Origin of the sequence: Sphingomonas zeae, from assembly GCF_014197135.1 — a bacterium.
Lineage (GTDB): Bacteria > Pseudomonadota > Alphaproteobacteria > Sphingomonadales > Sphingomonadaceae > Sphingomonas > Sphingomonas zeae.
Window position 1 is genome coordinate 393,956 of the sequence record NZ_JACIFA010000001.1, and the last position, 223,032, is coordinate 616,987.

Here is a 223,032-nt window from a genome sequence, read left to right on the forward strand (position 1 = left end):
GGCCCGGTCGTGCGTGAGCTTCGCGGTAAGAAGCACATGAAGATCATCTCGCTGGCGCCGGAGGTTCTGTAATGGCCGCTGCACGCATCAAGAAGGGCGACAAGGTCATCGTCCTGTCCGGCAAGGACAAGGGCAAGACCGGCACCGTGTCGCTGGCGATGCCGAAGGACGGCAAGGTCGTCGTGGACGGCGTCAACATCGCCACCCGTCACCGCAAGCCGACCCAGGCGAACCCGCAGGGTGGCCTGGAGCGCACATCCGCTCCGCTGCACATCTCGAAGGTTGCGCACGTGACCGCCGATGGCAAGCCGACCCGCGTCCGTTTCGAGACGCAGGATGGCAAGAAGGTCCGCGTGGCCGTCAAGACCGGGGAGAAGATCGATGGCTGATTACAAGCCCCGCATGAAGGCTATCTATGACGATAGCATCATCAAGGCGATGACCGACAAGTTCGGTTACAAGAACGTCAACGAGATCCCCCGGATCGAGAAGATCGTGCTCAACATGGGCGTGGGCGAAGCGACGCAGGACAAGAAGCGCGTCGACCAGGCCGCCTCCGAGATGGAGCTGATCGCGGGTCAGAAGCCCGTCATCACCAAGGCGAAGAAGTCGATCGCGCAGTTCAAGCTGCGTGAAGGCATGCCGATCGGTGTGAAGGTCACGCTGCGTCGCGAGCGCATGTACGAGTTTTTGGACCGCTTCATCACGATCGCGCTGCCGCGCGTTCGCGACTTCCGTGGCCTGAACCCGAAGTCCTTCGATGGTCGCGGCAACTATGCCTGCGGCATCAAGGAACAGATCATCTTCCCCGAAATCAACTATGACCGCATCGACAAGGTGCGCGGCATGGATGTGATCGTGACCACCTCGGCGAAGACCGACGACGAAGCGCGCGAGCTGCTGCGTCTGTTCGGCTTCCCGTTCCCCAAGGAAGACGCTGCCGACGAGAAGAAGGCCGCGTAACCGGACTGCCCCCTCTCCACGCCGGGGAGGGGGTCCTTACAGAAAGAGCTTAAGTCCATGGCGAAACTGAGTTCAATCAACAAGAACGAGAAGCGTCGTGCTCTCGTCAAGAAGTATGCGGGCAAGTACGCGAAGCTGAAGGCGATCGCGAACGACCAGAGCCTCGATGAGACCGAGCGTCTGATCGCGCGCCTGAAGATGGCCGAGATCCCCCGCAACGGCAATCCGACCCGTATCCGCAACCGTTGCGAGATCACCGGTCGCCCGCGTGCGTATTACCGCAAGTTCCGTCTCGCTCGCGTCATGCTGCGTGAATTGGCCAACAAGGGCCAGATCCCCGGCGTCACCAAGTCGAGCTGGTAAGGACCATTTGAGATGGCAGTGACCGATCCCCTGGGTGACTTGCTCACCCGCATCCGCAACGGCCAGCGCGCGCGCAAGGACTCCGTCCTGACGCCTGCGTCGAAGCTGCGCGTCCGCGTGCTCGACGTGCTTCAGCGCGAGGGCTATATCCGTGGCTACAGCGAAGAGCAGATGGGCCCCGCGGCCGGCATCCGCATCGAGCTGAAGTATTTCGAAGGCCAGCCCGCGATCAAGCATGTCGCGCGCGTGTCGAAGCCCGGCCGCCGTATCTATTCGGGCGCGCAGGATCTTCCCCGCGTTCGCAACGGCCTGGGCATCACCATCGTGTCGACGCCGCGTGGCGTTCTGTCGGACGCCGAAGCGCGTGAGCAGAATGTCGGTGGCGAAGTCCTGGCGGAGGTGTTCTGATGAGCCGCATCGGTAAGAAGGCGGTCCCGGTTCCGGCCGGCGTCACCGCGACCATCGCCGACAAGGTGCTGAGCGTGAAGGGTCCCAAGGGCACCCTCTCCATGCCGCTCGCCGACGAGATCACCTATGACGTCCAGGCGGACGCCATTGCGGTGCAGCCTGCCAACGCCACGAAGCGCGCCCGCGCGTTCTGGGGTATGCAGCGTACCATGGTGCAGAACCTCGTCACCGGCGTGACCGCAGGCTTCTCGAAGAAGCTGGTCATCACCGGCGTCGGCTACCGCGCCGCCGCGCAGGGCAAGACCCTGAAGCTGCAGCTCGGCTACAGCCATGACGTCAACATCGACGTGCCGGAAGGCCTCGAAGTGAAGACGCCGGACGCCACCACCGTCGAAATCAGCGGCGCGGACAAGCAGAAGGTCGGCCAGCTGGCCGCCGAGATCCGCCGCTGGCGCAAGCCCGAGCCGTATAAGGGCAAGGGCATCAAGTACGACGGCGAGTTCATCTTCCGCAAGGAAGGGAAGAAGAAGTAATGACCAAGGGTCTCTCTCTTTTCGAGAAGCGCCGTCGGCGCAACCGTACCGCGCTGCGTGCGCGTGCGGGCACCCGTCCGCGCCTGTCGGTGCATCGCTCGGGCAAGCACATCTATGCCCAAGTGATCGACGACGAGGCAGGTCGTACCGTGGCTTCGGCCTCGACGCTGGAAAAGGATGCACGCGGCCAGTCGGGCGCGAACATCGCAGCGGCGAGCGAAGTCGGCAAGCGCGTGGCCGAGAAGGCCAAGGCCGCCGGCGTCACGCAGGTCGTTTTCGACCGTGGCGGCTTCCTGTTCCACGGTCGCGTCAAGGCGCTGGCCGAGGCGGCACGCGAAGCGGGATTGGAGTTCTAATATGGCTGACGAGAACAACGTGGCCGTTGCCGGTGCCGAAGGCGCCGTGCAGGACGCGACCCAGGGTCGCGGTCCCCGGGGCGGCCGTGGCCGTGGTCCGGGCGGTGGTGATCGCGGCCGCGGTGGCCGTGACGGCAACCGTGGTCGTCGCGACGACCGTCGCGGTGGCACCGAGGAGCAGGGCGAAGAGCTGATCGAAAAGCTCGTCCACATCAACCGCGTCTCGAAGACCGTGAAGGGCGGTAAGCGCTTCGGCTTCGCCGCGCTCGTCGTGGTCGGCGACGGCAAGGGACGTGCGGGCTTCGGTCATGGCAAGGCGCGCGAAGTGCCGGAAGCCATTTCGAAGGCGACGGCTGCCGCCAAGAAGGCGATGGTCCGCGTTCCGCTGAAGGACGGTCGCACGCTGCATCATGATGGCAACGGCCATTTCGGTGCGGGCCGCGTGACGGTTCGTTCGGCGCCGCAGGGTACCGGCATCATCGCCGGCGGCCCGATGCGCGCGATCTTCGAATCGCTCGGCGTCGCCGACGTGGTGACGAAGTCGATCGGTACGTCGAACCCGTACAACATGATCCGTGCCACCTTCGAAGCGCTGGGCGACCAGACTTCGCCGAAGGCGGTGGCGCAGCGTCGTGGCAAGAAGATCGCCGACCTGCTGGGTCGCGGTCACGGTGCCACCCAGCAGACTGCCGAGGCGGAAGCCGCGGCCGTCGTGGAGTAAGCGACCATGGCTACCATCAAAGTCAAGCAGACCGGTTCGCCGATCCGCCGCACCAAGGACCAGCGCGCGACTCTCGTCGGCCTAGGCCTCAACAAGATGCACAAGGTCGCCGAGCTTCAGGATACCCCTGAAGTCCGTGGCATGATCCGCAAGGTGCAGCACATGGTTCAGGTGGTGGACTGAGCCCTGTCGTCACGACAGACTCACATCCGTCACATTGAACAGTGACAAATACGGGGAAGGGGGCTATGCGGCCCCCTTCCTTTTATCTAACGGCCGTGATTCTTCCCGAGTCACGGTCATGCGCGAAACAAGCGAAAGCGAGTGCAAATCATGAAGCTGAACGAACTTTTCGACAACCAGGGTGCCCGCAAGTCCAAGATCCGCGTCGGTCGCGGTATCGGTTCGGGCAAGGGCAAGACCGGTGGTCGCGGCGTCAAGGGCCAGAAGAGCCGTGAGGGTGTGTCCATCGCGGGCTTCGAGGGCGGTCAGATGCCGCTTCACATGCGTCTGCCGAAGCGTGGCTTCAACAACATCTTCGCCAAGGACTATGCCGAGGTGAACCTGGGCGCGATCCAAAAGGCGGTCGACTCGGGCAAGCTGAAGACCGACGGCACGATCGACCACGCCGCGCTGAAGGCCGCTGGCTTGGCGCGTGGCGGCAAGGACGGCGTGCGTCTGCTCGGCAAGGGCGAGCTGACCACGAAGCTGTCGTTCGTCGTGCAGGGCGTTTCGGCGTCGGCGCGTGAAGCCGTCGAGAAGGCCGGTGGTTCGGTCGACGTGCCGCACGTCGTGCCTGCCGCTGAAAAGGCCGCCGCGAAGAAGGGCCAGACCCGCGCCGCGAAGCTCGCCGCCAAGGCCTGAATCGGATAAGATCCGCCGCTGTCGGATGGCTCCGCGCCACCATGACAGCGGCGGATTTTGCATCCGGGTTAGACAAGCGCGTCTTCGCGCCTATATGAGCGGCGGGGCGGTTAAAAACGCATCCCGCCGTTTTTCGTTTCCAGGATAACGCAACAGCTATGGCATCCGCAGCCGACCAGATGGCGCAAAGCATCAGCCTGGCGAAATTCGCCAAGGCCACCGACCTCAAGAAGCGGCTGTGGTTCACCATCGGCGCGCTGATCGTCTTCCGCCTGCTCAGCTATGTCCCGCTGCCGGGCGTCGACCCGACCGCGCTGGGCCTGCTGAGCCAGAAGACCACGGGCGGCGTGCTCGACTTCTTCAACACCTTCTCGGGCGGTTCGCTCAGCCGCATGTCGCTGATCGCGCTCGGCGTGATGCCGTACATCACGGCCTCGATCGTCGTGCAGCTCGCGACCTCGCTCAGCCCGCAGCTCGCCGCCATCAAGAAGGAAGGCGAGAGCGGCCGCAAGAAGCTGAACCAATATACCCGCTACGGCACGGTGCTGCTGACCGCGATCCAGGGCTATTTCATTGCCGTGGGGCTCGAGACGCTGGGCGCCAGCCAGGGCATCCAGGCGGTGATCGAGCCGGGCATGACCTTCCGCATCGCGGCGGTCATCTCGCTCATTGGCGGCACCATGTTCCTGATGTGGCTGGGTGAGCAGATCACCAGCCGCGGCATCGGCAATGGCGTGTCGCTCATCATCATGGCGGGCATCGTCGCGCATCTGCCGACCACTTTGGTCAACCTGCTCGAAGGCGGCCGCACCGGCAGCATCGATCCGGTCCGCCTGATCGGCATCGTCGTGGCGGTCGTCGTCCTCGTCCTGTTCATCTGCTTCATGGAGCGCGCGCAGCGCCGCATCCTGATCCAGTATCCCAAGCGCGCGACGCAGCGCGGGATGCAGGCCGACCGCAGCCACCTGCCGCTCAAGATCAACACCGCGGGCGTGATCCCTCCGATCTTCGCCTCGTCGCTGCTGCTGATGCCGCTGACCATCTCACAGTTCGCGGGCCAGCGCGTCGCGGGTGAAAGCCGCTGGGGCGATTTCATCATCAGCCTGAACCAGTATCTGCAGCACGGCTCGCCGGTCTATATGCTGCTCTATGGTGCGGGTATCGTCTTCTTCTCGTTCTTCTACACCGCGGTCGTCTTCAACCCCGAGGAAACGGCGGACAATCTGAAGCGCTATGGCGGCTTCATTCCGGGCATTCGGCCGGGCAAGAACACCGAGAACTATCTCGATTACGTGTTGACCCGCATCACCGTGATCGGCGCTGCCTATCTGACGATCATCTGTCTGCTGCCGGAATATCTGGTCTCGGCGCTGCAGATTCCCTTCTATCTGGGCGGCACGAGCCTGCTCATCGTCGTCAACGTGACCATGGATACGGTGACTCAGATCCAAAGCCACTTGCTCGCGCATCAATATGGCGATCTGATCAAGAAGGCGAAGCTGAAGGGCGGTCGCCTGCGCTGAGCGCAGGCTGACAGGCAAAAGAGGGGAGATTGACGTGGGCGTGAACATCATCCTGCTGGGACCGCCGGGTGCGGGCAAGGGAACCCAGGCGCAGCGGCTGGTGGCCAATCGCGGCATGGTGCAGCTGTCGACCGGCGACATGCTGCGCGCGGCGGTCAAGGCGGGCACGCCCGTCGGGCTCCAGGCCAAGGCGGTGATGGACGCGGGCGAGCTGGTGTCGGACGCCATCGTCTCGGCGCTGATCGGCGAGCGGCTGGATCAGGCCGAGGCAGAAGGTGGTGCGATCTTCGACGGCTACCCCCGCACCGAGGCGCAGGCCGAGGCGCTCGACGTACTGCTCGCCGAGCGTGGTAAGTCGCTGGATCACGTCATCGAGCTGGCGGTCGATGAGGATGCGCTGGTCGAGCGGATCACCGGCCGCTTCACCTGCGCGTCGTGCGGTACCGGCTATCACGACGGTTTCAAACCGACCCGGGTCGAGGGCGTGTGCGACGTATGCGGCTCGACCGAGTTCAAGCGGCGGCCGGACGATAATGCGGAAACGGTGCGCACCCGTATGGCCGAGTATCGCGCGAAGACCGCACCGATCCTGCCGATCTACGAAGCGCGCGGCATCGTGACGCGAGTCGACGGCATGGCCTCCATGGATGCAGTGGGCATGGCGATCGACGCGATCCTCGATCGCTGATCCTGCTTTACGAATGGAAAGAGGGGCGTTTCCGAAAGGGAGCGCCCTTTTTTTACGTCACTCGGCTTGCGATGGGTCCTAAAACCCCTCCTCCCGCCAGGGGGGAGGGGTTTGGGGAGGGGGCTTAGCCACGGGCGTAGTTCCCGTAAGACTCCTGGCCCCCCCATCCCCTCCCGCCTGCGGGAGGGGAGCAGCGAGCGGCGACGTTTGTATCCGTCACAGGCCTGCTGATGCCGCACTAACCTTCGCTCAGGCCGAATGGAGGGCGAGGGTGGTTCAATCGGATGCGGTGTTGGGCTAGATCAGCGCCATGACCGCGCTGATCGCCGACTATTATCGCCACCTCACGGTCGACCTGCGCCGCTCCGATCATACGGTGCGCGCCTATGTCGCTACGGCGGAGCGACTTTATGGCTTTCTGTCCGGGCATTGGGGTGAGGCGATCGATGGCGCGGCGCTGGCCCGCGTGACCGCCGCCGACCTGCGCGCCTTCCTCGCCGCGCGTCGGGGGCAGGGGCTCACCGCCGCCTCCACCGCGCGCGAATTGTCGGCGGTGCGGACCTTCCTCCACTGGGCCGGGGTCGAGCCGCCGCCGCTCAAAGGCCCCCGCCGCAAGCGCAGCCTGCCACGTCCGCAATCCCCCGCCGACATCATGGCGCTGGGCGAAGACATTGCCGAGAATGCCGCCGAGCCGTGGATCGCGGCGCGCGACTGGGCGGTGCTGCTGCTGCTCTATGGCGCGGGGTTGCGCATCGGTGAAGCGATGGCGCTGCCCGCCGATATCCTGCCGCTAGGAGAGACGATCCGGGTCTTGGGCAAGCGCGGCAAGACGCGGATGGTGCCGCTGCTTCCCGAACTGCGCGCCGCGATTGAGGATTATGCCCGCCAAAGCCCCTATCCGCTCATTCCGAACGAGCCACTGTTCCGCGGGGCGAAGGGCGGACCGCTCTCGCCCGCGATCATCCGCCGCTCGGTGCAGGCGGCGCGGGAGCGGCTGGGGCTGGGCGGGCGGACGACGCCCCATGCGCTGCGGCACAGCTTCGCCACCCATTTGCTGGGGCGGGGGGCGGATTTACGTCAGCTTCAGGAACTGCTCGGCCATGCGAGCCTGAGTTCGACGCAAATCTACACGGCAGTCGATGCCGCGCACCTGCTTGACATCTATCGCACCGCGCATCCCCGCGCCTAGCGTTCCCCGCGCGGTTTCCAGGTGAAGACCCGCCAGAGATAGCCGCCGATCATCAGCACGGTCATCGCGATTGCGGCGGGGCCGACATAGCGGTTGATCGCCTCGAAATTGGCGCCCAACCACAGGCCCGCATAAGCCAGGATCGCGTTCCAGATCGTGCTGCCTGCAAAGGTCCAGAGCAGGAATCTGGCCAGCGGCATCCGCGTGATCCCGGCGGGCAGCGAGATCATCGTGCGAAAGGCGGGCATGAAGCGGAAGACGAACACCACCCATCCGCCATGCCGTACGAAGAACAGGTGCAGCCGCTCGACATCACGCCACTCCATGGTCAGCCAGCGGCCATGTTTGTCGACAAAGGGGCGGAATCGCTCATAGCCGATATAGCGGCCGACCGCATACCAGGCGTAATTGCCGATCGTCGTGCCCGCCGTGCCCCACAGGATCAACGGAACCATCGCCATGTCCCCACGCGCGACCGCCATGCCGCCCAGGCCCATAATGACCTCGGACGGGATGGGCGGCAGGATATTCTCCAGCGCCATCAGCAGGAAAATCCCGAAATAGCCGCCCCAGGCGATGAGGTTGAGGATGAAATCGGTCATGGATGCAGGGATGTACCGATGAGGGGCGGGGCGGTTCCCCCTGGGATGGATTGAGGTTCGAGTGAAAGGTCCACCCATTCCTCCCCTTCCAGGCGAGGAATGGGTGGACGTCGATCCGCCTCGGCAAGAGACCGAGTCGCTCGATAGCGCTACTTGACGACGGGGGCAGCTTGCGCGAACCCGACGGCATGGCCGACACCCCGCAAAAGTCACCTGAAACGTCGCCCGAAAAATCGGAGGCGAAGGATACGTTGCGCTTCTTCCTGAAGCTGGCGCTATTCGTCTTCATCCTGCGCAGCCTGATCGTGACGTCCTTCGTCATCCCGTCGGAATCGATGCTGCCGCGCCTCTTGATCGGCGACTATCTGTTCGTGACCAAGTGGAACTACGGCTATTCGCGCTGGTCCTTTCCCTTCGGTCTGCCGCTATTGCCCGGCCGTATCCTGGGTCGCGACCCGGCGCGCGGCGACGTGGTGGTGTTCCGCTCGCCGGAGCCCGACGATCATGACGTCATCAAGCGGGTAATCGGCCTGCCGGGCGATACCATCCAGGTGACGAACGGCCAGATCATCCTGAACGGTCGTCCAGTGCCGAAGCAGCGGATCGCCGACTTCATCCTGCCGCTGACCCCGAATTTCGGTGCCGACAAGTGCGGCCCCTTCCTCGACACGATCGCGGGCAAGCCGGTCTGCCGCTATACTCAGTTTCGGGAGACGCTGCCCGACGGCAAGAGCTACAATGTGCTCGACCAGGGCAATTTCCCCGAGGCGGACGACACGGGCGTTTACCGAGTGCCGGCCGACCATGTATTCCTGATGGGCGACAATCGCGATGACTCGGCGGATAGTCGCTTCGCACCGCCGCGCGGCATGGGACTGATCCCGATGAATCGGCTTGAGGGGCGCGCCGCCGTGACCTTCTTCTCGACCGACGGCTCGGCCGAGTGGATCAAGCCCTGGACCTGGGTGTCGGCCGCGCGCTGGAATAGGATCGGAGAAGGGTTTTGAGCGCGCTCGATGACTGGCTGGCCGGTATCCTGGGCCGTGCGCCGAACGACACCGCCCCCTTCCACCGCGCGCTGACCCATGGCAGCCAGGCGGCCGAGAATTACGAGCGGCTGGAGTTTCTGGGCGACCGGGTGCTCGGCCTCATCATGGCGGAATGGCTGTGGGAGCAATTCCCCGCCGAGCCCGAGGGGCAGCTGTCGCGCCGTCTCAATACGCTGGTGACGGGCGCCGTCTGCGCCGATGTCGCGCGCGACCTGGGGGTGCGCGAGCATCTGCGGCTGGGCAAGCAGGCGCGCGACGACGGGGCCTCGGACAGCGACAATGTGCTGGGCGACGTGATGGAGGCGCTGATCGGGGCTTGGTATCGCGAGGCGGGGCTGGAGGCGGCGCGCGCCTTCATTCACAAGGCCTGGGGCGACCGGGTGCATTCGCAGGGGAAGGCACCGCAGCATCCCAAGTCTGCGCTTCAGGAATGGGCCGCCGCGCACAACCGTAAGGCGCCGGAATATGTGGTGACCGATCGCTCGGGTCCGCACCATGCGCCGCGCTTCACCGTGACGGTGCGGGTCGGTCGCACGGCGGAGGCGAGTGCGTCGGGGGCCAATAAGCAGGAAGCCGAGACGGCCGCGGCGAAAGCATTGTTGGCGAAGTTGAAGGCTTGAGCGGGTAGGCGAGGTCGAAGGCCACGCCCCGACCTCGCCCGGAAACCGAATTACTTGCCCTTGGCGGCCGCCGCCTGCTTCTTGGCCTGCACCTTCGCCCGGTGATGGCCGATCGCACAGCCTGCCGCCGCGCCGAGCACGGCATGGCCCTTGCCGACGAAATGCCCGCCGACGCCGCCCACGGCCGCGCCCTTCAGGCAACCCTTGGCCGAGGCGGGGCCGGCGACGGTCAGCAGCGCGGCGGCCGACAGGGCGGTGAGAAGGGTCTTCATGGCATCTCTCCTTGCGTCTCAAATCGTGGCCGGAAAAATGCGCGTGGGGCGGTGGCCGTTCCGTGATGCGACCATTACATTCCGTCCATGTGGGCTGGCCGTTGCGGGAAGGGGGCCGAACCTGTACCGCTGGCGGCCATGACTGAACAACGTTGCGGCCTCGTCGCCGTCGTCGGCGCGCCCAATGCCGGCAAATCCACCCTCGTCAACGCGCTGGTCGGCCAGAAGGTCGCGATCGTCAGCCCCAAGGCACAGACGACCCGCGCCAAGCTGCTCGGGGTCGCGATCGAGGGGGATGCCCAGATCCTGCTGGTCGACACCCCCGGCATCTTCGAGCCCAAGCGCCGCCTGGACCGCGCGATGGTCGCCGCCGCCTGGGAAGGCGCGGAGGGCGCCGACATCCTGGCGCTGGTCGTCGACGGCAAGGGCGGCATCGGCCCCAAGATCCACGCCATCGCCCAATCGATCGCGCATCGGCCCGAGCCGAAGCACCTGATCCTCAACAAGGTCGACATCGCCGACAAGGCGCGGCTGTTGACCCATGCCGAAAAGCTGAACGAGGTCGTCCAGTTCGACGAAACCTGGTTCATCTCGGCCCAGACCGGCGACGGCCTGTCCCAGTTGAAGACCCGGCTGGCCTCGCTGATGCCCGAGGGGCCGTGGCATTACCCGGAAGACCAGGTATCCGACGCCACCGAGCGCGCGCTGGCCGCCGAGGTGACGCGCGAGCAGATCTATCTCCAGCTCCACGCCGAACTGCCCTATGCCAGCACGGTCGAGACCGAGGCGTATAAGGAACGCGAGGACGGATCGGTCGAGATCCACCAGCAGATCCTGGTCGAACGCCCGACCCAGCGCGCCATCGTGCTGGGCAAGAACGGTGTGCGGATCAAGGAAATCGGTGCGCGCGCGCGGGCGCAGCTGTCCGAACTGCTGGGCCAGAAGGTGCATCTGTACCTGCATGTGAAGGTCAAGCCGGGCTGGGACGAGGATCGCTCGGTGTACAAGGATATCGGGTTGGATTGGGTGGATTGATTTTTCGGGGGTGGGGCTCGGTGAGACACCTTGGCCCTCCCCCATCCCCTCCCGCTTGCGGGAGGGGCGTGCCCAGCCCTAACGGACATGCGCTTCTGTAAACGATGATCGTGTTGTTTATGCTGAAGATGGGCCAAGCAGCGCCCCCCTCCCGCAGGCGGGAGGGGATGGGGGAGGGCAGGGGACTAGGCCACACCCTCACCAAGCTGCCCCAAGGCCCACTCCACCGCCTCCACCACCACCGGATCATCATCCCCCAGCAACCCCCGCAACACCGGCACCAGCTCCGCCGCTCCGCTATTTCCCGCCGCGATCGCCGCATTGCGCACCATCCGGTTGCGCCCGATCCGCTTGATCGGAGAGCCCGAAAACACCTGTCGAAACCCGGCATCATCCAGTGACAGCAAATCCCCCAGCTCCGGCGCGGTCAGTTCGGCGCGGGGATGGAAGGCCATGTTCGCCTGCGCGGCAGCCGCGAACTTGTTCCAGGGGCATACCGCCAGGCAATCGTCACAGCCATAGATGCGGTTGCCCATCGCCGCCCGGAACTCTTCCGGGATCGGTCCGGCATGTTCGATCGTGAGGTACGAGATACAGCGCCGCGCGTCGAGCTGATACGGCGCGGGGAACGCATCCGTCGGGCAGGCCCGCTGGCACGCATCGCAGCGCCCGCAGGTGTCGCGCGCCACCGCGTCGGGCTCCAGCGCCAGCGTGGTGTAGATCGCCCCCAGGAACAGCCAGCTGCCATGCTCGCGGCTGACCAGATTGGTGTGCTTGCCCTGCCAGCCCAGCCCCGCCGCCTCGGCCAGCGGCTTTTCCATCACCGGCGCGGTATCGACGAAGACCTTGAGGTCGCAAGCCCCCTCCTGCGCCAGCCAGCGACCCAGCGCCTTCAACTGGCGCTTCACGACACCGTGATAATCCGCGCCCTGCGCATAGACCGAGATGCGGCCGATCCGCCCTTGATCCGCCAGCCGCATCGGGTCTTCGGCCGGGGCATAGCTGACGCCCAGCGAAATGATGCTCCTGACCTCGGGCCACAGACTGGCGGGGCTTTGTCGCTGATGCGCGCGGTCCGCCATCCAGATCATCGATCCGTGCCGCCCCTCGGCCAGCCATTGGTGCAGCCGCTCGACCGTCTTGGGCGCGGCATCGGCATGGGTGATGCCGACCGCCGCGAAGCCCAGCTCGGCCGCCTTCGCCTTGATCCGGGTTTCCAGCTTGTCTTGCGCCACATACGCCCGCTACCACAGGCGATCAGGGAGGGACAATCGCGTGGACAATCAGTGGGCGGTCAGCGCCTCGGGCCTCGCCAAACGCTTCGGTGACCGACGGGTCGTCGATGGCGTCGACATCGCGGTGCCGACGGGCGCGGTGTACGGCGTGCTCGGCCCCAATGGTGCGGGCAAGACGACGACGCTGCGGATGCTGCTGGGCATCATCGAACCCGATGAGGGGCAGCGTAGCCTGCTGGGCCATGCCCATCCGCGCGATGCCAGCGATCTGGTCGGCTATCTGCCCGAGGAGCGCGGCCTGTATCCGGCCATGAAGGCGCGCGAGGCCATCGCCTTCATGGGGGCGCTGCGCGGGCTTGACTGGCGGGTCGGCCGCACGCGTGCGGTCGAGTTGCTGGAGCAGGCCGGGCTGGGTCATGCCGCCGACACCAAGATCCGCAAATTGTCCAAGGGTATGGCGCAGCTCGTCCAGCTGCTCGGCTCGGTCGTGCACCGGCCGAAGCTGCTGGTGCTGGACGAGCCCTTTTCCGGCCTCGACCCGGTCAACCAGGAACGGCTGGAGGCGCTGATCCTGGGAGAGCGGGACCGGGGCGCGACGATCCTGTTCTCCACCCATGTCATGGCCCATGCCGAGCGGCTGTGCGATCGGCTCGCGATCATCGCGGGCGGGCGTCGTCGGTTCGAGGGGACGGTGGACGAGGCGCGCGGGACCTTGACCGCACGCGTCCGCTATCGCCCGCGCGATCCGGACCGGGTGACGCCCGAACTTCTGCCCGCCGGTGCGGCGCGCGACGGCGCGGACTGGCGTTTTCCGCTGCCGGATGGCGGGATCGAGCCGATGCTGGGGCGGTTGCTCGCGGCAGGTGCGGGCATCCTCAATCTGTCGATCGAGCGCCCCAGCCTTCACGAAGCCTTTGTCCGGATCGTCGGCGAATCCGTAGAGGAGAAAGCGGCATGAGCCCGACCCGCCGGTTGATCCGTCAGACCATGACCATCGCGCGGCGTGATTTCGTCGCGACCGTCTTCACCCCCATTTTCCTGCTGTTCCTGTTCGCGCCGCTCATCATGGTGGCGTTCAGCACCATCGGCGCGTTGGGCGCGGCGCAGGCGGCGGACCATGGCACCGACCGGGTGCGTATCGTTGCGATCGTGCCCGAGACGGCGGCCAAGGCCTTTGCCGCCGCCGATCGCCAGTCGCGCGCCATCTTCCGCCGCGACGAGGAGCCGCCCGAACTGGTCACGCTGACCCCGACGCGCGATCCGGCGGCCCAGGCGCGCGCCGCATTCGAGTCGCCCGACTATGACGCGGCCGCCGTGCTGTACGGGCCGCTCGACCGGCCGACGATCCTCTATGGTGCGCGGGGCACGCGGGCGGCGGACTATCTGGCGGTGCTGGCGAGCGGCGCGCTGTCGGCCGAGCGGCTGGGCGGCGAACTCCCCCAGGTTACGCCGCGGAAGCTGCCCTTCTCGCGCCAGCGTGCGACGCTGGGCGGACAGAACCAGACGGCGTTCCTGGCGGTGTTCGGTGTCTTCTTCCTGACCCTGTTCCTGGCGGGGCAGGTGGTCGGCACCATGGCCGAGGAACGCTCGAACAAGGTGATCGAGGTGCTCGCCGCTGCGGTGCCGCTGGAGGCGGTGTTCCTCGGCAAGCTGCTCGGCATGTTCGGCGTCGCGGTGCTGTTCATCGGTTTTTGGGGCACCGTGCTGGGCCAGGTGACGAGCGTGCTGCCGCCCGCCTTTGCCGGGATGGTCGGCGAGCTGTCGCCTGCGGTCGGCCTGCCGATGTTCACCGTCTTGTTCGTCACCTATTTCACCATGGCCTATCTGCTGCTCGGATCGGTATTCCTGACGATCGGGGCGCAAGCCTCGACCATGCGCGAAATCCAGATGCTCTCGCTGCCCATCACCATCGTCCAGGTCGGCATGTTCACCCTGACGCTGAGTGGGCTGTCGCGGCCCGACGGCTGGCTGGCGCTGGTCGCGGAGGTGTTTCCGCTGTCCTCGCCCTTCGCCATGGCGGGGGTGGCGGCGGCGCGCGATACGCTGTGGCCCCATGCGGTGGCGTTAGCCTGGCAGGCGCTGTGGGTGGCCCTGTTCGTGACGCTGGGCGCGCGGCTGTTCCGGCGCGGCGTGCTGCAATCGGGAAGCACGCGGCCCTTCTGGCGGCGCAAGGGTGTGTGAGGCGCTTTCCCTCCCCTGACAGGGAAGGATGGCCCAAGACTTGTCAGCGCGGGCGCTCCCCCTATCTTGGGTTGATGACCGCTTCGTCTTCCGATCGCCGCGCGTTTCTATCGCTGATGGGGCTCGGGGTTCTGGGCCTGTCCGCCTGTGGTCATGAGGCCGAGGCGGCGGAGCGCTTTCCGGTCGCGATGAGCGATGCCGCGTGGAAGCAGAAGCTGGGTCCGGCAGCCTATAACGTCCTGCGGCGCGAAGGGACCGAGCGACCCTATAGCAGTCCGCTCAATGACGAGCACCGCAGCGGCATCTTCGCCTGCAAGGGGTGCGCACAGCCGCTATTCTCGTCCAGAACCAAGTTCGACAGCGGCACCGGCTGGCCAAGTTTCTGGGCCTCGCTGCCCCGTGCGGTGGCAACGGAGTCCGACCGGTCGCTGCTGATGGAACGGGTCGAAGTCCATTGCAGCCGCTGCGGCGGGCATCTGGGTCATGTCTTTGATGACGGGCCGAAGCCGACGGGCAAGCGATATTGCATGAACGGCGTGGCGATGACGTTTCGGGCGGGGTAAGGTTTAGACCACCAATAGCCGTTCACGCTGAGCGAAGTCGAAGCGGATGTTCCGCGTGATGGGCTGGGCTTCCCCGATCCCGGTCGATGCAGGCCGGGATTAATCCAAGACTTACTGGATCGGGGCGGCGAAGGTCAGGATGCCGCTGACCCGGCCGCTGTCGCGCGAGGCGATCTGGGTCACGGGCAGGTCGGCGACGCCGCTCTTGTGGCCCGAATAGATGAAGCCCTTGGTCGGATAGGCCGAGGTGCCCAGGCCGCCATTGGGGCCGTACCAGACCTTGACCATCGACCAGTCGTTGTTCGGCGAGACGTCGACGGCGCGGACGTCGCGCTCGATGCCGCCGCGGCGCGACCAGTTGGCGTGGGTGAGCAGGACTTCGCGGTCGCTGACGACCTTGCTGACCATCGCGACATGGCCGACGCGCATCCGGTGGGTGGCTTCAAAGGCAAGGACGGCGCCTTCCTGCGGCGCGTGGCCCCGGTCGTAGCGACCCTGCGCCTGGCTCCACCAGGTGTTGGCGTTACCGTGGAGGTCGATGCCCGAGATTTCGCGGGCATAGGGTGCGCACTGCCAGAACTGCGCGGCAGCGGGGGTGGCCATCATCAGGCCGCACGTTGCCATCAGCGCGAATCGCACTGCGAATACCTTGAACTTCACTGGACCCCCCGGTCGGAATGTCGGTGTGAGTTTCGATTAACCGGGGCCAAACGTGTTGGAAAGCGCCGCCGGAACCATATCGGGTGAACGGTGTTTCGGCGGCGATGACCTGAACAAACCGCGGCGAAACGAAAATTTCGTTCCTCGTTTCGCCGCTCAGAGCACTCGGCTTATCGCCCGAGCAGGCGATCGACCGTGACCTGCGTCACCGAATGATAGCCCGGACGCGCCTTGTCATAGATTCGCTTGGCCAGCGACTTGCCCCATTTGCCCTGTCCCTGAAGCTGCTGGAACAGCGGCGCGACGAACTTGCGGCGGCCCTGCGAGGTCAGGAACTGCTCGGTCGAAGCCTCGGCGGGCGGATAGCGGTTGGAGAGCGCCAGACGCAGCCAGGCGAAACGGATTTCGCTGTTGCCTGTCTCGTTCCAATGGAACCGGCCATCAAGTGCGGCCAAGCGTTCGGCCGACAGCTGGCGGGGCAACTGGTCGAGGAAGCGGACATATTCCTGCGTCGTGACCTTATCGGGCACCGCCGCGACGGGACCACCGGCCGCGAACGCCTTGGCCGCCGCGTCGATCGCGGGGAAGGCATCCGAGCGGACATGGACCGCGTTGGCGGGAATGCCCGGCTGATAGACCCATTGGTCGACGCCGATCTTCGCATCCTCGCCGGGCTTCAGCAGATTCTTGCGCAGATCGGCCAGAAAGCCCGCGCTGGTCTGCGGCTGGAAGGCATGACGGTCGAAATAGCCGCGCAGATAAGCGTCCCAGCGCGCCCGGCCGACCACCGACTCGATGGTACGCAGGAAGGTCGCGCCCTTGTCATAGGCGATCTGGGTCATGCCGTCGTCGGGATCGCGCTTGGCATCCAGATCGAGGTGCAGCTTGGTGTCGGGCGACTGCGGGCCACCCGCTTCCTTCACCGCATTCTGCATGTCGGTCCAGGCCAGGTCGGCCTCCATGGCGGCGCGGCGCTTGCCGTACATGGCTTCCATGATCCGGTTCTCGAAATAGCTGGTAAAGCCTTCGTTGAGCCAGAAATCGTCCCAGGTCGCGTTGGTGACGAGGTTGCCCGACCAGCTATGTGCCAGTTCGTGCGCGATCAGGCTGACCAGGCTGCGGTCGCCCGCCAGCACGGTCGGCGTCGCGAAGGTCAGCATGGGGTTCTCCATGCCGCCGAAGGGGAAGCTGGGCGGCAGGACCAGCACATCGTAGCGACCCCAGCGATAGGGACCGTACAGCCCCTCGGCCGCGGTCACGAACTTGTCGAGCCCGGCAAACTCCCAGGCCGATTTGTCGAGCATGGCGGGCTCGGTCCAGATGCCGGTATGGGCGCTCAAGGGCTTGAACTTCAGGTCGCCGATGGCCAGCGCGATCAGATAGGGGGCGACCGGCTTGTCCATGCGATAGCTGGCGGTGTGACGGCCGTCGTTGCAGGGCGTCTCGCCGATGCGCTCGCCGCTCATCACGACGGTGAGTGCGCAGGGGGCGTTGACCGTGGCGTCCCAGGTCTGGCGGATACCGGGCGAATCCTGGGTCGGAATCCAGCTTCGGTTGAGGATCGCCTCGCCCTGGCTGAACAGATAGGGTTGTTTCTTGCCCGCCGTCTGCTCGGGCGACAGCCACTGCAGCGCCTTGGCACCCGGCGCGGAGGCATAGGCGATCCGGACCGTGCGATTGCCATTCAGCGTGATGGCTAGCGGCGCGCCGTGAACCTTGTCGGCGGTGCCGATCGTATAGGGCAGGGGGCGATTCTGCGCGTCGGTCACAGTGACGATGCGCAGGCCATTGTCGTCTACGACCAGTTGCTTGGCGTCGGGCTTGGCATCGACCAACAGGGTCGCGATCCCGCGCATCACATGCGTGTTGAAATCGGCATAGAGGTTGAGCGAGACATGCGTGACCCGCGCTTCGAGCGGGCGGGCGTGGCTATGTACGTCACGCGCATCGGGGCTGGTCAGGACCGGCGCGACGGCTGGCGTGGGAGCAGAGGACGGGGCGGCGAGCAGCATCGCCAGGGCGGCCAGGGACATGGGCACTCCGAATGGGACAGGAGCATTGCACCATAGCCGGATCGCGCGCGAATGGGAGGGCTCTGGACGCCTGAGCCTCGCATGACCAATTTGGGGTCATGGATGAAATGACGCTAGCGGTGGTCGGGATCGATTTTCCCAACGAGGACAGGGCGCGGAGCAACCGGCGGTTCGAACTGCTCGCCTCGGCGGTGGGCGATCCGGTGAGCTTGCGGCCCGAACCGCGCAATCGGCATGATCCCCGAGCCATCGCGGTATTCAGCGCGCGCAACGTGCAGGTCGGCTATCTCTCGGCCGAGCGGGCGCCGCTGGTCGGCGCGCGGCTGCGGCGCGGCGAGCCGGTGCAGGCGGTGTTCCAAGGGATCAGGGGCTCGGTCGCCTATATCCGGGTACGCTTCGGCGGCGGTGCGCCGACTGTACCGCGCATGGCGGAACCTCTGGCTGAGCGGGACGCGGATGATTTCCATCCCGATCCTGACGGCCCCGACTGGGGAGCCTGACGCCAGCCTATTTATGGGGCAACAAAAAAGGGAGCCGAAATCCGGCTCCCTTTCTGTCCGCCTGAGCGGTGATGGTCCGGACGAGGTTGCCCCCGCCCGCGACGATCAGTTGCTGTCCGAGTCGTCGTCCTTGACGACGGCGACAACACCGATGGCCACGACGCCAGCGGCGATCAGAGCAGCCAGGATGCCACCGCCGGCCAGCTTGTTGCCCTTGGCGGTCGGGGCCGACGCGCGAACCGACTTCGAAACCGACAGGCTGGCAGCCGGGTTGGTCGGAGCAGCGGCGACCGGAGCGGCAACCAGAGCGGTGGCGGCGACAGCAGACAGGAACTTCATCATACTCATTCTCCCATGGCGAACGACCGCCAATACGCGGTGGTGTTCATCGTCCCGATAGCGCAAAAGCATAGCGGCGTAAATTTGTTCCCGCACTGCATCATTTTTTAGACAAAAGCGTGGAACAAATGTCGCAGTCGCTCTGACAGGCTCCATTGTTTCTACGGCTCAATGACTGAAAGCTATCTCGATCAGCGGCGGATCATCGCCGTTGCGAGCCCTGCAAAAATCAGCGCGCCGCCCCCCGCCCGCTGCGCCCAGGCCTGAGCCCGTGGCGATCTCAGCAGACCGCCCGCGCTTGATGCTGCCCAAGCATAACAGGAATCGGTCAGCGCCAAGGTGAGCACGAACGTCACCACCAGAATGCCGGCCTGGGGCCAATAGGCGCGATGCGGATCGATGAACTGCGGCGCGAAGGCGGCGAGGAACAGGATCGTCTTCGGATGGAAGGTGCCGACGCCCAGATTGCCCAGAAACGCCGCGCGTGGCGAGATCATGCGCGGGCGGATCGCCACGGCGTCGGCATGGCGTGCCCGCCACAGCCCCAAGGTCCCGACCGCGATGAGATAGGCCGCGCCCGCCCATTTGAGCAGTGCGAACAGAAAGGTCGAAGCCGCCAGGACCGCGCCCATACCCAGCAGGCTGGCGGTCGAGGCGGCCAGATTGCCGATCATCAGCCCGCCGACCGAAGCAAAGGCGGTCCGCCGCCCCGATCCGATCGCATAGCCCAGGATCGCCGCGACGCCGGGACCGGGGATCAGCCCGATAACCAGGGTCGCCGCGATGAAGGCGAGCCACAGGTCGGGGCGCATCAGCGCCCGCCGTCGCGCCGGGTCAGCGCCGCGACGCAACTCGCCCGGTCGATCGAGCTGCCATCGGGCTCCCGCGCATCCAGATAGGTCACGCGCGGCTCGGCCCCGTCCTTGGGATAGAGATAGGCGTCGAGGACGCAGAAGCGGCCCTGGAATTGCAGCTTGCGTGCGGTGCCTTCGCGGACATCGGCGTCTGGCGTGCCGAACAGCTTGGTCAGCCCGTCGGCGTCCTGGCCGATCACCCGCTCCAGTCCGACACTGGTATAGGGTACCGGGACCGGCGCCATGCCGCCGCGAACGGGGGCGGCCGTCTGCGGCACCGTACAGCCTGCCAGCACGATGAAGGGGAGCAAAGCCAGCGCAGGGGTACGGATCACGCCTGTCGTCTCCTGTGAAAGAAATGGGTCGCCATGCTCGCCCCCAGGACGGGGGCCAGCAGATTGAGCCCCGGAACCACGAACAGGGCGGCGGCGGCAAGCCCCAACAGGAAGCGTCCAGGCCCGGTCGCCTTGCGCCAGCGACGCATGGCGGCGCGGTCCATATGCCGCGCCGCGACCATATCGCCCAGGTCGCGCGACAACAGCCAGGCATTGACCAGCAGGAATGCCGCCGCCGTGCCCACGCCCGTCACGAGCAGCACGACATAGACGGGCAGGAGGATCAGGTTGATCGCGATGACCCTTGTGGCCGAGCCCAGACCCATGGCCATCCCGCGCCCGATGGGCACGGGGCGGGCGCTCGCCAGCGCCTGAGGGTAATGACGCGCTTCCACCGCCGCGACGATATCGTCGGCGAACACCCCCACGACCGCGATCGCGACGGCGCGGAAGGCCAGCCATAGCGCAAGGACCTCGATCACCACGGTCAGTGCCGCCGACCAGGTGCCCGCCTGTGCCCCGGTCCACTGGGCCAGCGCCGCGCGGACACTCCACCACAGCACGACGCCCGCCGCCGCGAAGATCGCGAAGGTGACCGCCAGCGAGTGGATCAGAACCCGGCGGATCGCCGGATCGCCCAATTGGCCAAGCGACAGGAAAAAGGCACGGATCATGGGGCAGGGATGACGCGGGGCCAGCCGCAAAGTCAATCCACGGGGGCCGGGCGCGGCGACCTGGCGGGGCGGGCCGCTTGCGTAGGGGTAGCGCCCTGACTAGGGCGGCGGCATTACCCGCTTTTTTCCCGGAGTCCGTTTCTTGACCAACCCCACTTACGACGTGGTGGCGATCGGCAATGCGATCGTCGACATCCTCGCTTCGGCCGAGGATGATTTCATCGCCGAAAACGGCATGACCAAGGGTGCGATGCAGCTCGTCTTCTCACCCGAGGAGGCCGATGCGCTTTACGCCAAGATGGGGCCGGGCCGCGAGATTTCGGGCGGCTCGGCCGCCAACACGTTGGCGGGCATGGCCGCACTCGGCGGCAAGACCGCGTTCATTGGCCAGGTCGCCGACGATCAGCTGGGCCAGGTGTTCAGCCACGACATCCGCGCGGCGGGCGTTCGCTTCGACACGCCTGCCCGCCCCGGCCAGCCGACCACCGCGCGCTGCATGATCTTCGTCAGCCCCGATGGCCAGCGGACGATGAACACCTTCCTCGGCGCCTCGCACTATCTGCCCGCCGAGGCGCTCGACCGCGCGCTCATCGCCGATGCGGCCTATCTGTATATCGAGGGCTATCTCTGGGATCCCGAAGAGCCGCGCGCCGCGATGCGCGCCGCGATCGAGGTCGCGCGTGAGGCTGGCCGCAAGATCGCCTTCACCGCCTCGGCCGAATTCGTGATCGACCGCCACCGCGCCGATTTCCACGCGTTGATCGACGGCGGCATGGTCGACGTGATCTTCGCCAACGAGGCCGAGATCGTCGCCCTTACCGAGGCGGCGGATGTCGAGGCCGCAATCGCCTCGCTGAAGGACAAGGTCGAGACGCTGGTCGTCACGCTTTCCGAAAAGGGCGCGCTGGCGCAGCGTGGTGACGAGCGGGTGACGGTGCCTGCGCATCCGGTCGACAAGGTCATCGACACCACGGGGGCGGGCGATCTGTTCGCCGCGGGCTTCCTCTATGGCCAGACGAATGGCCAGGACCTCAAGGCTTCGCTGACGCTGGGCGCGGCTTGCGCTGCCGAGATCATCAGCCATTTCGGTGCGCGGCCGCAGGTCGACCTGAAGATGCTGGCCGCCAGCCTGTAAGGTTGTTTCTCCCCGGCTCCGGTCGGGGAGAATGGCCCCAACGAAAAGGGCCGGAGGATCGCTCCTCCGGCCCTTTTTCATGTATGTAGGAGCCCGATCAGCGATCGATCGGCTTGGCGACTTCCGGCTGCATCGCAGGGTCGTCGACCACGTCGATGATACCGCGCCCGACATGGCTGCGCTTGCGGCTGTAGAGGAAGTAGATCGCCAGGCCCACCGCGCCCCAGCCCGGCAGGACGAGGATCGCGACCAGCGGCAGCGAGAAGTACAGATAGGCGCAACCGATCATCGCGGCGGGCGCGACGATGAACACGGCGGGCGTGCGGAACGGGCGCTTGCGGGTCGGGTCAGTGCGACGCAGCACCATCACCGACAGCGCCACCATGAAGAAGGCGAACAGCGTGCCCGAGTTGGAATAGTCCGCCAGCTTGCCGACCGGCAGGAAGGCCGAGGCGATGGTCGCCGCAATGCCGGTCACGATCGTCACGACATGCGGCGTGCGATAGCGCGGATGCACCGAGGCCAGCTTTTCGGGCAGCAGGCCGTCGCGCGCCATGGTGAAGAACACGCGGGTCTGGCCGAACATCATCATCAGCACGACCGAGGGCAGCGCCAGCGTGGCGGCCAGGCCGATCAGGTTGCCGATCTTTTCCCAGCCGATCGTGCGCAGCACATGCGCCAGCGCCTCACGCGAGCAGGACAGCGGCTCGGCCACACCGCTGGCGACGATCGCCTTGCACTGCGCGGCCAGTTCCGACGTGCCCGGCGACAGCACGACACCGGCGGCGTCGCGCACCGGCTGCGCGCCCAGCGGCGAGCCGATCGCACCCGCCGACACCAGCAGGTAGAAGACGGTGCAGAACAGCAGCGAGGCGATCAGGCCGATCGGCACGTTGCGTTGCGGGTTCTTGGTCTCCTCGGCGGCGGTCGACACCGCGTCGAAGCCGACATAGGCGAAGAAGATCGACGCGGCGGCCCCTGCCACGCCGGTCAGGCCGGTGGGCATGAAGGGTTCGAAATGCGCGCCATTCATCACCGGCACTGACAGTGCGATGAACAGGGTGAGGGCAGCGACCTTGATCGCGACCAGGATGGCGTTGACACGCGCGCTTTCGGTCGTGCCGACGACCAGCAGCCATGTGACGAGCAGCGAGATGACGACGGCGGGCAGGTTGATGTAGCCGCCCGAGGAGGGGCCGTTGACCCATTCCATCGGTATGTCGATGCCGAGCAGATTACGAATTTGCCCGACGACATAACCCGACCAGCCAACCGCGACGGCGGATGCGCCGACCGCATATTCCAGGATCAGCGCCCAGCCGACCATCCAGGCGAGCAACTCGCCCATGACCGCATAGGTATAGGTATAGGCCGACCCCGCGACCGGGACCATCGAGGCCAGCTCGGAATAGCACAGCGCGGCCACGGCGCAGACGAAGCCCGCCAGCACGAACGACAGCATCATGCCCGGCCCCGCCTTCTGCGCGGCTTCGGAGGTGAGAACGAAGATGCCCGTGCCGATGACGGCGCCGATACCCAGCATGGTGAGCTGGAACGCGCCTAGCGATCGTTGCAGCCCCTTCTTCTCGGCGGTCGCCAAAATGGCGTCCAGAGGCTTAACGCGCCCGAAAATCATGAATGTCCAATCCCCCCGAGGGAAGGGCGGCCCGACATGGGACGCGCCCGGCGTTTGGTGAATGGTCCGGGAAGTTAGCTGCAATTTTATTACGCGCAATCCCTAAGGTGCGCTGGATGCGGTCGGGAGCGGTTTTAAAGCCCCTCTCCTGGCAGGGGCAAACAGGATTGTCGTCCGGTGGCGCGGTAAGCCCCTCCCGTAAACGGGAGGGGTTTGGGGAGGGCATGGGGTCTCACAGAGACCATGGCCCATGGCTTTCCCTCCCCCATCCCAGTTTCAGGTAAACGATGCCCCGCATCGTTTAGGCCATGCCGGGGGCATGACCGACCTGAAACTCGTTTACGGGAGGGGCGTGCCAGGTGGCTCGGTCAGCGTGTCAGCATCGGGCCGAGCGGCTTGCCCGCCAGGATGTGCACATGGAGATGCGGCACTTCCTGCCCGGCATCCGGCCCGATATTCGCCAGCAGCCGGTATCCCGGCTCGACCGCGCCCGCCTCGCGCGCGACATGGCCGACAGCGCGGACGAACCCCGCAATCTCCGCCTCGCTCGCCCGCGCCGAAAAATCGTCCCACGACACATAAGAGCCGCGCGGGATCACCAGGATATGGGTTGGCGCGTGCGGGGCGATGTCGTGAAAGGCGATCGCCCATTCATCTTCATACACACGGCTGGACGGGATTTCGTCGCGCAGGATCTTGGCGAAGATATTCTGGTCGTCATAGGGAAGGGTGGCGTCGATCGGCATCGTCGATACTCTCCGGTTAAATCAGCGCGGCCGCGCGGCCTTTTCCTCATGCCCCGACACGCCCTCGCGGCGGGCCAGTTCGGCACGGACCTCGTCCAGCGTATGGCCGGTATCGGCCAAGAGCACGATCAGGTGGAACATCAGGTCGGCCGCCTCGGACACGATCTTGTCCGGTTGCGCCATGGCGGCGATGACGGTCTCGACCGCTTCCTCGCCCAGCTTCTGCGCGATCTTGGGCCGCCCCTTGGCGAACAGGCTGGCGGCATAGGAGGTGGCGGCGTCGCCCGCATCCCGGCGCGCGCGGATCGTGGTTTCGAGGCGGTCGAACATGTCCATGGCGGCGTGGGTGGCGCGGGCGGGGCCGCGCGTCAATCCTTGCGATTGCGGCGGCGCATCAGGTGACGGAGCAGCCAGATCGCGGCAATCGCAAAGACGAACAGGCCGATGTCGGACCATTCGGGGTGGCTGCGCGGCTGGGGCGGACCGTTGTGCGCGGTGGCGGTGGTCAGGATGGCGAGCGGCATGGCGGCGTTTTAGCAGCGTGTCGGGCGGTGGTCATCCGGGGGATTTTGGTTCACGCGAAGGCGCGAGGACGCGAAGATTTTTGGTTCGCGCGGAGACGCGGAGGCGCGGAGGCTCTGGTTTTTCGGCGGGCGGTGGCCTGCATTTCGAGGCGGGTGAGTGTCTGCCGATCGACAGGGCGGATTGAGAGGCCTCTCAACCCCCGTTCAGCCTGAGCGAAGTCGAAGGCCAAGGGATAACCGCGCCGCTGGGCAGAGCACCAAGCGTACGCTTCGACTTCGCTCAGCGTGAACAGGGGGAGGGAATAGGTGGCGAGCGGAAGACATGCTCCAGCGCCGTGGAAAGCCCATCGCCAACCCTGTAACCAGACTCTCCGCGCCTCCGCGCGAACCAAAAATCTTCGCGGCTCCGCAGCTTCGCGCGAAAATCAGTGCGCCCGAACCGGCACTCCCGCCGCGGCGAGCGCCCGATGCGCATCGGCGATCGACGCATCGCCGAAGTGGAAGATTGACGCCGCCAGCACCGCCGAGGCGTGGCCGTCGCGCACCCCCGCGACCAGATCGTCCAGCCCCCCGACGCCGCCTGATGCCACCACCGGCACGCTGGTCCGGTCGGCGATGGTGCGGATCAGGTCGAGGTCGTATCCGCCGCGCGTCCCGTCCCGGTCCATCGAAGTGACGAGCAATTCTCCCGCGCCCAGCTCGGCCAACCGCAGCGCATGTTCGACCGCATCGATGCCGGTCGCGCGCCGCCCACCATGGGTGAACACCTCCCAGCCGTCGGCCGTCCGCCGCGCGTCCACGCTGGCGACGCAGCACTGGCTGCCGAATCGCTCGGCGATGTCGGAGACGACTTCCGGCCGGCTGACGGCGGCGGAGTTGACCGCGACCTTGTCGGCACCCGCCAGCAGCAGCGCGCGCGCATCCTCCGCCGTACGCACGCCGCCGCCGACGGTCAGCGGCATGAAGCATACCGCCGCCGTTCGCCGCACCACGTCCAGGATCGTGCCGCGCGCCTCATGGCTGGCGGTGATGTCGAGAAAGCAGAGTTCATCCGCCCCGGCCGCGTCATAGGCGCGTGCCTGTTCGACCGGATCGCCCGCATCGATCAGGTCGACGAAGTTGACGCCCTTGACCACCCGGCCATTGGCGACGTCGAGGCAGGGGATGACGCGCGCGCGGACGGTCATGCGGCCGCCGCCACCGACAGCGCCGCCGCCAGATCGAGCCGCCCGTCATAGAGCGCGCGGCCGGTGATGACGCCTTCGACCCCGTCCTGATGATGGAGCGCCAGCATATGGATGTCGCCGATCCCGGCGACTCCGCCGCTGGCGATGACCGGAATCCGCACCGCCCGCGCCAGATCGACCGTCGCGGGCACGTTGCACCCTTTCAGCATCCCGTCGCGGCCGACATCGGTGAACAGCAGCGCCGCGACGCCAGCATCCTCGAATCGGCGGGCCAGCTCCTCGACAGACACGGTCGACACATCGGCCCAGCCGCGCGTCGCGACCATGCCGTCCTTGGCATCGACCGCGACGACGATACCGCCCGGATAGGCCTTGGCCATATCGCGCACGAAGTCGGGATTCTCCAGCGCCGCTGTGCCGATCACCACGCGCGACACGCCCAGGTCGAACCAGCGCTCGACATTCTGCGGGTTACGGATGCCACCGCCCAGCTGGACATGGCCGGGAAAGGCCTTGACGATCGCCTGCACCGCTTCGCCATTGACCGACTCGCCCGCAAAGGCGCCGTCCAGATCGACGACATGGAGATGCTGCGCGCCCGCCTCGGCGAAGAGCATCGCCTGATGCGTGGGATCGTCGCCATAAACGGTGGCGCGGTCCATATCGCCCTCGGCCAGGCGGACGACCTGGCCGCCCTTCAGATCGATGGCGGGGAAGACGATCAGGCTCACGGGTGCCACTCCAGGAAACGGGTGAGGAAGGAGAGGCCATAACGCTGGCTCTTCTCAGGGTGGAATTGCGCACCGACCACCGTGTCGCGGCCGATCGCGGCGGTGACGGGGCCGGCATGGTCGGTCGTCGCCAGCACATGCTCGCCGGTAAAGGCGTAGCTGTGCAGGAAATAGGCTTCGCCCGGCACGATCAGCGGATGGTCGCGTGTCGGGCGGACATCGTTCCAGCCCATATGCGGAACCTTGGCAGCCGGATCACTTGGGATGAGTCGCGTCACGCGGCCGGGAATCCAGCCTAAGCCCCGATGCTCGCCCATCTCATCGCTGGCGTCAGCGAGCAGCTGCATACCCACGCAAATGCCCAAAAAGGGCCGCGCGCGGGTGAGGGCGGCGTCGCGCAGCGCTTCCTCCAGCCCATCGACCTTGCGCAGATTCGCCGCGCACGCGCCGAACGCACCGACACCCGGCAACACGATGCGGTCGGCCTTGGCGATCACGTCCGGGTCGGCGGTGATGACCACATCGCTCGCCCCCGCCGCGCGCAGGGCATTGTCGACCGAGTGGAGATTGCCCGATTCGATATCGATCAGCGCCAGCGTCACAACATGCCCTTGGTCGAAGGGATGGCGTCCGCCTTGCGCGGGTCGATCTCGACCGCCATCCGCAGCGCGCGGGCGAGCCCCTTGAAGATGCTCTCGGCGATGTGATGGTTGTTGTGGCCGTGCAGCAGCTCAACGTGGAGCGTGATGCCCGCCTCCTGCGCGAAGCTGTGGAACCAGTGCTCGATCATCTCGGTCTGGAGCGTGCCGAGCATCGGATTGGTGAACGGCACCTTCCATACCAGCCAGGGGCGCCCCGAAATGTCGAGCGCGGTGCGGGTCAGCACCTCGTCCATCGGCGACAGCGCCTCGCCGTAACGGCGGATGCCGCGCTTGTCGCCCAGTGCCTTGGCAAAGGCCTGTCCGATCGCCAGCGCGCTGTCCTCGGTCGTGTGGTGGCCGTCGATATGCAGGTCGCCCTCGACCTTGACCGATAGATCGATCAGCGAATGGCGCGACAGCTGGTCGAGCATATGATCGAGAAAGCCGATGCCGGTGGCGTTCTGATAGACGCCGGTGCCGTCGAGATTGACGGTGACGTCGATGACGGTTTCCGCGGTGGCGCGGTGGACGGTGGCGGTGCGCATGGCCTTCCCATAAACACCTATCCGTCCCATGCAATCTTGACCCGCGATCAAAGGCCGTTAGTCCATGGCGCATGACCGAAGGATTGCCCGACAGCCTCATCCCCTATGACGATATCGTGCAGGAGGCCCTGCGCGCCGTGGTGGGGCGTGTGCTCGGCCCGGTGGCGGAGACGGGGCACCTGCCCGGCACGCACCATTTCTACATCACGTTCAAGACGCAGGCGCCGGGTGTCGACATCCCGCAGCGGCTGGTCGAGCGATTCCCGGACGAGATGACCATCGTCCTGCAGAATCGCTTCTGGGACCTGACGGTGGACGAGAATCGCTTCTCGGTCGGCCTCAGCTTCAACCAAGTGCCGTCGAAGCTGGTGATTCCCTATTCGGCGATCACCCGCTTCCAGGACCCCGAGGTCCAGTTCGAGCTGGGCTTCCACGTCGCCGACGATCCCCAGAGCGATCCTGACCCGCACGGCTCAGCCGAAAATGACCAACCGGTGGCGAAGCCGGTCGAGGACGGCAGCAACGTCGTCGCGGTGGACTTCAAGCGGAAGAAGTAAGGGGGCGCTAATTCCTCCCCTGTAAGGGGAGGTGGCAGGGCGCAGCCCTGACGGAGGGGGGCTTCCACACAGGATATTCCTTGCGGCACGCCCCCTCCACCACCGCTTCGCGGTGGTCCCCCTCCCCGTGCCGGGGAGGATCACTCCTCCCCGCGCAACGCCTTCAGGAAGAAGGCATATTGCCGCCGCATCGCGTAAGCGACCGGCCCGGTGCTGCGGCCGGCGGTGTGTTCGCCGCCGGGGATGACGAGCAGGTCGAAATCCTTGTCCGCCTTGATCAGCGCATCGACCACCTGAGTCGTGCTGGCGGGATCAACGTTCGAATCCTGCTCGCCGACGACCAGCATCAGCTTGCCCTGGAGCTGGTGCGCATGGACCACGCCCGAGGCATCCGGATAGCTCTGGTCGACCGGATAGCCGAGCCACTGTTCGTTCCAGTCGATCTTGTCCATCCGGTTGTCAAAACACCCGGCATAGGCGACCCCGGCCTTGTAGAATTCGGGGTGGAAGAGCAGCGCATTGAGCGTGCTTTGTCCGCCCGCCGAGCCGCCATAGATACCGACGCGGGTGATATCGACGCCGGGGTCCTTGGCCGCCAGCGCCTTCATCCAGGCGATTCGGTCGGGAAAACCGCTATCCGCCAGATTCTTCCAGGCGACGTCGTGAAAGGCTTTCGAGCGGTTCGCCGTGCCCATGCCGTCGATCATCACCACGACAAAGCCCAGATCGGCGAGCTGCTGCATCCCCATGACCTTGTCGCCGCCGGAGAAGCCGCCGAACGGCCAGAACGCCTTGGGCACGAAACTGTCGTGCGGTCCGGCGTAGATATTCTCGATGACGGGATAGCGTTTGGCGGGATCATAGTCGCGCGGACGGACAACTAAGCCGTAAATGTCGGTCTTGCCGTCGCGCCCCTTTGCGGTGAAGCGCTCGGGCGGGCGAAAGCCGGCGGCGGTCAGCGCGGTAATGTCGCCCTTGTCCAACGTCTGGATCAGGCTGCCGTCACGCGCGTCGTGGAGCTCCATCGTCTCGGGGCTGTCGGTGCGCGAGAAGACGTCGACATAGGTCGTCATGTCGGGGGAGAAGCGGACCTCGTGCGTCGCATTCTCCCGCGTCAGACGAGTCAGGTTGCGGCCGTCGAAATCCACCCGGAACCAGTGTTTGTAATAGGGGTCCTCACCGGGCACGAAGCCGCTGGCCGAGAACCAGATCTGGCGCTTTTCGTCATCGACCTTCGCAATGTCGCGGACCAGCCAGTTGCCCTTGGTGATCTGGCGGAGGGCGCGGCCGGTCGCGCCGTCGATTAGGTAGAGGTGTCGCCAGCCGTCCCGCTCGGATGCCCAAAGGATTTCGCGGCCCAGCCCCTTCACGTCATGCGACCAGATGCGGTCGCGGAAGACGAAGGTCTTCGCCGTCTCGGTGACGGCGGCGTGCGCGCGGCCGGTATCGGCGTCGACCGCGATGATCCTGGCCTCGCCGAAACCGCGTTTCAGGTCGTCGAACGCGAAGCTCTTGCTGTCGGCGCGCCATTCGGGGGCGGACAGGGTATAGGCATTCGCGAACAGGCTCGGGTTGATCTCGGTGCGCTTCCCGTCCGCGACTCGGAAGAGGACGGGCGCTTCCTCATCCACCGTGTCGCCCGGCTTGGGATAGAGTTGCTGGACGACCTCGGGTTGGACCTTGCCCGGCGGGGCGGCAAGGACGCGCGTGACCATGCGGGCATAGCCGGGGCGAACGCGCTGGAGCGCGATATGCTGGCCGTCCGGGCTCCAGGCGATGGTTTCGGGGTCGTAGAAATCGCCTGGCGTCCCGTCCTGGCTGCGCCAGACTTCCTTGCCGCCACCCGCCCCGCGAACGACCAGATTGTCGTCGAGGACCAGCGCCTCCAGCCTGCCGTCGGGCGATAGGCGGGGGTGGTTATCGGCGGGAACCCGCAGGTCGCGGACCACGCCGAAGCCACGCGGGCGGCTGGGATTCTCTCGCGGAACTATCCGGCACGCCGGTTGCGCCAGGACGCAAGCGTAGGTGACGCCGTCCTCATAGCCGATGGTGAAGCGGATCGCGGAGCGGTCGGGCGTATAACTGAAATGGTCGAAGGGCAGGCGGAGTGGTTCCACGGCCCTGCCCATCACTTTGGTCAACGCAGGCGCGAGCGCGACCGCGTCGAAGGCGGGGGCCTTGGCGCGAGTCGCGGCGTCGACATCGACAAAGGCGAAACCGCCCGCCACCGTCTTGCGATAATGGAAATGCCGTCCGTCGGCATCCCATTCGGCCGGAGAGGCAATGTCGCGGGTGAGCCACTGCCATTGCTCGCGAAGGGCAAGCGACTTTGCGATCCGGTCCGGCACCGACTGCGCCGCGACCGGCGTGGCGGTCAGCAACAGGGCAAGGGTGAACAGTCTCTTCAACGCGCCGCTCCGATGGTAAAACTATAGGTCAGCGGCTGGAGCGCGATGCGGTAAGGCATGTGCGCGCGGCCATCGAGGTTCCAGCCGGTATCGCCGCCCACCCCGGCCTGCGCGGCGTCGATCAGCAGCGTGCCGTCGCCATGCGGATAGATGTCCGAGCTGTGCGCCTGCGCGGGCGGCTTCATCGCCAGGTCGCTGTACGGGAAGGGCAGGGCGTTGACCGACAAGGGTTGCGCGCCCTTCACACGAAGACCCGTGCCGGTGCCGGTCAGCTGGATCCAGCGGACATCGGTCTTGTTGCCGCTCTCCTGCGGCCGGGCATAGTCGTGATACTGGTCGGCCAGCTTGCCGTCCCAGCGGGCGATCATCGCGCCGGTCTTGCGGTCGGCATAGCTTTCCCAGGGACCGCGCCCGAACCAGCTTACTTGCGTGAATTGCTGCCCCGGCGTCGCGAAGGCGAGGCCGATGCGCAGCGGATCGGGCAGTGTCATGCGTAGCGGCGTAAAGCGCACGGTCGCGGTTGCCGCGCCGTCCGGGGCCATGGTCCAACGGGTCTGCATCTTTACCGAACCCACGCCCATGTCGTGATCGACGACAATGGCGTTGCCCTGTTGTCGGATCGCGTCGAGGCGACGATGGTCGGAAAAGGTCTGCCACACCGCATGGCTCTTGGGCACGCCCGCGCCGACGTCATTGTCGGTCGGCGCGCGGGTAAAGTTGGGCGCGCCGCCGGTCAGCAGCGTCTTGCCGTCACGGGCATAGCGGCGGACGAGGCCGGTGGTCCGATCGATCTCCAGCACGGCGTTCCCGGCCTTCAGCGTCATCGCATCGGCGCTTTCCTCCGGCGCGACTGATCCGGCCGGGGCAGCGACGAAGACGGGGGCGGACAGCGCGAACTGTTCCCAGCCGACGACATGCCCCGCAGGCAGCGGTGGGATCGCGCCCGCCCTGGTCCGCGCGCGCAGGATCAGCGAGCGCTCGGCCGTAGCATCCTTGGCCGGGGGCAGGGTGAAGGACAGCGGCGCGGTCTGCCCGGCCGCGACCGAAGGCGCCGCGATGCTGCCGCGCGCGGTTTCGACGCCATTCTCCAGCACGGTCCAGTCCAGCGTAAAACGTGACAGGTCGATATGGTCGTGGCGGTTGACCACCTGCCAGCCGCCGCCTGCTTGCGTGAAGGTGATCGGCGACTGGACATGCGCCATCTCATAATATTCCGGGTCGGGGGTGCGGTCGGACTGGATCACGCCGTCGCCGACCGGGCTGTCGTCGCCGTGCAGCCCGGCATCCTTGGGATCGGGATCATAGTCGAGGCCCTGACCCCAATAGGGGCGACCCTGCTTGTCCTTCAGGATCATCGTCTGGTCGACCCAGTCCCAGACGAAGCCACCCTGCAGCTTGGGATATTTGCGGAAGGTGTCCCAATAGCCCTGGAAGTCGCCCAGGCTGTTGCCCATCGCATGGGCATATTCGCACAGGATCAGCGGCTGGGTGAATTCGGGGCGCTGGGCGTAATCGGTCAGCTTCTCGACATCGTCATACATGGGCGCGAAGATATCGACGTACGAATTGGTCGGGTGCCGCCATCCACTCATGCTATAGCCCAGGAAGTTGATAAGCCGGGTCTTGTCATGCGCGCGGACCCATTTCGCCGCCGCCTCGAAATTCGGCCCGACACCGCTTTCATTGCCCAGCGACCAGAAGATGACTGAGGGGTGGTTGCGGTCGCGCTCGACCATGCGCTGCACCCGGTCGAGATGCGCGGCGGCCCATTCGGGCTTGTGGCCCAGGTTCAGGGTCGGGTCGCCCTTCTCTTGGGTAAGGCTTAGATAGCCATGGCTCTCGATATTGGCCTCGTCCATCACGTACAGGCCGTACTCGTCGGCCAGGTCGTACCAGCGCGGATCATTGGGATAATGCGAGGTGCGGACCGCGTTGATGTTGGCGGCCTTCATCAGTTCGATATCCTTGCGCATCGTTTCCTCGGACACGATGCGGAAGCTGTGCGGGTCATGCTCGTGCCGGTTGACGCCGCGGATCATGATGCGCTTGCCATTCACCCGCACCTCGCCGCCCGCCACCTCGACGGTACGGAAGCCGATGCGGCGGCTGGTCGCCTCGATCAGCTTGCCCTTCGAATCGAGCAGTTCGACCAGTAGCGTGTAGAGGTTGGGATCCTCGGCGCTCCAAGTTTTTACGCCTGGAACCTCCGCCGTGATCGTCGCGCTGGTGCCGGTCGGCATGGCGGTGCGGGTCAGGACCACCCTCTTGCCGTCGAGCAGCGTCGCGCGGAGGCTGGTCGCCTGTGCCGCGCCCGCCAGGTCGACCTCAGCCGACAGCGTGCCGTCGCGATAGTCATGGGTCAATCCGGCATCGATGGCGAGGTCGCGAATATGAGTCCGCGGCGCGGCATAAAGAGTGATCGACCGCTCGATCCCGTTGACCCGCCAGAAATCCTGATCCTCGAGATAGCTGCCATCCGAGTGACGATAGAGTTCGATCGCGATGACGTTCTTGCCGGGCTTGGCAGCGTGGCTGATGTCGAATTCGGTGGGGAGCTTGGAGTCCTCCGAATAGCCGATCTTCTGGCCGTTGACCCACAGATAATAGGCCGCGCCCGCCGCCCCGACGTTCAGCAGCAGACGCCGCCCGGCAAAATGGGCGGGAACGGTGAAATCGCGGCGGTACGAAGCAACCTCGTTCAGCCGGTGCTCGATAAAGGGCGCATTGCGAGGGAAAGGATAGCCGCTGCCGACAAAGACGGGGCGGCTCAGCCCCTGCGCCTGCAGGATGCCGGGGACCTTCACCTCCGTCCACGTGGATATGTCGCGGGCGGGGTCCTCGAAGCCGATCGGTCGCGCCTCGGGATTGGGCGACATATGCACCTTCCACATCCCGTCGAGCGAGAGGTGATCGCGCGACTTGGCGACATCGCCCGCCAGTGCGGCGGCGCGCGTTTCGAACCCGGCGAAAGTGGAGTGCATCGGCTCCGCGCCGATATGATTGACCGCCGGATTTTCCCAGTCGGGGCGGTCTGCCGTCTCGGCCGCCGTCTGCGCCAGGGCTTGTCCTGCGATCAGCGCGGACAGGCCAGCGCATATCAACAGCCGGGTGCTCGCCATATCTTTCATCCTCTTTCGCTTTACGGCGCAGCGTAGATTATACGGAATACAGTTTAAAGAGGCTGTGTCGGCGAAAGGTTGAATATTATGATATAAAGTTACATATGAGTGTGTGGGGGTCAGCGATAAGGTAATGACGGATGATCGACAGCAACACGGCCAAAGCGGAGGCTATCGGCGTCGCACCGCCCCCTGCGATGCGCGAATGGCGGCTCGATGGGCTCGCCATTTCCGCCTCGATGTTGTGCCTGATTCATTGTCTGGTCCTGCCCGTTGCGATCGCCTTTCTGCCCGCGCTGGTCGCCTGGGCTGATGGTGGCGAGCTGTTCCACATCATCATGCTCGCCATCGCCGTTCCGCTGAGTGGTGGGACGCTGATCGCGGGATGGCGGCGGCATGGAGCGGTCGCGCCAGTCGCAATCGGAGCGGTCGGGCTGGCGCTGCTCATGACCGGATTGGGCTATGAGGGGCGAACGCTGGGCACCGGCCTGACCGTGGCGGGCGGCCTCTTCCTCGCGCTGGCGCATGTCCGTAACGTCCAGGCACGCCATATGGCGAATCTTGCTGCCTGGTGAATCGGGGCTTTTTCCACCCCCGCCCTTGACCCGGACAGGCCGTTTCGCGCAGTCGCGAGGTTCGAGATATCCCGAAAAGAGGGGCGGAGACAGGAATGGCCGAGGCTGAGGATCGGATCGTTGCAGGAGTCGAGCTGGGCGGTACGAAATCGATTGTATTGATCGGTCGGGGACGCGACATCCTGGTGTCCGAACGTCTGCCGACGACGAGTCCGGCCGTGACCCTCGCCGCGCTGCGCCAGCGACTGGCCGAGTGGCGTGAGCAATATAAGCCCGAGGCGCTGGGCATCGGTAGCTTCGGCCCCATTGCGCTCGACAAGACGGGCATGGACTATGGCCATATGCTTGCCACCCCCAAGCCCGGCTGGGCGGGGGCCGACGTGGCGGGCGCGCTGGCTGAGGGCTTTGGCGAGCGGGTCGCGATCCATACCGACGTGACCGGCGCGGCGCTGGCCGAGGGGCAGTGGGGCGCGGCGCGCGGCCTGTCCGACCATGTCTATGTCACGGTCGGCACCGGCGTCGGCATGGGTATCATCGTCAACGGCCAGCCGGTGTCGGGCCGGATGCACCCGGAGGCGGGCCATGTCCGCGTCCGCCGCGTGGCGGGCGACGATTTCGCGGGCGCCTGCCCGTTCCATGGCGATTGTCTGGAAGGGCTGGTCGCGGGGCCGGGCATCGCGGCGCGCGTCGGCCGTCCGGCGCAGGAACTGGCAGCGGACGATCCCGCCTGGACCTTCGTCGCGGATGCGCTGGCGGAAAGCTTTGCCGGGTTGTTCCTGACGTTGGCGTGCGGGCGCATCGTGATCGGCGGCGGCGTGGGCGTGGGCCAGCCGCAGCTGCTCGACATGGTGCGTGCCGCGACGGTCGAAAAGCTGTCGGGCTATCTGCCCTTCGTCAACGCAGCCGAGATCGCGAACCGGATCGTCCATGCGCAGCTGGGAGACCAGGCCGGGCCGCTCGGCACGCTGGCGCTCGCGCGGACGGTATTGGACTGACGGCCATTCTATTCCTCCCCTGCAAGGGGAGGTGGCAGGCGTAGCCTGACGGAGGGGTGTCGCCCTCTCGATAGCGGGACACCCCTCCACCAGCTTCGCTGGTCCCCCTCCCCTTGCAGGGGAGGAATGCTAAAAAGCGCTGTCCTACAGCGAACCGATATGGTTCCTCCTTTCCCGCAACCGGGGGAGAGCATCATGGGGCAGGGGGACGAAGCGCGCGTCGATGCGCTGATCGCGCAGGTCATCGCGCGCGAGGGGAATTATAGCGACCATCCCGCCGATCGCGGCGGCGCGACCCGGTTCGGGATCACCGAGGCGGTGGCGCGGGCCGATGGCTATGCGGGGCCGATGCGCCGCCTGCCGCTGGCCCGGGCAGAGGCCATCTATCGCCAGCGCTACTGGGCCGCGCCCGGCCTCGACCGGGTGGCCGCCCGCGCACCACGGCTGGCGGAGGAGCTGTTCGACACCGGCGTCAATATGGGGCCGAACGTCGCGAGCGCCTTTTTGCAACGTGCGCTCAATGCGCTCAATCGCGGGGCTCGCGACTATCCCGATCTTGCGGTGGACGGGCGGATCGGCGCGGCGACGCTGGCCGCGCTCGACGCCTTCCTGCGCCATCGGGGTGCCGCAGGGGAGGTCGTGCTGCTCAAGGCGATCGAGGCGCTTCAAGGCGAACGCTATCTCGCTTTGGCCGAGCACCGCCCTGCCAATGAGGCGTTCCTGTATGGCTGGCTAGCGGACCGGCTGTCATGAGCGGCGAGGATAGCGCAGATGCCTGGACCCGCCGGGCGCGACCGACCTTTCTCTACGTCATGTATGCCCTGCTGCTGTGGAGCATTCCCATGGGGCTGCTCGCAGGGCTTCGGCCGGCCATGGCGGCGGCGATGGTGCGCGGCATGGCGCAATATCTTGCCGCTATCCCGGAGCCGCTCTACGCGCTCTTCGGCACGGGCTATCTGGGCTATACGGTCGCACGCGAATGGGGAAAGCGGCGTCAGTAGAATTGCTTGAGCGTCAGCACCCGATCCTGTCCGTCGCAGGTCCGCAAGGCCACGACCGTTCCCGGCCTGCCCACCGTCCAGCGGGCGAGCGGACTGTCGACATAGTCGCGCGGGATCGGCTGCCCGTCGATGGCGCAGATCGTGTCGCCCTCGCGCCAGCCGCTCGCCGCCGCCGGGCCGCCGCGCATGACGTGCAGCACGCGCAGCCGGTCGCCGGCCACGCCCATCAACAGCCCGGCGGTCGATCGTTGGGCGGGGCTATCGGCATGGGGGCCGGGCTTCAGGATCATCCGCCCCGCGCCGGGGTCGAGCAGCACGCGGTAGCGTTGCAGAAGGCCCGAACCGATCCGCCCGGCCGCGCCCACCGACTCACTGAAGCCCTGTGGCGGCTCGATGCGGACCTCCACCTCATGCGCGGTCAGATTGCCCAGCCGCACGCTCGGCGCGATCGCCAGCTCGTTGACCGATGGCCCCGCCAGCCCGAAGCCGATCGCGGTGGTGGTCGGCAGCGTGGTCAGTCGGGCCGCGCGCCAGCCCGCCTGGGTGACGGTCAGTGCGGAGCCGTCGCCGGTATCGACGATGATCGGTGACAGCTTGGCCGCGCCCAGCCCGACCATGCTTTCATAAACCCGCCGCTCGGCCGAGACGGTCAGCGGCGCGGTGGCGCCGGTAAAGGGCATCCGCCCCGACGGGATCAGGCGAAATCGCTTGGCGGCATAATCGATGTCGAGCGCGTGCGGGGCGAGCAGATCGCGTCCGACCAGAAGGTCGACCGGCGTCGCTTCCCCCGTCGCCAAGGCGGGCAGCGGTGCGACCACCACCCCGCCGCCCTTGCGGGTCAGCCCGCCGAGCGACAAAGCGCGGGTCGGCATCCACCCGATCGCCACCGCCCCGCCGATCGCGCTGGCCTGCCCGCCGGGCCGCACCTTGGCCTTGGCGGCGACCGGTGAGCTTTGCGAGAGCAGCGTGAAGCTGACCCCGGTGTCGAGGATTGCGCTCACCTTTTGCCCGTCGATGGTCATGGCAAAGCGGATCTGGTTGCCCGGTGTCAGCTGGAACGGAATCCAGCGCGCTTCCGCATCGGGGGAGAGCGTCGAGACCCCCGGATCGCGCGCGGCGGCGGCGGCGACATCCTCCTGCACGGGCGCCGCCTTGGGCTCGCGGGGGGGCGACGGGACCATCATCGCGGCGGTCAACAACAAGGGAATGGGGGCGAAATAGAGCAGCGGACGCATCACACCCCAATGCCTAGCCGAACCGGAGGCTGCGCGCGAGGTGATGACGGTGATCTTTCGTAAAGCGCGTGCTCATTTGATTAGCCGCTTTTTGGGCTAATATTGAAATTAGCCCATTTTTGGGTTAAAGAAAGAATTAGCCCGTTTTCGGGTGAACGATATGGGGTGAAAATACGGCCGATGTCTTATTACGCTGTTCTGATGGGCGATCTGGTCGATAGCGAGGGCTATGCCGATCCCGAACAGCTTCACGCCGCGTTCAATGCGGCGATCGAGCGGCAGAATGCGGCCCTTGCCGCCGAAATGATGTCGCCGTTGACCATCACCCTGGGGGATGAGTTTCAGGGGCTGCTGACGTCGCTGGTCGCCGCCGCATGGACGGCGCGGCAGATTCGTTTCGACCTGCTGCGCCAGGACATCGATTGCCGGTTCGTCATCGGCATGGTCGACCTGAAGACCCCGATCAATACCGAACGCGCCTGGAACATGATGGGGCCGGGCTTTGCCGCCGCGCGCGAACGGCTGGGCGAGAAGCGTGCGCCTAGTCGCTATCGCTTTTCCCTGTCTCAGGACCCGCTTCTGGAAACCATGCTCGAGGCCATCGGCGCGAGCCTGACCGCGATCGAGCGCGGTTGGTCGAAGGCGCAGCGGGAGGACATCATCCACCTGCTGGACGGGGCCTCGGTCGCCGATGTGGCCAGCGCGCGCGGCGTCGGCGTTCAGAATGTTTACAAGGTACGGAGCGCGGGCGACTATGATCTCTACACGACGCAATGGGATGCGGTGCGAGCGGCGCTGATCGAACTCGATAAGCGCCATGACCTGCCGGGGGCCGATACATGGTGCACATATTCCTTTACACCGGCGTAGCGCTGATCGCGCTGATCTGGCTGGGCAATGAAATATGCCGGGGTATTTTCAGCCTGACCGGGCTGAAGGATTCGATCGCGCATCTGCCGACTCCGGTCCATAGCGCGGGGCGCTGGATCGGAGCTTTCGAACGGCTGATCCTGGCGGTCGGGATCATCGCGCATAGCTGGGAAATCCTGGCCGCCGTCATCGCGCTCAAGACGGTGGCGCGGTTCAAAGACATGGATGAACGCGCCTTTGCCGAATATTTCCTCGTCGGCTCGCTGTTCAGCATCTTCTGGACGATGCTCGTGACCAGCGCCTGGCTGGCCTATGACCATAAGGTCGGCGGCGACGTTCGGAAGCACGCCGACCAATGGATGAGGATCGAGGCCAGGAAGGACTGATCCCCTACAGGCACGCCTCCAGCAGCGCCTTGTCGAAGCCGAACTGCTTGGCCTTGTCGAGAGTATAGGGGCGCAGGCCCGCCGAGCGATATTCGCCGATGATCTTGCCGTCGGTGCCTTCGTCCAGATACTCGAAGGCGAACAGCTCCTGCGTCACGATCACCGGGCCTTCCATGCCGATCACCTCGGTGATGTTGGTCACGCGGCGGCTGCCGTCGCGCAGGCGCTTGACCTGGACGACCATGTCGACCGAGTCGGCGATCTGGCGGCTGATCGCTTCCTTGGGCACCTTGATGTCGGACATCATCACCATATTCTCCATGCGGGCCAGTGCCTCACGCGGGGAATTGGAGTGGAGCGTGCACATCGACCCGTCATGGCCGGTGTTCATGGCGGCCAGCAGGTCGAAACACTCCGACCCGCGGATTTCGCCCAGGATGATCCGGTCGGGCCGCATACGCAGCGCGTTCTTCACGAGGTCGCGGATGCTGATCTCGCCTTGGCCTTCCAGATTGGCGGGGCGGGTTTCCAGCGGCAGCCAGTGCGGCTGTTGCAGGCGAAGTTCGGCCGCATCCTCGATGGTCAGCACGCGCTCGCCCGGGTCGATCATCTTGGACAGCGCATTCAGCATCGTCGTCTTGCCCGAGCCGGTGCCGCCCGAGATCACGATATTGAACCGCGACGCGCCCGCGATCTTGAGCAGCGTCGCCATGTCCTGGCTCATCGATCCGCCGTTCGCCATCATGTCGAGCGTGATCGGCTTGGCGGAGAATTTGCGGATCGAGATGGCGGTGCCGCGCAAGCTCAGCGGCGGCACGATCACGTTGACGCGGCTGCCGTCCTTCAGGCGGGCATCGGCCAGCGGCGTGGTCTGGTCGACGCGTCGGCCGACCGAGTTGACGATGCGCTGCGCGACCTGGAACAGATGCTCCTCGTCGCGGAAGCGGATATTCGCCAGCTCCAGCTTGCCCTTGCGCTCGACATAGGTCTGCTCGGGGCCATTGACCATGATGTCGGTGATATCGGTGTCGGCCAGCAGTTCCTCGAGCGGCCCCAGCCCCAGCAGCTCGTCGACCAGCACCTTTTCCAGCGCGAACTGTTCGCGCCGGTTGAGCGTCAGCTTCAGCTCGGCCAGCACCTCGCCGATGATCGGGCGGAATTCCTCGGCCAGCTCGTCCTTGCCCAGCGTCGCGGCGGCTTCCGGGTCGACTCGTTCGAGCAGGCGGGGGAGGACCTGTTCCTTGATCCGGTGGATCGACGCCTCGAAGCCCTCGCCGCGCGCCGGGGTCGGATCGACCGAAGCGGCCTGACGTTCGGCCAGTCGCTGCATCGCATCGGCGGCGGTGCCGGGCGCGGCGATCGCGCCTTCCAGCGCATTCAGCGGCGGGAATTGCGAGCCGCCGCCGGGGGCGGGCGAATCGGAGTCGGGGCGGGTGATGGGGCCGGGGCCGTGCATCGGGCGCGCGACGCCAAAGGCCGGGCGACCTCCGCCCGCGCTTCCCAAACCCTGACGGCGACCGAACGCACTCATCGCGACATTCCCCATGGCATTCGGCCATTCCCTAAATGCCAAGATTTACCATATGCCTAACCGATCCCGGTTGCAGGCGATGGAAAGGGCGGGATATGGCCCTGTCCCGATGCTCAGCCGGTTCGTCCTTGCCGTCCTCCTGACCCTGGTCGGACTGTCGCCCGCGCTGGCCGGGGCGGACGACATCGCCGCGACCGCGCGTGGGGTGGTGCGGGTCGTCACCATCGCCATGGTCGACGACCAGGTGGCCGGATTCGGCCATGGCTCGGGATTCGCGGTCGCGCCCAACCGCATCGTCACCAACGCGCATGTCGTCGAACTGGCCGAGCGCTATCCCGACAATGTCGTGATCGGCGTCGTGCCGTCGGAGGGCAGCAAATCCTATCAGGGCCGGGTCATCGCCTATGACGCGCGCCGCGACCTGGCGCTGATCGAGGTGAGCGAGGCGAAGCTGCCGCCCGTCGCGCTGTTCACCGGCCCGGTGACCGAGGGGGATCAGGTCATCGCGCTGGGCTATCCGGGCAATGTCGATCTGGCGACGGCGCAGTCGGCGGCGGACTATATCCGCCCGCTCTCGCCCGTCCGGTCGCAGGGCGTCGCCTCGGGCCGCCGCGCGCTGACGGGCATCGAGGTGCTGCTCCACACCGCCAGCATCGCGCGGGGCAATTCGGGCGGGCCGCTGCTCGATCCGTGCGGGCGGGTGATCGGGGTCAATTCGGCGCTGACCCGCGCCGATGACGGCGATTCGACCTTCGGCTTCGCGATCGCCGATACCGAGCTGATGGCGTTCCTGCGCGAGGCAAAGCAGCCCTATGCTTCGGTCGGCGTCCCCTGCACCTCGATCGAGGAGCGGCTGCGCGAGGATAGCGCGGCGGATGCGCGCGCCATCGCCGATGCCGCCGCCGCCAAGCGCGAGGCCGCCAATGTCGCCGCCCTGCGTCGCGAAGAAGCGCTGAACGCCGCGCGGGAGCAGGCGGAGCGGCTGCGCGAGAATGTGATGGCGGTAGCCGCGCTGCTGCTTGTCGGCGGCGCGCTGGCGGTCGGCGCGGCCGGGCTGCTCGAATCGCGCGGATCGCGACGGGCGGCGATCTGGACCGTGTCGGCGGGCGGGGCCGCGATCGTCGCGGCGGTGGTCGTCTTCCTGCTGCGCCCCTCGGCCGAGATTCAGTTGCCGCGCGAGACGCTGGCTACGGCCATGGGTGCTACGCCCTCCGGCGTCGGCGCACCCGGCACGGCGATCGGCCCGATGATCTGCACCCTGATCCCTGATCGCAGCCGGATCACCGTCTCATCCACCGCCGAGGCGCGGCTGGACTGGGGCGCCAATGGCTGTGCCGATGGCCGCGTCCAGTATCTGGAGGGCGAGGGGGGATGGCAACGGATCATCGTGCCCGAGGAGGAGCCGACCGTGACCGTCGCCCGCTTCGATCCGGTCACGCGCACCTATACCCAGACCCGCTACATGCTGCCCGCCGCGACGATGGACGCGATCCGCAAGCTGCACCAGCCCAGCACGCCGACGGCTTGCGTCAAGACCGACAAGGCGCTGCAGAATCTGGAGGGCGAACAGGCCCAGATTCGCCAGCAGCTGCCGCCGCTGCCCAATGAGAAGCTGGTCTATAGCTGCCGTTCGGGCCGCTGATCGCCAAGAAGGCCGGGGGGGCTTGCGTCCCCGCCATCGTTTCGACGACATAGCCAGCCTGACTGATGCGGCTTGGGAGGGCCGGAGATGACCAAGGGGGGAAGACGCGCCCGTCGCTGGATGGCGGCCGCGATGATGGCATGTGCAGGCTGGCTGGCGGCGGCACCAGCCCAGGCGGAATGGCGCGAGGCCCGGGCGAAGCATTTTGTCCTCTATGGCAACATGTCCGACGACGCGATCCGCACCATGGCGACGCGCCTCGAACAGTTCGACGGCGCGATCCGCTATCTCTATCACAAGCCCGAGGTCGACGGGCAGGAGAGCAACCCCGTCACAGTCTATGTCCTGCCGACCGTAGCGGCGGTGCGGCGCCTCTATGGCAAGGGCGGGGACCATATTGCGGGTTTTTATGACGGCCGCGTCTCCGGCTCGGTCGCGTTCACGCCGATGCGGGGCGAGGATGAAGGCCCCAATGCGCTTCAGCCGCAACAGGTGCTGTTCCACGAATATGCCCATCATTTCCTGCTCGGCAATTTTCAGATCGCCTATCCCGCCTGGTATTCCGAAGGGGCGGCCGAGTTCGTCGGCACCGCGCGGTTCGAGCGCGAAGGGATCATGCTCGGCGTCGCCGCCCAGCACCGCGCCTATGGTCTGCTCGATGCGGCCAAGCTGCCGATCGAGACACTGTTCGATTCCTCGCGGCGCAAGCTGAGCGATATGGAGACCGAACAGGTCTATGGCCGGGGTTGGTTGCTGACCCATTATCTGAGGTTCGATGCCACGCGGGCGGCGAATTTCGCTCGCTATCTGACTTTGCTCAATGAGGGCAAACCCAGCATCGAGGCGGGTAACGAAGCGTTCGGATCGTTGAAACAGCTCGACCGCGACCTGGGGCGCTATCTGGGTCAGAGCAAGATTCCCGGCCTTCTGGTCCGGTTCGACCGGCTGCCCAAGGTCGAGGTGTCGGTGCGGGTGCTGAGCCCGGGCGAACAAGCGATGATCCCGTTCCGGATGCAGTCGGATCGCGGCGTCGACCGTAAGACGGCGGGTGAGGTCTATGCCCGCGCCTCGGCCGCAGCGGCGGCCTATCCCCAGGACGCGGTCGCGCAGGGCTGGTTCGCCGAAATGGCCTATGACGCGGGACAGGATCAGGCGGCCGAGGCGGCGGTTGACCGGGCGCTGGCGGTGAAACCCGATCTGCAGCAGGCCCTGCTTTACAAGGGCATGCTCCATCTGCGTCGCGTCGCCGGCGACAAGAGCAAGGACCCGGCGCGCTGGGCCGAGGCACGCAGCTGGATCGTTCGCGCCAACCGCGCCGATCCGAATGCCGCCGAGCCGCTGGCGGTCTTTTACAGCAGCTTCCGTCTGGCGGACGAGCGTCCTCGCGAATCGGCGGTGAAGGGGCTGGAGCGTGCCTTCGAGCTGGTGCCGCAGGACAAGGGGCTGCGCTTCATGCTGGCGAGCCAGCAGATTTCGGCTGGTCAGATCGATCAGGCCAAACGCACGCTCCGCCCGCTCGCTTATGATCCGCACATGCCGCCCGACAATCCGGCGGCGGCGCTGCTGGCGCTGCTCGACAGCGGCAATCAGGACGCGGTGAAGGCGGCGCTGGCGGCTGCGTCGGCGGGCGAAAAGAAGGACTAGCGTCTGGTCAGCCCGCGTCCAGCAGTGCCCGCGACACCGCCTCGATAAAGGAGAGCCGCCGTGCGGGTTCGGCGAGTAGCGGGTCGGGGGCTTCGGTGGCGGTGACGATCCGGGCGATGCGGTCGCGTGTGGGCGTGTCCGCTGGGCGAAGCTCGGCGGCGGGCAGAGACTGGCTCAGCGCTCGTTCGTCATCCTCGAACGCGACCCGCGCGAGGCCCCGTTCGGTCATGGCCACCAAAAGAGGCCCCATCGACGAGGGGGCGACGGTCCAGACGATGCTGACCCCCTCGCCGCCGCGTCGCCATTGTCCCGGCGCCATGCCCAGCCGTTGGTCGCTATCCGCATAGAAGCGGCTGGGCGCGGCATAGCCCGCCTCATAGAGCGCGGCGGTGACGCTCGGTTCGGCGGCCAGCGCCTGCGTCGCGCGGGCGGTGCGGCGGGCTCGCGCATAGGCGGCGGGCGTCACCCCGGTCGCGCGTTTGAACAGCCGGTGGAAATGATGCGGGGCATAGCCGACCTGCGCCGCCAGCCTGTCGAGCGGGGGCGGGGTCTCGGCCGCGTCGATCGCGGCGATGGCGGCCGCCACCGCCTGCCGGTCGCGGGCCACGGCATCGGGCAGGCAGCGCAGGCAGGCGCGAAACCCGGCCGCCCGCGCCGCCTGCGGGCTGTCCAGGAAGCGGACATGTTCGCGCCGGGGCCGCCGGGCCGCGCAACTGGGTCGACAATAGATGCCGGTCGTCCTGACCGCGACGACGAACCGGCCATCGGCAGAGCGGTCGCGAGCGTGAAACGCCTCCCAGGCGGCGTCCTCGTCAATGGCGTGCAGGGCAGGGGCGGGCGCGATGTCGATCATTACGACGGTTCTGGCAAAATTCATTGTGGCTTTCATCCCACGGCTTGCGGCCAAAGCCGTTACTTTGGCGTCACTGACCTGTCACAAGATGCGCCGTGCAGCTTGCATCAAAAGGTTCCCGATGCTAACCGCCCGCCAACCCATCGGAGGCGCGTTTTTCGCGCCCCGTTCCCCATGGGGCCAACCCGTTCGTTGTTCGAGGAATTCGCATCCGTGGAGATGTCCGGCGGTACTATAAGCGGCACAGGCGGCATCCAGGCGAGCCTGGGTGGTCGTTATGCGCTCGCGCTTTTTGAAACGGCCGAACAGAGCCGTTCGATCGACACGATCGAGGCGAGCCTCGTGACCCTTCGCGATGCGCTGGCCGCCGATGAGGATCTGGTCGCGCTGACCAAGAGCCCGGTCGTGGCGCGTGGCCAGGCGGTCAAGGCGATCCTGGCGGTCGCCGACACGCTGGGCCTGGACGGGGTGACCAAGAATTTCCTCGGCGTTCTCGCCGAGAATCGGCGCCTCTCGGCGCTGCCGCAGATCATCCGTGCCTTTCGCCAGCTGGCCAGCCGCCATCGCGGCGAGGTCGCGGCCGAAGTGACGAGCGCCCACCCGCTGACCGAGACCCAGGTCGCCGAGTTGAAGCAGCAGCTGCGCACCCGCGTCGGCCGCGAAGTGTCGGTCGACCTGTCGGTCGATCCCGACCTGCTCGGCGGGCTTGTCGTCCGCATCGGTTCCCAGATGATCGATAGCTCGACCCGCACCCGTTTGAATGCGCTCGCCAGCGCGATGAAAGGCTGACGTTCCCATGGATATCCGCGCCGCAGAAATCTCCAAGGTCATCAAGGACCAGATCGCCAATTTCGGCACCGAGGCCCAGGTCAGCGAGACCGGCCAGGTGTTGAGCGTCGGTGACGGCATCGCGCGCATCTACGGCCTCGACAATGTCCAGGCGGGCGAGATGGTCGAGTTCGCCAATGGCGTGCAGGGCATGGCCCTGAACCTGGAAGCCGACAATGTCGGCGTCGTGATCTTCGGCTCGGATGCCGAGATCAAGGAAGGCGACACCGTCAAGCGCACCGGCACCATCGTCGACGTGCCGGTCGGCCGTGGCCTGCTGGGCCGCGTCGTGGACGGCCTGGGCAACCCGATCGACGGCAAGGGTCCGATCGAGTCGACCGAGCGTCGCCGCGTCGAGGTGAAGGCGCCGGGCATCATCCCGCGCAAGGGCGTGCATGAGCCGGTCCAGACCGGCCTGAAGGCGATCGACGCCCTTGTCCCGGTCGGCCGCGGCCAGCGCGAGCTGATCATCGGCGACCGTCAGACCGGCAAGTCGGCCGTCGCGATCGACGCCTTCATCAACCAGAAGACGGTCAACGCCGGCACCGACGAGTCGAAGAAGCTCTACTGCATCTACGTCGCCGTGGGTCAGAAGCGCTCGACCGTGGCGCAGCTGGTCAAGACGCTCGAAGAGAATGGCGCGATGGAATATTCCATCGTCGTCGCCGCGACCGCTTCGGAGCCTGCACCGCTGCAGTTCCTGGCGCCCTATACCGGCACCGCGATGGGTGAGTATTTCCGCGACAACGCGATGCACGCGCTGATCGTGTTCGACGATCTGTCGAAGCAGGCCGTCGCCTATCGCCAGATGTCGCTGCTGCTGCGCCGTCCGCCGGGCCGTGAAGCGTACCCTGGCGACGTCTTCTATCTGCACAGCCGTCTGCTCGAGCGTGCGGCCAAGATGAACGACGCCAACGGCGCCGGTTCGCTGACCGCGCTGCCGATCATCGAGACCCAAGCGGGCGACGTGTCGGCGTACATTCCGACCAACGTGATCTCGATCACCGACGGCCAGATCTTCCTCGAAACCGACCTGTTCTTCGCGGGCATCCGCCCGGCGATCAACGTGGGCCTGTCGGTCAGCCGCGTCGGCTCGGCCGCGCAGACCAAGGCGATGAAGAAGGTGTCGGGCTCGATCAAGCTCGAGCTGGCCCAGTACCGCGAAATGGCCGCCTTCGCGCAGTTCGGCTCGGACCTCGACGCCTCGACGCAGAAGCTGCTGAATCGCGGTGCGCGCCTGACCGAGCTGCTCAAGCAACCGCAGTTCAACCCGCTGCCCTTCGAGGAGCAGACGGCGTCGATCTTCGCAGGGACCAACGGCTATATCGACAATGTGCCGGTGGCGCAGGTCGTCCGCTACGAAGCGGCGATGCTGGCTTACCTGCGCAACGATCACGCCGATGTGCTGACGATGATCCGCGACACCAAGGATCTGGGTGACGAGGCCAAGAGCAAGCTTAAGGCCGCGCTCGACCAGTTCGCGAAGATCTTCGCGTAAAGCAGACATAGCCCTCTCCCCTTGTGGGAGAGGGTTGGGTGAGGGGGCGCCGTAAGCGACCCCGCCCGTGGCAAACCCTCACCCCGACCCTCTCCCTCGAGGGGAGAGGGAGGCAGAAGGACGAAGATGGCGAGCCTCAAGGCCCTCAAAATCCGGATCAACTCGGTCAAGTCGACCCAGAAGATCACCAAGGCGATGAAGATGGTCGCCGCCGCCAAGCTGCGCCGTGCGCAGGAAGCGGCGCAGGGCGGTCGTCCCTATGCCGAGCGTCTCGAAGCGGTGATGGCCGGTATGGCCGCGCGCGTGGGCGGCGTCGGTGCGTCGCCGCTGCTCGCGGGCACCGGCAAGGACGATGTCCAGTTGCTGGTCGTCGCCACCTCGGAGCGTGGTCTGGCGGGGGCGTTCAACACGAACATCGTCCGCGCCGCGCGCCGCAAGGCCGAAGAGCTTCACGCCCAGGGCAAGACGGTGAAATTCTACATTGCGGGTAAGAAGGGACGCGTGCTGAAGCGCTTCTTCCCGAACGCGATCCTCGCCGATCACGACATGAGCGCGATCAAGGCGCCCAAGTTCGACGACGCGCGCACCATCGCCGACGACCTGATCGCGCGGTTCGAGCGCGGCGAGTTCGATGTGGCGCACCTGTTCTACTCGAAGTTCGTCTCGGCGCTGGTGCAGGACCCGGTCTCGCAGCAGCTGATCCCGGTGCCGATGCCCGCGCCCAGCAAGGACGAAGCGTCGATCGAGGCGGTCGCCGAGTTCGAGCCGAGCGAGGAGGACATTCTCGAAGCATTGCTGCCGCGCAATGTCGCCGTGCAGATCTTCCGCGCGCTGCTGGAAAATCAGGCCGGTTTCTACGGCTCGCAGATGAACGCGATGGACAATGCCACGCGCAATGCGGGCGACATGATCCGCCGCCTGTCGATCCAGTATAACCGCACACGCCAGGCCGCGATCACCACCGAGCTGGTCGAGATCATCTCGGGCGCCGAGGCGCTCTGATGCGTCTCGTGCTCCTATTGGGCCTGACGGTCGCTCTGGCCGGATGCGGCCGGGCGTCCGACCAGCCGAAGGAGACGCCCAAGACAACGCCCGCGCCGTTCGTGAAGGGCGGCTGGGCCACCATATTCGGCAATGCGCCCGAGACGGTCAGCCTGCTCGACCGGATGGGCTTTCGCATGAGCGGCTACGCGCCCGTCCGGGGCCAGTATCGCGCGATCGCGCAAGCCACGCCGATGGCCGATCCGTCGGTGTCGCCGGTCAACATGGCCAATCTTATGGTCGAGGGCGATGCGAAGCGGCTGAACGAGATTCGCTTCTCGCTTGACCTCGTCAATCTCGACACCAGCCCGTTCGCCAAGACGCAGTTCATCCGCTGGGTCACCAAGCCGATGGATCAGCTGGGTCTGGACGGTAAGGATGCGGTCACGGCCGCGATCCAGACCGAAAGCGCCACCACCGGCCACCTGACCGGCGCCGATTACCGTGTTACCCGTGACAAGATCGACGGTGGCCGCCGTCTGGTCGTGACCTTTACCCGCCCCGAAGCTATGTCGGGCTCTACCGAACCAAGGAAGCAATGATGGCAACCGCCGCTGAGGACATCCGGCCGACCACGGCCACCAACAATGTCGGCACGATCGCCCAGGTCATCGGCGCGGTCGTCGACGTTTACTTCCCCGAAAACCTGCCCGCGATTCTGTCGGCGCTGGAGACGGACAATAACGGCAACCGCCTGGTGCTCGAAGTCGCGCAGCATCTGGGCGAGAACACCGTCCGTACGATCGCGATGGACACGACCGAGGGTCTGACCCGCGGCCAGACCGTGACCGACACCGGCAGCCAGATCCAAGTTCCGGTCGGCCCCGCGACGCTCGGCCGCATCCTGAACGTCGTCGGCGAGCCGATCGACGAGCGCGGCCCGGTCGCCACCGACCTGCGCGCACCGATCCACGCCAAGGCGCCCGAGTTCATCGAGCAGTCGACCGAGAGCGCGATCCTGGTCACCGGCATCAAGGTCATCGACCTTCTCGCGCCCTACGCCAAGGGCGGCAAGATCGGCCTGTTCGGCGGCGCGGGCGTCGGCAAGACCGTGCTCATCCAGGAACTCATCAACAACATCGCCAAGGGCCATGGCGGTACCTCGGTGTTTGCGGGCGTCGGTGAGCGGACCCGCGAGGGCAACGACCTGTATCACGAATTCCTCGACGCGGGCGTGATCGCCAAGGACGCCGAGGGCAATGCGATCAGCGAGGGCTCGAAGGTCGCGCTGGTCTATGGCCAGATGAACGAGCCGCCGGGCGCCCGCGCCCGCGTCGCGCTGTCGGGCCTCGCCATCGCGGAATATTTCCGCGACCAGGAAGGCCAGGACGTGCTGTTCTTCGTCGACAACATCTTCCGCTTCACCCAGGCGGGTGCGGAAGTGTCGGCGCTGCTCGGCCGCATCCCGTCGGCCGTGGGCTATCAGCCGACGCTGTCGACCGACATGGGCGCGCTGCAGGAGCGCATCACCTCGACCAACAAGGGCTCGATCACCTCGGTGCAGGCCGTGTACGTGCCTGCCGACGACTTGACCGATCCGGCGCCGGCCACCTCGTTCGCCCACCTGGACGCGACGACCGTGCTCAACCGCGCCATCTCGGAGCTGGGCATCTACCCGGCCGTCGACCCGCTCGACTCGACCAGCCGCGTGCTGGAGCCGCGCATCGTCGGCCAGGAGCATTATGAAACGGCGCGTGCCGTTCAGTCGCTGCTCCAGCGCTACAAGGCGCTGCAGGACATCATCGCGATCCTGGGCATGGACGAGCTGTCCGAAGAGGACAAGCTGACCGTCCAGCGCGCCCGCAAGATCCAGCGCTTCCTGTCGCAGCCCTTCCACGTCGCGGAAGTCTTCACCGGCATCTCGGGCAAGTTCGTCCAGATCGAAGACACGATCCGCTCGTTCAAGGCGGTGGTCGACGGCGAATACGACCATCTGCCGGAAGCGGCCTTCTACATGGTCGGCGGCATCGATGAAGCCGTCGCCAAGGCCGAGAAGCTGGCCCAGGAGGCCTGATGTCCGCGCTGCGCCGCGAGGACGCCGTGAATGACGTCTGTCCCTGGTCGGGCAAGCCGATCAGCGACAACGGTTTGACGGTCTATCGCGGCGCGGTGGTCGGCTTCTGCAATCCTGGTTGCCGGGACAAGTTCGACGCGGCGATCACCGCGTTCGACCGCGCGATTGAAACGAGACTCTGACATGCTGCACTTCGAACTCGTGACCCCCGAAAAGCTCCTCCGCTCGGAGGAGGTGCATATGGTGGTCGTCCCCGGCACCGAGGGCGATTTCGGCGTGCTGGAGGGCCATGCACCCTTCATGTCGACCATCCGCGACGGCGCGATCCAGGTCTATCGCACCGACAAGGGCGAGCCGGAATCGATCCAGATCCGTGGCGGCTTCGCCGAGGTGGGGCCGAAGGGCCTGACCGTTCTGGCGGAACATGCGGGGTAAGGCTGTTCGGCTTTTTTCCGGGTTGTGAAACGGTCGTGGCGGAAGCCGCGGCCGTTTTCGTTTGTGGGCAGGGGCGGGGCGTGGCCTTCGACTTCGCTCAGGCTGAGCGGGGGGTGGGCCTACCCCTCTTTCCCGCGTGCCATTCAGCCTGAGCGAAGTCGAAGGCAAAGGGGAGCCGTCAGCCCCAAGCACGCCCCTCCCGCAGGCGGGAGGGGATGGGGGAGGGAAAGCCACAGGCGATGGTCTCAGTGAGACCCCATGCCCTCCCCCGACCCCTCCCGCCTGCGGGAGGGGGGAAGAAAGCAGCACTCACAAAAAGCTGTACGGGTCGACATCTACCGCGACGCGCACCTTGGCGGACCATTCGACCCCGCCGAGCCATTCGCGGATCACGTCCTGCACCGCCAGCGCGCGCCGGGCATGGACGAGCAGCCGGAACCGGTGGCGCCCGCGCAGCATCGCCAGCGGCGCAGGTGCGGGGCCGAAGACGTGCATACCGTCCACCTTGGGCGCCGCCCGCGCAATCATGCCCGCAGCCGATTGTGCCGCGCCCTGATCCTCGGACGACACGATGATCGCGGCATAGCGGCCGAAGGGCGGCGCATCGGCATCCCGGCGCGCCTCGGTTTCCGCCGTATAGAACGCCTCGGCATCGCCCGTGACCAGCGCCTGCATCACCTGTGCCTTGGGGCTGTGCGTCTGGATGAAGACAAGGCCGGGCTTGGCGCCACGCCCGGCGCGGCCCGACACCTGGCGGATCTGCTGGAAGGTCCGCTCCGCCGCGCGCAGGTCGCCGCCGTCGAGCCCCAGGTCCGCGTCAATCACGCCGACCAGGGTCAGGTTGGGGAAGTGATAGCCCTTGGTGATAAGCTGCGTGCCGACAACGATGTCGATATCGCCGGCTTCCATCCGCCCGACGAACTCGGCGGCCTTGGCGGGGGACCAGATGGTGTCGGAGGTGACAACGGCGATCTTCGCTTCGGGGAACAGCGCGGTCGCCTCGTCGGCGATGCGCTCGACGCCGGGACCACAGGCGACCAGCGTATCCTCCCCGTCGCATTCGGGGCAGGCACGCGGGGTGGGCAGGACATGGCCGCAATGATGGCAGGCCAGCCGCCGCACCAGCCGATGCTCGACCATCCAGGCGGTGCAATTGGGGCATTGGAACCGGTGCCCGCACGTCCGGCACAGTGTCAGCGGGGCATAGCCGCGCCGGTTCAGATAGAGCAGCGACTGTTCGCGCTTCTCCAACGTCTCCTTCATCGCCGCCACGAGTTTCGGCGCGATCCAGCGGCCCCGCTCGGGCGGGTTCTGGATCAGGTCGATCGCCTCGATCGTCGGCATCTGCGCGGGGCCGAAGCGGCCGGGCAGCTTGACCTCGGTGTAGCGGCCCAGCGCCACCTGCTGCCGGGTTTCGATGGCGGGCGTGGCGGAGGCGAGGATCACCGGGCACGGCTCGAACTTGCCCCGCATCACCGCCACGTCGCGCGCGTGGTAATGGACGCCGTCTTCCTGCTTGAAGCTCGTTTCATGCGCCTCGTCGACGACGATCAGGCCGAGATTGGCATAGGGCAGGAACAGCGCGGAGCGTGCGCCGACCGTCACCAGTCCCTGGCCGCTCGCGATTGCGCGCCAAGCGCGGCGCCGCTGCGAGGAGCGCAGTCCCGAGTGCCACGCCACGGGTTCGCAGCCGAAACGATCGTGGAAGCGTTTGAGGAACGGCTCGGTCAGCGCAATTTCCGGGAGCAGGACCAAAACCTGCCGGCCTTCGGCGATCGCCTGCGCCACCGCCTCGAAATAGACTTCGGTCTTGCCCGACCCCGTCACGCCGTCGAGCAGCACCGGCTGAAAGACATGGGCGGTGACCCCCGTGACCAGCGTGTCCGCCGCCGCGCGCTGATCCTCGGACAGGTCGGGACGGTGGTGGTTCGGATCGGGCAGGGGGAAGGGGCTGTCGATGTCGACTTCGACCCCCTCGATCGCGCCGTTCTTGACGAGACCCCGGATCACCGCGTCGGAGACATCGGCCATCGTCGCCAGCTCGCGGATCAACCCCTGCCGGTCGCCGATCCGCTCCAGCGCCTGGGCACGCTGTGGGGTCAGGCGGTCGGGGACATGGCCGGTGACGCGGTACTCGGTCACGGTCCGTGTGCCCTCCAGCGCGGAGGTGGAGGACAGCGCCATGCGCACCACGGCCGCTGGCGGGGCGAGATAATAATCCGCCGTCCACTCGATCAACCGGCGCAAGGGCGCGGGTAGAGGCGGCGCGTCGGCTACGCCCAGCAGCGGGCGCAGGCGATTGTCGCCCACCTCGGCATCCGACGGCATCCGCTCGGGTTCCCACACCACGCCGAGCAACTGGCGGGGACCGAGCGGCGCTACGACGATCGACCCCGGCTCGACCGTCATACCCTGGGGCACGCGGTAATCGAGGGGGCCGAGCGCGGAGTTCAGGACGAGGACGCGGGCGCGCGAAGACATGCCCCCGCTATATGGGGCGGTACGTCGGAGAGGAAAGGGGCTTAGCTCGCCCGCCGCCGGTCGCCGCGTCGCCGTTCGCCGACCCGGTCGCGCTTGGCGCCGTAGAGGCGGCTGTCGGCGTGATGCATGAAATCGCGGTTGGTATGACAATCATCGGGGCGCAGCGTCACGCATACCGTCCCGGCGCAGCTCATGGTCAATCCGTCGATCGTGATGGTGATGGTCAGCAATCTCTCGATTCGGATGCGCAAGGCATTGGCATCGGCAAGCAGCGCCGCGTCGCGGACGATCACTCCGAATTCGTCCCCGCCCAGCCGCGCGACGAAGCTGCCGTCCAGCCAGTCGGATCGCAGCCGCTGGCCGACGATGCGCAGCACCTCGTCCCCCGCGGGATGGCCCAGCGTATCGTTGATGAGCTTGAAGCCGTCCAGATCGATCAGGACCAAGCCCAGCGGCTCGGCGCTCTTTGCGGAATCCGCGATCGCGGCTTCCAGCGCCCGGTCGAATGCCGCGCGGTTGGACAACAATGTCAGCGCGTCGGTGTCGGCATTGCGGCGCAGCTGGGTTTCCAGCGCGTGACGCTCGGTTACATCCTGGAACATGCCCACCAGGCCGTGCGGCTCGCCATCCAGCATCTCGCGCTCGCCCATCACGCGGACGCGCCGCTTGCGCCCCAGCGCGGTGACGAAATCCAGTTCGATATCGAACGGATCGCCGGTTCGCACCGTCTGCCCCATCGTCTTGCGCAGTACCTCGCGCGCAGCGGGGGGGTAATAAGACAGGCCTTGTTCGATCGTGAAATCCTGGCCTGCGGGCAGTTCGTGAATCCGATACACGCCCTCGGACCACATGGCCTGGCCGTCGGCCAGGGTGATCCGCCACGACCCCATCATCGCCAGCCGCTCGACCTGGCGGACGGTGCGCTCCTTGGCACGCAGATCGGCGGCCTGATGTTCGCTGAGCTCCGCCATGGTGTTGGCCCGCCGGGCGATCGCGCGCGCGGCGATCAGCGCCTCGGCCAGTCGCGCCAGATGTCGCAGGGTCTGCTCCCCCGCCGGGCTCAACGAACGGGGGGACGCATCCATGACGCATAGCGATCCGATTGCCTGAGGCGATCCGTCCAGGTCGGGTACGCGGATCGGCATCCCGGCATAGAAGCGTGTTCCCGCCTCGCCCACGACAAAGGGATTGACCGCGAAACGCGGGTCGCGGCTGAGGTCGGGAACGACGGTCACATCGCTGGACTGGATGGTATAGTCGCAAAAGGCGGTCGCCCGCGGCATCTGTCGGGGCAGGGCGCCGATCGCCGACTTGACCCAGAATCTGTCCCGGTCCGCCAGCGTCAGCGCCGCGAGCGGACAGCCGAGCATGTCGGCGGCCAGTGAAACGAGCGCATCGAACTCCGCTTCCGGCTCGCTGTCGAGCAGGGCATGGGCCTGGAGCGTGGCGAGGCGACGCTCCTCGTCAAACGGCGCGGGGACGGTGAAAGGGGCTGCCTTCATGATGTGCGGATCATAGCGAAAAGAGTTATCAGAACCTTAAAGATGGCCGGAAGTATAAGTATTTGTGCGGCTTTTTGTTCGCGCTGGCTGGCGGAACACGACCGGCCGAACCGGAGACGAGGTGGATGACGCATTTGTCACATTCTGGTCACGCCCGGGTATCCCAAAGCGCTGTAGCCCTTGGACCACGGAGTTCGAAGAGCTCGGCGCCCGTTACTCCCGGGGGCGCCGTCGAGGCCGGCGGAGACATGCTTTCCGCCGGCCTTTCCTTGACGGCGGCAGCGGTGGACCGGGCTCGCGCGATCCCGACCGACGCCGCTATAATGAAGGTCGCCCAATGACGGAGCAGACGAGCCGATGAGCCGCAAGATCCTGATCGTGGAAGATGACGCCTCAACCGCCGCCTATGTGGCCAAGGGGCTGGCCGAGGCGGGCTATGCCGTCGAGCAATGTGGGGACGGCCGCGATGGCCTGTTCCTGGCGAGCGAGGGCATATTCGACCTCATCATCGCCGACCGGATGCTGCCGCGTCTGGACGGGCTGGCCATGGTCAGCGCGATCCGCGCGGCAGGCATTTCGACGCCGGTGCTGATCCTGTCGGCGCTGGCCACGGTCGACGACCGAGTCGACGGGCTGAAGGCGGGGGCGGACGATTATCTGTGCAAGCCCTTTTCCTTCGCCGAACTGTCCGCGCGGATCGAGGCTCTGGTCCGCCGGTCCGACCGCGCCGCGTCCGAGCCGACCCGTACCAAGCTTTCCGTCGGCGACCTTGAGATCGACCTGCTGGCGCGCACCGTGACGCGCGCGGGCAAGATCATCCCGGTCGGCGCGCGCGAGTTCAACCTGCTGGAATTCCTCGCACGTCATGCGGGCCAAGTCGTCACCCGCACCATGATGCTGGAGAAGATCTGGAACTATCATTTCGACCCCGGCTCGAACGTGGTTGACGTCCATATCGGGCGGCTCCGGCGTAAGCTCGAGGAAGGATTCGGCACCCCGATCCTGCATACCGTGCGCGGTGCAGGCTATCGGCTGGCCGTGGAGGGGTGAAGCCTCGTCTGACGATCTCGGCGCGGATCGCGCTTCTGTCGATCATCCTCGCGCTGGTATCGAACCTGGCGCTGGTCGGCTTCATCTGGAAGCAGACCAGCGCCGATGCGGTGGCGGCGCTCCACCGCGAGATCGTCGAGCAGGCCGATGCGCTCCGGGCGGTGTGGCGAACCGGCGCGCTTCCCGCCTTGGCCGATGCGATTACCCAGGCGCGCGAGCCGGGCGACGTGTCGCTCGTGCTGGCGATCTTCGATTCGCGGGGGCACCGGATCGCGGGCTATGCGCCCGAGCATCTGGCGGTGCCGTTGGCCGACACGCCGTTCCGTATCGCGGTGCTGGGGCGCGACGGAGTGTGGAACGTGCGGGAGGCGGGGTATACGCTGCATCCGATCGGCACCGACTGGTTGTTGGTCGGGCGTCCGCTCGATCTGATCGAGGCGCAGCAGGTCGCGATCGAGCGGGCGCTGGCGCTGGCGGTGTTCCTGTCGCTGATGCTGGGGGCAGGTACCGGTCTGGTGCTCGCGCGCTATGTCGCGGGGCGGCTCAACAGCATCGTCGCGGTGATCGACGCGGCGGGCGAGGGCGATCTGTCGCGCCGCGTCTCGCTGGTGCGGGCGGGCGATGATGAGGGCGATGCCTTTGACCGGCTGGCCGAACGGCTGAACGCGATGCTGGGCAAGATCGAGCAGTTGATGGCCGAACTGCGCGTCGTCACCGACAGTCTGGCGCATGATCTGCGCTCGCCGCTGGCCCGCCTGCGCACCAAGACCGAACAGGCGGTGCTGATCGCCGATCCGGCGCAGCGTGAGGCGGCGCTGGGCGGCCTGCTGGTCGAAACCGATCTCATCATGCGGATGCTGACCATGGTGATCGAGATCAGCCGATCCGAATCGGTGACGCGCGACCGCTTCACCCTGGCCTCGCCGGTCGAGCTGGCCGAGGAGATCGGCGAACTCTATGCGCCGGTCGCCGAGGAAGCGGGCCTGCGTTTCCTGATCGAGGTGGAGGCGCGGCCCGCCCCGTTGCCGCTGCACCGCGAGCTGATGAGCCAGGCGCTGTCCAACCTGATCGACAACGCGTTGAAACATGGCGCGTCGGGCGGACAGGTGACGTTGCGGCTGCGCGAAGGCACGGAGGGCATCGTCTTCCAGGTCGAGGATCACGGCCCCGGCATCGCCGAGGCGGACCGAGCGCAGGCATTGAAGCGCTTCGGGCGGCTCGACACCGCGCGGACGACGCCGGGCGCGGGGCTGGGCATGGCCCTGATCGAGGCGGTGGCACGGCTGCACGGTGGGCGGTTCGAGCTGGGCGACAATGCGCCGGGGCTGGTTGCGCGGTTGGTGATTCCCTGATCCTCCCCGAAACGGGGAGGGGAACCACCGCGAAGCGGTGGTGGAGGGGGTGTGCGGCCAGATACGCCGCTTCTGTAAGCCCCCCCTCCGGCAGGCTGCGCCTGCCACCTCCCCGTGCCGGGGAGGATCGGACTTGCCCCGCCGCCTCAGCGCTTTACATCCCGCCGCATGGACACGCTTTCCCTGTTCGGTCTGATCGCCGTCTCGTTCACCCTGGTCTGCTATGCGATGGAATCGGGTTCGCACTGGTGGACGCTGGGCTTCTGCCTGGGGTGTGTCGCGGGATCGGCCTATGGCTTTCTTCAGGGCGCATGGCCTTTCGGGGTCGTGGAGATCGTCTGGGCGATCGTGTCCTTCCGCCGCTGGCTGACGCTCAAGCGCCTTCAAGCGATGAAGTTTGTGGAACCGATCGCTTGACACGGTGTTGCGCGGGGCCTAACTGACCGTCCTTCCAACACCATCGGTTGAACGACGCGCGACTTGCGTGCGTCGCGCTTCCGCGTGGCGGAACCATCGCGTTGAGATGGAGCATGTGCGGCCATGCCATGCTTCGTGGAGCTAGGAGAACAAGTTTCATGGCACGTATCGCGGGTGTTAACCTCCCGACCAACAAGCGCGTTCTGATCGCGCTGACCTATATCCACGGCATCGGCCCGGCCAAGGCGAAGCAGATCGCCGACAAGCTGGACATTGCCGCTGACCGCCGCGTTCAGGACCTGTCGGATCAGGAAGTGCTCCAGATCCGTGAGACCATCGACGCCGATCACACGGTGGAAGGCGATCTCCGTCGCGAAACCGCGATGAACATCAAGCGCCTGATGGACCTGGCCTGCTATCGCGGCCTGCGTCACCGCAAGGGCCTGCCGGTCCGCGGCCAGCGCACGCACACCAATGCGCGCACCCGCAAGGGCAAGGCAAAGCCGATCGCGGGCAAGAAGAAGTAAGATTTTCGCCCCTGGCGAAATTCAATTCTTCTCCGCCGGAGGGCGGCGCGAGGCAGACGGCTTCCCGCTCTTCGCATCAGAGATACAGGTCAGGATAGAATTCAATGGCACGTGAACCGCAGCGCATTCGCCGTCGCGAGCGCAAGAACATCACCGCCGGCGTCGCGCATGTGAACGCCAGCTTCAACAACACCATGATCACCATCACCGACGCGCAGGGCAACGCCATTTCGTGGTCGTCGGCCGGCATGATGGGCTTCAAGGGCTCGCGCAAGTCGACCCCGTATGCGGCGCAGGTCGCAGCGGAAGACGCGGGCAAGAAGGCCGCCGAGCACGGCGTCCGCACCCTGGAAGTCGAAGTCAAGGGTCCGGGTTCGGGCCGTGAGTCGGCGCTGCGCGCGCTGCAGGCGGTTGGTTTCCAGATCTCCTCGATCCGTGACGTGACCTCGATCCCGCACAACGGCGTGCGGCCTTCCAAGCGTCGCCGCGTCTGATGCTTCCCATGGCCGGCTGACGAGTCGGCCATGCCTCTCTCCACGGCTGGAACCGTCCCCGTTCCGGCCCATAACTCAGGGGAACCACGTGTCTGTCAACGCAAAGAACTGGCAGGAACTGAAGAAGCCCAACGCGCTCGAAAAGAAGGGCGGCGATGGCAAGCGGAAGGCGACGTTCGTTGCCGAACCGCTGGAGCGTGGCTTCGGCCTGACGCTGGGCAACGCGCTTCGCCGCGTTCTCCTGTCGTCGCTCCAGGGCGCGGCGGTCACCTCGATCAAGATCGAGAACGTGCTGCACGAGTTCTCGTCGCTGGCCGGTGTGCGTGAAGACGTCACCGACATCGTCCTGAACGTCAAGCAGCTCGCCATCCGTATGCAGGGCGAAGGCCCCAAGCGGCTCCAGCTGTCGGCGACCGGCCCCACCACCGTCAAGGCCGGCGACATCGCCGTCTCGGGCGACATCGAGGTCATGAACAAGGACCTGGTGATCTGCCATCTCGACGAAGGCGCGACGTTCAACATGGAACTGACCGCCGACATCGGGAAGGGCTATGTCCCCGCCGCGTCCAACCGTCCGGCCGATGCGCCGATCGGTCTGATCCCGGTCGACGCGCTGTATTCGCCGGTGCGCCAGGTGTCGTACAAGGTCGACCCGACCCGCGTCGGTCAGGACCTGGACTATGACAAGCTGACGCTCTCGGTCGAAACCGACGGCACCGTCACCCCGGAAGACGCCGTGGCCTATGCTGCGCGCATCCTCCAGGACCAGCTGGCGCTGTTCGTGCACTTCGACGACTCGGCGCTCACCCGCGCGGCCCCTGTCGGCCAGGCGGCGATCCCGGTCGCCGGTGGCGAGCCGCAGAGCGACGCGCAGCAGATCAACCGTTACCTTCTCAAGAAGGTCGACGAGCTGGAACTGTCGGTGCGTTCGGCGAACTGCCTGAAGAACGACAACATCATCTATATCGGCGATCTGGTCGGCAAGACCGAAGCCGAGATGCTGCGCACTCCCAATTTCGGCCGCAAGTCGCTGAACGAGATCAAGGAAGTGCTGTCGTCCATGGGGCTGCGCCTGGGCATGGAAATCCCCGGCTGGCCGCCTGAGAATATCGAGGAAATGGCCAAGAAGCTGGAACAGGAAATCATGGGCTGAGCCGCACGCGGATAGCCATGCTATCCGCGCGACGGCAAAAGCCCGGCCGGCGGGTCGCCCTAGGGCGGCCCGTTCGACGTCAGGATCGCGGCTTCGCCGAGATCCGGTCCGGTCCCTCCAGCAGCTTTGCTGAACCGCTTCCCGGCGAGAGCCGGAAAGTACAAGACAGGCGAAGGTGACGGCCTCGACGGTCACCAGGTCTGGGGTACCGTCAAACGGCCCCTTAACGAACGAAGGAACTACCCATGCGTCATCGCGTCGGCGGCCGTAAGCTGCAGCGTACCTCGGCTCATCGTATTGCGCTTTTCCGCAACATGGCGGCCGCGCTCATCAAGCATGAGCAGATCACCACCACCGTCGCCAAGGCGAAGGAACTGCGTCCCTATGTCGAAAAGCTGGTGACGCTGGCCAAGAAGGGCGGTCTTTCGAACCGCCGTCTGGCCCATGCCCGCCTGCTCGACGACGCGCAGCTGGTGAAGCTGTTCGACGTTCTCGCGTCGCGCTATGCCGACCGTAACGGTGGTTACACCCGCATCATCAAGGCTGGCATCCGCGCGTCGGACGCCTCGCCGATGGCGATCATCGAGTTCGTCGACCGTGACGTCTCGGCGAAGGGCCAGGATTCGGGTCCGGTCATGAACGAGGAAGATTTCGACGAAGCCGCCTAATCGCGCGCTTCATCGAAGACCTTCGAGGGAAGGGCCGCTCCAGCGATGGGGCGGCCCTTTTTCGTATGCGCCGGGCTCCCCCTCCTGCAAGCGGGAGGGGGTTGTGGGGAGGGCAGGGCGCCTCACCGAGACCATCGTTTGGGGCTTTCCCTCCCCCATCCCCTCCCGTTTACGGGAGGGGCGTGCCAAGTGTTGTCGTTCAGCATTCTGCAAGCCGGGTGGTTTCTTCTCTTACCAACAGGGGGAGAGGAACATGGGGAAAGCCTGCATTGCGTTGAGCCTTGCGACGATCGGGACGCTGTCGGGTTGTTCCACGCCCGATCGCAACTGGAACAAGGGCGTCGCCAAGCCCAGCGCCACCTGGCTTCATTATCACGCGAACAGGCCAAGACGAGCGCGGGCGGTGTGGCTGCGATCGTCGGGGCCGCCCTGGGGTTGCAGGCCGCAGGCTATGACCCGAACCGTCCCAGACCGCCCGCACCGCGCGCCGCCGATCCGCTCGCCCCGGTGCGCGGGACCGAAACGCCCGCAGTCTTCCGTGCGGACATCGATGAGGAGGCCGCCACCCGGGCTTGCAAGCTGGCGACGGAGGACGAGGCACAGCGCCAATATCCCCATGCGCTCCTCGAAGCCGTGGAGGCGGCCGAGCCGCTGAAGGATGTGCTGCTGGTGCGCGGGACGATCCGGCTGCGCGCGAAAAAGGCCGATCCCGGCGAGTTGCGCGCGTTCCGCTGCCGGGTCGATGCGCAGGCGGTCCGCATGGTCGCGATCGACCCGCCCGAAACGCGCGCACCCCGGTAGCTTTTCTGACAGGACATCGCTATCGGACCGCCATGGAGCACCCCGACAGCATCCTCATCGTCGATTTCGGCAGCCAGGTCACCCAGCTTATCGCACGCCGCGTGCGCGAGGCGGGGGTCTATAGCGAGATCGTGCCCTTCCAATCCGCCGGTGAGGCGTTCGCGCGGATCAAGCCCGCTGCCGTCATCCTGTCGGGTGGTCCCGCCTCGGTCGTCGACGAGAATAGCCCGCGCATTCCGCAGGCCATCCTCGACAGCGGCCTGCCGATGCTGGGCATATGCTATGGCCAGCAGGCGCTGACCGAGCAGCTCGGCGGCAAGGTCGAAAAGGGCGACAGCGGCGAGTTCGGCGAGGCGTTCATCACCGTCGAGGACGAATGCACGCTGTTCGACGGCCTGTGGGCGAGGGGTGAGCGCCATCAGGTGTGGATGAGCCATGGTGACAAGGTGACCGCGCTGGCCCCCGGCTTCCGCGTCGTCGCGACCAGCCCGGGCGCGCCTTATGCGATCATCGCCAATGACGAGCGCCGCATCTACGCGATGCAGTTTCACCCGGAGGTCGTGCACACGCCGGACGGCGCCAAGCTGATCGCCAATTTCGTGCGCCATGTCGCGGGGCTGACCGGCGACTGGACCATGGCCGAGTTCCGTGCTGCCAAGATCGCCGAGATCCGCGAGCAGGTGGGCGACGGGCGGGTGATCTGCGGTCTGTCGGGCGGGGTCGACTCGTCGGTCGCGGCGCTGCTGATTCACGAGGCGATCGGCGACCAGCTGACCTGTGTGTTCGTCGATGGCGGCATCCTGCGCCAGGGCGAGGCCGAACAGGTCGTCAGCCTGTTCCGCGGCCATTACAACATCCCGCTCGTCCATGTGGACGCCCAGGACCTGTTCATGGACGGCCTGGCGGGCGTCACCGACCCCGAGGCCAAGCGCAAGTTCATCGGCAAGACCTTCATCGACGTGTTCGAGGCCGAGGCCAAGAAGATCGGCGGTGCCGAATTCCTGGCGCAGGGGACGCTCTATCCGGACGTGATCGAAAGCGTCAGCTTCACGGGCGGTCCGTCGGTGACGATCAAGAGCCACCACAATGTCGGCGGCCTGCCTGAGCGCATGAACATGAAGCTGGTCGAGCCGCTGCGCGAGCTGTTCAAGGACGAGGTTCGCGTGCTTGGCCGCGAGCTGGGCCTGCCGGACGTGTTCGTCGGCCGCCATCCTTTCCCCGGACCCGGCCTGGCGATCCGCATCCCCGGCGAGGTGACGCGCGAGCGTTGCGATATCCTGCGCAAGGCGGACGCCATCTATCTTGAGGAAATCCGCAAGGCGGGTCTGTACGACGCGATCTGGCAGGCGTTCGCGGTGCTGCTGCCGGTGCGCTCGGTCGGCGTGATGGGCGATGGCCGCACCTACGACTCGGTGCTGGCACTGCGCGCGGTGACCTCGGTCGACGGGATGACGGCGCAGGCGTTCGACTTCCCAGGTGATTTCCTGCCGCGCGTAACGACCCGGATCATCAACGAGGTGAAGGGCATCAACCGCGTGGTGTACGATTATACCAGCAAGCCGCCCGGCACGATCGAGTGGGAATGATTTTTACCCATCCGGTGGTATCCGTCTGTACGCCATGGCGCTACCTAACTCGCTGAATAATATCAATAAATACTGCGTCGTCTATCATCATCTATCGAGCAGCAGTGCCTCGGCTTGACGGTATAGCGGACGGCATAGGGAAACTTGTTCGATGCCGGATTTCTCTATACCGTCACAGCTAAGAGAGCTGCTGACGGTATAGTTTTTGGCCGTAAATAGCTAGAAACACGAGGGAAAAGCGCGTTCAGCGTCCCCTGTTTCGGCCTGACGGTATAATTGGCGCCTCTCTGCTGTTTTTGAACAGAATTGGAGGCATCAATGCTTACTGACACAGCAATTAAGGCACTGAAACCACAGAAGAAATTGTACAAGGTAAGCGACCGTGACGGTATGTACGTCGTGGTCCAGCCATCAGGTGCGATCGTGTTCCGGTACGACTATCGACTCAACGGCCGGCGCGAGACGCTGACGCTCGGTCGATACGGCCCTGACGGCCTCTCGCTTGCCAGGGCGCGCGAGAAGCTGATCGATGCGAAGCGGACCATTTCAGAGGGACGGTCGCCTGCTCAAGAGAAGCAGCATGACAAGCGTCGACTGAAAGAGGCGAAGCGGTTCGGCGAGTTCGGCGAAAAGTGGTTCCAAGAGTCGCGTATGGCCGATAGCACGCGGGCTATGCGGCGCTCCATCTACGAGCGCGACATCCTGCCGATATTCCGAAACAGGCTCCTGACGGAGATCACGCCCGACGATCTCCGTATGATGTGTGGGAAGGTGAAGGATCGCGGCGCTCCGGCTACGGCCGTCCATGTGCGCGATATCGTGAAGCTGATCTTTGCATTCGCGGTCTTGCATGGTGAGAAGGTCGCCAACCCGGCGGATGAAGTTGGGCCCGCGTCCATCGCGACCTTCGTACCAAAGGATCGGTCGCTATCACCGGCGGAGATCCGCGTCATGCTCGGTCAGCTTGAGCATGTGCCGACGCTGCCGACCATACGGTTGGGAATGAAACTCTTCCTCTTGACGATGGTCAGGAAGAGCGAGCTCCAGGATGCCACTTGGGATGAGGTCGATTTCGAGAACGCCGTCTGGTCGATACCCAAGGAAAGAATGAAGCGGTCGAAGGCACACAACGTCTACCTGTCACAGCAGGCCGTCGACATCTTCATCGCGCTGAAAACCTGCGCGGGCAATTCGCGCTATGTCCTCCCGTCGAGATATGACGCTGACGCGCCGATGTCGCGGGCGACGTTCAATCGGATTACGACTGCGGTGGTTGTTAGGGCGAAGAAGGAGGGGCTGCCACTCGAACCCTTCACTGTTCACGATCTTCGACGCACCGGCTCGACCTTATTGAATGAGCTCGGTTTCAACAGTGACTGGATCGAGAAATGCCTGGCGCATGAGGACGGACGGTCCTCGCGCGGTGTCTACAACAAGGCGGAGTATGAGCATCAACGCCGGCACATGATGCAGGAGTGGTCCAATCTGGTAGACGCATGGGTCGTGGGTCGGAAGTATGTGCCGACCTTACTCCCGGCCACGATGGAGCTGCTTGAGCTCGAGCCTAGTGTTTGACCGGCCGAGAACGACGCAATCTCACATCGGGACTGGGAGCGCGCTTAACGGTGCTAGCCCGAGAGGCATGGCGTCGAGCGTCGAGCCAGGCTTCGACCTCTGCCAAGTCCCAGACGACGCAGCGCGAGGTAAGATAGAAGCGCTGCGGGAATTCTCCTCGCTGCTCCATGTCGTAGATCGTGCTGTCGGCAAGCGGCACGATCTCTCGCAACTGCTGCCGGCGAATTGTCCTGCGGGCGACATGGGGCGCAGCACTCATACTCTATCTCCACGTTTTTACTTTTGTGAAGATAGAAGACGATAGATCGCCCACTTTGAAGCCCGCGCGTAAACGTGTGCGGTAATATCGGGGCATAGCGTACACATCGGACGGGTAGTCCCAGCGAGCAGGTGTCGCCTAAGAGCAACCCCTAAGCCTTCGCCCCTGTTTGAAAAGCCGCCGCCCGTAGAAATTTAGCCTGGTCGAACGCACGATTCACTTCATAATCCGCCGGAGCAATCCATGTCGGTTCGAGTCCGACCGCCCGCACCATCGCTCAGAACCGGCTTTAGCAGAAGGGCTGCGTAGCTCTGGACGCCACGCGACGACGGGCGTGGGCGCATGTCCGGCGGCGCCGGCTACCGTTGTCCAATCTCTTGCAGGGTCAAGGCAACCATGATGCGAGTGGAGCACAGTGCCACGCGCAGGACCGTTTTGAGCGGCGACTGCGGAAACCGACTGTCCGCTGAGGCGGGCCGAGTCAGTAGCGCGAGAAGGTCAAGCTCGTCTCGAGCTAGAGGATGGTGGTGACCTGCGACAACCGGACGTCCAAGGCACGCCTCGAAGCTTGAAAACAACGCGTCGAGGACGGGTGCGAGGACTTCGCAGGCGCATGGTGCGAGTAATCGGGCGAGGTGCGGTTGGACCAGCCGGGTTTCCCGCCGTGCTAAACACCAGCAGCGCATAGCTTTGACGAGGAAAGCACGTTTCGCAGCGATCGGGCGCTGAGTGTGGCCGACGCACACATGCATTGTATGGCCCTTCTCGCGCCCCTCCGGTCCCCGTTTGGTATCGAGCGATCTTATATCTGCTCAGGCGATGGAAAGGGTGCGACCCGAAGGCTCCGCGTCCGAGCTGGCTGTCCTATTCCGAGGTTGGGTCCAACAGCGCGGTCTCTGCCGTCTTGCTGATGTCCCTGAGATAGTCCTGGAACGCGGCAAGGCGTGAGCGGACGAACTCCGCCTGAAGATCTGCCGCCTCTTTGAAATCTCGAACCTGCATCAGGCGCGTCAGATGCTCGGTGCTCGCTGCGGCGGTCGCCTGCGAGTAGGCGATGGTTTTCGTAGTCGTTTCCACCGCCAGCTTGCTCGCTCGCACGCCGTTTGCGCGCGCGGCACTCAGGGACGACTGTCCCGACTTCATGGCCACGTCGAGGACTTGGTGCATCCGATCGAGGTTCGCGGCGGCCAGCGTCCGCGCGCCAACGTCGCTATCAGGAGGGCTGTCGTTCGCGGTCATGACTCGTCCTACGTCGCTTCGGTTTCGGCCATGTCAGTAGACCTTCAACCGACTAGAGTCAACCGAACCGTTCGGTTGACTCTAGGGCATCTCGGGGAGTAGTCGGTAGACGGCAGAAGCAGCTCAGAATGTGGGCCACAGGTCAGTTTCAATAGGAGAACTGTCCATGGATTTTGATGAGGTGAGGTCGCGGGCGTTTGCGATGCCTGTATGTAACCCGGCGTTCCCGCGCCCGCCCTATCGGTTCTACAACCGCGAATACATCGTCATCAAATACCGAACCGACCCAGAAGCGTTGCGGGAAGTGGTTCCGGCACCGCTCGAAATAGACGAGCCGGTTGTGAACTATGAGTTCATCAGGATGCCGGACTCGACTGGGTTCGGCGACTATACGGAGACCGGGCAGGTTATCCCGGTGCGCTTCAACGGCGTGCCGGGGGGCTATGTCCACTCCATGTATCTGGACGACGATGCGCCTATCGCCGGAGGGCGAGAAATCTGGGGCTTTCCGAAGAAGCTCGCCACGCCTTCAATCGCCCATGAATCGGACGTGATCGTTGGCAAGCTTCACTATGGAAGCGCGCTCTGCGCCCTGGGCACGATGGGCTACAAGCACGTCATTCTCGATCATGAACCGATCCTTGCGGCCATGCGGCAGCCCAACTTCATGCTCAAGGTGATCCCTCACGTCGATTGCACGCCGCGCATCTGTGAACTGGTGCGCTATCATCTTGAGGATATCGACCTGAAGGGCGCGTGGGGCGGCCCCGCCGCGCTCGATCTCTACCCGCACGCTCTCGCCGACGTCGCAAGGCTGCCAGTGCGCGAGATTGTCGCGGCAACCCATTTCATCGCGGATCTCACGCTGGGATTGGGTGAGGTCGTCCATGACTATCTGAAGGATGATCCGCGGGTATGATCCGGTGCCAATCGCGCACGCAGCGTCGAGACGCCGCCTCAGTCCCGGACATCCAGCGGCGACCGCGCTTTCGAGGCGAGGCCGCGCGCCGTGGCAAGTGAGAGATTCGATTTCCTGCTGCTGGGCGGCGGTTTGGCCAGCGCGACAGCGGCGGAGACGTTGCGGCGCGAGGGCGCCATTGGCACGATCGGCATCCTCTCGGCTGAGGAATTCCCGCCATATCATCGTCCCAGACTGTCGAAGCAATATCTTATCGGAACGTCGACGGACGTCGATATCCTCGTCCATCCTGTCGACTACTATCGCCAGCAGAACATAAGCCTCGTCCTCGGCGCCGAGGTGACAGCCGTCGATCCGGCGTCACGGACGGTTCGGACAGACGACGGCGACTCATTCGAGTATGGCAAACTGCTGATCGCCACGGGCGCCGCCCCGCGTCGCCTTGACGTGTCGGGCGCGGATAAGGAGGGGGTCTTCTACCTTCGGCGCAAAGTCGATTGCGACGTCGTGCGGAAAGCGGCTCAGCCAGGCCGTAAGGTGGTGGTACTCGGTGCGAGTTTCCTCGGCATGGAAATCGCGCTCTCGCTGATCGAGTTGGGCCTGGAGGTGACGATGCTCGACATCGCCACGCGGGTGTTGCCGCATCTGGAAGCGCCGGCGATCTCGACCTTCTTCCAGGGATATGCTGAAGGGAAAGGGGCGACGATCCTGCTCGACGACACGGCGGTCGAGGTGATCGGGGACGGCCACGTGGCGGGGGTCCGCACGCAAAAAGGGCGCGAAATCCCGTGCGACATGGTGATCGTCAGCGTCGGAGTCATGCCGGCCACCAGTTTTCTCGATGGTAGCGGTATTCTGCTTGAGCATGGCTTCGTCGCCGTTGACGACAGACTGCGCACGAACACCGAGGATGTCTTTGCGGCAGGCGACGTTACGTCCTTCTACGATCCAGTGTTTCGGCGTAGGCGCCATATTGAGCATTGGGACAATGCTGTTCGCCAGGGGCGCCTTGCCGCCCGGAATATGATCGGACGTCGGCTCCGGTACGATGAAGTTTCCTACTTCTATTGCGAAATGGGCGAGTTGGGCTTCGACATGCTTGGCATTCCGGAGAACGCCGAGGATTGGATCAGTCGAGGCGACCTGAAGGATGGTTCCTATGCGCTCTTTTATCTGCGCGACGACGTTCCGCAGGCCGCCTTCTCCATGGGCCGCCCGTCAAGCGAGATCCGGGTAGCCGAGGGGCTGATCCGATACCGGGTCAACCTTGAGCGATATCGGGACCAACTCGGCGATCCGGCATACCTGCTCGAAACCATTCCCGCGCAGAAGGTGCTCGTCTTGCAGGGCGGAGGCGCGCTTGGTGCGTTCGAGTGCGGCGTCGTTCACGCGCTGGAGGAAGAGCATATCTTCCCAGATATTGTCGCGGGCGTGTCGATCGGCGCGTTAAATGGCGCCATCATCGCCGGAAATCCCCGCCACTCCACCGAAGCGCTCCAATCATTCTGGAATGACCTTACAGTCGTCGCGCCGCCGTTGCCATTTGCGGAAATGCGTCGCGCCGCCGTCGGGGCTCAGATCCTGGCCTTTGGCGTGCCAAAGTTTTTCAAGCCCCGCTGGATGCCGCCCTTCGATTTCCTGGCCCCGTGGACCGGCTATTACGACACGTCGCCTATGCGGAGGCTCATTGCGCAGTATGTCGATTTCTCGAGCCTCAAGAGCAGCCCGGTCAGACTGCTGGTGGGCGCGGTCAACGTGACAACCGCGCAGTTGGAAGTCTTCGACAGCTACATCGACGATCTGACGCCGGATCATGTTCTGGCGAGCGGAAGCTTGCCGCCGGGCTTCTCCTGGACGGTGGTGGACGGCACGGCCTATTGGGATGGTGGTATCGTCAGCAACTCGCCGCTGGATCTGGTGCTCGATCGGTGCGGCCCGGACGGGAAGCGGATCTATATCGTCGATCTCTTCGCGGGCGACGCGCCGCTTCCGACCAACATGATCGAGGTTCTCGCGCGGCGCGACGAGGTCGTCTATTCCGAACGTGTGCGCAGCGATCTCCGCATTCGCGAAATGACCGACGCGTACCGCAGCATGATCAACATTATTCTGTCGGGCATCGATCAGGTCGAGCGCGCGAAGATTATGCGGCATCCCCGCTTCATTCAGTTGATGGGCGACGGCTTCACCAACGAGATCACGCGGTTCCAACGCCCTCGCAGACCGGGCGAAGCGTCATCTCGCGACTATGACTTCTCGGACGAATCGATCCGACGGCTGCAAGCCGAAGGCTATGATTTAGTAAAGCAGACGCTGGTCAAAACCAGCAAGGCGGGCGTGTCAGCCACGCCCAAAGCCAGTTCCGCGCTCGAAGAAATCAAGCACGCCGAAGCGGCAGCAGGCACGGCAGCCGGCCGATCGCTCTCGGGCGCCGACGCGGTTCTCCAGACGATTGCGCAGGCTGCGCCAGTTCTTGGCACCCCGCGGAAACGGAAAAGCAAAAAGGAGTCTCCATGATGCTGTCAGGCAAGGTCGCGGTCATTACAGGTGCGGCAAGCGGAATCGGCAATGACATCGCGCTCGAGTTCGTGCGCCACGGGGCGAAGGTCGTGATCGCCGATCTCCAGCTCGAGAAGGCCGAAGCTGCGGCGGCGGTGCTCGATCCCAAAGGTGAGGCAGCGATGGCCGTCGCGATGGATGTCGCCGACGAGCGCCAAGTGGAAGCTGGCGTCGAGGCCGTCATAAAGCGCTTTGGCTGCGTTGACATTCTGGTTTCGAACGCAGGAATCCAGATCGTCGCACCGCTGGATGAGTTCAAATTTTCGGACTGGAAACGGCTGCTCGCGATCCATCTCGACGGCGCATTCCTGACGACGCGGGCGTGCCTCAAGCACATGTACGCCCAGGGCGGCGGCAGTGTCATTTACATGGGCTCCGTCCATTCCAAGGAAGCGTCCGTACTGAAAGCGCCCTATGTGACGGCGAAGCATGGACTCATCGGGCTGGCGAAGGTCGTTGCGAAGGAGGGCGCGGCGCACGGTGTCCGCGCGAACGTGATATGCCCCGGCTTTGTCCGCACGCCCCTAGTCGAAAAGCAGATCCCGGAGCAGGCACGGGAGCTGGGGATCAGCGAGGAAGACGTGATCAAGAAGGTGATGCTCAAGGAGACTGTGGATGGCGAGTTCACGACCGTCGAAGACGTCGCCCGCACCGCGGTGTTCCTCGCGGGGTTCCCGAGCAACGCGCTGACGGGTCAGTCCATCGTCGTCAGCCACGGTTGGTTCATGCAATAAGGTTCTTCCGATGCCTCAGCCGGTCTCCGGGTGTCGATCGCTGCACGACGCTAGGTGATGCCTATTGATGCGACTGCGGCGCGGATGCTCCTGATCTCCGGCCGTAAGCGGCCGCGAACGCCTCAACTGCTGAGTCGACCAAGTAGTTGATTTCGCCGCTATCCGGGGCCTCGCGGACACAGAGCAGAAACTCGAGCCAGATATCCGCCTGGCAAAGGCGAACGAACTGAGACGCTGCGAGTGAGACATCTGGAATCGCGAAGTGACCTTGCTCGACGCAACGATGCAGGAAAGCTGTGAGCTTATCGTGTGCGGCCTTCGGGCCGCCATCGTAGAATAGCTTTCCAATCTTCGGGAACCGGCTTGCCTCTGCGATGACTAGGCGCAGGATCGCCGAGACGGTCGGATGAGTGGTCAGCTTCAAATATCTGACACCTAGCTCGCGTAGAGCCGCGGCCGGATTTTCGGTATGTTCTGGCAGCTCAAAGACGAGGTTCGCCCGCGCCTCGATTTCCGAGTGCATGAACTCGTCGAACATCTGCTCCTTGCTATCGAAGTAGGTGTAGAGCGTGCCTTTCGAGCCGGCCCCTGCTTTCGCGATATCGCCCATCGATGTACCAGCGAAACCGTTCTCGAGAAACAATCTTCCCGCGACATTGAGAATGTGCGTGCGTTTATCGCTGGATTGCTGGCTCGCCATCGTCATTCCTGCGTTTTCTCTGCCCGACATAGCTCCGCTCCAAGCCACTGGCTCTGGGATTCGTGTCATACCGAACGGTTCGGTTGACAGCGTAGTGGGTTCCATAGCGGAACACTCGGTCAATATGAAGCGAGCGGCGGGATGCACATTTCGTTTCGTGCCAGCTTGCCGTGCTGGCGGGCGCACGTCGAAATTTCCCGCGCGACGGGGGCGCGCGCGAGATTGAGCTTATCGGTTTCCAGGTTTATTGGACTGGCTATGCCGAAGCGTGGGTTGACGCCTTCATGTGGTGATCGCGTGCTGGATGCAGCAATTGATCAGTTCGGACGGCACGGGATTTGCGGTGCTAGTACGCGAGCGATCGCGGCGGCTGCCGGAACTGCGATGTCGTCGATTACCTATCACTATGGCGGAAAGGAAGGCATCTACCTCGCTGCGGCCTATCACATTGCAGAGCGCTGTGAGCGTGTGCTTGCTCCAACCCTAGAGAGGGCAAGCCTGGACGGCGAACTGGACGGAGAGGCAGCTATCGAGAAGATCGATGAACTCGTCGTCGATCTCCTTCATCTGATGCTGGATGACCAAAGTGCGCCGTGGGCGAGATTCATTTTGCGCGAACAACTGGAGCCGACGGATGCGTTCGATATTCTCTACTCCGCCGTATTGGAGCGTGTGGGCGACCGGCTGATTGACGTAATGGCGCAGCTCGGCCGGGGGCTATGGAGCAGCACCGAAATTCGCCTAAAGGCCTTTACAATCCTCAGCCAGGTGCGGATGTTCCGTACGGCACCTGAGATGCTGCAGCGTATGACCGGCCTCGATCCGACGAAGTCGGAGAATGCGGACGCTATCGAACAATTTGTGCGCCGGATTTGTAGAGCAACCCTGCTGGCTTAAATCGCTATACGAGCCCGCTTCCATTCTTCCATTTAACCGGCCGTCGATTGCGCCGCCTTCGCCGGGAGAGCGGTCATGCTCGAGATAGATCGCGCCTTCAGAATGGTTCTGAGGTCGTCCGCGCGCTGATGGATGCGTTGGATTAGGTGTGCGCCTCTTCATGAGTTTGGTCACGCTCGATCTTGTTCCGACCTGCATGACATTGCACCTCGCTCTCTGCCGTCCGTGTCACGACTTGTCGCGCGATCATCGCGCGCGCCGCGGACGAATCTCTTTACAGTCGTGCGCGCCCTCAGATCGAGTTCAGCAGGCGTCGGAATCCGGCCGATCTGAAGGACAGCTTGCAAATGGACGTCTCCACGGAGCATCGCGAGGAACCGCCGGGCGCCGGCTTCGCAGTCGACGAGATCAATGTGGCCGTCGCAGACGGCCCTGTCCAAAATCCTGGATACGACAGCGATTGCGCGTTTGGGGCCGTGTTCCGCGTAGACTCGTGTAGCGGCGGGATAACGCTCCGCCTCAAGGATGGCAGTGTAGCAGACCTCGATAAGCGAGGGAGTCATCATCGCCTCGAGCAGGTTGCGCCCGATGATCGTCAGAAGCTCCTCTAAAGGAAGCGATAGCTGATCCGCGCTCACGGCGAGCGCGTCGGCGGAATGCTGGCTGATGACTCTCGTGAATTGCTCGACGAGGAGATCTTCGACATTCTCGCGACGGGTTGACGTCTCTCTAAGCAGGCGGCGGAAGAGCCCGTGGGGTGTCCAGGTCCAGCTCCGGCGGCCGAGGACGAATGCAGTGAGAACGGCGCAATTCGACCAGCCGCGGAGTTGGCTGGCGTGTCCGGGCACCGCTTCACGAACCCTGAGAATGTCGCCGGTGCCGCCCCAGCGCAGGAACTTGACGGCGTCTGCGGGCGGCAGAATTGTCACCATCATGCGCGTCCACCACGGCTCAACGAGGAGCCAGCTTCCGGTGCTTGTTGGTCGCATTGCATAGACGTGCTTGTGTTTGCTGAGCACGAAGCGGTGCCACCACTGCGACTGAAGCCCGGGAACGAAGCAGACGATCCAGTCTACGGGCGGAACGGTAACGAGGGAGCCGTTCTCGTCGATGCTGTTGGCAAGGTCGCGGGGGACGCCTGGTACCGCCTTCTGATGGAGGGTAGGATGGTCCCGGCGCCGAAATCGGGCGGCTCGTACCTGCGCGGTTTCGTCGCTTGGGATCACGGCGCCCGCCTCCGCTTGCAGCCGTCTAGAATGAGGTCCACGCTCGCTGCGACCGCTCCGGAACCGTCGCATGCAGAGGCGGCGGCGGGATTCAGCACAAGCGCCTCATAAAGCGGCTCTCTGAGCATGCCGAGCAATTGCTCGGCGGCCAGACCGGCCTGCGGAACGTTGAGGACGCCTGCTCTATGCGCCTTGGCGAAGAACTGGCAGAGTTCGAAAGCGACTGAGGACGGACCGGCCTCGTAGACGCGCTTTCTCAGGTCGGGGCTGTGCGCCCCTTCAGCGACCATCAAGCGCACGAGAGCGATGATGGATGTGGAATATTCTTTCCATGCCAAAATGCCAAAGTTCGTCAGGACACGACGCGCAAATTCCACGTCGATGATCTGCCCGCAGTTGACGAGAGGATCGGAGAGCAAGGCTGCCTTGCGCTCCGCGATCGTGACGAGGAGATCGTCGATGCTACCGAAGGCCGAGAGGATTTCCTGCTTGGAATACCCTCCACGTTTGAGGACGGGGTCGATGCCGTTGAGCGTCTCGCTCGAGTCGTCGAGCTTCGCGCTGAGCGTATGCAGCATGTCATCCTGCTGTCCGCTTCCGCCTGGGGAGTCCTCGGTCCTTTCGCCGTTCATGCCATGCTCCTTCCGGTATAGAGAGGGGCGCGCCGCCGACAGTCTTGAGAAGATGCCGTGTCGCCTTGTGGCGCGCGGCGTGACGTGCCGCGCTATCTCGCCGATCTGGGCGGCTTCAAATCCTGCTCGTCTGATCAGGTCATATTCATCAGCATCATCGGGTGTTCGCAGGTGCCTTAGGACGACGAAGCGACGAAGAGCCTCAAGACGCGGATCCGCCAGACGATTGGCTTGTCGGGTCCCAAAGAGGATTCGAAGACACCTGCGCAGCCTGGATTCGTCCAATATGCTTGCCAAGTTGTCGGTCAGGGCGAGCTTTAAGACTGTCCATTCGAGTGATGACAGCTCGCTGGACCTTACAGACGTCTCTTCCCGTTCGACTTCCTCTTCATCGCCTGCTGCGAAACTCTCAGAGGAATTGCGTGCGGCGATCTCATTGTCGTTCGCGACCGGACTGCGACACCAAAGGTAGCAACGCCGATGGCGGTCGGAGGCCGAGTCGGATGGAGCACCGACATGATCGCCCGGCGGCTGTTCCGAGTCCGCAGCCATTGCTCACCGTCCTTTGGGCCGGCCGGCGCGATCAATGCCATAGATGCCGTGCAGGAAGATCCCGACGGCGGATGTCACCGCTGCTTCGGCCTCTGCCGGCGACGGCGGAGGCCGCAGACCGAGCACCACGCGCAGGTGGAGATTGTCACGGAACATGCCGACGAAATGGTCCGCCGCTGCGTGACAATCATCGAGATCGATTTCGCCGCGATCCCTTGCCTCTGCCAAGACTTCCGCAAGGCGGTCTGAAGCTCGGCCAGGTCCCTTGTCGAAGAAATCCTTGGCGAGTTCAGGGAAGCGCAACGCCTCAGGCATGATCGAGCGATAGACCCCGATCAGGCCCGGTGACATGTAGATTTCAAGCAAACGCCGGCCGAATTCGAGCAGAACCTCGTTCAGGCTGCGGCCCTCGAATCCGCCGACGGACAGCGCAGAAAGCGCGGTGTCGGCGCTTTCAGAAACGAGCGCAGTAAAGAGGCCCTCTTTGTTCCCGAACTCATTGTAGATGTTGCGCTTTGAGCCCCCGATGCGCTCGATGATCGCGTCGATGCTCGTCGCCGCATAGCCCTGCTCAAAGAAGACCTGCGCGGCTGCTTCGAGGATGGCGGTTCGCCGGCTATCCTGGGACGGGCGCTTCGCGCGGCTATCGGCAACCATTGGCAACTCCGTTCGCTTTTCCCTCTTGACTGGTAATGTACGTTACCTTACCAGTCAAGCCGGTAACGAGCATTACCGGCGGTGGACGATGCGGCGAATAGCGATTCTTGTGCTTGTGGGTGGGTTAGGCGGATGCGCGACTGTCCCGGACTTGGGACCTCGGCCTGATCCAGCCCAGCCCGGCGCCTTTGCAGCGACGCGCTCACTTGCCGGTACGTCCCAGGCCTGGCCCCAGGACGATTGGTGGCGGACGTTTGGAGACACGCAGCTTGATACACTGGTGGGGGAGGCCTTGCAGGGTTCACCCACAGTCGCGCAAGCAGCCGCACGCATCCGGATAGCTGTTTCTCAAGCAGATCTTGCGCGAGCCGCGCTCTTGCCAAGCGTCGGCGCCACCGCGACCGCGCGCGACTCTCGTCTCACGCAAAGTATCGGACTCCCTACTGATGGCGATTGGCACTGGCTGCTAGCGGGCCTGGTGAACATGAGTTGGGAGCTTGATCTTTGGGGAAAGAACAGTTCGGCATTACGCGCAGCCGTGTCGGCGAGAACGGCGGCCGAGGCGGATGAGGCGGCGGCGCGATTGGCCCTAGCTTCAGCGGTGTCCACGGCTTACGTTGACTTTGCTCAACTGCTGGTCCGTCGCGACGTCGCCGCAGATGCGGTCCGAATACGTCGTGAGACACGGGACTTAGTCGTGCGGCGGTTCGATGCTGGTCTCGAGCCGCGCACATCTGTGGAGCAGGCCGAAGGCGGTGTCGATGCTGCTGAAGCTCAGCTCGCGGCGATCAACGAGGCGATCGGACTCGGCCGAAACGCCCTTGCGGCCTTGGTTGGCGCAGGACCGGATCGCGGACTGGCGATTGAGCCGCCGTCGCTGACGACGCGGCGTCCCGACGCTCTACCCGCGAACATTCCTATCGAACTTGTCGGCCGGAATCCCGAGGTCGTATCTGCAAGGTGGCGTGTTGAGGCTGCGGCTGAGCGAATCGGTGTAGCACGCGCGGGTTTCTATCCGAACGTCAACATCAGCGGCTTGATAGGCCTTGCGTCGTTCGGACTCGACAATTTGTTCAGGTCCGAATCGGTGATCGGTTCGGTCGGGCCGGCGATCAGCCTGCCTATCTTTGACGGTGGCCGGTTGAGCGCACGATATCGCGGCGCTCGCGGTGAGTACGATACTGCCGTCGCCACCTATAACGAGACGCTTCTTCAAGCCTTGCATCATGCGGCTGACGCCGCGACGTCCCTGCGCGCGCTGCGCGAACGAGTGGATCGGACCAACGCCTCCGTCGCGCGTCAGGAGGCGGCGTATCGCCTCGCGAAAATGCGCTACGAGGGCGGGCTGTCCGACTACCAGAGAGTGCTCATCAGCGAGGACGCTCTTCTGAGTGCTCGTGAGCAAGCGGCCGCCCTGCGTCTACGGGGCTTCATCCTCGACATTGCCTTGGCGAAAGCCCTGGGCGGCGGCTTCAGAGCGGCTGTTCCAGCCCGTGACACCAATTCATGACTGGGAAAAGCCGATGACGGACGTCACCCTCGATCAAGATCACAATACTCCCGAAAACCCCCCATCGCCCAAGAGCCAGAAGCGAAAGCGGCTTTTCCTCTTTTTCGGAGGGGGCCTCGTTCTTATCGCCCTATCTTGGTGGATCTGGGCGACCTTCATCGCGGGTGACACCGAGTCGACGGAGAACGCCTACACGAATGTCGAGGTGGCGCAGGTCACGCCTCTCGTCGGCGGCCCGGTCAAGCGGGTGCTGGTCGTCAACACGCAAGCTGTTCGCGCTGGCGACGTCTTGGCTGAACTGGATGATACGGATTTGCGCCTTGCCGTCGCACAAGCTGAGGCAGCCTTAGGGCGGGCGCGTCGGCAGGTCCGGCAGGTCCAGGAGACCGACGCCAATCTGGCTGGGCAGGTAGCCGTGCGAGCTGCCGACGAAGCGACTGCACGCGCCGATTTGGTTCGCGCACAGGCCGATCTCGACAAGGCCCAGCTTGACGAACGCCGGCGGCGCCGGCTCGCGGGCCCTGGCGCGATTTCGCAGCAGGAATTGAGCGATGCACAGACTGCGGTCCGGGTCGCGCAGGCGGCCGTGGAGCAAGCAAGGGCGCGCATTGCAGCCGCGGAAGCGGCCCGGAATGCGGCCTCTGGCGCTCGTCGCGCCAATCAGGTCCTATTTGAGGACACGACCGTCGAGACAAATCCGGAGGTCCTTGCGGCTACGGCGCGGCTTGACCAGGCGCGTGTCGACCTCTCGCGAGCGGTGATCCGGGCGCCCGTCGATGGGGTAGTGGATCAGCGCCATGTCGCGGTCGGGCAACGCGTCCAGCCGGGCGTGCCGATCATGGTCGTTGTTCCCGTGCAGAACATGTACGTGGATGCCAACTTTAAGGAGGGGCAACTCAGTCAGGTTCGACCGGGACTCCCCGTGACGCTGACGTCGGACCTCTACGGCTCGGATGTTGTGTATCACGGTCGCGTGGAAGGGTTCGCGGGTGGCTCGGGGTCGGCTTTCGCGGCGATCCCGGCACAGAATGCGACCGGCAACTGGATCAAGGTTGTACAGCGGCTCCCCGTCCGCATTCGGCTCGACCCGAGAGAGTTGCAGGAACACCCGCTGCGCGTGGGGCTCTCCATGCACGCGACGATCGACTTGTCGGGGGCGCATTGAGATGTCCGCGAAGGGTGGAGAGCACGAAGGGAGCGGTTATCCGCCGTTGACGGGCGCAAAGCTCGTCATGGCGGCGGCCGCTTTGTCCTTCGGCAACTTCATGGTCGTGCTCGACACGACGATCGCCAATGTCGCGATGCCGACGATTTCGGGCGACCTGGGCGTTTCGACGACCGAAGGGACGTGGATCATTACGGCCTATGCGGTCGCCGAGGCCATCACGGTTCCGCTCACGGGCTGGCTCTCGCGCAGGTTCGGAGAAGTGCGGCTGTTCACGGCCTGCGTCGTAGCCTTCGTGATCTGCTCGATCCTGTGCGGGCTGTCGGGTTCGCTGGGCTTCCTCGTGCTGTTCCGCATCCTCCAGGGCTTCGCGGGCGGTCCGATTATCCCGCTTTCCTCCACGCTACTGATTTCTATATTTCCCAAGGACAAGGCCAACATAGCTTTGGCGATCTGGGGCATGACGACGGTGGTTGCGCCCATCTTCGGCCCGATCCTCGGCGGCTATATCTCCGACAATTATCATTGGGGTTGGATCTTTTATATCAACATCTTCTTCGGGATCGCTGTCGGCAGTGTTGCCTGGTGGCTCATGCACAATCGGGAGACGGCCATCACGCGCAGCCGGATTGACATTGTCGGCCTTCTCCTCCTCGTCGTATTCGTCAGCGCCTTCCAGACAATGATCGACAAGGGGCGCGAACTGGACTGGTTCTCGTCTTCGTTCATCGTCTGGATGGCGATCGTTGCTGGCATCGCGCTCGGCGCGCTGATCCTGTGGGAGCTGACCGACGATGACCCGGTGATCGATCTATCGGTTTTCCGAAACCGCACCTGGCTCGTTTCGACCCTTTCGCTGGGACTAATGTTCGGGCTGTTCTTCGGAAATATCGTGCTGACCCCACTTTGGCTCCAACAGATGATGGGCTACACCGCGACATGGGCGGGCTTTGCCACCGCTCCGATGGGAATTCTGGCCGTTTTGACCGCGCCTATTGTCGGTCGGTTGATGTCGAAGATCGACCCGCGCCTGATCGTCACCTACGGCATGGTGGTTCTGGCCATCTCCTTCTTCATGCGCGCTCATCTGAACGCGCAGGCCGATTTCATGTCGGTCGCAATTCCCATGTTCGTGCTCGGCGCCGGCGTCCCGGCTTGCCTTGTCACGCTCACGTCGCTTGGGGTGTCGGAACTTCCACCCGAAAAGATTGCGAACGGATCTGGGTTGCAGAACTTCATTCGCATCATGGCGATGGCCGTCGGCGCGTCGTTGACCTCGACTTATTGGGAGAATGCGACGAAAGGAAACCGCGCCGAGCTGGTTGCGATCATCGACCCCTCGACGGCTCCCGCGGCTCTGCCTGGGTTGCAGTCCGGTTCAGGGCTCGCCGCCTTCTCGAGAATGGTCGATATGCAGGCTGTGATGCTCGCCACCAACGACTTCTATGCGATGGCGACGATCCTGATCCTGGTCTTCGCTGCCGTGGTCTGGCTCGCGAAGCGGCCCAAAGGACCGCTGAAGCAGGTGAGCCACTGAGGCGGTCTCGTGTCGCGCATCATCGCTGGAGACAGACGGGCCGGCTCGGACCGGCCTGCGGATCGGGCAAGTGCCATCGGACGAGTGTAATGGTGCGCCAAGGAAGTTCGCCGAGGTCTGGAAGGGTCAATCGGCGTCACGACAAGCGCGGAGAGCGCCGCTCGGCGATTGTGGCGATCGCACAGCAGGCGTTCAGCGAGCAGGGATTTGGCGGCACGTCAATGTCGGCCATCGCCGCGCGGATGGGTGGGTCTAAGGCTACGCTCTGGGCCTATTTCCCCTCGAAGAAGGACTTGTTCGCGGCAGCGCTCACCGCTTGGATCGAAGAGAGCACGCCGGTTCGCAGGCCAGACTGGTCGGGTGATCCGAGAAGCGTACTAATCTGCTATTGCGCCGAGTTCATGCGGGCGATGCTTTCGCCAACGGCGGCTACGCTGTTTCGTCTCATGGCGGCCGAAGGTCGGCGCTTTCCGGAGCTTGGCCGCGAGTTCTACAAGTGCGTCCCGCGCCGCCAGCACAGCGTGCTGGCCGGTCTCCTTGAGGACGAAATCCGCGCAGGCCGGCTTCGCGCGTCGGATAGCCTGCGAGCGGCGGAGCAGCTTCACAGCTTATGTATATGCGGCTTGGTCATGCGGCACATGTGTAGCTGGCAGCCAGGCGCCTCTGAAGTTGAGATTGAGAGAGAAGTGGTCGATGCAGTCGACCTGTTCCTCAACGGCTATGGCGTTCGGCCGAAACGAGGCGATCCGCAGAAAGACCATTGAAAGGAGAAGGCCGCGACTGATGTCCTCTCCGGCGTCCGGCCGATAAACAAACTTAAGGAGGGGAAATGCCGGACCTGTCGCTCGACCTTCGGAATCTGCGATATGCGATCGCAGCCGCGCAGCACCGAAGCTTCAGGCGTGCCGCAGCCGCTCTGAATATCTCGCAATCAACGCTGACGCGGCGGGTTCAGCTCTTGGAGCATCGCATCGGCTTTCGCATTTTCGATCGAAGTCCGAGCGGGGTTCAGCTCACCAATGCTGGACAGCTCTTCCTTGAAGAGGCGTCCACGGGCATGCATCAACTCGGTCAAGCCATCCTGCTCGCTGCTTCCGTTCACAAAGGGGAACGGGGCGAGTTGCAGGTGGGAGTGGTCGTCCCTTTGGCGGCAGGCCGCCTTCACCTCGCGCTCAAGGAATTTCACCGGCGTTACCCGCGTATCCGTGTCTGCCTCCACGAAGGATCTTCGGAGCAGGATCTCGCCCGCGTGATGACCGGCGAGCTCGACATCTCATTCCTAGCCGGAACGCCGAAAACGAGTGGGCAAGATGTGCAGTTGCTCTGGACAGAGAGCATCTATGTCGCACTGCCCTCGAGCCATAGGTTGGCGAAGCGCGAGGAGCTGCACTGGCGGGATATTCGCGACGAAGTTTTTGTCGTCACTCAACGTGGCGCCGGCCCGGAGATCCGCAACTATCTGGTCCGGAAGCTTTCAATGCCTGGCTTCAGCCCAAAGATCGATGTTCACGATGTGAGCAGGCAAAGCCTCCTTAGCGTCGTCGCAATGGGATACGGGATCACGCTCACGAGCGGTTCCATCGTGGACGGCATGGCGGAGGGTGTCGCGTTCCGCCCTATCGGCGGCGATCCCGAGCAGCTTCGATATTCCGCAGTCTGGTCGCCGTCCAACTCCAATCCCGCTCTGGGTTGCATGCTGCGGCTCATCAGGGATGTGGCGGCCGGGCGGCGCGGCTTGAATGGCGCCGTGAGGGCCTAGCGCTCGCGATCAGCCTCCAAGGGATTGCGCATCTTGTTCTTGCGGGCTCGGGCAAATCCCCTATCGGTCTGTATGAAGCGCTGCACCATCGCGACAATCAGCCTGCTCGGCTCCGTCGCTGGCACGCCCTCCTGTTGCGCGAGGATCTCGCTATATTCCTGGAGGTCGCGGAACAGCGCTCCAGGCAGTTCAAGGGAGACCTTGACCGGCTTGTCTTCAGTGATCGCTCCGAGTTTCAGCTTGGCCACGCTCAGCCTCCATACGGTTCGAGAACGAGATCGCGCGTGACGATCACGCGGACCGGGAAGCCCGGCCGGATCGTCAGCGTCGGGGCGATGTTGAGCTGTCGGCGGACGATCTCCTGGCCCGCCTGATTGAAGGTGTCCTGGCCGCCGTTGCGGATAGCGCGCAGAAGGCGGTCATCATCGTCGATGGCGAGCTCGGAGCCGATGCTGAGCAGCGTGGACAGTCCCGCGGCCTTGGCAAGTTCAAACCAGTGGTAATCAACGCCGTCCTGAAGACCCGCAAATCCCTCGGAATCGGCGCCGGGCTGTCGCTCGAGCACGATCGAGCGACCATTCGGAAAGATCAGCCGATTCCATACCAGCAGCACGCGGCTCTGCCCGAACTGCACGTTGTTGTCGTACTGGCCGACAACGCGCGTGCCCTGGGGTACGAGAAGGACTCGGCCGGTTGGGCTGTCATAGATGTTCTCCGTCACCTGGGCGGTGATCTGCCCGGGAAGGTCGGAGCGGATGCCGGTGAGAAGAGCGGCCGAGATCACGGCGCCGGCCTGGAGGACATAGGGGGATGCCGGCGCCACGACGCGATCCGGTGCCACGGTTCGGCGATCGGCGGCGGCGTTGAGGAAGGCGTTCTGCCGATCCTGGGCGGTCGGCGTCGCCGGCGGCGGGGCGAGGCCGAGATTTGTCAGGGTTGGTGGCGGCGAAACAGCGTCCGGCGCCGCTGGAGCGGCTACAGGACCAGCGGATCTCGTCTCTGTCGAGGCAAACAAGCGCGCGGTCCTCGCGGCCTCCAGCTCCTGAAGACGGCGCTGCTCCGCGGGGTTTGGACCAGGATTGGGCGCGGCGACACCGGGCGCAGGCACGGGCTGACCCCGGTTCTGCGCGCCGAGCATCGGACGGCCGAGGTCGCCGGGCAGCGGTGGGCCGAGCTGCGGCACGCCGCTATAGTCGCGCGGCAGGCCGGAAATCCCGTCGGCGGTCGGACGGTTCTCGGTCGAGTAGAGTTCTTCATTCGGTCGGCTGCCGTCCCGGGTTTGCAGCGCGTAGACGAGCGCGCCGCCGATGCCGACGCTCGCGACCAGAGCGAGTCCGGCGAGAACCTTGCGCGAGAGCCGTGTCACGCGCGGCGGCTCGGCGCGCAGGCGCATCGCAGCCGGGCTCGGCGGCTCACCGGTCAGCGGCCGCGCCTCCTCCTCTGGACTTTCCTCGCTGCGGGGATCGGTGTCGCTCACGAGGTCGGCCTCCCGTCGGTCCGGACGATGCGGACGCGCTTCTGCTCGCGGCCGGCACCGAAGCGCAGCTCGGCGGCGGCGAAGAGGCGGTCGACGATCATGTAGTTCGAGCGGACCCGGTAGTTGACGAGTTCGGACGTGTTGCCTTCGGCACCGACGACGAACAGCGGCGGCATCTCACCCTGGCCAATGCCGCGCGGGAATTCGATGAACACCTGCCGTCCGTCATCAAAGGCCCGAAGCGGCCGCCATGGCGCGCGATCGCCTTCGATCGCGTAGCGGAAATTGACGTTGGTCAGATCGACGCCGGTGGCGACGGGACGGGTCGCCTCGGCCTGCGCATTCTGGCGACGCAGCGCTATGAGCTGGTCTTGGGGATATTGCCAGGAAACCGACGCCATGTAGGTGCGCTCGGTCGAGCGTAGCTCCATGTGGTAGGTTCGCAGAGTGGTGTTGATGATGAGGTTCGTCATCAGCTCCGGCCGCGTCGGCTTGACCAGGATATGGACCTGTTGCGTCGCGCCCGAGCCGCTTAGCGTGTCGCCGATAATCCAGCGGACGGTGTCTCCGGCGGCGACCGGGCCGGACCCGACGAGCTGCTCACCGGGCTGAAGCGCGATATCGGTGATCTGCCCGACCGCGGTATACACCTGATAGAGCGCGCCCTGGGTGAACGGATAGACCTGCATCGAATTGATGAAGCCGTCGCGCACGGGCTGCACGCGCGCCGCGGCATTGGCCTGGTTCACCCGTGCAGCCGGATCGGCGGGTTCCGGCGCTTGCCGGGAGCGCTCGACCGGCTTCATCTGGCCGGGAAGCGGAAGCGGCCGGGGTAGCTCCACGACGGTGACGGGCGCCGGCGGATCGACCGTCTGCACGGCGGGGGCGGCATTGTCGTAGGAGATCTCCGGCGGCTTGTGCGTGGTCGCGCATCCAGCGAGCGCCGTCGTGGCGAGCAGAATGACCGGCAGCGTGCCGATCCGTGGATGCGCACATGCTTGGATGCGTGAAGCCGGCATTCCGGCTTTACGGAACGACGGCCTCATTGCCCAAGCTCCCGTGACCAGTTGATGGCGTTGACGTAGATGCCGAGCGGGTTCTTCCGCAGGACATCGGCATTGCGTGGTGTCTGGATCACGATCGTCAGGATCGCGGTCCATCGTTCGGTCGTGGCGAGCTGGCCGTTCTCGTAGCGGCGCTCGACCCAGGCGACGCGAAAGCTGTCGGGAGATGCGCGGATGACGCTGGAGACCTCGACCGCGACCTGCTGGCGTCCGACATTGGTGAACGGGTCGTTGGCGCGTGCATAGTCGTTGAGGGCGGCAGCGCCTCGATCGGTCGTAAAGTCGTAGGCCCGCAGCCAGTTCTGGCGGACGATGATGGCGTCGGCCGGGATTGAACGGACCTCCTCGATAAAGCGCGCCAGATGGAAAGCGATCTGCGGATCGGTCGGGCGATAATCGGCCATGGCCGGCGCCACCGCCTGCGCCTGTCCGAGCCGATCGGTCTGCACCACCCAGGGCACGACCGTTCCCCGGGCGGACTGCCAGACCAGGGCCGCGGCGAAACCGGCCGAGAGGAAGAGCGAGCCGAATGCCATAAGACGCCAGTTTCGCGCCTGGACGCGGGCCGAGCCGATGCGGTCGTCCCAGATCTGGCCGGCGCGCTGGTAGGGCGTCTCGGGCTCGGCTGTTTTGCCGTAGTGGGTGGCGGGTCGTTTGAACATCAGCGGTCGCCTTCGGACAGGTTGACGGAGGAGCCGCCGCCATGGGCATCACCCGAGCGGACGGCATGGGCCGTCGCCTGGACGGCATGGGACATTTGCTGGCGGCGGCGCATGCGCTGCGCCCAGGCGGGTGGGCCTCCGCCGCCTGCCGTAGCAGCCGCATCTTCGGACCCCGGTCCGCCGGCGCTCGGTCCACCGGTCGTGGAGCCGCCCGTGGCTCCAAGAACCGCGCGGCCGCCGGCATTGAAGCTCGAGCGCATGCCTTCAGCGGCGCGGGAGGCGGCGCGACGAAGGGGCGAGATCGCGGCACTCCCGCCGGCCCGGGCGACGCCGCCCAGACCGGCGGCGACGCTAGCAGCGCCCGTCTGCCCCGCGGCCCCGAGGCTGTAGGCGGTCGATGCGCCGCCAGCGAGGGCAGCGCCACCGCGGGCGGCGGCGGCGGCCCCGCCTGCCAGGGAGGCGCCGCCTGTCGCGGCGGCGCCCACGGCGCCGGCTCCGAGCGCGACCATGCCGCCGGCGGCGAGACCCGTGCCGACGGCAGCGCCGGCGCTGAGCTGCGGACCGCCCGAGACGATGCCGGACGCGATGCCGGGCCCGAAGATGCCAAGGCCGAGCAATGAGAGGGCTGCGAGGACGATGGCCATCGCCTCGTCGACCGATGGCGTGGCGCCCCCGAAGCCCGCCGTGAATTCGGAGAACAGGGTCGATCCGATCCCGATGATGACCGCGAGGACGAGGACCTTGATGCCGGACGAGATGAGGTTGCCGAGCACCCGTTCGGCCATGAAGGCGGACTTTCCGAACAGGCCGAAGGGGATCAGCACGAAGCCGGCGAGCGTCGTCAGCTTGAACTCGATCAGGGTGACGAAGAGCTGGATGGCGAGGATGAAGAAGGCGAGCAGCACCAGCGCCCAGGCGAGGAACATGCAGGCGATCTGGATGAAGTTCTCGAAGAAGCTCCAATAGCCCATCAGCCCGGAGATCGAATCGAGCAGCGGCCGTCCCGCATCGAGCCCGGTCTGCGCGACCTTGCCGGGGCGAAGAAGATCGGCCGTGGTGAAGCTGGTGCCGCTCGCCTTCAGGCCGAGACCGGCGAAGCTCTCGAAGATGATCCGGGCGAGGTTGTTCCAGTTGCCGATGATGTAGGCGAAAACGCCGACGAACAGCGTCTTCTTCACCAGTCGGGCGATGATGTCGTCATCGGCGCCCCAGGACCAGAAGAGCGCCGCGAGCGTCACGTCGATCACAATCAGCGTCGTGGCGATGAACGTCACCTCGCCGCCGAGCAGACCGAAGCCGCCGTCGATGTAACGGGTGAAGACCTCGAGGAAATGGTCGATGACGCCGGTGTTCCCCATGCCTATCGCGCCTCGCCCGGCTGCGCGTCGGCAGGCGCTGGCTCAGACGGAGCCGTCGCGTCCGGCAGTCTCCCGGCCGGTCGCGATCCGGGGGCGAGGAAGCGACGACGGTTCTCGGCCCAGGCGCGCAGGCAGGCGGGATCGCGAGGGCCGGCCTCGCCGAGCGCCTGGCAGCGGAACAGTTCCGTGCGCAGCGGATCGTTCGGCGTCGGGACCGGCCGCGTTGTCGCCCAGCTCTCCGCCGTTTCCTCCTTCCGGCTCATCTCGATCGCGGTCGCCGTGATCGCGACCGCGACGAAGACGATCGCACCGATGCGTGCGAGCGATTTCCCGTCCATCGCCGCGTCCTCAGTTGCCGCTGTTCGGGAACATCCGCGCGTTGCCCGGCTGATAGCCGCTGCCAGGCGTAAGAAAGCGGCGACGCTGTTCGCGGCCCTGTTCGGCGGCCGCCGCGCGCTCCGCGACGGCGAGCGCCTGGGCGCGGCCGTTGGCGGAAACGACGGCGGTGAGATCAGCGAGCTGCTGCGCCTGGAGCGCGAGAAGCTGATTTCCTGCCTGCGTCGCCTGAAGCGCTCCGGTGGCGCCTTGGCTTTGGCCGACCAGCGCAGACATCTGAATGCGGTTTGTGTCGATGTTGCCGACGACGCCGGCTTGCACCCGCATGGCGTCTTGCAAGCCGCCCACGGTGTTCTGCCAGCGTTCGCGCGCATCGGCGACGAGTTGCGTGTCGGATGCCGACATCGAGGCATTGCCGTAGGTGGTCCGGAACGCCTGATCGATGTTCTGGACATTGTAGGCGATCCGCTGCGCCTCGCCGAGGAGCTGCTGGGTCCGCTGCACCGACTGCTGGAGCTGCTGGAGCGAGGAATAGGGCAGGCTCGTGAGATTGCGGGCCTGGTTCATCAACATGGTCGCCTCGTTCTGCAGCGAGGTGATCTGGTTGTTGATCTGCTGAAGCGCGCGGGTCGCCGAGAGCAGGTTCTGCGCATAGTTCGTCGGATCGTAGACGACCCACTGCGCCTGGGCCGGCGTGGCGAGGTATGGCGCTGTGGCGAGGGTGGTGGTGAGCAGCGCGGCGGCAAGGCGCACCGCGCGCGTGCGGCGCGAGGTCATGAGGAGGTCTCCAGAGTTTCGAGGTTGGGGATGAGTTGGGCCGCCCAGCCGAGATCGTGGCGATCGAGCCAGGCGGTGAGGAAGCCGTCGCGGCCATGCTCGGCGACCGTACTGGCGATCGCTGCCTGATCGGACTTGGAGGACGCGGCGCAGAGCGCCAGCGCGACGTCCGACAGGCCCAGCTCGAAGAGGCGATTGCCCCGGCGCGACTGGCAATAATAGTCGCGCTTCGGCATCGCCCGGGCGAGGATCTCGATCTGCCGGTCGTTGAGCCCGAACCGTCGGTAGATGGCAGTGATCTGCGGCTCGATGGCGCGCTCGTTGGGGAGCAGGATGCGGGTCTGGCAGCTCTCGATGATAGCGGGCGCGATGGCCGACCCGTCGATGTCGGAAAGCGACTGGGTAGCGAAGATGACCGACGCGTTCTTCTTGCGCAGCGTCTTCAGCCACTCACGGAGCTGGCCGGCGAAGCCCTCGTCGTCGAGCGCGAGCCAGCCCTCGTCGATGATGATGAGTGTGGCGCGGCCGTCGAGGCGATCTTCGATCCGGTGGAAGAGATAGGCGAGCACGGCGGCTGCGGCCCCGGTCCCGATCAGTCCTTCGGTTTCGAAAGCCTGGACGGTGGCCTCGCCGAGATGCTCGGCCTCGGCATCGAGCAGCCGGCCATAGGGTCCGCCGACGCAATAGGGCCGTAGCGCCTGCTTGAGGTCGTTGGACTGGAGCAGCACCGACAGGCCGGTCAGGGTGCGCTCGGCGGGCGGCGCCGAAGCCAGCGATGTCAGCGCCGACCAGATATGCTCCTTGACCTCCGGGGTGATCGCAACGCTCTCGCGGCTGAGGATGGCGGAGATCCAGTCGGCGGCCCAGGCGCGTTCTGCGGCGTCATCGATCCGGGCGAGCGGCTGAAGCGAGACGCTGTCGTCCGCACCCTCGGTCAGCCCGCCGCCGAGATCATGCCAGTCGCCGCCCATGGCGAGCGCCGCGGCGCGGATCGAGCCCCCGAAATCGAAGGCGAAGACCTGGGCGCGATCGTAGCGACGGAATTGCAGCGCCATGAGCGCCAGCAGCACGGACTTGCCGGCCCCGGTCGGACCGACGACGAGGGTGTGGCCGACGTCGCCGACATGGATGGACAGCCGGAATGGGGTCGAGCCTTCGGTCTTGCCGAAGAGCAGCGGCGGCGCTGCGAAATGCCCGTCGCGCTCGGGCCCGGCCCACACCGCCGACAGCGGGATCATATGGGCGAGGTTGAGGGTCGAAAGCGGCGGTTGGCGGACATTGGCATAGACATGCCCCGGCAGGCTCCCGAGCCAGGCGTCGGCGGCGTTGATCGTCTCGGGCATGGCGGTGAAGTCGCGGCCCTGGATGACCTTCTCGACGAGGCGCAGCTTCTCGGCGGCGATGCGCGGATCGGCGTCCCAGACGGTGATCGTCGCGGTGACGTAGGCCTGGCCGGCATAGTCGGCGCCGAGCTCCTGCAGCGCGAGATCCGCGTCCGCCGCCTTGTTCGCGGCGTCGGTGTCGACCAGCACCGACGCCTCGTTGGTCATCACCTCCTTCAGGATGGCGGCAATCGATTTGCGCTTGGCGAACCACTGCCGACGGATCTTGGTCAGCAGCTTGGTCGCGTCGGTCTTGTCGAGCAGCACGGCGCGGGTCGACCAGCGATACGGGAAGGCGAGCCGGTTGAGTTCGTCGAGGATGCCGGGTGTCGTCGCGGTCGGAAATCCGACGATGGTGAGGATGCGCAGATGCGTGTCGGCCAGGCGCGGTTCGAGCCCGCCGGTGAGCGGCTGATCGGCGACGAGAGCGTCGAGATACATCGGCGTCTCGGGCACGCGGACGCGGTGCCGCGTCGTCGAGACCGTGGAGTGCAGATAGGTCAGCGTCTCAGCGTCATCGAGCCAGGCGCATTCCGGCATGAAGGCGTCGACGAGCTGGAGGATGCGGTCCGTGCGGTCGATAAAGCCGCGCAGCACCTCATGGGCATCGACGCCGCCGCGCTCGCGGCCCTCATAGAGCCAGCTTTCGGCGCGGGCGGCGTCTTCCGCCGGCGGCAGATAGAGGAAGGTCAGGAAATAGCTGGACTCGAAATGCGCGCCGGCCTCCTCGAAGTCGGCCTTGCGCTCGGCGTCGACCAAGGCCGATGCCGGGTCGGGAAAGCGGCTTGTCGGATAGGTCGCGGCCTCATGGCGCTGCGCCTCGACGAAGATCGCCCAGCCCGAGCCGAGGCGGCGGAAGGCGTTGTTGAGGCGGCCGGCGACCGCGACAAGTTCGGCCGGCACGGCGCTGTCGAGGTCCGGACCGCGGAAGCGGGCGGTCCGCTGGAAGCTGCCGTCCTTGTTCAGGATCACGCCCTCGCCGGCGAGCGCGACCCAGGGCAGGAAGTCGGCGAGCCGGGTGTTGCGATTGCGATATTCCGCAAGGTTCATCATGGCGACGCCCTCAGACCGTCAGATAGGCCGGGATGCGCAGATGCCGGCGTCCGACGTCGACGAATTGCGGATCGCGCTTGGCGGCCCAGACCGCGGCGAAATGACCGATCGCCCAGAGCGCCAGGCCAACCAGCCAGAGGCGCAGACCCAATCCAAGCGCGGCGGCGAGCGTGCCGTTGAGGATGGCGATGGATCGGGGCGCGCCGCCGAGCAGGATGTGCTCGGTCAGCGCGCGATGCACCGGCACTGAGAAGCCTGGGATTTCGCCGACGTAATCCGCGCCGCCTGCCATCAGACGAGCGCTCCGCCGCCGAACGAGAAGAAGGACAGGAAGAAGCTCGACGCCGCGAACGCGATCGACAGGCCGAAAACGATCTGGATGAGCCGCCGGAAGCCGCCGGACGTGTCGCCGAAGGCCAGGGTCAGGCCGGTGATGATGATGATGATCACGGCGACGATCTTGGCGACCGGCCCCTCGATCGACTCGAGGATCGACTGAAGCGGCGCTTCCCACGGCATCGAGGAGCCGGAGGCGTGGGCCGCCGGTGCGAGCGCCAGACTGAGAAAGGTGACGGAAACGGCCGTCGCGATATGGCGGCGGATTCGAAGCGCGTGCTGGATCACGGGATCTCTCCTTCGGGGGGCTGGGTTGCGGGGGTGACGCGGTAATCGCCGTCAGGGCCGAGCCCCTCGATGCGGGCGAGTTCGGCGAGCCGGCGCGAGGCGCCGCGGCCGGAGAGGATGGCAACAAGGTCGATGGTCTCCGCGATGAGCGCCCGCGGCACCGTGACGACGGCTTCCTGGATGAGCTGCTCAAGCCGGCGCAGCGCGCCGATCGCTGTGCCGGCGTGGATCGTGCCGATCCCGCCCGGGTGCCCCGTTCCCCACGCTTTGAGCAGGTCCAGCGCCTCGCTTCCGCGTACCTCGCCGATCGGGATGCGGTCGGGCCGCAGGCGGAGCGATGAGCGCACCAGTTCGGACAGCGTGATCACGCCATCCTTCGTCCGCATGGCGACGAGGTTGGGCGCCATGCATTGGAGTTCGCGCGTGTCTTCAATGACAATGACGCGGTCGGAGGTCTTGGCGATCTCCGCCAGGAGCGCATTGGTGAGCGTCGTCTTGCCGGTGGATGTGCCCCCGGCCACGAGAATATTGCGCCGCTCGGCGACGGCGGCGCGGAGCAGCGCGGCCTGTCCGGCACGCATGATGCCGGCGGCGACATAATCCTCGAGCGTGAAGACGGCGACGGCCGGTTTGCGGATGGCGAAGGCAGGCGCGGCCACGACGGGAGGGAGCAAGCCTTCAAACCGCTCTCCCGTTTCCGGAAGCTCGGCCGAGACACGCGGAGCGCCGGCATGGACCTCGGCGCCGACATGGTGCGCCACCAAGCGGATGATCCGCTCGCCGTCTGCGGGAGAAAGGCGCTCGTCGGTTTCCGAGAGGCCGTCGGAAAGGCGGTCGATCCAGAGCCGCCCGTCAGGGTTGAGCATCACCTCGACGATCGTGGGGTCTTCCAGAAACCCGGCGATCGCAGGTCCGAGCGCGGTGCGCAGCATGCGCGCGCCGCGGAGGACTGCTTCGGATCTCTGCTGGGGGTTTGCCACGTCGTCCCCGTTCTCTTGCGGGCGCGCCCACGCGCGGCCCTGGATCGGGGACGAGTAGAAGAGGCAGAAATCAGGGCCTGACAACAACCGAAATGTGGTCGTCGTACTGTGGCGTACAAAGACAGGGAAACGGCGGAACGCCGCTATACTTCAAGGCAATGGCAGCATGACTATCTCGCGCGCGCACGATGCTGCGGCGCGATCGCGCGGAAGCGCCGAGTCGACTTGCCGCATCGTCACCGCGCGGGCGGTGCGGTCGTCAATCAGCCTCGCCGGTGTGATTGAGATCCTCCGAGATCTCCTGCCTGAGCTTCGGACCGTTCGCGAGCCTGCGGCCCAGGGTGTTGATGAAGGCCTCGTAGCGCTCGGCGGACTTGGCGCGTGCCGCCTGGGCCGCATGCTCCGGCAGGGCGGGCGTCGTGTTGAACCAGAAGCGCACGAAGATCGCGAGGGTCTCGACCGCGATGCCGACGTCCCGCTCGACGCGCGTCAGGCGTCGGTCAAGCTGATCCAGTCGCTTCGTGATCGCCGCTTCCTGGCGCTCTGCGGCGTCGGGCGAAAGGAACGACGCAATGCCGGCCTCGGCGACAAGGGATAGCGAGTGGCCGCGCCGCGCCGCATGCGCCGATAGCGCCTTCATGACCTCCGGTTCGAGATAGACGGAAAGCCGCTGCTTCTTCGGAGGCTTCGCCATGATCGCCTCCTACAGCTCGATGCCATCGCCGGGGTCGAGGGAAGCCTGTCGCGCGACCTGGCGCATCGTGTCCCTCAGCCGGCTATTGCGGGCAGCGTCTTCGTCAGCATCCTCAATCGGTTCGAACTCGAACTCGTTTTCGATCGGAACCGTCTTCTCGACCGGCTTCAGGCGGCGTAGTTCAGGCTGGCGTCGGCGCTCGGACTCGGTCGTGTCTTCCTCGTCCTCGGTCGAAGGCGCATCGGCCGCGGCTCTGGCGAGCGCGCCGCCGATCTCGGGAACTGGCGGAAGGTCGAGACCGCTCCAGTCGTTCGCCGGCGGCTTGCCAGGTTTGCTCAGTGGGGGCGGCGGCAGGATCCGCTCCTGGTATCGGCGGTCCTCGTAGTAGCGCGCCTTCTTGGCCCGGATCGGCGGCGTCCCCGCGACCATGACGATCTCGTCGGCTGGCGGGAGCTGCATGACTTCGCCGGGGGTCAGCAGTGGCCGCGCCGTCTCCGAGCGCGAGACCATCATGTGGCCGAGCCAAGGAGATAGCCGATGGCCGGCATAGTTCTTCATCGCCCTCATCTCGGTCGCGGTGCCGAGGGCGTCGGAGACCCGCTTGGCCGTCCGTTCGTCGTTGGTCGCGAAGCTGACGCGGACGTGGCAGTTGTCGAGGATGGAGTTGTTTGGCCCGTAGGCCTTCTCGATTTGGTTCAGCGACTGCGCGATCAGGAATGCCTTGATCCCGTACCCGGCCATGAACGCGAGCGCGCTTTCGAAGAAGTCGAGGCGCCGAAGCGCGGCGAACTCGTCGAGCATCATCAGCACCCGGGGGCGCCTGGGATTGGCGTGAAGGTCCTCGGTCAAGCGTCGTCCGATCTGATTGAGGATCAGGCGGATCAACGGCGTGGTCCGGCTGATGTCGGACGGGGGCACGACGAGGTAGAGGGTCGTCGGATTGCCCTCCGCCACAAGGTCGGCGATGCGCCAATCGGACCGGCCGGTCACCTGCGCCACCACGGGATCGCGATAGAGGCCGAGGAACGACATGGCGGTCGAGAGCACGCCCGATCGCTCGTTGTCCGACTTGTTGAGCAGCTCGCGTGCGGCGCTGGCGATGACGGGGTGCGGGCCGGCCTCGCCCAGATGAGCGGTCTTCATCATCGCCGCGAGTGTCGACTCGATCGGGCGTCTGGGATCGGATAGGAAGGCAGCGACGCCGGCGAGGGTCTTGTCCTTTTCGGCGTAGAGGACATGGAGGATGGCGCCGACCAACAGGGCGTGGCTGGTCTTTTCCCAGTGGTTTCGCTTCTCGAGCGATCCTTCCGGGTCGACCAGGATGTCGGCGATATTCTGGACGTCGCGGACCTCCCATTCGCCCCTGCGGACCTCGAGCAGCGGATTGTAGGCGGCGGACTTCGGGTTGGTCGGGTCGAAGAGCAGCACGCGGCCGTGCCGGGCCCGGAAGCCGGCCGTCAACGTCCAGTTTTCCCCTTTGATGTCGTGAACGATCGCCGAGCCCGGCCAGGTGAGCAGCGAGGGCACGACCAGCCCTACGCCCTTGCCGGATCGGGTCGGAGCGAAGCACAGCACATGCTCGGGCCCATCATGACGGAGATAGTCGCGATCGAGCTTTCCGAGCACCACGCCGTCGGCGCCGAGCAGCCCTGCGGCCTTCACCTCGTCGGGCCTGGCCCAGCGCGCCGACCCGTAGGTCTCGACGTTCTTCGCCTCGCGGGCGCGCCACACGGACATCCCGATCGCGACGGCGATCGAGATGAATCCGCCCGAGGCGGCGATATAGGCGCCCTCGACGAAGATCGGCGGCGCGTAGGCGTCATAGAAATACCACCACCAGAAGAAGGCCGGGGGATAGTAGACCGGCCAGCCGGCGACCTCGAACCACGGATGGCCGAGCTGCGGTTGAAAGCCGAGCCGGTAGGCCGTCCACTGCGTGGCCGTCCAAGTCGTGAAGAGCACGATCATGAACACGGTGAGTATCTGGCCCCAGAGGATTTTCGTCGCGGACATGGCGGCGTTCCCTTCTTGATCTGCGCTAGAGGCCGAGGCCCCGCTTGCGCCCGAAGCTCCAGTCGACGCCGCCGTCATTGCGGGCGACGCCGGAGACATGCTGCCCGAGCTGGCGGTCGAGGGACGGCGTCCAGGGCACGAGTTGAAAGCCGAGGCCATCGTCGATCATGGCGAAGCGGCCCGATGCGAGCGTGAGCCGCTGCCGATAGGTGCCGGCGACGTATTCGCCGCTCCCAGCCTTGGCGAATGTCCGGCCGGTCTCCGCGGCGAGCTTGTCCGCCAGCGCGTCAAGCTCGCGTCGGCGCAGCGTCTCGATGAGATTGCGCGAGAAGATGACGCTCTGGCCGTGCCGTTCGGCGAGCCGCTGGTCGATCAGATGCTCAGCGCGCCGATCCATGGCGTCGCGAACTTCGACGCCGAAGCCGCCGCCTCCCAAGGCGGCCGGCTCGCGCGCGATCGCCTGCCGGTCAAGCCAGGTGGCGCCCGTGGCGGTGACTTGCCGGGAGATGTCGAGATCGGAGCGGACGGCGAGCGCGACGCGGCGTTGACCGCGTGCATCGTCGAAGCGGCGTAGCTCAACGATCGATCCCGGCGCGCTGTCGCCGGCGGCGTCGAGGTCGGGCAGCTTCATGTGATGGGTTCGGCCGTCGACGCCGTCAACAACAGCAAAGGCCGTCCCCTTCAATTCGTTGTCGAGGCCGCGCGCGACCAGCCGGCCGACGATTGGATCGTCGATGTTCTCCGCGGCAAGCACGTAACTTGCCGCGCCACGGTCGATGCCGCGCTCGGTCAGCCCGCGATGGATGCGCTTGATGATGTCGCCGCGCTCGCCGAGCTCGCGCAGCGTCGTCTCCGCCCGCTCGGCGATGACCCATTGGCCTGGGCCAATCTCGTTGGCGAGGCCGAGCGTTTCGAGCTTGCGCAGGCGGCCGACCTTCAGCGCGTGAAACTCGTCGGGTTGTCGATCCGGGCGCGGCGCGAGATCGACGACGCCGGTCCGGTAGCCATCACGGGCGAGCTGCCGATCGAGGCTGGTCCAGCGCTCGGCTTCGATCTGGCGCTCGAGGCTACGGCGGATGTCGTGATCGGTGCGCGGGCCCAGCTCTTGGGTGATGAGATCACGGGCGCGATCGCGCATGCCCTCCCTGATGTAGTCGCGGGAGATGACGAGGTTCTCGCTGTCGTCGCGCACGCCGCGCACGATCAGATGGACGTGGGGATGCTCGGTGTTCCAATGGTCGACGGCCGTCCAGTCGAGCTTGGTGCCGAGATCCTTCTCCATCTGGCCGACGAGACCGCGGGTGAAGGAGCGCAGGTCCGACATCTCCAGCGCGTCGTCCGGCGAGACGATGAACCGAAAATGGTGGCGATCATCTTCGCAGCGCTCGGCAAATTCCTTCGGGTCGAGGTCATCGCCGCCCGGGCCGAACAGCCGGGCCTTCTCCCCATCCCGGGTAACGCCCTCGCGGCGCAGATAGCCGAGATGGGTCGCGAGCGGGGCGGAGCGGCCGCCGCTGCGGACGACACGCGCCTTGATGACCGCCCCGCGCGAGCGGGCGGTGAGGAAGCGATTGGCTTGCACCGCGGCGCGCTGACCGCGCCCGAAGCGCGAGCGGTTGCCGGGGCCGATCTTGCCTTTCCGAGAGACCGAGCCGCCCGCCTTCTGGGCAGCGGCGAGCGCCTGCGCGATGAAAGGCCGGGCCTGCTGCGCCTTGGTCGAGCGGATGCGGCCGGGCCGGATGCGGAAGTCGTCCTCGACGCTCATGGTCGAAGCCCCGCACATCGCGCAACGGCGCGGAAATCCTTGATGAAATGCGCGTCGCGCACCTTGCGCCGATCAGGCGCACATCGCGCAAACGCGCCATAACCCCTTGAAAAACCACAACCGCCCAAGGCCGCACATCGCGGCCCTTTATCCTGCCATCGTGCGGTTGTGGTGCCTGTGCTTCCCTCCGCTCCCGCCAATCCTATCCCGGAGCCCGACAACGCCGCCTGGAGTGCCACCGTGCTCATCGCGGCCCCGCACTGGCGGTTTGGACGACGAAGAGGCCGCCGGTTTGCGGATCGGCGGGCGCAAAATCCCGTTCTCGACGCTGCGATGATGCTGCAGCCGGATCGCCGTCATCGTGCCGAACCTCTGCGCGCGGCGGCGCCTCGGCCTGTGCGATGAACAGCGGCGCGCGTGTCCAGGCCAGCGGATCGGCGACTGCGACGATGACAGGGGATGGCAGGCCGGCCCCATCGATGACCGGCACAAGCATGGCGAGGTAGGCGCGCGTTTCCGCCGGCAGGGTGCGGCCGCGATCGCGATAGTCCTCATAGCGGCCGGGACCGGCGTTATAGGCCGCCAGGAAGCCCGGCGAGCCGTAGCGGTCGTGCATCTCGCGCAGATAGGCGGCGCCCGCCAGAATGTTGTCGCGCGGATCGTAGGGGTCCGGTCCAAGCGCATAGCGGGTGCGCATTTCCGTCCAGGTGGCCGGCATGACTTGCATGAGGCCGATTGCACCCTTGGGGGAGATGGCGCGCGCGTCGCCGCGGCTTTCGACGCGCATGACGGCGCGAATCCAGAGCTCCGGGATAGCGAACCGGCGGGCGGCTTCGGTGACGAAGCCGGCATGAGGGTCGGCCGCGTCGATGCGCGCCGGGGGCATAGTCTGCGCGCTGGCAGGCAACGCCGGAAGCGCTGCGGCGGGCAGGCCGGGAAGGAAAAGGAGGGCCGTCAGCCGGACGGCGGCGGACCGCCCGGCGACAGCGTGATAGCGGCGGGACGGCACCGCTCAGTCCCGCTCGCCGCGCTTCGGCGGCCGGTTCCAGTGCAGGCCCCAGGCGGACTTGTCGTCGGCCGACTGGAAGAGGTTCGCACGGATCGGATGTCCGAAGGTGGGATCGTCGAGGTGAAGCGAGACGTAGTCACCGGCCTTCTCTCCGGTGCGCTTCCAGCCCGCGCCGATCTCGGCGCCGGTTTCGTTGTTCATGCCGTCGAAGACATGGACGCGGTAATCCGGCGCGTTGTCGGCGTCGGACGGTTCGGCGGGAACGATGATGATGTCCTGATGCAGCGCGAGCGTCTGCAAATTGCCGATGAAGCCGGAACCGTCGCGCGTGAATTGACCGATCAGGGACATGATTGCCTCCGTGGATGTGCGGTGAGGTTGGACATGGGACGCACCGTCACCGCGTCGGTGCGCGCCAGACGAAGCGGCCGTCGCGGTCCTCGTCGGTGTAGAGAGGGATGGCCCGCCCGATCACGGCGGACGCGGGAAGCGGCCCGAAGTACCGGCCGTCCAGGCTGTCGCGGACCTGCCAGTTCATCAGGAACAGCTCGCCGGGCGCGACGACGCGGCAGCCCTTCCAGACCGGTAAAGGATTGCCGCGGCGATCGTGATCCAGCGCGTCGCCCATCGGCACGGCGTCGACCGTAATGGCGAGGCCGGTTCGACAGACCCGCTGCCCGGGAAGCGCGGCGACCCGCTTCAGGAGCGGCACGCCGCGCGGCAGATAACCGCCATCGGCAAGGAAGCTGGCCAGCGGTTCGGGCGGGCGCACGGCGACTAGGTCGGTCACTTCGGGTGACCGGTCCGGCTCGACGCGGTAGAGACCGATCGGCGTGCTCGCCGAAGCGTTCCAGATCAGCTTCGGCGCGAACGAGACGATCGACAGGATGCCGAGCAATGACACCGCGCCCGTCGTGGTGATGGCGTAGCCGAGCCGGGTCATGCGCCGATCTCCCGGCGCAGGAGGAAGGCGCGGTGGTGCGCCGGCGTGTAGGTCCGTGGCGTCTCCCCGGCTGCGAGGCGGTTGTGGACGTGGCGCCAGTGATCGGGCGAAACATCGCCGGGATCGATCCCGGCCGCCTCGATCGCGTCGACGAGCTGGAGCACGCGCTCCACCTTCGGCCAACCGTCGACACGAAGCAGAAAGTCGCCGCCGGGCGTGACGGTCGGCACCGTCTGGCACGCCGCGCCACGCGCAACGGCGCGCATGATGTCGAGCCGCGAGAGCACGGTGCCGTGCTCGTTCGCCGCCCAGCGGACCAGCGCGAAGGTCGCACCAGGAGGGAAAAAGAGGAGCCGTCTGCGGCGATCGAGGATCTGTTCGCGCAGCTCGCGACCGAAGCGGATCCAGTGCTCGGTCTGCTTCTCGATCCAGACGAGTTCGACCTGGGTGAGGTGCTCGGACGGCTCGGCGCAAGCGCGGCCGACGCATGGGGGCGCGGCGACGAGGCCGGTCATTGGCCCTCTCCTGACCGGGGCGGGAACTCACGCTCGAACAGGGCGCGCAGCATGTCGGCGACGGTCAGGCCGCGCTGGAACGCCGCGATCTTTATACGGCCGCGCATGTCGGAGGTGACGTCGATCGTCAGCCGGGCCGAGAAGTCCTCGGCGGGCTGGCCAAGGGGGGCGTGGCGGTCGGGCGCCTTGATCCAGCCTTCGGGATCGGCGGGACGCGCCGCAAAGCTGCGCTTCGGGGACCGCTCGCTCATGCGCCGATCCCCGCGACTTCCGCGGCGAACGCGGCGATCTCGCGCGCGCCAGGGCAATCCTCGTCCTGCTCGGCGGCCAGCCGACCGGTCTGAACGACATCGGCGAAGACGATGCGCTGGCCGATGGTCGTCGCGAGCAGCGGCGGATCGTGATCGGCGAGGGTCTCCGCCGTCTCGCGAGCGAGCACCGTGCGGGCTGCGCAGCGGTTCAGCACGAAGCGCGCGGCGAGCTCCGGGCGGTAGATGCGCGCCTCGCCGAGCAAGGAGAGCATCTCGGCCGAGGCCCAGCCGTCGAGCGGCGACGGTTGCACCGGAATCAGCACGAGGTCGGCCGCAAGGAGCGCCGAGCGCATGAGGCCGGCGACGCGCGGCGGCCCGTCGATGACGACATGGTCGGCGTCGCGGGCCAGTTCCGGCGCCTCGCGGTGCAGGGTGTCGCGCGCCAGGCCGACGACACCGAACAGCCGCCCCAGCCCCTCCCGGCTGCGCTGCTGCGACCAGTCGAGGGCCGATCCCTGCGGATCGGCGTCGATGAGCGTGACGCGCTTGCCATGGCGCGCCCACTCGCCGGCCAGGTGCAGCGCGAGCGTCGTCTTGCCCACGCCGCCCTTCTGGTTGAGCAGCGCGACGATCATGACGGTCTCGCGGGACAAGGGGACTCGTCCACAGCGGCCGAAAAGCGCCGGTCCGTTAGAAAGATTCCGAAGGAATCTAGGTTAGAGAAGTTAGGGGGCGCGCAAGCTACTGATTTGGCGAGCAGAATCGACGATTCTGGTCCCCGATAGCACGAGGATCGGGTCCTCGATGGCACGATAGCGCCGGTCCCTGATAGCACGAGACGATTCACAGCTTTTCCCCAGAGCGAGTGGTCGACCGCCGACGTCGGCGCGGGATGCCGAGCGCGTCGGGCTCGGTCGGTACGAAGGACAGGATTTCGGGCCCGCCGACGCATTGCTCGATGGTCAGGCGATAGCCCGGCAGCGGCTGGCGCTTGACGATGTCGCGCAGGTCGTAGGCGAAGTGCTTGAGCGGCGAGAGGCTGCCGGATTTGGCGTGGAGGTGCGGGAAGTCGAAGCTCCAGCCGAACTCCTGTTTGCCGCCGTGCTTGCGCACCAGGCGGTACAGCCACCGCTCGAGCCCGCCGGTCAGCCTGAAGTAGGTGCGATCGATGGTGAGCACGAGCGCGTCGTCCAGCACCGCGCCGTAGAACCAGTCGGGCACGATCAGCTCGAGGCCGAGCGGCCGGCCGCGATCATCCGCGCGCTCCTTCCACTCGTTGATCCAGGAGAAGCGATGCATCCGCCGCTCGGTCGGCTGGCGGATGGACGTCGCCACGGTGGTCGACTGCAGCCGGTCCAGCGCCGCCTTCAGGCGGTCGTAGTCGCGTAGGGATACGCCGCGACCGATGAAGTTCAGAATCTCATAAGGCGTCGTCGCCATGAGGCGCGACGGGCGCAGGCCGACGTCGCGCGCTTCGACGATCTGCGATGCGGCCCAGATGAGGACGTCGGCGTCCCAGATGGTCGCCATGCCGTGCTCCGGCACCGCCTCGACGCGGATTTTGACGGAGCCCGATTTGAAGTCGATCGGCGCGAGGCGTTTCGACTTCCCAAGCGAGAAGAACGGATAGGCCATGAGGTCCTGCGCGTCGCGCGGCGCGAGATCGCCGGGCAATGCCCGGAACAGATCGAGCTGGGCGCGCTCGTCGCGTTGCTGGGGGCGGGACGACATGGGGACCGGGGTCAGCGCAGAAGGCCGCCGTTGGCCGACGCGGGCTGACGTTTGGCGGGCAGTACCGTGCCGCTGCGCGGATCCGAGGTCGAGGTGACGAGACCCCGATCCGCCCAGGCTTGAAGGTCATCGACGGAATAGACGACGCGTCCGCCGAGCTTTCGATAGGTCGGACCGGTTCCGTAGGTGCGGTGCTTCTCGAGCGTGCGTTCAGAAAGGCCGAGGAAGCGCGCCGCCTCCTGCGTTCTCAGGTAGCGTGTCGGTAGATTGGCGGCTGTCTCGGCCATGATCGCACCTCCGTGGTCTCGCGGGCGGCCGCTGCGAACGAGCGGCGCATTGCGAGCACGGTGGCGCGAGGACGGCGCCTCGGACGATGTCGAAGTAAGGATTCTAAATTCGACACCTTGCGCGGCGTCAGCGATCCCGGCGTGGTCGCCGGAGCAGCGCGAGATAGCCGCCGCGTACGAGCTTCATCCCGTCGCGGGCCATGCGGATTGTGGTTTCGCGGATCGCGCTACCGACCCACGTCGCCGCATCCTGGTCATGCTGTGGGAAGATTTGGTCGGCGATCGCGCGGTAGGTGGCGCCGGTGGCGCGCGCGTCGACGACGCGCAGCATCTGCTGCGCGCGACGCCGCCGCTGCGGCGTGATACGCGGATCAGGCGCGACCGTCTTGCCGGTGAGGGCTGCCCAGAATCGGCCGAGCGCCGTCAAGCGATCGGGCGTCAGTTCGTCGAGCGTGATGAGCGCGGCGAGCGGCTTCCCATCGCCAATCGCGGCCAGGTCGACGCTGTAGCGCTCACCGCCCAGGCGGAGCTGCGATGGGACCGCTTCGTGCGCGAAACTGGCGTGCGCCCGGATTTCCTCAACAGTGAGCGGTTCGCCGGATCTCGGTGTCGGGCCGCTGCGGAAGAGAATCACGGCCGGATCTATCTGGGCCGACCAGGAGACCGGTTGGGAAGTGGCGGGGATTTCGGGGTCGGCGGCGAAATCGCAACCCCCAACGAGAAGCGAAATTCGTCGCCGCTTCCCAGGTCATATGACCGGCTGACAGTAATTCATGATAGCCAGCGCGGTACTCGGGATTTCGACGGAGGAACTCCCAAGCGAGCTCCTCCGCATTCAACTGATCGATATAGGTATAGGCGGATTCAGACCGCCAGCTTTCTTCGTCGGGCATTTCCTACCGCCTTCCCGCCTTATCTTTGACGCGAGCGTTGCGGACGGTACGATTCCAAGTTGAGAGGCGGTGGGGAAGAACGGACTGGGATCAGCGTGATGCATGATCCGCATCACGGGGCTAGTGGAGCTGAGGTCTCAGGAGCTGTTCGAAGCCGTTCTCAGTCATCCAGCGCGCTCTCGCCAAGTGGGTGGAATAGACGAGCGACGCCCGCTCCGGATCGTCTTCGGCACTGAGACCGAACAGCACTTCCACCACGTCCTGCCAAGGCGCTCCCTGGGTTTCGGCGTCGAGCAGGCGGAGATATACGGTTGCGTGAGCCTTGTCGTAGGCCGTCAGCTCGGCGTCACCGGGTGGCTGATCGAGAAAATTGTGCTTGGTCACCTTCATCCCCCGGGGCACAGGTTCTATCCATTCTGGAGGAGATTGTTAACGCTGATTTGACCATAGCCCAGCGGCCCGGCGACTCCAGCAAGACCGAGCGCCCTGACAGTGCCGCGAGCTGTCAGCTCTCCGTCTTCGCATGAACCAGCATCACTCCCATGCCCTGGTCGGAACTCAGGAAAACGATGCCGGCTCGTTCGAAGGCTCGTCTGACCTCGTCGCGCGTGCTCTCGTAGACCTCGAGACCGCTCGGCGATTCGAGGCGCTTCAGCGCGGTCAGTGATACTCGGGCCCTGTCAGCGAGCGTCTCCTGTGTCCAACCCAGCAACGCGCGTGCGGCCCGCGATTGTCGGGCGGTGATCATGCATGATCACCTCCCACTCGGACCTACGCGCACGCCAGAACTACGACTATAATAGTCGCTCCTTCTTCGCCTGGCCACCCATTTGCCGTTCTGCGGGTGCGCGTTCGGCGAATTCGCCGCCGACTGATTCGGTCGCCTTGGACGTCAAAGGCCCCGGCCTTTCGGCCGGGGCCTTGCGCGGGGGCCTTAGTCGCCGCGCCGCCCGTTGGGGCGGGACCAGATCAGCGAGAAGGTATCGCCGTCCTCGTCGTCGAAGAGGTTGGCGTAGATCGGAGCGGTGAAGCTCGGGTCGTCGAGCTTGAGGCCCAGATAGTCGCGACCCTCGTTGGAGCGCTTGGACCAGGCGGCGCCGATCTCGGCGCGGCCGACCAGAACCCGGTGGCTGGGGGCGTTCTCGCCGGTGGCGCGGGTGTCGGGAACAATGCGCACGCCCTTGGCCTGGACGCTGAGGGTGACGATTTCGCCGGTGAACTCGTTCGAGCCGGTCTTCTTGAAGGTTCCGATGGTCGCCATTGTAAGTCTCCGTTTTCCGTATTCGAGCCCGCACCATTGCGGCCTCGATGGCGATCGACGGGTCGGAGGCGATCGACGGCGCACCCCGCAGGGGCTGGACAGCAAAGGAGGGCTTTCTTGCCTCGCGAGGAATGACGGCGCAGCCGGCAGGGGAAGAAAGTTTGACGCCGCTGTTGCGCCATAGGCGATCGAGGCTTTAGCCGCCCTTCGGCCAGATCAGGCCATTGAAGAGGCCGTTTGGAGCGGTCGAGGCACGGGTCAGATAACGGAGATGATGGCGGCCACCCTGGATCGGCAATCCGGCGCGGACAAAGGACTTGCCGGCCTTCGCTCCCTCGTCCAGGCTGCTTGCTGCATCCTCGGCTTAGACGCCACCGCAGAGAGCGCCGCGCCCGATCATAGGTCTGCCCCGAGACCGTGCAGCCGCCGGTAGCGCTCCAGCCCCGGTCGTGACCCCGGCCCAGCGTCGAACCGCGCGGCACGCTCCACCGCATCCGCCCTCATACGATGTGGATGTCTCGTGCGAACCGCTTTCCGGTCCGCCGCATGAGGCTGAGCGATCAGGCCTGTGCGAGGCTCTGGCCGGACGGGGCTGGCGCCGTCGCCATCCCCGCGACCCGCACCAAGGCGGTGACGCCGACCGCAATTGCGCCGATGACGGAGAAGGTGATCTGCCACGCGTCGGACGGCATGAGATGCTTGACGATGCCGTGCGTTGCGTGGAACCCGGCGATCGCCGCCGGGGCGACGAAGGCGATGGCCACGATCAGCTTCAGCCATAGGGGCCGCACGAACAGGATCGCGAGCTGGCCGACCGCGAGCGTGACGGCAGCCGCGACGAGGCCGGCGAGAATGGCGCCTGGCAGGCCGGCGCCGGTCCCGTGGGCCCAAGCGCCCACGGTCGCGCCAACGAAGGCCGGAAGGGCGAAGACGGCCAGGGTGAACAGCAGCCAGCACAGCACGCCGATGGCGGCGAGTGAGGCGAGGATTGCGAGAATGATCATGGTGGTGGCCTCCATGACGATAGGTCTGACGGTCGCGCCTGCCACCACCACCACGGCGCACCCGGACTATAGCGGAATATGGCCCCAGCCGGGAGCGGAAATCGCAAGCGACTCCCGCTCGGCGCGGCCTGCTGCGCCCGGTCAGGGGGCGAAGGGGTCGATTTCATGAACGATCTCCGAGGCGTCGCCGTCGTATTCGCTGGCGGGCATGACCGAGAGCGTCCCGTCGCCGGCCTGGAAGATGACGATGGCCGCCATCAGGGTGGTGGCGAGGCTGAAAGCGTAGGCGTGAGCGTCGTTGAGGGACATTTGCTGGGCTCCTGCTGGAGCGGGGGACCATCCCCCGCCGACAGGCGCCCGACGTGTCCGGCCGTGGACTGCAATCACCGCGCAGGCGCAGCCGCAGCGGCGGCATGCTCGCATAGCCGACCCTTTACGGGTTGATGGCGACAAGTCCGCGGTCGGACCAAGGATCAGCGCTGACAGGCGGAGGTGGTTCTCGCGTCAGGAACCCACATCACTCGCCTCGATGCTCTGCTCTGCTTTGCCTGCACCATGTCCCACTCGGCGCGGCTATTGGCTATGCTGCTGGCGGCAGGCTTGGAGTCGCGAGGAACGAACAATGGCGGAGTTCACAGGCAGAGACCTGCATCTCGTGAAGAAGGCCCTCGCGATCGCCGTGCTGGCCATCGAACGTCAGCCGGGTCCATTTCAGTCGGCCTCCGACCAGGCGGACATGAAGGTGCTGCTCGATGCGCTGATCGAGAACGACACCGAGCTCGCGCACTATGCGCGATCCGCCCGGATCGCCGTGACGGGCGAGCCGGATTGAAAAGCGCGTTTGCGGAAATACGCCGATACGCATCTGCGTAATGGCGACAGTGAGAGAAAAGCGAAGGCGGCGCTCACGCGCCGCCGAACTTCCAGACCGGGATGCCGAGCTTCTTGGCCTTGTCGGCAAGGTTGTCGTGGATGCCCGTTCCCGGGAAATGCATCACGCCCTTTGGCACGATCTCCAGCATCTGGTCGTTGCGCTTGAACGGCGCCGCGCGACCGTGCTTCGTCCAGTCGGGCGCGAAGCCGATCTGCGGCACGTTGCGGTTCTTGGCCCACAGCGACGCAATCTTGTCGGCGCCCTTCGGCGACTTGCCATGGACCAGCACCATGTCCGGATGCTTCTCATGCACCTGGTCGAGCTTGGCCCAGATCAGCCGGTGATCGTTGAAATCGAGACCGCCGGTCACGACGATCTTCGGGCCGGGGGGTAGCAGCACCTCCTGATCGGCGCGCTTCTTCGCCATGAGGAAGTCGCGGCTGTCGATCATCGCCGAGGTGAGATTGCGGTGGTTGACCTTCGACCCGCTGCGCGGCAGCCATGCCTTGCCGACCTGGCGTTCGTAATGCTCGGCCGCCTGGTCGCGCATCAGCTCGAAGGCGTTCTGGCGTTCGATGAGCGTCTTGCCCTCGGCGATCAGGCGCTCCAGCTCGACCGACTTCACTTCGCTGCCGTCCTGTTCCCGCTGCGCGCGCTTCTGCGCCTGCTCGTTGTCGTCGAGCTCGCGTGCGACCCGCTCGGTAGCGCGGTGGAAGAGGTTCACGGTCGACCAGAGGAGATCGTCGAGGTCGGGTTCGAGGCGCGTGTCTTCCAGCGTGACGATCAGCGCGTCGAAGATGTCGGCGACGGCGCCCGCCACCGCGTTGCCGTCGGGCAGGAGCCGTTGATCGGGTTCATCGGCAAAGGGCCGATAGCCATGAAGCTGAAGTTCGTTGAGGACATGGTCGGTTTGAGAGGATTCGTGGTGCGGTTCGAAGTCGTCATGCGCGTCCATGGGATGCTCCGTCGATTGGACCGCGACCGTCGCGGCCTTCATGGCGACGAAGCCCACGGGCCGGACGGCTCGGCACCCGGAGCGCAGCGCAGGGCTCGATGGCTAAGGCCGGCTATTTTGTCTCGCGATGGAAAGGCCCGCAGGGCCGCCGGAAAATAGTCGGCCGCCGCCATTGCCGGGCTGGCCGGCTTGTGGGCCGATCGCCCTCTCGAAGGCCGAGGCGCGGTCCCTTAGACGGATCGATGCATCCGGGCGCGCACGGCGGCGCAGCCGTCACGCCCGTTCCTTGCCGGCTATGCCGCCAACGCCAGGAAGCGTGCGACGTCCTGCGGCCCGATCTGAACCCGAGTCTGACTGCGGAGGGCAGCGCGGCCGAGGGTGCGGAGATCCTCGTTGAAGTCGCCGAGCTGGGGCGAGATGACCATCGCCTCGATCCCGGCCGCGTTCGCCCGTTCGACCAGGCTGTCCCGCGCACCATCGCCGGCCGGATCATTGTCGCGCAGGATATAGAGCCGGCGCAGTGTGTCGGGGAACAGGATGGCGGCGAGATGGGCTGCCGAGAGCGCCGCCATCATCGGCATGTCGGGCAGGACTTGCCGGATCGACAGAACGGTCTCGATGCCCTCGCCGGCCGCCATCACCTCGCTGCCGAGACCGAAGCGGACTGCATGCCCAAGAAGGTCACCCATCGCCCGGCGCGGGGTGTCCAGAGGCGCCTTGTCGCGGCGTCGCGGATCGAGCCAGGTGCGATGCGCCCCGGTGATCCTGCCACGCAGGTCGGTGACGGCCGCGATCATGGCGGGCCAGGTCTCGGTCGGTGAATAGTCGTCGGGCCGGTAGTAGCAGCGCGGATGGAAATGGAGATTTCCGGTTCCGCGCAAGTCCGTGATCGCGCGTTCGCGCAAATACGACTGCACGAGCGTCCCGGCGATTGGCTGGGACATTGCGACAAGACGGCGTGCCGCTTCCGGCGAACCGTGCGGCGCCGGGCCCTGACGCAGGAGCGCCGGTCTCGGCTCTGGCTGCGGCATGCTGAGGAAGGTCCGGGCCTCGTCGGCGACGTCCTTGAAATCTACAAGGCCGCAGCTTTCGCGTATCACGTCGAGCAGATCGCCATGTTCGCCCGTGGCGGCGTCGGTCCACTTGCCCGCGGGACCCTTGGGCGAATCCTTCAGCCGCACATACATCGAGCGGCCCGGCGTGTTGCGTACGTCGCCGACGAGCCAGTAGCGGCCCTCGCGCCGGCCTCTGGACAGGTAGTGGCGGCACACCGCCTCGGCCTGACGGCCGAGACGCTGTGCGAGATCGGATGCGTCCTGGCGAGCCATCACGCCGCCTCCCGCTCGGAGATGCGCGCCACCGGATAGGTGTCCAGCAGCTTCGCCAGCACAGCCGGACCGTTGGCGTCGGCGGGGACGAAGAAGCGTAGCTTCCATGAGATGATCTCGCTGAACAGGCCATAGGCCCGCAGCCGATCGCGCATCGCCTCGGAGAAGCCGGTGAGCTCCAGGCGATGCGCGCTCATGACCCTTGCGCGTCGAAGCTGGAGACCTTCCGCAAGGTCGAGGATCGTCGTCCCGTCCATCAGAGCCGTGAAGGCGTGCGCGGGCGACAGCGATGCCGCGCCTGTCGTCGCGGCGTTCGCGGCGTTCGCGGCCCAGGCCGGGGAGACCCGGCGGCCGATGATACGCTCGCCGGCGTCCGTCTGGAGCCGGTAGACCCGGGTCGACTCGTTGGGGAGCCGCTTCCAGATCGGCAGGAGCAGGCCAGCGACGATATGGATCGTGCTGTCGGAGAATTCAGGCAGCTCGGCGAGCTCGGCCTCCCAGGCGGCGGCGAAAGCAGCATCGGCGACTTCCTCCCAATGACTCTCGTCCATCATGCGGAGCGGCGCATAGTGCTGCTCCATCGGTCGGATGAGGCAGACGCGCCGTTCGATCTCGCCGTCGTCGAGCATCATCGACGGCGCGGGTATCTGCACGGCGGCGCGGCCGGAACGGCCGTTGACGAGGAGCCGCGCGCGGGGGTCAGCGAGATGATGGAGTGCATCGGCCAACGGGGTCGGACGGTTGCGTTCGCGCCGCATGATGGTCAGCAGGCGCGTCTCTGCGGAGGTGCCGGGATGGGTATGGATCACCTGGCTGTCGGTGACCACGAAGCTCTCCGCCTGGAGCGTCTCCAGTCCGACGTCATAGTGGCCGCTGTGGATCGCGCCCTCGATCTTCGCCGTCAGGAGCTGCTCAAAGGCCGTGAAGAGAACACCTTGTAGGTCGATGGTGAGCGCCAGCAGGCGATTGAGGAAGGTGGTGATCGGCGGCAGCTCGTCCTTGATGCCGTTGTCGTCCGTCAGCTTGAGGCCGGTGGCGGACTCGAAGCGGTCGAGCGAGCAGCCGTCGACCTTGCCGCGCACGAGCAGAAGATAGAGCTGGCGCAGCGCATCGCGGGCATATGGGCTCTCCAGATTGTCCTCGGGCCGGAACAGGCCCTGGCCCCCGGTCTGGCGTTGGCCGCGCGTGATCGCGCCGAGGGTGTCGAGCCGCCGGGCGATGGTCGAGAGGAACCGCTTCTCGGCCTTCACGTCGGTGGCGATCGGTCGGAAGAGCGGCGGCTGCGCCTGATTGGTGCGGTTGGTGCGACCGAGGCCCTGGATCGCCGCGTCGGCCTTCCAGCCAGGCTCAAGCAGATAGTGGATGCGCAGGCGCTGGTTCCTGGCGGCAAGGTCGGCGTGGTAGCTGCGGCCGGTGCCGCCGGCGTCGGAGAAGACGAGGACGCGCTTGTCATCGTCCATGAACGCGGCCGCCTCCGCGAGATTGGCGGACGCCGCCCTGTTCTCGACGGCAAGGCGCTCGCCGCGTCGGACGACGCGGCGCGACCGCCCTGTCACCTCGGCGACAACGTCCGTGCCGAAGCGCTGGACGATCTGGTCGAGCGCCCCTGGGACGGGGGGCAGCGAGGCGAGCCGTTCGATCAGTTCGTCGCGCCGGGCCACGGCCTCTCGGCTCTCGACGGGCTGGCCGTCGCGATAGACCGGCCGCGACGACAGATTGCCCTCGCTGTCCGAGAACGGCTCGTAGAGCAGGACCGGGAAGGATTGGGCGAGATAGTCCAGCACATATTCGCGAGGGGTGATGTCGACGCGCACGTCGTTCCATTCCTCGGTCGGGATCTCGGCCAGGCGACGTTCCATAAGGGCTTCGCCCGTAGAGACGATCTGGATGACGGCGGAGTGGCCGTCCGTCAGGTCCTGCTCGATCGAGCGGATCAGCGTCGGCGTTTTCATGCTGGTCAGGAGGTGGCCGAAGAAGCGCTGCTTGGCGCTCTCGAAGGCTGAGCGCGCAGCCGACTTGGCCTGCCGGTTCAGCGTACCGCTGTCCCCGGTGATGTTGGCGGCCTGCATCGCGGCGTCGAGATGATTATGGATGATGGCGAAGGCGCCGGCATAGGCATCGTAGATGCGGGTCTGCTCGGGCGTGAGCTGGTGCTCGACCAGCTCGTATTCGACGCCGTCGTAGGAGAGCGAGCGGGCCGTGTAGAGGCCGAGTGAGCGCAGGTCGCGGGCGAGCACCTCCATGGCCGCGACGCCGCCATTCTCGACCGCTTCGACGAATTCGGCGCGGTTGGCGAAGGGGAAATCTTCGCCGCCCCACAGGCCGAGCCGCTGGGCGTAGGCGAGATTGTGGACGGTGGTGGCGCCGGTCGCCGAGACATAGACGACGCGGGCATTCGGCAGCATGTGCTGGAGCCTCAGCCCCGCACGGCCTTGCTGCGATGGGGCGACGTCGCCCCGTTCTCCCTTGCCGCCGCCGGCGTTCTGCATCGCGTGGCTCTCGTCGAAAATGATCACTCCGTCGAAATCGGAGCCCAACCATTCGACGATCTGCTTGACGCGCGAAAGCTTTTCGCCGCGGTCGTCGGATCGTAGCGTGGCGTAGGTGGTGAAAAGGACGCCTTCCTCAAGCCGGATCGCCGAGCCCTGGGGGAAACGCGACAGCGGGGTGACCAGCAGGCGCTCCATGCCGAGGGCCGACCAGTCGCGCTGCGCGTCTTCGAGCAGCTTGTCGGATTTGGAGATCCAGACCGCCTTGCGGCGGCCCTGAAGCCAGTTGTCGAGAATGATGCCGGCCGACTGGCGGCCCTTGCCGGCGCCGGTGCCGTCGCCGAGCATGAAACCACGACGGAAGCGGACCGCCTTCGGCGCGTCGTCCGGCGCGGCGGTGACGAGATCGCCGGTCTCGTCCACGGTCCAGGCACCGGCGAGATATTCGCTATGGGCATCGCCAGCGTAAATCACCGTCTCGAGCTGGGCGTCGGAGAGGATGCCGTCGGTGACGATCGGCGCCGGCAGCGTCGGTCGGTAGCTCGGCTTTGGCGGCGCGACCGAGGCCATGGCGGCGGACTGGACCAGCTTGGTCGGATGCGGCTGCGCGCCGGCGATGCGGATCGACTGGAGCGCATAGGCCTCGTAGATCGAGTCCGACAGGCGGCCGCTTTCCGGGGGCGTCCAGTCGATGGTCTCATAGGCGAGCGGCACGCCTTGAACCTCAGCGATGCGGCGGGCGGGTTGGGCCGTCGCCGTGCGGGCGAGATAGCCCCGCACCGTGCGCGGGGTGGGGGCCGCCGTCGCGGCGGGACGCGCGATCGAGACCGGCAGGCGCGCGGGGATCTGCGCGCCGATCCAGCCGAGCAGCGTCGCGACATCGGGCGCGGTGCCGGCGGAGGCTGGGAACCGCTCGGGGTCGTCGGCCGGCGCCTTGTCGATGACGGTCAGGCGGGTCTCGATGGTCGTGCCGTGCTTGGCATAGACCGAACCGGCGACCGCGGCGGTGAACACGACGCGCCCACGCCCCTGCAGACGGACGAAGGCGTCCCGCCAGGCCGGAAGCTCGGGCGAGAAGTTCGCGCCGGTGATGGCGACCAGGCGCCCGCCATCGGCCAGCCGGGCGAGCGCGGAGGCGATATGCCGGTAGGCGGCGTCGGCGACGCGGCCGGAGACGTTCGCCATCACGGAGAATGGCGGGTTCATGATGACGATGCTCGGCGCGGCGGCCGGATCGAGATGGTCGTCGATCTGGGCCGCGTCGAAGCGCGTGACGGACACGGCCGGAAAGAGAGAGGCGAGAAGATCGGCGCGGGTCTCAGCCAACTCGTTGAGGATGAGCGATGCACCCGCAGTCTCGGCGAGGACGGCGAGCAGCCCGGTGCCGGCGGAGGGCTCGAGCACACGGTCGGCCGGCATGAGTGCAGCGGCCGTCATCGCAGCGAAGCCGAGCGGGACCGGCGTCGAGAATTGCTGGAAGGCCTGGGCCTCCTCGGATCGGCGGGTATGGGTCGGGAGCAGTCCGGCGATCTTGGCGAGCGCGGCGAGCCGCGTAGCCGGCGATGCGGATTTGCGGAAGATCGCCTTTCCGTATTTGCGCAGGAACAGGACCGTGGCGGCCTCGCACGCGTCGTAGGCGGTCTTCCAGTCCCAGGCGCCGGCTGCGTCGGACGCGCCGAACGCCGCCTGCATGGCGGTGCGCAGCGTCGCCGCGTCGACCGATCGGCCTTGTTCAAGATGCGGGAGGAGATGCCGGGCGGTGGCGAAAACGGCCGCAGCAGGAGCGCAACCGGAGACAGACAGAGGCGTGGCGGCCGGTTCGGCCGCGACAAGCGGAGCTTGGAGCATGGAGGTCACTTTCAGGAGAGCGGGACACGGATGAGCCGCGTCGGCGCTCTCTCTGGACCGGACGGGCTCAAACCCGTCCCGGCCATCCTCTCACTCTGACTTGGTGCCCTCCGGCGCGGCCTTGCCCTGACGGATGGGGCTCGATGCCGGCGGACCGCGTCATGCCGCGCGGGCGTCGAGAGCGTTGCCGTGGTCTTGAAGGTGATCGGCCATCGCGAGGAACCGACGTCGATCCTCAGCGCCGCGTTTGACGCGAAATGAGGCGTCCACGACATCGTTGACGCGCACCCATTGGTTCCAGGCGAAACTCCGGCCGAGGCCGACCGTGGTCGCGGTGCTGGGGAAGCGATCGGCCGAGCGGACGAGATCTTCCCAGGAGGCCCCGAACTGCACCTCGCTGAAGCGGCTATGCCGTCCTGTCAGCGCGTTGCGCTCCAGGACGAGGGCACGCTCGAGAAGATCGGGATAATGGGCGGCCAGCCAGTAGAGCTCCCAAATCTTCGATGCTGGGCAGAAGAAGCAGGCCGACTTGATCGGCACCATGTGCGCGCCAAGCGTCTCGGCAATGACGCGGATGCAGTCTGGGCGATCCCATCCGAGCATCTGGAGCGGATAGGCGTAGTCGAAATCCGCATCCGCGGCTGACAGGCGTCGTGACCGCCGCAGATCGGCGCGCCCGCAATCATAACCGATGAGCTTTACGATCCGCGCGCCGCGGCGAGCGGCTTCCAGCCAGATCGAGTGCGGCTCGGCCGCGTTCGGGCCCGATGCGGCGCCTTTGATGGCCTGGTCCTGAGGCTTCTGCTTCCACTTGATCGAGCAGGACTTCAGCCCGAAGGCCAGCGATGGGAGGGTCTCATTGGCCAGGCAATTGCCATAGAGATCGCCATAGGCGGTGCCAGGAAGAGTTTGCTTCCGGCAACGAACGATGGCCGGCCAGGACCAGCGCGCGAGCACGGCGTCCATCCGATCGAGATGATCGAGCGTCGGGGGCTTTTCCGCGGAGGTGTCGGCGAAGGTGATGATGTGCGGGCGCAGCCCGGCGAGCTTCAACGCGATGAGCATGGCGGTTGAGTCGACGCCGGCGCCATAACAGACGGCAAGCAGGCGGTCGGCGAGCGCAGCGCGCAGCCGACGGCGTTGGTCGAGCATAAGTGGCATGTGCGGCTCCGGAAGGGAGAGCGGTGGGAGGGCGAGCCGGCTCCTCGCTCTCTCGACGGGCGGGCTCAACGCCTCCCCGCCGATCCTCTCGCTCTGGCGTTCGCGGAGCCCGGCTCGCCGCGCAGCCTTTCGGCGGCGAGGTGGGAACGCTAGACTTCGCCAGGAAAAGAAACGGGGGCGGCTCGCCGCATGCGAGCTGGTCCCGCAGGCTGGAGATCGGGAGGCGATATGAAAGGCAGCGCAATCGGCATCACGGGGGCGGTGTGCCTGGTGATCGGATTCGGCGCGGGCTTCGCGCTCCGGCCGGTGCTGTCACCCGTCGCGGCATCGCCGGCAGCGGCGGCCGGCGTGGCGCAGCCGACCGAGGAAGAGGCGACCGCCGCCGTGCGGCGTCATCGCCTCTTCACGGGTACCTCGCTGGCGAACGCGACGCTGAAGCTGGGGGACTGTTCTCCGGGCGGTGTCGGCCCCGGGGTGACCTGCATGACGCAGCTCGTGATGGACCCGACCCGTCCCAACGCGACGCCGCAGAATCGGCCGATCGGCTTCGCCCGCGTGAACGGTCAGTGGGAGGTGGCGGTCTGGTAGGGCCGGCTATCCGAACCGGCGCCCGCTGCCGGTGAAGGTGTAGCCATTGGCGAGGATCGCTTCATCGATCACCTCATCCGAGGTCAGATAGTTATATTCGCGTTCGAGCTGGCGATAGAGCCAGCGCGCGAGATCGCGCAGCGGCTCGATCACGAGGTCCTCGGCGTCCGCCGTCATGTCCTGCCAGGTCGGGCTGTCGCGCTCGACCGCGATCGCCATGCAATATTCGTGATAGTAGCGGTCTCGGTGCGTGATGCTCACGCGGAGCTGATAGAAGTTGCGGCGCTGAACCGCCTGAAGCGCATCGGCGATGCGGTGAAGGTCCGCGTCGTCGGGCGCGTGGTCGCGGATGCGGCGCGCGGCGCCTCTGGCGTGATGGTAGCGGCCCTCGAAGCAGGCGCCGTCGCCCTGGTTCCAGAAGCCGGAGAAGTAGATGCACGGCTGCTGCCGCGTGCCGCCGCCGTAGAGGCGCACCGGCACCGTGCGCAGCTCGACGCCGAGGATGGCGCAGATGCGCTCGAAATCGTCGAACACGAACTCGAACCAGTCGTGGTCGATGCCGGCCTCGCGATACCAGGCGCGGGCCCTTTCCTTCGCCGCGTCCGAAAGCTCGTCGAGGCGATAGACGGTGGTTTCGACGATTTCAGGCATCGGGATCGCCTCCGTCGAGCACTTCGGCGAGCCAGCCATTGGTATAGGTCCATGCGAACGTGGCGCCGGTCGCGAGATCGAGGACGTGCGCGCCACCGCCGAAGGCGTTGACGCGCGGGCGCGAGCAGGTGTTGGCGTATTGAAAGCCCCATAGCCCCGTGAGGCCGAAGGCGGCGGCGCAGCGCCTGACGAACTGGATCAGCCGCTCGGGGTCCCCCGTCATGTCGTCGCGCATCCAGAGCTGGGTGCCCCCATGCTCCGGTTCGATGGAAAGGAGGAAGCCGTCGGAGGGCGGCTCCTCCGATGCTCCCTCCTCGGAGAGCGCGTTGTAGAGGTCAAGCGCACGGGCGGCGTTGTCGGGCGTGCCGACGTCGAGCAGGCACGAGAAATGAGTGAAGTAATCGGCCATGTCAGGCTCCTTGAAACGCAAGTGCCCGGCGCGATGGCCGGGCTTCGGAGTTGCGGGTCGATGGGTGAGGATCAGGCGGCGGGCGGCCTGTGGATCCGGTCGTCGTCGAACTCGATGTCCTCGATCACGGTTTCTCGGCCGTCGCCCGTGCAGCGGTCGATGAAGGCGATGACGCCTTCCCGGCGCTCGTCGGTATCGATGTGGTCTGGAGAGGCCGTCGACTCCACGACGACGGCGGCCGCCGTCTTGGCCTTCTCGATCGCTTCCGCGTCGCTCGCGGCCTGGACGGTCAGCGTGTCATAGGCGCGAAGCCAGAAGCCGATCTTGACGATGTAGTCGCTCATGACGGGCCTCCCGCGTCGGGATCGCGCGCACCAGCGACGATCGCATTGGCCTTGCGGACGGCGGACTGCGCCGCCGGCAGCCAGCGCCCGAAGTCATGGGCGGAGAGGCCCGTAGGCTGAGCGACCGAGGAAAGCTGCGCGAGCAGCTCGGCGAAGTGGTCGGCCTTGCGCTGGACGGTTTCATCGAACTGGCTCGGAATAGGCAGCAACGGCACGCTGTAGGGATCGACCGCGCCGGGCCAGGCGCCGGTGACATGGGTCTCGCCGGCGCATTCAAAGTCTTCCCTGGAACCCTCCCAGTCGTCGTCCTCGATGGCAAGGCGGCAGGCTTCGGCGAGGCTGTTCGCGGCGTAGCGACGCTGCCGATAGACGGGAATCCGGTAGCTGGTTTCGATGGTGAAGCTGGGCATGCTGATCTCCTGAAACGAAAGGAGCCCGGCACGGGGCCGGGCTCGTGGGTCGCATGGCGGTGGCGACGGCTAGTAGCCGAACCGCCAGGACGGCCAAGCTTGACCGTCATCGGCGGCGCGAACGGCCTCGGCGAGATAGACGGCGTCGCCGTCGACCGCGATCGGATCGCGGACAGGCGTTTCGTCGATGACAGTCACCCGGCAGACGAGGCCGTCTTCGACTTCGACGTGGACGGGTACGAGATACTGGAAGACGACGCGGCGGGGCGTCGTGGAATCGGGCTGATCCATGGTTCGGTCCTTCGGCCAGGGAGATGCGGAGCGGCCGAAGCCGCCCCGCTGGTCCGTCACTCGGCGGCGGCGAGGTGGCGTTCCTCGTCGTCCGCGTCGGTCGAGACCTCGTCCTCGTCGTCGCCGTTGAGGAATGCCGGCAACGCGGCGCCCTCGTCGTGCCCAGCCTCGCTATCGGCGGCGAGTTCGGCGTCGAGCAGGCGGAGCGGCTCGGGCAGCCAGCCGGCATCCGCCAGCAACCGCTCGGCCTCCTTGGCCATGTCGCCCTTCTTGAGGTGATCGATGAGCTGCGCGGCCTGCTCGCCGGCGCCCTCGCGCACCGCCTGCAGGATGCGGGGCTTGGTGACGCGCCCGAGATAGTTGTCGACCGTAGGGCGCCAGCCGACGTCCACCATGTCGAGCCCGGTCGCGCGCGCCAGACGGTCGGCCTGCGCGAGCCGCATGTCGAGCGTGTGCTGCGAGACGCCGCTGGAGCTGTGCGGGTTCGGCCGCTCGTAGAGCGCATTCACGCCAAAGCTGACGCAATGCGCCAGGAGCGCCATGCGGCTGGCGTCGTCGAGGCTGGCGAGCCAGTCCCAGAGGGCTTCGTCGTCCTTCGGAACGTCGGCGGCCCAGGCATCGTGACGGTCTTGCACCGCGCGCGCGGAGGGGCTGTCCTTCAGGTCGGTATCCTGAACGGGGAAGTAGATATCCCTCACCGACGCCTCCAGGGCGCCGTTATACATGCGCGTCATGAACCTGTCGGAGACGAGCTTGTGGAGCAGCGCCGTCATGGCGATGTGCGGATTGTCCGCCACCGCGTTGCGCAACGCGAGCGTCCGAGACGCCGTCAGCTCGACGATCAGGCGCTCGTGGAGCGGCTTGATCGCGTCCTCCTCGTCGTCGTCGGGCTCGGCCGACTGTCCGCCGATGGTGATGACGGCGCGCTGCACGGCCGGCGACGCCGGGTCGTTGGCCGCGCCGGACGCGGCCGGGGCATCGTCGCCTTCGGGCTCCGCCGGAGCCTCGTCCTCGGGACGGACATAGCCGCAGTCCACCGCGAGCGATCCGTCGGCGTCGATGCTGATGAAGACGCCCGCGCGGGCGATCTCGGCGGGATCGTAGATCACCGGACGCTGCTCGAAGGCGTCGAGCGCCTGTTCGATCTCGCCGAGCCGCTGATCGATCTCGTCCGGCAGTTCGTCGGCTTCCGCATATTCGGATTCGAGCCGATCATATTCGTCGCGCAGAGCCTCGCGCGACGCGCGCTCCTCGTCGGTCAGATCGATCGTCTCGCCGGCCAGCTCGCGCAGCCCGTGGTCGTGGCCATAGGGGAAGCTGACGGCCACCTCGATCCACTTCCAGCCCTCGGCCGCGATCGTCTCGGCCTCGGCCTTGAGCTTTTCGGCCACCAGGCGATCGAGAAGCGCCGCGTCCTGCAGCCAGCCGCCGTCATCGGCCTGGAACAGGTCGCGGACGATGCATCCGCCTGCGGCCTCATAGGCGGCGACGCCGACGAACAGGGCGCGCTTGTCCGAGGCCCGCACGGTGGTCTCGTTCAGCATGCGCCGGATCTGATAGGGCTCCTTCGACCAGCTCTTGCTGATCGCCTCCCAGACCTGTTCCTGGCGGGCGTGATTGTCGGTGACGGTGAACGCCATGAGCTGCTCCAGCGTCATGCCGTCGTCGGCATAGACGTCGAGCAGAGTCGGCGAGACCGCGGCCAGGCGCAGGCGCTGCTTGACGACCTGCACGGTCACGCGATGGGCGGCCGCGATGTCCTCCTCGGGCGTGCCCTTGAGGCGCATGTCCTGAAAGGCGCGGAATTCGTCTAGCGGATGCAGCGGCTCGCGATCGGTGTTCTCGATGAGGGACACTTCCTCATCGAGGATGGGATCGCCGGCGGGGCGGACGACGCACGGCACGAGGGCCGTCTTGGCGAGCCGCTTCTGCTTCACCAGCAGCTCGAGAGCCCGAAACCGGCGACCGCCGGCCGGCACCTCGAACAAGCCGGTCTCCTTGCCCTCCTGATCCACCACGGGGCGGACGCTGAGGCTCTGGATGAGGCCGCGACGGGCGATCGAGACCGCCAGGTCGTCGATCGAAACGCCGGCCTTCACGCGCCGGACGTTCCTCTGGCTCAGCACCAGCTTGTTGAAGGGAATGTCGCGCGCCGGCGACAGGATGATCTTCTGAACAGTAGTAGCCATCGGGATTTACTCCGCGACGGGCGGTCGAGAGACTCTCTCTCAACCTCCAACCCGTCACGAAATCCCGGCCCTCCTCTGCCTCTCTTCTGCCGGCGCGGCGACCGTGATCCGGCAGAAGATATCGCCGCCGGACGTCCTGTGGCATAGGGCAAGGGCGACTATAATAGTCGCCGTGGGCGCCGGCATTGGGCGGGCGCCTTTCAGCACGAGGGTGGTGGGACGTATCGAGCAGGATGGTCGTCGCGTCACCACAGGCCGGCCGGGCCGTAGCGCAGGCGGGTCGCGGGAGATGTCATGAAGACGGCCATTGCCGAGGAGCGGCGCTCAGCGCCCTGGGGTTGGATCAGGAACTTCGCGGGATGGCGGCCACGACGGCATCGCGTATCGAGCGCCGATCGCGCGCTCATTTGCGCCCAGGGCAAGGCGTTGACGCTGCTGCTCACCGCGCTCCAGGCGCGCGGCCATCTTCAGGTCGGCGAGTTCGCCGATATGCTCGGCGTGTTCAGCGTCGTCGTCGGAAAGGACGACGATCTCGAAGGCGATATCCTGGCGGTCTGGGCGGCAATCAGGAAGGAGAGCCTGTAGGGACTGGCGCGCAGGCGCTAAGCCGGAAAGACGTCATTGCGTCTCTCCGGCCTCCCGGGTCCTGCCGCTATTCAAACCCGTCCGCAGAGCGGATTGACGCGTCGGACGATGACGGGACGCGTGTCGGCCGCCTGCGCGAGCCGCCGGATCAAAGAAAGATCCGCTTCGGAGCAATCCCCGCGCACCTCGATGTCGACCCAGTGGCCGGCCCGACCGACATGGGAGTCGCGCAGGCGATGATTGGACGAGGTGTAGAAGCTCTCGTTCGGATCGATCAGGCGTACCCGCGACGTCAGGAAGAGGATGCCGGAGCCGAGATTGCCGCAGAAGAGCAGCTCGTCGGCCGGGGTCGTCTTCGGCCCGCCGCCGACCGACTTTCGTCCGATCTGGCGAAAAGCCTCCTCGAAAGTGGCGGGATTGGCGGTGATCCGCGCCTGGGTCTGTTGATGAAAGAGCCATGGCGGGCGATCGGGATCGAGACGGCCGATGGCGATCTGATGGAGAAAGTCCGCGAAACTCGCGGGGTCGGCGGGGTACGGGCAGGTACGCCACAGGGCGCGAACCTTGCGCCGGAGCGGAGCGGGCAGCGCGAAGAGCCTGGCCCGGGCCTCGCGCCAGCGAGCCGCGCGTTGACGGCGCTGTTCATGCTCGCGGTCGATCCACCAGACATGACGGCGGGCCATCTCCTCGTCGACATCGCGCTGGCCGGCGGCGATCGCGTCGGCGAAGAGCGGCAGGGCGTCGCGCTCGCGGCGCTGCTTGCGGAGGAGCGCCGCGCGTTTGCGCGGCGTCTCCCGATAGGCGGTTGGGCGCGGCCAGCGACGGAAGCGCATCATACGTCCTCCCGGCTGGCGTGATGAACCGCATGAAGCACGCGCTCGGCGGCTCGAATGCTCCCGGTCCTGCGCGCCGCCTCGGCCCAGGCCGAGATCGGGAACAGGCCCTCGAACAGGATGTCGCGCTCGATGCCGAGGCCGAACGGCAGGCGCACCGCCGCGAGTTCCGACAGGCTGAACGACCCGAGCTCAGGCTCGCCAAGATCGGCGAGACCGAACAGGGTGTCGCCGTCGGCGTCGAGTTCGGTGGCGAGCCAGACGCCTTCGCCCAGCGGGTTGAAGAACTTGACCACGGGCATAGGGTCGGCGTCCGCCTGCCGGCCGTTCGCCAGCAGGCGCTGGCGCAGCTCGGAAGTGAGGAGGATCATGCCGCCCTCCTGTCGGTCGAAGGTGCGGCCTGGTCGTCCGCGGGCAGGAAGGCGAGCAGCCAGTCGGCCGCCTTGCTCGCCTGGCTGGCGGCGCGGACAATGGCGCGATTGTCCTCGCGCAGCACCTCCAGCCAGGAGCCGATATAGTCGGCATGCCTGACGGTCGGCACGATGCCGATCGAGGCGCAGCAGAAGGCGGCGTTCATTTCGGCGACCAGTTCCTCGAACGCGTATTTCTTGGTGCCGAAGGAGCCGGAGAAGTCGCGGTTGAGCCGCGAGGGGTGGCCGCTGGCGTGGCCCAGCTCGTGGAGCGCCGTGCGGTGCCAGTTGATGGGCTCGAAATAGGCCTGCGGCGGCGGAACCTGCACATAGTCGAGCGCCGGCACATAGAAGGCGCGGTTGCCGCCGATGCGGAAGTCGATGCCGGTCGCGCGGATCAGCGCTTCGACCCGCGGCTCGATGAGGCCGGGCGGCGGCGGCGCGACGAACGCGACATCCTCCGGCAGGTTCTCACATTGTGCGGCGTTGAAGACGGTGAAGCGCTTGAGGAACGGAATGGCCTGGGCTTCCTCACCCGTCTCGCGGGCCCGGCGCTTTTCGTCGTCCGGCACGAAGCGGTCCGCATAGACGACGGTCGTGCCGCGCTCGCCCTTGCGAACATTGCCGCCGAGCGCGAGGGCTTGGCGGAACGTCAGCCAACTCTGACCAGGGAAGCCGTGCTCGATGACGGCGCCCCACAGGATCAGCACATTGATCCCTGAATAGTGCCGGTCCGTCGCGGCGTTCCGCGGCATGGCGAGCGGCGCCTTCGCCGCCGCCGTTCCCCATGGCTGGACCCAGGGGACGCGCCCCGCCTCCAGCTCGGCGATGATCTTGCCGGTGATTTCGTCGTAAAGGCTCGTCCGGTCCTGGCCGGCGCGAGCGGGTGCGGTCTTTCTGGACATCGCGGATCTCCGCGACGGGCGACCGAGAGCCTCTCTCTCGACCTCCAACCCGTCACGGCAAAGCCGGTCCGCACTCTCCCTCTCGGGGGCGTTGCGGGGTCTCCCCGCAGAAGGGGTCGGCCGAGACCCGGGGCTCGGACGCAGGGGAACGCGTTCCCCTCTCAAGCATGCTTAATTCCAAATTTAGCAATTATGAAAAGATGGCCTTCAGTTTGAAGGACTAGAATGGCCGGCAGAGACGTGTTTCCCCAATCGGACACCGTCACCGATGGGCGGTCGAGTTGCCATTGCTGCAGGTTGAAAACCGAATATTGCGTCTGATCGCCAATGGCGTCTCGCTCGAGGAGACGGCCCGTCAGCTATGCCTGGAGATCGAGGCGCTTCTGCCGGACGTGGTCTGTACGCTGATGACGGTGGACCCCGCCGGGCTGCTTCATCCGCTGGCGACACCGAGTTTGCCCGACGCCTATGCGCTTGCGATCGATGGCGTGATGATCGGGCCGGAGGTTGGGTCCTGCGGCACGGCCGCCTATATGCGCAAGACGGTCGGCATCGCCGATATCGCCGCGGATCCCCGATGGGCCAGATACAAGGATCACGCGCTCGTCGCCGGCCTGAAGGCCTGTTGGTCCTACCCGATCATCTCCGAGAGCGGCGATCCGATCGGCGTGCTCGCCCTTTATTTCCGCGAGCACCGCGGTCCGCGCGAGGCGGAGATGGGGGTCATCAGCACGGCCCTGGATCTCTGCGGCATGGCGCTACGGCGCCATGAACGTGTGGTCGACCGGGAGCGACGGGCGAATGTCGATGTTCTGACCGGTCTTCCCAACCGGGCGGCGTTCAACGCTGCGCTGGAGTGCATGCCCTGCGACGAGCCCGGCATCTGGGCCCTGTTCATGATCGATCTGGACAATCTGAAGATCGTGAACGACACCTTCGGGCACCTTGCAGGCGACAGGCTGATTCAGGTCGCTGCGGCTCGCATTGCCCGCGCCGTCGCGCCGGACGTGACGTTCCGGATCGGCGGCGACGAGTTCGCCGTTCTGGTCCAGGCGCCCGCCTTGCTGTCGGACCTCGACGCGGCGGCGCGTCGGATCTTCCGCGGGCTCGAGCTCGCCGCGCCTTGCGAGGGCCATATGGTGGTGCCCCAGGCGACGATTGGCGGCGCAGTGTTCGGTCCCTCGGAGTCGACGGCCGCGGCGGTGAGCGAGGCGGCGGACTTCGCGCTCTATCATGCCAAGGAGACTGGCAGGGGCGGATTTGTGCGGTACTGGCCCGGCATCGGGACGCGGATCACGCACCGCCGCGATGCGATCCGCGATGTGGCCGCGGCGCTTGGTGACGGTCGTATCGAGGCCCACTACCAGCCGATCGTCGGGCTGGACACGGGGGAGATTGTCGGCCTCGAAGCCCTGTGCCGCATGCGAGGGCGGGACGGGACGCTGATTGCGGCGCACGAATTTCATGAGGCAACGGCGGACGCTCACATCGCGGCCGAGCTGACCGAGCATATGGCCGCGATGATCGCCGGCGACATGGTCCGGTGGCGGGACCAGGGCCTGCGGGTCGGGCACGTCGGCTTGAACGTCTCCTCGGCGGACTTCTACACCGGAAGCATTTCGAAGAAGCTCGAACGTGCGTTCGGCCCTGTTGGCGTCCCGCTCGACCAGCTCGTGGTGGAGGTGAGCGAGGACGTCTATATCGGCCGGCGTGACGGCGTCGTGGCGCGCGAGATCGAGCGTCTGCGCGCCACGGGCGTCCGGGTCGCCCTCGATGACTTCGGGACGGGACACGCGTCGCTGACGCATGTGCTGAATGTTCCGGTCGATATCATCAAGATCGACCGCAGCTTCGTCGAGCGGCTCTGGCCGGACGATCCGAGCATCGTCATCGTCGAGGGGCTGATCAAAATCGCCCGCCGGTTGGAGATCATGGTGATCGCCGAGGGGATCGAGACCGAGGTGCAGGCGAGCCAGCTTTGGTCGATGGGCTGCATGCTCGGCCAGGGATTTGCGTTCGCCCGGGCGACAGACCGCGACGCGACCGCCGCATTGCTGCGCCGGCACGCCGCCGGGATTGCGGGCGTCACTCCGCTTTACGCCGGCCGGAAGGGCATGCTTCGCGAGCCGGACGCGGCGGCGCCCGCCCGGCGTCGGACAGCCGCGGGCTGACCAGGCCGGGCGGGCGGCCGGCGCTGCGCAAAACCGGACATTCGGTCAAACGGCTTTCAGGGTTTCAGAACGCAAGCGCGGCCCGGGCCTCGCGCAGGCGGGAAACGCGGAAGCTCCCCGCCGGCAAGGGACGGAGCAGCTCCGCTTCCGGGCAGGTCAGATCGAGCCATGCCATGCGCTGATCTCGTCGGAGCACTGCCATCTGCCGATCGTGATAGGGCTCGACGTCCGCATTCGCGCCGATCGTCAGGATCGCATAAGCGTCCGGCCAGTCGCGCGTTGCCGGACGCCATATGCCGGCGAAATAGAACCATTCGCCGTTCGCGAGTGCGAAGCTGTAGTGCTTGCCGCCGCTGCGATGGCAGAATTCCGACGCCGGCACCAGGCAACGATGGCTCGGGAAGGTCCGGTCCTCGGCGCGCAGGACGGTGAATGGACGGCCGCCGATCTCGCGGGGCTGAAGACCCCACGGCAGCTTCACCATCTCAACATCGCCGCCGCCGCGCCTTATGATCACGCGGCGTTCGTCGAGCGATGCGTCGGAGTCGAAGGCCGTCGCGCTCATAGTCTTCGAACATAACAAGAACGGGGTCGCGAGACAATGGCGATCGGGACGGAGGAGCGATGTGCAATGATTACCGTCTGACGGTGGACGTCGCCTCGATCGTAGAGGACTTCGCCGATCTGAAGATCAAGATCCGCTTCGGCGAAGGCGCGCCGAACATCGCGGCGCGCGACGACATCAAGATCACCGATGTCGGGGCGATCGTCCGCACCATCGAGGGCGTGCGCGGCGAAGGCGACCTCGTGCAACGGCGATGGAGCTGGCCCGGGCAGAACAAGCGCCCGGTGTATAATTTTCGGTCGGAGGGGCGCGCTTTCGGGTCGAACCGCTGCCTCATCGTGGCCGATGGTTTCTACGAGTTCACCGACGCGGCCGAGAAGGGTAAGAAGCGGAAGGACAAGTGGCTCTTCACCAAGCGCGACGAGCCGATCTTCTGCATTGGGGGCATCTGGCGCGAGACGAAGGAGGTTGGTGAGGCCTTCACCATGCTGACGATGGAGCCCGGGCCCGACATCGCGCCCTATCACGACCGGCAGATCGTCATCCTCGAGCGCGATGCCTGGACCGGCTGGCTGAACCCTTCCGTGCCGGCGCAGTCGCTCATCCGCCCGCTGCCGGCGGGGTCGTTGTTGGTCGAACAGGTCGGCTGATGCGGCGCGTGGCGGTCGCAGTGGGCGCCGTGAAGGGCGGTCATCGAAAATCCCGCGTCTTCACCTTGATCGTATCGATGTGGAGATCGGGAATGTAGATATCCCGGGTGCGCAGGCCTTTCGGGGGCAGCTCGCGGGGATCGGGACCGGAGCCGCCGTGCCGAACCTGATCCCCTCGGCCGTGGGACAGCGGAAACGCCATGTCGCGATCGCCCACGCTGGCCAGCTCGCCCGACAGGTCGGTGATGCGCTGGGCGACGAGGTGAACGACCTCGCCCTCCCGCTGCACGCGGCCGCGCACGGCGATCATGCTGGCCGACAGAATGGCGCGCCTGTTCGCCTCGAACACCTTCGTCCACACCACGAGATTGGCGATGCCGGTCTCGTCCTCGAGCGTGATGAACATGACGCCTTTGGCGCTGCCCGGGCGTTGCCGGACGAGGACGATGCCGGCCGCCTCCACCCATCGACCATCGCGCGCGGCCATCGCCTCGGCGCAGGTGACGATGCGGCGGCGCTGGAGATCTTCCCGCAAGAAGCTGAGCGGATGCGTGCGCAGCGTCAGTCCGACATGGCCGTAGTCTTCGACGACTTCGCCGCCCGCCGTCATCGGCCGCAGCGCCACCGCGGGCTCGTCGATCTCGGGGATGGCGCCGGCCTCGCGGGCGGAGGCGGCTGCGAACAGCGGCAAGGGTTCGTCGCGGAGGGCCTTGATCGCCCAAAGGGCCTCCCGACGCGCCAGTCCCAGCGCCGGACGGAACGCATCCGCCTCGGCGAGCTGGACGAGCGCGGCGGACGGCGCGCCGGCGCGGCGCCAGAGATCGTCGATCGATGTGTAGGGCTGATCGGCGCGCGCCGAGACGATTGCGGCGCCGTGGGTGTTCGCGAGACCCTTGACCATCCGCAGGCCGAGACGGACGGCGTAGCGGCTTTCGTCCGAGGTGGGCTCGAGGGTGCAGTCCCAGCGCGAAGCGTTGGCGCAGACCGGCCGAACATCGACGCCGTGCTCGATCGCGTCCCTGACGATCTGGGCGGGTGCGTAGAAGCCCATGGGCTGCGAATTGAGCAAGGCCGCGCAGAAGACATCGGGATGCCAGCATTTGAGCCAGGCGCTGGCATAGGCGATCAGTGCAAAAGAGGCTGCGTGGCTTTCCGGAAATCCGTAACTGCCAAAGCCCTCAAGCTGTTTGAAGGTCTGCTCGGCGAACGCCTGCTCGTAGCCGTTGGCCACCATGCCGGCGATCAGCTTGTCCCGGAAATGCGAGACGCCGCCGGTGAACTTAAAGGTGGCCATCGATTTGCGCAGCATGTCGGCTTCGCCCGGTGTGAAGCCGGCGCATTCAATCGCGACCCGCATCGCCTGCTCCTGAAAGAGCGGCACGCCGAGCGTCTTGCCGAGCACTTTCTCCAGCTCGGGCTTCGGGTAGTGGACGGGCTCAAGGCCCTCCCGGCGGCGAAGATAGGGATGGACCATATCGCCCTGGATCGGACCGGGCCTGACGATCGCGACCTGGACCACGAGATCGTAATAGGTGCGCGGCTTTAGACGTGGCAGCATCGACATTTGCGCCCGGCTCTCGATCTGGAATGTGCCGAGCGTGTCCGCCTTGCGGATCATCGCGTAGGTGCGCGGGTCCTCGGCCGGGATGGAGGCGAGATCGAGATTGACGCCCTTGTGCTCGGCCAGGAGATCCAGCCCCTTCTTCATGCAGGTCAGCATCCCGAGCGCCAGGACGTCGACTTTCATGAACTTCAGGGCGTCGATGTCGTCCTTGTCCCATTCGATGACCTGCCGGTCCTTCATTGCGGCCGGCTCGATCGGCACGAGGTCGTCGAGCCGATCATGGGTCAGGACGAAGCCGCCGGGGTGCTGACTGAGATGCCGCGGCGCGCCCATGAGCTGGCGCGCGAGATCGAGCGTCAGGCGGAGCCTGCGGTCGGCGAGGTTGAGGTTCAGCGCCTCGACGTGGCGCTGTTCGACGCCTTCCTCCGACCAGGCCCAGACCTGCGAGGACAGCGTGCCGATAAGATCTTCGGGGAGGCCGAGCGCCTTGCCGACGTCGCGCAGCGCGCCCTTGGTGCGATAGCGGATGACCGTCGAGCAGAGCGCGGCATGGTCGCGGCCGTAGGTGTCGAACACCCACTGCATGACGATCTCGCGCCGCTCATGCTCGAAATCGACGTCAATGTCGGGCGGCTCGCGCCGCTCCTCGGAGACGAACCGTTCGAACAGCAGGTCGTTACGTCCCGGGTCGATCGAGGTGATGCCCAGGACGTAGCAGACCGCCGAGTTGGCGGCCGAGCCGCGCCCCTGGCAAAGGATATCCTTCGATCGGGCAAAGCGAACGATCGCATTGACCGTCAGGAAGTATGGCGCATAGCCGAGCTTCTCGATCAGCCGCAGCTCGTGCCGCAGCGCGGCGATCACGCTGTCCGGCACGCCTTCAGGATAGCGTTGAGCGGCTCCTTCCCAAGTCAGTTTTGCCAGCGTTTCCTGCGGCGTGAGCGCCGGATCGTCGCGCTCCTCCGGATATTGGTAGGCCAGTTCATCGAGGTTGAAACGGCAACGATCCGCGATCTGCAAGGTCCTGGCGAGCGCTTCGGGATAGCGGGCGAACAGCCGATGCATCTCCTCGGGCGGTTTGATGTACCGATCGGCATGGCGCTCGCGGCGGTCGCCCAGGGCGTCGATGGTGACGTTGTGGCGAATGCAGGTCACGACGTCCTGCAGGACGCGGCGCGCGGGCTCGTGGAAGAGCACATCGTTCGTCACCACGGTCGGCACGCGCATCTGCGTGGCGAGGTTTGACAGCTCGTGGATCCTGAGCTGGTCGTTCGGCCGGCGGCGCAGCGTCAACGCCAGATAGGCGCGGTCGCCGAAGGCGTCGCGCAGGCGGCGCAGGCGCAACGCACATTCTGCATCGGCCTGGTCGGGGACGAGGACGACGATGAGACCCTCGCCATAGGCCATGAGATCCGGCCATTCGAGATGGCACTTGGCCTTGCCAGCGCGCTGTTTGCCGAGCGACAGCAACCGGCACAGGCGCGAATAGGCCGACCGGTCGGTGGGGTAGACGAGCATTGAGGCGCCATCGACAAGGTCGAGGCGGCAGCCGACGATGAGGCGAACGCCCGTCGTCTTCGCGGCCTGATGGGCGCGGACGATCCCGGCCAGCGAGTTCCGATCCACGACCGCGAGCGCTTCGATGCCGGCCAGCGCGGCCTGGGAGAACAGCTCCTCGCAGGACGACGCGCCCCGCAGGAAGCTGAAATGGGAGGTGACCTGAAGCTCGGCGTAGCGGGGCGCGGTCATCCGAACACCCCGTGGAGGAACCAGTGATGGGAGCCGGTGGTGGCGTCCTCGCCGTCGCCCGCCCGATACAGCCAGTAACGCTCGCCGGCTTCGTCCTCGACGCGAAAGTAGTCGCGAACCGCCGCCAGTTCGGCATCGCGCTTCCACCATTCGCCGAACACGCGCTCGGGTCCGTCGGCGCGCTTCACGCGCCGGTGCACACCCCGCCAGGTGAAGGATACCGGCGGGTGATCGGGCAAGAGCGCGACCGTCTCGACCGGCTCCGGCTGGGTCAGGAGGCGCGACGGCCGCGGCCAATGGCCGGGCCAGCTCGTCCCCGTATCGGCCGCCATCGCCGGGATGCGGCAGACCGATCGCTCGGGCACATCGCTCGCAACCGGCGCAAGGCGGTATATCGCGCGCTCGCCGACACGGTTCATGAGCGTGTCGATCAGGTCCGAGACGTCCGGCGCCGCTTCCTCGACGAGTGAACTGACGGCCTGCTTGCGCTCGAGCGGTTCGGCGTCGCTGGCGCGGAGCGTCATCACCTCGATGCCGAAGCCGGGGGAAATGGTCTCGATCTTGTCGCAGAGAAGGCGGGTCAGCCGCCTGACGTCGCGGACCGGCGTGGCCATTCCGACGCGAACCGCCTGAGCCCGATTGTCGACACGGTGGCAGAGGAGATCGAGACGGCGCGCGCCGAGGCCGCGCTCTTCCAGCAGCGCGCAGAGCTGGACGACGAGCTTGCCGATGTAGCGCGCGATAGTCTCGGCCGTGCCGATCGGCTCAGCGAAGGCGCGGCGCACCTGCACGAGTTCGGACGGTCGGACCGGTTCGATCGGCTCCGCCAGATCTCCGAGCGCATGGTCGATGCGGCGGTCGATCTCTGGCCCGAAGCGCAGCGTGAGAGGCGCGCGCGGCTGCGCCAGCAGATCGCCGATGCACTGGAAGCCGAGTGTTCGCAGGCCCTCGACGGTCGATGGGGCGATCCGCAAAGCGGTCAGCGGCAAGGGGTCGAGAATCGACCGGCCGTGGCCCGGTGGCGCAATCCTCGTCGGCCGCGCCGCGTATCGAGCCAGCGCGTGCGCGGCGCCCCAGGTGTCGGCGATCGCCGCGCGGGCGGTGAGCCCGGACATGGCAAGGCGACCGATGAGGCCCTTCAGCATCGCGCCTTCGCCGCCGTGGAGATGATCGGCGCCAGTCGAGTCGATGATGATGCCGTCCGGTGGATCGGGTGCCACGATGGGCGCATAACGCAGGAGCCAGGCGGCGAGCCGGTCGAGCGCCTCGGCGTCCCCGTCCGGATCGGCGTCCTGTACGATGAGGCCCGGCACCAAAACCTGCGCCTTGGTGACGGGCATGCCGGCGCGCAGGCCCGCGCCCTGCGCGGCGGCGTCTGCCGCCAGCACCACCCGCCTGTTCCCATCGCGGCCAATCAGGACGAGCGGCGCCTCAGCCGGATGCGCCGCGTCGCCAGCCTTCCGCCGCAGCCGGTCGGTGGACCAGCTCGGCAGGAAGAGCGAGACGACCCGTGTCATCGCACGCCTCCAATTCGAAATCTGCACTTTCGCCCGCGCGAGCGCGGATCAGCTCGACAAGCGATCGAGGGCGCCCGACGCCCGGGACGGGCAGCGGCGTCGACGGCAGAACGGAGATCCGCCAGCGAGTCATGGCTGCGGTCGGTTGCCCGAAATCGGCCGCCTCCGTCTGACGTCGCCATCGTCGCAATGCAATGGCGATGGCGCCGCCACCTTCAGCGGCGAGTTGCAGGCGGCGGGAGGCGGTCATGGAGAGACGAGCGACCTCTCCGACGACAGCGCCGAGGCCGCCATGTCGCAACCCTTCCTCCATGCAGGCGAGCACGGTCTTGTCGTCGCCCGCTTCGACATAGATCACGCGGTCGGCCGCCAGCCCGGCCTGCGCGATCGCTGGAGCGAACAGATCGGGCCTGGTGATACACCACAGAACCTTACCCTTGGTGCGGGCGGCGACCCCCGCACTGAAAAGCGCAGCGGCGGCTCCGTCGATTGCGCCATTGCCGCCGCCGGCTACTTCATGCAGCGCGCCGAGGGCGAGCCCTTCGCCTGGCAGACGCGAGTCCATCGCGGCAATCCCGAAGGGGAGAACCGATTTGGCGCGCCGGCCGCGGCCTTCGATCTTTTCGATCTGCGCGCGCAAAGACTCTATAGCGGGCTCGGACCGCAAGCTTCCTGTTGACCTCCGGGAATGGGTTCAGCATCATGTTCTCCATTTGTTCTAATCTTTGGTCGAGAGAGTCAAGGCCCGTCGCCATGTCGAGCACCGAATCTCCCCCGCGCTGGAAATGCCCGTCGATGGTCCGGCCGGTTGGGCAGCCGCTGATCAGGGTGGGCTTTACGCCCCATGGGGCGAAAGAATGGTTAGGAAGCTCTGTGGTAGAGAGGAAAAGGTGGCGCTTTTGGACGGATTCCGATAGCGTGCGCGGAGCGAGCGACAGCCACAAGCATCTGAGCAAGCAACAGTATAGCGAGGCCAGACCAAAGAAAGGAGGCGAGTATGTCGACTAAACAAATTCTCGCGCTCCTGAACTCGCATATCGACGGGGACGAAGACCAGCTCCTGTCGATCGCCTTGCAGATCGCCGCTCAGGAAGCTCGCCAGGGTCGTTCGGACGATGCTGAGAAGCTGAAACGGCTTGTCCAGAAGGCGCGTGATCAGCGCCGGACTGGCAAGCCGGCCGGTGGCCAGACCCCGATCCCGCTCGCTCGACCGCGCGGCGAATTGCAGGGTCTCGTCGAGAGCGCCTATCCCAAGGTTGCACTCTCAAGCATGGTGCTCTCCGACGAGATCGCCAAGCGGCTCGGCCGCGTTGTACGCCAGCAGCAGGAGCGCGTGACCCTGCGCGAGCACGGTCAGATACCGGCCACGCACATGCTTCTGGTTGGGCCGCCCGGAACGGGCAAGACGATGACGGCTTCGGCCTTGGCCGGCGAGTTGCGGCTTCCGCTGTTCACGGTACGGCTTGAAGCGCTGTTCAGCCGGTTCTTCGGCGAGACCGCGGGCAAGCTGCGCCTGCTCTTCGATCAGATCGCGCAGACGCGCGGCGTCTATCTGCTCGATGAATTCGATGCGATCGGCGCGCGCCGGGGCGACCCGAACGATGTCGGCGAAATCCGTCGGGTTCTCAATTCCGTGCTGGCCTTCATGGAGGAACCGAATTCGACCGACAGTCTCGTGCTGGCGGCGACCAATCATGTCGAGATTCTGGACGAAGCCCTCGCGCGCCGTTTCGACGAAGTGGTCGAATATACGCTGCCGGATGCGGCGTCTGCGCGGGGCATTCTTGAACGCCGTCTCGGCAAGTTCAAGTTCGCTTCGAAGGTATGGCCCGGCATTGAAAGCGCGCTTGAAGGGCTCAGCCAGGGCGAGCTGGTCCGCGCGGCCGATACCGTCGTGAAGGACGCCATTCTGGAAGGCGCATCGAAGGTGTCGCCCGACGCCTTGCGCGACGCGCTCGAAAATCGACAGACGTTGAAGGGCAAGTTCCGTCGCCAACCCGGCCGTTAGGCAGGCTCCGCCGAACGGATTGAATGGAACGCGAATGAAGAAGTAGGAGCCTATGGCGGAGCCCGATAATTTCGACGCGAGAGACCGTCCGCATATCGCGATCGACGTCTTTCGTGAAACAGCAGCCTACACTTTTCCCTCGCGCAATCAGGAACGCAAACCCCTTCGGGGAGACTATGCGGCGCACGCCACGCAGCTCCTCGACCAGCTCGCTGCGGCGCTGGGGACCGTTCCAGTTGCGGCTGCCGATCCGCGCCTGCCCGTGCAGGGGCTGAAATCCGGCACTGTCGTGGAGGTCACGACGTTGCCGCCGGCGGAAGGCTCGCGGACCAAGGCCGTCAAGGTGCCGGCGACCCTGGAGTTTCCAACGCAGGACGTTGTGATCCTGCGATCGGAGCGTAACGAGGACCGCACCGAAAGCGCCTTGCTGTTCGTGCCCGACGACGCACGCGCCTTCCTGCGGAATCGCATCACTGACTATGGTCGCGATCCCGGTAATCAGCGACGTCCCGATGTCGAGCGGTTCGAGGTCATCGAAGAAGTCAGGGCGGTGGAAGTCGGATCACTGTTCACCGGCGTGGTGGATCTGGCTGCGCCGGACATCCTCTGGTGGGAGTTGTGGGTTCGCCAGCCGGTCGCGCTGGCGGACCGCCTGGCCGCTGCGGCTCGCAACGCGAACATCGATGTGCATGACGATCGCCTGATCTTCCCGGATACGACGGTCGTCTTCCTTCACGCAGCCGCCGCGGCAGTGGCCGCGTTCGCGGCGCGCGTGCCAGGCGCCATCACCGAGATACGCCGGGCAACAGGAACGATCGAGCCATTTCTCGATCGTGGCGACACCGGCTTTGGACAGCATGATTGGGTGGACGAGCTGGCGCAGCGCGTCAGCCCGCCGTCTCCGGACGCTCCAGTGGTCTGCACGCTCGACACGGGTGTCACGGCGGCCCATCCGTTGATTGCGCCCGGCTTGCGTGGGGCTTGGGCTTACGATGCTGATTGGGGCGCGGACGATCACGAGCCGTACGGCGGTCACGGCACACCACTTGCGGGACTCGTCCTTTACGGCGACCTCGAACCATTGATGAACGACGCGCGCCCCGTCGATCTGACGCATGGCGCCGAATCCATGAAGCTGCTGCCGCCTGGTGGATTTCCACCGACCAAACCGCCCAGCTATGGAGTGGTGACGCAAGGCGCTGTCAGCTTAGTGGAGATCGAGCGCCCGGAAGCGGTGCGGAGCTTCTGCATTGCAACGTCTGCCACCGATTTCCCACCCAGCCGGCCTTCGACTTGGAGCGGAGCGATCGACCAGATCTCGGCCGGTGCCATGCCCGGTGAGGCTGACGACGCCGTGCCGGCCGCGGAGCGATCCAAGAGGCTGATCGTCGTTGCGACTGGAAACGTCTCCGGCGGCATGGCGGTAGACGTCCTGCCCTCGCAGCCTCTGGAAGACCCATCACAGAGCTGGAACGCCCTTACCATCGGCGGCTTCACGCGGAAGGAGCAGCCGCCAGCGCCGCCGCCCGTGTTGCAGGCCGCCGTCCCGGCCAATCACCGCAGTCCGTTTAGTCGTGGCTCGCAGTCGCTGCCTGACGACCTGACGCCGATCAAGCCGGAGGTGTTGTTTGAGGCCGGCAACATGATGTCGGACGCGACCGGCTTTTGCGGCTGGGACCCGGCCGTTTCTCTTCTCTCGGCCGGCTCCGATGTCGCGACCGAACCGCTCGTGCCGTTCTGGGCAACGAGCGCGGCCGCTGGAATGGCCGGAAACTTCATCGGCCGCCTGCAAGCGGCTCGGCCGGACCTATGGGCAGAAACGCATCGCGCGCTAACCGTGGATTCGGCCCGTTGGCCCGAACCGATCCGGAAAAGGTTTATCGGCACCGGAGCCCACTGGAAGACCGGGAAAGCGGCCACCAAGGGCAAGAAGCAGGAGATGCTCCGCGAGTTCGGATATGGCGTGCCGGACATTGATCGAGCCATCCTCTCGGCGCGCAACGATGCCACGCTGGTCGCGCAGGCGGAGATCCAGCCCTTCGCGATCGGTGCGGACGGCCGGACCGGCGTGTTCAATGAGATGCATTTCTACGATCTGCCTTGGCCGAAAGCAGCGTTGGAGAAACTCGAAAACGAGATTGTCACGATGAAGGTGACCCTGTCGTACTTCATCGAGCCTAACCTGGCCGGCAAGGCGGCTACCCGACCCGACACATATCGCTCCTTCGGGCTGCGGTTTGACATGAAGAAGCGCACGGAGACGGCGGCCCGGTTTCGCAGCCGTATTTCCGCGAGCCAGGCCAAGGACGGCACCGAAGCCGATGGCGAGGCCAGTTGCTGGCTCTTGGGGCCGAAAGCCATCCAGGCGGGGTCGCTGCATTGCGACCTGTGGCGCGGCAGGGCGATCGAACTGGCGGGTCACGACGCCATCGCGGTCTATCCGGTCGGCGGATGGTGGAAGTCGCACGTCGGCCAAAAGCGTGTGGCTGACAAAGCGCGGTACGCTCTAGTCATTTCAATCTCTGCGCCCGGTCAGGATGTCGATCTCTACAGTGAGATCAATACGCTTGTTGAGAACAAGGAGATCGAGGTGCTACTCGGCTAGCGCGTCAATTCAGAATAAAAACGGGGGGAATGACCGTGCGGATTTCGCGCGTAAAGATAAGCAACTTCGCGAACTTCTCGGAGATCAACCTCGAGACGGGCGAGAACATCGTCATCGTCGGTGAGAACAAAGTCGGCAAAAGCAATTTCATCCGCGCGCTGCAACTGATTCTCGACCCGGGCCTGTCCGAGCGTGATCGCCAGCTCGGCCTGGAGCACTTCTGGGATGGGTTAGGCGAGGACAAGCTCGGGGAAACGGTTGAGATCGCCGTCGAGCTGACCGACTTCACCGACGATCCGCGATTGATGGCGCATCTGAATGACTGCGTGGTCGATCCAGGGCCGCCGATGGTCGCGCGGCTTACCTACCGCTTTCAGCCGAAGGCCAATCTCGATCGGGATCCGGAGAGCCTAGCCGACTATGAGTACATCATCTTTGGCGGTGACGACCCCGAGATGTCCATCGGGCCGTCGCTACGGCGAATGCTGCCGCTCGACGTGCAGGTTGCGCTGCGCGATGCCGAGAAGGATCTGGCGAGCTGGCGCAACTCGCCGCTAAGGCCATTGATTGAGGAGCTTGCAACCTCCCTGGACGCGGATGCTCGCGCGGAAATTCAGGAGCAGGTGAACGAGGCGCAGGCGGAGTTGGAGGGCCATGCCGAAGTGGTCGCCACGGCAGAGCGGATCAGCGAGCGGCTGATCGCCATCGCGGGCGAGCAGCATGCGGTCCCGCTGACGCTCGGTCTTTCGCCGACACGGGTCGACGCCTTGCTGCGCAGCCTGCGCCTGCTGATCGACAATGGAGCCCGCGGCATTGCCGACGCCAGTCTTGGCACGGCCAATCTGATTTTCATGGCGCTGAAGAGTCTCGAGCTCGATCGGCTCGTAACGGACGGTGAACGCGACCACACCTTCTTCGTCGTCGAAGAGCCGGAGGCGCACCTGCATCCGCACGTTCAGCGCCTTGTCTATCGCTACTTCCTCGGCACGGGCGCAGACGGAGAGGAGGATACGCCGCCGCTGACGACGATCCTCACGACGCATTCACCTCACATCGCCAGCGTCACGCCGATCCGCTCGATCGTCTTGCTCCGCCATGACGCGGAGACGAATGCGACGATCGCCGTCTCGACGGCCACTGCGCCGTTTACCGAGCGCGATGAGGCGGACCTTCAGCGCTACATTGATGTGAGCCGCGGCGAGATCTTCTTCGCCCGCGGTGTCATCCTGGTCGAGGGCGACGCGGAGCGGTTCCTGGTGCCGGCCTTTGCCGACGCGCTAGATATCCCGCTCGACATGCTCGGCATCACGGTCTGTTCGGTCAGCGGCACGAATTTCACGCCCTACGTGAAGCTGCTAGGCCCGCACGGCCTGAACATTCCGCACGTGATCCTGACGGACCGCGACCCCAATGGCGCCAGCCATCCGCGGGTTCGGCGTCGCCTGATCAGTGTGCTGCAATTGCGGGAAGAAGGCGTCAGCTACAGGCGTCTCGACGCGGACGCTGTAATCGCCCGCGCCGAGCCGTTCGGTTACTTCGTCAACAGCAACACGCTGGAACCGGAGCTGTTTACCGGCGGCCTTGCCGAGGGCATGCAGGAGGTGATCGAAGAAGAATTGAGCATCGGCGACGGCACCCGCGAGGAGCTGCAAGGGTGGGTGGATGACCCCGATACGCTCGACGAGGATGCGCTGATTGCGCTCATCGAACGGGTCGGCAAGGGTCGTTTTGCCCAGGCGCTCGCCCGCCACGTCGACGTGGATACATGTCCGGACTACATCCGGCAGGCGCTGGAGCACATCCGCGATGCCGTTGCGTAGCGTCAGTGCTGCCTATCTCGCCCAAGCGGCCGATCTTGCTGGCAACCCGGGCCAGCAGGCGGCCTATGACTCGACCGGCAACTGTGTCGTGCTGGCCGGTCCTGGCAGCGGCAAGACCAAGACGCTGGTGCTCAAGCTGGCAAGGATCATGGCCGAGGACGTGCGCGCGCCGCGTGGTGCGGCGTGCATTACCTATAGTCAGGAATGCGCTCGCGAGCTGACCCGCCGGCTCGAGCGATTAGGCCTGCGTGAGGCCTCCAATCTCTTCATCGGCACCGTTCACGGTTTCTGCTTGCGGCATCTCCTCATGCCGTATGGCCGGCTTGCCGATTTGCCGGTGCCTTTCCCGCTTACCGTCGCCACGACTCGGCAGAGCGACCAGGCAATGAAGCGCGTGGGCGACAGGCTGTTCGGTGTCGGTCATCCGAACAAGACAATGGACCTTGGAAGGCACAGGCGATCGGTTCTCGACCGAACCTCGATTTTTTGGACCAGCGAGGCAGAGCTCGCCGCGTGGGCGGAAGGATACGAGGCCGAGCTGCGGAGGACGGGTCTTATCGACTTCGATGACCTTGTCGTTTTCGGGCAGCGGCTCGTCTCGGAGCACGATTGGGTGCTCCCGCTGCTGCAGGCGAAGTTCCCCGTCCTCGCCGTTGACGAATATCAGGACCTCGGTGTGGCCTTGCATCGCATCGTGAAGCGCGTGGCCTTTGACGGCGGCGTTCGGCTGTTTGCAGTGGGCGATCCCGACCAGTCGATCTACGGCTTCACCGGCGCCGATGGAGCGCTCCTGCAGGACCTTGCGGAGCGGGACGACGTCGAGCGGGTGCAGCTCCGGCTCAACTATCGTTCGGCGGCCCGGATCGTCAGCGCCTCCGAGATGGCGCTAGGCGAAGCGCGCGGCTATCGGTCCAACGACCCGGACCGGCAGGCCGTCATCGAGTTCACGCAGTGCGCTGACGGTCTCGAAGGGCAGGCCGCCCATGCAATCGAAGAGATCATCCCCGCGGCGCTTGCGGGAAAGCCAGGGCGAGCGCTCGGCGATATCGCCATCCTCTATCGCGACTACCGGGCTGGCGACGTGGTGGCGGAAGCGGTGGCCGCCGCGGGCCTCGACTTCGTTCGTGTCGACACCGCCGCTCCTTACCGGAAGGTCGCGCTCACGAGTTGGATCGAAGATTGCGCCGCATGGTGCGCGGGCGGCTGGCGCGAGGCCCGGCCGCAGTTGCGCGGGCTGCTAGATCGTTGGTTGGGATTTCATCGCGCGCGCATCCCCGAAGCCGAGGCGCGCGATGAAGCGCAACGTCTAACCCAGCTTCTCTGGTCGCTTCGCGTCGAGGAGGGGATCGCTCGGGATTTTGTGGCGGCGCTACGAGCCGGGATGCTTGACGCACTTATGGCTGGCGAGCCCAGCCTCGCCGACCAGGGCGAGCAGGTGAATCGGATGACGGCAGCTCTGGCTGTTGGAGGCGCGCTTGCCGACCTCGATTTGGCAAGTCTCGGTGGGCGGGACGGCTCTCCATTGCACCTGAATCTCCTGACGCTTCACTCCGCGAAGGGGTGCGAATATGACGTCGTGATTATGGTCGGTCTCGACCTTGGCAGTCTGCCGTGGCGCAATGAATTGCCCGCTGCTCGCCGCGAGAGCCGCCGGCTCTTCTACGTCGGTCTCACGCGCGCTCGCGACGAGATCCATATGCTTTATTCAGGCTACGTCGATACGGCCCGCGGGAGGATGCGTTGGGGGCGCTCTCCATTCCTCGACGAGCTCGAAGCGCGCATGGAGGAGGCGGAGGACGAGTAACCTATGATGTCATTTCGTGAAGCTCAGGCGATCGAGGACCTCGCAGACCTCCTCTACGATTTCCTTCCCGGGAGCGGAAACAACAGGACCGCATTTCCGCTTGCCGCCGCACAGGCTGGCGTCGGCGATCTATGGGTCCCGGGCAGCAAGCGACCTGCCATGGTTCAACTCCTGACCGCGACGCTGGAACAGCGCAGGTCGTGCTTTACGAAATTGATCGTGGCGATCGTTCGCCAAGCGATGACCTACCGGCGGGGGAAGGGAAATCCGCTCAGTCGTGAAGAGATTGATCGACTCAACAGCCTTCTTCCCGGGGTGCAATTCAAGATCCCTGAGCTGCTCGATCCGAGCTTCCTAAGCAGCTTCGGCTCGCCAAAGGCCGCAGAGCGAGCGCCGCAGGCGTCGTCGACGCTGGGCGCGGAGAAGGAGCAGGAGCTCGCTGCGCTCCTCATCGAGATCACCAAGCTCGATCCCCAGGCGCGTGGTCTGCGTTTCGAGGGCTTTCTGAACGAGCTGTTCGCCGGGTTCGGGCTGGCGCCGCGCGGCTCTTTTCGGCTCGTCGGCGAGCAGATCGACGGGAGCTTCAAGCTGCACGGTCAGACCTACCTGGTTGAAGCAAAATGGCATGGGCCTCAGATCGGCTTTGCCGACCTGATGACCTTTTCGGGCAAGGTCGGTGGAAAGGCATCTTGGTCGCGCGGGCTGTTCGTCAGCAATTCCGGCTTCACGGCCGAGGGGCTGGAGGCGTTCTCGCGCGGACGCCAGACCAACCTCATATGCGCTGACGGGCTCGACCTCTATGAGGTGCTCTCGCGCAAGGTTTCACTCATCACCGTTTTGGAAGCCAAGGAGCGGCGTGCGGCCGAGACGAACCGGGCGTTCGTCGCTGTGCGGGACCTGAATCTTGGGGGATGATCGAGCCGCCATGACGGTATAACCACAGACGAGCCGTCGCTCGCACTTCGTAGCGTAGCGTACAGACGGTGGAGCTGGTCTGAGGGTCGTTCGGTGAGGCTTCTAAACCGTGTCCGGCGATAGATGGTGGAAGGTGGGTTTCGCAAGGACGGCCGAAAAAGCCAGTGATTTCAGCAGCGCGAGTTTTTGACGGGTTGGCTGACGGTATGGCGAGTCATGAAAAATATTTTGTGCTGCAATTTCAGGGCGTTATGCGGGTAGGAAATAATCGAGTGGGAATGACGGATACACACGGCGGCAATAGCGCAGGTTCGGCGGTGGTTCTCGCCTTCGCTTGATTGCTGATTTCGTGCGCCTTTCGCTCCCATTATGCTGACTTCTCCATCTGCCCCGCAGAACCGATCTGGGGTAAGCATTCGGTAGCGGCCGTTCCGCGCTTGGTCGCCTTGGCGCGAAATCGGCGGCCTGAACACGTCCTCATTGTCGCCACGATTTTCAATCATTCAGTACCGCCATGACGACGATCAGGCGGGCAAAATTCCCCACCGACAGCGCGGCGGTGCTGAGCATCTGGGGAGAGTTCATAGCCAACTCTCCCGTCAATCTCGATTATCAGAATAATGACCTCGAATTTGCGAACTTCACCGAGAAGTACGCTGCCCCCAAAGGGTGCGTCCTGCTTGCGGAAAAGGACGGGGCAATCGTGGGGTGCGTTGCCATGCGGCAAGTCTCGCTTGTCATATGCGAGATGAAGCGGTTGTATGTTCGTCCGGACGCACGCGGCAAACACCTTGGCCATGCGCTATCGAAGCGGCTGATTGCTGAGGCTCGCGCTTCCGGCTATCGCGAAATGCGACTGGATGTGCAGGCGAAGTCCCTTCCCGCTCGCAAGCTGTATGCGGACCTTGGCTTCGTTCCGGCTGAGCCCGTCTCATTCAACCCGGTCCCCGGAGCTTCGTTTCTGGGCCTCCACCTCTGATCGACGAGTTCGCAGTCCTCTACATCAGCGATCGTCGGCGCGTGGCGGCTATTGCGACTGAGGGGCGGCGAAGCAGACGGACCGGAAGCCACCCCGTCACGGTCAGTCCGCTTTCACGGGCAGGCAGGGAGAAAGCCGCCATCCTCGAAAAGAATCCGAATGGAAAAGTTACCTAAGCGCCACTTTCCTGATCTCAGGCGTTCGCCAGCGTCCTCGAAACCGCAGCACCGATAGAAGGATGGGGGTCCGCCGACCCTCTCCGCATCGATAGATCCAAAGCTTACGAAGCCTAAGCGAGTTGCACCATCGATACCAAGCCCGCAGTTTCCGCAAGGCCTTTTCGAAATGCATCCATTATCGGCACCCGATCGGTGCCGTGATTGGCGGACAGGTGGTAGGAGGCTCCAACAAAAAGTTGGCAGTGGATGTCCGAAGTCGTCTCCAGCCCAAGGGGAAGCGAGACGACGTCGAGATTCTTCAAATGCTCGAGCGAACGCCTGACGACCAGGCGGTGGGCTTGGAACAAATCAGCCAACCCTTTCGGAGGAGTTGGCATCTGGCTCAGCTCTGCTGCGAACTGCAACGATAACCGGAATCGGCGCGACCGAAAAGTACCCGGGACAAGCTCGTCATGGCCAATATCGGTATATTCGGCCCAACTCTCCGGACACCGCTGTTCGAGTGCAAGGCGATTGTCTATCTCGCATGCGGCGATGACGACCGCTTCGCGCGTGGGAAAATACGAATAGAGCGCGCCGTTCGAGACATTCGCGGCGCGGCAAATGTCCCGAAGAGACGTCTCATGATACCCTTTTTCGATCAGCACATCGAGCGCCGCCCGGGCGATCATCTCGCGCTGACCCGTCATATAGTCGGCTGCACGTTTGGGCATGAGGCGGCCCTAGCCGACGGCGGTCAGAAAGTCATCACACTTAGCACTTGCCAACGACAAAAAGCGGTCGCACGCTCTGTTTGTTGGAAACGGGGTGGAATCATGCAGATGCGACTACGGCGGATTGGACAAATTTCCTTCATTGCGATGGCGTGCGCGGCATCGGCGATGCCGGTGCAGGCACAGGACACGGCGTCGGCGAGCGGCGATGCCCAGCCAGGTGATATCATAGTTACAGCGCAGAAGCGTGAGCAGGCGCTCATCGACGTGCCGCTATCCATTACCGCGATCACGGGTGAGACCCTTGCGCGTCGTGGCGCATCGGCGGTCGAGGACGTCCAATATTCCGTCCCCGGCATTTCCATCACTCAGTTCGCTCCAGGGCAGCAGCGCGTGCAGATTCGCGGCATCTCCACCCTGAACGGACTGCCGACGGTGGGCGTCTATCTGGACGAGACCCCGTTGAATCTCGAGCTTAACCAGAGCGGGCAGGATGTCCGGCTGCTCGATATCAAGCGGGTCGAGGTGCTGCGTGGGCCGCAGGGCACGCTTTACGGCCAAGGCGCCGTCGGCGGCACGATCCGGTACATCACCAACGACGTGAACCTGCGCGAGGTCGAAGGTTCCGCCGGTGGCGAAGTCGCCGCAATCGCCGGTGGCGGTACCGATTGGAAGAGCGAAGGCATGGTCAACGTGCCTCTCGTCACCGAACGCTTGGGGTTGCGCGTCGCTGGATCATACCAGAATTTTGGTGGCTGGATCGACAATCCGGTGATCGACGATCGGCGTATCAACTCGGGACATGCGCTGACGCTGCGCGGAAAACTCACCGCTCAAGTGTCCGACCCGTTCAAGGTCACCTTGATGGTGCAGCATCAGAACCTCAAACTGGGGGCGCAGAACCTGAGCGATGAAAATCAGCAGGTGTTCGATGCGATACCCACGCCGCAGACATCCAAGGTCACGCTGATCAACGGTCTTGGCACCTATGACTTCGGGCCGGTCACCTTGCTGAGTTCCACCAGCTTCCTGGATCGCAGGGATTTGCTGACGTCGGATCTGACAGCAACCCTCGCGCCTCTCCTGCCGCTTCTGGGTATTTCCGCGCCGGTGCAATCGATCAGCCTGCCCAACAGAACGAGTAACCGCATCTTCGCGCAAGAGGTGCGTCTATCTTCGAACAGCGATGGCCCGTTGAACTGGACCGTCGGCGGGTTCTACCGCAATTCACGCACCCACCTGGCGTTCGAATCTGTGGTGAATCCAGACGTGTTGCCCGCTGGCTTTCAGCTTCTGGCGAGCGATGGAACCAATCCCAGCAACTCGAAGTCTTGGGCGATCTTCGGCGAAGCCAGCTATCGTCTGACCAGTACGCTTACGGCGCTGGTCGGTCTTCGCCAGTTCGAAGATCATCGTCGGCAAGATGTGGTCAGCAATTCGTTCGGAGCGCCTGCGGTCGATCATGCCCGCGGCACTTACAAGGCGACCAGCCCGCGCTTCAACCTCGCCTGGCAACCCACCGATAACGTCAACCTCTACGGCAATGTGGGTCGCGGATTCCGCAGTGGCGGCTTCAACGTGACCTCGCTTGCCGGAGGGGCGTTCGTGCCTTCGCGGTATTCGCCAGACTCGTTGTGGTCCTACGAACTCGGGGGCAAGTTCCAGTCGGCCGATCGCCGCATCGTGCTCGAACTGGCGGGTTATCGGAATGTCTGGAACGACGTTCAGAGCACCAGCAACGTACCCGGATTCCCCACATCCTTCACCAGCAACAGCGGCAAGGTCACGGGCTGGGGTGCCGATGGCAGCGTATCGTACACACCGGTAAGCGGTTTGACCTTCTCCGTCACCGGGAGTTGGAACAACATGGAATACCGCAGCAACACGGCCGACCACCTCGTCGGCGACCGGGTCGACTATGTTCCGCGCTTCACGGGTTCGGCCTCGGCCGAATACAACTTCGACGTGGGCAGCATGCCAAGCTTTGCGCGGGTGGATTTCCAGCATGCCGACAAGTTCCAGGTCTTCCTGCGAAACTTCCAGACGGCGCCTGTGCGTTCCGACGAGCAGAATATCCTGAATGCGCGCATCGGTACGTCGACCAAGGTGTGGAACGCATCGGTATTCGTTAAGAATATCCTGAACCGCGACAGTGTCCTTTACCCGGCCTATGCGTCGCTGATCTATCCCGCGCGGCTGGAGCCACGCACGGTCGGCATAGCCTTCAACGTGGCGTACTGAGGTCTGGGAATCGTCATGATCGATTGGAGACAGAGGGCGCAATTTGCGCAGGACGCGCTGTTGGCAACCGACTGCGTACATAACGGTGCGGTCTTCCCGACCTGGATCGACGATCATCATTTCTGGTATGAACGACGGGGCGAAGACGGACCTGAATACGCTGTCTTTAACGCTCGCGCGGGGGAGCGTCTGCTTACGCTCTCCCGCGCGAGCATCGCTGGTGCGCTTGCCTCGATCCTGGACGCGCCAGTCGCTGGTGACGTGCTGATCGTCAGGGATTTGCGCTTCGAACTGGACGGCGGCATCGCGCACTTCTCCGCGTTCGGGCAGGCCTTCAGCTTTGCCTATAGGCAAGGGGTCCTGACCAAGGTGGACAAACCCACGGCCAATGCGAACTGGCTCGTATCTCCGCAAGGCGGGTCGGCCCTGCTGCTCGACGGCGACAACCTCAAATTGCGCGATCTGGAAAGCGGCGAGGAGCGACTGCTGACGACGGACGGGACATCACAATACCCATATGCGTCGCCAGCAGCGGCCATGCGCCGCATTTCGCAGGCTCACGGCATGAATGTGCCTCAGGCACAATGGTCGCCTGACGGCAAATGGGTGATGACGCTCCAAACCGATGAGCGCCATGTCCCCGAGCTTGCCTTAGCGGAATATGCACCGGTGAGCGGCGTGAGGCCCGTCATTCACGCGAATCTTACCAGTCTTCCGGAGGACCCAAAGGTCACGGAGTTTCGCATGCTCGTCATCGAGGTGGAGACCGGCCGTCAAGTCGAAGCGCGGTATCCGCGGCTCAGCGCGGTGCGCATGAACACGACGCCTTTTGCGGCGGGTCTCACCTGGTGGAGCGCCAATAGTCAGACGGCGTACTTCGTCGATGTCGAACGCGGCGAAAGGAAGGCGCATGTCGTCGCCTTCGACGTAATGACAGGCGCGACGAGGATAGTCTTCACCGAAGAATCCCCAACGTATGTCGAACTGAGCGTAAACGTATATACCAAGGCATTGATCACTCCACTGCCGGAAACCAATGAGCTGATCTGGTATTCTGAGCGTACGGGCCGCGGGCACCTTTATCTTTACGATCTGACAACGGGATCGCTCCGCCGGGCAATTACCGAGGGCGATTGGCAAGTGCGCGATGTGCTGCGCGTCGATGCTGATCGTCGCGAAGTTGTGTTCCTCGCCGCCGGCATCGTTCCTGAAGAGAATCCGTATGTCGTGAAGCCGTGCACGGCATCGCTCGATGGTGGCATGCGCATCCTGTCCGACCTTCCCGGCGAACATACGGTTTGGCGCCCCGGCGACATGACAACCATGATCAAGGCGCTGGAAGGATGCGACGCGGAAAAGATATCGGGCATATCACCGAACGGCGATTACCTGATCGAAACCGTCAGTACGGTCGAAAAGTTGCCCGTAACCTACTTGCGCAACCAAGACGGCGAGGAGATCGTCGTGCTGGAACGTGCATCTGCAGAACTGCCTGTCGGGTGGCAGACACCCGAGGCGCTGGAGTTCCTGGCTGCAGACGGATCCACTCGAACTTACGGACTGCTGTTCAAGCCTTTCGGCTACGAGTCCGGCCGCAAGTACCCGCTGATCGACCTGATCTATGGTGGGCCGCAGGTGAACTACGTGCCGCACGGCAGTTTCGCTGACGGCGGAATTACCGCTAGCGCTTATGCAGATGCCGAACATCTTTCCGCGCTCGGCGCATATGTGCTCATTCTAGATGGGCGGGGCACCGCCAACCGGGAGCAGGCCTTCCGCACCGCGTCCCACGGCGCGGCGCATACAGCGTCTAACCTGGAAGATCACATCGTCGCGATCCGCCAATTGGCGGAGCGTACCGGGGAAATCGACTTGGAGCGCGTCGGCATTACCGGGTTTTCGGGTGGCGGCTACATGACGGCGCATGCTGCGCTGCGCTTTGGTCACTTCTTCAAGGTCGCCGTGGCGGGGGGCGGAAATTATGACCAGGCGCTCTTCTGGCACAGCTGGGGAGAGCGTTATCACGGGGCCTACGAAGCGGACCTCTACGCGCAACAAGCGGCAAAGACCTATGCCGATGGCTTGAAGGGCAAGCTGCTCCTGGTCCACGGCATGATGGACAACGGATGTCATCCGGCCGGGCTTTTCCAACTCGTGCAAAAGCTTGTCGAAGCGGATAAGGACGTGGACCTCGTTCTGCTCCCGCGCGGTGGGCATGACTGGACGGGATACGGCATGCGCCGGCGCTGGCAATACTTCGCCACGCACCTCATGAACGACCCGCCGCCCGCGATGAAATCGTTCGAGAGGCCGTTCGACAAGCTGATGGCCAGGATCGCGGCCAATCGGGCCATCTCCGACGGGGCCGGCGCATGACAGCGCAAGCAGCGGTGGCGACACAGCCTGCCACAACGGCTGAACAATCCGGCGACTATGTGCTCAAGGGTGGCTGGTACACCTTGTGGGTCATGCTGGCGGCAACACTCTTCGGGTTCGTCGACCGTCAGGTGCTGACGCTCGCAGCGACCCCGCTGTCGCTTAGCTTGGGGCTGAAGGACGCTGAACTGGGCATGGTCCAAGGACTGGCCTTCGCGATCTTTACCGTTCTGGCCGTATATCCGCTGGCCTGGGCTGCGGACCGCTTCGATCGACGGCTCGTCCTGGGCTGTTGCATCGCGACCTGGAGCATCGGAACCACGGCGTGTGGCTTTGCCCGGAATTTCGAGGAGTTGTTTGGGGCGGCTGTTCTGATAGCCGCAGGCGAGGCCGGTCTGGCGCCTATCATGACGTCATTCGTCCCCGAATTGTTCAAGGGCCGCAAACGGATCCTGGCGAACAGCCTGATCTATATCTTCGCTTACGCGGGTGTTTCGGCCGGTCTGGCACTGGGCGGCAGCGCCATCGGCTTCCTGGATGCCAGGCACGCCAGTCTCCCGGCTTGGCTGCAGCACTATGAATCCTGGCGGTTGGCCTTCTTTCTCGTAGCGCTTCCTGCGCCGATCCTGATCGTCCTACTCGCGTTTACGGCCATTGGGCGTAAACGCTCAGCAGTGCGATCTGCTGCCGCGCAAGGCTCTCCCAACACGTTCTGGCAATTCTTGGCGGCCCACAAAGCTGCCACGATGTCCCTCTTCGCCGGGCTAGGCTTGTACATGCTGGCTTTTGGCGGTTACCTGGTGTGGCTTCCTGTAGCGGCGACACGTCTGTTTGGCACCACACCCGCCCAGAACGGGGTGGCCATGGGCATGGCCGTGGCGGTTGGGACTCTCGGCGGGGTGGCAAGCGCGACCTTCGTCATGCGGCGCATGATCGATCGGCTCGGCTCGATGGCGACTGTTCGCTTCTTCCGCTACGCCATGACCGCCACGATACCCGTGCTGGCGATCTTTCCGTTCGTGACCGCCGCTTGGCAAGCCTTCACGCTGCTGGGTGCGATGATGCTGTGCGGCACGGCGATCGGCTGCGCCGTGCCAACGCTCCTCCAGGACATGGCGCCGGGGCCGTTGCGGGCGAGAATGGCGGCCATATGGGGCATTGTCAGCGGGCTGCTGGGCGGCAGCGCGCCAACTCTGGTGGGCTGGGTCTCGACTTACCTGGGCACCGAGCCGCGAATGCTCACGTTCGCGATCACATTGGTCGCCGTTCCGTGCTGGATCGGCGCCATCGTCTGCTTCTGGATCTCCGAACGTCCTTTCGTCGGGCTGCTCCAGCATGTGTCACAAGAGGAACTGGCATCGTAATGTCCAAGCCTGCAACGATGCCTCTCCTTCGCATCATTACCGATCTGGGCGATATCGTAATCGAGCTGCGGCCCGACCGCGCCCCCCGCACTGTCACCGCTTTCCTCTCCGAAGTGGAAAAAGCGGGTTTCGACGGCGGCTCTTTCGGCCGGATTGTTCGGGCCGACAATGACAGGGGCGAGCCGCCCATCGAGGTGATCCAGGCCGGGGCACAGGCGGCTGTCGAGCAGCGCATCGATGTCGCCTTTGAAACGACCGATGAGAGTGGCCTGCGTCACCAGGATGGGGTGATATCCCTGCCCCGCGCAGATGAGCCGCTGGCCACCGCGCAAGGTTTCTTCATCTGCATCGGCGATCAACCGGCCCTCGACGCGCGTGGTGGCAGGTCTGCCGATGCAAGCGGCTTTGCAGCATTCGGACGGGTGGTTGAGGGAATGGAAGTCGTCAAGGCGATCCATCGCATACCGACCATGGAGCAAGCTCCAACCGCTTTCGTGCGCGGTCAGATGGCCAGCGAGCCCGTCGCAATCCATCGCATCGTCGTCGAAAGTGAGTCTGATCATCTCTCGGTTTGATGGACACCGATGATAGGCTCTGCAGAGCCGCACCGGCACCTGCTGAGACAATGCCCTTCCACACTTTGAAGGTCGAACTCGTCCATCAATGCCGATGGGTGAGGCGGGCTGAAGCCAGGCAGGCGCTGTTCGGATATCTCGAGGGCTACTATAATCGACACCGCAGGCACTCGGCTATGGAGATCTACCCCGCATGTCCGCCAAAACGGGGGATGATCAGGCCGCGCCGGGGTCGCTACCCGAGAGCATAAGGCTGCCCGCGATGCGCAGATGGGCGCTCGATGACACCGGCAGGAACTCGGTGATACCCTGCAATAGCCCCAAAAACAGGGCCTCCAACCAAATCATTCTATATCGCGACCTTCATATGTCGGAGATGGACGGTCGATCGGCACCTCGAAGGTCGCCCAGTCGCCCGCCTCGCTGGGCCGGGGTGGCGGGCCGGCAATGCTTTCCGGCTCCCCCGCGGCATGGGTCCGGCGGCGATGCAGATGGACCTTGGCGATCATGTTGGCCGAGATCGGCGCCGTGACGAACAGAAACAGCGAGATCAGCAGCTCATGCGCGGTCCATATGCCAAGCCGTGCCTGGAAATAGACAACCGAGGCGATGAGCAATGCGCCAAGCCCCAGCGTCGTCGCTTTGGTCGGCCCGTGCAGCCGCTCCATGGTCGACGGCAGACGCACCAGTCCCCAACTGCCGATCAGGGCAAATCCGGCGCCTAGGATCAGCAGGATGGTGACGGCGATATCGGCGATGACGCTCATTCGACGATGTCCCCGCGCAGGATGAACTTGCAATAGGCGATGGTGCTGACGAACCCGACCATGGCGAGCAGCAGCGCGGCTTCGAAATAGGTGTCGTTGCCACCGATCATGCCGATCAGCACGATCAGCGCGATGGCGTTGATGACCATCGTGTCGAGCGCGACGATCCGGTCGCCCAGTGCCGGCCCACGCACCAGCCGCCATAGGTTGAGCAGCAACGCCAGCGCGATGCCGCCGGCCGCAAGATGAAGGGCGATGGCGATCATGCGAAAATCCGTTGCAGGCGGGCTTCGTAGCGGGACTTGATCCGTGCGACCTCGGCGGCTTCATCCGCGACGTCGAGCGCATGGATCAGCAGGTAACGCCCATCCGCCGATACGTCGGACGATACGGTGCCGGGCGTCAGGCTGATCGTACCTGCCAGCATCGTGATCGCCTCGGGCGTGGACAGGTCGACCGGCACCACCAGCCAGCGCGCGCGCAGGTCCCGGTTGCGCCGGAACAGGATCAGCCAGGCGACCTGGAAATTGGCGACGACGATGTCGAACAGCACGATCGCCAGATAGCCCAGAAAGGCGCGGCCAAAGCGCATCCGGGGCCGGTCGGGCCAGAAGGGCTGGGTGAACTTCGGCAGGATCAGCGCGAAGATGCCGCCCAGCACGACACCCCCGACGGTAATGGTGTTCGCCATCAACAGCCAGACGATCAGCAGCATCGCCGACAGACCAGGGTGCGGCAGCAGGCGTTTCATCAGCGCGCTCCCAGGATCGCGGTGACATAGCGGTTGGGGGCCATGATCTGCGCGGCGGCGGCACGGGTCTGCGCCGTCATCCATCCGGCGGCGACCGTCAGTATCGCCAGCAGGGCAAGCAGTATGGCGGGGGCTATGAACTCGGCGCGCGATCGGATGCTGCCGGCAATGGCGTCGGCCTCCGGCGGGGCGGCTTTCCAAAACAGGGTCGAGCCGCTGCGCGAGAAGCCGATCACGCCGACCCATGTACTCGCCAGGATCGCCGCCCAGATCACCGGCCATCCCGGCACGGCAAAGCTGGCGTCGAGGATCAGCAGCTTGCCGACGAACCCGGCGAGCGGCGGCAGCCCGACTGCCGCGACGGCCGCGATCAGGTAGAGCAGGCCCGCCGCGTCCTGCCCGGCGAAGCGCGGGCTCGGTACGACCGCGTCGGCATATTGGCCACGCCGCCGTATCGTCACGTCGGCGACCAGAAACAGCGCCGCTCCGGCCAGCACCGCCTGCACCATGTAATAGAGCGCGGCGGCCAGCGTCGCTTCCCGCCACAGCGACACCGGCATCAGCAGCGTTCCGGTCGAGGCCAGCACCGCAAATGCCGCCTGCTCACGCATTCCGCGTGCGACCAGCACGCCGACAAAGCCGATGGCTGCACCCAGGCTCGCGGCGGGCAGCAGCCACGGCGCGGGCACCCAAGCCGCTGCACCCGCCTGCGCGCCGAAGATCAGCGGCACGGTACGGATCATCGCATAGATGCCGACCTTGGTCATGATCGCGAACAGCGCCGCGACCACCGGCATCGTCGCGGCGTAGGTGCGCGGCAGCCAAAGATGGATCGGCACCACCGCAGCCTTCAGCGCGAACACCGTCAGCAACAACAGCCCGGCGATGCGGAGCAGCCCCTGATCCGCCGGCCCGAGGCGTGCGACCTTCACCGCCAGATCCGCCATGTTGAGCGTCGCCGTCAGACCATAGAGCAGCCCTAGCGCGATCAGGAACAGCGCCGATCCGACAATATTGACCACGACATAGGCCACGCCTGCCTTCAGCCGCAGCGCGCCCTGTCCGTGCAGCATCAGCCCGTAGGAGGCGATCAGCAACACCTCGAAGAACACGAACAGATTGAACAGGTCGCCGGTCAGGAACGCGCCGTTCAGCCCCATGAGCTGGAAATGAAACAGCGGATGGAAATGCCATCCCCGCCGGTCCGCGCCGGTGACGACGGCATGGGCCAGCACCACGCTTCCCAGCACCGCCGACAGCACCAGCATCGTCGCAGCCAGCCGGTCGAGCATCAGGACGATGCCGAACGGCGCGGGCCAGTCCCCCAGCGCATAGCTGCGGATCGCATCGTCCTGTGCCATCACGAACAGCGCGATGCTTGCCACCAGCATCGCCATGCAGCCACCCAGCGACAGGGCGAGCGCGACCCCGCGGTGGCGGCGCATCAGCAGCAGGGTGACCGGCGCGATCAGGGCCGGCATGACGATGGGCGCGGTCATCAGGTGATCGAGCAGCATCATGCGACATCCTCGGGCTCGGCAAGGCCATCGACCTGATCCGATCCGCTTTCAAGGAAGCTGCGCAGGCTGAGGATGACGGTCAACGCGGTCATGCCGAAGGTAATGACGATCGCCGTCAGCACCAGCGCCTGGGGCAGCGGATCGGCATGGGCGGTCACACCCTTGGCCCATAGCGGGGGCCGGTCAACGATCAGCCGCCCGATCGCGAACAGGAACAGGTTCACCGCATAGGATAGCAGGGTCAGTCCCAGTACGACCTGAAAGGTGCGACCGCGCAAGCCGAGGTAAATGCCCCCCGCGACCAGAATCGCGATGGCCGAGGCGACCAGAAACTCCAGGCTCATGGCCGTTCCTCCCCGTCATGCTTGGCGGCGCGCTGCGCGACATGGGCGAGCTGCGCCAGCGCCATCATTACCGCGCCGACCACGACACAGGCGACGCCCAGATCGAAGAACATCGCCGTCGCGAGCTCAAACTCACCGATCAGCGGCAGATGGACATGACCGAAACTGCTCGTCAGGAACGGCGCGCCGAATGGCAGCGAGCCAAGCCCCGTGGCGGTGGCAACCAACACACCGAAGCCGATCAGCTGATGCTCGCCGAACTTGCGACGGTCGTCGGTCCAGTCGAATCCAGACGCCAGATATTGCAGCAGGATGGCAATGGAGAAGACCAGCGCCGCGATGAACCCGCCCCCCGGCTGGTTATGCCCGCGCAGGAATATGTAGAGCCCGATTAGCAGCGCCAGCGGCAACAGCAGCCGCGTTGCCATCACGAACATCATCGGGTGCCGCTCGGGCGAGAAGCGGTTCGTTGACCGCCACGCGCGCAGACGCCGCCCCGCCACTCCGCGTGCAGCGGGTTCGAGCAGCGCAAAGATGGTCAGACCCGCAATGCCCAGAACGGTGATCTCCCCCAGCGTGTCGAACCCGCGGAAGTCGACCAATGTGACGTTGACGACATTGGTGCCGCCTCCGCCCGAATAGCTGTTGTCCCAATGGAAGCGCGAGATACCGGGCTGCTCCGGTCGGGTCATGATTGCCCAGGCGAGCCAGCCGGTGCCGAGACCGCCCATTATCGCGATCACCGCGTCGCGGACACGGCGCGGCACGTTCGACAGGCGCGGCGGATGGCCCGGCAGCAGGTGGAGCGCCAACAGCATCAGCAGGATCGTCACCACCTCCACCGCGATCTGGGTGAGCGCGAGGTCGGGGGCGGAGAGGTGGATAAAGGCCAGCGCCATGACCAGCCCGATCACGCTGATGAAGACCAGCGCAAGGTAGCGCCGCCGATCGACGATAATGACCGCCACCGTCGCCACGATCAGCGCCGCCCAGGCGACGATCGCGACGGGGGAGGCGGGAGTCGTCGCGCGCGATCCGGCGGCTATGCCGAACCGCCAGCCGGCTTCCCCGCCCAGCGCCAGCGCGACGATGACCAGGACAAGCAGATAGCGTTGCAGCGAGGCGGTGTGGATGATGCCCGACAGGTGACGCAATCCGCCGATGGCGGCGGTCATGGTCCGGTCGAACAGGCGTTTGGCATCGGGCGACGGCAGGCGCGCCACCAAGGCCGCAACACTCCGGTAGCGCCACAGCAGCAGGACCGCCGCCGCCACCGCGCCCAGGCTCATGAACAACGCCGGATTAACGCCATGCCATAGCGCGAGATGCAGCTCCGGCCGGGCGCCGCCGGTCACCGCCGCGCTGGCCGCTTCGATCAACAGGCCCGCCAACGCCATTGGGAACAGCCCGAGCGCCAGCGCGATCGCCGCGAGTATCGCGGGCGGCGCGAGCAACCACGCACCCGGATCGTGCGGCGCGGCAATCTCTCCGGTGCGCCGGTGGCCGAAATGCAGCGCTACCGCATGGCGCAGCGAATAGGCGGCCGAGAGCATCGCCGCGATCGTCGCCAGAACGGGCACCAACATCGTCTGCCCCGCCGATGCAATATGGACGCTCTGCTCGAGCATCATCTCCTTGGAGATGAACCCGCCCAGCGGCGGCAGCCCCGCCATGGCCGCGGCCGCCAGCACGCCCAGCGTCGCGGTCAGCGGCATGATGGCGGCCAGACCGCCCAGCCGCCGGATGTCGCGCGTGCCGGTCTCATGGTCGATGATGCCCGCATGCATGAACAGCGCCGCCTTGAACGCGGCATGGTTGAGGATGTGGAAGACCGCCGCCGTCACCGCCGCACCGGTTCCGAAGCCGAGCAGCATGACCATCAACCCCAACTGGCTGATCGTCGAATAGGCCAGGATCGCCTTCAGGTCGTGGCGGAACAGCGCCACCCCCGCGCCGAACAGCATCGTCGTCAGCCCGATCGGCACCACGATGCCGAACCACAGATCGCTTCCGGCCAGCACCGGCCACAGCCGTGCGAGCAGGAACACACCCGCCTTCACCATCGTCGCGGAATGAAGATAAGCGCTGACCGGGGTCGGCGCGGCCATCGCGTGCGGCAGCCAGAAATGAAACGGAAACTGCGCCGACTTGGTAAAGGCCCCCGCCAGGATCAGGATCAGGATCGCGGGATAGAGCGGCGAGGCCTGGATCGGTTCGGCGCGCGACAGGATGGTCGCCAGATCGTAACTGCCTGCCGCCTTGCCCAGCAGGACGAGCCCCGCGATCAGCGCCAGCCCGCCGCCGCCGGTGATGGTCAACGCCATCCGTGCACCCTGCCGCGCCTCGCTCCGGTCCCGCCAGAAACCGATCAGCAGGAAGGAGGCGAGACTGGTCATTTCCCAGAACACCAGCATCAGCAGCACATTGCCGGACAGCGCGATGCCGATCATGGCGCCCTGGAACAGCATCAGGAAGGACAGGAACCGCGCGCTGGGTTCGTCCTTGCCCAGATAGCCTTGCGCATAGATGACGACGAGCAGCCCGATGCCAAGGATCAACCCCGCGAACAACAGCGCCAGCGGATCGAGCCACAGGCTGAAATCGAGGCCCAGCGCCGGTATCCAGGCCAGCCGCAGGGTCGGCGTCCGGCCCGACAGGGTCGCGCTGGCCTGGGTCAGCAGCACGGCCAGTCCGCCCGCGCTACAGCTTCCGGCGATCAGCACATGGATGGACCGCGATGCGCGGCGGGACATCATCAACAGGATGGCCGCGACGAACGGCAGACAGGTCAGGGTCAGCAGCGGCACCGGCATTCCCCCTCCTGCATCAGGGTGTCACGGCGGCGAGCAAGGGACAGGAATAGGCGATCGGGCAAGCCGATACTCCGGGCATAAGAGTTCGCCGTTGGCGGCCCGACCAACGTGAGAACCTGCCCGCGTCAATTTTCGCGAACACCCATGGCACCTATGGCACAGGCGACGGAAGGATCACAAGCCGTCCGGGGCCGCCAGAGGTATCAGCGCTCCTTGCGTTCGACCCGGGCCTCGGCCAAGCGCCAGCGCTCCAGTTGGGTCAGTACGTCATTGGCGATCTGGCTCGTCGAAAAGCCGGTCAAGTCGCGAAAGCCCGCCTCGCCATTGGTCTGCGCCGCCAGCAGCCAAGCCAAGCTGCGGCGCCCCTCCGGCGCTTCCAGCGCGGTATAGGCGGCCAGCGGGCGCGATCGGGGCGACAGCCGATAGACGAAGGGGCGGCCGTCCGACGCAGTGATGGTGAGTTCGACCGAATCCTCGCCGCTTTCCAGCCTGCTTGCCGTCCAGCCCTCTTTCTCCATCGCCTCCTGCACCGATTGCAACGCAGGTTCGCCCTGCGAGCGGATCTGCTCGACAATGTCGGCGCGGCGCGCAGGCACCAGAAGTCGCTTGATCCGCTCGCTCATCGCCGGGCCATCGCCCGACAGCGTGACCCCCGCCAGATCGGCATTGGTCTGCCGGACCAGGCCTACCGCCAGCAGCAGCATGATGAAGCAGAAGGGAAGGGCGGCGAGCAGGGTGGCGGACTGCAGCGCGCCCAATCCTCCTGCCACCAGCAACAGCGTTGCCGTGGCTCCCAGCAAAACGCACCAATACATGCGCTGCCAGCGCGGCGTTTCCTCCGCCCCGCCCGAGGCCAGCGTGTCGATCACCAGAGCGCCGGAATCGGCCGACGTCACGAAGAACACCGCGACCAGGAGGATCGCCAGCGTCGAGGTAACGCTCGCGGCGGGCAGATATTCGAGGAACTTGAACAGCGCGGTGGACAGGTTCGCCTGCACGGCGTCGGCGATACCGCCGGCCGCTCCGCCGAGATCGAGCGAGATCGCGGTATTGCCGAACACCGTCATCCACAGGAAGGTGAAGGCGGTCGGCACGAACAGCACGCCGATGACGAATTCGCGGATCGTCCGCCCGCGCGAGATGCGCGCGATGAACATGCCGACGAACGGCGACCAGGCGATCCACCATGCCCAGTAGAACAGCGTCCAGTCCGCCATCCAGGCGCGCGGCTCATAGGCATAGAGGGTGAAGGTGCGCTTGACGAAATGGTCGAGATACAGGCCGAAATTCTGCACCAGCGCGCGCAGCAGGAACAGGGTCGGGCCGACCGCCATCACGAACAGCATCAACAGGACGGCAAGGACCAGGTTCAGTTCGGACAGGCGGCGGATACCGCGATCCGCGCCGCTTAGAACCGACAGGGTCGCCGCGCCCATGACCAGCACGATGACGATGATCTTCATGGTGATCGTGTCGGGCAGGCCATATTCATAGGCGAGGCCCGCCGTCATCTGCGACACGCCGAAGCCCAGCGAGGTCGATACGCCGAACACGGTGCCGCACACCGCGAAAATGTCGATCGCGTCGCCCAGCGGGCCGTCGATCCGCTTGCCTAGGATCGGCGACAGGCCGGATCGCAGCGTCAGCGGCATGTCCTTGCGATAGGTGAAATAGGCCAGGCTCAGGCCGACCAGCGCGTAGATCGCCCAGGCATGGACGCCATAATGGTGAAAGGTGATCGCCATCGCCTCGCGCGCGGCCAGGATCGTGCCGGGGTCGACATCGGGCGGCGCGATGTAGTGCTGGATCGGCTCGGCCACCGCGAAATACATCAGCCCGATGCCCATGCCCGCCGCGAACAACATGGCCAGCCACGACAGATAGGGAAAGTCCGGCTCGGCGTCGTCCGGCCCCAGCTTCAGCTTGCCCGCAGGCCCGAAGCCGAGCGCCAACACGACGATCAGGAACACCGCGACCGCCGAGATATAGAACCAGCCGAACGTGTCGATCGCCCAGGCCTGCGCCGCCTTGAACGCGGCATCGGCGGTGCCCGGCATGGCCAGCGTCGTCACCAGCAGCAGCGCGATGATCCCGGAGGCGCCCCAGAAGACGCGCGGGTTGATCTCACTCTTCATCATATCAACAGGTTAGCATCGGCGGGCCGGAATGGCGAATGTGGCGTCGGAAGGTGGGGGCATTTTGTTGCTCCACAGCTGGTGATGCAGTTGCGACAATTCGGTCGTGTCGCGCTTGCTGGTCAGTTCGCCCAAGGCACGATCGAGCGCATCGCGGGCCTCGGCGCGGCAATCGGGGCGGGCGCGCGCCTCGATCACGGCCAGGGCGGCGAGCGCCTTTTGCAGGCGGACACCGACCTCGATCGTGGTCGCACCGTCGCGGGCGAGCGGGCGGAACATGTCCTCGATCATGTCGGCAAAGGCGAAGGGCGGCACGATCACCCCGGCGGGCGGCGTCCATCCCGGCTCGGGGCAATGCCGCAGGACGGCGGCGAGCACCCGTGTCCCGGCCTCGATCACCGCAATGGCGGTGCCGGGATCGTTGACCGCCGGGGACAGCGCGCGCGCTGCGATCTCACCCAGCACCACCAGTCCGAACCGGGGATCGTGATCGAAGGCACGGTGATGCTCGATGGTGAAGGCGTCCCTGATCCGGCACGCCGCCTGCTCGTCGACGGGAGCGCGCGCCCAGGCCAGCGGCCGTGCCGGGTCGACCAACAGGCCCGGCAGGCCGACCAGATGGATGTCGCACCCGATCGATGCCGCGACCTCCCCGACTTGGGCGAGATCGACATGGGTGATGCGACCGATATCGGTGTGATGGATCAGGCTTGCCCCGTCTGGGACGGACGGTTCCTCGGCAGGGCCGAAGCGCGGCGGCTGCACCATCGCGTGGACGGCGGCGATGGCGGCGCGCTCCACCCGGTCGATCGTGTCGGACACCCGGCCGAAACGGGCGATATGCTGGATCCAGCGCAGGAACGTCACCACGATCAGCGCGATGACCAAGATGGTCCCCGCATAGAGGATGACCCGTCCAGTCTCTCCGTAAATGCCGGTCGACAGCGCGATGATACCGACGATCGCGAACAGGAAACTGCCCAGGAAGGTCGCCAGCGCGTTCTGTGACGTGCTGTCGTCGATCAGCAACTGGACGGCGCGCGGCGTGATGCTGTTCGTCGCGCCCGAATAGGCCTGCACCATCGCAGTCAGCGCAAAAGTCGTGACGGCCAGCATCGAGGACGCCAGCAGGTTGAGGATTCCGTCGACCGACTTCGACCCGACCTTGGCTGCAAAGCTGTAGGAGATCATATGCCCGGCCAGCGCACTAGCCAACGCAAGCGCCACGGCAAAGACGCAGAACAGCGCTGCCCGAAACCACATGCGTCGCGTGACCAGCCGCAACGCCCACTGCCAACGCCTCATGCGGGCCTTCTGGGGTCGGCGTTCAGGGGGTGTCCGAAAGATGTCCGGAAAGGAATGCGGGCGAACATGCCGCCCATAACGACCGGCGCGGCAAATCGAGCCACGGCCATGCGGATGGATGTTTCCCGCGATGTTGGCCGGCTTAACCGGCTAGTATGATTATTCATTTATCCGACTTCCCCACGACATACAGGGTTCGGGGGAGTGATAATGCGACATTGGGGGTGGCTGCTGGCATCGACGGCGGCTCTGGCGGTTACGGGTACGGCATCGGCGCAGGGGCTACGCTCCGTGGCGCCCGCGCCGAAGGACAAGGCGGACGATAAAAAGGCCGACGCCGAATCGCCCAAGAACGGGGACATCGTCGTTACCGCCACGCGGCGCTCACAACGGCTGTCGAGCGTGCCGATCGCGGTCAGCGCCTATGGCACCGTCGCGCTGCAGAATTCGGGGGCGACCGACATCCGCCAGATGACCCAGCTCGCTCCGTCGCTGCTGGTCAGTTCGACCGGCTCGGAAGCGAACGCCACGGCACGGATTCGCGGCATCGGCACGGTCGGGGACAATCCCGGCTTGGAAAGCTCGGTCGCCGTCTTCATCGATGGTGTGTATCGCAGCCGCACCGGTTCGGGCCTGAACGACCTGGGTGAGGTGGAGCGAATCGAGGTGCTGCGCGGGCCGCAGGGTACGCTGTCGGGGCGCAATTCCTCGGCGGGCGCGATCAGCATCTACACCAAATATCCCCAGTTCAAATATGGCGGCTATGGTGAGGTCAGCTACGGCAATTACAACGCCGTGCGCGTCGCGGGCGCGGTCACCGGGCCGGTGATCGGCGATACGCTCGCCTTTCGGGTCGACGGCGTCTATGCCAAGCGCGACGGCTTCCTGTATGATGTCGTCAACAACACCGACTATAACGACCGCAACCGCGTATTCGTGCGCGGCCAGCTGTTCTGGAAACCGAGCGACGATTTCTCGGTCCGCCTGATCGGCGACTATACCCACCGCGACGAAAAGTGCTGCGGCGCGGTCTATATCGATACGCGGGAAAAGATCGATCCGACGCCCGGCGTACCGGGCGATGCGGCGATCAATCCACAGAACCGCATCGTCAACATCCTGCGCAACCTGGGCGGCCTCCTGCCCAGCCAGGGCGATCCCTATAACCGCAAGATCGCGCAGACGCCGGGGCACGCCTATTCCAACGTCACCGAGGATTATGGCGTGTCGGCCCGCGTCGGCTGGGACATCGGCAAGGTCCAGCTGATCTCCATCTCCGCATACCGCGAATATAAGGCGGGCGGTGCGGGCGATGTCGATTACAGCAATGTCGACATCATCGATCGGCCCGACAACGGCCGCGCCTATCGCCAGTTCAAGACCTTCACGCAGGAAACGCGCCTCAGCGGCTCGATCCTGAACAACCGGCTCGACTGGCTGGTCGGCGGCTATTTCGCACATGAAGACCTTCAGGTGTCGGACAATCTGATCTTCGGCTCGCAATATGGCGCCTTTGCCGCGTGCCGCGTCGTCGCGTCGATCAATCCGACGGCGGCGTTGCAGAACCCGGCCAATCCGGGCTGCCTCAGCGGGGCGGGGCGCGCGGTCCTGACCGGTGCGCTGGGACCGACGCTGATCGGGACGATCGACCGGCTGAGCACGATCAACAATGTCGGCGCGCTGCGCGATCTTTATGATCAGACCAGCACCAACTATGCCTTTTTCACGCACAATATCTATCGCCTGACCGATACGCTGAGCCTGACGGGCGGTCTGCGCTACACCAACGAGCGCAAGAAATTGCGCGGGAGCTTCGAGAACAACAACACCGCCTGCCCGGTGCAGCAAGCCGCGCTTCGCCCGTTCTTGCAGAGCGGCAACCCGACGCTGGCGAACCTGGCCGGGGGCATCATCACGCTGAGCTGCAACGGCAATTCCTCGTCCGCGCTTAACGGGCTACCGCTCTCCGACTCGATCAGCGAGGGGCAGTTCACCGGCACCGCCGTCGTGTCGTGGAAGCCGGTGCCCAGCACGTTGGTCTATGGCTCCTATGCGCGCGGCTACAAGGCGGGTGGCTATAATCTCGAACGGTCGGACCTGACCCCGAATGTGTATGGGACGCCGACGGCGGCATCGGTGACCAATTTGCGCTTCGATCCCGAAACGGTGAACGCCTATGAGCTGGGCGTGAAGTTCACCTCGCGCAGCTTCACGCTGAACGCCGCCGCCTTCCGCTCGGAGTTCAAGAACTTCCAGCTGAACACCTTCAACGGCACCGGCTATATCGTCCAGAATATCAGCGCGTGCAGCAGCGATCTGGGCGGTGCCGATCGTGACGACTCACCCAATAGCGGCCGATGCACCGGCAAGGTGAAGGCGGGCGTGGTGACGCAAGGTGTCGAACTGGAGGCGGGCCTGTTCCCCGTGCCCGACGTCACCGTCAATCTGGGTTATACCTATGCCCACACCAACTACGCGCGGAACCTGGTCGGCAGCGATGCGGGCGAGCCACTCAGCAACGCGCTGTTCCTGCTGCCCGGCAGCATGATGTCGAACGCACCGCGCCATGTCGTGACCTCCTCGGCCAGCTGGACGCCGCAGATCGCGGGCACGGGCATGACCGCGCTCTTCTATGTCGATGGCCGCCTGACCAGCGACTATAACACCGGCTCGGACCTGTTCGTCGAGAAGAAGCAGGACGGCTTTTTCCTGATGAATGCGCGCATCGGCCTGCACGGCAAGGACCAGCGCTGGGCGCTGGAATTCTGGGGCCAGAACATCCTCAACACCAACTATCAGCAGGTCGCCTTCAACATGCCGTTCCAGGGTTCGGGCAGCCTGTCGCAGGTGCAGCGTTTCGGTGCGCCCAATTATGCCACCGCGAACGCGCTGTTCGGATCCTATCTGGCGGAGCCGCGCACCTATGGCCTGACGCTGCGGACGCGCTGGTGACGGAGATTTGCGCTGGGTGATTGGCGCGCCCGGAGGGATTCGAACCCCCGACCGAGGAGGTAGAAGCTCCTTGCTCTATCCAACTGAGCTACGGACGCGCGGATGGCGGTGTCCCTAGCGTGGTTTGCGTGGGTTGGGAATGGCGATAAATGTCGGTCCGCTTGGTGAAAGGATCGGCATGAGCGTGGAACGGGTGGTGGCGAACCGGGAGATGGGAAGCGGAGCTTTCCGCTGGTTCGACTTCGTCATGGCGGCCTTCGTCACCATCCTTCTGCTGTCCAACGTCATCGGCGCGGGCAAGGTCGCGGTCATCACCCTGCCGGTCGTCGGGCAGTGGCCGTTCGGAGCGGGCATCCTGTTTTTCCCGCTCAGCTATGTCATCGGCGACGTGTTGACCGAGGTCTATGGCTATGCCCGTGCGCGCCGCGTGATCTGGGCGGGGACGGCGGCGGTGCTGTTCATGGCATTCATGAGCTTTGTCGTCGTCGCGCTTCCCCCCGCGCCGAGCTGGACCAACCAGGCCGCCTATGAGGTAATTTTCGGACAGGTGCCGCGCATCGTGCTGGCCAGCGTCTGCGCCTTTTGGGCAGGTGAGTTCGCCAACGCCTATGTCATGGCGCGGATGAAGGTTTGGACCAGCGGGCGGCATCTGTGGTCGCGGACCATCGGCTCGACGCTGGTGGGGCAGGGGGTGGACAGCCTGATTTTCTACCCACTCGCCTTCTGGGGGGCAGTGGGCTGGACGCCGCATCTGGTGGTCGTGGTGCTGTTCACCCAATGGGCGCTGAAGGTGGGCTGGGAGGTGTTGCTGACGCCGGTGACGTATCTGGTCGTCGGCTTTCTGAAGCGTGCCGAGGGGGTGGACGTTTTCGATGAGGGGACCGACTTTTCACCGTTCCGGGCGCGGGTTTGAGCGGGGTTTTGGTTTGCGCGAAGCCGCGATGAAGCGAAGAGTTTAAAGAGGATTTGGTCGCGCGGAGGCGCGGAGGGCGCAGAGAGGTCGTACGCAGCGTCAGCTACATGCTTCTCTACAAGCCATAGTAGGCGGGAGGCCGCCTCCAAACGCGAGACACCTCTGCGTCCTCCGCGCCTCCGCGCGAACCAGCCTTCTTCGCGTCATCGCGGCTTCGCGTGAACTAATATGAAAAAGGGAGGCGAGTTGCCTCGCCTCCCCCTAAGTCATTCCATGGCCTTCGACTTCGCGCAGGCTGAACGCCGGGTGGGAGTCAGGCCCCCACCATCTCCAGCAGACCTTCGAACAACCGGCGGCCATGATCGCCGCCATGGGCGGTTTCGATGCGGCGTTCGGGGTGGGGCATCATGCCCAGCACGTTGCGCTTCTCGTTCAGCACGCCGGCGATGCTCCGCGCCGACCCGTTGACGTCCTCGGCATAGCGGAACGCCACGCGGCCTTCGCCTTCCAGGCGGTCGAGCGTCTCGGCATCGGCGAAGTAATTGCCGTCATGATGCGCAACCGGAATGCGGATCTTCTCGCCCTGTTCGTACAGGCGGGTGAAGGCGCTATCGGTGTTGGCGACCTCCAGATCGACGTCGCGGCACACGAAGTTGAGCGAGCGGTTGCGCATCAGCGCGCCGGGCAGCAGCCCGGTTTCGGCCAGCACCTGGAAGCCGTTGCACACGCCGAACACCGGCGTGCCCTTGTTTGCTGAGTCCACGACCGCGCGCATGATCGGCGACCGTGCCGCGATCGCGCCGCAGCGGAGGTAATCGCCGTAGGAAAAGCCGCCCGGCACGCCGATCAGCCCCAGCCCCTCGGGCAGTTCGCTGTCGCCGTGCCAGACCATGGCCGGCTTGACGCCCGTCACCGCCTCCAGCGCGACGGCGAGGTCGCGGTCGCAGTTCGAGCCCGGAAAGACGATGACTGCGGTCTTCATCAGGCGCGCTCCACCCGGTAATTTTCGATCACGGTGTTGGCGAGCAGCTGGCGGCACATCTCGTCGATCTGCGCGTCGGTCGTCTCGTCGGCGACCTGCATCTCGATCAGCTTGCCCGCGCGGACGTCGTCGACGCCCGCAAAGCCCAGGCTGCCCAGCGCGTGCTGGATCGCCTTGCCCTGCGGGTCGAGCACGCCGGGCTTCAGGGTGACGAAAATCTTCAGCTTCATTACTTGCCCCGGCTCTTGCGGTGTTCTTCCAGATCGAGGACGGCGGTGTCGCCCCCCTCGGGCAGCAGGCCCAGACGGCGCGCCACTTCCTGATAGGCTTCCACCTCGCCGCCCAGGTCGCGACGGAAGCGGTCCTTGTCCAGCTTCTCGTTGGTGGTCATGTCCCATAGGCGGCAGCCATCGGGGCTGATCTCATCGGCCAGGATGATGCGACCGAAGTCGTTGTCCCAGATGCGACCGAATTCCAGCTTGAAGTCGACCAGGCGGATGCCGATCGCGGCGAACATGCCCGACAGGAAGTCGTTCACGCGGATCGCCAGATCGGCGATGTCGTGCATCTCTTCCTGGCTGGCCCAGCCGAAGCAGGCGATATGCTCGTCGGTGACCATCGGGTCGCCCAGCGCATCGTCCTTGTAATAATATTCGATGATCGTGCGGGGCAGCTTCACGCCCTCTTCGATACCCAGCCGCTTGGACAGCGAGCCCGCCGCGACGTTGCGCACCACGACCTCGATCGGGACGATCTCGACCTGGCGGATCAGCTGCTCGCGCATGTTCAGGCGGCGGATGAAGTGGGTCGGCACGCCGATATGGTCGAGCATGGTGAAGACATGCTCGGAGATACGGTTGTTCAGCACGCCCTTGCCGTTGATCGTGCCCTTTTTCTGGGCATTGAACGCGGTGGCGTCGTCCTTGAAATACTGGATCAGCGTGCCAGGCTCAGGGCCTTCGTACAGGATCTTGGCCTTGCCTTCGTAGATTTGGCGGCGGCGAGCCATGCGGCGGTCCCCTGAAATGAGTACAGCCCCGGCGCCCCCATGCTGAGGCCCGAGGCGGGATGGCGCGGGCTATAATGGATGGGGCGGACGGGCGCAATGGAGCTGGGCGTGGTACGTCGCCCCTTGCGGGGTAAGGCGAAACAAAATGAAGCGGGCGTAATTTTCGCTCCATGATGAATAATGCTTTGATGAAAGATTAAAGAACGGTAAGGTCGAAAGTAAAAGAAACCCATCCGAAAGTTCAAGGGTTATGACTATGCTTGCAAAGGAGGTAGTCATGAACAAGCTGATGATCGGTGTTGTTGGTGGGGCTCTGATGTTGACGGCGGGCGCTGCCGTGGCGCGGCCGGTGCACATGGCGCATCAGCCCCAGATCTGGGAACAGGCGCGTGTCCCGCTCGCCAATGGCATGGAGGCGATTGCGGTGGTGAAGAACGGTAACGCCGAGCGCACCGTCGCCTGCCGCGATACCGCCGACATACTCGCCACCTTCCGTCCCGAGGTCGTCGCCTTCCAGCCGGTTCGCGGACCGCATGGCAAGGTGAAGACCGACGAGGATGTCGCCGGGGTCGAAACCTTCACCCCCGTCGCCTTCCAGAACTGCACGGTGGCCGCCGGCGATCACTTCCAGCAGGATGTGGCCCAGGCCCAGGCGAACCAGGCCTGATCCGGGCTCTTCCGCCGGGATTGAAGCGGGCGCGATCCCCATCGCGCCCGCTTTGTCCTATTCGATCGCGCGCCGTTCTTGATTTGATCCGCCCGATTGCTCCTTTTGTGCGGCCTTGCTAGAAGCTCGGCCTCCATGGCGATCGATCTCCGCGACAATCCTCCCGTCGGCATATTGGATGCCCCCTTCGACAGCGCGCTGTCCGAGCGGTATCTCGTCTATGCGCTGTCCACGATCACCGCGCGCTCGCTGCCCGATGTGCGCGACGGGTTGAAGCCCGTGCACCGGCGGCTGCTCTGGGCGATGCGCCTGCTCAAGCTCGATCCGGCCTCGGGCTATAAGAAGTGCGCGCGCGTCGTCGGCGACGTGATCGGTAAATACCACCCGCATGGCGATCAGTCGGTCTATGACGCGATGGTCCGCCTCGCCCAGGATTTCGCGCTGCGCTATCCGCTGGTCGACGGGCAGGGCAATTTCGGCAATATCGACGGCGATAACGCCGCCGCCTATCGTTACACCGAGGCGCGGCTGACCCAGGTCGCGATCGACCTGATGGACGGGCTGGACGAGGACGCCGTCGCCTATCGCCCGACCTATAATGGCGAGGAGCAGGAGCCGGAACTCTTCCCCGGCCTGTTCCCCAATCTGCTGGCGAACGGGGCGAGCGGCATCGCGGTCGGCATGGCGACGAGCATCCCGCCGCACAATGCCGCTGAACTGCTGGAGGCCGCGATCCTGCTGGTCGATCGGCCCGATGCCGATGACGATGCGATCCTGGCGCTGGTCAAGGGGCCGGACTTTCCGACCGGCGGCCTGGTCGTCGATGCGCCCGCGATCTTGCGCGAAAGCTATACCACGGGGCGTGGCGGTTTCCGCGTTCGCGCGCGCTGGGAGATCGAGCGGGAGAAGGGCGGCGGCTGGCAGATCGTCATCAGCGAAATCCCCTATGGCGTCGCCAAGGGCAAGCTGATCGAACAGATCGCCACGCTCATCAACGACAAGAAGCTGCCGATTTTGGCGGATGTCCGCGACGAATCGGATGCGCAGGTCCGCATCGTTCTGGAGCCGCGCAGCCGCACCGTCGATCCGCAGGTGCTGATGGACGGGCTGTTCCGCTTCTCCGATCTGGAGACGCGGGTCAGCCTGAACCTCAACGTGCTCGACAAGGACCGCACCCCGCGCGTCATGAGCTTGCGCGAGGCGCTGGCCGCCTGGGTCGAGCATCAGTTCGTCGTGCTGCGCCGCCGGTCCGAGCATCGGCTGGCCAAGATCGCCGACCGGATCGAGCTGCTCGACGGTTATCTCGTCGCCTATCTGAACCTCGACCGGGTGATCGAGATCATCCGCACCGAGGACGAGCCCAAGGCGGTGATGATCGCCGAATTCCGCCTGACCGATCGGCAGGCCGAGGCGATCCTCAACATGCGGCTGCGTAGCTTGCGCCGCCTGGAGGAGTTCGAGATTCGCGGCGAGCGCGATAAGCTCGACAAGGAGCGCGAACAGCTGACCCTGTTGCTCGGCTCCGAACAGCGTCAGCGGACGCGGATGAAGAAGGATCTGGGCAAGATCCGCGACCGTTATGGCCTGGAGACCGCGCTGGGTGCGCGCCGCACGCTGATCGAGGAAGCTGCGCCGACCCGCGACATACCTTTGGAGGCGATGATCGAGCGCGAGCCGATCACCGTCATCCTGTCGCAGCGCGGCTGGATCCGGGCGATGAAGGGCCATGTCGACCTGGCATCGGCCGATACCGCCAAGTTCAAGGAAGGGGACGGCCCCGCCTTCGCCTTCCATGCGCAGACCACCGACAAGCTGCTCTTGGCGGCGGCGAACGGGCGATTCTTCACGCTGGCGGCGGACAAGCTGCCCGGCGGGCGCGGTTTCGGCGAGCCGGTGCGTGCGATGATCGACCTGGATGGTTCGATCGGGATCGTCGGTTTCCTGCCCGCGAGCCGCAGCCCCAAGCTGCTGGTCGCCGCATCGGACGGGCGCGGCTTCATCGTGCCCGCCGCCGACACCATCGCCGAGACGCGCAAGGGCAAGACGGTGCTGACCCCGCGCGCGGGCGCGACGCTGAAGGTCGTGCGGCCGGTGGGCGCCGAGGACGATTATGTCGCGGCGATCGGCGACAACCGCAAGCTGCTGGTCTTCCCGCTGACCGAGTTCGTCGAGCTGTCACGCGGCACCGGCGTCCAGCTGCAACGCTATCGCGACGGCGGGCTGTCGGATGCGACCACCTTTGTCTTCAAGGACGGCCTCAGCTGGACGATGGGTGGCGAGAGCGGGCGTGTCCGCACCGAACCGGACCTGTCGGCCTGGCGGACCGCGCGCGGCGCGGCGGGACGGATGCCGCCGACCGGCTTCCCCCGCGACAATCGCTTCGATTAGGGCAATAGGTGATCTGAGTGCTGCCCTCTCTCTGGGGGCTTCGCGCAGCATGGTGGCGGGAGGTTCATAGGTAATGGGGCCTGGCATCGTCGCCACCGGGAAATTCTTCCCCAGCCCCGCACGCGCCCTTTATCGTTCACGCGGTGCTGCAGAAAAGCTGCGGGACGCGCCACCGAACATTGCCTCGACGTGAGGAGCGAAATAGGGGGCTGCAATCCTTTGGTAACACGAATTTTAGGGGCTCTTAACGTTCGTCAGTTAGTCGGGTGAACGATGGCAACGAAGGCTCATCCGACGCAGCCCTTTTCGAACCGCAATTTCGGGTCGCTGACGTCGTGCGCCATCAACATCATGGCCATCCCGGCGGCGGAGATACTGATTGCCCAGGGCACGCCCGCCGTGGTCGCCACGAATGACGCCTATCGCCGCGCAGCGCTGAACGACTCGCGGACTCAGGCCGTTTTGCTGGCCGAAGTCGCCAAGCGAATCGACAGCTTCCTGTCGTCGAGCCAGGCGTCGATCGAATTCCCGCTGGCCGTCGGGGACGTCATCGACTGCCGCTATTTCCATGCGACGCTGACTCGCGCGGCCGAGGGGCACGGCGACGGCTGCGTGCTGATGCTGGTCGATCATACCGCGCAGCACCATACCGAGCGCAGCCTGCGTCGCGAGATGACGACCGACAGCCTGACCGGGCTGCCCAATCGGCAGGGTTTCGGCGATCTGATCGAGGCGATGATGGCCAATGGCCAGCGCCATGCGGTGCTGGTGATCGACCTGAACCGATTCAGCCGCCTGAACGCCTGTATGGGCTCGCTGGTCGCCGACGAGTTGCTCATCACGGTCGCCCGCCGTTTGAAAGGGGCATTGCGGTCGCGCGACTCGATCGGGCGGATCGGCGGTAACGAGTTCGGCATCCTCATGATGATCGACGGCAGCGAGGACGAGGCACACATCCTGGCCGACCGGATCGACCGGGCCTTGCGCGCACCGTTCCGCCTGACCGATTACGAGGTCAACGTGGAGGCATCGGTGGGCATCGCCTTCAACGAGGGGCCTGATGGCGATGCCGAGGAACTGATCCGCCACGCCCAGTTCGCCGTCAAGCACGCCAAGGCGGCGGGGCGGACCGAAGTCTATCACCCCCAAGCCTTTACCATTGCCCGCGCGCAATTCGCGATGGAGACCGCGCTGCGCCGCGCGATCGAGCAGGAAGAGCTGCATCTGGCCTATCAGCCCATCTGCGACCTGAGCTCGGGCCGCACGGTCGCCTTCGAGGCGCTGGCGCGGTGGCGCGATGCCGAAGGACGCGAGCATTCGCCGGCCGATTTCATTCCGGTCGCCGAAGAGTCGGGGCTGATCGTGCCGCTGGGCCGCTGGGCCGTCAATCAGGCGCTGGCCCAGCTGGCGACATGGGACCGAATGGCGGGCGGGCATTGCGATGTGCGCATGTCGGTCAATGTTTCGGCGATCCAGTTACAGCGCGACGATATCCCCGCGCTCATCGAAGCGGCGCTGGCCAAGGTGGGCGTCGCGGGTGAGCGGCTGGTCCTCGAGCTGACCGAGAGCGCGATCGTCGGGGATCCCGATCGGGTCAGCGCGATCATGAAGGCGCTGAAGACGCTGGGGACGACCATCGCGATGGATGATTTCGGCACCGGCTATTCCAATCTCGCCTATCTGCAGAAACTGCCGATCGACATCTTGAAGATCGACCGCAGCTTCGTCCTGGGGATGCTGGCCGACCGCGACAAGATCGCGATCGTCCGCGCGATCCTGGGGCTGGCGCAGGCGCTGGGGATGAAGACCACCGCCGAGGGAATCGAGACGGTCGAGCTGGGCCAGACACTCGCCGCGCTGGGATGCAGCCATGGCCAGGGCTATTATTATGCCCGCCCGCTCGAACCGGCGGCGGCTTGGGCGATGATCGCCAATCAGGCCTGAGACACCACCTCGTCGGCGATGTCGCCGACCCGTTCGACATCCGGGAAATCCTCGGCAATCCACCGGGTTTCGATCATGCGGAGCAGCCGTGCCACCTCCGGCCCCTTGCCGATTCCGCGTTCGACCAGCGCGCCGCCGGTCAGCGGCAATAGGGGCGGCGTCCAGTCGCGAATCGCCTCGATCGATTCGCCCGCCAGCAACAGCCGGTCGATCGCGCTCGTCACGCCCACGCGATAGGCGAGCGCGCGAGGTCCTTCGTCGCCCGGCCCGGCGGTCGCGGCGATCAGGCGCTTGCGATCCGTATTGGACAGTTTCAGCCGCGCCCCGACATTCTCCGCCGCTTCCGCGGGCATCAATGCAGCGAGTCGGCGGATCGCGTCGGGGGCCATGCCCGCCGCCGCCTCGCTTTCGGCGAGCCGGGTCAGCCGCTCCACGCCGTCCGCGTCGATTTCGGGGATGACCGCGCGGAAGATGCCGTGCTCGACCATCAGCGCGACCACCGAGACGGCGCGCGACGCGACCAACAATTTCAGCAGCTCGGCGGCGATCCGCTCCCGTGACAGCGCCATCAGGTCATTGGCGCGCGCGGCACAAGCGGCCAACCCCGCCTCATCTACCGCATGGCCGAACCGCGCGTGGAAACGGAAGAAGCGCAGGATGCGTAAGTGATCCTCCGCGATCCGCTGCAACGGGTCGCCGATAAAGCGCACGCGCCCGGCTTTCAGGTCGTCCAACCCGCCGAAATAGTCGAACAATTCGCCGGTCGTCGGATCGGCGTAGAGCGCGTTCATCGTGAAGTCGCGCCGCGCTGCATCCTCGCGCCAGTCATCGGTAAAGGCGACGACGGCATGGCGACCGTCGGTCGACACGTCACGGCGAAGAGTCGTGACCTCGACCGGGCCGTCGGGCAGGACGGCGGTAATCGTGCCATGCGCGATGCCGGTCGGCACTGGCTTGAACCCGCTGTCGCGCACCCGGCTAATCACGGTTTCAGGCGAAAGCGGCGTCGCCAGGTCGATATCGGCGACTGGCATGCCCAGCAGCATGTCGCGCACCGCGCCCCCGACAAAGCGCGCCTCCAGCCGCTCGGCCAGCGCGATGAGCTCGGCCCGGTTCGCCCAAGGCGCCGTCGCCGGCGTCATGCCGCCCATTGCAGCCGCCGCGACAGGTTGACGATCATCGCTGCGGTCGCGCCCCATATGCGCCGGTCGTTCCATAATATCTCGTAGAAATAGCGGGTCTGCCCGCGCCATGGGGCGCTGACCCGGCGGTGATGGGCAGGGTCGAGGAGAAAGGACAGCGGCACTTCGAACAGGTCGGCCACTTCCGCCTCCGCAGGCGTCAGGGTCAGATCGGGGGGGATCACGCCGACGATCGGCGTCACCTCGAACCCGGTCACAGTGCGATAGCGGTCGGCGAGGCCGACGACCGTGACCTGGGTGGGGGGCAGACCGATCTCTTCTTCCGCCTCGCGCAGCGCGGTCGCGACCAGATCGACGTCGCCGGGGTCGGCGCGTCCGCCCGGAAAGGCGATCTGCCCGGCATGGTTGCGCAGCGTCTCGGTCCGCTGGGTCAGCAACACGCCGGGTTCGGTGCGGTCCGTCACCGGCACCAGCACGGCGGCGGCGGTCGGCGTCGCGGTGATCGCTTGCACCTCGACTCCGTCGCCGGTCAGCAAGTCGGTCGCCGGTATCCGGGCCATCGCCGCTGCCAGCCTTTCGGCCAGCGTCATGCGGCGGGCGAGCTGGTCAGGGGAAAGAAGATGCCGTCGCTCCACACGCCCGGTGCTTCGCCTTCTCCGGCCAGCGCACGTTCGGCCAGTTCGTAATAGACCGGCCGCGCGATCAGCGCCTCCAGACCGTCGCGGACATGCAGATAGGGGCGGGGGCCGTCCTCGCCCTCCACGAAGCGCAGGCCGTGGTTCGGCCCCGCCGCGACGAGATCGCCGGTGTTGAGCTGGAACACCAGGCGACCGTTCGTCCCCTCGCCCTCGGCCTTCAGCGCGGTGGCGACGAAGGGCGCGTCCTCGACCGCGATGTCGAGCTTTTCGACCGGCGTGACTAGGACATGACGGCCATCGGGCTCGCGTCGCAGGATAGTGGAGAACAGCCGCACCATGGCGGGCCGGCTGATCGGGCTGTCCTGATGAAACCAGGTGCCGTCGCGCGCGATCCGCATCTCGCTGTCGCCGCAATGGCTGGGGTTCCATTGCGAAACGGGGGGCAGTTTCTGCGCCTCCATCGCCTGGACGATTTCGGCCAGACTCAGCGCGGACAGATCGGGGGGCGGTGCCATCGGCATGATTTCCCCGAGTTAGGGATGCGGGGCGGACAGGTAAAGACCTGCCGGCGTCAGGCCCGCTCCAGATCGGGGCCGAGCATCCCGGCGAGCGCAGGCACCTCCGGCCCGCGCGCGAGCAGCCGATGCCGCTCGACCGGACCGGGCAGCCGCCACTCGGCGGTACGCTCGGCGGTGAAGCCGAAGAAGCGGCCATAATATTCCGGGTCGCCGATCAGCATCATCGCGCGGTCCAGCCCTGACGCGGCAGCGGCGTCCAGCATGTGGTGAAGCAGTTCCCGCCCGATGCCGCTCTGTTGCCGGTCGGGATCGACCGCGACCGGGCCGACCATGACCATCGGATGCGCGTCGCCGCCGTCGTCGGTCAGCGCGACCGGCCAGCACTGGATCGACCCGATCAGCCGATCCTCCTCGACCGCGGCGAAGCACAGCGAGGCGATCGGCCGCACACTGCCGCGCACCTTATAGGCGGTGCGCGCCTGCCGTCCGGGCGGAAAGGCGCGGTCCAGCAGCGCCTCGACCGCATCGGGGGCGACCGCGTCGAGCGGGACAAGGGCGGTCATCACGGTCAAAAGACGAAGTCCGGTGGCGGGGGAGGGGACGCGCGCCCTTAGCGCGACGGTGGGGGGATGCAAGCTTTCCTTCGGCGCGCGCTCTGCTACAGGCGCAGGGATGGAAGACCGTCTCCAGCTCGAAGTCCACGACCTCGAAGTCCAGGTGCTGACCGGCATCTATTCCGAGGAAACGCACCTGCCGCAGCCGCTGCGCATCTCGCTGACCGTCGATCTCGACTGTCCGGCGCGCTACACGCCCGACAGCCCGCTGACCGAGTCCAAAAATTATCTCGACCTGAAACATGCCGCGACCCAGTTGCCCGAGGGCGTGCATTTCACGCTGATCGAGGGGGTTGCCGACCATATCTGCGACACGCTGTTCCTTCAGGACGCGCGCGTGCGCCGAGTGCAGGTGAAGATCGTGAAGCTGGCCATTGCCGAAGAGGGCGAGGCGATCGGCATCACCCTGGTCCGCCACCGGCGCTGACGCCCGTGACGGCGCGGCGAGTCGATCTGGCCCCCGACGCCGATATCGCGGCCGTGGCGGCGACGTATCCGGGCGAGGATCTGGTCCTGGTAATCTGCCCCGGCCGTGATGGCGTCGCGCAGGCGATGGTGGAAGCGGTGATCGCCCCGCTCGCCATCGCGGCGGCACCGGACGCGCGCATCAATGCCGTGATCCCGGCCGAGGGAGCCGAGCAGGAAGCGATCGCGGCGGCGGTCGCCTATCTCGCCGCCGCGCACGCCGTCACGGGTCAGTTGCTCTCGGTCGGCATCTGACGCTCGCGCCCGCACGGGCCGAGCTTTTGCAGCACGAAGCGATAATCCTCCCGCGCCGCCTGGGCGTTTTCCGGTGCCAGCGAGGCGGTGCTGCGATCGGGCAGCGACTCCGGCAGCGCACAGGCCAGCCGATACCAGAGCAGCGTGTCGCGCGCCGGGGGGGCGGCCGACTCGTCGACGATCTCGCTCAGCGCCACGGCATAGCGACGCTCTTCACCCGGCCGACGCAGCACGGATAGCGAGACAGGCCGGTTGTTCGCGGTCGTCAGGAAAATCTGGGTCTCACCTTCGCCGGGCAAGCTGCCGGGCACGTAAAAGGCGTTGCCGACCCCGGTGATGACCGGCGGCGCGTTGGCGGACAGCGCATCGCGCGCGATGGTGCGGCTGCGCTGTTCGGTGTCGGGCATCCACGGCAATTGCGCATCGGGGGCGACGAGTTGAAGCTGATCGGCGGCGTTCGGCACGCGGCGCGCGTAGATCAGCACGCGCATCTTCTTCAGCTTGGGCGCACGGCCCCGCGCGTCGGTTGCGGCGTCGAACAGATAGCCGACCCGCGCGGGCAGGCCGCCCGCGCCGCGGATCAGCGTGCCGACATCGGCCTCGATATAGAAGCGCTGATGGCCGGGGGCGACTCCGGCAGCTTCGGCGCCCTTGATCGCGGCGGCCGAGCGGATGGTCACATCGGCGATGACCGGAGCCGACAGGACCATGTCGGCCAGGTCGGCATAGCCCGGCCCTGTTTGCGCTACCATCGAATCACCCGGCCGGGCCGATGGCGCTGTCGCGATCTGGGCGGGCAGGGGAGCGGCGAACAGGGGAATCGACAGCGTCAAAGCGCCAGCGCGAATGGCGTGGGACAGGGGATTCATAGCTTCGCGCTACTCCTTTGAAGGTTAACGGTACAGAAATAATTTCGTCACGCGCAGGTTGTACGTTTATTACGTCCGACAAACTGATTGCGCCGCGCCAGCCGCCACGATAGGGTTCAAGGCTCTGCCGCATGCCGAAAGAGCATGGCAGGAGTTTCCCACGTCCCCACGCTACGGCGAGGCGAAACTGGCAGACTGAGGAGTTTCGTTGCTGAATGGCCTATACTGACCAGAAGATGTCCGGGGGCAAGGTGGTCGCGATCGTTATCGTCGTGCTCATCCATGCTGCTCTGGGCTATGCCTTCGTCACGGGGCTGGCTTACCAGTACGTGAAGAAGGCGACCGAAAAGCTCAACACGTTCGACGTGCAAGAGCCGCCGCCCCCACCCCCGCCGGAAGAACCGCCGCCCCCGCCGCCGCCGGAACAGCCCAATGTTCCGCCGCCGCCGACGACGGTCGTGACGCCGCCGCCGATCGTCAATGTGCCGACCCAGGCGCCGACGATCACGACGACGTCGATCATTCCGGATCGGCAGCCGACCGCGCCGCCGGCCCCGCCTGCGCCGCCGGCTCCGCCTGCGCCGCCTGCGCCGGTGATCTCGAAGGCCGCTGGCCTGAAGGGTAATCCGGGTCAGTTCTTCGGCCCCGACGCTTATCCGCCCTCGGCCCAGCGCGAAGGCGCGGAAGGTCGCGTGGTCGCCAAGCTGACGGTCGGTACCGACGGGCGTGTCACCGAGTGCGTCGTGACGACGAGCAGCAACAATCGTGCGCTCGACGATACGACGTGCCGCATCGCCAAGGCGCGCGTTCGCTTCTCTCCGGCGCTGGATAACGCCGGGAACCCGATCACGTCGTCTTACACGCTTCCGGTACGCTGGCAGCTGCCGCAGGAATAACGGCTTTAGGCCGAACTCAAAAATTCAACGCTTTAGTCAGAGGACCTAACCAACCATGCTCACCACCATCCTCGCCGCGGGCGGCGCCGCGGCCGGTGCCGAAAACCCCTACGGTCTCGGCCAGGCTCTCAAGGAAGGCGGCCTCATCTCGCAGTCGGTGTTCACCATCCTCTGCTTGATGTCGATCGTGTCGTTCTACATCCTGTTCTCGAAGCTGTTCGAGCAGCAGAAGATCATCAACCAGGCCAAGCGCGTTCGTCAGAGCTTCTGGTCGTCGAACTCGCTGCGCGAGGGCTCGGCCAAGCTCGAGAAGAACTCGGCCTACAAGCAGATCGTCGACGACGGTCTGGCCGCGCAGGACCAGCACGCCAAGCTGACCGATCCGGTCGAGGCGCATGACTGGCTGCATGGTTCGCTGGCGCGTTCGGAAGCCGCGATCAACTCGAAGCTGGGCGGCGGTCTCGCCTTCCTGGCGACCGTCGGTGCGACCGCGCCGTTCATTGGTCTGTTCGGTACGGTTATCGGCATCTACCGCGCGCTCATCAAGATCGGTTCGTCGGGCCAGGCCTCGATCGACGCCGTCGCCGGTCCGGTCGGTGAAGCGCTCATCATGACCGCTCTGGGTCTCGTCGTCGCCGTTCCGGCGGTGCTCGCCTTCAACTGGCTGCAGCGTCGTAACAAGGGCATTGCGGAAGACCTGTCGTCGTTCTCGAACGACGTGCTGGGCTTCCTGGCCTCGAACGGTGCGGTTCGCCCGGTCATCGCCGGTGCGGCCAAGCCGGCCGCCGTCAAGGCTCCGGCTGGCACCACCACCGCCGGTCAGGCCGGTGGCGTTCAGACCCGCGCCTGAGCTTAAGGGGGCGGGGCGGCCATCTTCGGACGGTCGCCCCGCCACCCCCCGCCGACCCATTTCAGGGCGGCGCAAGAATGCATGGATAGGATAGCTCTCTCATGGCGATGAGCGTTGGCGGTGACTCCGCCGAGAAACCGATGTCGGAGATCAACACGACGCCCCTCGTGGACGTCATGCTGGTGCTCCTCATCATCTTCCTGATCGCGGTTCCGGTCGTGATTCAGACCGTTCCGCTGAAGCTGCCGAACGTCCGCTTCGATCCGACCACGACGAAGCCGGAAAACGTGTCGCTCTCGGTCACCAGCGAGAATGGCCAGTGCAAGGTGTACTGGAACCTGACGCCGGTCAGCTCGGACGAACTGCGCACCCGCGCGGTGGAAAAGCTGAAGGCCGAGGTCGAGCGGCTCGGGCCGAACATCACGCCCGACTCGCTGCCCGAGGCGCATATCCGTGGCGACGTGAACACGCCGTACCGGTGCATCGGCGGCACCATCTACACGATGCAGCAGGCCGGTTTCGCCCGGGTCGGCTTCATCTCCGAGCCGCCCCCCGGCGGCAACCCCCGCGCCTGATCGGCCGGGCGGACAGAATAGGAGTTAGCACGCCATGGCAATGAGCGCCGGATCCGATGATGGCGAGCCTATGATGGACATGAACACGACGCCGTTGATCGACGTCATGCTCGTGCTCCTCATCATGTTCATCATCACCATCCCGATCCAGACTCACGCGGTGAAGGTCGACCTGCCGGTCAACTCGAAGACCAACACGCCGGTCGTGAATACCGAAAAGAACAAGATCGGTATCGACGCGGCTGGCACGGTCACCTGGAACGGTGCCCCGGTCGACGAGGTGACGCTGCGCCAGTTCCTGGACCAGACCGCCGCGATGAACCCGGAACCCGAACTGCACTTCCAGCCGGCCCCCGACGCCAAGTACGCCAAGGTCGACGAGACCCTGGCCGTCATCAAGCGTTCGGCGGTGACGAAGCTCGGCTTCATCGGCAACGAGCAGTATCGCAACGACTTCTGATCCCTTTCGATCAGGTCGATGATGAATTGGGGCGGTCTCTTCGGAGACCGCCCTTTTTCGTTTCCGGTCGGTGGGGGGTTGGGAAAGGAGAGGTATTCCCTTGGCTTTCGACTTCGCCCAGGCCGAACGGGATCGGGGAGCAAGAAGCCGAACTCCGGGCGTGGGTAAGCGACGGTGGCTGGAACCTGCCCCTCCGCTCAGCCTGAGCGAGGTCGAAGGCCATGCCGGCCCCTCAATCACATATTCCGCGCGATCGGGCACGACACAGGTCCCATCGGCCGGAGCGCATGATGGCGTCTCCCGAGAAGCAAATGCTTGCTGGCGAGCCAAGCGCGAAGCGTCCCCGCCGCCGCCCCATGGCCCGTCGGGCGTCCCATATCGATGCGCCATGGCGCCGCAAATTCCGCATCTCTGCCCGCTTGCGCACGTTTCACAAAAGTGACACTCTAAAGTCACAAAAGTGAAACATAGGAGATGGGTTATGCGTGGAGTGGTATCGGCGTTGCTTGTGGCGGCGGCGGGCGTGGCAGCCCCGGCCATGGCCCAGGATTCGTGGCCGCAGCGCACGGGGTTTCAGGAAATCGCGGCGGGCAACTTTCTGGCCGCCGAACGCACCTTGCTAGACGAACGTCGCAACGATCCGAACAGCCCGGAGCTGATGCTCAACCTGGCGGCGGTCTATGCCAAGACCGGTCGTGCTGCCGATGCGCGCGCGCTGTATGATGCGGTGTTGAAGGAAAAGGCCATCGCGATGGACATGCCCTCGGGGGCGATCCTGTCGTCGCATACGGTGGCCCGTACCGGCCTGCGCCATTTGCCGCAGGCGATCGCGGCGCGATAATCCGATCAAGGGCAGGTCCGGATGCCGATGCGTCTGGACGTGCCCGACCGGCCGGGCGCGGCTCGCCTAAGCGCCGCGTCAGCCTGTCATCGCCAATGGCCCCGACCCAGGGCCATTCACGAGTCATTCGATCCCTCAGAGCCGGGGCAGCGTAACCCCGCGCTGGCCCATATATTTGCCCGCACGATCGGCATAGCTGGTCTCGCAGGGCTCGTTGCCCTTCAGGAACAGGAATTGGCACGCCCCTTCATTGGCGTAGATTTTCGCGGGCAGCGGCGTCGTATTGGAAAATTCCAGCGTCACATGCCCTTCCCAGCCGGGCTCCAGCGGCGTGACGTTCACGATGATGCCGCAGCGCGCATAGGTCGACTTGCCTAGGCAGATGACCAGCACGTCGCGCGGCACCCGGAAATATTCGACCGTGCGGGCCAGCGCGAAGCTGTTGGGCGGGATGATGCAGACATCGGTCTTGCGGTCGACAAAGCTGTTCGACGCGAAGTCCTTGGGGTCGACCACCGCGCTATCGACGTTGGTAAAGATCTTGAATTCGTCCGCCACGCGCGCGTCATAGCCATAGGAGGACAGGCCATAGCTGATGCAACCGTCGCGGCGCTGGCTCTCGACGAACGGTTCGATCATGCCTTGCGTCTGTGCGGCTTCGCGAATCCAGCGGTCGGACAGGATCGACATCTTCATTCCCTTCAGGTTTGGCCGCTCATCGCCGGATCGCGGGGGCAGGGCAAGCGGCAACCGTAAAAAGGGGCTTGCGGTTGACGCAGCGTCAAGCGGTACGGTCACGCCCATGACCACCATGCTCGACATTGCCGAGATCGCCCGCGCGACCGGGCTCAGCAGCAGGGCGCTGCGCTTCTACGAGGCACGCGGCCTGATTCGGCCGCTGCGCAGCGAAGGCGGTCGGCGCATCTTCGGCGAGGGCGAACTGGAACGGTTGCACGCCATCGTCGCGCTCAAGCGGGCGGGCTTCACGCTGGCCGCGATCGGGCGGATGCTCGACCGTCCGAGTGCCGCGCTGGGGCCGATGATCGCGGCACAGACGAAGGTGGTCGAGGCCGAACGTCAGGCGCTGGCCGACACTGCCGCCCTTTTGGCATCCATTCAGTCCCGCATCGATGCCGGCGAACGTATCGACGTCGCGACGCTCTGCTCGCTGATTCGAAAAGGAAATGTCATGACGACGACACAGTGGAAGGCGGTGGTCGACCAACACTTCACGCCGGGCGAGCAGGCGCATTGGGCGGAGCGGATGAATGCGCTTGGACCTGACTTCGACCAGAACGCTTACCAGGCACGCTGGGCCGATCTGGGCCAGCGGATCGCGGCGGCGCTGCCGATGGACACAGACTCGGAGGCAGCGCGCGGCTTCGTCCGCGAATGGTTCGCGCTGCTGGCCCCATTCCGGGCGGTGGCGTCGCCGGAAATGTGGGCGGGCGCGACCCGGCTGCATGAGAATCGGGCGGATTGGGACGGGCAGGCCGATCCCGGCTTTTCCGCCGATGTGTGGCAGTTCATCCAGGCGGCCGGTGCCGCCATGCGGGCGCGAGGGGAAGCGCCGGAGGCCTGAGTTTGTTTGTTCACGCGAAGTCGCGGAGCCGCGAAGCCGTGAAGAAGAATGATGTTCGCGTCTTCGCGTGAAAAATCAGCTGTCGTAGTACGGACAGCACCACGCTATTCTCGCGAAGCCGCGAAGCCGTAAAGTTTTGAGTTTGGTTCGCGCAGAGGCGCGGAGGACGCAGAGAGGGGCGTGCGAGGTCACTGGCGATGGCCAGCTATCGCTGAAGATGGACGGGCTCCAAACTTCCCCTCTGCGCTCTCAGCGCCTCTGCGCGAACCAATATATGCGCCCTCATGCGGAAACTCAGCCGATTCCCAAATCCGCCGGACCGAATGCATCGGGGAGCAGTTCCGACAGGCGATAGGTCCGCACCGTATCGCCTTCCGCCGCGCCGCAATGGACGGGCAGGTCGCGGCCGCCCATCTGCGCGGCTTCGTTGATGACCTGGCGGCAGCGGCCGCAGGGGCTGACCGGGGTGGTGCCGGTGGGCGTGCCGTCCGCGTCCATCGCGCCGCCGATCACGCCGATCGCGACGATCTCACGCAGCCGCCCCGCCGCCGAGGCGGTGGCGATCGCGACCGTCTCGGCGCAGAGCGACAGGCCGTAGCTGGCATTCTCGAAATTCGCGCCGGTGATGATCGAGCCGTCCTGCATCAAGAGCGCCGCGCCGACCGCGAAGCGGCTATAGGGCGCATGGGCATGACGCGCGGCATCGCGAGCGGCGGCAATAAGAGCGTGCGGATCGGTGGCGTTCATGGCGTGACGACGTCCCAGTTTACGGGGCCTTCCACCCCCTCGACCCGGCGGAAATCGCTGGCACGCCACATGCGCCAGGGGCGCGCGGCATAATCGGGCTTGAACAGATTGCCGATCGCCCAGATCGGGCGGTCCAGCGCGGCGGTGATGTCATATTGGCGCTCGAACGCCTTGGACACGCGCAGCATCACGGGCTTGCGCGTATGCGTCTCGACCATCGCCACGAACCGGGTCAGGTCGGCGACCAGTTGCGCGCGTTCGGGCCGGGCGGTGCAATCGTCATGAAAGGACAGGTCGATCGCGGTGGGCAACGCATCGCCCGCGCGTGGCACGAAGATGTTGAAGGCATCCGCCTGTGCCGCGGCGGGCTGGCACAGCGAATAGATATGGATTGCGCCGCGCCGCATCCCCGCCTCGGGCAAAGCGTCCCAATTGCCCTCGAACGCCGGATCGCGCCGGTCCGTGCCCGAGGTCGCGACAAGATAGGCGAAGTCCGCGCCCGTAGCGCGCAGCGTCCGCCATTCGACGGCGGGCGGGTTCTCGGGCAGATCGATGCCCTGAAGCGCATAACGCTCGGTCGAGGGCTGCCAATGCGTGAGCCAATGCCGCCCGCCCGCGCTGATCGCGCCGAGGGCGAGCAGCCCCGCGCCGATTTTCCAAAGAATCGCCATCAGTTGCGGATATGCAGGACGCAAAGCAGTGTGAAAAGGCGACGCGCGGTATCGAAGTCGACCTCGATCTTGCCGGTCAACCGCTCCTTCAGCATCTGCGCCGCGTCGTTATGGATGCCGCGCCGGGCCATATCGATCGTCTCGATCTGTTGCGGGGTGGCGGCGCGGATCGCCTGGTAATAGCTGTCGCAGATCGCGAAATAATCCTTGATCGGCCGCCGGAAGCGCCCGAGCGCCAGCACTAAAGTCTCGATATGCGTGCCGTCCTCGCGGTACATATGGATGCCGAGCCGCCCTTCCTCGGACTCCAGCTTGATCCGATACGGCCCGGCATAGCCGTCCGCCTGAGGACGCTGCGGCGCGAAGTAATTTTCCTCGATCAGGTCGAAGATCGCGATCCGCCGCTCCTGCTCGACATCGGCCGAGCGCCAGCCCAGGCTGCGTTCGTCCAGGTCAATCGATATGATCCGCGGATCGGCCATGGGACGGGGATAGTCGCGAAGTGGCTGCGCCGCAAATCCCCCGCTGATCGACGCAATCAACTTCACAGACGGGGGGCTCGCGGGCTAACGCAGGAGAAATGGCCACCCTCGCATTCCAGAACCCCGCTGCCGCCACCGAGCCGCAGCAGCTTCCCCGCAATATCGAGGCGGAGGCCGCGCTGTTGGGCGCGATGATGATCGACAACCGGCTGGCCGACGATCTGGTCGACCGGATCGACGCCGACCATTTCTTCGAGCCCGTTCACGGCCGGATCTTCTCCGCGATCAAGAATCTGCGCGCCACCGACATGCTGGCGACCCCTGTCACCCTGCGCCCGATGTTCGAGGCGGACGAGGGGATGAAGGCGCTGGGCGGCCCGTCCTATCTGGCGCAACTGACCGGATCGGGGGCGGGCCTGATCGGCGCGCGCCAGTTCGCGCAGCAGATTTACGACCTGGCGATGCTGCGCGCGCTGGTGACGGTGGGGCGGACGCTGGTCGACCGGGCGATGGACACCTCCGAGGAGGTGAATCCGCGCGCCCAGATCGAGCTGGCCGAGAATGAGCTGTTCAAGGTCGCGGCCGATGGCGGCTCCGAAAATGCGGTCAAGAGCTTCGCCCAGGCCACCACCATGGCGGTCAAGAATGCCGAGCGGGCGCTGAATTCCGGCGGCCATGTCTCGGGCATCACCACGGGTCTCGACTCGGTTAATGCCAAGATCGGCGGTATGCACCGCTCCGACTTGATGATCCTGGCGGGTCGTCCGGGCATGGGCAAGACCTCGCTCGCGACCAACATCGCGTTCAACGCCGCGCGCCGCTGGATGCGCGACATGCAGGATGGGATTCCCCCTTCGGAATCGGTCGGCGCCAAGGTCGCGTTCTTCAGCCTCGAAATGTCGGCCGACCAGCTGGCGACGCGTATCCTGGCGGAACAGTCGGGCATCAGTTCCGAAGCGCTGCGCATGGGCAAGATCAGCCGCAACGAGTTTGCGCAACTCGCCGCCGCCGCCGCCGAGTTGGAGCAGTTGCCGCTGTTCATCGACGATACCGGCGGCCTGTCGATCTCCGCGCTGCACACGCGCGTCCGGCGGCTTCAGCGGCGGCACAACAACGAGATCGGGCTGGTCGTGGTCGACTATCTCCAGCTGCTGACCGGCTCGGGCAAGTCGTCGGAGGGCAACCGCGTGCAGGAAATCTCGGAGATTTCGCGCGGACTGAAGACGCTGGCCAAGGACATGAACGTGCCGGTGCTGGCACTGTCGCAGTTGAGCCGTGCGGTCGAGCAGCGCGAGGACAAGCGCCCGATGCTGTCCGACCTTCGCGAATCGGGTTCGATCGAGCAGGACGCCGACATGGTCTGGTTCGTGTTCCGCGAAGACTATTACATGATGCAGCGCGAGCCCAAGCGCCCGATGGAAGGCGATGACGGCAAGGTCTTCGAGGATCACGCGAAATGGGCCACGGAGGTGGAGCGGGTTTACGGCCTCGCCGAGCTGATCGTCGCCAAACAGCGTCATGGCGCGACCGGCAAGGTCGTGATGAAGTTCGACCCGACGATTACGCGATTTACCGACTTCGCGGGCTATTGACCGTGAGCGGGATTATCCCCGCCCTCGGTTCAGCCTGATCGCGGTCGAAGGCGCGCCGAGCGACGGGATAGGCTTATCCCACCGCTCTCTCATGCCTTCTGCGCACCGTCACGCGCGCTACCGGACCATCGTAACTGGACCCCGGCCTTCGCCGGAGTGGTGCCGTTAATTTATGCAGGGATCAGCCCGGTCGAACGGCTTCCACAGGCCGGTGTATCCCGCACTCCACCTTGTCGAACCCGCGCCAGCGGCCTGCGCGCGGGTCTTCGCCGGGCTTCACCTGGCTGGTACAGGGTGCGCAGCCGATCGACAGATAGCCTTCCGCCTCCAGCGGATGACGCGGCAGGTCGTGTGCGGCGAAATAGCCGTCCAGCGCCGCCTTGTCCCAATCCGCCAGGGGGTTGAGCTTCAACCGCCCATCCTCGACCTCGAAACGGGGCAGCGCGCGTCGCGTCCCCGCCTGGAAGCCCTTGCGCCCGGAAATCCACGCCTCGAATGGGGCGAGGCCGCGCGCCAGCGGCTCGACCTTGCGCAGGTCGCAGCAGCCATCGGGGTCGTAGCCGTGGCGGATGCCCTCGGGGTCTTTCGCCGCAAGTAGCGCAGGGTCGGGCTGGATGACGCGGACGTCGAGCAGGCCCAGCCGCTCGACCAGCGTGTCGCGGTAGGCGAGCGTTTCGGGAAACATCTTCAGCGTGTCGGTGAACACGACCGGCGTCGCCGGATCGGCGCTTGCGACCATGTGCAACAGCACGGCGGACTCGGTGCCGAAGGACGACACCGCCGCAATCTGTCCGTGCAGTTCGCCGGTCAGTAGGGCGCGAAGCATCTCGGGCGCAGCCACGCCAGCGAACCGCGCCTCGTAAGCCGCCGCATCCTCCGCCGTATAGGCGGGCCGTACGTCGATCCGGTCGAGCGCGCGCTCAGCCATGGCGCAGTTTCCACACCGGCACGCGCGCGTCGGCGGCCTTTTGATAGGGCTGGGGATAGAGCGCCAGCAGCTTGGTCAGCGTCGGCCCGTCGATCGGCTTTTCGGGCGCGAAGCTGTCGAAGCCGCAGCGGCGCATATGCGGGATCTGGTCGACCAGCACATCGCCCGCCGCACGCAATTCGCCCTCGAACCCGGCTTCGCGCAGGATCCGCGCCGCCGAATAGCCGCGCCCGTCGCGAAACGTCGGGAAGCTGATCTCGACCAAGGCGATCTGCCCCAGATGGTCGAGCAGCTCGCGCGCATCGTCGCCCGCCTCCAGCCGGACGGCGGTGGCGTTGGTCTGGCCCAGAAACGCGTCGAGCGTCACGGCCGGTTCGTCATGCACCACGTCGTCTCGGAAACGCAGCAGCGTCTCGCCCGCATTCGTGTTCACGGTGATCGGATCAACCATAGATGGCTTCCTTGAACGGCTGCATTCCGACGCGGCGATAGGTGTCGAGGAAGCGCTCACCGCCCTCGCGCAATTCGACATAACGGTCGGTCACGCGCTCGATCGCGTCGACCACGCCGTCCTCGTCGAAGCCGGGGCCGGTGATCTTGCCGAGCGACACATCCTCCGCGCCCGACCCGCCGAGCAGCAGCTGGTAATTCTCGGTGCCCTTCTTGTCGACGCCGAGGATGCCGATATGCCCGGCATGGTGGTGGCCGCAGGCGTTGATGCAGCCCGAAATCTTGAGCTTCAATTCGCCCAGTTCACGCTGCCGCCCGGCGAAACGCTCGCCGATCTTCTGCGCCAGCGGGATGGAGCGGGCATTGGCCAGGCTGCAATAGTCCAGGCCCGGGCAGGCGATGATGTCCGAGATCAGGTCGAGATTGGCCTCGGCCAGCCCGGCGTCGCGCAGGGCGGTCCAGATAGAATGGAGATCGGCCTTTCGGACATGCGGCAGGACGATGTTCTGGGCATGGGTCACGCGCAGCTCGTCATGGCCGTAACGCTCGGCGAGATCGGCCATCAGGTCGATCTGGTCGGCCGAGGCATCGCCGGGGATGCCGCCGATCGGCTTCAGGCTGATCGTGACGACGGCATGGCCGGGCTGCTTATGGGCCGCGACATTCTGGTCCAGCCAGACCGCGAAATCGGGGTCGGAGCGATCGACGGTATCCGGCGCATCGGTAGCAAAGGCGGGTCCGGCGAACATGGCGGTGATCCGCTCCAGCTCGGCGAGCGGCGGGTCGATGCCCAACTCGCGGATCGCGGCGAACTCCGCCTCCACTTGGTCGCGGTACGCGTCGACGCCGATCTCATGCAGCAGGATCTTGATCCGCGCCTTGTAGATATTATCGCGGCGGCCATAGCGGTTATAGACCCGCAGACACGCCTCCAGATAGCTCATCAGATGGTCGGCGGTGATGAAGTCCTTCACCTCATGCGCGATCATCGGGGTCCGACCCATGCCGCCGCCGACAAAGATCTTCGCGCCCAGTACGCCGTCGCGCTCCAACAGCTGGATGCCGATATCGTGCAGCCGCATCGCCGCGCGATCCTCGTCCGCCGCGATCACCGCGATCTTGAACTTGCGCGGCAGATAGGTGAACTCGGGGTGGAAGGTCGACCATTGCCGGATCAGCTCGGCCCAGGGGCGCGGATCGGCGACCTCGTCGGCGGCCGCACCTGCGAACTGGTCCGAAGAGATGTTGCGGATGCAGTTGCCCGAGGTCTGTATGGCGTGCATCTGCACCGTCGCCAGCTCGGCCAGAATGTCGGGGGCATCGGCCAGCTTGATCCAGTTATACTGGATGTTCTGGCGCGTGGTGAAATGGCCATAGCCGCGATCATATTTGCGCGCGATGTGACCCAGCATCCGCATCTGGCGGCTGTCGAGCGTGCCATAGGGCACCGCGACGCGCAGCATATAGGCGTGGAGCTGAAGATAAAGGCCGTTCATCAGCCGCAGCGGCTTGAACTGATCCTCGGTCATCGCGCCCGACAGGCGGCGGTTCACCTGATCGCGAAATTCCTCGACGCGGGCATCGACGATGCTCTGATCATATTCGTCGTAAACGTACATGGGCTATTCTCTCAAATGACCCAGGCGCCGGCATCCGCATCGGCGGGCTTCAGCGTCAGGTCGGGGCGCACCGTGGGGCCGAGCGCGCGGATGCGATCCTTGATATGGGCAGGGCGCGGGCCTTGCGGAGTGGCCTCGGCGTCGATCAGATAGGGGACGTTGACCCGGCGGGCGCCTTCCTCGGCGCGCAGGATCGCCTCGCCATGGACGCCGACATCGACCGCATCCTCGACATGGCGCGACCAGTCCTGGCCGGTCCACCAGACGACATCGCCGGTCGCCAGATCATTGCCCGTCAACAGCTTCATGCGCTCATTCCTTCGGCCACGCGAGCCCAACGCGCCAGCTTGTCCTCGGCATCCGACAGCGTCACGACTTCCCCGACGACGATGATCGCCGGGCTCTGAACCTTCTCCCGCTCGACCATCGGCCCCAGATCGGCAAGCAGGGTGCGGATCGCACGGTGGCCCTCCAGCGTGCCGCGCTCGAGAACCGCCACCGGCATGTCGGGGGCGACGCCGTCCGCCATCAGCTTGTCGGCGATGCCGTTGGCGGTCGCAACGCCCATATAGATGACGAGGGTACGACCTTGCCCGGCCAGCCCCGACCAGTCCTGGTCGGTCAGCCCCTTGCACTGCCCCGCGACGAAGGACACCGCCGAAGCATGATCGCGGTGGGTAAGCGGCAACATCGCCTCCGCCGCGCAGCCGAGCGCGGCCGATACGCCGGGGATCACCTCGACCGGAAGCCCGGCGGCGCGCACCGCCTCCACCTCCTCGCCGCCGCGGCCGAAGATGAACGGGTCGCCGCCCTTCAGCCGCACCACGATCGCGCCGGTCTTCACATGCGCGACGATCAGCGCGTTGATGGCCTCCTGCGACAGCGTGTGTCGCGCACGCCGCTTGGCGACCGAGATGCGCTGGGCCGATGCAGGCGCAAGGTCGAGGACGCGGGCATCGATCAGCCCGTCATGGACGACGACGTCGGCGGTCTTCAGTGCCTCCACCGCGCGCACGGTCAACAGGCCGGGATCGCCGGGTCCGGCACCGACAAGGATCACGCGACCACGCGCGGTGGGATCGAGAAGGGTAGCCATGCTCCTCAGATGAGCCTCTCGGCCCGCCGTCACAACCGAGCGATGCTTGGGGTGCGGGTAGATCAGCTTCGCATGACGCAGTGCATATAGTATATATTATTGTGGTTTGCTCAGACTTATGGTTGGCTGGCGGGGAGGACGAAAACGGGGGGAATCGAACCGATGTTGAAATCATCCAATATAAAATGGGGCGTTGGCGCATCATTGATAACGTTCGCCTGGGTGGGCGTGGCGTCGGCGCAGGTCGCATCGGGCGGGGCGGCTGACGGCGCGAATAGCGACGCTCCTGCAGTAACAGGGGTCGCGGCGTCGACCGACAGGATCGATGCCAAGCAGGAAAAAGCGGATACCGGCGACGTGATCGTCACAGGCACGCGGATCGTGCGGCCGAACATGACCAGCAACGCGCCGATCACCACCATCGACTCGACCTACCTGAAGGAGCGGGGGTTGGCGCGCGTCGAGGACGCGCTGGCTCAACTGCCACAGGTCACGCCGATGCTGGGCCTGCAGGGCCAGAGCTGGACCTCCGGTTCCGCGCCGGTGGGCTTGCGCAATCTCGGTGCGGGCCGCACGCTGACGCTGCTCAACGGGCAGCGGATGGACAATGACGTCAACATCATCCCCGGCGCGTTGATCGAGCGGATCGACATCATGACCGGCGGCGCGTCGGCGGTGTATGGGTCTGACGCGATCGCGGGCGTCGTCAACTTCATCGTGAAGCGCAAGTTCAATGGCATCGCTTTTGACGGTGAAGTCAGCGGCTTTAATCATAATAACGATAACCCGTTGCTGGCCAGGATCGCACAGGATGCGGGTTATACTTATCCGCGCGGCACATATCTGGGCGGAGGCAATTATTTTGCATCCTTGGCGGCGGGCAGGAATCTGCTCGGCGATCGTCTGAACATCAGCGCATTCGCAACCTATAAAAAGGCGGACCCGATCCAGTATCGCAATCTGGACACCGTCAATTGCCCGTTGCTGATGTTTGATCAGAACAACGTCGACGCCGGCAATACGAAATGGACCTGCGGCGGTACGACCTATAATCCGTATAATTACTTCTTTGCTGCCGGGCAGGATCTGACCAATGCCCGCGATGGATCGCGTAGCTTCCGACCCTATGACACGGCGGACGAGGTGCGTATTCAGCGCGTCGATGCGATGCAGCGCGGTAGTGAGACAGTCAACGCCGGCGGTTTTCTAACGGCGGAGCTGCCCGCCGGTATGCGGCTGAACGGCAGCTTCCTTTACAGCAAGATCGTCGAGCGCGGTTATAATTCGGTCGACGGCGGCCTGTGGACGCCCTCGGCGCCGGTCAATTGCGACAATCCGTTCCTGGGTCAGGCGCAAGCTCGGGTCATTTGCGGTGCGGCAGCGGGTACGACCGCGCTTAGCGATCCCATTTCGCTTTCCCTGTTCCGCCCCGGCATGTTCCAGAATTTCCGCAATACGACCGACGACTGGCGCGGCTCGCTGAACCTGTCGGGCATGATCGTCGACAAGATCCGGTTCGAGTTGAGCTATCAGCAGACCCGCAACATTCAGAACGGTTCGGGCGACCATATGTGGCTGCCCGATCAAGCCGATCGCCTGGCGCGCGGGCTTCAGGTGCGCAACGTGAACGGCGTGCCGACCTGTCTGTCGAAGATCGACGGCACCGATCCCAACTGCCAGCCGGTCGACGCCTTTTCGTCGAATAACTCGATCAGCGACGCGGTCTATAATTGGGTGACGGGAACCGGCAGTCGTCGCCAGCAGAACGACCTGCAGGTCATCAACGCCATCGTGTCCGGCACGCTGGAGGATTATGGGATCAAGAGCCCGTTTGCCGAGAACGGCATCGGCTTTGCGATCACCGGCGAGTATCGCAAATATAGGAACCAGTCGCAGGGCTTTGGCGCCTGGTCGAACTTCACCACCTTTGACGGGCGCACCAGCGTGAAGGAACTGGGCGGCGAAATCGACATTCCGCTGATCGAGGACAAGCCGTTCTTCAAGGAACTCAGCGTCAATGGCGGCTATCGGATTTCCGATTATGACGTCTACCAGTCGCTGGTTCACAGTTGGAAGGCGGAGGCGAGTTGGTCTCCCTTTGACGGCATCCGTTTCCGGGGCAGCTATAATCGCGCAGTTCGCGTCGGTGTGCTGCAACGGCTTGAGGGTGAAAACCGGTATCCCAACACGCCGATGCTTGATCTTTGCGCACCACCCCGTGCGTCGAGCGATGGCAAGGGACGAACACGTTATTCGTTCGACCAGTGTTCGATCGGCATGACTCGCGCGCAATATGATGCGCTGAGCAGCTATACCGGCTGCGATTCCCAGGGCTATTGCCCGACGACACTCGTCAATGGCGGCAATTCCGCACTCCAGCCCGAGCGGTCGCGCAGCAAGACGCTGGGCGTGGTGATGCAGCCGCGCTTTATCCCCGGTCTGACGGCTTCGGTCGACTGGTACGACATCAACATCCAGGGCGCGTTCGAATGGACCCGGATCAACATGGCATTCAGCCAATGCTATGACAACAAAGTGCAGTTCTTTTGCCAATTCTATCAGCGCGATCCGCAAAATGGTCGTCTGTTGGTGGCCGATGCCCGCTATAATAATTCGGGATATAATGCGACGCGAGGAATCGACTTCAGCACGAATTACGCGCTTGACCCGAAGCGTCTGGGCATTGCGGACGACATCGGCACCTTTGGTCTGAACTTCAACGGTACGCTGACTACAAAATATGAGCGGCAATTCGCGCCGGGCAATACGCCATGGTCGTGCCTTGGCTATTTTGGATTCGCGTGTGGCGATCCGCTACCGCGCTGGCGGCATGTCGCGGGCGTGAACTGGCAACTTCCCTGGATCAAGGGCGGCCTGGGCTTCACATGGCGCTATATCGGCCCGACCAGCATTTCCAAGCTGTCGACCAACACCGTCCTGGCCGCTGCGCCGGGGCAGACCTATCCGCTGGCGAACCGTATTCCGGGCTATAGCTATTTCGATTTCAATACGAACGTTACGCTCGTGAAGGGGATCGACGTGCGGTTCAATGTCCAGAATCTGTTCGACAAGGATCCGCCGCTGATCGGCAACGATACGACCTATGGTATCGGCCAGTATTTCAACACCTTCCCCACCTATTACACGGTGCGGGGCCGTACCTTGCGGGTCGGTATTTCCGCCCGTTTCTGAATGACGGGATGGCCCGGAACATCGGTTCCGGGCCATTTTCCTGTCAGCGCAGGCCGATCGGGATGGCGGCGGAGACCGTCTCCACCTCCGCGCTGGCGACCGGATAGGCGCAATAGTCGGCGGCATAATAGGCGCTGGGACGGTGGTTGCCCGACCAGCCGATGCCGCCGAAGGGCGCGCTCGACGCCGCGCCGTTGGTCGGGCGGTTCCAGTTGACGATCCCTGCGCGGATGCCGGTCCAGAACTGGTCGTAACGTTCGTGCGAAGGGCTGATCAGCGAGGCCGACAGGCCGTAGCGGGTGGCATTGGCCTGGTCGAGCGCATCGGCGAAATCCGGCGCGCGTGACACTTGCAGCACCGGCCCGAACAGCTCGTCATCGGGCCGCTCGGCGATGCTGGTCACGTCGAGAATGGCGGGGGTCAGCAAGGGCAGGCCCGGCCGCACCCGCTCCAGCGGACGGATGACATGCGCGCCCTTCGCGATCAGCGCGCCCACACCCGAAAGCAGATGGTCCGCCGCTGCATTGTCGATCACCGGCCCCATGAACGGCGCAGGGTCGTCACGCGGCGCGCCGACGATCAACCGGTCGATGAGGCGGGTCAGCGCCGCCATCAGCGGGTCGAACAGCCGATCCTGGACGATCAGCCGCCGCCCGGCGGTGCAGCGTTGCCCGGCGGTGGTATAGGCCGACTGGACGATCAGCGCGGCGGCGGCGTCCAGATCGGGATCGTCCCAGACAATCAGCGGGTTGTTCCCGCCCATCTCCAACGCCAGGATCTTTTCGGGCCGCTCGGCGAACTGCCGGTTGAGCGCGAGGCCGGTGCGGGCGGAGCCCGTGAAAAGCAGCCCGTCGATATCGTCATGTCCCGCCAGTGCGCGCCCCTGATCCGGTCCGCCGATCAGCAGCCGGACGACGCCCTCGGGCACGCCCGCCGCGCGATAGCATTCGACCAGGAACGCGCCCGTCGCCGGGGTCTTTTCAGACGGTTTGAACACTACGGCATTTCCGGCGAGCAGGGCGGGAACGATGTGCCCGTTGGGCAGATGCGCGGGAAAGTTATACGGCCCGAGCACCGCCAGCACGCCGTGCGGCCGGTGACGCAACGCCATGCGCCCGCCGCCCGGCTGGTCGGTGAAGCGTGTCCCGGCGCGTTCGGCCTGCGCGGTGATCGAGATGGCGACCTTGGCGATGACGGTGTCGACCTCGGTCTTCGCTTCCCAGAGCGGCTTGCCCGTCTCGCGTGCGATCAGGTCGGCAAAGGCCTCCGCGCGGCCTCGCACGACCTCCGCGAAGCGATGCAGCACTTCCACGCGCCCGGCCAGCGGTGTCATCGCCCAATCCCGCCAGCCGGCCCGCGCGGTGGCGATCTCGCGGGACGCGTCGCCGATGGGAAGCTCGGCGATCAGCGCGCCGGTGGCGGGTTCGTAGGTCGATAGAAAAGAAGGCATGGCATGGATCCAGGCAAGCCCCTCTCCTTCAGGGGAGGGGTTGGGGTGGGGCCTCTCCACCGATGCCGGGTCTGGGGCGGGCGCCCCACCCCCGACCCCGCCCCTGAAGGGGAGGGGAGAGTCAGGCCCTCTTCCCTGGGTTCTAGGCTGCCGCAACCGGGTCGGCAAGCGCCCGGCCCATGGCGCGCACCCGCGCGACCTTGTCATGCAGCAGGGTCCAGTCGTCATGCTCGGCGATGGGGGTCCAGATCGCCTCGACCTCGTCGATCAGCATCGACTCCGGCTTGCCCTGCCAATAGGCATGGTCGCGCGCGCGGCGTGGCGCATAGGGCTCGATCAGGTCGCGCACCGCGTTCCAGCTCTCGTCATAATGAGCCGGCACCTGTCCGCCGAACACATCGAAATAGACCTGCTCGAGCGGTGCCTGACTCTCCCGCAGCGCCCGCTCGAAGGTCTGGACCAATGCCCGGTCCTCGGTTCCGCCGCGCGGGGTGACGCCCAGTCGCCACAGGATCGCGCTCACGATCTCGTCCTGATAGGTCGCGGCGAAGCCATCCAGCGCGGCGATCAGCGGATCGCTCTCGGCGATCAGTCGCAGGCTGGAGGCGAGCTGCATCACGTCCCACTGTATGGCTTCGGGCTGGCGGCCCAGCGCGTACAGGCCCATCTGGTCGAAATAGGCCGCCGTGAATCCCGGATCCCAGCCGGGCGCGAACCGCCAGGGGCCATAGTCGAAGCTCTCGCCCGTCACGTTGATATTGTCGGAATTGAGAACGCCGTGGACGAAGCCGGCGGCCATGTAGCGCGCCGCCAGCGTCGCGGTCCGCTGCGCCACTAGGGTCAACAGACGGACGGGATCGTCCGATTCCTCGCCATAGAAATGCCGTAAGGCATAGGCGACCAGCCGCTTCATCGCAGCTTCGTCCCGCTCGAAGGCCAGCCGCTGGAAACTGCCGATGCGGATATGGCCATGGCTCATTCGCACCATCACGGCCGAGCGGGTGGGGGAGGGCTCGTCGCCCCGGTGCAGCGCTTCCCCCGTTTCGATGATCGACAGCGTCCGCGACGTGGGGACGTTCAACGCCTCCAGCATCTCGGTCGCCAGGATTTCGCGCACACCGCCTTTCAGGGTCAGGCGACCATCGCCGAAACGACTATACGGCGTCTGCCCCGAGCCCTTGGTGCCCAGTTCGAGCAGCCGGCCATCGGTCGCCGTCATCTGTGCAAAGGTGAAGCCGCGCCCGTCGCCCAGGTCGCTATTATACTGGCGGAACTGATGCCCGTGATAGCGCAGCGCCAGCGGTCCCGGCAGCGTGTCGGGCAAGGGTGCGAACCGGCCGAGATGGGCGACCCATTCGTCATCGGTCAGGGTCTCCAGCCCGATCTCGGCCGCCGCGCGGTCGTTGCGGAAGCGAATGATCGTCTGCGGGAAATCGGCGGGCACGACCGGATCGGCGAGGAAGTCGGCGATCTCGGTGAGGGCGCAGGCGGGGCGATAGGCTTGCGGGGATAGGGGCATACCGCGATATGGAGACGGTACCGGAGGACCTTCAAGCATGACGCCTCATGAGAATCGATATTGGTGGTCGAAGGACGGCCTGCGGCTCCATGCGCGCGACTATCCCGGCTCGGACGCGCTGCCTCCCGTCATTTGCCTGCCCGGCCTGACCCGCAACGCCCGCGATTTCGAGGGGCTGGCCGAGGCGCTGGCGGGACGCGCGCGCGTCATCGCGGTCAGTTTTCGGGGGCGGGGCGAGAGCGCCTATGCCAAGGACCCGATGACCTATGTGCCGCTGACCTATGTCCAGGATGTCGAGGCGATGCTCGACGAATTCGGCATCGGCCGGTTCGTGGCGGTCGGCACCTCGCTGGGCGGGATCGTGACGATGGCGCTGGCCGCGACCGCGCGCGGGCGGCTGTCGGGCGCGGTGTTCAATGACATCGGGCCGGAGATAGAGGCGGCGGGGCTGGCCCGGATCCGCGGCTATGTCGGCAAGGGGCAGAGCTTTCCCACCTGGCTGCACGCCGCGCGCTGTCTCCAGGAGAGTAACGAGGACGTCTATCCCGATTGGGGCATAGAGGACTGGCTGGCCATGGCCAAGCGCACCCATCGGTTAACCAGCGCGGGGCGGATCGTGCTGGACTATGATCTCAAGATCGCCGAGCCGTTCCGCGTGCCCAATACCGAGGGCGGGCCGGACATGTGGGCGGCGCTCGACGCGCTGAACGGCGTTCCGACGCTGGTGGTGCGCGGCGAGCGGTCGGATATCCTGAGCGCGACCGTCGCCGATCGGATGGTCGAACGCCTGTCCCCGTCCGAACTGGTCACGGTGCCGGGTGTCGGCCACACGCCGCTCCTCACCGAGCCGGAAGCGCTGGCCGGGATCGGGCGTTTGCTGGATAGGGTGGCGGGATAGAATCCATTTGCGGCCGAGCCGGACCCCGTTGGTTTGTGCATTACAAAAAGCACAGCAACCATCCCGGCGAAGGCCGGGATCCAGTCGGGGAGGCGTTGGTAAGTCATACCCACGACCACGCCACTGGACCCCGGCCTTCGCCGGGGTGGGATGTTGGAGGCGAGCGCTGACTTTGCAACGATCGCCTGCGAGTCAGGAAAAGGCGAATATGGGGTGGTGCTAGCGGTTTTCATCGCGCCCGCCGCCCGCTAATCCGGCGGCCATGGCCCGTCCGCTGAACATCCTGCACCTCCATTCCTCCTTCTCGCTGGGCGGCAAGGAGGCGCGCGCGGTCGCGTTGATGAATGCCTTTGGCGATGCCGCGAAGCACACGATCGTCTCCGCCATGCCCGACGAACTGGGGGCACGCGATGCCATCGCCAAGGGCATCCGGTACGAGATCGCGCAGGACGCTCCGCCGCTGACCGGCAAGCCCTCCGTCAAGCGATACGAGGCGATCGCGGCCTATATGCGCCGCTTCGATCTGGTGCTGACCTATAATTGGGGCGCGATCGACGGGGTGATGGCGCGCCGCGTCTATGCCAAGGGCGCGCCGCCGCTGGTTCATCATGAGGATGGCTTCAACGCCGACGAGGCGCGGGGCCTCAAGATCGAACGCAACATCTATCGCCGCATCGCCCTGTCGGCGGCGGATGCGCTCGCGGTGCCCAGCCATATCCTGGAGGCGATCGCGCTCCAGATCTGGAAACAGCCCGCCGCGCGGGTCCACCGCATTCCCAACGGCATCGACACGAAGCTCTACACCCGCGATCCCGATCCCAAGGGTATTCCCGGCTTCGTCCGCCAGCCCAAGGAGATTGTGGTCGGCGCGCTGGCGGGCCTGCGCGTGGTCAAGAACCTGCCCATGCTGGTCCGTGCGATGGGCGGCATTCCCAATCGTTTCCGGCTGGTGATCGTGGGTGAGGGGCCGGAGCGCGCAAATATCCAGCAGGCCGCGGCCGCCATGGGCATCGCCGACCGGCTGGTCATGCCGGGCTTCCTGGAGCGGCCCTATAACTATATCCGCCATTTCGACATTGTCGCGCTGTCGTCGCTGTCCGAACAGGCGCCGATCTCGGTGCTGGAGGGGATGGCGGCCGGGCTGCCCATCGCCTCGCTGCCGGTGGGTGACGTGTCGATGATGGTGTCCGAGCCCAATCGCCAGTTCATTGCCGACGCCCCTAATGAGGTGCGTCTGCGCGATGTGATCCAGGCGTTGATCGCGCATCCCGAATTGCGGGCCGAAGCGGGGGCGGCCAATCAGGCGCGGGTGCGCGCCGAATTCGACCAGGCGCAGATGGTCGCGCGCTACAAGGCTTTGTACGAACAGGTCCTGGGGCGACCCGGCGCGCTGGGGTGAGACAGGAAGGGCTGAATCCGGCGATACAATGAGGCACCGGACCGTGCCGTTAATTCCCCCTCGCTAAGCGATTCTAACACGCTATATGAAACCCTTTCGGACCAGTAAGGTGAAGACGTGTTCAAAGGCTTGAGCCCCATCCTGTACAACGGCCGCGAGGTTTGGCCGCTGATCGAAGGCGGGAAGGGCGTTGCTGCGACCAATCACGCTTCTGCTGGCGCCTGGGCGGCGGCGGGCGGCGTCGGCACCGTGTCGGCGGTGAACGCCGACAGCTATGATGCCGAGGGCAAGATCATTCCCCAGATCTACCGCGCGCTGACCCGGCGCGAGCGGCATGAGGAACTGATCGAATATGCCATCGAAGGCGCGGTCCAGCAGGTGAAGCGTGCCTGGGACATTGCCGGTGGCAAGGGCGCGATCAATATCAACGTGCTGTGGGAAATGGGCGGCGCGCAGCGGGTGTTGGAAGGCGTACTGGCACGCACCAAGGGGCTGGTTGCGGGCGTCACCTGTGGCGCGGGCATGCCCTATAAGCTGTCCGAGATCGCGGCGCATCATCAGGTCAGCTATCTGCCGATCGTGTCCTCGGGCCGCGCCTTCCGCGCGTTGTGGAAGCGCGCCTATTCCAAGGCGTCGGAATGGCTGGCGGCGGTGGTCTATGAAGACCCCTGGCTGGCCGGCGGCCATAACGGCCTGTCCAACGCCGAAGACCCGTTGCAGCCGCAGGACCCTTACCCCCGCGTGAAGGCGCTACGCGACACGATGCGCGAGGGCGGCATTTCGGACGACGTGCCGATCGTGATGGCGGGCGGCGTCTGGTATTTGCGCGACTGGACCAACTGGATCGACAATCCCGAACTGGGCAAGATCGCCTTCCAGTTCGGCACGCGGCCCCTGCTGACGCAGGAAAGCCCCATCCCCGAGGAGTGGAAGCAGCGGCTGATGACGATCGAGGAGGGCGATGTCCTGCTCCATCGCTTCTCGCCGACCGGTTTCTATTCCAGCGCGGTACGCAATCCCTTCCTGCGCAGCCTGGAGGCGCGTTCGGAGCGCCAGATCGCCTTCTCCACCCAGGAAGCGGGCGATCATGTCTTCCAGCTCGACGTGGGCGTGAAGGGCAAGAATTTCTGGGTGACGAAGGGCGACCTGCTGCGCGCACGCGAATGGTTCGGTGCCGGCTTCACCATGGCGCTGAAGACGCCGGACAACACGCTGGTCTTCGTGTCGCCTGAGGAAGCCAAGGAAATCCGCAAGGATCAGGCCGACTGCATGGGCTGCCTGTCGCAGTGCCTGTTCTCGAGCTGGGCGGACAGCGAGACCAACTCGACCGGCCGTCTGGCCGACCCGCGCAGCTTCTGCATCCAGAAGACGCTGCAGGACATCGCTCATGGCGGCGATGTCGAGCAGAACCTGATGTTCGCGGGCCACGCGGCCTATAACTTCAAGCGCGATCCCTTCTATTCGAACGGGTTCGTGCCGACGGTGAAGCAGCTGGTCGACCGTATCCTGACCGGGGACTAAGCTATGGTGATGGTGCCGGAACTCTTCGCGACGTTATGCAGCGTCGCGGGGGCGATGGCACCATTTCCCGATGGCTGGTGGATCATCGGCAGCGCAGCGATGGCGCTGCATGGTGTCGATGCGGGATCGGTTCACGACGTCGATCTACTGATCGAAGCCGGACTGACCGATGCGGTATTCGATCATCTCGGCGTTGAGCGGATCGCATTGCGACCCGATCCCCTATTTTGCTCGATGGCGTTTGCGAAGTGGGATGCCGCGCCGGTTCCGGTCGAGGTGATGGCCGGTTTCCATGTCGCCGTTGCGGGACGCTGGCAGCCAGTCGAGCCGCGAACGCGCCAGCGGATCGTTACGGCAGAGGGGGCGCTGTTCGTACCCGACCGGCAAGAGTTGCTCGCACTGTTCCGCCTTTTCGGACGACCGAAGGACGCGCCGCGTATCAAAGCGCTGTTATCGGCGGAAGCGGCGGTGTGACCCGCCGCTTCCGCGCGATGGATCAGTCGGCGACGGTGCCGACCACTGCCCCTGCCGTACCGCCGACCGCGGCGCCTTTCTCGACGCTGCCGCCCGTCGCCGCCGCGACGCCTGCGCCGCCCGCACCACCGATGGCGGCGCCCTTGAGCGTCGAACAGGCTGAAATCGACAGGGTGGTCGCGACCAAGGTGAAGGCAATCGCCAGCTTTTTCATGGGGGTAGCTCCTGTTTGAATGACAGGAGGGGAATGCCGGGAAGCCAAAAGGGGTTCCGCGCCGCAACATTTTGACATGGAGCGAGGATCGACGATCCCGTCGGGCTGGGATGGGCATAAGGTTGATCCGAGCTATGGCCTGTGTCAGGCGACACGCCATGCAACCAGAAATCCGCGCCATCGTCGCCGCCTCGTCCCACGCCTTCGTGACCGGCAAGAAGGTCGCCGGACTCTATGACCAGTCAGCGGACCGGCATCTGCGGATCGCGGCGGAGGCCCGTGGCGAGCATCTACAGGGCCTGGACGGCGACCGAAACGTGAAGTTCGGCGGCACGCTTCCCGAACTGCGCGAGACCGGAACCGGCGCGGCGATCTATATGGAAGTCACCGATGGGGAGACCAAGGGGTTCGACCGCAGCAGCGCCGGCCACTTCACCTGCCGGATCGAGGATCAGGTCGTGCAACTCTACGATCACGCGGAGAGCGCATGGTTCACCTTCGTCGTCCAGACTGTCGAGTGATGGTGCTCGGCGGCTGATAGCGTCTCAAAGCCACCCCTCCAGCACCTGATCCGGCGGTCGGTGGCCGTCGGCCCAGCTGCGGATATTGGCGATGACCTTTTCGCCTGAGGCGACGCGCCCCTCCAGCGTGGCCGAGCCCATATGCGGGGTCAGCACGACATTGGGGAGCGCGAGCAGGCGCGGGTCGATTTCGGGCTCGTGCCGCCACACGTCCAGCCCCGCGCCCGCCAGCCGTCCATTCTCCAGCGCCTCGACCATCGCATCCTCGTCGACGATCCCGCCCCGGCTGGCGTTGATGAGATAGACATGGGGGCGCATCAGCGCGATGCGGCGGCGGTCGATCAGGTCGTGGCTGTCGGCGTTGAGCGGCGTATGGATCGACACGATGTCGACCGCGCCCAGCATCGCGTCGAGATCGTCATACCAGCTCGCGCCCAGCTCCGCCTCGATGCTGGCGGGCAGGCGGCGGCGATTGTGATAATGGATCGACAGGCCAAAGGCACGCGCGCGCCGCGCAACCGCCTGGCCGATCCGGCCCATGCCGACGATGCCCAGCGCCTTGCCGCCGATGCGATGGCCCAGCATCCCGCCGGGGCTCCAGCCCTTCCACGCGCCCGAACGGACCAGCTTCTCCCCCTCGGCCAGACGGCGTGGCACCGACAGGATCAGCGCCATCGTCATGTCGGCGGTGTCCTCGGTCAGGACGCCCGGCGTATTGGTGACGATGATGCGACGCGCGCGCGCCGCCTTCAGGTCGATATGGTTCACGCCTGCGCCGAAATTGGCAATCAGCTTCAGCCGGGGGCCAGCACCCGCGATCAGCTCCGCGTCAATCGCATCGGTGACAGTGGGGACCAGTACGTCGCAATCGGCCACCGCGGCGACCAGCCGCTCCCGGCTCATCTTTTCGTCGGATCGGTTGAACTGCGTTTCGAACAGCGCAGCCATCCGCTCCATCACGGGATCGGGCAGTTCGCGGGTGACGACCACCCTGGGGTTCAGGCAGCGGCGTGGATCGACCATGACCATCGGATTGCGGCAAGCCCGCAGGTCCGTCAACCGGTGTTCGGACTCGAACACGGTTGAAGCCTTGCCCCGGCTCGGCGTAGAGCAGCGAGCGGGCGGGCAGGCAGGTAAAGGGACATATGATGCGCAGGTCCATGGCCGGACTGGCAATTTTGGCGATGACGCTGGCGGCGGGGCCGCTCGCCCCGGCGGCGATCGCCGCGCCCGAAAAGCGCGCGGTGCCTTATTATGGGTCGATCGGCGCTTCGCTGGCGCGGATGCGGACGGGGCCGGCACGCACCTATCCCGCCAGTTGGACCTATCGCCGCGCCGACCTGCCGGTGAAAGTGGTCGCGGTGTTCAAGGAATGGCGCAAGGTGCAGGACCCGGACGGGACAGAGGGCTGGATGCTTGCGGTCCTGCTGCGCAACACCCGTACCGCGATCGTGCGCGGCGCCGATCCGCTGCCGATGCGATCCGCCCCCGATGACGGGGCCAAAACCTTGTGGCGTGCCGCACCGGGCGTGGTTGGGCGGATCAGCGAGTGTAATGGCGGCTGGTGCCGTCTGGACGTGAAGGGGCAGGCTGGGTTTGTGCCTGTCGGTTCGATATGGGGCGTCGAGCCGGGTGAGGTTCTGCCGTAGGTTCCTTAGGGCCGTTCGTTCACCTCCAGGCACGCCCCTCCCGCTTGCGGGAGGGGATGGGGGAGGGAATGCCGCGGGCGATGGTCTCGGTGAGACTCCTTGCCCTCCCCCAACCCCTCCCGCTTGCGGGAGGGGAGCAAGAAGGGGTTGCTCCCGTCTGCGGGCGGGGCGTGCACAGAACCGAGGGCTACCTCCTTACATCAACTCCACCGCCATCGCAGTGGCCTCGCCCCCGCCGATGCACAGCGACGCGACACCGCGTTTCGCGCCCTTCGTTTCCAAGGCCGACAGCAACGTCGCCAGCACACGCGCGCCGCTGGCACCGATCGGGTGGCCCAGCGCGCAGGCGCCGCCATGGACGTTCAACCGGTCGTGCGACAGGTCCATGTCGCGCATCGCGATCATCGCGACGGCCGCAAAGGCTTCGTTGACCTCGTAGAGATCGGCGTCCCCCGTCGACCATCCCGCCCGCTCCAGCGCCTTGCGCATCGCAAAGACCGGCGCGGTAGTGAAGCGGGCAGGGGCATGGGCGTGCGCCGCCTGCGCCACGACCCGCGCGATCGGGGTCAGGCCCAGCCGCTCGGCGACGCTGGCGCGCGTCATCACCAGCGCGGCCGCACCGTCCGAGATGGACGAGGCGTTGGCCGCCGTGATCGTGCCGTCCTTGGAGAAGGCCGGCTTCAGCGTCGGAATCTTGGCGGGATCGCCCTTGGCGGGCTGCTCGTCGAGGGTGATCTGCTCCTCGCCCTTGCGGGTCTTGACCGTGACGGCCACGATCTCGCGATCGAACGCGCCCGACCCTTGCGCCGCCTTGGCGCGTTCCAGCGAGGCGATGGCGAAATCGTCCTGGGCGCCCCGCGTGAACTGATATTCCTGCGCGGCTTCCTCGGCGAAATGGCCCATCAGGCGGCCGCGCTCATAGGCGTCCTCCAGTCCGTCGAGGAACATGTGGTCGTACAGCGTGTCATGGCCGATCCGCGCACCGCCGCGATGCTTGTGGCTGAGATAGGGGGCACCCGTCATGCTCTCCATGCCCCCCGCAACGATCAGGTCGGCCGATCCCGCCGCCAGCGCTTCCGCCGCCATGATCGCGGCCTGCATTCCCGATCCACACATCTTGTTGACGGTGGTCGCCTCGACATGCTCGCCCAGCCCGGCGAAGATCGCGGCCTGGCGCGCGGGGGCCTGGCCCAGCCCGGCGGGAAGGACGCAGCCCATGTGAATCCGCTCGACCAGCGCAGGGTCGAGGCCCGCCCGCTCGACCGCGCCCTTGACGGCGGCGGCGCCCAGCTGGGTGGCGGACAGGCCCGACAGGCTGCCCTGGAACGATCCCATGGGGGTGCGGGCATAGGACAGGATGACGATGGGGTCCGTCATGGCATACTCTCCGATTAGGTCTGTCTTGATGTCGTTGTTTGGTGCGGGCCTTACGCCTTTTGCTTGGGGGCGCAAAGAGGCTAGGGGCCGATTAAAGCCCCTCTCCTTCAGGGGAGGGGTTTGGGGTGGGGCGTCGCCACAGGCGTTGCGTTTGCGGAAACGCCCCACCCCCGACCCCTCCCCTGAAGGAGAGGGGGGAAGATAAGGGATCGGCATGACGTTCGGGGCGGCATCGGCTTTGTGGGCCGTCATCTATGGCGTGGCGGGCGCGATCATCGGGTCGTTCGTCGCGGCGCTGGTGCTGCGCTGGCTGGACGATCGATCGGTGCTGACAGGGCGCTCGGCCTGCGACCATTGCGGCGAAACCCTGCGGGCTTGGGAGCTGGTGCCGGTCCTGAGCTTCGTCGCGCTGCGCGGGCGCTGCGCGCGGTGCCGCCAGCCGATCGATCCGCTGCATTGGCGCATCGAAACCATCGCCGCGCTGATTGGCGTGTCGGCGGGCTGGGTCGCCGGACCGGATGGCTGGACGGGGGCGCTGTTCGGCTGGACGCTGCTGGCGCTGGGCGCGCTCGACGCGCTGGCCTTTTGGTTGCCCGATCGGTTGACCGCGTGGCTCGCGGGGGCGGGGCTGCTGACCGGGCTGCTCGGTCATGCGCCGTTGCTGGGCGAACGGATCGTCGGCGGGCTGGTTGGCTTCGGCGCGCTCTGGGCGATTGCCCAAGGCTATCGCTGGTGGCGGGGGCGCGAGGGAATGGGGGGTGGCGACCCCAAGCTGATGGGCGCGATCGGGCTATGGCTCGGCTGGCGGATGCTCCCCGGCGTGTTGCTGGCGGCGTGCGTCATCGGCATCGGCTTTGTCGCCTTGCGGCATCTGCTGGGGCGCCGGGCGAGCGGACAGGACATGGTGCCGCTGGGACTGCTGCTGGCACTGGCGGCTTACCCGGCCTGGATGTTGATGATAGGATTGGCCACATGATGCTTCTGTCGATCTTCGCTTTGGCACAGGCCGCCGTTCAGGCCGCCCCGGTCGCACCCCCGCTGCTGGGCGCGCTGCCCAAACAGTCGCTGCCCGCGCGCGGCTGCGCGGCCTATCTCTGGGCGGTGCAGGACCAGCGTTTCGTCGCGATGGTCGAGCCGGGCCGTTTGCGCATCATGCTGGACGGCAAACCGACCGATCTGGCCGCCGCCGAGGCCCGAGGCGGCGGGACGCTGGGGCTGGCGAGCACGACCCGCTATGCCGAGGCGGGTGTCACCGCGACGCTCGACATGACGATCACCCAGCGCGAGACGCTGCAGGACGGGGCGATCGTGTCGGATGCCAGTATTCGCCTAACGCGCGGGGATCAGGACGAAATCGTCGTTCCCGTCGGCGGCCTTGTCGGGTGTGCGCCCGCCGCTCGGTGAACCCCGGAGGGAACCTCACGGCTTCTGTCGGCGTTATGAAGCGGTGGGGGATCGTTCCGAATTACGGAAGAGCCCTGTGAGAAAGGGGCTTTTGACGGCGTGGCGGAACGGATCGGCAGACATACCTGGCTTGCGTTCGCGCTGATCGCTCCCACCCTTTTTCCCTCTCCGGTATCGGCGCAGCTGTCGAAGCCCGGCACCGCGCCCGCTCAAGGGCCGAGCCTGCCGCAGGATCAGCGTGACGGCGGCGCCGATCCGCAGGGCAACGCCCCGATCGTTCCCGATGCGCAGTTCAATGCCGCGCTGCCGCCGCTCAGCGGGGACATCAACGCGCCGCTGGAGCCGCTGTCGTCGATGGCGAAGGACCAGCCGCAGTCAGCGACCATTCCGGTTCCCCAGGCCGCCCCGCCCTTGCCGGGTGCGCAGACGACGCAGCCCCTGGCGACGGGCGAGGCGATCGGTGCGATCGCGCCCGAGGACCCGCAACTTGCCCAGCCGCTGACGCCGCTGGGCAGCTTCGAGTCGGCCCCGCTCGAGACCGCCGCTGATGCCAAGAGCCAGCGTGCCCCCGACATCCGCTATGACATGGATGTGCGCGGGCTCGCCGAGCTGAACCTGGACGATGAGTTCAAGGGGCTGTCGGCGCTGCGTGAGGGCAAGGGCAAGGCTGCCAATGCGACCCAGGTTTCGGCGCGGGCGCGCGAGGACGAGCAGCTGGCGATCCGTCTGATGAAGTCGCTGGGCTATTATGACGCCACCGCCGTCTCGACCCTGCAACGCGAAACCGCCGCCGACGGGGAGGCGGGACGTCTGAAGGTCGTGCTGACCGCGACGCCGGGGCGGCTCTATCGCCTGTCCTCGATCACGGTAAAGGCGCAGCCGACCGTGCCCACCGATCTGATCCGCTCCAACCTGCCGCTCAAGGTCGGCGACGCGATCGAGGCCGCGCGGATCGAGGGGGCGGAGGCCAATGTCAGCCTGGTCCTGCCTCAGCGTGGCTATCCCTTCGTCAAGGTGGGTCAGCGCGACATATTGCTGGAGGATCAGGGGCCGGAGCCGGTGGGCGCCTATACGCTGCCGGTCGATACGGGGCCGCGTTCCTCGTTCGGCAAGCTGACGACGGTCGGGGACAAGGTGTTCGATCTGGATCACCTCAATGTTTTCCCGCGTTTCGATGAGGGGCAGCTCTACGACTCGCGGCTGACCGACGATCTGCGCAACGCGCTGGTCGCGACCGGCCTGTTCAATGGCGTCGCGGTCGAGCCCAAGCAGACCGGGCGGATAAACCCCGACGGCACCGAGCAGATCGACCTGCAGGTCACTCAGACCAAGGGGCCGAGCCGTACCCTGTCGGGCGAAGGCGGCTATTCGACCGGCCAGGGCGTGCGTTTGCAGGGCAGCTTCACCAACCGCAACGCCTTCTCGCCCGAAGGCGCGATCATCGCCTCGGTCATCGCGGGCACGCAGGAACAGGGGCTGAGCGGCACCTTCCGCCGCTCCAATGCCGGGCGGCGCGACCGGACGTTCCAGGTCATCGCCTCGGCCAGCCATCAGAATTACGACGCCTTCGACGCGTTCATCGGTACGGTCGCTTTCCGTTGGAGCTATGACTCGACGCCGATCTGGCAGAAGAAGTTCACCTATGCCTTTGGCGGCGAGCTGACCGGCACGAACGAAAGCGTCTATGATTTCGCGCGCGGCGAGAGGGTGCGCGGGACCTATGGCATCGCGGCGATTCCGGGACAGGTGGTGTTCGACCAGTCCAATGACCTGCTCAACCCGACGCGCGGCTATCGTCTAAAACTGAACCTCAGCCCGGAAACCTCGGTGCGCGGGGCGGTACGGCCCTATGCGCGGACCATGGTGGAGGGGACCTTCTATTACCCCTTCAACGACAGTCTGGTGATCGCGGGCCGCGCGCGCGCGGGGGCGATCTTCGGCATCGACCGCGACGACCTGGCCCCGTCTCGGCGCTATTATGGCGGCGGCGGCGGGTCGGTGCGCGGTTACGGCTTCCAGCGGCTGGGACCGTTCGATCCGCAGGGCAACCCGGTCGGCGGACGCAGCCTGAACGAGTTCGCGCTGGAGGCACGCTATCGCTTCGGCAATTTCGGCATCGTGCCGTTCGTCGATGCGGGCAACAGTTACGAAAGCACGCTGCCCACGGGCAAGGACCTGCGCTTCGGTGCGGGCATCGGTGGGCGCTTCTACACCAATTTCGGGCCGCTGCGCGTCGACGTGGCCACGCCTCTGAACCCGCGCCCGGGTGACGGCAAGGTCGCCCTGTACATCTCGATCGGGCAGGCCTTCTGATGGCGGACGAACAGACCATGGCGCCTGAGCCCGTCAACGAAACCGTCATCGTGCACCGTCCGCTGTGGCAGCGGGTGCTCAAATGGATCGGCATCACGATCCTGGGCCTGATCCTGCTGGTCGGTGCCATCCTGCTGGGCATCAACACCGATCCGGGTCGCCGTTTCGTCGCGGACCAGCTGGGCGGCTATACCACGGCCTCGGGCCTGAACATCAAGGTCGGGCGGATCGAGGGGTCGCTCTATGGCCAGATGCGTCTGGTCGATCTGCGGGTCAGCGATCCCAAGGGCGTGTTCCTGTCCAGCCCACGCCTCGACGTCGACTGGCGGCCCTTTGCCTATACCAACAACCATATCGACGTCCGCGCGCTGAACGCCGATCTCGTGACGCTCGCAAGGCGGCCCGAGCTGAAACCGACGCCGAGCGACCCCAATGCGCCGCTGCTCCCCGATCTCGACATCGACGTGAATCGGCTGACCCTCAAGCGCTTGGTGATCGGTGCGCCGGTGACCGGGCAGCGCCATGTGCTGGCGATCGACGGCAAGGTGCATATCGCCGACCGCCGCGCGCAGGTGACGGCCAGCGCCGATGCGCTGCGCGGGCCGGGCGTCGCAGGCGGCGACCGCCTGCGCCTGATGCTCGACGCGGTGCCCGATGCCGACCGGCTGGCGGTCGACGTGAAGCTGACTGCGCCGACCGGCGGCGTCGTCGCGTCGATGGCGGGGCTGAAGGCGCCGCTGACCCTGTCGGTCGACGGACGCGGCGGGTGGAAGACGTGGCGGGGGCGTGCGATCGCGACGCTGGGCGGCGGCGAACTTGCCAATCTGAACGCGACCGCGCGCGACGGCCATATCCAGGTGCGGGGCGTGACCCGGCCCGGCCTGTATCTGGAAGGCCCGGTCGAACGACTGACCGCGCCTGCGCTCCAGGTGGCGATCGATACCACCCTCAACGAACGTCGCGCCGATACGCGGATGAAGCTGCGGTCCTCGGCCCTGATGGTCGATGCGGGCGGTCTGCTCGACCTTGCCAACAGCCGGTTCGGCAACTTCGCGGTCGACGCCAAGCTGCTGACGCCCGGCGCCATCGCGCCCAATTTGCGTGGTCGCGACGTGCTGGCGCGCGTGGTGCTGGACGGTGCGTTCGCGACGCCGACGGTGGACTATAAGATCCGCGCGGCGGCGCTGGGCTTTGGCGAGACTTCGGTGGAAAACCTCTATGCCGAGGGTCTTGCCAAGGTGAATGCCGACCGCATCCTGGTGCCGGTCAAAGCACGGGCGAAGCGGATCGCGGGGCTGAACGCCGCCGTGGGCGGGCTGACCAACAATGTCGCGATCCAGGGCGACTTCGCGGTCGCGATGCCCAATATCCTGTCGGACAATCTGCGCATCCGGTCGGACAATATCGACGCGACCGCCGTGGTCGTCGCGAACCTGAAGACCGGCCGCTACACCGGCGCGCTGAAGGGCCGGGTGAACAATTACCGGGTCGAGAGCATCGGCATCATCAACCTGACCACCGACGCCAATCTGGTGGCGACGCCGGGCGGTTTCGGGATGAAGGGCCGGGTGGTCGCCCGTACCTCGCAGATTTTCAACGAGGGTGCGCGCAACTTCCTGGGTGGCAATGCGACCATCCGCGCCGATGTCGAATATAGCCCGCAAGGCATCGTGACCTTCAGCGGCCTGCGGCTGGCCGCGCCGCAGTTCCGTGTGACGCGCGGCAGCGGGCGGTTCAATCCAGCCAATGGCGCGCTCGCGGTCGAGGCGGATGCCTATTCCAACCAGTACGGCCCGATCACCGCGCGGGTGACGGGATCGCAGACCAACCCGGTGATCGTGCTGCGCGCGGCCAAGCCGGGTGTCGGCGTCGGCCTTGCCAATCTCCAGGCACGGATCGTGGGGCAGAACGGCGCCTATGCCGTCAATGCTAGCGGCGACACCAATTACGGTCCCTTCACCGCCAATGTGCTGGTCGCCACCGGGCGGCAGCTGGCGATCGACGTCCGTAGCCTGGTCTTTGCCGGGATCAACGCGAGCGGGCGGGTGGTCCAGACGGCGGCAGGGCCGTTCGCAGGCGCGCTGCAATTTGCGGGACAAGGTATCAACGGCCGCGTCCAGCTCGCCGATCAGGGGGGCAACCAGCGCGCGGATGTGGCGGCGCGGGCTTATAACGCCCGTATTCCGGGCATGATCGACTTCACGATCGGCCGCGCCATCGTAAACGCCAGCGTGGTGATGTTCCCCAACGCGCCGCAGATCGTCGCGGACGCGCAGCTGGCCGATACCCGCTATGGCGAGGTGGTCATCCAATCCTCGCGCGCCAAGGTGAACTATACCGGCGGGCGTGGCACCGCGCAGGCGGTGCTGACCGGATCGTCGAGCATCCCGTTCAACATTGCGCTGAATGCCCAACTGGCGCCGAACAACTATCTGGTCGCAGCCAAGGGGCAGGCCAACGGCATCAATTTCCGCACCGCCAACCCCGCGCGCATCCAGAATGCGAAGGGTGAGTGGCAGGTGACGCCGACCCGGATCGATTTCGGACGCGGATCGGTGCTGGTGGCGGGCAGCTATGGCAATGGCCTGAAGGTGCAGACGCGGCTGGACAAGCTGCAGCTGTCGATCCTCGACGCCTTCGTCCCCAATCTGGGCATTTCGGGCGAGGCGAGCGGTGCGCTGGACTTCGCGCAGGCGCGCGACGCCAGCTTCCCGGCGGCCGAGGCGCGGCTGACCATCGCCAATTTCCGGCGCACCGGCCTGGCGGCGGTGTCGGAGACGGTGGACATCGTGTTCGCGGGCCGTCTGGTCCCCAATGGCGGTGAAGCGCGCGCGTTGATCCGGCGCGGGCAGACGGTGGTCGGCCGCATGGTCGCCAATCTCCGTCCATTGCCGCCGGGCAATGGCGGCTGGGTCAACCGGCTGATGCAGGCGCCGCTATCGGGTGGCATCCGTTATAACGGCCCGTCGGCGGTGCTGTTCTCCTTTGCGGCATTGCCCAACCAGCAGCTGAGCGGACCGATTGCGGTCGCCGCCGACTTCGGTGGCCGCGTTTCCGCGCCGCAACTGAACGGCCTGATCCGCGCCGACAATCTGACCTATGACAATGAAGCCTATGGCACCCGCCTGACCAATCTGCAGCTGGCGGGCCGCTTCAACAATGACCGGCTGGAGATCAGCCGTTTGCAGGCCAAGGCGGGCGAGGGGACGATCCAGGCCCAGGGTTCGATCGGGCTGGCGGCCGACAGCGGCTATCCGATCGATCTGCGCGCGCGGCTGAACAATGCGCGGCTGGCCGACAGCGATGCGCTCGCCGCGACGACCAGCGGCACGATCCGCCTGACCCACAATCGCGACGGCGGGCTGATCCAGGGCGACCTGACCGTGCCCAATGCGCGCTATCAGATCATCCGCCAGGGTCAGGCCGAGGTGCCGGAGCTGACCGGCGTGCGCCGTCGCAGCGAAATCCGCACCCCGCGTCCGACCGATCGGCCGGCCCCCACACCGCCGCCGGGGCTGTTCCGCCTCGACTTGCGGGTGCATGCGGACAATCAGCTGTTCGTCTCCGGCATGGGGCTGGAATCCGAATGGAAGATGGACCTGCGTATCGGCGGCACCAGTGCGGCGCCAACGATCAATGGCGGCCTCGATCTGGTGCGCGGCACGTACAGCTTCGCGGGCAAGCGGTTCGAGGTGAATCGCGGCACGGTCCGTTTCCGTGGCGGCGCGCTGACCGATCCGGACATCAATATCCAGGCGACGACGACCACCGATGGCATCACCGCGGTCATCAACGTCACCGGTACCGGCCAGCGTCCGCAGATCAGCTTCACCTCGACGCCGACCCTGCCGCAGGACGAGGTGCTCAGCCGGTTGCTGTTCGGAACCAACCCCGAAAACCTGTCGGCGACCGAGGCGATCCAGCTTGCCGCCGCGCTCAACTCGCTGCGCGGCTCGGGCGGCGGCGGGTTGAACCCGCTGGGCAAGCTGCGCTCGGCGACCGGGTTCGACCGTCTGCGCGTGCTGGGCGCGGACGAGGCGACCGGCCGGGGGACCAGCTTGGCGGCGGGCAAATACATCACCGACAATATCTATGTGGAGATCGTCACCGACGCGCGCGGCTTCACCGCCACCCAGTTGCAGATCGCGCTGACCCGCACGCTCAGCCTGCTGACCCAGACCGGCTCGTTCGGCGGATCGGCGGCGAGCCTGCGCTATTCGCGGGATTTCTAAGCGGGGTTTCGCCAAACTGTCACATACGGCAAGATGTTCGCATGACCCCCGAACACCTTGCCGCCGACGCCACCGCCATCCTGGCCGATCTGATCGCGATCGACACCACGTCGCGCGAGTCGAACCTGGAATTGATCGAATATGTCGAGCGGCATCTGGGCAGGATCGGCGTCACCGGGCGGCGGGTGTTCAACACCGACGGCCGCAAGGCCAATCTCTACGCCACCGTCGGCCCGATGGAGCCGGGCGGCGTCGTCCTGTCGGGACATAGCGACGTGGTGCCGGTCGACGGCCAGCCCTGGACGAGCGATCCCTGGCAACTGACCCGGCGCGGCGACCGGCTGCTGGGGCGGGGGACGTGCGATATGAAGGGGTTCCTGGCGCTGTCGCTGGCGCTGGCCCCCTATCTCGCGCGGCGGACCATGACGCGGCCGCTGCATCTTGCCATTTCCTATGACGAGGAGGTGGGATGTCTGGGCGCTCCCTCGATGATCGCCGAGATTGCGCGTGCGTTGCCATCCCCCGCCGCGGTGGTGGTGGGCGAACCGACCGAAATGGTGGTGGTCAGCGGGCACAAGGGCATCGCCACCTGGAACGTGACGGTGACGGGGCATGAGGCACATTCCAGCCTGATCCATTTGGGCGCGTCGGCGAATATGGTCGCGGTGCGGCTGATGCAGTGCCTCGCTGATCTCGCCGACCAGCTGGCGGCGGCGGGCGATCCGCACGGTCCCTTTTGCCCGCATCACGCCACGCTGACCATCGGGCAGATGAACGGCGGTACGGCGGTCAACATCCTGGCGCGCGAATGTCGCTTCGCCTTCGACCTACGCACCTTGCCGGGCCAGGAGCCCGAGGCGTTGCTCACGCCATTCTTTGCGGCATGCGAGGCGGCGGATGCGGAACTGCGCGCCCGTTTCCCCGAGGCTGGGGTCCGGGTCGAGCGGCGGTCGCGCACACCCTCCTTCGCACCCGAGGCGGACGGCGTGGCGGAGCGACTGGCGCGGCGCTGGGCGGGTGACAATGGCCCGGCACGGGCGGTGCCCTATGCGGCGGAAGCGGGACAGTTTCAGGGGGCCGGTTTCTCGACGGTGATCTGCGGCCCGGGGTCGATTGCCCAGGCCCACCAGCCAGACGAATATATCGAAATTCAGCAGATGGAACGTGGCGCCGCCTTCATGCTGCGGTTGGCAGACGACCTGGTCCAGTAACAAGCGCGATAGTTCGAAAATGACAAAGAAGTCATGGGGCGATCAAGCCGGAAACGGCGTTTAGATCGCCCCACAACCTAACATAGATTACCAGGGGCGGATCGATTCGCCCTGGATCAGCGCCAGAATGAACTTCAGCATGGGTTTTCTCCCTCATAGGCACCGTTTTCGATGCCCGAATATAGTTAATTCACCATTAACCATTACGCAATGGGCAAGTTAGGAAGGGCCAAGCGACTAGATCGGCGGGGCAAACGGGGTTAATACCTTGTTTAATCTCTGCCCGTAACTTTCCGGGCGTGAAGAACGGCCATTCCCGAATCGCGCCCGGCGCCCCGACCCCTGTCACGGCAGGTACAGATTCCCAGTGGCAATCGCTGGTACTGGTGGGCGTTGGCAACTTCACGCTGCTTCGCCGCCGGCTCGGCCGCGCGCTCATTGGCCTGCTGATCGATGCGGTAGCCGACCGGTTGGCCCAGTGCATTCCTGACGCCATTGCCCGGCCGACTGCGCCCGCGCAGGTCGAAGTGATGATCCGCGCCGCGACCCGCGAAGCGCTCGATGCGCAACTACTCACCATCGCCGAAATTCTGGGCCGCCCCTTTGCCCTTCCCGACGGCGATTGCTGCATCGAACCCGTGTTGGGCGCCGCCATCGCAGCCTTGCCCCATGACGACGACATCCGCCTTCTCGAAGAGGCCGAGCGTGCGCTCGCCGATGCGCAGGTCGAGGGGCGTCTGATCGTGCGCGAGATGACCGTCCCCACCGGACGGCTTGACCGAATCGCACTTGCGCACGAACTGACCTGCGCCATCGCCCAAGACGGTCTGTTCGTGGAATATCAGCCCAAGGTCCACGTCCGGCAACAGCGCGTGGCCAGCGTCGAGGCACTGCTGCGCTGGCGCCATCCGAGCTATGGGCTGATCAGTCCGGTAGAGTTCATTCCTGTTGCCGAAGAATCTCGGATCATCGGGCCGCTCACACTATGGATTTTGCGGCAGGTGATCGCCGACCAACGCCGTCTGGCGGCGGCCGGGCATGCCTTACGAATCTTCATCAATATCTCGGGCATGTTGCTGGGCGACCCGCATTTCGTACGCGAGGCTTGTGCGCTCGTCATCGACAGCGGAGCCTGTATCGGGTTCGAGATCACCGAAACCTCGGTCATCCGCGATCCCGACAGCGCGATGGCCAATCTTCAAGCCTTTGTCGACATGGGTATCGCGGTCGCGATCGACGATTATGGTGCAGGTCTTTCCTCGCTCTCCTATCTGAAGCAACTGCCCGCTTGCGAACTCAAGATCGACAAGCTGTTCATCACCCAGTTGACCAGCAGCAACCGCGATCCCCTGATCGTCCGCTCGACGATCGACCTTGCCCATGCGCTGGAAATGGAAGTTGTCGCCGAAGGAGTGGAGACACCCGCGACGCTGGCACTGCTCAGCGTCATGGGGTGTGACATGATCCAGGGCTATCTGATCAGCCGCCCAATTGGGTTCGATGCATTGATCCGCTTCTTGAATGAGCAGGCGCACGCAGCCGCCACGGCGTTGGCGAAGCCGATGCCCCTTGCCCGGCTTGTGGCCGATGCGCGCGGTTAGGCTGGGGCTTGTCGCCCTGGCCCTGCTGCTGTCGGGGATGGAGGTCCGGGCGGCCGAGCCCGGCCCCTCACGCGCCTATATGCGGGCAATCGACACGGCCAAGACCGACATGCTCCGCGACCCGGCGCTCGCCCTGCGCAGTGCCGAGCGGGCGCGTCGGGCCGCTGGGGCCATTGCCGATCCGCGTCAGCGTGCCCTGGCAATGGCGACCGCCGACTGGCTGCGGGGGGAAAGCGCGGTCCGTCTGGGACATAATAGGGAGGCGATGCAGGCCATTGCGGCTGCCATGCAGGCGACGCGGGCATTGGCTCCTGGATCCGACCTGATGGGCAACGTTCTGTTGTCGCAAGGGGGGCTGGCTCGATCAGACGGCCGGATCGCCGAGGCACTCAATGCCTATCAATCTGCGCACCGGGTATTCCAGCAAGTGAACGACACCCGGGGGCGGGCCAAGGCGCTTGTCCAGATCGCCGACCTGTACAACGACGCCAAGGATTTCACCTCGGCGCTCCGCTATCTCGAACAGGCGAGTAACACTTATCGGGGTGACGACACTTTCCGCCTGGCGATCCTCAACAACCGATCCCTGACCCTGAGCGAATTGTCCCGCCCCGCTGACGCGCTGGCCCAGCGTTACGAAGCGATGCGCCTGGCGCGGAAGATGAAGAGCCCGGTGCTTCAGGCCGTGATTGGCCGCAATGTCGCTCGCGCCCAATTGCAAATGGGCCGCGTCGCCGAGGCAGAATCCACCATCGCCGAGGTCGCGCGCCTCGATCCTAAGGCGAGCGCCGAAGATATCCGTGCGCTGCGCAGCATCGCGGCGCAAGCCGCCTTCCAACGTGGCCGACTGGCCGAAGCAGCACGGCTGATCGATCGCAGCTTCCAGGGCGTCGACCTTACGCGAACGACGGTATCGCAGCGCGACGCGCATCAAAGCGCCTATCATATCTATGCGGCGGCCGGGCGAACGGCTGACGCCCTCCGCCATTTGGAGGCGTTGAAGCGGATCGACGATGAATCGACGCGGCTGGCCACCTCGACCAATCTCGCATTGATGGGCGCGCGGTTTCATTTCGCCAATCAGGAACTGCGGATCGCGCGGATGAAGGCCGCCGACCTTCAACGGAACATCGCCTTCGAGCGGGAGCAACTGCGCACCGAACGGTTCATCCTGATCGGGTCGGTCGCAGCGATCGTCATGGTCTTCGCGCTGCTGGGCATCTGGCTGGTGACGCTGGGTCGCAGCCGAAACCGCATTCGCGCGGCGCATGGCGAGCTGGCGGCGACCAACGACCAGCTGGAAAAGGCGTTGGCGGTCAAGACCGAGTTCCTGGCGACGACCAGCCATGAAATTCGGACGCCGCTGAACGGTATATTGGGCATGACCCAGGTGATGCTGGCCGACGCGGCGCTGGCGAGCGAGCAGCGTGAGCGGGTCGAGGTGATGCACGGCGCCGGGCTGACCATGCGCGCGCTGGTCGACGACCTGCTCGACGTTGCCAAGATCGAGCATGGCCGACTGACGCTGGAGCATGTGCCGTTCGATCTGGAGACGACGGTCCGCGACGCCTCCCGCCTGTTCGAAGGGCAGGCGGCGGCCAAGGCGATCGGCTTCACGCTCGATCTGCGCGATTGCCCAACGATGGTGATGGGCGACCCGGCGCGCGTCCGGCAGATCATGTTCAATCTCCTGTCCAACGCGCTGAAATTCACCAGCGTCGGGCAGGTCGCTCTGGTCGCCCGCCGCCATGCCCAGACTGTGTCGATCAGCGTCACCGACAGCGGTATCGGCATTCCCCCCCACAAGCTGGAGGAGATATTCGAGGCGTTCCGCCAGGCGGATGCCAGCACCACGCGCCAATTCGGCGGCACTGGGCTGGGCCTGGCCATTTGTCGGCGTCTGGCCCGCGCGATGGGTGGGGACGTGACGGTAACGAGCGAGCCGGGCAAGGGATCGTGCTTCACGCTGGACCTGCCGCTGATCGAGGTCGAAACCGTGGCGGAGCCAGAGCGGCCCGTCGTCCTCATCGTCGACCGCAATCCCATCCGGCGCGCAATGTGGACCAGTCTATGCGCTCCCCATGCCCAGGTCCTGTTTGCCGGGAATGCCGAGGAGGCCACGCGTCGCCTGCAAGACGGCGGGGTGACGCAGGTGCTGGTCGACGACAGCGCGATCCGGGAGGAAGGGGTCGCCGCCGCGCTGGCCGGTATTGTCGCCGCCAGTCACCGTCCCTTGCCCGTCCATCTGCTATGGCCGGAAGCAGAATCGTTGGAGGGGAACAATTTAATTGCTGAGGGATTGATTGGCGTTATCGCCAAGCCGATCGCGGGGGCAGAGGTGATCAGGAAGATGTTCGACACCTCGCCGCAAACCACCGCTACGCCACTTGTAACGCAAGCGGCATGATCGTTAGGGCGGTCTCATGACCTCGATCACACACGCCATCCGGCTCAACGGGCGAAGGGGACGGCGATGAACGTCCTTTTCATCGAGGATGATAGGATGAACCGCCGCGTCGTGCGCGACATGCTGGACGTCGCCGGCGCCAACATGGCGGAGGCGGAGAATGCCGAACTCGGCCTCGAGATGATCGACCGCGGCGAGTATCACATGATCCTGATCGATCTGAGAATGCCGGGCATGGACGGCATCACCGCTATCCGCCACATCCGTGCGCGCGGCGACGAAAAGGCCGAGGTGCCGATCATCGTGGTCACGGCCGATAGTGGTGTCGATCTGCGCGAACGCTGCCTGAGCGCGGGGGCGGACGATGTCATCGTGAAGCCCGTCGCGATGGATCAGCTGTTCGAGGCGATGGGCCGTATCCTGGCGGGCGATCGCGGCGGCGCGATCATCGGCTGACTAGTCGCCCGCGTCCGGCTTGGGCCTGAGCGCCTCGGCCAGCGATGCGGTAGCGCTGCCGCGCTTGGCGGGCAGGGGCTGCGACGGATCGGGAGCCCAGCCGGTCAGGAAGACCAGGTTGAACTGTTCGGCCACGCGCCCGTCGGGATCGGCCATGTCGGCAAAGGCCGCCGCCGCCGTTGCCAGTGCCTCCCGCCCGATCGGACGCCGCTCGGCCAGAAGATTGCTGGCACCCATGCCGCGCAGATCGCCCAGCAGCCGCCCGAAACCGCGATAGCGCACCGCCAGCGTCTCGATATCCGCCACCGGCAGGGTGAAGCCCGCGCGCATCAGCAGGTCGCCCGCCGAGCGGACATCGACCTGCGGGTGGAGTCGTGCCACCGGTCGCTCCGCCTCGGCGATGCGCAGCGCCGCGCGCAGGCGGGGCAGCGATCCGCCGCCGACGAACGCCGCCAGGAACAGCCCGTCGGGCCGCAGCACCCGGCGGATCAGCGTCAGCGCGCCGGGCAAATCGTCGATCTGGTCGAGCACGCCCGCACTGACCACCAGGTCGAAGCTGCGATCGGCAAAGGGCAGGCGGTCCTCATCCCCCTGAACGCCGTGTGCGGCGTGGGCAAAGGCAAAGCCAGGGTCGAGCCGCGCCACTCGCGCTCCCGGCGGCGGCAGGAACCCGCCATCGAAACAACCCAGGTCCAATATGTCGCGGAACGGGCGGGTGACGGCATCCAGCCGCTCGGCCAGGCCGTCGAGCATCGCGGCGCGCAGGAAATCATGTTCGGCGAAATCGGGCTGGGCACGGTCGCGGCGCAGGCGGCGGGCGTGACGGTCGAAGATGGTGGACATGCTCACCCGCGCGCTTGTGCGCGCTCGCGCGATCGGGGACAAGGCAAAGCCGATGGGGGCGGGATCGAAACAGATCGGATTTGCGATAGAGCGGGGCCGAGCCGTGCTCACCGCCCCGCTGATGGCACTGGCATATTGGGCCTTGCCGCCACGCTGTCCGGGATGCGCCGAGCCGGTCGAGGCGGATCATCGTTTCTGTAGCCCATGCTGGGGTCAACTACGCTTTCTCGACACCGGGGGCTGTACGGCTTGCGGCATGCCGCTGGGCGGGCTGACGGGGCGATGCGGCGCGTGCCTGGCCGATCCGCCGCGTCATGCCGGTATCCATGCGGCAGTGGCCTATGGCCCGATCGCGCGCCAATTGCCGATCCGGCTGAAGCATGGCGGGCGGATCGGCGTGGCAGAGACGATGGCGGGGCCGATGGCGCGGCGGATGCCGCCGGGGGCCGACCTGCTGCTCCCCGTTCCGCTGCATCGCTGGCGATTGTGGCGGCGCGGCTTCAATCAGGCCGTGCTGATCGGCGAGGGCGTGTCGCGGCGCACCGGCGTGCCGCTGGCACGCGACGCGTTGCAGCGGGTGCGCGCGACGCCGCTGCTGCGTGGATTGTCCCCGAAACAGCGGCGCGCGGCGGTGACGGCGGCGTTTCGCGTCACTGATCCGGCGGTGGTAGGGGGGCGGCATGTGGTGCTGGTCGACGATGTCTACACCACCGGCGCCACGGCGGGGGCGTGCGTGCGGGCGCTGCTGGCGGCGGGGGCGGCTTCGGTTGCGATCCTGTGCTGGGCACGTGTGATAGAGGGGGCGGGCGATTGACAAGTGCCCCCCCGCGCCACACCTGAAGGGCATGGCAAAGGTCGAAATCTACACCAAAGCGTTCTGTCCCTATTGCACCCGGGCCAAGGCGCTGCTCGCCTCCAAGGGCGTCGAGCCCCAGGAATATGACATCACCATGGGCGGCCCCCAGCGTGCCGAGATGATCCAGCGCGCGAACGGGCGCACCACCGTGCCGCAGGTCTTCATCGACGGTCAGCATATCGGCGGCTCGGACGATCTGGCGGCGCTCGACAAGCGCGGAGGGCTTGACCCGCTTCTGGCGGTATGACCTCGATCGCGGTGTTGCAGATGACGGCGGGGATCGATCCCGCCGCCAATGCCGATGTGCTGGAACGCGCGATCGCCGAGGCGGCGGCAGCAGGCGCGGCCATGATCTTTACGCCCGAAATGTCCGGGCTGATCGACCGCGACCGCACGCGGGCCGCAGCCCATCTGACGACGGAAGACCGGGATCCGGTGCTCGCCCGCGTTCGCGCGGCGGCGGCGGAGCACGGCCTGTGGGTCCATCTGGGCTCGCTGGCCATGCGCGTGGAGGACGGGCGGCTGGCCAATCGCGGTTACGTCATCGACGATCGCGGCGACATCCGCGCGCGCTATGACAAGATGCATTTGTTCGATGTCGACCTGCCCAGCGGTGAAAGCTGGCGCGAATCGGCCGCCTATGTACCGGGCGACCGCGCGATCGTGGTCGACACGCCGGTGGGTCGGCTGGGCCTGGCCATCTGCTATGACCTGCGCTTCCCGGCGCTGTTCGCCGCGCTGACGGAGGCTGGGGCGACGATCCTGTCGGTGCCCGCCGCCTTTACCCGGCCAACCGGTGGGGCGCATTGGCATGTGCTGCTCCGCGCGCGTGCGATCGAGGCGGGCGTGCATCTGGTCGCCGCCGCCCAGACCGGCGAGCATCAGGACGGCCGCGCCACCTATGGTCATTCGCTGGTCGTCGGCCCCTGGGGCGAGGTGCTGCTCGACATGGGCGAGGCGGCGGGGCTGGGCTTTGCCGCGATCGACCCGACCCAGGTCGAGGCGGTGCGGGAGCGACTGCCCGCCATCCGCCATCGCCGCGCCATCCCGTCGGTGGTGCGGGCATGATCGTCTTCGACCTGCGCTGTTCGGGCGGGCATGTGTTCGAGGCATGGTTTGCCTCGTCCGCCGCCTATGCGGAACAGCGGGACAAGGCGCAGGTCGAATGCCCGCTCTGCGGCGACCGCATGATCGAAAAGGCGGTGATGGCGCCGCAGATCGCCGCAAAGGGCAATACCAAGCCCGACATGCCCAATCCCCAGGCGATGAAGGCCGCGCTCGAACACCTTGCCCAGGCCCAGGCAAAAATGCTGGAGAAATCGACCTGGGTCGGCTCCGCCTTTGCCGAAAAGGCGCGCGCCATGCACGAGGGTGAGGCGCCCGTGACGCCGATCCACGGTCAGGCCAGCCTTGCCGAGGCCAAGGCGCTGGTCGAGGAGGGCGTGCCGGTCGCGCCTTTGCCCTTGCCCGTGGTGCCACCCAAGCTGGCGAACTGAGCGGTGCACGGAGGAGCGGGAAAGCGCTCTGGACCCCATGGCGCAGGGTCTGTATCACGCGGCTAGCATGAGGCCCCGTAGCTCAGCAGGATAGAGCATCAGATTCCTAATCTGAGGGCCACTGGTTCGAATCCAGTCGGGGTCACCATGCAAATTTCCCCTCATGCTGGCACAGGCGATTTTTTTGGGTCGGACCTCGCGGGACCGTCTGGCGCCCGAATGCGTGCAAACGTCGGAAATCCGCCATCGAGCTTCGTGAACCTTCTGTCATGAGTTAAGCCCGACACGGCCATAAATAACCGATTTTCAACCTATTCAGTATATCGCCCATCATCATGTCGGGGCGGGATATCATGAAAAATTTGAAGATCAGCGGAAAGTTGCTCGTGGCGTTCGGGATCCTGGGCAGCGCACTGCTCGTGATGACCGTGCTGTCGATCATAAGTCAGCATCAACTCAACGAAGCGGTTGAAAATCTGGGCCGTAGCCGCCGCGACAAGCTGGTGGCGATCGCCAATCTCAACACCGCAACATCGGATTATCGGGGCTATGAGGCCGCGATGATCCTGGCGGAAGATGCCAACAGCCTCAACGCGATGGACCGGGTCGTCAAGGAACGCGTCGCGATGATCGACAAGAATGTCGAGTATCTCAACCTCAATTTCAAGGCGCCCAAGGCCATCGCGCAGTTCGGCGTGTTCAAGGAACGTTGGGGGGCGTTCATGGACATGTCGCGCAAGACGGTGGCGCTGGCGCGTCAGGGACAGGACCGCGAGGCACTGGCCAGCTATCGGGCCAGCCAGCGCGTATTCGATCGCGCCAATGCCGACGCGGCCGTGATGCAGGACATCCAGATCGAACTGATGGACAAGGAGATGGCGGCGGCAAGCACCGACTATATCTGGTCGCGCAACGCCTCCATTGCCATTTCGGTCATCGTCCTGGGTCTGGCCGGCTTCCTGCTGATGACGTTGATCCGGGGCATTGCCAACCCGCTGTCGGCGATGACGATCGTGATGCGGCGGCTCGCCGCGGGCGATCTGAATGCCAAGCTCGAGGTCGATCCGCGCCGCGACGAGGTCGGGCAGCTGGCCGAGGCGATGGTCGCGTTCCGGGACCAGCTTGCCGGGGCGGAGCGTGCCAAGGCCGAACAGACCAATCTGATCGTCGGCAGCATCGGCAGCGGGCTCGCCGCGCTGGCCCAGGGCGATCTGACCAAGCGGATCGACGCCGAGCTCACCGGGCCGTTCGAAAAGCTGAAGCATGACTTCAACAACGCCATGGAGGCGGTGTCCGCGACGCTGAGCGCCGTGAACGCCAGCGCGCAGGGGATCACCAACGGCGCCGCCGACATCCGCGAGGCGTCGGACGATCTGTCGCACCGGACCGAGCAGCAGGCCGCCAGCCTGGAGGAAACCGCTGCGGCGATGCACGAGATTACCGAGACGGTGCGCGAAACCGCGGAAAATGCCAAGCGCGCCAACCAGGTCGTCACCGAGACACGCACCGACGCCGATCAATCCAGCGAAGTGGTGCGCAAGGCGGTCGAGGCGATGCATGGTATCGAACGCTCGTCGAGCGAGATCAGCGAGATCATCGCGGTGATCGACGGCATCGCCTTCCAGACGAACCTGCTGGCGTTGAACGCGGGCGTCGAAGCGGCGCGCGCGGGTGATGCGGGCAAGGGTTTCGCCGTCGTCGCCTCCGAAGTGCGTGCGCTGGCGCAGCGCTCGGCGGATGCCGCCAAGGACGTCAAGGAACGGATCACCGCCTCGACCCAGCAGGTCGATACCGGGGTGCAACTGGTCGCCCAGGCGGGCAGCGCGCTGACCCGTATCACCGGGCGGATCGGTGAAATCAATGCACTCGTGTCCGACATCGCCTCGGCCGCGGCGCAACAGGCGACCGGCTTGCAGCAGGTGAACACCGCCGTGGCCGAGATGGACGGCGTGACCCAGCAAAATGCCGCGATGGTCGAGCAGGCCACCGCTGCCGCGCGCAGCCTGTCCGAGGAAACCGGCAACATGACCCGCCAGGTCAGCCGCTTCCGCCTGACCGACGGCGCCATGTCGGGCCATGCCGCCCCGCCGGCGCATCACTCGCCGGTTCACCAGTTGCAGGCCCGCGTGGCGCAGGCGACCCCGCGCATCGCCGCCGCCCCGCGCGTGGCCCGCGCCTCCAATGCGGCGGTCGCTGTCGACGACGACTGGTCGGAGTTCTAAACGGCCGAATTCCTCCCCCCTCAAAAGGGGGAGGAATAAGGACACAGGGGCGGGGCTGACAAAGCCCCTCAAATCCGGCCGATCACCATGCCCGCGCGGATCGCCTGTCCTTCGATCAGCGTCTCGGTCAATCGCATTCCCTTGGGCAGGAACAGGATGATGGTCGAGCCATGCTCGAACCAGCCCATTTCCTCCCCCTTGGCGATCCGGGCCGAGCAGGCCCGGCGACCGGGGCCATGTTCGCGCAAGGTGCGTTCGGTGTCGAGGCAATGGAGGCGGATGCTCGCCACCAGGATCGCCGCGACCGGCACGATCAGCAGCGGCAGGCCCGACACCAGGGTACGCGCCTCGATGACCGCGCGCTCGTTGCGGCAGAATAGCCGCTCGACCCGCTTGAGCGCGATCGGGTTCACGTTCCAGCAGTCGCCCGACAGATAGGACACGCCTTCCACCGCGATGTCGGCGGGTGCGTGAAATCGATGATACATGCCCGCAGTGAGCCGGAGCGTAATGAACGATCCGTCGCGGAACCGCTCGACCAGTGCGGGGTCGGGGATCAGGTCGCCCAGGCGATAGGGAAAGCCCTTCACCTGATAGAGCCGGTCGTCCTCGATCCGGCCATGCGCGCCGACCAGCGCGTCGCAAGGGCTGGCGATCGTGTCGGGATCATTGTCGAAGGTACGTGCTCCGTCACGCAGCGGCCGGACGAACCCGTCGCGCAGCGACTTGAACCGCGTCGTCCGCGCATCCGACAGGTCGACCCCGGCGAAGAATTTCCACAGCGCCAGGCTGGGTCTGGCGATCAGCGGATGCTCGATCCGGGCGATCCGGCCGACCGCCTTGGTCGCGAATCGACGCGGCAGGCGATTGGTGACGAGGAAATTGATGTCCTCGTTGAGGAAGAACCGCATGATGGGTCCGCGCATTGTCATGCCTCCGTCATGGGTCCGCGGTCAAAGGCCGCATGAACCCGATTCTCACTGGCCTGCTGGCCGCTTCCGCCGGTGCCGTCGCCCTGACGAAGGGACATCGGCGGCTGACCCTGTCGCGCGCCAAGCATCCGGGACTGGGCGGGCATGTTCGTATGGCCAAGCGCATCGCCGGACAGATTCCCTTTTATAGCTATGGAGAGGACCGCTTCTTCCGCGTCGACGATGCCCCGGATGCCGTAGCGGACCAGCGCCGCGCCGGGTTCGAGCGGCTGGGCGCGCTGTTTGCCGAACGATTCGCCCAGACGCTGGCGCTGACCAAAGAGACGCGCGCGGGCCTGTCCGACCTGCAATTCACCGGCGCCTACCGAGTGCCGTTCCAGTTTCGCGAGAAGGTGCGCACGACGTTGGCGACCGGCGCCTTTTATCAGCGGTCGGAAGGCCCGATCCTGGTCGATCTGGACGGCAACAGGCTGATCGATCTGACGGGGTCCTATGGCGTCAATCTGTTCGGCAACGAATTCTACAAACAGACCATGGCCGAGGGGGCGGCGACCGTCGCTGATCTGGGCGGCGTGCTGGGATCGTTCCATCCGGTCGTTGCCGACAATGTCCGCCGCCTGACCGCTCTGTCGGGCATGGACGAGGTGTCGTTCCACATGTCGGGGACCGAGGCGGTGATGCAGGCGGTGCGTCTGGCCCGTTATCATACCCGGCGGCCGCGTCTGGTGCGGTTCGCCGGGGCCTATCATGGCTGGTGGGGCGATGTGCAGCCGGGGATCGGCAATCCCGTCGCAGCCGATCGGACGTTGACGCTGGCCGACATGTCCGAGCGGACGCTGAAGGTGTTGGCAACGCGCAAGGACATCGCCTGTGTGCTGGTCAATCCGCTTCAGGCCATGCACCCCAATGGCTCGGCGCCCTCGGACGGCCAACTGGTCGATGGTGGGCGCAAGGCGGGGGCGGATCTGGTCGCCTATCGCGAATGGCTGCACCGGCTGGCCGCGACTTGCCGCGCCAACGGCATCGTCCTGATCTTTGACGAGGTGTTCATGGGCTTCCGCCTGGCGAAAGGCGGAATGCCGGAATATTTCGGCGTAAGGCCCGACCTCATCACCTATGGCAAGACGCTGGGCGGCGGCTTGCCGGTCGGCGTGCTGTGCGGTCCGGCGCATCTGATGAAGCGTTGGCGCGAGGATCGTCCAGTCGACATCTGCTTCGCGCGCGGGACCTTCAACTCGCATCCCATGGTGATGGGGGCGATGAATGCCTTTCTGCGCCGGCTGGAGACGCCCGAGGTGGCGGCCCTCTACGATGGACTGGACGAGCGGTGGAATGCGCGCGCCGCGATGTTCAACGCACGGATGGCACAGGCCGGGCTGCCGCTGTCGGTCGCGCATGTCCAGACGATCTGGACCATCCTCTACTCCGTCGCCTCGCCCTATAACTGGATGCTGCAATATTATCTCCGGGCGCAGGGCTTGGCGTTGAGTTGGGTCGGGACCGGGCGGCTGATCTTCAGCCTGGACATCGACGACACCCTGTTCGCGGATATTTGCGACCGCTTCGTTGCAGCGGGACAACAGATGCGTGACGATGGCTGGTGGTGGACTTCGCCGGACGCGCCCAGCGACCTGAAGGCCGCGAACAAGGCGATCCGGCGGCGGATTTTGAAGGAATCGCTGGCGGTGCGGTTGGGGCGGGGCTGAGCCTCTCCCGTTTCACTGCTCCCCCTCCCGCAGGCGGGAGGGGGTTGGGGGGGAGGGCAGGGTGTCTCACTGAGATCGTCGCCTGTGGCTTTGCCCTCCCCCATCCCCTCCCGCTTGCGGGAGGGGAGCGGCCAGACGAGAGGTTGGAAAATAAAAAGGGCGGCGGTCCTCCTCGAACCGCCGCCCTGTTCGTCAAACCCAAGCCGCGCGTTACGCCGCCTTCAAATCCTCGAAATCATCGACATCGTGATGATCCATCCGCTCCCCCTTCATCAGGCGGCGCGGAGCGCTTCTGTACATTTTGAAGTCGTTGAACGGATCGGTGACGATCTTGGTCGCCCAGACAAGGCCGGTCTCCAGATCGCGCTTCGCCCAGAGCTGCATCACCCGCACGATAATTGCGCTGATCCCCAGCCCCAGCCAGCCGATGCCGACATGGCGCAGATAGCCCATGAAGCCGTCCGGATATTCCAGCGTGCCGAACAAGGTTGGCTGGACCAGCAGCACCAGCGGAATCGCGCCCCATATGCCCATCAGCACATATTTGCGGGCCAGATTATAGCCGACCTTGATCTCTTCCTTATGCTCATGCGTCGCCTTGTTCACATGGTCATAGCCCTTGGGCTCGAAGAAGAAATGCCCGGCCTGGCGGCTGGTCATCGCCACACCCCAGCCAAGCAGGCTGGCCACCGCCGGGTCAATGAACAGTAGCACATAGGCGGTCAGGAAGGTGCAGGCGCTGACGAAGTGCAGGCTCTGGTTGACCAGGCTATGATGATAATAACGATGATCGTCCCACCGCTGTTCGGCGAGCTGCGCGCGAAAACCAGTCATTGGCCGTGTCCTTGGGGCTGAAATGCGGGCTGGGGCTGGCGCTTGGCGAAGCGGACCAGCGAGAAATGGCCGAGCGGGGGCAGGGGACGGCTTTCGACCAGTTCCACGTCGCCGCGCGTCGCCGCCCAGTCGGTGTAGCGCTCGAACGGAAAGTCGGTGCGAAACCCCAAGCGGCTGGTGATCGGCATCAGCGTCTTTTCGATCCGCCCGCGCAGACCGTCGCCAGCGCCGACCCGCGTCGTGATGACGATCTCGCCACCGGGGCGGCAGATGCGGGCGAACTCGTCCAGCGCCCGTTCCGGGTTCGGCACGGCGGTGATGACGTACTGGGCGACCACCACGTCGAAGCTGTTGTCGGCGAATTGCAGCGCCTCGGCATCGCCATAGGCGATCTGCTCGACATGGGTCAGCTTGCCGCTGCGCACCCGTTCGCGCGCCTTGTCGAGCATGGGCTCGGACAGGTCGACGCCGACAATGCGGTTCTTGCTGGAATATTGGGGAAGCGAGATGCCGGTGCCGACCCCCACTTCGATGATGCGGCCGCCGATCCGCTCTGCGGCGACGATCGCGGCGGAGCGCCCTTTCTTGAAGACGGGGCCGAAGACCAGATCATAGACAGGCGACCAGCGGTCATAGGCCTTGGTGACGCTGGCGGTACTCATCTGCGTTGCCATCGAAGGGGCATCCCGTTGAACGACGATGCGATCCCTGTTCGCAGCGGGCGGTGACAGTTTCACGACAAATGTCATGCGGTTTGCGAGATTTTCGCAATAGCGCAACGAATATGTCATCGTTCGTGCATGAATATGTCGCATATCGCATATATGTAGCAAGATAGAGGCGCTGTTCCGATTTTGGGAATGGCCCGATGAGCTCATGTCTGTGTCGGCAATGCTGGCGCGACGATGACCTATACTGTCTCTATTCTTTCAAGCGGATAGTTCGCGATTCGATGAGCCTCGCTCACCGACTTGCAATGGCGTGGCAGGGTTCGGCCTCCCTGCCCGATGGGAAAGGCAATCGACCTTCGGCTGACGCTCGTCATTCGCGTGGCGAATTTTCCCATCCATATGGCAAAATTTGCCACGCATTAGCATCTCGCACAGTTACAGAACGACATAAGTGATTGAAATAAAACGATTCATGTGTATGGCATGACTAATGCAGTAACTCACTTGTCGGGATGACCCGGCATCTAGGGAGTTACCACCATGTTGCTGACACTGCTGATCGCATCGACCCTGTCCGCCGCTCCGGCCCATGAGCCCGTCGAGCCGAACACCATCACGCTGAACACCGTGGCCGTTGCCACCACGGGTGGTCAGTCCGCCGCCGTGCCGTCGAAGACGACCCGCTACTGCGCCGTCGGGCAGATCACCGGCTCGCATATTCCGGTCAAGATTTGCCGCACGGCCGACCAATGGATCGCCATGGACGGCGAACTGCCCACCGGCCGCATCGCGCGCCGCTAAGCCTTGAAAAGCGGAGATCCATCATGATGTTCACCCTGCTCGCCGCCGCTGTCGCCCTGTCAGCTCCTTCTCCACGCGAAGACGTCGCCAAGCCCGCCGCCCCGGGCGTCGAGGCCGCCGCGCTGCCAACGGCTCCTGCCGCCGAGGCCAAGCCGACGCGCTATTGCTTCCTGAATGTCGAGGAAGATCACATCATGCGCGGCAAGGTCTGCATGACCCGCAAGCAGTGGATGTGGCACGGCGTCGACCCGCTCAACTATCTCGGCCGGAACAAGTGACGCACGGGAAACGGGGCCGCCATTTCAGGACGGCCCCACCCGGCGCGAATCAGCCCAGATCGCGCGAATAGACGTTATAGGTCTTGTTGACGTCGCTCTTGATGGTCTCGGCGATCGAGCGCATCCCCTGGTTGTCGTCGAGGATCCAGCCGATCTCGCCGCGCGACGCGCCGTAACGCTCGACCGAGGCGCGGCGGATATATTCGATCATCATGAAAGCCAGCTGGCTGGCCATGCGCGACGCCTGAAGCTCCTTGACCACGCCCATCAGCGGCACGCGCATCGTCCGCACCTTGGGCGCGCGCAGCCACAGCAGCAGCTTGGCCCAGCCGAAGGGGAGCAGGCTGCCGTTCAGCGGTTTGATCGCCTCGTTCAGGTCGGGGAGGGTGATCATGAACGCCACGGGCTTGCCGTCCAGCTCGGCGATGCGGATCAAGTCGTTGAACACGATCGGTTTCAGCTTGACGCCGACATCCTTAACCTCGGGTGGGGTGAGGGGGATGAACCCCCAATTGTCCGACCACGCATCGTTCAGGATGCTGAGGATGATCGCGGCCTCTTCGTCGAACTTGGCCTTGTTCACCTCGCGGATGCGGATACGCTCGTTCTTCTCGCCCGACTTGATGATGCGCTGGACGATCGGCGGGAATTCCTGCGTGATGTCCAGCTCATAGGTGAAGAGCTGCTTGATGACGCCGTACCCGGCCGCCTCGATCCAGCCCTGATATTCGGGGCGGGCATGGCCCATCATGATCGTCGGATCCTGATCGAACCCCTGGACCAGCAGGCCCGGTTCTTCCCAGACCGATTGCGAGACGGGACCGACCGCGCGAGTCATGCCCTGATCGCGCAGCCAGCCCTCGGCGGCGGACAGGAGGGCGCGGAACACATCCTCGCGCGTCGCATCCATGAGGCCCCAGAAGCCGACCCCAGGCCCGAAGCCCTGTTCGGGCGACATCTCCAGCGCCAACGTGTCGAGATGCGCCGAAATGCGCCCGACGACCTTGCCATTCTCCTCCGCCAGGAACAGCTGCACCTTGGCATGGCTGTACCAGCCATTTTTTTCCGGCGTGATGAGCCCCAGGGCTTCGGTCTTCAACGGCGGGACCCAGTGCGGATCGTTGGCATAGATGGAGAAGGGGACGTCGACGAACGTCTTGCGATCGCGCTTGGACGAAATGGGGCGGATGGAGACAGTCATGGGCGATGCGGTCCGAACAATGGTATCGCGTCCGTACCTAACCGTCTGCGTCGATCATAGCGAGTGAGGATTCCGTCACACCCCTTGGTGGGAATGCCACCATGTCGCCACTATGTTGGGGCAAAGGATAGACCCATGGAATCGACGCTTTCTCTCGATCGGGCCTCGGCCAACGCCGCCGTCGCGCCCGCGCCCCGTGTCCCGATTGCGGACGACAAGGCGATGCTGCGCGCTGCGGCAGAGCTGACCCGCGATCTGATCGCGCCACGCCCTGGCCTGTATTGGGCCGACATGGTGGGCAGTGCGCTGATCGGCTATGCCGCGCTGGCGGTGGCAGTGACGGCCTCGTCGGGCGGGGTGACGGTGGTGGCCTCGGTCGTGGCGGTGCTGGCGCTCTACCGCGCCCTGCTGTTCATCCATGAAGTCAGCCATATGAAGCATTCGGCGCTGCCGCGTTTCCGCGAGGGCTGGAATGCGCTGGTCGGTGTGCCGATGCTGACCCCCGCCTTCATGTATGAAGGGGTGCACAATCTCCATCATGCCAAGACGCGCTATGGCACCGCCGAGGATCCCGAATATCTGCCGCTTGCGCTGATGAAGCCCTGGACGCTGCCGGCGTTCATCCTGGTGTCCGCGCTGGCGCCGCTGGGGCTGCTGATCCGCTTCGCGATCCTGTCGCCTTTGTCCTGGATCGTGCCGGGGCTGCGCAAGATCGTGGTCGAACGTTATTCGGCCCTGGCGATCAATCCGCAATTCCGTCGCCGTATGCCGGAGGGCGAGGCGTTGCGCCGCTTCAACCGCACCGATACGGCGGCCTCGATCTGGGCGATCGCGCTGATCGCGATGGTCGCGATTGGGATCATTCCGGTGCGCGGCTTCGCCATCGGCTTCGTGATCGGCTCGGCGGTGGCGGTGCTGAACCAGGTCCGCACGCTCGTCGCCCATCTGTGGGAGAATGAGGGCGAGCAGATGACGGTGACCGCGCAGTATCTCGATTCGGTCAACGTCCCGCCGCCCGCGCTGCTGCCCGGCCTGTGGGCGCCGGTGGGCCTGCGTTACCACGCGCTGCATCACCTGCTGCCCTCGCTGCCCTATCATGCGCTGGGCGAGGCGCACCGCCGGATCAGCGCGGCGCTGACCCC

The 223,032-nt window shown here is 65.6% G+C and carries 225 protein-coding genes and 2 tRNA genes (2 of these 227 only partly in view); 111 read left to right on the forward strand and 116 right to left on the reverse strand.

Features of this window, described 5'->3' with window-relative positions; all coding sequences use genetic code 11:
* From rplN to GGR45_RS01915, 13 genes are all read left to right on the forward strand, one after another.
* A protein-coding gene (gene rplN / locus GGR45_RS01855; protein WP_007406105.1) for a 50S ribosomal protein L14 crosses the window boundary here: on the forward strand, window positions 1-72 show its final stretch. 297 nt of this gene lie to the left of the window's left edge; only the last 72 of its 369 coding nucleotides appear in the window; its start codon lies beyond the left edge, outside the window; it ends in the stop codon at window positions 70-72.
* The gene (gene rplX, locus GGR45_RS01860) at window positions 72-389 is read left to right on the forward strand and encodes a 50S ribosomal protein L24 (protein ID WP_175313834.1); all 318 of its coding nucleotides are present in this window, start codon (window positions 72-74) and stop codon (window positions 387-389) included. The genes rplN and rplX overlap by 1 nt, the downstream gene beginning before the upstream one ends.
* Window positions 382-963: a 50S ribosomal protein L5 gene (rplE, locus tag GGR45_RS01865; RefSeq protein ID WP_037569379.1), complete on the forward strand. Its 582-nt coding sequence runs from the start codon at window positions 382-384 to the stop codon at window positions 961-963. The genes rplX and rplE overlap by 8 nt, the downstream gene beginning before the upstream one ends.
* A 57-nt stretch (window positions 964-1,020) precedes the next feature.
* Complete coding sequence (gene rpsN, locus GGR45_RS01870) at window positions 1,021-1,326, forward strand: 30S ribosomal protein S14 (protein ID WP_042491166.1); 306 nt, start codon at window positions 1,021-1,023, stop codon at window positions 1,324-1,326.
* 12 nt (window positions 1,327-1,338) lie between these two features.
* Window positions 1,339-1,734: a 30S ribosomal protein S8 gene (gene rpsH, locus GGR45_RS01875; RefSeq protein ID WP_042491163.1), complete on the forward strand. Its 396-nt coding sequence runs from the start codon at window positions 1,339-1,341 to the stop codon at window positions 1,732-1,734.
* The gene (rplF, locus tag GGR45_RS01880) at window positions 1,734-2,267 is read left to right on the forward strand and encodes a 50S ribosomal protein L6 (RefSeq protein ID WP_042491159.1); all 534 of its coding nucleotides are present in this window, start codon (window positions 1,734-1,736) and stop codon (window positions 2,265-2,267) included. Before rpsH ends, rplF begins: the two co-directional genes overlap by 1 nt.
* Complete coding sequence (gene rplR / locus GGR45_RS01885) at window positions 2,267-2,623, forward strand: 50S ribosomal protein L18 (RefSeq protein WP_058746470.1); 357 nt, start codon at window positions 2,267-2,269, stop codon at window positions 2,621-2,623. The genes rplF and rplR overlap by 1 nt, the downstream gene beginning before the upstream one ends.
* A gap of 1 nt (window position 2,624) precedes the next feature.
* Window positions 2,625-3,344 (forward strand): 30S ribosomal protein S5, encoded by a 720-nt coding sequence (gene rpsE, locus GGR45_RS01890; protein ID WP_175313836.1) that lies wholly within the window; start codon window positions 2,625-2,627, stop codon window positions 3,342-3,344.
* 6 nt (window positions 3,345-3,350) lie between these two features.
* The gene (gene rpmD, locus GGR45_RS01895) at window positions 3,351-3,527 is read left to right on the forward strand and encodes a 50S ribosomal protein L30 (protein ID WP_175313838.1); all 177 of its coding nucleotides are present in this window, start codon (window positions 3,351-3,353) and stop codon (window positions 3,525-3,527) included.
* Between the two features lie 150 nt (window positions 3,528-3,677).
* Window positions 3,678-4,208, forward strand: coding sequence for a 50S ribosomal protein L15 (gene rplO, locus GGR45_RS01900; RefSeq protein WP_042491202.1), 531 nt, complete (start codon window positions 3,678-3,680; stop codon window positions 4,206-4,208).
* Between the two features lie 158 nt (window positions 4,209-4,366).
* The gene (secY, locus tag GGR45_RS01905; RefSeq protein WP_175313840.1) at window positions 4,367-5,731 is read left to right on the forward strand and encodes a preprotein translocase subunit SecY; all 1,365 of its coding nucleotides are present in this window, start codon (window positions 4,367-4,369) and stop codon (window positions 5,729-5,731) included.
* 40 nt (window positions 5,732-5,771) lie between these two features.
* Complete coding sequence (locus GGR45_RS01910) at window positions 5,772-6,419, forward strand: adenylate kinase (RefSeq protein WP_175314172.1); 648 nt, start codon at window positions 5,772-5,774, stop codon at window positions 6,417-6,419.
* 310 nt (window positions 6,420-6,729) lie between these two features.
* A complete protein-coding gene (locus tag GGR45_RS01915) occupies window positions 6,730-7,608 on the forward strand; it encodes a tyrosine recombinase XerC (RefSeq protein ID WP_175313842.1) in 879 nt (292 codons plus the stop codon).
* On the opposite strand, the gene GGR45_RS01920 is transcribed toward GGR45_RS01915, so the two are convergent.
* Complete coding sequence (locus GGR45_RS01920) at window positions 7,605-8,210, reverse strand: DedA family protein (RefSeq protein WP_175313844.1); 606 nt, start codon at window positions 8,208-8,210, stop codon at window positions 7,605-7,607. The genes GGR45_RS01915 and GGR45_RS01920 overlap by 4 nt on opposite strands.
* Before the next feature lie 188 nt (window positions 8,211-8,398).
* Between GGR45_RS01920 and lepB the strand changes: the two genes are divergently transcribed.
* Window positions 8,399-9,217: a signal peptidase I gene (gene lepB / locus GGR45_RS01925; RefSeq protein WP_175314174.1), complete on the forward strand. Its 819-nt coding sequence runs from the start codon at window positions 8,399-8,401 to the stop codon at window positions 9,215-9,217.
* Window positions 9,214-9,879 carry a ribonuclease III gene (gene rnc, locus GGR45_RS01930; protein WP_175313846.1) on the forward strand — a complete coding sequence of 222 codons (666 nt, stop codon included), beginning with the start codon at window positions 9,214-9,216 and terminating at the stop codon, window positions 9,877-9,879. Before lepB ends, rnc begins: the two co-directional genes overlap by 4 nt.
* 50 nt (window positions 9,880-9,929) lie before the next feature.
* Here rnc and GGR45_RS01935 read toward each other — a convergent pair whose 3' ends face one another.
* Entirely contained in the window at window positions 9,930-10,151 is a 222-nt protein-coding gene (locus tag GGR45_RS01935) for a hypothetical protein (RefSeq protein ID WP_175313848.1), read from the reverse strand.
* Window positions 10,152-10,289: 138 nt separating this feature from the next.
* On the opposite strand from GGR45_RS01935, the gene era reads away from it, so the two are divergent.
* Window positions 10,290-11,186, forward strand: coding sequence for a GTPase Era (era, locus tag GGR45_RS01940; protein WP_175313850.1), 897 nt, complete (start codon window positions 10,290-10,292; stop codon window positions 11,184-11,186).
* 185 nt (window positions 11,187-11,371) lie between these two features.
* Here era and queG read toward each other — a convergent pair whose 3' ends face one another.
* Complete coding sequence (gene queG / locus GGR45_RS01945; RefSeq protein ID WP_175313852.1) at window positions 11,372-12,421, reverse strand: tRNA epoxyqueuosine(34) reductase QueG; 1,050 nt, start codon at window positions 12,419-12,421, stop codon at window positions 11,372-11,374.
* Between the two features lie 40 nt (window positions 12,422-12,461).
* On the opposite strand from queG, the gene GGR45_RS01950 reads away from it, so the two are divergent.
* The 3 genes from GGR45_RS01950 to msrB all read left to right on the forward strand — a co-directional run bounded on the left by GGR45_RS01950 (window position 12,462) and on the right by msrB (window position 15,165).
* On the forward strand, window positions 12,462-13,379 hold the full coding sequence (locus tag GGR45_RS01950; protein ID WP_175313859.1) for an ABC transporter ATP-binding protein: 918 nt from the start codon (window positions 12,462-12,464) through the stop codon (window positions 13,377-13,379).
* The gene (locus tag GGR45_RS01955; protein WP_175313862.1) at window positions 13,376-14,602 is read left to right on the forward strand and encodes an ABC transporter permease; all 1,227 of its coding nucleotides are present in this window, start codon (window positions 13,376-13,378) and stop codon (window positions 14,600-14,602) included. Before GGR45_RS01950 ends, GGR45_RS01955 begins: the two co-directional genes overlap by 4 nt.
* 74 nt (window positions 14,603-14,676) lie before the next feature.
* A complete protein-coding gene (gene msrB, locus GGR45_RS01960; protein WP_175313863.1) occupies window positions 14,677-15,165 on the forward strand; it encodes a peptide-methionine (R)-S-oxide reductase MsrB in 489 nt (162 codons plus the stop codon).
* 111 nt (window positions 15,166-15,276) lie between these two features.
* Here msrB and GGR45_RS01965 read toward each other — a convergent pair whose 3' ends face one another.
* Window positions 15,277-15,789 (reverse strand): CHAP domain-containing protein, encoded by a 513-nt coding sequence (locus tag GGR45_RS01965; protein WP_175314176.1) that lies wholly within the window; start codon window positions 15,787-15,789, stop codon window positions 15,277-15,279.
* Window positions 15,790-15,995: 206 nt separating this feature from the next.
* Entirely contained in the window at window positions 15,996-17,858 is a 1,863-nt protein-coding gene (locus GGR45_RS01970) for a M1 family metallopeptidase (protein ID WP_175313866.1), read from the reverse strand.
* Window positions 17,859-17,956: 98 nt separating this feature from the next.
* Between GGR45_RS01970 and GGR45_RS01975 the strand changes: the two genes are divergently transcribed.
* The gene (locus GGR45_RS01975; protein WP_175313868.1) at window positions 17,957-18,358 is read left to right on the forward strand and encodes an HIRAN domain-containing protein; all 402 of its coding nucleotides are present in this window, start codon (window positions 17,957-17,959) and stop codon (window positions 18,356-18,358) included.
* Window positions 18,359-18,463: 105 nt separating this feature from the next.
* Here GGR45_RS01975 and GGR45_RS01980 read toward each other — a convergent pair whose 3' ends face one another.
* The 4 genes from GGR45_RS01980 to GGR45_RS01995 all read right to left on the reverse strand — a co-directional run bounded on the left by GGR45_RS01980 (window position 18,464) and on the right by GGR45_RS01995 (window position 20,560).
* Window positions 18,464-18,700 carry a hypothetical protein gene (locus GGR45_RS01980; protein ID WP_175313869.1) on the reverse strand — a complete coding sequence of 79 codons (237 nt, stop codon included), beginning with the start codon at window positions 18,698-18,700 and terminating at the stop codon, window positions 18,464-18,466.
* A 188-nt stretch (window positions 18,701-18,888) separates the two neighbouring features.
* Window positions 18,889-19,509, reverse strand: a complete 621-nt coding sequence (locus tag GGR45_RS01985; RefSeq protein WP_175313871.1) for a LysE family translocator — start codon at window positions 19,507-19,509, stop codon at window positions 18,889-18,891.
* Window positions 19,509-19,886 carry a hypothetical protein gene (locus tag GGR45_RS01990; protein ID WP_415640768.1) on the reverse strand — a complete coding sequence of 126 codons (378 nt, stop codon included), beginning with the start codon at window positions 19,884-19,886 and terminating at the stop codon, window positions 19,509-19,511. The genes GGR45_RS01985 and GGR45_RS01990 overlap by 1 nt, the downstream gene beginning before the upstream one ends.
* Window positions 19,883-20,560 (reverse strand): EI24 domain-containing protein, encoded by a 678-nt coding sequence (locus GGR45_RS01995; RefSeq protein WP_175313873.1) that lies wholly within the window; start codon window positions 20,558-20,560, stop codon window positions 19,883-19,885. Before GGR45_RS01995 ends, GGR45_RS01990 begins: the two co-directional genes overlap by 4 nt.
* Before the next feature lie 142 nt (window positions 20,561-20,702).
* Here GGR45_RS01995 and GGR45_RS02000 point away from each other — a divergent pair, with 142 nt between their 5' ends.
* Window positions 20,703-21,695: an adenosine kinase gene (locus tag GGR45_RS02000; protein ID WP_175313880.1), complete on the forward strand. Its 993-nt coding sequence runs from the start codon at window positions 20,703-20,705 to the stop codon at window positions 21,693-21,695.
* A gap of 97 nt (window positions 21,696-21,792) precedes the next feature.
* On the opposite strand, the gene GGR45_RS02005 is transcribed toward GGR45_RS02000, so the two are convergent.
* From GGR45_RS02005 to hisB, 8 genes are all read right to left on the reverse strand, one after another.
* The gene (locus tag GGR45_RS02005) at window positions 21,793-23,331 is read right to left on the reverse strand and encodes an amino acid permease (RefSeq protein WP_175313881.1); all 1,539 of its coding nucleotides are present in this window, start codon (window positions 23,329-23,331) and stop codon (window positions 21,793-21,795) included.
* 368 nt (window positions 23,332-23,699) lie between these two features.
* A complete protein-coding gene (locus GGR45_RS02010) occupies window positions 23,700-24,077 on the reverse strand; it encodes a histidine triad nucleotide-binding protein (protein WP_175313883.1) in 378 nt (125 codons plus the stop codon).
* A 21-nt stretch (window positions 24,078-24,098) separates the two neighbouring features.
* On the reverse strand, window positions 24,099-24,413 hold the full coding sequence (locus GGR45_RS02015) for a phosphoribosyl-ATP diphosphatase (protein WP_175314180.1): 315 nt from the start codon (window positions 24,411-24,413) through the stop codon (window positions 24,099-24,101).
* A 32-nt stretch (window positions 24,414-24,445) separates the two neighbouring features.
* Window positions 24,446-24,601 (reverse strand): hypothetical protein, encoded by a 156-nt coding sequence (locus GGR45_RS02020; RefSeq protein WP_175313884.1) that lies wholly within the window; start codon window positions 24,599-24,601, stop codon window positions 24,446-24,448.
* Window positions 24,602-25,026: 425 nt separating this feature from the next.
* A complete protein-coding gene (gene hisF / locus GGR45_RS02025; protein ID WP_175313885.1) occupies window positions 25,027-25,788 on the reverse strand; it encodes an imidazole glycerol phosphate synthase subunit HisF in 762 nt (253 codons plus the stop codon).
* The gene (gene hisA, locus GGR45_RS02030) at window positions 25,785-26,519 is read right to left on the reverse strand and encodes a 1-(5-phosphoribosyl)-5-[(5-phosphoribosylamino)methylideneamino]imidazole-4-carboxamide isomerase (RefSeq protein WP_175313886.1); all 735 of its coding nucleotides are present in this window, start codon (window positions 26,517-26,519) and stop codon (window positions 25,785-25,787) included. Before hisA ends, hisF begins: the two co-directional genes overlap by 4 nt.
* Complete coding sequence (gene hisH, locus GGR45_RS02035; RefSeq protein ID WP_175313887.1) at window positions 26,516-27,121, reverse strand: imidazole glycerol phosphate synthase subunit HisH; 606 nt, start codon at window positions 27,119-27,121, stop codon at window positions 26,516-26,518. Before hisH ends, hisA begins: the two co-directional genes overlap by 4 nt.
* Window positions 27,118-27,705: an imidazoleglycerol-phosphate dehydratase HisB gene (hisB, locus tag GGR45_RS02040; RefSeq protein ID WP_175313888.1), complete on the reverse strand. Its 588-nt coding sequence runs from the start codon at window positions 27,703-27,705 to the stop codon at window positions 27,118-27,120. Before hisB ends, hisH begins: the two co-directional genes overlap by 4 nt.
* Before the next feature lie 71 nt (window positions 27,706-27,776).
* Between hisB and GGR45_RS02045 the strand changes: the two genes are divergently transcribed.
* Entirely contained in the window at window positions 27,777-28,262 is a 486-nt protein-coding gene (locus GGR45_RS02045; RefSeq protein WP_175313889.1) for an SspB family protein, read from the forward strand.
* A gap of 140 nt (window positions 28,263-28,402) precedes the next feature.
* On the opposite strand, the gene GGR45_RS02050 is transcribed toward GGR45_RS02045, so the two are convergent.
* Complete coding sequence (locus GGR45_RS02050; RefSeq protein WP_175313890.1) at window positions 28,403-30,670, reverse strand: S9 family peptidase; 2,268 nt, start codon at window positions 30,668-30,670, stop codon at window positions 28,403-28,405.
* Window positions 30,667-33,789, reverse strand: a complete 3,123-nt coding sequence (locus GGR45_RS02055; RefSeq protein WP_246357991.1) for a glycoside hydrolase family 2 TIM barrel-domain containing protein — start codon at window positions 33,787-33,789, stop codon at window positions 30,667-30,669. The genes GGR45_RS02050 and GGR45_RS02055 overlap by 4 nt, the downstream gene beginning before the upstream one ends.
* 140 nt (window positions 33,790-33,929) lie before the next feature.
* Here GGR45_RS02055 and GGR45_RS02060 point away from each other — a divergent pair, with 140 nt between their 5' ends.
* The 4 genes from GGR45_RS02060 (at window position 33,930) to GGR45_RS02075 (ending at window position 36,360) form a co-directional block, all read left to right on the forward strand.
* Entirely contained in the window at window positions 33,930-34,364 is a 435-nt protein-coding gene (locus tag GGR45_RS02060; protein WP_246357992.1) for a MerC domain-containing protein, read from the forward strand.
* A 95-nt stretch (window positions 34,365-34,459) separates the two neighbouring features.
* Window positions 34,460-35,359 carry an ROK family protein gene (locus GGR45_RS02065; RefSeq protein WP_175313891.1) on the forward strand — a complete coding sequence of 300 codons (900 nt, stop codon included), beginning with the start codon at window positions 34,460-34,462 and terminating at the stop codon, window positions 35,357-35,359.
* Between the two features lie 195 nt (window positions 35,360-35,554).
* Window positions 35,555-36,112: a glycoside hydrolase family 108 protein gene (locus tag GGR45_RS02070; RefSeq protein ID WP_175313893.1), complete on the forward strand. Its 558-nt coding sequence runs from the start codon at window positions 35,555-35,557 to the stop codon at window positions 36,110-36,112.
* Window positions 36,109-36,360: a 3TM-type holin gene (locus GGR45_RS02075; RefSeq protein WP_175313895.1), complete on the forward strand. Its 252-nt coding sequence runs from the start codon at window positions 36,109-36,111 to the stop codon at window positions 36,358-36,360. Before GGR45_RS02070 ends, GGR45_RS02075 begins: the two co-directional genes overlap by 4 nt.
* Here GGR45_RS02075 and GGR45_RS02080 read toward each other — a convergent pair.
* Window positions 36,354-37,595, reverse strand: coding sequence for a retropepsin-like aspartic protease (locus GGR45_RS02080; RefSeq protein ID WP_246358017.1), 1,242 nt, complete (start codon window positions 37,593-37,595; stop codon window positions 36,354-36,356). The genes GGR45_RS02075 and GGR45_RS02080 overlap by 7 nt on opposite strands.
* A gap of 180 nt (window positions 37,596-37,775) precedes the next feature.
* Between GGR45_RS02080 and GGR45_RS02085 the strand changes: the two genes are divergently transcribed.
* Both GGR45_RS02085 and GGR45_RS02090 read left to right on the forward strand, forming a co-directional pair.
* The gene (locus GGR45_RS02085; RefSeq protein WP_217498124.1) at window positions 37,776-38,465 is read left to right on the forward strand and encodes a SatD family protein; all 690 of its coding nucleotides are present in this window, start codon (window positions 37,776-37,778) and stop codon (window positions 38,463-38,465) included.
* Window positions 38,435-38,851, forward strand: coding sequence for a hypothetical protein (locus GGR45_RS02090; RefSeq protein ID WP_175313897.1), 417 nt, complete (start codon window positions 38,435-38,437; stop codon window positions 38,849-38,851). The genes GGR45_RS02085 and GGR45_RS02090 overlap by 31 nt, the downstream gene beginning before the upstream one ends.
* 4 nt (window positions 38,852-38,855) lie before the next feature.
* Here GGR45_RS02090 and GGR45_RS02095 read toward each other — a convergent pair whose 3' ends face one another.
* The gene (locus tag GGR45_RS02095) at window positions 38,856-40,382 is read right to left on the reverse strand and encodes a TadA family conjugal transfer-associated ATPase (RefSeq protein ID WP_175313899.1); all 1,527 of its coding nucleotides are present in this window, start codon (window positions 40,380-40,382) and stop codon (window positions 38,856-38,858) included.
* A 52-nt stretch (window positions 40,383-40,434) separates the two neighbouring features.
* Between GGR45_RS02095 and GGR45_RS02100 the strand changes: the two genes are divergently transcribed.
* Window positions 40,435-42,024, forward strand: a complete 1,590-nt coding sequence (locus GGR45_RS02100) for a S1C family serine protease (RefSeq protein ID WP_343051136.1) — start codon at window positions 40,435-40,437, stop codon at window positions 42,022-42,024.
* A gap of 87 nt (window positions 42,025-42,111) precedes the next feature.
* Window positions 42,112-43,668 carry a hypothetical protein gene (locus GGR45_RS02105; RefSeq protein WP_246357993.1) on the forward strand — a complete coding sequence of 519 codons (1,557 nt, stop codon included), beginning with the start codon at window positions 42,112-42,114 and terminating at the stop codon, window positions 43,666-43,668.
* A 7-nt stretch (window positions 43,669-43,675) separates the two neighbouring features.
* Here the strand turns inward: GGR45_RS02105 and GGR45_RS02110 are convergent, their stop codons facing one another.
* Window positions 43,676-44,545 carry a bifunctional transcriptional activator/DNA repair enzyme AdaA gene (locus GGR45_RS02110; RefSeq protein ID WP_419789986.1) on the reverse strand — a complete coding sequence of 290 codons (870 nt, stop codon included), beginning with the start codon at window positions 44,543-44,545 and terminating at the stop codon, window positions 43,676-43,678.
* 195 nt (window positions 44,546-44,740) lie between these two features.
* On the opposite strand from GGR45_RS02110, the gene GGR45_RS02115 reads away from it, so the two are divergent.
* The 7 genes from GGR45_RS02115 (at window position 44,741) to GGR45_RS02145 (ending at window position 50,337) form a co-directional block, all read left to right on the forward strand.
* Window positions 44,741-45,310, forward strand: a complete 570-nt coding sequence (locus tag GGR45_RS02115) for a F0F1 ATP synthase subunit delta (protein ID WP_175314197.1) — start codon at window positions 44,741-44,743, stop codon at window positions 45,308-45,310.
* Between the two features lie 7 nt (window positions 45,311-45,317).
* Complete coding sequence (gene atpA, locus GGR45_RS02120; protein WP_175313901.1) at window positions 45,318-46,847, forward strand: F0F1 ATP synthase subunit alpha; 1,530 nt, start codon at window positions 45,318-45,320, stop codon at window positions 46,845-46,847.
* Window positions 46,848-46,973: 126 nt separating this feature from the next.
* Window positions 46,974-47,849 (forward strand): F0F1 ATP synthase subunit gamma, encoded by an 876-nt coding sequence (locus GGR45_RS02125; RefSeq protein WP_175313902.1) that lies wholly within the window; start codon window positions 46,974-46,976, stop codon window positions 47,847-47,849.
* Window positions 47,849-48,430 (forward strand): hypothetical protein, encoded by a 582-nt coding sequence (locus tag GGR45_RS02130; RefSeq protein WP_175313904.1) that lies wholly within the window; start codon window positions 47,849-47,851, stop codon window positions 48,428-48,430. Before GGR45_RS02125 ends, GGR45_RS02130 begins: the two co-directional genes overlap by 1 nt.
* Window positions 48,430-49,902, forward strand: a complete 1,473-nt coding sequence (gene atpD / locus GGR45_RS02135; protein WP_175313906.1) for a F0F1 ATP synthase subunit beta — start codon at window positions 48,430-48,432, stop codon at window positions 49,900-49,902. Before GGR45_RS02130 ends, atpD begins: the two co-directional genes overlap by 1 nt.
* Window positions 49,902-50,084, forward strand: coding sequence for an eL24 family ribosomal protein (locus tag GGR45_RS02140; RefSeq protein ID WP_175313909.1), 183 nt, complete (start codon window positions 49,902-49,904; stop codon window positions 50,082-50,084). Before atpD ends, GGR45_RS02140 begins: the two co-directional genes overlap by 1 nt.
* Window position 50,085: 1 nt before the next feature.
* On the forward strand, window positions 50,086-50,337 hold the full coding sequence (locus GGR45_RS02145) for an ATP synthase F1 subunit epsilon (protein ID WP_007405041.1): 252 nt from the start codon (window positions 50,086-50,088) through the stop codon (window positions 50,335-50,337).
* A gap of 309 nt (window positions 50,338-50,646) precedes the next feature.
* On the opposite strand, the gene GGR45_RS02150 is transcribed toward GGR45_RS02145, so the two are convergent.
* Together GGR45_RS02150 and GGR45_RS02155 are read right to left on the reverse strand one after the other, a co-directional pair.
* A complete protein-coding gene (locus tag GGR45_RS02150; RefSeq protein ID WP_175313911.1) occupies window positions 50,647-52,818 on the reverse strand; it encodes a primosomal protein N' in 2,172 nt (723 codons plus the stop codon).
* Between the two features lie 41 nt (window positions 52,819-52,859).
* Window positions 52,860-54,320: a sensor domain-containing diguanylate cyclase gene (locus tag GGR45_RS02155; RefSeq protein WP_175313920.1), complete on the reverse strand. Its 1,461-nt coding sequence runs from the start codon at window positions 54,318-54,320 to the stop codon at window positions 52,860-52,862.
* 357 nt (window positions 54,321-54,677) lie between these two features.
* On the opposite strand from GGR45_RS02155, the gene GGR45_RS02160 reads away from it, so the two are divergent.
* The 10 genes from GGR45_RS02160 to GGR45_RS02205 all read left to right on the forward strand — a co-directional run bounded on the left by GGR45_RS02160 (window position 54,678) and on the right by GGR45_RS02205 (window position 63,943).
* On the forward strand, window positions 54,678-55,370 hold the full coding sequence (locus tag GGR45_RS02160; protein WP_175313923.1) for a response regulator transcription factor: 693 nt from the start codon (window positions 54,678-54,680) through the stop codon (window positions 55,368-55,370).
* Window positions 55,367-56,722 carry a sensor histidine kinase gene (locus tag GGR45_RS02165; RefSeq protein ID WP_175313925.1) on the forward strand — a complete coding sequence of 452 codons (1,356 nt, stop codon included), beginning with the start codon at window positions 55,367-55,369 and terminating at the stop codon, window positions 56,720-56,722. The genes GGR45_RS02160 and GGR45_RS02165 overlap by 4 nt, the downstream gene beginning before the upstream one ends.
* A gap of 168 nt (window positions 56,723-56,890) precedes the next feature.
* On the forward strand, window positions 56,891-57,139 hold the full coding sequence (locus GGR45_RS02170) for a hypothetical protein (protein ID WP_175313927.1): 249 nt from the start codon (window positions 56,891-56,893) through the stop codon (window positions 57,137-57,139).
* A gap of 158 nt (window positions 57,140-57,297) precedes the next feature.
* Window positions 57,298-57,666, forward strand: coding sequence for a 30S ribosomal protein S13 (gene rpsM, locus GGR45_RS02175; protein WP_175313929.1), 369 nt, complete (start codon window positions 57,298-57,300; stop codon window positions 57,664-57,666).
* 104 nt (window positions 57,667-57,770) lie between these two features.
* The gene (rpsK, locus tag GGR45_RS02180; RefSeq protein ID WP_042486392.1) at window positions 57,771-58,160 is read left to right on the forward strand and encodes a 30S ribosomal protein S11; all 390 of its coding nucleotides are present in this window, start codon (window positions 57,771-57,773) and stop codon (window positions 58,158-58,160) included.
* Window positions 58,161-58,248: 88 nt separating this feature from the next.
* Entirely contained in the window at window positions 58,249-59,313 is a 1,065-nt protein-coding gene (locus GGR45_RS02185; RefSeq protein ID WP_175313931.1) for a DNA-directed RNA polymerase subunit alpha, read from the forward strand.
* A gap of 245 nt (window positions 59,314-59,558) precedes the next feature.
* On the forward strand, window positions 59,559-59,981 hold the full coding sequence (rplQ, locus tag GGR45_RS02190; protein ID WP_175313933.1) for a 50S ribosomal protein L17: 423 nt from the start codon (window positions 59,559-59,561) through the stop codon (window positions 59,979-59,981).
* Between the two features lie 405 nt (window positions 59,982-60,386).
* The gene (locus GGR45_RS02195) at window positions 60,387-60,782 is read left to right on the forward strand and encodes a hypothetical protein (RefSeq protein ID WP_175313934.1); all 396 of its coding nucleotides are present in this window, start codon (window positions 60,387-60,389) and stop codon (window positions 60,780-60,782) included.
* A gap of 32 nt (window positions 60,783-60,814) precedes the next feature.
* Complete coding sequence (gene guaA / locus GGR45_RS02200; RefSeq protein WP_175313936.1) at window positions 60,815-62,368, forward strand: glutamine-hydrolyzing GMP synthase; 1,554 nt, start codon at window positions 60,815-60,817, stop codon at window positions 62,366-62,368.
* Window positions 62,369-62,686: 318 nt separating this feature from the next.
* Window positions 62,687-63,943, forward strand: coding sequence for a tyrosine-type recombinase/integrase (locus GGR45_RS02205; protein WP_021223132.1), 1,257 nt, complete (start codon window positions 62,687-62,689; stop codon window positions 63,941-63,943).
* Here GGR45_RS02205 and GGR45_RS02210 read toward each other — a convergent pair.
* On the reverse strand, window positions 63,933-64,202 hold the full coding sequence (locus GGR45_RS02210) for a helix-turn-helix transcriptional regulator (RefSeq protein WP_013039129.1): 270 nt from the start codon (window positions 64,200-64,202) through the stop codon (window positions 63,933-63,935). The two genes, GGR45_RS02205 and GGR45_RS02210, sit on opposite strands and share 11 nt — an antisense overlap.
* An 864-nt stretch (window positions 64,203-65,066) precedes the next feature.
* Entirely contained in the window at window positions 65,067-65,441 is a 375-nt protein-coding gene (locus tag GGR45_RS02215; RefSeq protein ID WP_013039127.1) for a phasin family protein, read from the reverse strand.
* Between the two features lie 166 nt (window positions 65,442-65,607).
* On the opposite strand from GGR45_RS02215, the gene GGR45_RS02220 reads away from it, so the two are divergent.
* From GGR45_RS02220 to GGR45_RS02230, 3 genes are all read left to right on the forward strand, one after another.
* Entirely contained in the window at window positions 65,608-66,360 is a 753-nt protein-coding gene (locus GGR45_RS02220; RefSeq protein ID WP_013039126.1) for an acetoacetate decarboxylase, read from the forward strand.
* A 90-nt stretch (window positions 66,361-66,450) separates the two neighbouring features.
* Window positions 66,451-68,877 (forward strand): FAD-dependent oxidoreductase, encoded by a 2,427-nt coding sequence (locus GGR45_RS02225; protein ID WP_013039125.1) that lies wholly within the window; start codon window positions 66,451-66,453, stop codon window positions 68,875-68,877.
* Window positions 68,874-69,653: a 3-hydroxybutyrate dehydrogenase gene (locus GGR45_RS02230; RefSeq protein WP_013039124.1), complete on the forward strand. Its 780-nt coding sequence runs from the start codon at window positions 68,874-68,876 to the stop codon at window positions 69,651-69,653. Before GGR45_RS02225 ends, GGR45_RS02230 begins: the two co-directional genes overlap by 4 nt.
* 61 nt (window positions 69,654-69,714) lie before the next feature.
* On the opposite strand, the gene GGR45_RS02235 is transcribed toward GGR45_RS02230, so the two are convergent.
* The gene (locus GGR45_RS02235; RefSeq protein WP_013041695.1) at window positions 69,715-70,359 is read right to left on the reverse strand and encodes a TetR/AcrR family transcriptional regulator C-terminal domain-containing protein; all 645 of its coding nucleotides are present in this window, start codon (window positions 70,357-70,359) and stop codon (window positions 69,715-69,717) included.
* A gap of 291 nt (window positions 70,360-70,650) precedes the next feature.
* On the opposite strand from GGR45_RS02235, the gene GGR45_RS02240 reads away from it, so the two are divergent.
* Complete coding sequence (locus GGR45_RS02240; RefSeq protein WP_161601894.1) at window positions 70,651-71,250, forward strand: CerR family C-terminal domain-containing protein; 600 nt, start codon at window positions 70,651-70,653, stop codon at window positions 71,248-71,250.
* 170 nt (window positions 71,251-71,420) lie between these two features.
* Here GGR45_RS02240 and GGR45_RS19785 read toward each other — a convergent pair whose 3' ends face one another.
* Genes GGR45_RS19785 through GGR45_RS02255 form a run of 3 tightly spaced genes read right to left on the reverse strand, consistent with a single transcriptional unit; the run spans window position 71,421 to window position 74,317 of the window.
* Complete coding sequence (locus GGR45_RS19785) at window positions 71,421-72,476, reverse strand: TetR/AcrR family transcriptional regulator C-terminal domain-containing protein (RefSeq protein WP_013041697.1); 1,056 nt, start codon at window positions 72,474-72,476, stop codon at window positions 71,421-71,423.
* Entirely contained in the window at window positions 72,473-73,660 is a 1,188-nt protein-coding gene (locus GGR45_RS02250) for a TetR/AcrR family transcriptional regulator C-terminal domain-containing protein (RefSeq protein ID WP_148225641.1), read from the reverse strand. Before GGR45_RS02250 ends, GGR45_RS19785 begins: the two co-directional genes overlap by 4 nt.
* Window positions 73,661-73,663: 3 nt before the next feature.
* The gene (locus GGR45_RS02255; RefSeq protein ID WP_013041699.1) at window positions 73,664-74,317 is read right to left on the reverse strand and encodes a TetR/AcrR family transcriptional regulator; all 654 of its coding nucleotides are present in this window, start codon (window positions 74,315-74,317) and stop codon (window positions 73,664-73,666) included.
* An 88-nt stretch (window positions 74,318-74,405) separates the two neighbouring features.
* Between GGR45_RS02255 and GGR45_RS02260 the strand changes: the two genes are divergently transcribed.
* The 5 genes from GGR45_RS02260 to GGR45_RS02280 all read left to right on the forward strand — a co-directional run bounded on the left by GGR45_RS02260 (window position 74,406) and on the right by GGR45_RS02280 (window position 80,288).
* Window positions 74,406-75,827, forward strand: a complete 1,422-nt coding sequence (locus GGR45_RS02260; RefSeq protein ID WP_013041700.1) for an efflux transporter outer membrane subunit — start codon at window positions 74,406-74,408, stop codon at window positions 75,825-75,827.
* Between the two features lie 13 nt (window positions 75,828-75,840).
* A complete protein-coding gene (locus GGR45_RS02265) occupies window positions 75,841-76,992 on the forward strand; it encodes an HlyD family secretion protein (RefSeq protein WP_013041701.1) in 1,152 nt (383 codons plus the stop codon).
* 1 nt (window position 76,993) lies between these two features.
* Window positions 76,994-78,529: a DHA2 family efflux MFS transporter permease subunit gene (locus tag GGR45_RS02270; RefSeq protein WP_175313940.1), complete on the forward strand. Its 1,536-nt coding sequence runs from the start codon at window positions 76,994-76,996 to the stop codon at window positions 78,527-78,529.
* Between the two features lie 89 nt (window positions 78,530-78,618).
* Window positions 78,619-79,293: a TetR/AcrR family transcriptional regulator gene (locus GGR45_RS02275; RefSeq protein ID WP_013041703.1), complete on the forward strand. Its 675-nt coding sequence runs from the start codon at window positions 78,619-78,621 to the stop codon at window positions 79,291-79,293.
* A gap of 65 nt (window positions 79,294-79,358) precedes the next feature.
* Window positions 79,359-80,288: a LysR family transcriptional regulator gene (locus GGR45_RS02280; protein WP_013041704.1), complete on the forward strand. Its 930-nt coding sequence runs from the start codon at window positions 79,359-79,361 to the stop codon at window positions 80,286-80,288.
* Here GGR45_RS02280 and GGR45_RS02285 read toward each other — a convergent pair.
* The 29 genes from GGR45_RS02285 to GGR45_RS02420 all read right to left on the reverse strand — a co-directional run bounded on the left by GGR45_RS02285 (window position 80,285) and on the right by GGR45_RS02420 (window position 102,676).
* Window positions 80,285-80,536 (reverse strand): DUF2274 domain-containing protein, encoded by a 252-nt coding sequence (locus GGR45_RS02285; RefSeq protein WP_013041705.1) that lies wholly within the window; start codon window positions 80,534-80,536, stop codon window positions 80,285-80,287. The genes GGR45_RS02280 and GGR45_RS02285 overlap by 4 nt on opposite strands.
* A 2-nt stretch (window positions 80,537-80,538) precedes the next feature.
* On the reverse strand, window positions 80,539-81,681 hold the full coding sequence (locus GGR45_RS02290) for a TraB/TrbI/VirB10 family type IV secretion system protein (RefSeq protein WP_217498151.1): 1,143 nt from the start codon (window positions 81,679-81,681) through the stop codon (window positions 80,539-80,541).
* An 80-nt stretch (window positions 81,682-81,761) separates the two neighbouring features.
* A complete protein-coding gene (trbG, locus tag GGR45_RS02295) occupies window positions 81,762-82,784 on the reverse strand; it encodes a P-type conjugative transfer protein TrbG (RefSeq protein WP_021223122.1) in 1,023 nt (340 codons plus the stop codon).
* A gap of 23 nt (window positions 82,785-82,807) precedes the next feature.
* Window positions 82,808-83,491 (reverse strand): conjugal transfer protein TrbF, encoded by a 684-nt coding sequence (trbF, locus tag GGR45_RS02300; protein ID WP_013041708.1) that lies wholly within the window; start codon window positions 83,489-83,491, stop codon window positions 82,808-82,810.
* Complete coding sequence (gene trbL / locus GGR45_RS02305) at window positions 83,491-84,849, reverse strand: P-type conjugative transfer protein TrbL (protein ID WP_013041709.1); 1,359 nt, start codon at window positions 84,847-84,849, stop codon at window positions 83,491-83,493. Before trbL ends, trbF begins: the two co-directional genes overlap by 1 nt.
* Before the next feature lie 2 nt (window positions 84,850-84,851).
* Window positions 84,852-85,187: a putative entry exclusion protein TrbK-alt gene (trbK-alt, locus tag GGR45_RS02310; RefSeq protein WP_013041710.1), complete on the reverse strand. Its 336-nt coding sequence runs from the start codon at window positions 85,185-85,187 to the stop codon at window positions 84,852-84,854.
* 10 nt (window positions 85,188-85,197) lie between these two features.
* The gene (trbJ, locus tag GGR45_RS02315; RefSeq protein ID WP_013041711.1) at window positions 85,198-85,962 is read right to left on the reverse strand and encodes a P-type conjugative transfer protein TrbJ; all 765 of its coding nucleotides are present in this window, start codon (window positions 85,960-85,962) and stop codon (window positions 85,198-85,200) included.
* Complete coding sequence (trbE, locus tag GGR45_RS02320) at window positions 85,959-88,397, reverse strand: conjugal transfer protein TrbE (RefSeq protein WP_013041712.1); 2,439 nt, start codon at window positions 88,395-88,397, stop codon at window positions 85,959-85,961. Before trbE ends, trbJ begins: the two co-directional genes overlap by 4 nt.
* A gap of 10 nt (window positions 88,398-88,407) precedes the next feature.
* Window positions 88,408-88,689 (reverse strand): VirB3 family type IV secretion system protein, encoded by a 282-nt coding sequence (locus GGR45_RS02325; RefSeq protein WP_013041713.1) that lies wholly within the window; start codon window positions 88,687-88,689, stop codon window positions 88,408-88,410.
* Complete coding sequence (locus tag GGR45_RS02330; RefSeq protein WP_425505835.1) at window positions 88,689-89,018, reverse strand: TrbC/VirB2 family type IV secretion system protein; 330 nt, start codon at window positions 89,016-89,018, stop codon at window positions 88,689-88,691. Before GGR45_RS02330 ends, GGR45_RS02325 begins: the two co-directional genes overlap by 1 nt.
* A complete protein-coding gene (trbB, locus tag GGR45_RS02335; RefSeq protein WP_021223121.1) occupies window positions 89,018-89,953 on the reverse strand; it encodes a P-type conjugative transfer ATPase TrbB in 936 nt (311 codons plus the stop codon). Before trbB ends, GGR45_RS02330 begins: the two co-directional genes overlap by 1 nt.
* Window positions 89,954-90,260: 307 nt before the next feature.
* Window positions 90,261-90,695: a hypothetical protein gene (locus GGR45_RS02340; RefSeq protein WP_013041716.1), complete on the reverse strand. Its 435-nt coding sequence runs from the start codon at window positions 90,693-90,695 to the stop codon at window positions 90,261-90,263.
* Between the two features lie 9 nt (window positions 90,696-90,704).
* The gene (locus tag GGR45_RS02345) at window positions 90,705-92,708 is read right to left on the reverse strand and encodes a conjugal transfer protein TraG (protein WP_013041717.1); all 2,004 of its coding nucleotides are present in this window, start codon (window positions 92,706-92,708) and stop codon (window positions 90,705-90,707) included.
* A gap of 25 nt (window positions 92,709-92,733) precedes the next feature.
* Entirely contained in the window at window positions 92,734-94,473 is a 1,740-nt protein-coding gene (locus GGR45_RS02350) for a relaxase/mobilization nuclease domain-containing protein (protein WP_013041718.1), read from the reverse strand.
* 244 nt (window positions 94,474-94,717) lie between these two features.
* Window positions 94,718-95,359 (reverse strand): lytic transglycosylase domain-containing protein, encoded by a 642-nt coding sequence (locus GGR45_RS02355; RefSeq protein ID WP_021223119.1) that lies wholly within the window; start codon window positions 95,357-95,359, stop codon window positions 94,718-94,720.
* A 126-nt stretch (window positions 95,360-95,485) separates the two neighbouring features.
* Window positions 95,486-95,833 (reverse strand): DUF736 domain-containing protein, encoded by a 348-nt coding sequence (locus GGR45_RS02360; RefSeq protein ID WP_013041720.1) that lies wholly within the window; start codon window positions 95,831-95,833, stop codon window positions 95,486-95,488.
* Between the two features lie 46 nt (window positions 95,834-95,879).
* The gene (locus tag GGR45_RS02365; RefSeq protein WP_013041721.1) at window positions 95,880-96,425 is read right to left on the reverse strand and encodes a S26 family signal peptidase; all 546 of its coding nucleotides are present in this window, start codon (window positions 96,423-96,425) and stop codon (window positions 95,880-95,882) included.
* Window positions 96,422-96,940, reverse strand: a complete 519-nt coding sequence (locus tag GGR45_RS02370) for a DUF2840 domain-containing protein (RefSeq protein ID WP_013041722.1) — start codon at window positions 96,938-96,940, stop codon at window positions 96,422-96,424. The genes GGR45_RS02365 and GGR45_RS02370 overlap by 4 nt, the downstream gene beginning before the upstream one ends.
* Window positions 96,937-97,191 carry a hypothetical protein gene (locus GGR45_RS02375; RefSeq protein ID WP_013041723.1) on the reverse strand — a complete coding sequence of 85 codons (255 nt, stop codon included), beginning with the start codon at window positions 97,189-97,191 and terminating at the stop codon, window positions 96,937-96,939. The genes GGR45_RS02370 and GGR45_RS02375 overlap by 4 nt, the downstream gene beginning before the upstream one ends.
* Window positions 97,188-97,826, reverse strand: coding sequence for a ParA family partition ATPase (gene parA / locus GGR45_RS02380; RefSeq protein ID WP_013041724.1), 639 nt, complete (start codon window positions 97,824-97,826; stop codon window positions 97,188-97,190). Before parA ends, GGR45_RS02375 begins: the two co-directional genes overlap by 4 nt.
* Before the next feature lie 208 nt (window positions 97,827-98,034).
* Window positions 98,035-98,922, reverse strand: a complete 888-nt coding sequence (locus tag GGR45_RS02385) for a replication initiator protein A (RefSeq protein WP_013041725.1) — start codon at window positions 98,920-98,922, stop codon at window positions 98,035-98,037.
* An 11-nt stretch (window positions 98,923-98,933) separates the two neighbouring features.
* The gene (locus GGR45_RS02390) at window positions 98,934-99,209 is read right to left on the reverse strand and encodes a helix-turn-helix transcriptional regulator (RefSeq protein WP_013041726.1); all 276 of its coding nucleotides are present in this window, start codon (window positions 99,207-99,209) and stop codon (window positions 98,934-98,936) included.
* Window positions 99,210-99,336: 127 nt separating this feature from the next.
* On the reverse strand, window positions 99,337-99,843 hold the full coding sequence (locus tag GGR45_RS19615; RefSeq protein ID WP_013041727.1) for a DUF2285 domain-containing protein: 507 nt from the start codon (window positions 99,841-99,843) through the stop codon (window positions 99,337-99,339).
* Entirely contained in the window at window positions 99,788-100,102 is a 315-nt protein-coding gene (locus GGR45_RS19970) for a transcriptional regulator domain-containing protein (protein ID WP_221235826.1), read from the reverse strand. The genes GGR45_RS19615 and GGR45_RS19970 overlap by 56 nt, the downstream gene beginning before the upstream one ends.
* A 120-nt stretch (window positions 100,103-100,222) precedes the next feature.
* Window positions 100,223-100,492 (reverse strand): DNA -binding domain-containing protein, encoded by a 270-nt coding sequence (locus GGR45_RS02400; protein WP_021223117.1) that lies wholly within the window; start codon window positions 100,490-100,492, stop codon window positions 100,223-100,225.
* Between the two features lie 115 nt (window positions 100,493-100,607).
* A complete protein-coding gene (locus GGR45_RS02405) occupies window positions 100,608-100,850 on the reverse strand; it encodes a helix-turn-helix domain-containing protein (RefSeq protein WP_013041729.1) in 243 nt (80 codons plus the stop codon).
* Between the two features lie 186 nt (window positions 100,851-101,036).
* The gene (locus GGR45_RS02410; protein ID WP_013041730.1) at window positions 101,037-101,363 is read right to left on the reverse strand and encodes a DUF736 domain-containing protein; all 327 of its coding nucleotides are present in this window, start codon (window positions 101,361-101,363) and stop codon (window positions 101,037-101,039) included.
* Window positions 101,364-101,923: 560 nt separating this feature from the next.
* Entirely contained in the window at window positions 101,924-102,382 is a 459-nt protein-coding gene (locus GGR45_RS02415; protein WP_425505830.1) for a hypothetical protein, read from the reverse strand.
* Between the two features lie 126 nt (window positions 102,383-102,508).
* Entirely contained in the window at window positions 102,509-102,676 is a 168-nt protein-coding gene (locus GGR45_RS02420) for a hypothetical protein (RefSeq protein WP_021223113.1), read from the reverse strand.
* Between the two features lie 313 nt (window positions 102,677-102,989).
* Here GGR45_RS02420 and GGR45_RS02425 point away from each other — a divergent pair, with 313 nt between their 5' ends.
* The gene (locus GGR45_RS02425) at window positions 102,990-103,199 is read left to right on the forward strand and encodes a hypothetical protein (RefSeq protein ID WP_013041735.1); all 210 of its coding nucleotides are present in this window, start codon (window positions 102,990-102,992) and stop codon (window positions 103,197-103,199) included.
* A 73-nt stretch (window positions 103,200-103,272) separates the two neighbouring features.
* Here the strand turns inward: GGR45_RS02425 and GGR45_RS02430 are convergent, their stop codons facing one another.
* The 4 genes from GGR45_RS02430 to GGR45_RS02445 form a co-directional block, all read right to left on the reverse strand.
* On the reverse strand, window positions 103,273-104,196 hold the full coding sequence (locus GGR45_RS02430) for a DUF2493 domain-containing protein (protein ID WP_013041736.1): 924 nt from the start codon (window positions 104,194-104,196) through the stop codon (window positions 103,273-103,275).
* Window positions 104,197-104,489: 293 nt separating this feature from the next.
* Window positions 104,490-105,524: a DUF7146 domain-containing protein gene (locus GGR45_RS02435; RefSeq protein WP_013041737.1), complete on the reverse strand. Its 1,035-nt coding sequence runs from the start codon at window positions 105,522-105,524 to the stop codon at window positions 104,490-104,492.
* Window positions 105,524-109,861 (reverse strand): strawberry notch family protein, encoded by a 4,338-nt coding sequence (locus GGR45_RS02440; RefSeq protein WP_013041738.1) that lies wholly within the window; start codon window positions 109,859-109,861, stop codon window positions 105,524-105,526. The genes GGR45_RS02435 and GGR45_RS02440 overlap by 1 nt, the downstream gene beginning before the upstream one ends.
* A gap of 159 nt (window positions 109,862-110,020) precedes the next feature.
* Complete coding sequence (locus GGR45_RS02445; RefSeq protein WP_217498125.1) at window positions 110,021-111,013, reverse strand: adenine nucleotide alpha hydrolase family protein; 993 nt, start codon at window positions 111,011-111,013, stop codon at window positions 110,021-110,023.
* Window positions 111,014-111,250: 237 nt separating this feature from the next.
* On the opposite strand from GGR45_RS02445, the gene GGR45_RS02450 reads away from it, so the two are divergent.
* Window positions 111,251-111,610, forward strand: a complete 360-nt coding sequence (locus GGR45_RS02450; protein ID WP_013041740.1) for a hypothetical protein — start codon at window positions 111,251-111,253, stop codon at window positions 111,608-111,610.
* Window positions 111,611-111,616: 6 nt separating this feature from the next.
* Here GGR45_RS02450 and GGR45_RS02455 read toward each other — a convergent pair whose 3' ends face one another.
* The 6 genes from GGR45_RS02455 to GGR45_RS02480 form a co-directional block, all read right to left on the reverse strand.
* Complete coding sequence (locus GGR45_RS02455) at window positions 111,617-112,261, reverse strand: hypothetical protein (RefSeq protein WP_013041741.1); 645 nt, start codon at window positions 112,259-112,261, stop codon at window positions 111,617-111,619.
* Entirely contained in the window at window positions 112,254-112,670 is a 417-nt protein-coding gene (locus GGR45_RS02460; protein WP_013041742.1) for a hypothetical protein, read from the reverse strand. The genes GGR45_RS02455 and GGR45_RS02460 overlap by 8 nt, the downstream gene beginning before the upstream one ends.
* Window positions 112,671-112,741: 71 nt before the next feature.
* Window positions 112,742-113,014: a hypothetical protein gene (locus GGR45_RS02465; RefSeq protein WP_013041743.1), complete on the reverse strand. Its 273-nt coding sequence runs from the start codon at window positions 113,012-113,014 to the stop codon at window positions 112,742-112,744.
* The gene (locus GGR45_RS02470; RefSeq protein WP_013041744.1) at window positions 113,011-113,424 is read right to left on the reverse strand and encodes a hypothetical protein; all 414 of its coding nucleotides are present in this window, start codon (window positions 113,422-113,424) and stop codon (window positions 113,011-113,013) included. Before GGR45_RS02470 ends, GGR45_RS02465 begins: the two co-directional genes overlap by 4 nt.
* Before the next feature lie 69 nt (window positions 113,425-113,493).
* Window positions 113,494-113,715, reverse strand: a complete 222-nt coding sequence (locus tag GGR45_RS02475; protein ID WP_013041745.1) for a hypothetical protein — start codon at window positions 113,713-113,715, stop codon at window positions 113,494-113,496.
* Window positions 113,716-113,771: 56 nt separating this feature from the next.
* Window positions 113,772-115,904 carry a ParB/RepB/Spo0J family partition protein gene (locus tag GGR45_RS02480; protein WP_013041746.1) on the reverse strand — a complete coding sequence of 711 codons (2,133 nt, stop codon included), beginning with the start codon at window positions 115,902-115,904 and terminating at the stop codon, window positions 113,772-113,774.
* Window positions 115,905-116,198: 294 nt separating this feature from the next.
* On the opposite strand from GGR45_RS02480, the gene GGR45_RS02485 reads away from it, so the two are divergent.
* Window positions 116,199-116,489 (forward strand): hypothetical protein, encoded by a 291-nt coding sequence (locus GGR45_RS02485; RefSeq protein WP_013041748.1) that lies wholly within the window; start codon window positions 116,199-116,201, stop codon window positions 116,487-116,489.
* A gap of 71 nt (window positions 116,490-116,560) precedes the next feature.
* Here GGR45_RS02485 and GGR45_RS02490 read toward each other — a convergent pair whose 3' ends face one another.
* Genes GGR45_RS02490 through GGR45_RS02500 form a run of 3 tightly spaced genes read right to left on the reverse strand, consistent with a single transcriptional unit; the run spans window position 116,561 to window position 118,637 of the window.
* Window positions 116,561-117,325, reverse strand: a complete 765-nt coding sequence (locus GGR45_RS02490) for a hypothetical protein (RefSeq protein ID WP_013041749.1) — start codon at window positions 117,323-117,325, stop codon at window positions 116,561-116,563.
* The gene (locus GGR45_RS02495; protein WP_013041750.1) at window positions 117,322-117,693 is read right to left on the reverse strand and encodes a DUF2958 domain-containing protein; all 372 of its coding nucleotides are present in this window, start codon (window positions 117,691-117,693) and stop codon (window positions 117,322-117,324) included. Before GGR45_RS02495 ends, GGR45_RS02490 begins: the two co-directional genes overlap by 4 nt.
* Window positions 117,690-118,637: an ArdC family protein gene (locus tag GGR45_RS02500; RefSeq protein ID WP_175313942.1), complete on the reverse strand. Its 948-nt coding sequence runs from the start codon at window positions 118,635-118,637 to the stop codon at window positions 117,690-117,692. The genes GGR45_RS02495 and GGR45_RS02500 overlap by 4 nt, the downstream gene beginning before the upstream one ends.
* A 311-nt stretch (window positions 118,638-118,948) precedes the next feature.
* Between GGR45_RS02500 and GGR45_RS02505 the strand changes: the two genes are divergently transcribed.
* On the forward strand, window positions 118,949-120,808 hold the full coding sequence (locus tag GGR45_RS02505; protein WP_021223369.1) for a bifunctional diguanylate cyclase/phosphodiesterase: 1,860 nt from the start codon (window positions 118,949-118,951) through the stop codon (window positions 120,806-120,808).
* A gap of 64 nt (window positions 120,809-120,872) precedes the next feature.
* Here the strand turns inward: GGR45_RS02505 and GGR45_RS02510 are convergent, their stop codons facing one another.
* Window positions 120,873-121,373: an SOS response-associated peptidase family protein gene (locus GGR45_RS02510; RefSeq protein ID WP_013039029.1), complete on the reverse strand. Its 501-nt coding sequence runs from the start codon at window positions 121,371-121,373 to the stop codon at window positions 120,873-120,875.
* Window positions 121,374-121,432: 59 nt separating this feature from the next.
* On the opposite strand from GGR45_RS02510, the gene GGR45_RS02515 reads away from it, so the two are divergent.
* Window positions 121,433-122,023 carry an SOS response-associated peptidase gene (locus tag GGR45_RS02515; protein ID WP_013039028.1) on the forward strand — a complete coding sequence of 197 codons (591 nt, stop codon included), beginning with the start codon at window positions 121,433-121,435 and terminating at the stop codon, window positions 122,021-122,023.
* Between the two features lie 40 nt (window positions 122,024-122,063).
* On the opposite strand, the gene GGR45_RS02520 is transcribed toward GGR45_RS02515, so the two are convergent.
* Genes GGR45_RS02520 through GGR45_RS02530 form a run of 3 tightly spaced genes read right to left on the reverse strand, consistent with a single transcriptional unit; the run spans window position 122,064 to window position 127,493 of the window.
* Window positions 122,064-125,336, reverse strand: coding sequence for an error-prone DNA polymerase (locus tag GGR45_RS02520; protein WP_013039027.1), 3,273 nt, complete (start codon window positions 125,334-125,336; stop codon window positions 122,064-122,066).
* A complete protein-coding gene (locus GGR45_RS02525) occupies window positions 125,333-126,853 on the reverse strand; it encodes a DUF6504 family protein (RefSeq protein WP_013039026.1) in 1,521 nt (506 codons plus the stop codon). Before GGR45_RS02525 ends, GGR45_RS02520 begins: the two co-directional genes overlap by 4 nt.
* Complete coding sequence (locus tag GGR45_RS02530) at window positions 126,768-127,493, reverse strand: ImuA family protein (protein WP_013039025.1); 726 nt, start codon at window positions 127,491-127,493, stop codon at window positions 126,768-126,770. The genes GGR45_RS02525 and GGR45_RS02530 overlap by 86 nt, the downstream gene beginning before the upstream one ends.
* Window positions 127,494-127,850: 357 nt before the next feature.
* Here GGR45_RS02530 and GGR45_RS02535 point away from each other — a divergent pair, with 357 nt between their 5' ends.
* The 5 genes from GGR45_RS02535 to GGR45_RS02555 are packed head-to-tail and all read left to right on the forward strand — an operon-like array spanning window position 127,851 to window position 136,005.
* Entirely contained in the window at window positions 127,851-128,861 is a 1,011-nt protein-coding gene (locus tag GGR45_RS02535) for an AAA family ATPase (protein ID WP_013039023.1), read from the forward strand.
* A gap of 52 nt (window positions 128,862-128,913) precedes the next feature.
* On the forward strand, window positions 128,914-131,466 hold the full coding sequence (locus tag GGR45_RS02540) for a S8 family peptidase (protein WP_013039022.1): 2,553 nt from the start codon (window positions 128,914-128,916) through the stop codon (window positions 131,464-131,466).
* Between the two features lie 29 nt (window positions 131,467-131,495).
* Entirely contained in the window at window positions 131,496-133,286 is a 1,791-nt protein-coding gene (locus tag GGR45_RS02545; protein ID WP_013039021.1) for an ATP-dependent nuclease, read from the forward strand.
* A complete protein-coding gene (locus GGR45_RS02550) occupies window positions 133,273-135,090 on the forward strand; it encodes an ATP-dependent helicase (RefSeq protein WP_013039020.1) in 1,818 nt (605 codons plus the stop codon). Before GGR45_RS02545 ends, GGR45_RS02550 begins: the two co-directional genes overlap by 14 nt.
* 3 nt (window positions 135,091-135,093) lie before the next feature.
* A complete protein-coding gene (locus tag GGR45_RS02555; protein ID WP_021223368.1) occupies window positions 135,094-136,005 on the forward strand; it encodes a restriction endonuclease in 912 nt (303 codons plus the stop codon).
* A 170-nt stretch (window positions 136,006-136,175) separates the two neighbouring features.
* Here GGR45_RS02555 and GGR45_RS02560 read toward each other — a convergent pair whose 3' ends face one another.
* On the reverse strand, window positions 136,176-136,508 hold the full coding sequence (locus GGR45_RS02560) for a hypothetical protein (protein ID WP_175313944.1): 333 nt from the start codon (window positions 136,506-136,508) through the stop codon (window positions 136,176-136,178).
* 11 nt (window positions 136,509-136,519) lie between these two features.
* Here GGR45_RS02560 and GGR45_RS02565 point away from each other — a divergent pair, with 11 nt between their 5' ends.
* A complete protein-coding gene (locus tag GGR45_RS02565) occupies window positions 136,520-136,984 on the forward strand; it encodes a GNAT family N-acetyltransferase (protein ID WP_175313946.1) in 465 nt (154 codons plus the stop codon).
* A 289-nt stretch (window positions 136,985-137,273) separates the two neighbouring features.
* Here the strand turns inward: GGR45_RS02565 and GGR45_RS02570 are convergent, their stop codons facing one another.
* Entirely contained in the window at window positions 137,274-137,876 is a 603-nt protein-coding gene (locus GGR45_RS02570) for a TetR/AcrR family transcriptional regulator (protein WP_175313948.1), read from the reverse strand.
* A 102-nt stretch (window positions 137,877-137,978) separates the two neighbouring features.
* Between GGR45_RS02570 and GGR45_RS02575 the strand changes: the two genes are divergently transcribed.
* The 5 genes from GGR45_RS02575 to GGR45_RS02595 are packed head-to-tail and all read left to right on the forward strand — an operon-like array spanning window position 137,979 to window position 144,683.
* Window positions 137,979-140,117 (forward strand): TonB-dependent receptor, encoded by a 2,139-nt coding sequence (locus GGR45_RS02575; RefSeq protein ID WP_175313950.1) that lies wholly within the window; start codon window positions 137,979-137,981, stop codon window positions 140,115-140,117.
* A gap of 15 nt (window positions 140,118-140,132) precedes the next feature.
* Window positions 140,133-142,493 carry a S9 family peptidase gene (locus GGR45_RS02580; RefSeq protein ID WP_175313952.1) on the forward strand — a complete coding sequence of 787 codons (2,361 nt, stop codon included), beginning with the start codon at window positions 140,133-140,135 and terminating at the stop codon, window positions 142,491-142,493.
* Window positions 142,490-143,857 carry an MFS transporter gene (locus GGR45_RS02585; RefSeq protein WP_175313954.1) on the forward strand — a complete coding sequence of 456 codons (1,368 nt, stop codon included), beginning with the start codon at window positions 142,490-142,492 and terminating at the stop codon, window positions 143,855-143,857. Before GGR45_RS02580 ends, GGR45_RS02585 begins: the two co-directional genes overlap by 4 nt.
* On the forward strand, window positions 143,857-144,432 hold the full coding sequence (locus GGR45_RS02590; RefSeq protein ID WP_175313956.1) for a peptidylprolyl isomerase: 576 nt from the start codon (window positions 143,857-143,859) through the stop codon (window positions 144,430-144,432). Before GGR45_RS02585 ends, GGR45_RS02590 begins: the two co-directional genes overlap by 1 nt.
* A gap of 50 nt (window positions 144,433-144,482) precedes the next feature.
* The gene (locus tag GGR45_RS02595) at window positions 144,483-144,683 is read left to right on the forward strand and encodes an IS3 family transposase (protein WP_415640688.1); all 201 of its coding nucleotides are present in this window, start codon (window positions 144,483-144,485) and stop codon (window positions 144,681-144,683) included.
* Here GGR45_RS02595 and GGR45_RS19790 read toward each other — a convergent pair.
* From GGR45_RS19790 to GGR45_RS02640, 9 genes are all read right to left on the reverse strand, one after another.
* Complete coding sequence (locus GGR45_RS19790; protein ID WP_281394107.1) at window positions 144,649-144,771, reverse strand: undecaprenyl-diphosphate phosphatase; 123 nt, start codon at window positions 144,769-144,771, stop codon at window positions 144,649-144,651. The two genes, GGR45_RS02595 and GGR45_RS19790, sit on opposite strands and share 35 nt — an antisense overlap.
* Window positions 144,772-144,776: 5 nt before the next feature.
* Window positions 144,777-145,199, reverse strand: coding sequence for a Na+/H+ antiporter subunit G (locus tag GGR45_RS02605; RefSeq protein WP_175313962.1), 423 nt, complete (start codon window positions 145,197-145,199; stop codon window positions 144,777-144,779).
* Window positions 145,196-145,465 carry a K+/H+ antiporter subunit F gene (locus GGR45_RS02610; RefSeq protein ID WP_175313964.1) on the reverse strand — a complete coding sequence of 90 codons (270 nt, stop codon included), beginning with the start codon at window positions 145,463-145,465 and terminating at the stop codon, window positions 145,196-145,198. The genes GGR45_RS02605 and GGR45_RS02610 overlap by 4 nt, the downstream gene beginning before the upstream one ends.
* A complete protein-coding gene (locus tag GGR45_RS02615) occupies window positions 145,462-145,950 on the reverse strand; it encodes a Na+/H+ antiporter subunit E (protein WP_175313966.1) in 489 nt (162 codons plus the stop codon). The genes GGR45_RS02610 and GGR45_RS02615 overlap by 4 nt, the downstream gene beginning before the upstream one ends.
* Window positions 145,950-147,467, reverse strand: coding sequence for a monovalent cation/H+ antiporter subunit D (locus GGR45_RS02620; RefSeq protein WP_246357994.1), 1,518 nt, complete (start codon window positions 147,465-147,467; stop codon window positions 145,950-145,952). The genes GGR45_RS02615 and GGR45_RS02620 overlap by 1 nt, the downstream gene beginning before the upstream one ends.
* Window positions 147,467-147,814, reverse strand: a complete 348-nt coding sequence (locus GGR45_RS02625) for a Na+/H+ antiporter subunit C (protein ID WP_175313970.1) — start codon at window positions 147,812-147,814, stop codon at window positions 147,467-147,469. Before GGR45_RS02625 ends, GGR45_RS02620 begins: the two co-directional genes overlap by 1 nt.
* On the reverse strand, window positions 147,811-150,627 hold the full coding sequence (locus GGR45_RS02630) for a monovalent cation/H+ antiporter subunit A (protein ID WP_175313972.1): 2,817 nt from the start codon (window positions 150,625-150,627) through the stop codon (window positions 147,811-147,813). Before GGR45_RS02630 ends, GGR45_RS02625 begins: the two co-directional genes overlap by 4 nt.
* Window positions 150,628-150,830: 203 nt before the next feature.
* A complete protein-coding gene (locus tag GGR45_RS02635; protein ID WP_246357995.1) occupies window positions 150,831-152,762 on the reverse strand; it encodes a BCCT family transporter in 1,932 nt (643 codons plus the stop codon).
* A gap of 12 nt (window positions 152,763-152,774) precedes the next feature.
* Window positions 152,775-154,067, reverse strand: a complete 1,293-nt coding sequence (locus GGR45_RS02640; RefSeq protein WP_246357996.1) for a DUF2254 domain-containing protein — start codon at window positions 154,065-154,067, stop codon at window positions 152,775-152,777.
* Between the two features lie 210 nt (window positions 154,068-154,277).
* On the opposite strand from GGR45_RS02640, the gene GGR45_RS02645 reads away from it, so the two are divergent.
* On the forward strand, window positions 154,278-157,019 hold the full coding sequence (locus GGR45_RS02645) for a TonB-dependent receptor (RefSeq protein ID WP_175313976.1): 2,742 nt from the start codon (window positions 154,278-154,280) through the stop codon (window positions 157,017-157,019).
* A gap of 21 nt (window positions 157,020-157,040) precedes the next feature.
* Here GGR45_RS02645 and GGR45_RS02650 read toward each other — a convergent pair.
* Window positions 157,041-157,117 (reverse strand) — tRNA-Arg (locus tag GGR45_RS02650).
* Between the two features lie 80 nt (window positions 157,118-157,197).
* Here GGR45_RS02650 and GGR45_RS02655 point away from each other — a divergent pair.
* Window positions 157,198-157,932 carry a queuosine precursor transporter gene (locus GGR45_RS02655; RefSeq protein WP_175313978.1) on the forward strand — a complete coding sequence of 245 codons (735 nt, stop codon included), beginning with the start codon at window positions 157,198-157,200 and terminating at the stop codon, window positions 157,930-157,932.
* Window positions 157,933-158,245: 313 nt separating this feature from the next.
* On the opposite strand, the gene purQ is transcribed toward GGR45_RS02655, so the two are convergent.
* The 3 genes from purQ to purC are packed head-to-tail and all read right to left on the reverse strand — an operon-like array spanning window position 158,246 to window position 159,923.
* The gene (gene purQ, locus GGR45_RS02660) at window positions 158,246-158,914 is read right to left on the reverse strand and encodes a phosphoribosylformylglycinamidine synthase subunit PurQ (protein ID WP_175313980.1); all 669 of its coding nucleotides are present in this window, start codon (window positions 158,912-158,914) and stop codon (window positions 158,246-158,248) included.
* Window positions 158,914-159,144: a phosphoribosylformylglycinamidine synthase subunit PurS gene (gene purS, locus GGR45_RS02665; RefSeq protein WP_175313981.1), complete on the reverse strand. Its 231-nt coding sequence runs from the start codon at window positions 159,142-159,144 to the stop codon at window positions 158,914-158,916. The genes purQ and purS overlap by 1 nt, the downstream gene beginning before the upstream one ends.
* Complete coding sequence (purC, locus tag GGR45_RS02670; RefSeq protein WP_007405170.1) at window positions 159,144-159,923, reverse strand: phosphoribosylaminoimidazolesuccinocarboxamide synthase; 780 nt, start codon at window positions 159,921-159,923, stop codon at window positions 159,144-159,146. The genes purS and purC overlap by 1 nt, the downstream gene beginning before the upstream one ends.
* Before the next feature lie 277 nt (window positions 159,924-160,200).
* Between purC and GGR45_RS02675 the strand changes: the two genes are divergently transcribed.
* The 3 genes from GGR45_RS02675 to GGR45_RS02685 all read left to right on the forward strand — a co-directional run bounded on the left by GGR45_RS02675 (window position 160,201) and on the right by GGR45_RS02685 (window position 164,922).
* On the forward strand, window positions 160,201-160,590 hold the full coding sequence (locus GGR45_RS02675; RefSeq protein ID WP_175313983.1) for a hypothetical protein: 390 nt from the start codon (window positions 160,201-160,203) through the stop codon (window positions 160,588-160,590).
* 135 nt (window positions 160,591-160,725) lie between these two features.
* Window positions 160,726-162,978 carry a DNA topoisomerase IV subunit A gene (parC, locus tag GGR45_RS02680; protein WP_175313985.1) on the forward strand — a complete coding sequence of 751 codons (2,253 nt, stop codon included), beginning with the start codon at window positions 160,726-160,728 and terminating at the stop codon, window positions 162,976-162,978.
* 273 nt (window positions 162,979-163,251) lie between these two features.
* The gene (locus GGR45_RS02685; protein ID WP_415640687.1) at window positions 163,252-164,922 is read left to right on the forward strand and encodes a putative bifunctional diguanylate cyclase/phosphodiesterase; all 1,671 of its coding nucleotides are present in this window, start codon (window positions 163,252-163,254) and stop codon (window positions 164,920-164,922) included.
* Here the strand turns inward: GGR45_RS02685 and GGR45_RS02690 are convergent.
* From GGR45_RS02690 to GGR45_RS02705, 4 genes are read right to left on the reverse strand one after another with little or no spacing between them, the layout of a single operon-like run.
* Window positions 164,913-166,073: a CCA tRNA nucleotidyltransferase gene (locus tag GGR45_RS02690; RefSeq protein WP_175313987.1), complete on the reverse strand. Its 1,161-nt coding sequence runs from the start codon at window positions 166,071-166,073 to the stop codon at window positions 164,913-164,915. The two genes, GGR45_RS02685 and GGR45_RS02690, sit on opposite strands and share 10 nt — an antisense overlap.
* Window positions 166,061-166,654, reverse strand: a complete 594-nt coding sequence (locus GGR45_RS02695) for a CoA pyrophosphatase (protein WP_175313989.1) — start codon at window positions 166,652-166,654, stop codon at window positions 166,061-166,063. Before GGR45_RS02695 ends, GGR45_RS02690 begins: the two co-directional genes overlap by 13 nt.
* Window positions 166,651-167,223: a DUF1285 domain-containing protein gene (locus GGR45_RS02700; RefSeq protein ID WP_175313991.1), complete on the reverse strand. Its 573-nt coding sequence runs from the start codon at window positions 167,221-167,223 to the stop codon at window positions 166,651-166,653. The genes GGR45_RS02695 and GGR45_RS02700 overlap by 4 nt, the downstream gene beginning before the upstream one ends.
* Window positions 167,224-167,273: 50 nt before the next feature.
* Window positions 167,274-167,783, reverse strand: coding sequence for a GNAT family N-acetyltransferase (locus GGR45_RS02705; protein WP_175313993.1), 510 nt, complete (start codon window positions 167,781-167,783; stop codon window positions 167,274-167,276).
* Between the two features lie 109 nt (window positions 167,784-167,892).
* On the opposite strand from GGR45_RS02705, the gene GGR45_RS02710 reads away from it, so the two are divergent.
* Both GGR45_RS02710 and GGR45_RS02715 read left to right on the forward strand, forming a co-directional pair.
* A complete protein-coding gene (locus tag GGR45_RS02710) occupies window positions 167,893-168,261 on the forward strand; it encodes a dihydroneopterin aldolase (RefSeq protein WP_175313995.1) in 369 nt (122 codons plus the stop codon).
* 5 nt (window positions 168,262-168,266) lie between these two features.
* Window positions 168,267-168,554 carry a Rossmann fold domain-containing protein gene (locus GGR45_RS02715; RefSeq protein ID WP_175313997.1) on the forward strand — a complete coding sequence of 96 codons (288 nt, stop codon included), beginning with the start codon at window positions 168,267-168,269 and terminating at the stop codon, window positions 168,552-168,554.
* Here GGR45_RS02715 and GGR45_RS02720 read toward each other — a convergent pair.
* Window positions 168,530-169,423, reverse strand: a complete 894-nt coding sequence (locus tag GGR45_RS02720) for a hypothetical protein (protein ID WP_246357997.1) — start codon at window positions 169,421-169,423, stop codon at window positions 168,530-168,532. The genes GGR45_RS02715 and GGR45_RS02720 overlap by 25 nt on opposite strands.
* Before the next feature lie 215 nt (window positions 169,424-169,638).
* On the opposite strand from GGR45_RS02720, the gene GGR45_RS02725 reads away from it, so the two are divergent.
* The 5 genes from GGR45_RS02725 (at window position 169,639) to GGR45_RS02745 (ending at window position 173,045) form a co-directional block, all read left to right on the forward strand.
* Window positions 169,639-170,319: an energy transducer TonB gene (locus GGR45_RS02725; protein WP_175313999.1), complete on the forward strand. Its 681-nt coding sequence runs from the start codon at window positions 169,639-169,641 to the stop codon at window positions 170,317-170,319.
* A 55-nt stretch (window positions 170,320-170,374) separates the two neighbouring features.
* On the forward strand, window positions 170,375-171,169 hold the full coding sequence (locus GGR45_RS02730) for a MotA/TolQ/ExbB proton channel family protein (protein WP_175314001.1): 795 nt from the start codon (window positions 170,375-170,377) through the stop codon (window positions 171,167-171,169).
* Between the two features lie 101 nt (window positions 171,170-171,270).
* Complete coding sequence (locus GGR45_RS02735; RefSeq protein WP_175314003.1) at window positions 171,271-171,744, forward strand: ExbD/TolR family protein; 474 nt, start codon at window positions 171,271-171,273, stop codon at window positions 171,742-171,744.
* 34 nt (window positions 171,745-171,778) lie between these two features.
* Window positions 171,779-172,204 (forward strand): ExbD/TolR family protein, encoded by a 426-nt coding sequence (locus GGR45_RS02740; protein ID WP_175314005.1) that lies wholly within the window; start codon window positions 171,779-171,781, stop codon window positions 172,202-172,204.
* A 481-nt stretch (window positions 172,205-172,685) separates the two neighbouring features.
* Window positions 172,686-173,045 (forward strand): tetratricopeptide repeat protein, encoded by a 360-nt coding sequence (locus tag GGR45_RS02745; RefSeq protein WP_175314007.1) that lies wholly within the window; start codon window positions 172,686-172,688, stop codon window positions 173,043-173,045.
* Between the two features lie 135 nt (window positions 173,046-173,180).
* Here the strand turns inward: GGR45_RS02745 and dcd are convergent, their stop codons facing one another.
* Window positions 173,181-173,735, reverse strand: coding sequence for a dCTP deaminase (gene dcd / locus GGR45_RS02750; RefSeq protein WP_175314009.1), 555 nt, complete (start codon window positions 173,733-173,735; stop codon window positions 173,181-173,183).
* 112 nt (window positions 173,736-173,847) lie between these two features.
* Between dcd and GGR45_RS02755 the strand changes: the two genes are divergently transcribed.
* Complete coding sequence (locus tag GGR45_RS02755) at window positions 173,848-174,627, forward strand: MerR family transcriptional regulator (RefSeq protein WP_175314011.1); 780 nt, start codon at window positions 173,848-173,850, stop codon at window positions 174,625-174,627.
* Between the two features lie 294 nt (window positions 174,628-174,921).
* Here GGR45_RS02755 and GGR45_RS02760 read toward each other — a convergent pair whose 3' ends face one another.
* From GGR45_RS02760 to GGR45_RS02770, 3 genes are read right to left on the reverse strand one after another with little or no spacing between them, the layout of a single operon-like run.
* Complete coding sequence (locus GGR45_RS02760) at window positions 174,922-175,374, reverse strand: cytidine deaminase (RefSeq protein ID WP_175314013.1); 453 nt, start codon at window positions 175,372-175,374, stop codon at window positions 174,922-174,924.
* A complete protein-coding gene (locus GGR45_RS02765; protein ID WP_175314015.1) occupies window positions 175,371-176,045 on the reverse strand; it encodes a GH25 family lysozyme in 675 nt (224 codons plus the stop codon). Before GGR45_RS02765 ends, GGR45_RS02760 begins: the two co-directional genes overlap by 4 nt.
* A complete protein-coding gene (locus GGR45_RS02770; protein ID WP_175314205.1) occupies window positions 176,045-176,527 on the reverse strand; it encodes a UPF0262 family protein in 483 nt (160 codons plus the stop codon). Before GGR45_RS02770 ends, GGR45_RS02765 begins: the two co-directional genes overlap by 1 nt.
* A gap of 98 nt (window positions 176,528-176,625) precedes the next feature.
* Here GGR45_RS02770 and GGR45_RS02775 point away from each other — a divergent pair, with 98 nt between their 5' ends.
* The gene (locus GGR45_RS02775) at window positions 176,626-178,119 is read left to right on the forward strand and encodes a replicative DNA helicase (protein WP_175314016.1); all 1,494 of its coding nucleotides are present in this window, start codon (window positions 176,626-176,628) and stop codon (window positions 178,117-178,119) included.
* Window positions 178,120-178,300: 181 nt separating this feature from the next.
* On the opposite strand, the gene GGR45_RS02780 is transcribed toward GGR45_RS02775, so the two are convergent.
* From GGR45_RS02780 to GGR45_RS02805, 6 genes are all read right to left on the reverse strand, one after another.
* Window positions 178,301-179,047 carry a phosphoadenylyl-sulfate reductase gene (locus tag GGR45_RS02780; RefSeq protein WP_175314018.1) on the reverse strand — a complete coding sequence of 249 codons (747 nt, stop codon included), beginning with the start codon at window positions 179,045-179,047 and terminating at the stop codon, window positions 178,301-178,303.
* A complete protein-coding gene (locus tag GGR45_RS02785; RefSeq protein ID WP_175314019.1) occupies window positions 179,040-179,498 on the reverse strand; it encodes a DUF934 domain-containing protein in 459 nt (152 codons plus the stop codon). Before GGR45_RS02785 ends, GGR45_RS02780 begins: the two co-directional genes overlap by 8 nt.
* Window positions 179,491-181,116 carry a nitrite/sulfite reductase gene (locus GGR45_RS02790; protein ID WP_175314020.1) on the reverse strand — a complete coding sequence of 542 codons (1,626 nt, stop codon included), beginning with the start codon at window positions 181,114-181,116 and terminating at the stop codon, window positions 179,491-179,493. The genes GGR45_RS02785 and GGR45_RS02790 overlap by 8 nt, the downstream gene beginning before the upstream one ends.
* A gap of 11 nt (window positions 181,117-181,127) precedes the next feature.
* On the reverse strand, window positions 181,128-181,424 hold the full coding sequence (locus tag GGR45_RS02795; RefSeq protein WP_175314021.1) for a DUF2849 domain-containing protein: 297 nt from the start codon (window positions 181,422-181,424) through the stop codon (window positions 181,128-181,130).
* Window positions 181,421-182,212 carry a uroporphyrinogen-III C-methyltransferase gene (gene cobA / locus GGR45_RS02800; RefSeq protein ID WP_175314022.1) on the reverse strand — a complete coding sequence of 264 codons (792 nt, stop codon included), beginning with the start codon at window positions 182,210-182,212 and terminating at the stop codon, window positions 181,421-181,423. Before cobA ends, GGR45_RS02795 begins: the two co-directional genes overlap by 4 nt.
* A 116-nt stretch (window positions 182,213-182,328) precedes the next feature.
* A complete protein-coding gene (locus GGR45_RS02805) occupies window positions 182,329-182,634 on the reverse strand; it encodes a hypothetical protein (RefSeq protein ID WP_175314023.1) in 306 nt (101 codons plus the stop codon).
* On the opposite strand from GGR45_RS02805, the gene GGR45_RS02810 reads away from it, so the two are divergent.
* Window positions 182,606-185,404 (forward strand): TonB-dependent receptor domain-containing protein, encoded by a 2,799-nt coding sequence (locus GGR45_RS02810; RefSeq protein WP_175314024.1) that lies wholly within the window; start codon window positions 182,606-182,608, stop codon window positions 185,402-185,404. The two genes, GGR45_RS02805 and GGR45_RS02810, sit on opposite strands and share 29 nt — an antisense overlap.
* Before the next feature lie 43 nt (window positions 185,405-185,447).
* On the opposite strand, the gene astD is transcribed toward GGR45_RS02810, so the two are convergent.
* Window positions 185,448-186,854 carry a succinylglutamate-semialdehyde dehydrogenase gene (astD, locus tag GGR45_RS02815; RefSeq protein ID WP_175314026.1) on the reverse strand — a complete coding sequence of 469 codons (1,407 nt, stop codon included), beginning with the start codon at window positions 186,852-186,854 and terminating at the stop codon, window positions 185,448-185,450.
* 142 nt (window positions 186,855-186,996) lie between these two features.
* A complete protein-coding gene (locus GGR45_RS02820; RefSeq protein WP_175314207.1) occupies window positions 186,997-188,373 on the reverse strand; it encodes a protein adenylyltransferase SelO family protein in 1,377 nt (458 codons plus the stop codon).
* Window positions 188,374-188,410: 37 nt separating this feature from the next.
* On the opposite strand from GGR45_RS02820, the gene GGR45_RS02825 reads away from it, so the two are divergent.
* The 4 genes from GGR45_RS02825 (at window position 188,411) to GGR45_RS02840 (ending at window position 192,665) form a co-directional block, all read left to right on the forward strand.
* Entirely contained in the window at window positions 188,411-189,271 is an 861-nt protein-coding gene (locus GGR45_RS02825; protein ID WP_175314028.1) for an alpha/beta fold hydrolase, read from the forward strand.
* Between the two features lie 262 nt (window positions 189,272-189,533).
* Complete coding sequence (locus tag GGR45_RS02830; RefSeq protein ID WP_175314030.1) at window positions 189,534-190,670, forward strand: glycosyltransferase family 4 protein; 1,137 nt, start codon at window positions 189,534-189,536, stop codon at window positions 190,668-190,670.
* A gap of 117 nt (window positions 190,671-190,787) precedes the next feature.
* Window positions 190,788-192,191, forward strand: coding sequence for an NAD(P)H-dependent flavin oxidoreductase (locus GGR45_RS02835; protein ID WP_175314032.1), 1,404 nt, complete (start codon window positions 190,788-190,790; stop codon window positions 192,189-192,191).
* Window positions 192,192-192,194: 3 nt separating this feature from the next.
* Window positions 192,195-192,665, forward strand: a complete 471-nt coding sequence (locus GGR45_RS02840) for a hypothetical protein (RefSeq protein WP_246357998.1) — start codon at window positions 192,195-192,197, stop codon at window positions 192,663-192,665.
* 22 nt (window positions 192,666-192,687) lie between these two features.
* Here the strand turns inward: GGR45_RS02840 and GGR45_RS02845 are convergent, their stop codons facing one another.
* Window positions 192,688-192,879 (reverse strand): hypothetical protein, encoded by a 192-nt coding sequence (locus GGR45_RS02845; RefSeq protein WP_175314034.1) that lies wholly within the window; start codon window positions 192,877-192,879, stop codon window positions 192,688-192,690.
* 158 nt (window positions 192,880-193,037) lie between these two features.
* On the opposite strand from GGR45_RS02845, the gene GGR45_RS02850 reads away from it, so the two are divergent.
* The gene (locus GGR45_RS02850; RefSeq protein ID WP_175314036.1) at window positions 193,038-193,400 is read left to right on the forward strand and encodes a hypothetical protein; all 363 of its coding nucleotides are present in this window, start codon (window positions 193,038-193,040) and stop codon (window positions 193,398-193,400) included.
* A gap of 24 nt (window positions 193,401-193,424) precedes the next feature.
* Here the strand turns inward: GGR45_RS02850 and GGR45_RS02855 are convergent, their stop codons facing one another.
* Complete coding sequence (locus GGR45_RS02855) at window positions 193,425-194,423, reverse strand: 2-hydroxyacid dehydrogenase (protein ID WP_175314211.1); 999 nt, start codon at window positions 194,421-194,423, stop codon at window positions 193,425-193,427.
* Between the two features lie 122 nt (window positions 194,424-194,545).
* On the opposite strand from GGR45_RS02855, the gene GGR45_RS02860 reads away from it, so the two are divergent.
* A complete protein-coding gene (locus GGR45_RS02860) occupies window positions 194,546-195,049 on the forward strand; it encodes an SH3 domain-containing protein (protein WP_419790002.1) in 504 nt (167 codons plus the stop codon).
* 195 nt (window positions 195,050-195,244) lie between these two features.
* Here GGR45_RS02860 and GGR45_RS02865 read toward each other — a convergent pair whose 3' ends face one another.
* Entirely contained in the window at window positions 195,245-196,426 is a 1,182-nt protein-coding gene (locus GGR45_RS02865) for an acetyl-CoA C-acyltransferase (protein WP_175314038.1), read from the reverse strand.
* 214 nt (window positions 196,427-196,640) lie between these two features.
* On the opposite strand from GGR45_RS02865, the gene GGR45_RS02870 reads away from it, so the two are divergent.
* The 8 genes from GGR45_RS02870 (at window position 196,641) to GGR45_RS02905 (ending at window position 210,050) form a co-directional block, all read left to right on the forward strand.
* The gene (locus tag GGR45_RS02870; protein ID WP_175314040.1) at window positions 196,641-197,402 is read left to right on the forward strand and encodes a prepilin peptidase; all 762 of its coding nucleotides are present in this window, start codon (window positions 196,641-196,643) and stop codon (window positions 197,400-197,402) included.
* Window positions 197,399-197,830 (forward strand): hypothetical protein, encoded by a 432-nt coding sequence (locus GGR45_RS02875; protein WP_175314042.1) that lies wholly within the window; start codon window positions 197,399-197,401, stop codon window positions 197,828-197,830. Before GGR45_RS02870 ends, GGR45_RS02875 begins: the two co-directional genes overlap by 4 nt.
* A 99-nt stretch (window positions 197,831-197,929) precedes the next feature.
* Window positions 197,930-200,143, forward strand: coding sequence for an autotransporter assembly complex protein TamA (locus tag GGR45_RS02880; RefSeq protein WP_415640794.1), 2,214 nt, complete (start codon window positions 197,930-197,932; stop codon window positions 200,141-200,143).
* Window positions 200,143-204,375 (forward strand): translocation/assembly module TamB domain-containing protein, encoded by a 4,233-nt coding sequence (locus GGR45_RS02885; RefSeq protein WP_175314044.1) that lies wholly within the window; start codon window positions 200,143-200,145, stop codon window positions 204,373-204,375. Before GGR45_RS02880 ends, GGR45_RS02885 begins: the two co-directional genes overlap by 1 nt.
* A gap of 41 nt (window positions 204,376-204,416) precedes the next feature.
* Complete coding sequence (argE, locus tag GGR45_RS02890; protein ID WP_175314047.1) at window positions 204,417-205,586, forward strand: acetylornithine deacetylase; 1,170 nt, start codon at window positions 204,417-204,419, stop codon at window positions 205,584-205,586.
* 386 nt (window positions 205,587-205,972) lie between these two features.
* Window positions 205,973-207,187: an EAL domain-containing protein gene (locus GGR45_RS02895; protein ID WP_285138965.1), complete on the forward strand. Its 1,215-nt coding sequence runs from the start codon at window positions 205,973-205,975 to the stop codon at window positions 207,185-207,187.
* A complete protein-coding gene (locus GGR45_RS02900; RefSeq protein ID WP_175314051.1) occupies window positions 207,156-209,594 on the forward strand; it encodes a tetratricopeptide repeat-containing sensor histidine kinase in 2,439 nt (812 codons plus the stop codon). The genes GGR45_RS02895 and GGR45_RS02900 overlap by 32 nt, the downstream gene beginning before the upstream one ends.
* Before the next feature lie 66 nt (window positions 209,595-209,660).
* The gene (locus GGR45_RS02905) at window positions 209,661-210,050 is read left to right on the forward strand and encodes a response regulator (protein ID WP_175314053.1); all 390 of its coding nucleotides are present in this window, start codon (window positions 209,661-209,663) and stop codon (window positions 210,048-210,050) included.
* Here the strand turns inward: GGR45_RS02905 and GGR45_RS02910 are convergent, their stop codons facing one another.
* Window positions 210,051-210,893, reverse strand: coding sequence for a class I SAM-dependent methyltransferase (locus GGR45_RS02910; protein ID WP_175314055.1), 843 nt, complete (start codon window positions 210,891-210,893; stop codon window positions 210,051-210,053).
* Here GGR45_RS02910 and GGR45_RS02915 point away from each other — a divergent pair.
* The 6 genes from GGR45_RS02915 (at window position 210,892) to GGR45_RS02940 (ending at window position 215,467) form a co-directional block, all read left to right on the forward strand.
* Window positions 210,892-211,707: a ComF family protein gene (locus GGR45_RS02915; RefSeq protein ID WP_285161248.1), complete on the forward strand. Its 816-nt coding sequence runs from the start codon at window positions 210,892-210,894 to the stop codon at window positions 211,705-211,707. The two genes, GGR45_RS02910 and GGR45_RS02915, sit on opposite strands and share 2 nt — an antisense overlap.
* A 31-nt stretch (window positions 211,708-211,738) precedes the next feature.
* Window positions 211,739-211,996: a glutaredoxin 3 gene (gene grxC / locus GGR45_RS02920; protein WP_175314057.1), complete on the forward strand. Its 258-nt coding sequence runs from the start codon at window positions 211,739-211,741 to the stop codon at window positions 211,994-211,996.
* Entirely contained in the window at window positions 211,993-212,817 is an 825-nt protein-coding gene (locus tag GGR45_RS02925; RefSeq protein WP_175314059.1) for a carbon-nitrogen hydrolase family protein, read from the forward strand. The genes grxC and GGR45_RS02925 overlap by 4 nt, the downstream gene beginning before the upstream one ends.
* On the forward strand, window positions 212,814-213,245 hold the full coding sequence (locus GGR45_RS02930) for a DUF1178 family protein (protein ID WP_175314061.1): 432 nt from the start codon (window positions 212,814-212,816) through the stop codon (window positions 213,243-213,245). Before GGR45_RS02925 ends, GGR45_RS02930 begins: the two co-directional genes overlap by 4 nt.
* 71 nt (window positions 213,246-213,316) lie before the next feature.
* Window positions 213,317-213,393, forward strand: a tRNA-Arg gene (locus GGR45_RS02935).
* A gap of 205 nt (window positions 213,394-213,598) precedes the next feature.
* Entirely contained in the window at window positions 213,599-215,467 is a 1,869-nt protein-coding gene (locus GGR45_RS02940) for a methyl-accepting chemotaxis protein (RefSeq protein WP_175314063.1), read from the forward strand.
* Window positions 215,468-215,535: 68 nt separating this feature from the next.
* Here GGR45_RS02940 and asd read toward each other — a convergent pair whose 3' ends face one another.
* Entirely contained in the window at window positions 215,536-216,393 is an 858-nt protein-coding gene (asd, locus tag GGR45_RS02945) for an archaetidylserine decarboxylase (RefSeq protein WP_246357999.1), read from the reverse strand.
* Between the two features lie 38 nt (window positions 216,394-216,431).
* On the opposite strand from asd, the gene GGR45_RS02950 reads away from it, so the two are divergent.
* Window positions 216,432-218,105: an aminotransferase class III-fold pyridoxal phosphate-dependent enzyme gene (locus tag GGR45_RS02950; RefSeq protein WP_175314066.1), complete on the forward strand. Its 1,674-nt coding sequence runs from the start codon at window positions 216,432-216,434 to the stop codon at window positions 218,103-218,105.
* 210 nt (window positions 218,106-218,315) lie between these two features.
* Here the strand turns inward: GGR45_RS02950 and GGR45_RS02955 are convergent, their stop codons facing one another.
* Together GGR45_RS02955 and GGR45_RS02960 are read right to left on the reverse strand one after the other, a co-directional pair.
* Window positions 218,316-218,939, reverse strand: a complete 624-nt coding sequence (locus GGR45_RS02955; RefSeq protein ID WP_175314068.1) for a hypothetical protein — start codon at window positions 218,937-218,939, stop codon at window positions 218,316-218,318.
* Window positions 218,936-219,601: a class I SAM-dependent methyltransferase gene (locus tag GGR45_RS02960; protein ID WP_246358000.1), complete on the reverse strand. Its 666-nt coding sequence runs from the start codon at window positions 219,599-219,601 to the stop codon at window positions 218,936-218,938. Before GGR45_RS02960 ends, GGR45_RS02955 begins: the two co-directional genes overlap by 4 nt.
* A 549-nt stretch (window positions 219,602-220,150) precedes the next feature.
* Between GGR45_RS02960 and GGR45_RS02965 the strand changes: the two genes are divergently transcribed.
* Window positions 220,151-220,411 carry a hypothetical protein gene (locus GGR45_RS02965; RefSeq protein WP_175314072.1) on the forward strand — a complete coding sequence of 87 codons (261 nt, stop codon included), beginning with the start codon at window positions 220,151-220,153 and terminating at the stop codon, window positions 220,409-220,411.
* A gap of 23 nt (window positions 220,412-220,434) precedes the next feature.
* On the forward strand, window positions 220,435-220,689 hold the full coding sequence (locus GGR45_RS02970; protein WP_175314074.1) for a hypothetical protein: 255 nt from the start codon (window positions 220,435-220,437) through the stop codon (window positions 220,687-220,689).
* Between the two features lie 49 nt (window positions 220,690-220,738).
* Here the strand turns inward: GGR45_RS02970 and GGR45_RS02975 are convergent, their stop codons facing one another.
* Window positions 220,739-221,890 (reverse strand): N-acetyltransferase, encoded by a 1,152-nt coding sequence (locus GGR45_RS02975; protein ID WP_175314076.1) that lies wholly within the window; start codon window positions 221,888-221,890, stop codon window positions 220,739-220,741.
* A 135-nt stretch (window positions 221,891-222,025) separates the two neighbouring features.
* On the opposite strand from GGR45_RS02975, the gene GGR45_RS02980 reads away from it, so the two are divergent.
* Window positions 222,026-223,032, forward strand: partial view of a fatty acid desaturase family protein gene (locus GGR45_RS02980; RefSeq protein ID WP_175314078.1) — the 5' portion only. 88 nt of this gene lie beyond the right edge of the window; 1,007 of the gene's 1,095 nt are visible here — the first part of the coding sequence; it begins with the start codon at window positions 222,026-222,028; the stop codon falls past the right edge of the window.

Bases quoted from the DNA above. Each gene is read 5' to 3' on its own strand.
- GGR45_RS02705 (WP_175313993.1), bottom strand. From the start codon at position 167,783: ATGACCGCCCTTGTCCCGCTCGACGCGGTCGCCCCCGATGCGGTCGAG.
- GGR45_RS02645 (WP_175313976.1), top strand. From the start codon at position 154,278: ATGCGACATTGGGGGTGGCTGCTGGCATCGACGGCGGCTCTGGCGGTT.
- trbF (WP_013041708.1), bottom strand. From the start codon at position 83,491: ATGTTCAAACGACCCGCCACCCACTACGGCAAAACAGCCGAGCCCGAG.
- GGR45_RS02850 (WP_175314036.1), top strand. From the start codon at position 193,038: ATGCAACCAGAAATCCGCGCCATCGTCGCCGCCTCGTCCCACGCCTTC.
- GGR45_RS02570 (WP_175313948.1), bottom strand. From the start codon at position 137,876: ATGCCCAAACGTGCAGCCGACTATATGACGGGTCAGCGCGAGATGATC.
- GGR45_RS02160 (WP_175313923.1), top strand. From the start codon at position 54,678: ATGAGCCGCAAGATCCTGATCGTGGAAGATGACGCCTCAACCGCCGCC.
- guaA (WP_175313936.1), top strand. From the start codon at position 60,815: ATGGAGCACCCCGACAGCATCCTCATCGTCGATTTCGGCAGCCAGGTC.
- GGR45_RS02885 (WP_175314044.1), top strand. From the start codon at position 200,143: ATGGCGGACGAACAGACCATGGCGCCTGAGCCCGTCAACGAAACCGTC.
- GGR45_RS02080 (WP_246358017.1), bottom strand. From the start codon at position 37,595: ATGCGTCCGCTGCTCTATTTCGCCCCCATTCCCTTGTTGTTGACCGCC.
- GGR45_RS02765 (WP_175314015.1), bottom strand. From the start codon at position 176,045: ATGGCGATTCTTTGGAAAATCGGCGCGGGGCTGCTCGCCCTCGGCGCG.
- GGR45_RS02020 (WP_175313884.1), bottom strand. From the start codon at position 24,601: ATGCCGCTCGCCATCCTGACCACCGCCACCGCGCACAACGGTCCGCCC.
- GGR45_RS02535 (WP_013039023.1), top strand. From the start codon at position 127,851: ATGTCGACTAAACAAATTCTCGCGCTCCTGAACTCGCATATCGACGGG.
- GGR45_RS02110 (WP_419789986.1), bottom strand. From the start codon at position 44,545: ATGAATTTTGCCAGAACCGTCGTAATGATCGACATCGCGCCCGCCCCT.
- GGR45_RS02875 (WP_175314042.1), top strand. From the start codon at position 197,399: ATGATGCTTCTGTCGATCTTCGCTTTGGCACAGGCCGCCGTTCAGGCC.
- GGR45_RS02655 (WP_175313978.1), top strand. From the start codon at position 157,198: ATGAGCGTGGAACGGGTGGTGGCGAACCGGGAGATGGGAAGCGGAGCT.
- GGR45_RS02575 (WP_175313950.1), top strand. From the start codon at position 137,979: ATGCAGATGCGACTACGGCGGATTGGACAAATTTCCTTCATTGCGATG.
- GGR45_RS02420 (WP_021223113.1), bottom strand. From the start codon at position 102,676: ATGTCCCTCAACGACGCTCACGCCTACGCTTTCAGCCTCGCCACCACC.
- trbE (WP_013041712.1), bottom strand. From the start codon at position 88,397: ATGATGAACCTTGCGGAATATCGCAATCGCAACACCCGGCTCGCCGAC.
- GGR45_RS02560 (WP_175313944.1), bottom strand. From the start codon at position 136,508: ATGATTGAAAATCGTGGCGACAATGAGGACGTGTTCAGGCCGCCGATT.
- GGR45_RS02105 (WP_246357993.1), top strand. From the start codon at position 42,112: ATGACCAAGGGGGGAAGACGCGCCCGTCGCTGGATGGCGGCCGCGATG.
- rplE (WP_037569379.1), top strand. From the start codon at position 382: ATGGCTGATTACAAGCCCCGCATGAAGGCTATCTATGACGATAGCATC.
- secY (WP_175313840.1), top strand. From the start codon at position 4,367: ATGGCATCCGCAGCCGACCAGATGGCGCAAAGCATCAGCCTGGCGAAA.
- GGR45_RS02005 (WP_175313881.1), bottom strand. From the start codon at position 23,331: ATGATTTTCGGGCGCGTTAAGCCTCTGGACGCCATTTTGGCGACCGCC.
- GGR45_RS02605 (WP_175313962.1), bottom strand. From the start codon at position 145,199: ATGAGCGTCATCGCCGATATCGCCGTCACCATCCTGCTGATCCTAGGC.
- cobA (WP_175314022.1), bottom strand. From the start codon at position 182,212: ATGGCTACCCTTCTCGATCCCACCGCGCGTGGTCGCGTGATCCTTGTC.
- GGR45_RS02435 (WP_013041737.1), bottom strand. From the start codon at position 105,524: ATGGCTCGCCAGGACGCATCCGATCTCGCACAGCGTCTCGGCCGTCAG.
- GGR45_RS02830 (WP_175314030.1), top strand. From the start codon at position 189,534: ATGGCCCGTCCGCTGAACATCCTGCACCTCCATTCCTCCTTCTCGCTG.
- GGR45_RS02770 (WP_175314205.1), bottom strand. From the start codon at position 176,527: ATGGCCGATCCGCGGATCATATCGATTGACCTGGACGAACGCAGCCTG.
- GGR45_RS02685 (WP_415640687.1), top strand. From the start codon at position 163,252: ATGGCAACGAAGGCTCATCCGACGCAGCCCTTTTCGAACCGCAATTTC.
- GGR45_RS02375 (WP_013041723.1), bottom strand. From the start codon at position 97,191: ATGAGCGAGCGGTCCCCGAAGCGCAGCTTTGCGGCGCGTCCCGCCGAT.
- GGR45_RS02525 (WP_013039026.1), bottom strand. From the start codon at position 126,853: ATGACACGGGTCGTCTCGCTCTTCCTGCCGAGCTGGTCCACCGACCGG.
- GGR45_RS02625 (WP_175313970.1), bottom strand. From the start codon at position 147,814: ATGAGCCTGGAGTTTCTGGTCGCCTCGGCCATCGCGATTCTGGTCGCG.
- GGR45_RS02695 (WP_175313989.1), bottom strand. From the start codon at position 166,654: ATGACGCTGGCCGAAAGGCTGGCAGCGGCGATGGCCCGGATACCGGCG.
- rpsM (WP_175313929.1), top strand. From the start codon at position 57,298: ATGGCACGTATCGCGGGTGTTAACCTCCCGACCAACAAGCGCGTTCTG.
- GGR45_RS02930 (WP_175314061.1), top strand. From the start codon at position 212,814: ATGATCGTCTTCGACCTGCGCTGTTCGGGCGGGCATGTGTTCGAGGCA.
- rplF (WP_042491159.1), top strand. From the start codon at position 1,734: ATGAGCCGCATCGGTAAGAAGGCGGTCCCGGTTCCGGCCGGCGTCACC.
- era (WP_175313850.1), top strand. From the start codon at position 10,290: ATGACTGAACAACGTTGCGGCCTCGTCGCCGTCGTCGGCGCGCCCAAT.
- GGR45_RS02440 (WP_013041738.1), bottom strand. From the start codon at position 109,861: ATGCTCCAAGCTCCGCTTGTCGCGGCCGAACCGGCCGCCACGCCTCTG.
- GGR45_RS02485 (WP_013041748.1), top strand. From the start codon at position 116,199: ATGAAGACGGCCATTGCCGAGGAGCGGCGCTCAGCGCCCTGGGGTTGG.
- GGR45_RS02455 (WP_013041741.1), bottom strand. From the start codon at position 112,261: ATGCCTGAAATCGTCGAAACCACCGTCTATCGCCTCGACGAGCTTTCG.
- GGR45_RS02950 (WP_175314066.1), top strand. From the start codon at position 216,432: ATGAACCCGATTCTCACTGGCCTGCTGGCCGCTTCCGCCGGTGCCGTC.
- GGR45_RS01970 (WP_175313866.1), bottom strand. From the start codon at position 17,858: ATGTCCCTGGCCGCCCTGGCGATGCTGCTCGCCGCCCCGTCCTCTGCT.
- GGR45_RS02385 (WP_013041725.1), bottom strand. From the start codon at position 98,922: ATGTCGTCCCGCCCCCAGCAACGCGACGAGCGCGCCCAGCTCGATCTG.
- GGR45_RS01920 (WP_175313844.1), bottom strand. From the start codon at position 8,210: ATGACCGATTTCATCCTCAACCTCATCGCCTGGGGCGGCTATTTCGGG.
- GGR45_RS02620 (WP_246357994.1), bottom strand. From the start codon at position 147,467: ATGCTGCTCGATCACCTGATGACCGCGCCCATCGTCATGCCGGCCCTG.
- GGR45_RS02710 (WP_175313995.1), top strand. From the start codon at position 167,893: ATGGAAGACCGTCTCCAGCTCGAAGTCCACGACCTCGAAGTCCAGGTG.
- GGR45_RS19970 (WP_221235826.1), bottom strand. From the start codon at position 100,102: ATGCCCGACGAAGAAAGCTGGCGGTCTGAATCCGCCTATACCTATATC.
- GGR45_RS02210 (WP_013039129.1), bottom strand. From the start codon at position 64,202: ATGAGTGCTGCGCCCCATGTCGCCCGCAGGACAATTCGCCGGCAGCAG.
- GGR45_RS02915 (WP_285161248.1), top strand. From the start codon at position 210,892: ATGCTCACCCGCGCGCTTGTGCGCGCTCGCGCGATCGGGGACAAGGCA.
- GGR45_RS01975 (WP_175313868.1), top strand. From the start codon at position 17,957: ATGGATGAAATGACGCTAGCGGTGGTCGGGATCGATTTTCCCAACGAG.
- GGR45_RS02840 (WP_246357998.1), top strand. From the start codon at position 192,195: ATGGTGATGGTGCCGGAACTCTTCGCGACGTTATGCAGCGTCGCGGGG.
- GGR45_RS02965 (WP_175314072.1), top strand. From the start codon at position 220,151: ATGTTGCTGACACTGCTGATCGCATCGACCCTGTCCGCCGCTCCGGCC.
- GGR45_RS02700 (WP_175313991.1), bottom strand. From the start codon at position 167,223: ATGCCGATGGCACCGCCCCCCGATCTGTCCGCGCTGAGTCTGGCCGAA.
- trbL (WP_013041709.1), bottom strand. From the start codon at position 84,849: ATGGGGAACACCGGCGTCATCGACCATTTCCTCGAGGTCTTCACCCGT.
- GGR45_RS02325 (WP_013041713.1), bottom strand. From the start codon at position 88,689: ATGGCAGGCGGCGCGGATTACGTCGGCGAAATCCCAGGCTTCTCAGTG.
- GGR45_RS02450 (WP_013041740.1), top strand. From the start codon at position 111,251: ATGAAAGGCAGCGCAATCGGCATCACGGGGGCGGTGTGCCTGGTGATC.
- GGR45_RS02470 (WP_013041744.1), bottom strand. From the start codon at position 113,424: ATGCCCAGCTTCACCATCGAAACCAGCTACCGGATTCCCGTCTATCGG.
- GGR45_RS02960 (WP_246358000.1), bottom strand. From the start codon at position 219,601: ATGAGTACCGCCAGCGTCACCAAGGCCTATGACCGCTGGTCGCCTGTC.
- GGR45_RS02350 (WP_013041718.1), bottom strand. From the start codon at position 94,473: ATGAGCGTCGAGGACGACTTCCGCATCCGGCCCGGCCGCATCCGCTCG.
- GGR45_RS02845 (WP_175314034.1), bottom strand. From the start codon at position 192,879: ATGAAAAAGCTGGCGATTGCCTTCACCTTGGTCGCGACCACCCTGTCG.
- rpsN (WP_042491166.1), top strand. From the start codon at position 1,021: ATGGCGAAACTGAGTTCAATCAACAAGAACGAGAAGCGTCGTGCTCTC.
- GGR45_RS02790 (WP_175314020.1), bottom strand. From the start codon at position 181,116: ATGTACGTTTACGACGAATATGATCAGAGCATCGTCGATGCCCGCGTC.
- GGR45_RS02975 (WP_175314076.1), bottom strand. From the start codon at position 221,890: ATGACTGTCTCCATCCGCCCCATTTCGTCCAAGCGCGATCGCAAGACG.
- GGR45_RS02060 (WP_246357992.1), top strand. From the start codon at position 33,930: ATGATCGACAGCAACACGGCCAAAGCGGAGGCTATCGGCGTCGCACCG.
- GGR45_RS02565 (WP_175313946.1), top strand. From the start codon at position 136,520: ATGACGACGATCAGGCGGGCAAAATTCCCCACCGACAGCGCGGCGGTG.
- GGR45_RS02540 (WP_013039022.1), top strand. From the start codon at position 128,914: ATGGCGGAGCCCGATAATTTCGACGCGAGAGACCGTCCGCATATCGCG.
- GGR45_RS02445 (WP_217498125.1), bottom strand. From the start codon at position 111,013: ATGCTCGACCAACGCCGTCGGCTGCGCGCTGCGCTCGCCGACCGCCTG.
- GGR45_RS02735 (WP_175314003.1), top strand. From the start codon at position 171,271: ATGGCGATGAGCGTTGGCGGTGACTCCGCCGAGAAACCGATGTCGGAG.
- msrB (WP_175313863.1), top strand. From the start codon at position 14,677: ATGACCGCTTCGTCTTCCGATCGCCGCGCGTTTCTATCGCTGATGGGG.
- GGR45_RS02170 (WP_175313927.1), top strand. From the start codon at position 56,891: ATGGACACGCTTTCCCTGTTCGGTCTGATCGCCGTCTCGTTCACCCTG.
- GGR45_RS02675 (WP_175313983.1), top strand. From the start codon at position 160,201: ATGAACAAGCTGATGATCGGTGTTGTTGGTGGGGCTCTGATGTTGACG.
- GGR45_RS02465 (WP_013041743.1), bottom strand. From the start codon at position 113,014: ATGAGCGACTACATCGTCAAGATCGGCTTCTGGCTTCGCGCCTATGAC.
- GGR45_RS02580 (WP_175313952.1), top strand. From the start codon at position 140,133: ATGATCGATTGGAGACAGAGGGCGCAATTTGCGCAGGACGCGCTGTTG.
- trbB (WP_021223121.1), bottom strand. From the start codon at position 89,953: ATGCTGCGCACCGCGCTCGGACCTGCGATCGCCGGGTTTCTGGAAGAC.
- hisF (WP_175313885.1), bottom strand. From the start codon at position 25,788: ATGACCGTCCGCGCGCGCGTCATCCCCTGCCTCGACGTCGCCAATGGC.
- GGR45_RS02100 (WP_343051136.1), top strand. From the start codon at position 40,435: ATGCCTAACCGATCCCGGTTGCAGGCGATGGAAAGGGCGGGATATGGC.
- GGR45_RS02725 (WP_175313999.1), top strand. From the start codon at position 169,639: ATGGCCTATACTGACCAGAAGATGTCCGGGGGCAAGGTGGTCGCGATC.
- GGR45_RS02280 (WP_013041704.1), top strand. From the start codon at position 79,359: ATGCCGGACCTGTCGCTCGACCTTCGGAATCTGCGATATGCGATCGCA.
- GGR45_RS02905 (WP_175314053.1), top strand. From the start codon at position 209,661: ATGAACGTCCTTTTCATCGAGGATGATAGGATGAACCGCCGCGTCGTG.
- grxC (WP_175314057.1), top strand. From the start codon at position 211,739: ATGGCAAAGGTCGAAATCTACACCAAAGCGTTCTGTCCCTATTGCACC.
- GGR45_RS02370 (WP_013041722.1), bottom strand. From the start codon at position 96,940: ATGACCGGCCTCGTCGCCGCGCCCCCATGCGTCGGCCGCGCTTGCGCC.
- GGR45_RS02820 (WP_175314207.1), bottom strand. From the start codon at position 188,373: ATGCCCCTATCCCCGCAAGCCTATCGCCCCGCCTGCGCCCTCACCGAG.
- GGR45_RS02870 (WP_175314040.1), top strand. From the start codon at position 196,641: ATGACGTTCGGGGCGGCATCGGCTTTGTGGGCCGTCATCTATGGCGTG.
- GGR45_RS02860 (WP_419790002.1), top strand. From the start codon at position 194,546: ATGATGCGCAGGTCCATGGCCGGACTGGCAATTTTGGCGATGACGCTG.
- rpsH (WP_042491163.1), top strand. From the start codon at position 1,339: ATGGCAGTGACCGATCCCCTGGGTGACTTGCTCACCCGCATCCGCAAC.
- GGR45_RS02405 (WP_013041729.1), bottom strand. From the start codon at position 100,850: ATGATCACCGCCCGACAATCGCGGGCCGCACGCGCGTTGCTGGGTTGG.
- GGR45_RS02825 (WP_175314028.1), top strand. From the start codon at position 188,411: ATGACGCCTCATGAGAATCGATATTGGTGGTCGAAGGACGGCCTGCGG.
- GGR45_RS02480 (WP_013041746.1), bottom strand. From the start codon at position 115,904: ATGGCTACTACTGTTCAGAAGATCATCCTGTCGCCGGCGCGCGACATT.
- GGR45_RS02150 (WP_175313911.1), bottom strand. From the start codon at position 52,818: ATGTCTTCGCGCGCCCGCGTCCTCGTCCTGAACTCCGCGCTCGGCCCC.
- GGR45_RS02760 (WP_175314013.1), bottom strand. From the start codon at position 175,374: ATGAACGCCACCGATCCGCACGCTCTTATTGCCGCCGCTCGCGATGCC.
- GGR45_RS02775 (WP_175314016.1), top strand. From the start codon at position 176,626: ATGGCCACCCTCGCATTCCAGAACCCCGCTGCCGCCACCGAGCCGCAG.
- GGR45_RS02260 (WP_013041700.1), top strand. From the start codon at position 74,406: ATGCGGCGAATAGCGATTCTTGTGCTTGTGGGTGGGTTAGGCGGATGC.
- trbK-alt (WP_013041710.1), bottom strand. From the start codon at position 85,187: ATGGACGGGAAATCGCTCGCACGCATCGGTGCGATCGTCTTCGTCGCG.
- GGR45_RS02745 (WP_175314007.1), top strand. From the start codon at position 172,686: ATGCGTGGAGTGGTATCGGCGTTGCTTGTGGCGGCGGCGGGCGTGGCA.
- GGR45_RS02230 (WP_013039124.1), top strand. From the start codon at position 68,874: ATGATGCTGTCAGGCAAGGTCGCGGTCATTACAGGTGCGGCAAGCGGA.
- GGR45_RS02545 (WP_013039021.1), top strand. From the start codon at position 131,496: ATGACCGTGCGGATTTCGCGCGTAAAGATAAGCAACTTCGCGAACTTC.
- GGR45_RS01965 (WP_175314176.1), bottom strand. From the start codon at position 15,789: ATGGCAACGTGCGGCCTGATGATGGCCACCCCCGCTGCCGCGCAGTTC.
- rpsK (WP_042486392.1), top strand. From the start codon at position 57,771: ATGGCACGTGAACCGCAGCGCATTCGCCGTCGCGAGCGCAAGAACATC.
- GGR45_RS02075 (WP_175313895.1), top strand. From the start codon at position 36,109: ATGAGCGGCGAGGATAGCGCAGATGCCTGGACCCGCCGGGCGCGACCG.
- GGR45_RS02510 (WP_013039029.1), bottom strand. From the start codon at position 121,373: ATGAGCGCGACGGCCTTCGACTCCGACGCATCGCTCGACGAACGCCGC.
- hisB (WP_175313888.1), bottom strand. From the start codon at position 27,705: ATGCGCACCGCCACCGTCCACCGCGCCACCGCGGAAACCGTCATCGAC.
- GGR45_RS02070 (WP_175313893.1), top strand. From the start codon at position 35,555: ATGGGGCAGGGGGACGAAGCGCGCGTCGATGCGCTGATCGCGCAGGTC.
- rpmD (WP_175313838.1), top strand. From the start codon at position 3,351: ATGGCTACCATCAAAGTCAAGCAGACCGGTTCGCCGATCCGCCGCACC.
- atpA (WP_175313901.1), top strand. From the start codon at position 45,318: ATGGATATCCGCGCCGCAGAAATCTCCAAGGTCATCAAGGACCAGATC.
- GGR45_RS02550 (WP_013039020.1), top strand. From the start codon at position 133,273: ATGCCGTTGCGTAGCGTCAGTGCTGCCTATCTCGCCCAAGCGGCCGAT.
- GGR45_RS02125 (WP_175313902.1), top strand. From the start codon at position 46,974: ATGGCGAGCCTCAAGGCCCTCAAAATCCGGATCAACTCGGTCAAGTCG.
- GGR45_RS02460 (WP_013041742.1), bottom strand. From the start codon at position 112,670: ATGGCCGATTACTTCACTCATTTCTCGTGCCTGCTCGACGTCGGCACG.
- GGR45_RS02590 (WP_175313956.1), top strand. From the start codon at position 143,857: ATGTCCAAGCCTGCAACGATGCCTCTCCTTCGCATCATTACCGATCTG.
- asd (WP_246357999.1), bottom strand. From the start codon at position 216,393: ATGCGCGGACCCATCATGCGGTTCTTCCTCAACGAGGACATCAATTTC.
- GGR45_RS02475 (WP_013041745.1), bottom strand. From the start codon at position 113,715: ATGGATCAGCCCGATTCCACGACGCCCCGCCGCGTCGTCTTCCAGTAT.
- GGR45_RS02865 (WP_175314038.1), bottom strand. From the start codon at position 196,426: ATGACGGACCCCATCGTCATCCTGTCCTATGCCCGCACCCCCATGGGA.
- GGR45_RS01915 (WP_175313842.1), top strand. From the start codon at position 6,730: ATGACCGCGCTGATCGCCGACTATTATCGCCACCTCACGGTCGACCTG.
- rplR (WP_058746470.1), top strand. From the start codon at position 2,267: ATGACCAAGGGTCTCTCTCTTTTCGAGAAGCGCCGTCGGCGCAACCGT.
- GGR45_RS02615 (WP_175313966.1), bottom strand. From the start codon at position 145,950: ATGAAACGCCTGCTGCCGCACCCTGGTCTGTCGGCGATGCTGCTGATC.
- GGR45_RS02910 (WP_175314055.1), bottom strand. From the start codon at position 210,893: ATGTCCACCATCTTCGACCGTCACGCCCGCCGCCTGCGCCGCGACCGT.
- GGR45_RS02555 (WP_021223368.1), top strand. From the start codon at position 135,094: ATGATGTCATTTCGTGAAGCTCAGGCGATCGAGGACCTCGCAGACCTC.
- GGR45_RS02085 (WP_217498124.1), top strand. From the start codon at position 37,776: ATGTCTTATTACGCTGTTCTGATGGGCGATCTGGTCGATAGCGAGGGC.
- GGR45_RS02425 (WP_013041735.1), top strand. From the start codon at position 102,990: ATGGCGGAGTTCACAGGCAGAGACCTGCATCTCGTGAAGAAGGCCCTC.
- GGR45_RS02795 (WP_175314021.1), bottom strand. From the start codon at position 181,424: ATGAAGCTGTTGACGGGCAATGATCTGGCGACCGGCGATGTCGTCTGG.
- GGR45_RS02290 (WP_217498151.1), bottom strand. From the start codon at position 81,681: ATGCGCCTGCGCGCCGAGCCGCCGCGCGTGACACGGCTCTCGCGCAAG.
- GGR45_RS02490 (WP_013041749.1), bottom strand. From the start codon at position 117,325: ATGATGCGCTTCCGTCGCTGGCCGCGCCCAACCGCCTATCGGGAGACG.
- GGR45_RS02595 (WP_415640688.1), top strand. From the start codon at position 144,483: ATGCCCTTCCACACTTTGAAGGTCGAACTCGTCCATCAATGCCGATGG.
- GGR45_RS01995 (WP_175313873.1), bottom strand. From the start codon at position 20,560: ATGATCCGTGCCTTTTTCCTGTCGCTTGGCCAATTGGGCGATCCGGCG.
- GGR45_RS02720 (WP_246357997.1), bottom strand. From the start codon at position 169,423: ATGAATCCCCTGTCCCACGCCATTCGCGCTGGCGCTTTGACGCTGTCG.
- GGR45_RS01935 (WP_175313848.1), bottom strand. From the start codon at position 10,151: ATGAAGACCCTTCTCACCGCCCTGTCGGCCGCCGCGCTGCTGACCGTC.
- argE (WP_175314047.1), top strand. From the start codon at position 204,417: ATGACCCCCGAACACCTTGCCGCCGACGCCACCGCCATCCTGGCCGAT.
- GGR45_RS02275 (WP_013041703.1), top strand. From the start codon at position 78,619: ATGGTGCGCCAAGGAAGTTCGCCGAGGTCTGGAAGGGTCAATCGGCGT.
- GGR45_RS02810 (WP_175314024.1), top strand. From the start codon at position 182,606: ATGACCAGCAACGCGCCGATCACCACCATCGACTCGACCTACCTGAAG.
- GGR45_RS02855 (WP_175314211.1), bottom strand. From the start codon at position 194,423: ATGGTCGATCCACGCCGCTGCCTGAACCCCAGGGTGGTCGTCACCCGC.
- parA (WP_013041724.1), bottom strand. From the start codon at position 97,826: ATGATCGTCGCGCTGCTCAACCAGAAGGGCGGCGTGGGCAAGACGACG.
- GGR45_RS02805 (WP_175314023.1), bottom strand. From the start codon at position 182,634: ATGGTGGTGATCGGCGCGTTGCTGGTCATGTTCGGCCGCACGATCCGC.
- GGR45_RS02235 (WP_013041695.1), bottom strand. From the start codon at position 70,359: ATGACGATGGCGAGCCAGCAATCCAGCGATAAACGCACGCACATTCTC.
- GGR45_RS02360 (WP_013041720.1), bottom strand. From the start codon at position 95,833: ATGTCCCTGATCGGTCAATTCACGCGCGACGGTTCCGGCTTCATCGGC.
- GGR45_RS02630 (WP_175313972.1), bottom strand. From the start codon at position 150,627: ATGCCGGTGCCGCTGCTGACCCTGACCTGTCTGCCGTTCGTCGCGGCC.
- purS (WP_175313981.1), bottom strand. From the start codon at position 159,144: ATGAAGCTGAAGATTTTCGTCACCCTGAAGCCCGGCGTGCTCGACCCG.
- GGR45_RS02495 (WP_013041750.1), bottom strand. From the start codon at position 117,693: ATGATCCTCCTCACTTCCGAGCTGCGCCAGCGCCTGCTGGCGAACGGC.
- GGR45_RS02925 (WP_175314059.1), top strand. From the start codon at position 211,993: ATGACCTCGATCGCGGTGTTGCAGATGACGGCGGGGATCGATCCCGCC.
- GGR45_RS02130 (WP_175313904.1), top strand. From the start codon at position 47,849: ATGCGTCTCGTGCTCCTATTGGGCCTGACGGTCGCTCTGGCCGGATGC.
- GGR45_RS02780 (WP_175314018.1), bottom strand. From the start codon at position 179,047: ATGGCTGAGCGCGCGCTCGACCGGATCGACGTACGGCCCGCCTATACG.
- GGR45_RS02730 (WP_175314001.1), top strand. From the start codon at position 170,375: ATGCTCACCACCATCCTCGCCGCGGGCGGCGCCGCGGCCGGTGCCGAA.
- GGR45_RS02365 (WP_013041721.1), bottom strand. From the start codon at position 96,425: ATGACCCGGCTCGGCTACGCCATCACCACGACGGGCGCGGTGTCATTG.
- GGR45_RS02640 (WP_246357996.1), bottom strand. From the start codon at position 154,067: ATGAGGCGTTGGCAGTGGGCGTTGCGGCTGGTCACGCGACGCATGTGG.
- GGR45_RS02095 (WP_175313899.1), bottom strand. From the start codon at position 40,382: ATGAGTGCGTTCGGTCGCCGTCAGGGTTTGGGAAGCGCGGGCGGAGGT.
- astD (WP_175314026.1), bottom strand. From the start codon at position 186,854: ATGCCTTCTTTTCTATCGACCTACGAACCCGCCACCGGCGCGCTGATC.
- atpD (WP_175313906.1), top strand. From the start codon at position 48,430: ATGGCAACCGCCGCTGAGGACATCCGGCCGACCACGGCCACCAACAAT.
- GGR45_RS02155 (WP_175313920.1), bottom strand. From the start codon at position 54,320: ATGAAGGCAGCCCCTTTCACCGTCCCCGCGCCGTTTGACGAGGAGCGT.
- lepB (WP_175314174.1), top strand. From the start codon at position 8,399: ATGGCCGACACCCCGCAAAAGTCACCTGAAACGTCGCCCGAAAAATCG.
- GGR45_RS02215 (WP_013039127.1), bottom strand. From the start codon at position 65,441: ATGACCGCGAACGACAGCCCTCCTGATAGCGACGTTGGCGCGCGGACG.
- GGR45_RS02400 (WP_021223117.1), bottom strand. From the start codon at position 100,492: ATGAAGGTGACCAAGCACAATTTTCTCGATCAGCCACCCGGTGACGCC.
- GGR45_RS02345 (WP_013041717.1), bottom strand. From the start codon at position 92,708: ATGTCCGCGACGAAAATCCTCTGGGGCCAGATACTCACCGTGTTCATG.
- GGR45_RS02970 (WP_175314074.1), top strand. From the start codon at position 220,435: ATGATGTTCACCCTGCTCGCCGCCGCTGTCGCCCTGTCAGCTCCTTCT.
- GGR45_RS02115 (WP_175314197.1), top strand. From the start codon at position 44,741: ATGTCCGGCGGTACTATAAGCGGCACAGGCGGCATCCAGGCGAGCCTG.
- GGR45_RS02390 (WP_013041726.1), bottom strand. From the start codon at position 99,209: ATGGCCGAGACAGCCGCCAATCTACCGACACGCTACCTGAGAACGCAG.
- rplO (WP_042491202.1), top strand. From the start codon at position 3,678: ATGAAGCTGAACGAACTTTTCGACAACCAGGGTGCCCGCAAGTCCAAG.
- GGR45_RS01980 (WP_175313869.1), bottom strand. From the start codon at position 18,700: ATGATGAAGTTCCTGTCTGCTGTCGCCGCCACCGCTCTGGTTGCCGCT.
- GGR45_RS02520 (WP_013039027.1), bottom strand. From the start codon at position 125,336: ATGACCGCGCCCCGCTACGCCGAGCTTCAGGTCACCTCCCATTTCAGC.
- GGR45_RS02585 (WP_175313954.1), top strand. From the start codon at position 142,490: ATGACAGCGCAAGCAGCGGTGGCGACACAGCCTGCCACAACGGCTGAA.
- GGR45_RS02055 (WP_246357991.1), bottom strand. From the start codon at position 33,789: ATGGCGAGCACCCGGCTGTTGATATGCGCTGGCCTGTCCGCGCTGATC.
- purC (WP_007405170.1), bottom strand. From the start codon at position 159,923: ATGGCTCGCCGCCGCCAAATCTACGAAGGCAAGGCCAAGATCCTGTAC.
- dcd (WP_175314009.1), bottom strand. From the start codon at position 173,735: ATGTCGATCCTGTCCGACCGCTGGATTCGCGAAGCCGCACAGACGCAA.
- GGR45_RS02610 (WP_175313964.1), bottom strand. From the start codon at position 145,465: ATGATCGCCATCGCCCTTCATCTTGCGGCCGGCGGCATCGCGCTGGCG.
- rpsE (WP_175313836.1), top strand. From the start codon at position 2,625: ATGGCTGACGAGAACAACGTGGCCGTTGCCGGTGCCGAAGGCGCCGTG.
- trbJ (WP_013041711.1), bottom strand. From the start codon at position 85,962: ATGACCTCGCGCCGCACGCGCGCGGTGCGCCTTGCCGCCGCGCTGCTC.
- GGR45_RS02635 (WP_246357995.1), bottom strand. From the start codon at position 152,762: ATGAAGAGTGAGATCAACCCGCGCGTCTTCTGGGGCGCCTCCGGGATC.
- GGR45_RS02220 (WP_013039126.1), top strand. From the start codon at position 65,608: ATGGATTTTGATGAGGTGAGGTCGCGGGCGTTTGCGATGCCTGTATGT.
- GGR45_RS02255 (WP_013041699.1), bottom strand. From the start codon at position 74,317: ATGGTTGCCGATAGCCGCGCGAAGCGCCCGTCCCAGGATAGCCGGCGA.
- GGR45_RS02690 (WP_175313987.1), bottom strand. From the start codon at position 166,073: ATGGGCGGCATGACGCCGGCGACGGCGCCTTGGGCGAACCGGGCCGAG.
- GGR45_RS02065 (WP_175313891.1), top strand. From the start codon at position 34,460: ATGGCCGAGGCTGAGGATCGGATCGTTGCAGGAGTCGAGCTGGGCGGT.
- GGR45_RS02015 (WP_175314180.1), bottom strand. From the start codon at position 24,413: ATGGACATGTTCGACCGCCTCGAAACCACGATCCGCGCGCGCCGGGAT.
- GGR45_RS02755 (WP_175314011.1), top strand. From the start codon at position 173,848: ATGACCACCATGCTCGACATTGCCGAGATCGCCCGCGCGACCGGGCTC.
- GGR45_RS02090 (WP_175313897.1), top strand. From the start codon at position 38,435: ATGGTGCACATATTCCTTTACACCGGCGTAGCGCTGATCGCGCTGATC.
- GGR45_RS02515 (WP_013039028.1), top strand. From the start codon at position 121,433: ATGTGCAATGATTACCGTCTGACGGTGGACGTCGCCTCGATCGTAGAG.
- GGR45_RS02045 (WP_175313889.1), top strand. From the start codon at position 27,777: ATGACCGAAGGATTGCCCGACAGCCTCATCCCCTATGACGATATCGTG.
- GGR45_RS02145 (WP_007405041.1), top strand. From the start codon at position 50,086: ATGCTGCACTTCGAACTCGTGACCCCCGAAAAGCTCCTCCGCTCGGAG.
- GGR45_RS02250 (WP_148225641.1), bottom strand. From the start codon at position 73,660: ATGGCTGCGGACTCGGAACAGCCGCCGGGCGATCATGTCGGTGCTCCA.
- trbG (WP_021223122.1), bottom strand. From the start codon at position 82,784: ATGCCGGCTTCACGCATCCAAGCATGTGCGCATCCACGGATCGGCACG.
- GGR45_RS02430 (WP_013041736.1), bottom strand. From the start codon at position 104,196: ATGGACGCGCATGACGACTTCGAACCGCACCACGAATCCTCTCAAACC.
- rplQ (WP_175313933.1), top strand. From the start codon at position 59,559: ATGCGTCATCGCGTCGGCGGCCGTAAGCTGCAGCGTACCTCGGCTCAT.
- GGR45_RS01955 (WP_175313862.1), top strand. From the start codon at position 13,376: ATGAGCCCGACCCGCCGGTTGATCCGTCAGACCATGACCATCGCGCGG.
- GGR45_RS02140 (WP_175313909.1), top strand. From the start codon at position 49,902: ATGTCCGCGCTGCGCCGCGAGGACGCCGTGAATGACGTCTGTCCCTGG.
- parC (WP_175313985.1), top strand. From the start codon at position 160,726: ATGGCGATCGATCTCCGCGACAATCCTCCCGTCGGCATATTGGATGCC.
- GGR45_RS02265 (WP_013041701.1), top strand. From the start codon at position 75,841: ATGACGGACGTCACCCTCGATCAAGATCACAATACTCCCGAAAACCCC.
- rplX (WP_175313834.1), top strand. From the start codon at position 72: ATGGCCGCTGCACGCATCAAGAAGGGCGACAAGGTCATCGTCCTGTCC.
- GGR45_RS02340 (WP_013041716.1), bottom strand. From the start codon at position 90,695: ATGGCGAAGCCTCCGAAGAAGCAGCGGCTTTCCGTCTATCTCGAACCG.
- purQ (WP_175313980.1), bottom strand. From the start codon at position 158,914: ATGAAGACCGCAGTCATCGTCTTTCCGGGCTCGAACTGCGACCGCGAC.
- GGR45_RS02785 (WP_175314019.1), bottom strand. From the start codon at position 179,498: ATGGTTGATCCGATCACCGTGAACACGAATGCGGGCGAGACGCTGCTG.
- GGR45_RS02940 (WP_175314063.1), top strand. From the start codon at position 213,599: ATGAAAAATTTGAAGATCAGCGGAAAGTTGCTCGTGGCGTTCGGGATC.
- GGR45_RS02205 (WP_021223132.1), top strand. From the start codon at position 62,687: ATGCTTACTGACACAGCAATTAAGGCACTGAAACCACAGAAGAAATTG.
- GGR45_RS02500 (WP_175313942.1), bottom strand. From the start codon at position 118,637: ATGTCCAGAAAGACCGCACCCGCTCGCGCCGGCCAGGACCGGACGAGC.
- GGR45_RS02955 (WP_175314068.1), bottom strand. From the start codon at position 218,939: ATGACTGGTTTTCGCGCGCAGCTCGCCGAACAGCGGTGGGACGATCAT.
- GGR45_RS01985 (WP_175313871.1), bottom strand. From the start codon at position 19,509: ATGCGCCCCGACCTGTGGCTCGCCTTCATCGCGGCGACCCTGGTTATC.
- GGR45_RS02415 (WP_425505830.1), bottom strand. From the start codon at position 102,382: ATGGAGGCCACCACCATGATCATTCTCGCAATCCTCGCCTCACTCGCC.
- GGR45_RS02270 (WP_175313940.1), top strand. From the start codon at position 76,994: ATGTCCGCGAAGGGTGGAGAGCACGAAGGGAGCGGTTATCCGCCGTTG.
- GGR45_RS02010 (WP_175313883.1), bottom strand. From the start codon at position 24,077: ATGCCGATCGACGCCACCCTTCCCTATGACGACCAGAATATCTTCGCC.
- GGR45_RS02355 (WP_021223119.1), bottom strand. From the start codon at position 95,359: ATGCCCCCGGCGCGCATCGACGCGGCCGACCCTCATGCCGGCTTCGTC.
- GGR45_RS02410 (WP_013041730.1), bottom strand. From the start codon at position 101,363: ATGGCGACCATCGGAACCTTCAAGAAGACCGGCTCGAACGAGTTCACC.
- GGR45_RS02740 (WP_175314005.1), top strand. From the start codon at position 171,779: ATGGCAATGAGCGCCGGATCCGATGATGGCGAGCCTATGATGGACATG.